Origin of the sequence: Streptomyces sp. NPDC015532 (assembly GCF_043078065.1) — a bacterium.
Taxonomy (GTDB): Bacteria; Actinomycetota; Actinomycetes; order Streptomycetales; family Streptomycetaceae; genus Streptomyces.
In genome coordinates this window covers 1-226,101 of record NZ_JBIBSY010000011.1, presented here as the reverse complement: position 1 = coordinate 226,101, position 226,101 = coordinate 1, and the positions used below count along the sequence as shown (strand labels likewise).

The window sequence follows — 226,101 nt, the reverse complement described above, 5'->3', positions numbered from 1 at the left end:
GGGCGTCGATCACGATGTCGGCGCCGAGTTCCGAGGCGAGTTCGAGTTTGTCGTCGGTGACGTCGATCGCCGCCACGGTCGCCCCGGCGATCTTCGCGTACTGCAGGGCCAGGTGGCCGAGTCCGCCCACCCCGGAGATGGCGACGAGCTGGCTGGGCCGGACGTCGGCGACCTTCAGGGCCTTGTACGTGGTCACGCCGGCGCAGGTGAGGGGGGCCGCGTCGAGCGGGGAGACGCCCTCGGGCACCGGCTGGGCGAAGTCGGCCCAGGCGAGCATCTTCTCGGCGTAGCCGCCGTCGCATCCGTAGCCGGTGTTGATCTGCTGCTCGCACAGCGTCTCCCAGCCGGAGAGGCAGTGCTCGCAGCGTCCGCAGGCCTTGCCGAGCCAGGGCACGGCGACCCGCTGGCCCAGGGTGAGATGGGTGACGCCCTCGCCCAGCGCCTCGACGAGGCCGACGCCCTCGTGTCCGGGGACGAACGGCGGGCTCGGTCTGACCGGCCAGTCGCCGTGGGCCGCGTGGATGTCGGTGTGGCAGAGCCCGGAGGCCTCCAGCCGGACGCGGACCTGGCCGGGGCCCGGCTCGGGGTCCGGGCGGTCCTCGATGACCAGCGGCTCACCAAACGCTCGTACGACGGCTGCTTTCATCAGGTGTCTCTCCTTGCGCGATCGGGCCGCAGCCAGCCCCGGGTCCGGGGGGCGGCCCGCGGCGATCAGGTGTGCGGAACGACGGCGACGGGGGCGGTGGCGTGGTGGAGCACGGCGTGCGTGACGGGGCCGATGTGGGCACCGAGCGCGGCACGGCGGATCCTGCGGCCCACGACCACGAGCGAGGCCTCCCGGGAGGCGTCGACGAGGTGGTTGGCCGGCTTGCCCGACAGGGAGTCCTCGACGATCTCGACGGCCGGGTACTTCTCGCGCCAGGCACGCAGGGCCGCCGTCATGGCGACGGCGTCCTCGGCGGCCAGCCGGGTGTTCATCTTCAGGTCGGGGGGCAGCCCGTACGCGATGTAGGGCGGCTCGTTCCAGGAGTGAACGACCCGCAGCGCCGTGGAGCGCAGGAGGGCCGCCTCGAAGGCGAAGCCGATCAGCGAGTCGTCGGGGGCGCCGGTGTCCAGTCCCAGCACGACGGGACGGAAGGGCGCCGCGGCGGACGGGATGCCCGTCGGGTCCGGCAGGTGCTCGTCCGCGGCCTGCTCACCGGCCCGTACGAACACCACGGGCCGCCCGGAGTGGGCCGCTACGGCCAGTCCGACCGAGCCGACCATGAAACCGCCCGCCCCGCTGAGTCCTCGCGTGCCGAGGACCAGGAGTTCGGCGTCGTCCGCGGCCTTCAGCAGCACCTCGGCGGGCCGGCCCGTGAGCTGCTCCGTGGTGACGTCGACCCCCGGGTGGCGGGCCCGTACCCCTGCGGCGGCTTCGCGCGGGATCCGCTCGCTCCAGTGCTGGTGGGTCTCGGCCCCGAGCAGCGGCGCCTCTGCCAGCGGGTCAGGAGCCGGTTCCCATACGTTGAGCAGCCTGACCGGCAGGGCGCGCAGCCGCGCCTCTCGGGCGGCCCATTCGGCGGCGGCGAGACTCTCGGGAGAGCCGTCGAGGCCTACGGTGACAGTGCGTGGCATGGTGTCCACCTCCTGAATCGGGGGCCCGTCGGGGTCCGATTCCAGGGTCGGTCGAAAGGGTCGGGTGGGACAGGGGCCGCTGGTCCCCGGTGGGGGCCGTTCGGCCCAAGCCGGGGCACCGCGCCGCACGGGAGGGCGGAGCCCTCTCGGGGTCCCGCCTCCCGCCCGGGGCCGGAGCGGCCCGCGACCGGATCGACCGCCGTGCTCAGCGTGAGCCGTCGGCCGGGTACGGGGCGGGCACCCTTGCGGCCACCCGCATCGGCCCCACCATCACCGTGCCCGCAACCGCGCGGATCCGCAGCACGAATCCGCCGATCAGGGCGAGCCCCGCGCCGAGCGGTCCGGCCGGACAGGTCCTAGTCCGTGCCGGTCCCGGCCCCGTGCAGCATCCGGGCCACCAGCAGGGCGCCTCCGGCCGCCGCCCCTACCGCTCCCGCGGCCAGGAATCCGTGGGTGGAACGCCAGGACAGTACGGACCACCGCGACTGCGCGGAGAGCACCGATCCCGTGCTCAGCCACGAGCCGGTCGAGATCAGCGACAGGGCGGAACCGATCGAGCCGACCGACAGGGCGCTGCCGATCGAGCCGACCGACAAGGCCGAACCGACGGACCCCACGGACAGCACCGATCCCACGGAGCCGATCGACAGCACGGAATCCTGTGACCACAACGACAGCACCGAACCAGAGGACGTACGAGGGACCGACCGTGCGGACAGCTTTGTCATGGGGCCATCTTGCCCCGGGCCGCTCCGCCTCGGGCGGTTGTCGACGGGTGACGGGGGCCCACTGCTTTGCGCGGCCTCCTCGCTTCAGAGCGTGGAGCGCTCGCCCGCCGCCCCGAGCGTGTCCGCCAGTTGCCCCAGCAGCGAGCGCAGCAGTTCGTCGTCCCCGTCGTTCAGCACCGGCCAGCGCGCGCGGACCTCGCGGTCCAGGCGCCGCCAGTACGTCCGGCCGCGCGGGGTGAGGTGGGCGAGGATGCGACGCCGGTCGTACGGGTCGACGCGGCGGTAGAGGAGGTTCTGGTCCACGAGATGGTCGACGAGTCTGGTCAGCGTGGCCGGCGGGAGGAAGACGGCCTCGGCGATCGCGGTCATGGGGTGGCCCGCGCCGTCGGAGAGCAGCGCGAGAACCCGCCAGGCGTCGAGGGAGCAGCCGTCCTCGTCCAGGACGGACCGGAGCCGCTGTGCTGCCAGGCGTTCCGCCCGCGTCAGCAGCTGCATCAGATCCTGGGGCTGACGCGGCGATGGGGTCGGCATCCTGCTCCTCGCTCCCGGGGGGTGTACATGGTACGAGACGGATTGGAGTTCACCGGGCCGACCCGGAATCATGACGCCATGTTCCGGCCCGATGCGCCTGTGCCCGACTGGTTCACGGCAGACGACTCCGTGTTCGGTGTGGCCCTCGTCCTTCCCCTCCAGGGATCGGCGGGCATCTTCGGGCCCACCTGCGAACTGTGCGCGCAACTGGCGGCGGAGGAGGTCAACCGCACGGGCGGGGTGCTCGGCAAGGAGCTGCGGCTGCTGCCCGTGGACGGGGGTGGCACACCACGCGAAGTCGCGGACCACGTCGAGGCGTTGGTGGACCTGGGGGCCGTGCAGGGCGTCACGGGCTGGCACATCTCCTCGGTGCGCCAGGCCCTCGCCCCGAGAATCGCGCATCGGGTTCCCTACGTCTACACCGCCCTGTACGAAGGCGGCGAGCACACCGCCGGGGTGTTCCTCACGAGCGAGACACCGCGTGACCAACTGCGTCCGGCCATGGGCCTGCTGGCGCACGAGCGCGGGCTGCGCCGCTGGTTCGTCGTGGGCAACGACTACGTGTGGCCGCGCCGTACGGCCCGGGCCGCCCACGTGTACGCGCGTGAATGCGGCGGCAGTATCCAGGGAGAGGTGTATCTGCCGCTGGGCACCCATGACTTCGGTGCGGTGCTGCGGCGGATCGAGCGCACGCAGGCGGACGGCGTCATCATGCTGCTGGTCGGCAGTGACGCGGTGCGCTTCAACCGGGCGTTCGCCGCGGCCGGCCTCGACACCCGGTGCCTCCGGCTGAGCACCCTGATGGACGAGAACATGCTGATGGCCAGCGGTCCTTCGGCCACGGTGGATCTGTACAGCACGGCCGGGTTCTTCTCTTCCCTCGCCGGCCGGGACACCCTCGACTTCCACGGACTGTACGCAGGGCGGTTCGGGATCGAGGCGCCGGCCCTCGGCAGTTTCGGCGAATCCTGTTACGAGGGTGTGCTGTTGCTCGCCGCGCTCATCGGCCGGGCCAGGTCCCTCGATGTGTCCGCGATCGGGGCGGCGGCCGAGACCGTGTCCTACGAGGGGCCCCGGGGGCTGCTCCATCTGCGCGGCGGTCATGTGCGCCAGCGCATCTACCTGGCACGGGCCGAGGGGCTGGACTTCGACGTGGTCGCCGAGCTCGACCTTCACGAACCCGGCTCTTGACACCGGCTCGCCGGTGCCAAGATACTTCCCGCGGGAAGTAATCAGAATGCCTCGGGCGTGTCATGAATTCGGATGCCGAATTCCGCCCCGGGCATTTTTTGTTGCCCTCCCGAGCGCCCCCGAACGCTTCATGAGAGCGGGAAGATACGGCCGGGAAAGTACCGCGAAACACCTTGGAAACAGGCTGACTTGAGGCTGTGGACCGCACTTCAGGAGGTTGTCTCCTCCACAGCCCGAGGGGGTTCTATTGTCCAGCGGTTCCCGAATTCTCCGACGCCGGATCGCAGCCGGTGCCGCCGCGCTCGCGACCGTCGTCGCGCTCTCCGCGTGCGGCGCCAAGACCGACGCGGGCGGTACGTCCGACAAGGCCGCGAAGGCGGACGTGAGCGGCGACACCGTCAAGGTGGGCCTGCTCAACTCGCTGTCGGGCACGATGGCGATCAGCGAGGTGACCGTACGCGACTCCCTGAAACTGGCCATCGGCGAGATCAACGCCTCGGGCGGAGTGCTCGGCAAGAAGATCGAGCCGATCAGCGAGGACGGCGCCTCCGACTGGCCGACGTTCGCCGAGAAGGCGAGCAAGCTGATCAGGGAGGACCGGGTCGCGGCCACCTTCGGCTGCTGGACCTCCGCGAGCCGCAAGGCCGTCAAGCCCGTCTTCGAGAAGAACAAGTCGCTGCTCTTCTACCCCGTGCAGTACGAGGGACTTGAGCAGTCGCCCTACATCTTCTACACCGGCGCCACCACCAACCAGCAGATCGTCCCCGGCCTGGACTATCTCAAGTCCCAGGGCAAGAAGCGGATCTACCTGGTCGGCAGCGACTACGTCTTCCCGCGCACCGCCAACAAGGAGATCAGGGCGTACGCGAAGGCCAACGGCATGACGGTGCTCGGCGAGGACTACGCGCCGCTCGGCTCCACCGAGTTCAGCACGATCGCCAACAAGGTGAAGGCGTCGAAGGCGGACGCGGTCTTCAACACCCTCAACGGCGACTCGAACGTGGCCTTCTTCAAGGAGTACAAGTCCGCCGGACTCACCGCCAAGAGCATGCCGGTGGTCTCGGTGTCGATCGCCGAGGAGGAGGTCAAGTCGATCGGGGCGCAGTACCTGGCGGGCCAGTTGACGGCCTGGAACTACTACCAGACCACCCCGGGGGCCGCGAACACCGCGTTCGTGAAGGCCTACAAGGCCAAGTACGGCAAGGACAAGCCGACCAGTGACCCGATGGAGGCCGCGTACACCTCGGTCTACCTGTGGAAGGCGATGGTCGAGAAGGCGAAGTCGTTCGACCCCGAGAAGGTCAAGGCCGCTTCCGACGGCATCACCTTCGACGCGCCGGAGGGCAAGGTCACCGTGGACGGCGCGACCCAGCACATCTACAAGACCGCCCGCATCGGCAAAATCGGCTCCGACGGGCTGATCAAGCAGGTCTGGGACTCCGGCAAGCCGATCAAGCCGGACCCCTACCTGAAGGGTTACGACTGGGCCTCCGGGCTCTCCTGACCACCCGTCGCGCGGGGCCTGGTGCGCACAGGCCCCGCGTCCCGACTCCCCGGAGCCGCCCCATGACCGTGATTCTCGGGCAGTTGTTCACCGGCGTCAGTATCGGTGCCGTCCTGCTCCTCATCGCGCTCGGCCTCTCGCTCACCTTCGGCCAGATGAATGTCATCAACATGGCCCACGGCGAGTTCATCATGGCCGGCGCCTACACCACGTACGTACTGCAGAAGTCCATTTCCGGCGCGGGAATTTCGCTGATCGTCGCTCTGCCCGTCGCGTTTCTCGTGTCGGGGGCCCTCGGAGCCCTGCTGGAATGGCTGCTGATCCGCCGCCTTTACCTCCGTCCCCTCGACACCCTTCTGGTCACCTGGGGTGTCTCGCTGATGCTTCAGCAACTCGCCCGTGACATTTTCGGTGCGCCGAATGTGCAGACCCGCGCACCCGACGTCCTCACCGGGCACATCACGGTCATCGGCGGCGACGACCCGCTCACCTTCGCCAACAGCCGGCTGTTCATCCTCGGCCTGGCGGTCACGGCGGTCGTGGCCCTGTCCCTCACGCTGCGGCTGACCCCGCTCGGGCGGCGCATCCGCGCGGTGGTGCAGAACCGGGACCTCGCGGAGGTGTCCGGCATCTCCACCGGTCGCGTGGACCGCACCGCCTTCTTCATCGGCTCCGGGCTCGCCGGGGTCGCCGGGGTCGCGCTGACCCTGGTCGGCCCGATCGGGCCGACGATGGGCACCAACGTCATCATCGACGCCTTCCTGGTGATCGTGGTCGGCGGCATCGGGCAGCTCAAGGGCAGCGTGATCGTCGCCTTCGTGCTGGGCTCGCTGCAGTCGGTCCTGGAGTACTCGACCACCGTCAGTGTCGCGAAGGTCCTGGTCCTCGTGGCCATCGTCGCGTTCCTCCAGTGGCGGCCGCAGGGCCTGTACACGCTGCGCACGAGGAGTCTGGTATGACCACCACCACTCCCCTGGCCCCGAAAACGAGTCAACTGCCGCACGGACGGGGCCGGTTCGCCGCGGTGCGTCCCGCCGCCGGGTTCGCGGCGGCCGCCCTCGTGCTCTTCGCCGTCGCCCCCTTCGCGCTGTCCGACTTCCGGCTCGGACTGCTCGCCAAGTACCTGTGCACGGCCATGGTCGCGGTCGGCATCTGCCTGGCCTGGGGGCGCGGCGGCCTGCTCACACTCGGCCAAGGGGTGTTCTTCGGGCTGGGCGGCTACGCCATGGCCATGCACCTGAAGATCGCGGACGCCGGACCCGGCAACCTGCCCGACTTCATGCAGCTGTACGGGACCGCCACCGAACTCCCCTGGTGGTGGGCGCCGTTCGCGAATCCGGTGTTCGCGATCGCCGCGACCGTCCTGCTGCCGATGACCGTCGCCGCGATCCTCGGTTCCTTCATCTTCCGGCGCCGGGTCAAGGGCGCCTACTTCGCGATTCTCAGCCAGGCGCTCGCCGCGGCCTTCGCGATCTGGCTGGTCGGCCAGCAGGCCACGACGGGCGGCACCAACGGACTGACCGACATCCAGGGCTTCTTCGGCTACGACCTGAACGACCCCGTCAACCAGCGGATGGTGTACTTCGTCATCGCCGCGGTGCTGCTCCTGCTGATCGCGCTCGCCCGTCAGCTGATGCACAGCCGCTACGGCGAACTCCTCGTCGCCGTAAGGGATTCCGAGGAACGGGTGCGATTCCTCGGCTACAACCCCGCGAACGTCAAGCTCGTGGCGTACGTCGTCGCGGCGGGCATGGCCGGCCTGGCGGGCGCGCTGTTCGTGCCCGCCGTCGGCATCATCTCCCCCGCGCTGGTCGGCATCGTGCCGTCCATCGAGCTCGTCATCGGCGCCGCGGTCGGCGGCCGGGCGAGCCTGACGGGCGCGGTGCTCGGCGCGATCGGCGTCGCCTGGGCCAGGACGGCCCTGTCCGAGGAGTTCCCCGCGGCCTGGACGTACTTCCAGGGGCTGTTGTTCATCGTCGCCCTGGCGTTCCTGCCGGGCGGTCTCGCCTCGCTGGCCGCGATCGTGAAGCGGCGCCGGACGGCCCGAGGACTCTCTGGAGAAACGGCATGACGGAGTTTGCGGACAGTGAGCCCGCCGGGCTCGAAATTCGGGGACTGCGGGTGACCTTCGACGGTTTCGCCGCCGTCGACGGGGTGGACCTCGATGTGCGGCCGGGGGATCTCCGCTTCCTGATCGGGCCGAACGGCGCGGGCAAGACGACGCTGGTCGACGCGGTCACCGGACTGGTGCGGGCGACAGGATCGGTGCGCTTCGGCGGTGCCGACCTCCTCGGCCGCAGCGTGCACCGGATCGCCCGCTCGGGGATCGGCCGCACCTTCCAGACGGCCGCCGTCTTCGAGGAGTTGACGGTCCTTCAGAACCTGGACATCGCGGCGGGCGCCGGACGGGGCGCGCTGACGATGCTGCGCCGCCGCAAGGGCGTGCCCGAGTCCGTGGCGCGCGCCCTGGAGACGGTGGGCCTGGCCGGCCGCGCCGACCACCCGGCCGGGACGCTCGCGCACGGCCAGAAGCAGTGGCTGGAGATCGGCATGCTGCTCGTGCAGGACGTCCGGCTGCTGCTGCTCGACGAGCCGGTCGCGGGCATGAGCCAGGACGAACGCCAGGCCACCGGACGGCTGCTGGAGCGCATCAGCGAGGAGCGGACCGTCGTCGTCATCGAGCACGACATGGACTTCATGCGGTCCTTCGCGCGCAGCGTCAGCGTGCTGCACGCGGGCCGGGTACTGAGCGAGGGAACGGTGGCCGAGGTACAGGCGGACCCGAAGGTGCAGGAGGTCTATCTCGGGCACACACCCGCAGAGGACACCGCGGCGGCCGTGCCCGGACCGACGGCCGTACAGGAGGCGTGATGCTGGAGATCGACACCGTCCATGTCGGGTACCACCGCAGTCTCGTGCTGCACGGCGTCTCGGTCGAGGTGCCGAGGAACGGGGTGGCGGCGGTGCTCGGGCACAACGGAGCGGGCAAGAGCACCCTCCTGCGGGCGGCCGTCGGGCTGCTCGGCCCGCAGAGCGGCTCCGTCCGCCTGGACGGCGAGGACATCACCCGCCGCAAGCCCCACGAACGGGTGGCCCGCGGTATGGCGTACGTCCCGCAGGGCCAGCAGGTCTTCCCGCACCTCACGACCGCCGAGAATCTCCGGCTGGTCGCGGACGGGCGCCGCCGCGGCAAGGAGGCGACCGCCGAGGCGCTGGACCTGTTTCCGGCGCTGCGCGCCCTGTCGGGCCGCCGCGCGGGTCTGCTCTCGGGCGGCCAGCGCCAGCAACTGGCCATCGCGCGGGCCCTGGTGGCGGAACCTCGGGTCCTGCTCCTCGACGAGCCGACCGAGGGCATCCAGCCCTCCGTGGTCGCCGAGATCGAGGAGACGATTCTCGCGCTGGCCGCCCGGGGCGGTCTGTCGGTGCTCCTGGTCGAGCAGCACGTCGGCTTCGCGATGCGGGCCGCACAGCGCTACTACGTCCTGGAGGCGGGCCGGGTCACCTCGTCCGGCGAGGGCGGCCGGGACGCCGAGCGGACGGTGCGGGAGGCCCTCAGCGTGTGACCCCGGGTGGAGTCCGCCCGGCACCCTGATGACCGGCCGGGCCGGGGCGCGCGGCCCCGGCCGTCAGTTCCCCGCGAGGCATGCCCGGGCCCGTTCGAGGTGGGCGCGTTCCGGCGCGCTCGCGGTCAGCGTGATGGCCGCGTCGTACGCCCGCAGCGCCTCGGCGTCGCGACCGAGCCGGCGCAGCAGCTCGGCCCGTACGGCGTGGTAGGCGTGGTAGCCCGCCAGGTCGAGCTCCTCCACGAGTACCAGTGCGGGCTCGGGCCCCTCGGTCTCGGCCACGGCGACGGCGCGGTTGAGGGCGACGACCGGGGTGGGGGCGAGTCGCGTGAGCTGGTCGTAGAGCTGGAGGATCTGTCCCCAGTCGGTGGCGGCGGCGGTCGGGGCGTCGCTGTGGACGGCGTTGATCGCGGCCTGGATCTGGTAGGGCCCCGGCCGGTCGCGGCGCAGACAGCGGCGTACGAGAGCCTGGCCCTCGGTGATCAGGTCCCGGTCCCAGCGGGCGCGGTCCTGTTCGGCCAGGAGGACCAGGTCACCCGCGGCCGTCGCGCGGGCCGGGCGGCGGGCCTCGACGAGCAGCATCAGCGCGAGCAGGCCGAGCGCCTCGGGCTCGTCGGGCATGAGCTCGACGAGGAGACGTCCGAGGCGCAGGGCCTCGGCACAGAGGTCCTCGCGGCCCCCGTACCCCTCGTTGAACACGAGGTAGACGACGGCCAGGACACCCCTGACGCGGTCCGGCAGATCCGCGTCGCGCGGCACGCGGTAGGGGATGCCCGCGTCGCGGATCTTGGCCTTGGCGCGGACGATCCGCTGGGCCATGGTGGGTTCGGGGACGAGGAAGGCCCGCGCGATCTGCGCGGTGCTCAGGCCGCCGAGGAGCCGTAGCGTCAGGGCGACCTGGGCCTGGGGCGCGAGCGCGGGGTGGCAGCAGGTGAAGATCAGACGGAGCCGTTCGTCGCGCACGGGGCCCTCCTCCACGGGGTCGTCCGGGGCGTGCAGCCGGGCCGCCTCCGCGTGCCGGGCCGCGCGGGTGGACTCGCGGCGCAGCCGGTCGACGGCGCGGTTGCGGGCGGTCGTGATGATCCAGCCGGCCGGGCTCGGCGGGATCCCGGTTCCCGGCCACTTCGCCACGGCCGTGGTGAACGCGTCCTGGACCGCTTCCTCGGCGAGGTCGATGTCGCCCAGGAAGCGGATCAGGACGGCGACGGCCCGGCCGTACTCGGCGCGGAAGACGGCCTCGATGTCACCGGCTCCGACAGTCATCGGTCCTCGGACTCGTGGGTGAACGGCCGCACCTCGATCGGAAGCGTCGTCGCCAGGGTGGCCTTGCGCCCCCACGTCAGCGCCGCGTCGAGATCGGGCGCCTTGATCAGACAGATCCCGCCCAGATACTCCTTGCTCTCCGTGTACGGTCCGTCGGTGACCAGGACGTCACCGTCCCTGGCCCGCAGCACGGTGGCCGTCTCCGGCCCGTGCAGTCCGCCGGCGAACACCCAGGCGCCGGCCTCGCGCAGCTCGGTGTTGAACACGTCCAGATTGTGCATGATCTCTTCCAGGACCTCGGGCGCGGGCGGCTCGCCCTGCGGCTGCATCACGCTCAGCAGGTAGTACTTCATGATGTTCCTCCTCGGTGGTCCCACTCGGCGTCTTTGTGACTACACGAACGAAGGGGCGCCGGATCGACACACGCCACGACGACAGCGGGAGATTCCTTCGATGACCGTCCCACCGCACCCGCTCGTCGCCGCGGCCCGGGAACTGGCGGCCGGGGTCCTGGCGCCCCGGGCCGAGGAGGTGGACCGGCACGGCATGCCCGCGAGCAGCGTCGAGGCCGTCAAGCGCTCGGGGCTGCTCGGGGTCGCCGCGCCGGTCGAGGCGGGCGGGTCGGCGGCGCCCGCCGCGGTGGTCCGCGAGACCGCGGAGATCCTGGCCGGGGCGTGCTGCTCGACCTGGTTCGTGCAGACCCAGCACCACACGCCGGTGGCGACCCTGGCGAAGAGCGGCCTTCCGGTACGCGAACGGCTGCTGGGTCCGCTCGCGCGCGGGGAACTGCTGTCCGGTGTCGCGTACGCCCAGTTGCGCGCCCACCCGCGCGTCCCGGTACGGGTCACGCGCGAGCGCGGCGGGTGGCTCTTCGACGGGACGGTGCCCTGGTACACCGGCTGGGGGCTGAACGACGTCATGCTGCTGGCCGGGGTGACGCGGGACGACGAGGCGCTGTTCGCGTTCACCGAGGCGCGCGAGCAGCCGGGGCTGCGCCCGTCCCCGCCGATGCGGCTCGCCGCGCTCACCGCGTCCCGGACCGTCTCGCTGGAGCTGGACGGGCTGTGGCTGCCCGACGAGGCGGTGGCTCTGCGCACCCCCTACGAGTCCTGGGCGGTCACGGACCGCCCCAAGAACACCAATGCCTCGCCGGCCGTGTTCGGGGTCACGGCGACGGCGATCGGCCTGCTGGAGGCCGATCCCTCGGCGGGGGAGACGGCGGACATCCTGCGGGCGCGTCTCGACGAGGTCAGACGACGGGCGTACGAACTCGCCGACCACCCGGTGCCGACCGAGCGGATCGAGGAGCGGCTGGAGTGCAAGACCCGGGCGTACGACGTGATGCGGGCGGCCACCACGGCGGCGGTCGTGGCCGGCGGCGGGCGGGCGATGGACCTGAGCAGCCCGGCCCAGCGGCTCGCGCGCGAGGGGATGTTCCTGCTGGTGCAGGGGCAGACGGCCCAGGTGCGCACGGCGCACCTGGGGTCGCTGGGTTCCCTCGGCGGGCCCGGTGCGCTCAGCCGGTGAAGGGCACCTGGGCGACCGGAGCCGGCGGGGCCGCGAACGGGTGCCGCCACTGGCCCCGCGCGGCGAGGCGGGGCAGGACGCCCTCGCCGAACCAGTAGGCCTCCTCCAGGTGCGGGTAGCCGGAGAGCACGAACTCGTCGATGCCGAGGGCGTGGTACTCCCCGATCCGGTCGGCGACCTCCTCGTGGCTGCCGACCAGCGCGGTGCCCGCTCCGCCGCGCACCAGGCCGATGCCGGCCCACAGATTGGGGTGGATCTCCAGTCCGTCCCGGCCGCCGCCGTGCAGCGCGAGCATCCGCCGCTGCCCCTGCGACTCGCTGCGGGCGAGCCCCTCCTGCACGGACCGTACGGTCGCCGGGTCGAAGCCGTCGAGGAGCCGGTGCGCCTCGGCCCAGGCCTGCTCGGAGCTGTCGCGGGTGATGACATGGAGCCGGATGCCGAACCGGAGGGTCCGCCCCTCCTTCGCCGCCAGCCCGCGGATCCAGGCGATCTTCTCGGCGACCTGGGCGGGTGGTTCGCCCCAGGTGAGGTAGACGTCCGCGTGGCGGGCGGCGACCTCGCCGGCGATCGGCGAGGAGCCACCGAAGTAGACCTCGGGGACCGGGTCGGGGACCCGGGCGAGCCGGGCGTCCTCGACCCGCAGGTGCTCACCGGACAGGTCGACGGTCTTGCCCTCCCACAGGTCCCGGACGATCTGCAGGAATTCGCCGGTACGGCGGTAGCGGGCGTCCTTGTCGAGGAAGTCGCCGTAGGCGCGCTGCTCGTGGCTCTCGCCGCCGGTCACCACGTTGAGGAGCAGCCGTCCGCCGGTCCGGCGCTGGAAGGTGGAGGCCATCTGCGCGGCGAGGGTGGGCGACACGAAGCCGGGCCGGAAGGCGACGAGGAACTTCAGGCGCTCCGTGTGCTGGCTGACCATCGCGGTCGTCAGCCACGCGTCCTCGCACCAGGCGCCCGTCGGGGTGAGGGTTCCGGCGAAACCCAGGTCCTCCGCGGCACGGGCGATCTGGCTCAGATAGGCGACCGTGGGCGGCCGGTCCCGTCCGGACACGGTGGCGGGTGTGCCGTGACCACCGCCGACGACATCACGGCTGTCGCCGTTGGTGGGCAGGAACCAGTGGAAGGTGAGGGACACGGCGGCGTTCTCCGATCGTGGGGACCTGCTGGACGAGGGGGCCGTCGGACGTCGGCGTCAGCCCGTGGCGGCGAGCAGGGGTGTCCGGCCCAGCACGGCGGAGAACTGGTCCACCACCTGGGCCAGGGCCTCGGCGCTGCCCGGCGCCACGGTGACGCTCCCGTCCTGGCCCGTGATGATGTCCTTGTCGAGGGTGAACCAGCCCTGGACGATATGGGCCGCCCCCATGGAGTTGAGGACCGGCCGCAGTGCGTAGTCCAGGGCGAGCACATGAGCGGTACTGCCTCCCGTGACCAGCGGCAGCACGGTCTTCCCGGTCAGGGCGTACTGCGGGAGCAGATCGAGCAGCGCCTTCAGGACGCCGGAGTAGGCGGCCTTGTAGACAGGGGTGCCGATGACCACTCCGTCGGCACGGGCGAACAGTTCGGCCGCCTCCACTATGGCGGGGTGCTGGAAGTCCGCGCCGAGCAACGCCTCGGCGGGGATCGTACGGACGTCGAGGGGGATCACCTCGTGCCCCTGCCGGGCGAGCCGGGCGTCGAGGTGGCGCAGGAGCTTGGCGGTGCGGGAGGAGACCGAGGGGCTGCCGGAGACGGACAGAACGGTGGCCATGAGTCCTCTTTCGTGAACGGGTTCCGGTGAACGGGTTCCGGGTCGGTACCGCGAGCGGACTCGCGGGTGAGTTCCGTGACCCGGGTGCCGGGTCACGGGCCGCCGGGGTGACCGGAAGGCGTGACCGGGACGTGGTGGGCGGGATACCGGGGTGGGCGGACGGACGTGACCGGCGTTCCTGGAGGACGGGTTGCCGGGCGGGCGGAGAGCGAACGGAGACGGATCAGGCTCGCACTCCACGCGCGCGGCACGCTGGAGAGGCACCTGAGTCCCGGCGGACTCCCGCTCTCCGTACGGCGGTTGAACCTCAGCGCACCGTACGGGCCGCGGCGCGGCACGCTGGGCCGGCGGCTGTCCGGAACGCGTCGGGGTTCGGCAACTCGGCCGGACGCGGCCCGAGTCGGGGTGCCGGAGGATCGCGGAGAGGCGAGGGAACACGCTGATCACGGTGAGGAGAGGTCACCGTGGGCGGAGGGCCCGCGCAGGAGATCCGGGGTCGGGACCGTCAGGCCGCGCGGCGACAGAAGGAACTGCAGACACGCGCGAGGTCGACGTGGCGTCGCCGCGTGAGGTCCAGTCGCATCTTCATGACGGCGATCGTCGCAGCTCCGCGCACGGGCAGTCAAGGAACGGCGGTTCGATCTCGCATCCCGGACCGGGACATGTCCCGGGGAAACCCGGGCAATCGCATTCCACGGGACTCGTCGCCGCGGGTCCGACGTCGCAGCTGGAGGTGTCTGCCGCCATGGGCACAAAGGTGCTGGAACGTTTTCCCGCCGGGGCTCCGCGTGGATCCTGGACCGCGGAGGAGTACGCGGCCCGGCGCCGCACCGAGGGGTTGCAGGCGACGGTCGTGATGGACCTGAACTCGGACGCCTTCCTCGTGGTCGTCCCGGCCGGCGACGAGGACTGAGCCGGCCCGCGAGCCCCGGTCGCGGCGCGGAACGCCCGTACAGCGGCGTCGGCGTCGGCGAGCGGCGTCGGCGGATCACAGCGGACGGTCCGCCCGCACGCATCTCACGAGCGGACCGTCGTGCGTCCTGCCGGGGCCCCGCCCTGTCGGACCGGGCCCGCTCCGACAGGACTCTCACACCTCGACGCGCTCGTCCCCTCGGGCCCCGGACGCGGACGACGGCTCGGGACCTGCTCCGGGTTCGCGGCTGAGCGTCCCCGGCCACCACGCCCGGCGGCCGATGTCGCGGACCAGGGCCGGCACCAGCAGGGAGCGGACGACCAGGGTGTCGAGCAGGACGCCGAAGGCGACGATGAAGGCGATCTGCACCAGGAACGCCAGCGGGATCACCCCGAGTGCGGCGAAGGTCGCGGCCAGCACCACGCCCGCCGAGGTGATCACCCCGCCGGTGGCGACGAGTCCGCGCCGCACGCCCTCGCGTACCCCGTGACGCAGCGACTCCTCCCGGACCCGGGACATCAGGAAGATGTTGTAGTCGACGCCGAGGGCCACCAGGAACACGAAGCCGTACAGCGGCACGGACGCGTCGGTGCCCGTGAAGCCGAACCCGTGCCGGAACACGAGCGACGAGATGCCCAGCGTGGCGAGGAAGTTGAGCGCCACCGTGGCCACCAGGAGCACCGGCATGAGCAGCGAGCGGAGCAGGCCGGCCAGGATGACCAGGATGATGGTGAGGACCACCGGCACGATGAGCGTGCGGTCGCGTTCGGCGGTCTGCCGGGTGTCGTACTGCTGGGCCGCGTAGCCCCCGACGAGCGCGTCGGCGCCCGGTACGGCGTGCACCGCCGTGCGCAGCCGGGCGACGGTCGCCTTGGCCGCGTCGCTGTCCGCGGCGGACCCGAGCGTGACGTCGACACGGACCCGGCCGTCGACGATCCGGGGCGCTCCCCCGCCGGGCCGCCCGGACGCCGTCACCGCGGCGGCCGACGCGACACCGTCCGTGGCGCGCGCCGCGGACGTGACCCGCGCGACGCGGTCGGCGTTCGCGATGATCACGGCGGGGTTGCCGGAGCCGCCGGGGAAGTGCCGTCCGAGGGTCTCCTGCGCGGCGACCGACGGTGCGTCGTTGACGAAGATCTCGGCGAGCGGGATGCCTTTCGCGGTCAGGGTGGGCGCGAAGGCCGCGCAGGCGATCAGGCCGGCCAGGGCCATCGCCCAGACCTTGCGCGGCGCGCGGTCGACCAGCGCCGCGACCCGGTTCCAGATGCCGCTGCCGGTGCTCGCCCCGCCCGCCGGGCGGGGCCTGGCCGGCCAGTAGGCGGCGCGGCCGAGGAGCGCCAGGACGGCGGGCAGGAAGGTGAGCGAGCTCAGAGCGGCGCAGGCCACGCCGATGGCCCCCACGGGACCGAGCGAGCGGTTGTTCGTCAGATCGCTGAGCAGCAGCGCCAGCAGTCCGAGGGCGACGGTTCCCGCGCTCGCGACGATCGCGCCCCAGGACTGCCGCAGTGCCGCCCGGACCGCCGTGAACCGGTCGGCGCTCAGGGCGAGTTCCTCACGGAAACGCGCACTCAGCAAGAGGGCGTAGTCGGTGGCGGCACCGATCACGAGAATCGAGAGGATGCCCTGTACCTGGCCGTCGACGCGGACGACACCGTGGTCGGCGAGGACGTAGACGACGGCGCAGGCCAGCCCCAGCGCGAACACCGATCCGAGGATGATGAGGAAGGGGAGCAGCACACTGCGGTAGACGAGCAGCAGGATCACGAGGACGGTCGCCAGCGCCACTCCGAGGAGCAGTCCGTCGATACCGGCGAAAGCGTCGCCGAGGTCGGCCTGGCTGGCGGCGGGTCCGGCGATCCACGTGGTCGTCCCGGGGACGGCTCCGGCGGCGGTACGAACGCGATCGACGGCGTCGGGAAGCCCCTTGCCCAGATCGGGCCTGAGCTGGACGACGCCCTCCAGTGCCTTGCCGTCCCGTGACGGCAGGGCGGGTGACGGCCGGCCGACCACGCCGGGGGTGCCGGCGAGGGAGGCGAGCGCGCGGGTCGCGGCGGACTGCCGGGCCCCGGCCGCGGAGGCGTCACCGTCCACGGTCCACACGACGATCGCGGGCAGCGTCCCGGCTTGCTGGAAGGCACGCTGCTGGGCCACCACCTTCGTGGACTCGGCGCTGCGCGGCAGGAAGGCGGCCTGGTCGTTGGTGGAGACCTCGCCGAGCCGGCCGGCGTAGGGGCCGAGGGTGCCTCCGATGCCGAGCCAGGCGACAAGCAGGACGACGGGGATCAGCCACAGGGCTCGTCGCGGGGTGAGGGACATCGTTCTCCAGGCTTCGCGGACAGGTGGCTCGATGAGTGGCAAGTATCTCGATGAATGACAATCTCAATCATTGAGATATCTCGCGGCCAGATCGTAGACCATGCCCGCACTTCCGGCCCCGGCGGCCGTCCGGATGCACCGGGCGGGCGGTCAGCGTCCGGGAGACCGCACGACCGAGAGCTGTTCGTTCATCGTGGCCAGGAAGCGCAGGACGACGGACAGTTCGTCCTCGCTGAATCCGGACCGCACGCTCGCCGTGACCTCGGCGAGCGGCCGGAAGTGGGCGCGCGCGGCCGACCTGGCGTCGGGGACGTAGTGGAGGTGGACCACCCTGCGGTCGGGGCTCTCCCGGACGCGCCGGACGTGGCCCGCGCGTTCGAGCCGGTCCAGACACGCGGTGACCGCGCCCGAGGTGAGTCCGAGGTGCTCGCGCAGCCGGCCCGGGGTGAGCGGCTCGGACGCGTCGAGGATCGCCGCGAGCGCCTGAACGTCCGTGGCGTGCAGACCGTGTTCCCCGGCGAAGGCGTGGACCAGCCGGTTGATCTCGCCGTTCAGGCGGCGCAGCTCGACCGCGAAGGAGTGAAGATCCGTCGCCACGGCCCGCTCCCGCTCCCGGCCCGCATCGGGCTCCGGATCATCCGTCCGGTCGTCACGGTCGTCTCGTCTGGCCACGTGATCAGCCTATAGAAGTCCCGCCCCTCCCCCGTTCGGACGTCCGGCACCCGGAGGCAGCCCCGTCCGGCGCATCCGCGGGCGGTGCCGGGGTGGAAGGGATCAGGGAAGGAGGCGGTCCCCGAGGGGGCCCGGGCGGCGACCGACGGAGGACCCATGAGCGACGACGAGACCGGCACCGGCCCGAGGTGTCTGGTGACCGGTGCCACCGGCTACATCGGCGGACGGCTGGTCCCCGAACTGCTGGCCGAGGGGTACCGGGTGCGCTGTCTGGCCCGCTCGCCCGCCAAGCTGCGCGACTATCCCTGGGCGGGCGAGGCGGAGGTGGTGCGCGGCGATGTGACGGACGCCGGCTCGGTCGCCGAGGCGCTGCGCGGATGCGAGGTCGCCTACTACCTCGTGCACGCCCTCGGCACAGGCCACGACTTCGAGGAGACGGACCGCAGGGCGGCCCGGATCTTCGGCGAGCAGGCCCGTGCGGCGGGTGTGCGGCGCATCGTCTACCTCGGCGGCCTCACCCCCGTGGGCGTACCGGCCGGGGAACTGTCACCGCACCTGAGGTCGCGGGCCGAGGTGGGACGCATCCTGCTGGAGTCGGGCGTACCGACCACCGTGCTGCGCGCCGCGGTGATCATCGGCTCCGGTTCGGCCTCCTTCGAAATGCTGCGTTACCTCACCGAGCGGCTGCCGGTGATGGTGACGCCGAGCTGGGTGCACACCCGGATCCAGCCCATGGGCGTGCGCGATGTGCTGCGCACCCTGGTCGGCAGCGCCGGGATGCCCCCGGAGGTGAACCGCGCCTTCGACATCGGCGGCCCCGACGTCCTCACGTACCTGGAGATGATGCGCCGGTACGCGGCCGTCGCCGGGCTGCCGCGCAGGCTCATCTTCCCGGTGCCGGTCCTCACGCCCCGGCTGTCCAGTCACTGGGTCGGCCTGGTCACCCCGGTGCCCGCGTCGATCGCGCGCCCGCTCACCGAGTCGCTGCGCCATGAGGTCGTGTGCCGCGAGCACGACATCGTCCGGTACGTTCCCGATCCCCCGGGACGGCCGATCGGCTTCGACGCGGCGGTGACCCTGGCCCTCCAGCGGGTGCGCGACGCCCAGGTGACCACCCGCTGGTCCTCGGCGTCGTATCCCGGCACGGCCAGCGACCCGTTGCCCACCGACCCCGACTGGGCGGGCGGCAGCCTCTACACGGACAAGCGCGAACTGACGGTGGACGCGTCGCCCGGGAATCTGTGGCGGGTGATCGAGGGCATCGGCGGCGACAACGGCTGGTACTCCTTCCCGCTGGCCTGGGCCGTGCGCGGCTGGATGGACCGGCTGGTGGGCGGAGTGGGGCTGCGACGCGGACGCCGGGACGCCAACCGGCTGCGGGTGGGCGACTCCCTCGACTTCTGGCGGGTGGAGGAGATCGAGCCGGGGCATCTGCTGCGGCTGCGGGCCGAGATGAGGCTGCCGGGGCTCGCGTGGCTGGAGATGTCGGCCGACGTGACCGCCGAGGGGCGCACGCGCTACCGGCAGCGCGCCCTGTTCCATCCGCACGGGCTGCTCGGGCACCTGTACTGGTGGAGCGTCTCGCCGTTCCACACCGTGGTGTTCGGCGGCATGGCCCGCAACATCGCGCTGGCCGCCGAGAGCGCCCCCGCCGACGCGACGGCCCCCGCGCCCGCCCGCTGACCTCGCCCGCCGGCCCCGCCCGACCCCCTACCCGCGACGGGCCGGTCCGGGCTCGCCCCGGCGGCAGGGGGCCGCGCGCACAGCCGCGCGCGCCGGACCGCATCACGTCCGCGCGAGCCGACCGAACCCGCTCCGTGTCCGTACCCACGCGAGCCGACCGAACCGCCTCCGTGCCCGTGCCCGCCTCCGTGCCCGTGTCCGTGCCCGTGTCCGTGCCCGTGTCCGTGCCCGTGTCCGTATCCGTGTCCGTATCCGTGTCCGCGCGAGCTGCCCCCAGCGCATCCGCAGGTCCTGCCCGAGCCGAAGCAGACCGACGCCGAACCCCTCTCAGCACCGCCCCGGAGCCACCCCATGACCGTCTCGATCGTCCTGTTCACCTCCGACCTGCGCCTGCACGACCACCCTCCGCTGCGGGCCGCCCTCGACGGCGCGGACGCGGTGGTGCCCCTCTTCGTCCGCGACGAGGCCGTCGCCGACGCCGGGTTCACCGCCCCCAACCGGATGGCGTTCCTCGCCGACTGTCTGACGGATCTGGACGCCGGGCTCCGCGACCGGGGCGGTCGTCTGGTGGTGCGCTCCGGCGACGTGGCGGCCGAGGTCGCCGAGGCGGCCGCCGAGACCGACGCCGACGAGGTGCACATCGCGGCGGGAGTCAGCGCCTACGCGCACCGCAGGGAGGAACGCCTGCGCGCCGCGCTGGAGACGCGAGGGTGCCGCCTGTACGTCCACGAGGCCGTGATCACCGCACTCGCTCCCGGCGCGGTGACCCCGGTGGCCTCCGACCACTTCGCCGTCTTCACGCCGTACCACCGCCAGTGGGCGCGGCAGCCGCTGCGGGACCCGGTCGCGGCCCCCCGGGTCGTCCGGGTGCCGGACGGCGTCGGTTCGGAGGCCATCCCCTCGCGCTCGGACGTGTCCGCGGTGTCCCAGGGGCTGGCCCGGGGCGGCGAGACGGAGGCGAGGAAACGGCTGACGGCCTGGCTGCGCAACGGGATCGGGGCGTACGAGGACCGCCATGACGACCTGCCGGGCGACGCCACCTCCAGGCTCTCCCCGCATCTGCACTTCGGCACGCTGTCGGCGGTCGAACTGGTCCACCGGGCGCGCGGCGCGGGCGGCCCGGGCGCCGAGGCGTTCGTACGGCAGCTGGCCTGGCGGGACTTCCATCACCAGGTGCTGGCGGCCCGGCCGGACGCGTCCGCCGCCGACTACCGCCCCCGGCACGACCGTTGGCGCTCGGGGGCCGAGGCACAGGACGACATCGAGGCCTGGCGGGAGGGGCGGACCGGCTATCCGGTGGTGGACGCCGCGATGCGGCAACTGCGCCACGAGGGCTGGATGCACAATCGGGGGCGCCTGCTCACCGCGAGCTTCCTGGCCAAGACGTTGTACGTGGACTGGCGGGTCGGGGCCCGGCACTTCCTGGACCTGCTGGTCGACGGTGATGTCGCCAACAACCAGCTCAACTGGCAGTGGATGGCGGGAACGGGCACGGACAGCCGGCCCAACCGGGTCCTGAACCCACTGACGCAGGCGAGGCGTTACGACCCGGACGGGGCATATGTCCGGCGCTGGGTGCCCGAGTTGGCCGGAATCGCGGGGCGGGCGGTGCACGAGCCGTGGAAGCTCCCGGGCCTGGACCGGGCGGCCGTCGACTACCCGGACCCGGTCGTCGACCTGTCCGAAGGGCTGGCCCGGTTCAAGAAGGCCCGGGGCCTGGACTGACGACGGCACCGTGGCCGCGTGCAAGAACGATCCGAATCGAATATAAACTGCCGAGGATTTTACCTGTTGTAGAGATTCCTCAGCGGTGCGCCGCCGTACATGTGGTCGTCCGAACCACTCGTACCGGATCCGTGCGCACCGGATCCACAGCGCGGCCACCCCGGAGCCAGCGGCTCCGGAACCGCCGTACCCGCCCCCAGGAGGCTGCTCAATGCGCATTACACGGAACGTGGGAACCCTCTTCGTGACCGGCGCGTTGACGCTGACCCTGGCCGCGCTCGCCTATCCGGCCATGCTGGGGATCCAGACCACGTCCGCCGCCCCGGTCCGCGTCATCGCCAATCCGTCCTCGGGGCCGCTGACCGAGGCCGACCGCGACTTCGTTGTCAAGGTGCGCGCGGCGGGTCTGTGGGAGTACCCGGTCGGGCAGCTGGCCCTTCAGAAGGGGACCACACCGGAGGTCCGCACGGCGGGGCAGCACCTGATCTCGGGGCACGCCGGGCTCGACGCCACGAGCCGCAAGGTCGCCAAGGAACTCGGCATCACGCTGCCCAACAAGCCCTCCCCGCAGCAGCAGGGCTTCGTCGCGACGCTGAGCGCGGACTCCGGCGCGAAGTTCAACACCGACTTCGCCAACATCCTGCGCATCACCCACGGACAGATCTTCTCGACCGTGGCGAAGATCCGCGCCACGACCGAGAACACGCTCGTACGGCAGCTCGCCGACCAGGCCAACGACACCGTGCTGGACCACATCACCGTGATGGAGAAGACCGGACTGGTCAACTTCGACCAGGTGATCATCCAGGAGACCACCATCCCGAAGGTGCCCGCGGTCAATCTGACGCCTCCCGCGCCGCAGCCCGGCGAGCCGGAGGTCGTCCTGACGCCGCCGGCGGGCGGGGCGGCGCTGCCCTCGGGCGGGGCGTCACTGCCCGCGGGAGGAGCCTCGCTGCCCTCGCCGACGCCGACCGTGGGCTGAACCGCGCGGGTCGGGTGAACGACGGCGGCCCGTGCGGGAGTTCGCGTCGGCTCCCGCACGTGACCGCACGTGCGGGAGCTGAGGACGGCCGCACGTGCGGGAGCCCGGGGCGGCCGTGTGCGCGGGTGCCGAGGACGGTGTCCGCGGCACGCGCGGGGCGGAGGGCCCCGGGCCGCGGTCGCGGACCCTGCTCCCCGGTGGTGGGGTGCGCGGGCTGTGGCTGGGCCTTCGGGCTCAACCCTCGGCCAGGCTCACCAGCGCGGTGAGGGCCTCCCTCAGTCCCGAAGGCCGGAGCATCCCCTGTTCCTGGCGTCCGGCCCAGCCGGGACCGCCGAGCAGGACGGCGGGATGACTGCGCGCGCCCTTGACTCCCCAGGCGGTGGCCGCGATGTGCCGGGCCAGCGGGCGGTCGGCGGTGGAACGGGTCTGCGACCACAGGACGACGGCGACCGGTCCCAGCCGGCGCACCGCCGCGGTCAGCGCCTCCGGAGGCACGGCGGCTCCGAACATCCGCGCGGGCAGGCCCTGTTCGACGAGCCCCGCGTGCAACGCCTCCAGCGGCAGGCAGTGTTGTTCGCCCGGGACACAGGCCAGCACGATCGGTCCGCCGCCGGCCGCCGGCGACCGGGGCCCCACCGGTCCCGAAGCGCGGTGCAGCACCCGGGAGATCTGCCACGACAGCAGGTGCTCCACCTCCACGTAGCGGTCCCCGGCGGACTCCCATTTGCGGCCCACCGCGTGCAGCGTCGGCACCATCACCTCCTCCCAGCCGACGACCACGCCGTGCCGCTCGACGAGCGAGGTCAACTGGTCGTCCACGGACGGCGCGTCGAGGCGTACGGCGGCGCGCGCGAGCCCCTTGCACTCCTGCCGGGGGTCTCCGAAGGCCTCCGCTCCGGCCGAAGCCGCCGGGTGTTCTCCACCGTCGGCCGCGCTCCCGCCCTCGGGCGCCAAGGGGTCGGGCCGGCCCTTCGCCGCCCTGGCCGCCTCGGCGGGCGGCACTCCGGCCGAGGTCAGCCGGCACATCTCCTCGAGCATCGCCACGTCCTGGGGCGTCCAGCGGCGGTGCCGCCCTCCGGAACGGACCGCGGGGCCCATTCCGTACCTGCGGTCCCAGGATCGCAGCGTGGTGGGTGACACTCCCAGGCGGCGGGCCAGCGCACCGGTGGTGACACCGGCCTCGGCGGATCCCGTGCCCGGCTCCCGCCCCTGATCCGACCGGCCATCACCCATACGGCGACTATACGACGCAGAAACGATGCGAGTTGTCGCCTCTGTCCCCTGGTTCACACAATCGGTTTCACGGGCCCCACACAAGGTGTTCCCGGAGCAAGGAGCCGTGGCCATGAACGCAGATCCGACCGCCGAGCAGCCGACCGCCGAGCCCGCGGACGCGATCACGGACGCGGACCTGGCCCGGGGCATCGTCGACGGGGACGAGGCCTCCCTGGCCACCGCGTACCGCCGCTGGGCTCCCCTCGTCCACGCCCTGGCCCGGCGTTCGCTGGGCGACGCGCGCGAGGCGGAGGACGTCACCCAGCAGGTGTTCCTCGCCGTATGGCGGGGAGCCCGCGGTTACCGGCCCGAACGCGGCCCGGTGGCCGCGTGGCTCGTCGGCATCACCCGGCGCAAGATCGCCGACGCCCTGTCCGCGCGGACCAGGCGCACCGAGCTGGTCGGTGCGGCAGGCGCTCTTCTGGTCCTCGCCGACGACACCCGGGCCCGGCCCGAGGCCACGCTCGACCGTGTCGTCGTCCGGCGCGAGCTGGCCAAGCTCCCGACCCCGCAGCGCCGGGTCCTGCACCTCGCGTTCTACGAGGACCTCACGCAGACCCAGATCGCCCGGCGCACCGGCTGGCCGCTGGGCACCGTCAAGAGCCACTCCCGACGCGGGATGCACCAGCTCCGCGACTGTCTGCGCCCACTGGCCGAGGTCTGAGCACGGACGGTCCGCCCTCACTTTCCGGCCCGCGGGCCAATCCGCCGTCCCACCGGCTTCGGATCACATCCGAACCGTCGTCAGCGTCTCGGAGGACCACACTGTGAAGGAAGCCGTGGAGATCGGGCTGAACCCGTCCGCGGGGCCGGACCTGCCGGATCTCATGGCCCGGGTCGCCCGCGGCGACCAGGACGCGTTCGCCTCGCTCTACGACGTGGTGGCGGGCCCGGTCCTCGGCATCGTGAGCAAGGTCCTGCGCGACCGGGCGCAGTCGGAGGAGGTCGCGCAGGAGGTGCTCGTCGAGGTGTGGCGGACCGCCGCCCGCTACCGCCCCGAGCGGGGGTCGGTGATGAACTGGGTCCTGACCCTCACCCATCAGCGGGCCGTGGACCGGGTGCGCTCGGTCGAGGCCTCGGCCGCGCGGGAGCAGAAGGCCGCGCTCCTCGACCGGACGCCCGCGTTCGACGAGGTGACCGAACAGGTCGAGGCGCGCCTGGAACGTGAGCAGGTACGGCGCTGTCTGCGCACGCTGACGGAGCTCCAGCGCGAGTCGGTGACCCTGGCCTACTACCGCGGGCTGACCTACCGGGAGGTGGCGGAGCTGCTCGCGGCTCCCCTCGGCACGGTCAAGACCCGGCTGCGCGACGGTCTGATCCGGCTGCGTGACTGCCTGGGGGTGACGGCGTGACCACGGCTGACCTGCACACCCTGACTGGCGCGTACGCGCTGCACGCGCTCGCCGACGACGAACGCGACCGCTTCGAGCGGCACGCCGCCGACTGCGCCGAGTGCGCGCGGGAGGTCCGTGAGCTGAGTGCCACCGCGGCGCGGCTGGGCCTGGCCGTCACGGCTTCGCCGGGCCCGGCCCTCAAGGACCAGGTGATGCGGCGGATCACCACGGTCCGCCAGGAGTCGCCACGCGCCCTTCCCCGCCCGGCTCCCCGAACCCTCGGCATGCGCGGGCGCCGGGCCGGACGATGGGCGCTGGCCGCGGCGCTGGCCGCGGCGGCCTCGCTGGGCGGTACGGCGGTGTGGCAGCACGAGCGCGCCCAGGACGCCCAGGCGCAGGCGCGGCAGGCCGAACGGCGTGCTGACCAGGTGGCCGCCGTCCTCGCCGCCCCCGACGCCACGTCACGGACGGCGAAGCTGGCGGACGGGGCGAGCGGCACGGTCGTCGTGTCCAGAAGCCGGGACCAGGCGGTGTTCGTCGCCTCGAAGATGGCGAAGCCGCCGGGCGGCAAGGTCTACCAGCTGTGGTTCGACGACGCGGGCACCATGCGGTCCGCCGGGCTGATGGACCCGGGCCGCACGACCGAGGCCGTCCTCCTGGAGGGTTCCGTCGACGGTGCGTCCGGCATGGGGATCACCGTGGAGCCCGCCGGTGGTTCCCCGAGACCGACGTCCGCGCCCGTGGCCCTGCTGGGCCTCCCCGTCTGAGTGTTCGTCCCCTCCGTTGGGGGGAGGGGACGAACACTCGGCTCCGTCGGAGCCGGTCAGCGGCGCGGTCTCGGTGGGAGCGGGAAGAAGCCGCTTGTGCGTGCCGCGTACTCGGCGAAACCCGGGCGATCGGCCATGTGGCGCTCCAACATCGGCTTGCCGCTGCCGTTGATCAGGAGGTAGCTCATCACCAGCGGCGACACCAGCGCCACGGCGGCCGCCTGCGGGCTGTCGCACGCGAGCAGGAACAGGCCCCACCAGACGCAGAAGTCGCCGAAGTAGTTGGGGTGACGGGTCCACCTCCACAGGCCGCGGTCCATGACGCGGCCGCGGTGGGCCGGATCGGCCTTGAAGCGGGCCAGCTGGGCGTCGCCGACCGCCTCGAAGAACAGCCCGAGCGCCCACAGGGCGGTGCCTGCCCAGGCGAATCCCGTCAGAGGCCCGGGAATGTACTGCGCGGCCTGGACGGGCAGCGACACCAGCCACACCAGTGCCCCTTGCAGGAGGTACACCATGCGCAGGGCGTAGAGGTCGCGGCTGCCCGGCGCCTTGGCCAGCAGGGCTTCGTAGCGCGGGTCCTCGCCGTGTCCCCGGCCGCGCCGCGCGATGTGCGCCGCCAGCCGCAGTCCCCACACCGAGGTGAGGACGGTGACGAGCACGCGGCGGGCCTCGTCGCCCTCACCGGCGGACGCCAGGAAGGTGACGAGGGCCACCGCGGTGAAGGCCATCCCCCAGGCGACGTCCACGATCCGGTGCACGCCCCCGCGTACGGCGACGGCGAAGGTGGCGAGCATGACGGCGAACGCCGCTCCGGCCGCGAGCGCCAGGTTCTGGGCGAACGCTCCCCAGGGGAAACCGCTCATGGCGTGGGGTCCTCCTTCGTGAACAGGTACTGCTGGACGTCCAGATAGCCGGAGCGGAACCCGGCTTCGGAGTAGGCGAGATAGAAGGTCCACATCCGGCGGAAGGTCTCGTCGAAGCCGAGGGCCGCGACCTCGCCGGCCCGCTCGGTGAACCGCTCGCGCCACAGCCGCAGGGTCTCCGCGTAGTGCTCCCCGAAGGCGTCCCTGCGCGTGGTGCGCAGGCCGGTGTGGGCGCGGGTCACCTCTTCGACCACCTCGACGGAGGGCAGCAGCCCGCCGGGGAAGACGTACTTCTGGATCCAGGTGAAGGTGTCGCGGGAGGCGAGCATGCGGTCGTGGGGCATGGTGATCGCCTGAAGGGCGGCGCGGCCGCCGGGGGCGAGCCGGGCGTCGAGGGTGGTGAAGTAGGCCGGCCAGAACTCCTCCCCCACGGCTTCGATCATCTCGACGCTGACCACGGCGTCGTAGGTCCCGGTGGCCTCGCGGTAGTCGCACAGCTCGATGCGCACGCGGTCGTCGAGTCCCGCCTCGCGCACCCGTTCGCGGGCCAGGGCCTGCTGTTCCCGGGAGAGGGTGAGCGAGGTGACCCGGGCGCCGCGGGCGGCGGCGCGGATCGCCAGCTCGCCCCAGCCGGTGCCGATTTCGAGGAGCCGTGTGCCCGGTCCCACGTCGGCCAGGTCCAGCAGCCGGTCGATCTTGCGGTGCTGGGCGGCGGGCAGCAGCGCCCAGGAGGCGGGGAAGCCGCGGAAGAGCGCCGACGAATAGCTGAGGGTGTCGTCGAGGAAGAGCGCGAACAGGTCGTTGGACAGGTCGTAGTGGCGGCTGATGTTGTGGCGGGCTCCCGCGGGGGTGTTGCGGTGGACGTCCGGCCGGCGCGTCGCCCAGAGCGCCCGCAGTCTCTGGAGCGGGGCCGGGACCAGCCCGGCCGCGTTGCCGGCGAGCACGGTGAGCGCGGCGACCAGGTCCGGCGCGTCCCACTCCCGGGCCATGTAGGACTCGCCGAAGCCGACGAGGCCGTGGGCGCCGATGCGGCGGTGGAAGGCGGCCGGGTCGTGGATGTCGATGACCGGTCCGCCGAGGCCGGCGCGGGTTCCGTCGGCGAACCGCGCCCGCAGCGGCAGTCGTTCGAGCGCCCGGCGCACCACCGCTCGGGTGACGGCCGTGCGGGCCCGTGACGACGGCGGCCGGGCCACGACGTCCGGCCAGCGGAGCGGGTCGGTGTCCCGTCGGGGTGTCCCGACGGGGCAGGACTCGGCTGTCGTCATGTCACGCTCTCCTGATCTCGTCGTGGGGTGCGGGGCTGAACGGGCAGTCCCCGCAGGTAGAGGCGGATGCCGTGGAGCCGGATGGCGGCGGACACGGCGAGGGTGGACCACGGGTGGCGCAGCGCCTGACGCAGCAGCGCGCCGGCCGTCGCCGCCCGTCGCGTCCCGCGTACGGTGGCGGTGAAGGGCCGTGTGCCCGCGCGTTCCAGACGTACCGTCAGATCGAGCCGGCTGCCGGGCTCGGGCAGCCGCATGCGGTAGGCGCCGTCGACGGGGAAGAACGGCGACACGTAGAACTCCTTGCGGGTCCGCGCGATGCCGCCGACGTCGGGGCGCAGCAGATACGCGTGCCGTTCGCCGTAGGTGTTGTGCACCTCGGCGACGACACAGCGCGCGCTGCCGTCGGGGTCGTGGCACCAGTACAGGGTCAGCGGGTTGAAGACATGGCCGAGGACCCGGGCGTGGGCGAGCATCCGCACCGGTCCGCCGTGCAGGTCGACGCCGTGCGAGGCGAGGAAGCGGTCCAGGCCCGCCCGGATGCTCGGCTGGTCGCCGTCGAAGTGGTCACGCGGATCGAAGCGGGCCAACGGACGCAAGAGGTAGGGAAGTTCGGGCGGATGGTCGGGGTCGGTCAGCCACATGTACGTCCGGTGGTGGAGCGCGTACCGGGTGGGACGGGTCCGTACGTGCGCGACCGTGCAGGGATAGAGGGCGGGGACGCCGGTCACCAGGCCACCCCCAGTCCCTTTGCCGCCTCGACGCCGGAGCGACAGCCGTCCTCGTGGAAGCCCCAGCCGTGGTAGGCGCCGGCGTACGCGGTCACCGGGCTGTTCAGGGCGGGCAGTCGGCGCTGGGCGGCGACGGACTCGGGGGTGTAGACGGGGTGTTCGTACTCCATGCGGGCCAGGACCCGTGCCGGGTCGACCCGGTCCTCCCCGCCGAGGGTGACGACGTAGGTCTCGGGCGCGTCCAGCCGCTGGAGCCGGTTCATGTCATAGCTGACCCGGACCCGGTCGGCGTCGGTGTCGCAGTCGGGCATCAGGTAGTTCCAGGAGGCGCGTGCCCGGCGGGCGCTCGGCAGCAGCGCGGTGTCGGTGTGGAGGAGGGTGGTGTTGCGCGAGTAGCGGAACGTGCCGAGCACCTCGCGTTCCAGGTGGGTGGGGTCGGCGAGCAGCCGCAGGGCCTGGCCGGGGTGCACGGCGATGACGACGGAGTCGTACGAGGCGGTGGTGCCGTCCTCGGTGGTGATGTCCACCCCGTCGGCGTGGCGGCGTACGGCCCTCACCGGGGTGGAGGTGTGCGCCGCGTCGAGTTCCTTGGCCAGTCGCTCGACGTAGGAGCGGGAGCCTCCGGTGACCGTGCGCCAGAGGGGCGAGCCACCCACGGAGAGCATGCCGTGGTGATCCATGAAGCGGAACAGGTAGGCGGCCGGGTAGCGGCGGGCCGTGGCCGCGTCGCAGGACCAGACGGCGGAGACGAGCGGGGTCATGAAGTGCCGCGTGAAATAGGGCGAGTAGCGCTGCCGGGCGATGAACTCGCCGAGCGTGAGGGTGTCTTCGCCGCCTTCGGCCAGCAGCCGGCGGGCGGCGCGGTGGAACGCCGGGACTTCGGTGAGCATCCGCAGGTAGGGGCCGTGCAGCGCGCTGCGGGGCCGGGCGAACAGACCGGCGGGGCCGCGGGCGCCCGCGTACTGGAGTCCGCAGCCCTCGCATCGCACCGACATGCTCATCTCGGAGTCCTGGGTGGCGACGCCGAGTTCTGCGAACAGCCGCAGCAGGTGGGGGTAGGTGCGGTGGTTGTGCACGATGAAGCCCGAGTCGACGCGGTGCAGGCGTCCGTCGGACGAGGTCAGGTCGTGGGTGTGGGCGTGTCCGCCGAGCCGGTCGTCGGCTTCGTAGAGCGCCACGGGCCGCTCGCGACTCAGCACGTACGCGGCGGTGAGCCCGGCCACTCCCCCGCCGATCACGGCCGTACGCCGCGACGCACCCGGCCGTTCCCGCCGACTGCGCCCGGCGCCGCCGTCCGGAGTGTCTGCCGGCCCGTGCCTCGTTCTCATCGGATTCCTCCCGCCCGGCTCCTGATCGGGGGATCGGAGCTCTCGGAGGTATTCCGAAGCAGAGGGCCGAACGGATGGGCCGGAGCCCGATCTTCCTCCGCGCCGGGCGGAGGAAGGACGCCACCACCCGGCGACCGAACACCGAAGGCGACCCTTCCGTCACACCGGGCCACCGGATCATCAAGTGGAGCCGGTCTCACCGTGGCGTCCGGTGACCGGGAGTGACGTCAGTTGACGTGCCGTTCGTGTCCCTCCCAGTACGGCTCGCGCAGCTTGTACTTCTGGAGCTTGCCGGTGGCCGTCCGTGCCAGGATGTCCCGGAATTCGACCGACGTCGGCGCCTTGTACCCGGCGAGGCGCTCCTTGCAGTACTGGATCAGCTCACTCTCCGTGGCCTCCGTGTCCGGAGCGAGGACCACCAGGGCCTTGACGGTCTCGCCCCACTTCTCGTGCGGCACACCGATGACCGCGACCTCGGCCACCGCCGGATGGCTGAAGAGCGCGTCCTCCACCTCGATCGAGGACACGTTCTCACCGCCCGTGATGATCACGTCCTTCTTGCGGTCACTGATCGTCAGATAGCCGTCCTCGCCGATGGATCCGCCGTCACCGGTGTGGAACCAGCCGTCGGCCAGCGCCCGTTCGGACTCCGCGGGCTGCTCCCAGTAGCCCTCCAGCACCACGTTGGACCGCGCGAGGATCTCGCCGTCGGCGGCGGTGCGCAGGGTCACGCCCAGCGCGGGGACGCCGGCGCGTACCAGTTTCTCGGCGCGGGCCTGCGGGTCGAGGCCGTCCCATTCGGCGCGGGTGCGGTTGACGGTGAGCAGGGGGGAGGTCTCGGTGAGGCCGTAGATCTGGATGAACTCCCAGCCCAGCAGGGACTCGACCCGGGCGACGGTCCTGGTGGGCGGCGGCGCCCCGGCGACGATGATACGGACCCGGTCGCGGCCGGGGATCTCGCCGTCGAACGACTCGGCGGCGGCCAGCACCGCGTTGACGACGGCCGGGGCCGCGCACATGACCGTCACGCCGTGCTCGGCGACCCGGCGCAGGATCTCCGCCCCGTCGACCTTGCGCAGCGCGATCTGCCGGACGCCGAGGCCCGCCATCGCGAAGGGCATCCCCCATCCGTTCGCGTGGAACATGGGCAGGGTGTGCAGGTACACATCACGGTCGGTGACCCCGGCGTGCAAGGCGAAGGTCGTGGCGTTGACCCAGATGTTGCGGTGCGTGATCTGTACACCCTTGGGCCGGGCCGTCGTGCCGCTGGTGTAGTTGATCGTCGCGGTGGCGTTCTCGTCCGCCTCCCAGGGGCTGGGTTCGGTGTCGAAGCGGTACAGCTCGGCGTCCGCGGCGGCACCGAGCGTGAAGCGGTGCTTGCAGCCGACCCCTGCGAAGCGGTCGGCCAGCTCGGGGTCGACGAGCAGGACGCTCGCGCCCGAGTGCTCGACGATGTAGCTCACCTCGTCGGCCGTCAGCCGGAAGTTGACCGGTACGAGGACCCGGCCGTGGCCGCTGACACCGAAGAAGGAGGTGAGCAGCCGGGCGCTGTTGGGCGAGACGACGGCCACGCGCGCGCCGTGCGGGACGCCCAGCGCGTCGAGCCCGGCGGCCTGGGCTCTGGCCAGCTCACCGACGCGCCGGTAGGTCAGCCCCTCCCAGGGCTCGGCCGGCTGGTCGGGTTCGTCGACGACACCGAGGCGGTCGCCGTACACGGTGACGGCGCGGTCCAGAAAATCACGTGCTCCGAAGGGGACGAGCATCACGGCCTCCCGACGATCGGACGATGTCCCTTTCTATCCTGGCCCCGCCCCCGCACATCCGGACAACACACGAAGGGGCCGCAGGGCGCACCGGGCGCGCTGTCCGGACCCATGTACGCGTCCTCGCGTCCTTGGCCGCCGCCCGCCCGGCACGTCACGATCGTCCGATGGACAGCCGACCGACGTTCGACTTGCCCCGGCCTCTGCGCATCGGCGGGCTGGGGCTGCATCTGCGCGAGTGGTCCGACGACGACGTCACGGATCTCGTCGCGCTCTACGACGATCCCGAGATCGACCGGTGGACGCCGGTCGTCTCGCCCTTCGACACCGAGGCGGCGCTCGCCTACCTCGCGGCGGCCGAGCAGAAGGCCGCCGAGAGGCGGGGGGTGCAGCTCGCCATCACCACGGACGGTGCGCGGCCCCGGGGCGAGATCCTGCTGTTCCCCGGCACGGCCGACGACCGTGACGTCGAGCTGGCCTACGGCGTGGGGGCCGCCTACCGGGGCCGGGGGCTCGCGACCCGCGCGGTCCGGCTCGTCGTGGACTTCGCCCACCGTCGCGTCGGCGGCCGGCGCGTCGTGCTGTGCATCGAGGACGGGAACACGGCGAGCGAGGCGGTCGCCAAGGCGACGGGTTTCGTCCTCACCGACGACGAGCCCGTGGTCCGTACGGCGAAGGGCCGGGACGTCGTCCTGCGGACCTGGAACCATCTCGAAGGCGACCGCGCACGCCTCGGATGAGGGGCCGTGCCGAAGGACGCGACCCCCTCGGGAGCGCGGACCGTCCCGGCGGACGGACCGTCCCGGCAGAGCGGCGTGAGGGGCGGACCCGGTCGCGGGCCCGCCCCTCGTCCGACGCGGGTGCTCAGCTCACGTTGAGCGCGGTGTCGTCGAGGACGAACGACGTCTGGAGCGTGGAGCCCTCGACGCCGGTGAACCTGATCGTGACCGTCTGTCCGGCGTAGGCGGAGCCCAGGCTGAACGAGCGCTGGGTGTACCCGGACGCCGCGTTCAGGTTCGAGTACGTGGCCAGGGTCGACTGCACAGGGGGCGGACGGGGCTCCGCCTCCCGGCCTTCGGCTGGTGCGTCACGGGTCCCTGCCCGCCGGCGGACTGTCAACGCCCGGCGGGGGCAGATACATAACGACGGGGGACCGACCAGGAGGGGCGGAGATGGAGATCTCGGGCGTCATCAGTGCCATCGTCATCGGCATCGTCATCGGCGTACTGGGCCGGCTCGCCGTGCCGGGACGCCAGCGCATCGGCATCCTGTGGACGATCGCGGTCGGCATCGTGGCCGCGTTCATCGGGTCGGGGATCGCCGCCGCGTTCGGCGTCGCCGACACCAAGGGCGTCGACTGGATCGAGTGGCTCATCCAGATAGGCCTCGCCGCGATCGGCGTCACGGCCCTGGACCGGACCAGGGGGCGTCGCTGAGCGGCCGGTGCCGGGCCGGAACCGGCTGACGGGCGGCGCTCGCCGAATTGCGTTGCCGTGCGGGGGTGTACGCGGCTACGTTCTGCGCGTTTCGCGATTCCGCGCCGCCACTTCACGGAGACACCTTGACGCCACGCATCACACCGTTGACCGATCCCGGCTCCTCCCCCTCGCACCGGCGTCTGGCCTGGCTGGCCTCGGACGCCGAAGGGGTCCCGGTGGGCTCGGCGTTCCTGTTTCTGTCCGGAGGCAAGGGGCGGGCCCATCGCGCCGAGCTGGAGATCGCGGTGCACCCGGCCGAGCGGCGCACCGGAGTGGGCGGCGCCCTTCTCGACGCCGCCCTGACCGCCGCGCGGGGTGACGAACGCCGGTCGCTGGTCGCCCGCGTCACGGCCGGCTCCCCCGGCGAACCGTTTCTCACCGCCCACGGGTTCCGCCCGGTGCTGGCTCTGACGTTCGCCCGCCTCCCGCTGCCGGAACTCGACCTCGAAGCCGTGACCGCGATCGCCGGACGCCCGCACCCCGGCTACGCGTTGACGAGCTGGGACGGCGTCGTGCCTCCCGAGCTGGCGCACACCTTCGCCGACTCCCGCCGGGCCATGGACGACATGCCGATGGAGGACAGCGATCACGGCATCGACGTCTGGGACGTCAAGCGGGTCGTGGCCGTGGCCGAGGCCGTCCTCGAACGGGGCGACGCGCTGCACACGGTGGCCGTGGTGGACCGCTCGGACGGCTCCGTCGCCGGATTCTCGGAACTCGTCGTACCGGGCGACGGGCGCGGCGACGCCCAGCACTACGGGACCGGGGTCCTGCCCGCGCATCGCGGCCACGGCCTCGGGCTGTGGATGAAGGCGGAGTCGATCCGCGGAGCCCGTCTGCGGTACCCGGAACTCGCCGGACTGCTGACCGACACGGCCGACAGCAACGCGCACATGATCGGCATCAACGACGCACTCGGCTATCGCCCGACCCACCGGGAACTGGAGTACCGGCTGGACCTCTGAGGACCGGGGCGCTCCACACCGGTCGCCTCGCCCCCGCGCCGGCCCCGGAGGGGCGTCGACCGGCGTCACCGGCCGGGACGCGGCGGCCGACGACGGGTTCCTGTGTCAGGCGGCCGCCTTCAGCGCACGGCGAGCGTCGTACGCGGACGGGTGGGGCGGGGGCCAGGACCCGGCCGTGGTCGCCGTCGACGGGAAGCCGCCTCCCGCGCGGCACGGGCAGCGGGGCGCCGGTGCCGCCCACGCCACAGAAGGGGCCGAAGCGCGGCGCGCCCCCTTTCCGGGCCGGTGGCCCCGGAGGTCAGCCGCTCCTTGATTCGCGTGGCCGCGCTGTGCCGTTCGAGTTCGGGGACGGTCCCCACGGGCCCGAAGGGCGCCGGCCCCGGTGACCGTCCGGTCCCCGTGGTCCGGCCCGGCCGCCCGGGGCGACGGCGGCCGGCCTCATCCTTCGTACAGGTACGGCGTGGTCGTGGTGAGCGGCTGGAAGCCCAGCCTGCTGAGCACGGGACGGCTCTGGCTGGAGGCGTCGACCTGGACGTAGCGGTAGCCGCGCTCGGCGGCGACACGGGCCCGGTGGGCGACGAGGGCGCGGTAGATGCCCCGGCCCCGCCAGGCCTGGACGGTTCCGCCGCCCCACAGTCCGGCGAACCGGGCCCCGGGCGGGAGTTCCATGCGGGCCGCGCTGACAGGGACGTCTCCGACCAGCGCCACGACGGCGACGACCGTGTTCGCGTCGCCGGTGAGCTGGGCGAGCAGCTGGTGGCGCAGCAGGGTGCTGTCGCCTCCGAAGGCCTGCTCATGGACGTCGGCGACGAGGGCCACGCCCGCGCGGTCGGTGACCGGCAGCAGCCGTACGCCCTCGGGCGGTTCCCGGTCGAGGGCCAGATCGCTCAGCTCGGCGACCATCAGCGTCTCCTCGGGCTGGGCGGTGAAGCCCGCCGCCCGCAGTCGCTGCCCCAGGTCCTCCGGCCGGTCGTGCCCGTACAGCTTCCACTCGAAGCCGCCCCCGAGCCGGGAGAAGAAGCGCACCTGTTCGGCGATGGCCGCGTCGGCGCTCGTCGCGTCGAGGTCGGACCAGACCACCCCGTTCCAGCCCTTGTCGGCGCCGACCTGGCGCACCACCTTGCCGACGCGCTCGACGCGGGCACCCGGCGCGTCGGGCCGCGCGCCCTCCCGCATGTCCCGGTCGAACAGCGCCAGTACCGCTACGTGATCCATGGGGTCACTTCAACATCCCGGGACGAACGGGGCAACGGGATAAGGCGGTGTCCTCCCTGTTCGTCACCCACCAGGCGTCGTCGGCTCCCTCCGCCGGTAGGAGCCTCTCCTCGAAGAGGGCGTCCGGGCGGGCCCTTTCCCAGGGACCGCCCGGACGCCGGTTCCGTGCCGCTCCGGTCAGCCGGTGACGGTCAGCTCCCGCTGGGGGACGGAGCTCGGGGGCGTCGCCTGGACGCGGCGCAGGCCGGTCAGGCTGACGAACACCAGGGAGAAGACGCCCGCGAGGGCGAAGGCGGTGAAGCCCGCGGTGGTCGAGCCGGTGGCGAGGAGATGGCCGCCGAGCCAGGGGCCGAAGACGGCGCCGAAGCGTCCCATTCCGGAGGTCCAGCCGACCGCGGTGGCGCGGTTGTCGTCCTCGGAGCGGTGCGCCACCGTGGCGTAGATCATCGCCTGGGCGCTGAAGAGGAACATGCCGGTCAGGAAGACGACGGTGTAGGTGAGGGGCAGCGCCATCTTGAAGCTGAGGGAGTAGATCCCGACGGCGGTGGCGCCGAACCAGATCGCGGAGATGCGCGAGCCGCCGAACTTGTCGGTGAGGCGTCCGCCGATCAGCATGCCGACGATGCCGCCGAGGTTGATGACGATCACGAAGCCGATGGAGGAGCCGAGGTTGTAGCCGTTGGCCTTCATCAGGGAGGGCAGCCACTGCGAGACACCGTAGACGAGGAGGAGACCGCCGAAGGACGCGATCCAGAAGAGCAGGGTCTGCATCCACCGGCCACCGCGGAACAGGGCGGTGACGGCGCTGAAGCGGTCGGCCACGGCCTGGCGCTCCTCGGCGCGGGCGGCCAGGTCGACCCCGTAACGGTCGGCGAGCGCGCGGGCCTCGTCGGTACGGCCCTTGGCCTGGAGGAAGGACATCGACTCGGGCAGGAACGCGGCCGCCAGCGGAACCCCGATGAACAGCGGTATCACGCAGATCCAGAAGGAGACCCGCCAGTCGCCCGTCCCGAGTGCGACGAATCCGGCGACGATGCCGCCGGCCTGGTGGGCGGTCATCAGGGAACCCACGATCAGGGCGCGGCGGCCCTTCGGCGCGTATTCGGTGACCATGGTGATCGCGCTCGGCAGCAGGCCGCCGAGGCCGAGGCCGGCCAGGAAGCGGCCGAGGCTGAAGACGCCCAGGCTCCCGGCGACGGCGCAGACCGCGGAGGCCAGCGAGAACACGGCGGTCGACGCGATGATCGTCTTCTTGCGGCCGACCCAGTCGCTGACGGTGCCCGAGCACAGCGCGCCGATCAGCATGCCGAAGGTGGCATAGGAGCCGACGTCGCCGGCCTTGCCGGGGTCGATGCCGAGCGCCTTCGTCTCCAGCATGTGCGGCAGCACGGAGCCGTAGATGAACATGTCGAGGCCGTCGAAGAGGACGACCAGCCAGCAGAGGCCGACGACGATCGCGGCCAGTCTGCTGCTGCCGCCGCGAGCGGGCAGGGCGAGGGAGGAGGACATCGTTGTTTCCTCTCGTCCAGGAGGTGGGGGCCCTGGAAGGGGATCGGGGGTGCGGGTCGACGCGGCTCGTGCGGCTGACCCGATTGTGCGACAGACGCTAAGGAGTGAACTCCTAGAGTGTCAACGCTTTTGTCAACAATCTGCGAAACAATCAGGCCATCCCCCACGACCCTCGCACGGGCGGCTGAGAGGCAGGTGAGAACGCGCACGGGCGGCACACGGTCGGTGCCGCCCGCACGTATGCACTGGCTGGAACGGTTCGCTCAGCCGTTCGGCGCCCGACGGGACGCCACCGGGGTGGTCAGCCGATGGGCGGCGTGCCGTGGGTGTGGAAGGACTCGATGGTCTTCAGACCCCACGCCTGGCCCTTCTTCCGCTCGTCCTCGGTCCATGTGATCAGCGGCCAGTCGGGCGCCAGGACGAGGCGGGTGAGCGGGTTGCACAACTCGACGCGGTTGCCGCCGGGTTCGTAGACGTACAGGAAGAACGTCTGCTGGATGGCGTGCTTGTGCGGGCCCGTCTCGATGAACACACCGCTGTCGATGGCGAGATCGGCGGCGCGCAGGATGTCCTCACGGGTGTCCGTGGCGAACGCGATGTGGTGCAGACGTCCGCTCGAACCCGTCCAGTCCTCGGTGTAGACGACGTCGTACGACTTGTTGCTGAAGGTCAGCCACTGGGCGGCGATCCGGCCGCTGTCGAGCTGGATCTGCTCGGTCGGCCGGGCCCCGAGCGCGTCGCGGACGAAGTCCCCGTTCGCGGCGACGTCGGAGGCGAGGTAGTTCACGTGGTCCAGGCGTCGTACGCCGACCCCGTGGCCGGGTTTGGCCTGCGGCTGGTTCTTCAGACCGGGCTTGAGATGGTCGGGCGCCTGATACCACTCGCTCTCCCAGTACAGGGCGAGTTCGTGGCCGTCGGGGTCGGTGGTGACGTAGATGGGTCCGAGACCCGGCTCGTCGCTCACCCAGCGGCCCTCGCGGCCGGCGCTCTCGATCTCCTTGACCCGGCGATGCAGGGCCTCCTCGCTGGAGGCGCGCAGGGCGGTGCGGCGGATGCCCGAGGTCGAATGGGCGGTGAGGATCAGGCTGTGGTGCTCGTAGTCGTCCCAGGTCCGCAGATAGACGGAGTCCCCGGAGCGGCCGTTCTCGGTCAGGCCGAGGTAGTCCGTGAAGAACCGGACGCTGGCGTCCAGGTCGGGGGTGAGCAGTTCGACGTGCCCGAGGTGGGCGATGTCGCCGAGCGGCGGGGCCATGAGGCCTCCTTAAGGGTGATGTGCGGCTCCGGCCGGCCGGGGGAAGACCGTGCCGTCGAAGATCTTGCGTGCGGTGCGGACGACGGCGGTGCGCCGGGCCACGGGCGGGGCGCCCCCGGGGCCGTACTCGACACCGGCCTCGATGTCGAGGAATCCGGTGGGATGTTCGATACGCAGCCGGTCGCCCCGTTCGGGCAGACGCGCCACGGCGTGTCCGACGCCGCCCTCCACGCGCAGCCCGGCGGCGACACTCGCGGCGCCGAGGACGCCGATGGAGGTATGGCAGCGCACCGGGATGAAGGTGCGGGTCGTGACGGCTCCTCCCGCGCGGGGCGGAGCGAGCAGGGTCAGCTTGGGCACGGTGGCGTTCACGACGTCCCCGAGCCCCATCAGCTTGCCCGCCTCCAGCCGGATCGCGCGGAGCCGGTCGGCCAGGGCCGCGTCCTCCTCCAGGTCCTCGGGGGACTCGTATCCGGTGACGCCCAGCGAGGTCGCGGCGATCAGCACGGTCGGCATGCCGTTGTCGACGCAGGTCACGGGCGTGTCGGCGACGATGTCCCGGGCATGGCCGGTGGGCAGCAACGGAGCGCTCCCCCGCCTGAATTCGATCACCACGGGGGCCGCGGTCCCGGGCACCCCGGAGATCTCGGTGTCGCCCTCGTAGACCACCCGTCCGTCTTCGGTGGGGAAGGTCGCGAGCGCGAGGTCCCCGGAGTTGACCATGCGGATGCGTACCGACGTACGGCCGTCCCCGGGCTCGACCAGTCCGCGTTCGACGGCGAACGGGCCGACCCCGGCGAGGATGTTGCCGCAGTTCTGACGGTCCGACACCTCCGCTTTGTCGACGGCCGCTTGGAGGAACAGGTAGTCGACGTCGGCGGCGGGGTCCGCGGAGACCGAGACGACGGCCACCTTGCTGGTCAGCGGGTGGGCGCCGCCCAGGCCGTCGATCTGGCGCGGGTCGGGGCTGCCCATCACCCGCAGCAGCAGGTCGTCGCGTGCCGCGGTGCCCCCGGGCAGATCCCCGGCGAGGAAGTAGGCGCCCTTGGAGGTGCCGCCGCGCAGGAGCATGCAGCGCACCGCGTCGGACCCGCTCATGGCGTGGCTCCGCCCTGGACGCGGGGCCCCCTCATCGCGTGGCTCCGTCCCGCGCGTAGTCGTCGTAGGACGTGTAGGTGACGCCCAGGCGGGCCAGGGTCTCGCGCAACCCGTAGCGGTCCAGGCCGAGTTCGCCGTCGAGGAAGGCGGCGCGGGCCAGCGCCTCCTTGCGCTCGCGGGCGGCGGAGGCCCCGGCGACCTCGCGGGCCTCCTCGCGCGGTACGCACACCACGCCGTCGTCGTCGGCGAGGATCACGTCGCCTGGCCGGACGATCTGGCCGCCGATGGCCACCGGCACGTTCACGGAGCCGCCGGTCGCCTTCACGGTGCCCTGCGGGCTGACGGCTGCGGACCAGGCGGCGAAGCCCATCTCCCGCAGTTCGGCGGTGTCCCGGATACCGGCGTTGATGACCAGACCGCGCACACCGCGCCGGTGGAGCGCCGTGGCGAACAGCTCGCCGAACATGCCGTCGGTGGAGGGCGAGGTGGTGGTGACGACGAGGACGTCGCCCTCGCCGCACTGCTCCACAGCGGCGTGGATCATGAGGTTGTCGCCGGGCCAGGACAGGACGGTGACCGCGGTGCCCGCGACCCGGACGCCCTGCTGGACGGGGCGCAGACGCGTGCCGAGCAGGCCGGTGCGGCCCATCGCCTCGTGCACGGTCGCGGTGCCGTATCCGGCGATCGCCTCGACGTCCTTCGCGTCCGCCTTCGGCGGGCCGGTGACGATCACGCCGCTCATGCCAGCTCCTTCGCGATCTGCGGGTACGGACGCATGAACGCCTCGGCCATGGTCTTGTGGGCCAGGCCCAGGTTGGGGCCGGCGTTGCGCTTGAGCTGGACACCCCGGCGCACGGCGAGGTCGGTGTAGTAGTCCCACAGGTGCTGCTGGGCGCCGAGGCACTCCATCGCCTTGCGCTTGGTCTCCCACACCTCGGTGATGTCGAGGAGGACCTCGGGCCGGAAGCCGCTCATCTCGGGCTGGTGGGGCTCGAAGTAGAAGACGGGCGGGGCGCCGATGATCTCGCCCTCGCCGGGGTAGCCGATGGCCTGGGCGAGGACGCGGGCCTCCAGCGCCATGCGGTTGGCGGCGGGGTGGTCGCCGTTGTAAGGGTCCTCGGTCGGGTGGGTGAGCACGACGTCCGGCTGGGTCTCGCGGTAGAGGGTCACCAGATGGTCGGTGAGTTCGGCGGTGGCGGTCAGCGGGTAGTCGCCGGCGTCGAAGAAGCGGACCGCGGCGCCGAGCGCGGCGGCGGCCTTCTCGGCCTCCTCGCGGCGTATCGCCTTGATCTCGTCGAGCTTCTTGCCCTCCCGCCAGGCCTTGGCGGACTCACCGCGCTCGCCGAAGGTCAGACACGCGATGGTGACCTTCTCCCCGCGGGACGCGGCCAGGGCGATGGCGCCCCCGGCCCGCCACACGAAGTCCCCGGCGTGCGCGGTGACGACGAGCGTCGTTCGTGACGGGCGCCCCCCGGGCCCGGGCGGGGCCGGGGGCTCGGGGGCGGCGGGCGCGTTGCCGTGCGTCATTGCAGCAATCTCCTTGGTGGACAGGTGGGCGCCCGCCTCGGCTGTCCGTCGCACCGCGCGTCGCCGCGCGGTGCGTCAGTCGCGCAGCGCTTCGATCACGCTGCCGAGGTGAGCGCGGACGGCCGCTTCGGCCGCCTGCGGGTCCCTGGCCGTGATCGTCTCGATCATGGCCAGGTGTTCACTCAGGGACTGCTGCGAACGACCGGGGCGCAGCGCCAACTGGAACCGGTGGCGCACCAGTTGGGCGTTGAGCCGCTCCAGGAGTCCCACAGCCGTCTGCTGGCCGGAGAACTCCCTGATCCGGGCGTGTACTTCGTGGTTGAGCTCGGAGTAGGTGATGGGTTCGCCGTCGCCGACCGCCTTGACCATGGCGGCGCCCAGGCCGGCCAGCTCGGCGAGCTGGTCGTCGGTGGCCAGGACGGCGGCCTTGGCGGCGCAGAGACCTTCGAGGGCCATGCGGCACTCGGTGATGGCGACGGCTTCCTCCACGGTCACCACCCGGACGCGTGATCCGCGGTTGCGGATCCGTTCGACCAGTCCCTCCGACTCCAGCTCGATCAACGCCGCCCGCGCGCTGGCCCGGGTGACATCGAACTGCTCGGCGAGTTCGTTCTCCACCAGCCGCTGGGCCGGTGCCATCTCTCCGCGCAGAATCGCCTGCCGCAGCTGCACCAACGCGTGCTGCTTGGCCTGCTCGCCGGTGCCTGGACGGGCTTCCTTCTGCATTGCGCCCTCCCTGAGTGAGTGCCTGTCGAACGTAAATCTAGACCAACAAGATTGTCAACAATTTTGTTCGGCATGTTGCCGACCGTGCCGCGGCGGAACTCAGGGGTCCACCGCCGCTCCAGAAGCCGCGGGCCCCTCCGCCACGTCCCGGCGGACCCGACGCCCGCCGGGCGTCGGCGCCGACAGCGGAGCGGGGGGGGGGGGGGGGGGGGGGGGGGGGGGGGGGGGGGGGGGGGGGGGGGGGCCCCCCCCGCCACCGGCCCTGAAGGAGCGGGCCGTCCCCTTATCCATGACGTTGCGTATTCTGTTTTCTGTATGTATTGTCATCTCATCGCCCGGTGCACAGCATCCGCGAATTTCCCCAAGTCCCCTGTGTCCAGGTAGGGATGACATGAATTTCCATCTGTCCGACGTATCCGACTCCGAGTTGCTGGCGGGCGTCACTGCGGCAGCCAAGCGGGCCCCTGTCGGTGGAGCCGATCTCCTCATCCTCACTGAGCTCCAGCTGCGGCTCTACCGCGAGCTCCACGCTGCTGCGGACCATCTGCTCCGGGCGCCGGAGGGCCGCGAGACCTCCCCAGCGAAGTCCGGGCGGGTCCATGACGCCATCGACGGCATCCTCGGCGCGGATGAGGAGATGGCCGTCTTCCGCCAGATGTACGACCATCTGGCGAACGCGGCGCTGAGCGACCAGCGGGTGGCCGACGAGCTGCTGGCGCTGTCCAGTACTCAGCACGGCCCGGGCGGGGCGTTCCTCAAGCGCGTACTGCGATTCGCGGCGGCCGACGCGTACGCCAGCACGGTCCAAAGGCTCCTCGCCGACTTCGTCAGGTCCACGGAGCCGGAGACCGTACGGGCGGCCATGGCACAGCTCGCGGGCCTGGAGTGGGCCCTCGACCCGGACGACAAGCACCACCGGCCGGTCATGGACACCACGGACGGCGTCGTAAACGACGCCGATGCCGAAGTCCGCCGGTTCCGGGCACTGGGGCTTCGCCCCGAGACGGGCACGGTCCCGGGCGGGGCCCTCACCGGCTCGGACACTGCCGCTTGGGGCACCCCCGACGAGCACCGCATCCGCATCTGGCGCCGTCGGTACGTGGATGCCCACACCCAGAGCCTGGACTGGGCTCTGATGAAGGCGAAGGTGTACCGCCGGGACGCTGAACGACTGGCGCCCTACGGCCACCCGGACGGCCCGGAAGCGGCCGTCGCCTTGCAGCTGCGGCAGGAAGCGGACCGAGCGCGCTCCGCCCGCCTCTTCCAGATCGGCGACTCCCTCGCCCAGATGGCACTACGCCGCGTGGTGCGGCGGGCGGACAAGGCCACGACCCCGTTCGATCCTGCCCACCTCCCCGCCTCGCGCGGGATGCTGTTCCTCGACACCCCCCTGGACCTTCCCAACGGCCGACGCATCGTCGGCTACGTATGGGGCCCCTGGTCGCCCCGGACGGAAGAGGGCTGGTTCCTTCTCCGGCCCGACCAGTACCTGGAGCCGGTGGAGCCCCCGCACGATGACGTCCCCTGGACATGGGTCACTCCGCTGACGTGTGACGAGTCGCTGCTCAAGCTGCCGTTCTCGCCGTACGACACCCTGATGGCGCGCCCCGGCGAGGCCCTGGAACCGGAGGCCCGGCTGCGCGACCCGGACAACCCCGAGCGGTACCGCAGCGGCTCGGCACGCCAAGGCTGCCAGGAGCTGATGACGCGCCACGTGCGCGCCCTGTGGGAGCTGCTGACCCAGCACAAGCGGACCACGGTGCGGGTCCTCTCCCACCAGGTCCACCAGCTCAAGCCCAGCAAGCGCGAGGCCGAACGGCGGCGGGGCATCCACGACTCCGGCCAGGTCGAGAACTGGTGGGTCGACCCGGACGCGGGCGAGCGCTACCAGGAGCAGCGGCCCAGCCAGCCCCGCGAGAGCGGATCAGGCCACACGCTGACGGTCCGCTACTGGAGGGGCGAGCACGAGCGCCAGCAGTGCCCGAATCCCCACCGGCACGCCGCCCTGGAGACGGCCAAGGAAGGTAGCTGCCCGCACTACGAGATCACCATCCCCGAGCACCCCGTGGGTCCCGCCGACGCGCCGTGGTCCGACCGGCTGCGCCGCGCCCGGGTCCGCCCCTCGGCGAAGTCCCAGCGCACCGCAGACGCGTAGTCGTCCATCCTCTGGCCGGGCAGGCCCTGCCTGCCCGGCCAGAGCACCCCGTGGCCCATTCACAAAGCCGAACTCCCGATCATCTTCCACCGAGGAGAGCCATGTCCGAAGACCTCCGCCCCCGTACGCACCAGCACCGCCGCTGCCAGCCGCTGCACACCGTCTACGGCCTGGTCGCGCTGCTCGCCGGCTGCGGCATCCTGCTGGAGCAGCCCGTCATGTGGCTGTTCGTCGTGCCCCTCACTGTCCTTGTCGTCGAAACGCGCCGGCTCGCCCGGAACCGGGCCTGCGCCGCCCTGCGCAGGCGGGACGAGCGCAAAGCCGCCCCGGCTCACGCCCGCTGGGCATGGGGTGCTGCCGCAGCCGGTCTGGACGCCGCCCTGGTGACCGGAGCCTTCGCCGTCTGCACCGTGTTGCTGCTCGGCCATGGTGACGCACTCGTCCTGCGCGGACGAGCAGCGGACTACCTGGCCCTTGGCGCAGGGGCGGCGTTCGCCGGCGCGCATGCCCTCACGCACCGCATGTCCGCCCGAGCCCCGAAGGCGCCGCAGCCCGAGGCGTGACAACTCCCCCTGTCCCACCGTGCCAGGCGATCACCCGGCACGCCCTTCCCCTCAAGTCTTGTGAGAGACCGTCATGTTGCACTTCGACCCCGCGACCACGAGCGGCTCGGCCGTCGCGTCCCTGTTCCGCGTGTGGTGCTCCCTGCGTGAGACCGGTCCCGGGCACCGGCCGGAGGCTGCGGAGCTGGCCGGCGCCGTGGAGGAGATGTTCGCCGGCCTCGGCCTGGACCCGGACGGCCCCCCTGCACAGGTGGAGCCGCCCGGCACGGGAGAGGTGTTCACGGTCTTCGGTCTGCGGTACGACCGAGCCGACGCGCTGCTCGTCGCCGGTGTCATTCCGGGCGAGCACGCCGCTTCCGCTGTCGAACTGGACGGCGACGAGACCGACTTCACCCGGTGGATCGACACCTTCCGCGCCGAGTCCGGGGACGCGGCCGCCACGGCCGCGCGAGCACAGGTCGAAGGCGGGGACTACTGAGACACCCATACCGAGAGTGTTGTGTCTTCATGTTCCAATGTGTAATGTGATTGCACGTCGGGTCCGGCGTCCACCGGCGCCCCAGACTTGGACCACTCCCCTCCCTTCCTCCAGCTCAGGAGACGACTGTGCCTACCCCTGTCGTGACCCGCACCCCCGACCGCCGCGTACCCACCGAACGCGGACTTCGGACCCGCCAGAACCTGATGGAGGCGACGCTCGAACTCCTCGCCACCCGGTCCTACCGCGACATCAAGGTCCTGGACATCGCCCGGGCGGTGGGCACGTCGCCCGCGACGTTCTACCAGTACTTCCCCGACGTCGAAGGCGTCGTCCTCGAAGCGTCCCGGTTCCTGGTCGCGGAGACGAACGCGGCGCTCGACGCCTTCGAGGACGGTTCCTGGTCCTCGGACGGACTGCCCGGCGCCACCCGGCTCGTCGACGCCGTACTCGACGGCTGGAGCGATCACCTCCCGGTCATGCGCGTGCTGACCGCCGTCGCCGCCGAGCGGGACCCCCGCTTCGTCAAGGCGTACTTCGCGGCCACCCGGCCCGTCGTCCGTGCCCTGACGGCGGCCACCACCCAGACGACCACGCCCGACGACGAGGGCAAGGAACTGGTCCACGCCCTCGTGTCCGGCCTGACCGCCGCCGCCGGACACGAGAACGCCGGAAGCGTCCAGGGGCTGACCAAGCGCCAGCGGCGCCGGGGACTCGCCCGCCTCGTCCACGCCGCCGTGACCACCGCCGACGCCTAGAACCCACGCTCCGCCACCAGCCGCAATCCCAGGGAGAACACCTTGATCCAACCAGCCTCTCTCGCCATCGGCTTCGGCCTCGGCGTCCTCAGCGTCCTGATCCGCGCCCTTGCTCTGCGCATCCGGCCGCGCCGCACCCCCCTCCCCCTCTCGGTCGCCTCGCCGAGCCCCGAACTCGTCACCGCCATGTCTGCGGCCGTCGCCGAGCGGTACCCGAACCTCGGAGGGTTCGACTACGCCACCGTCAGCGTCTTCGAGCGCAACGCACCGGAGAACACGGTGCACCTCACCCCCGCGCGCGGCCCCCACCGGGGCGCCATACGCCTGGACCCCAGCGATTCCAACAGCCCCGGTGGCAGGGCCGCCCGGCTGCTGGCCGAGATGAACCTGCCTCACGTCGGCGTCCTGGTCATCCCGCTCGGCCCGCGCTGACCCGGCTCTCGCCGCCCCGGACTCGCTCCGGGGCGGCGACCGACCGGCCCCCATGACCGTCATCCGATCCCCGACCCGTCAGCGAGGAACCGTGACCATCCCGTCCCGCCAGATGTTCAAGTACGGAAACTGGGTGTTCGACATCGACCGGGCCATGCGCCTCCTGGAGGAGCACCCCCGGCCCACCGAGCAGACCTCCGTAACCGACTGGTCGGCCGCCTACCACCTGAGCCTGCTCAGGCCGGACTACGACGGCCCCTCCTGGTGCCCGATCTTCGGCCCGGACCAGTCCCACTTCAGCGCCGAACACGCCATGCGCACCGACCTCGAACAGCCGGTGATCATCGCCACCCTGGAGTTCGACAGCGGCCCGGCTCGCCTGCTGATCGACGGAGTGCACCGCATGTACCGGGCGATGACCGAAGGCCGCCCGACCCTCCCCGCGCACGTCCTGACCCTCGCCGAGACCGCGACGATCCGCGAGCACTGACACCGCCCACCCCACTCAGGAGCCCCCATGACCTCCATCGGCACCGCCCGTCACTTCCAGCCCCACGGCACGCCCGGCCACGTATGCCGCGACCACAACCGGGCCGTTCTGGCCCCCGCCGTCGCCGTCGAAGCCCTCCGCAAGGGCCTCGGACCCGACCTGACCGACGCCCAGCTCGACGAATGCGCGGAGATCGCCGAGCGCAACCCGCTGTCCGACACCTCCCGCGCCGCCGTCCGTGCCGCTCTGGAGCCCGCCCTGTCCGTGCGCAACTCCCCGGCGACCGTGCACCATCGGCTACTCAACCTGACGCCCGGACACCCGCTGCGCGTCCGCGTCGGCGACACCGAATACTTCCTGGTCCCCATCCCCATCACGCTGTAGCCCGCAGCCCGCACAAACTGCGGGTGGCCCGAATCAGACACCCCTCACCAACGCGTCCGGCCCCGGCCGGACGCGTTTTGGCATGATCCCCCTCGACCGAGATCCGGTACCTGACACAGGGGGAACCATGTCCGTGCGCCTGCGCCACACCCTTCCGACCGTGCTCGTGGCCGGGGCACTGCTGATCTCCGGCTGCGCCGGCTCCGACAGCGATCCCAAGGCCGACGGCAAGCCGACGAACAGCGCCCCAGCGGCCCGGCCTTCGTCCTCCACGGTGCTGCCGCACGGCATCGTGAAGCCGGGAACCGCGCTGCCGGTCGGCGACGGAGCATGGACGGTGACGCTGCAGGGCTTCGAGCGGCTGCCGGCCGGAACCGTGCCCGGCGTGCCGACCGGCTCGAGCGCGTACACGGCGCGGGTGACCGTGGCCAACCAGCGGGCGCAGGTCGCGACCGCGCCGCGGACCGCCGTCACCGCCCGGTATGGAGCTCTCGGGCGCACGGCTGCCGAAGCCGCCGGCAGCAGCACGTCCACCTCCAAGGACGAACCGCAGCAGGTCCGCCCCAACGGGTCCGTCGACAGGGACCTGAAGCTGGTGCTTCCCGATCAGGCCCAGGGCCTGCCGGTCACCGTGACCGTGGAAGCGACCGAGGAGGGCCTGGCCGAGCCGGAGCTGCTCTTCTTCGAAGGCGCCCTTCCGGGCACCGCCGCCTCGCCGGACACCCCGGCGCCGCAGGGCGCGCCAGCCGGGCCGTCGGTCACGCCGCTTGGGCAGTGGAGCGGCCAGGTGCGCGTGGGCAAGGTGACGGTGAGCGGCGAGGGCGCCTCGCATACCGGGAGCCTGGAGCTGAGCGTGGTCAACCGCTCCGGCGACCCGATGCCCGGCCTGGGCACCACCGTGCGGATCCTGACCGGCCAGGACCTGCACCTGGCCGCCACCGTCCGCCCGGTGTACGGGTACCGCGACGCCGCGATCGCCCCGTACCGCACCGCTACGCAGACCGTCTCCTTCCGCGTTCCGGAGGCGGCCGTCGGCGGCCCGGTGACGGTCGAGGCAGTCGACGCGGGCGGCTCCAAGGTCACCTTCGAGGGCACACTCGGCTGAAGGAGCCCATAAAAGTTCGGGCGGAGTGTCACACCGGCGGTCCCCGCCACACCTGTAGCAGGTGAACGGTGCCTTCTCCGACCCGAACAGGACTCCCTTACATGGCCCCTCGCCTCCTGACCGCCGGCCTCGTGCTCGCCGCGCTCGCCGCCTCTGCCTGCGGACCCCTCACCGCCCCCAGCTCCACCGCCGATGCCGCCCCCGCTCGCGGTCCGGCCGCGGCCGGAGGCGCGCCCGTGCTGGCCCAGCTGAACAAGCTGACGGTCCGGGCGCAGATCTCCCTCGACGGCTACAGCCGCGACGCCTTCGGACCGGCGTGGAGCGATGCGGGCACGGTCGAGATGTCGGGGAATTCCTGTCCGACGCGCCAGGACGTCCTGGCGCGCGACCTGGACGACGTCGTTCGGGCCGAGGACGGCTGCACCGTCCTCTCCGGCGTTCTCCACGATCGGTACACGGGCCGGACGATCGCCTTCAAGCGCGGACCTGGCACGTCCATGGCGGTGCAGATCGACCACGTGGTCCCCTTGGCCCTCGGGTGGCGCTCGGGGGCCCGGGAGCTGACCGCCGCGCAGAGGCTGAACTACGCGAACGACCCGGCGAATTTGGTTGCTGCTGACGGTCCGACGAACGCCGCGAAGGGTGCCAAGGACGCCTCGGTGTGGATGCCCCCGCGGGCCGAGGCGCACTGCTGGTACGCGACCGCTCAGGTCCGTGTGAAGACCAAGTACCGCCTGTCGGTCACGCCGGCGGAGAAGGCGGCCCTGCGCACCGCCCTGGAATCTTGCCCGGCCGAGGCGGCCCGGCGATGAGGGCGGCCGCACAGCCGCTGCCTTTCGGAGCGGACCGGGACCGGTGGACCCATGCTGTCCGGGAAGCCGCCCGGCTTCATCACGCCGTTCGCGCCGAGCTGGCCGGCCGGCTCGCGGCCCCGGCCACCGAGCGGTCCGCCTTGCAGGCACTGCTGCTGATACGGGAGCGGACCCGGGGTGGGTGGCTGCGCTGGGACATCTTCGGGCCGCACCCTGCGGGCGTGCTGCGCGAGGCGGGCGTCTTCGATCCCGGGCAGCACCCGGTGGGTTGCTGGGTGTGCCGGACGGTCTGGGGGCGTCGCCCTCCCCTGTACATCTGGACGCTGGGAGGGCTGGAGCTTCCTCGTCCCCTTCCGGTCGGCCGGACCGCGCTGTTCGCCGTGACCGCCTTCGCCGCCCTGGGCCCAGCGACGTCCGTACTGCCGGCGGCCTCCGGTCTGCTCGTGGCCGGCGTGGCCGGCCTGGTCGCGGCTGCCGGACTGCCGGCGGCCGTCCGGCACCTCACCCGGCGCCGCGTGCGCGTGGTGGACACGGACGAGGCGTACGCCGCGGTCTTCTTCCGGCTGCTGGCCGCCGAGCAGCGCCTGCGCATGCTCGCCGAGCGCAGCGAGCGCTACGAGCTGACGCGCGCGGCGGCGGTGCTGCCGCGGCTGGTGTGGGACGCGGCCGGGCTGGTCCCGCTGGCGGCGGACGACGTGGAAGCCCGCGAACTCCTCCTCGGTTACGAACAGTCGCTCGCGCTCCTGGTCGACCAGGCCGTCGAGGTCGAGCGGCAGGAGGAAGCGGTGGAGTCGGCGATCCGTGACGACCGCGCGCCCGCGTCGCCGGCCAGGCCGGCGCTGCCGGAAGAGCTGCTGCCCCGGGCACTGCTGGACGAGGTGCGGCTGGAGCTGGAGGAGCTGGGGCACGGACTGCGCCACGCCCGGGAGGTCCTGGGCGGCGCCGACGAAGGAACGCAGCATGCGACGAATGGAGAGCGCGATGAGTGAGCACGAGCTGGACCGGCCTGTCCTGTGGCGGGAGGCCCATCCGGACGCCTACGCCGAACTGAAGCGCACCTGGGGGGTGATCGGGCACAGCAGTGTCCTCATGGTGCTCAGCCTGAGCTTGATCGGCACGTCGCTGACGCTGGGCTACCTGCATCTGCCGGGATGGCTGGCGACCGTCGCGCGCCTGGGCACCAGCGCAGCGGCAGTCGGCTGCGGCGCGGTCGGCCTGTGGCGGCTGGTCCGTGCCCTGTTCCGGTCGGCGCGGGCGGTCATCCGTACGCGCCGGCGCGGCGCCGGCAGCAAGGCGCAGGGGGCGGCTGCCGAGGACACCCAGCCCGAGGCCGCGCCGGCGGCGGCGTCCTGAACGGGAGAGGCGAGCCGTGTTCCGGTCCGAGAGCTTCACCGTCGGGTTCGCCGTCGGTGCCGTGGCCTGGTGCGTTCCGTTCGTGCGGGAGCTGGGCCGGCGCGGGGTCACCAGGGGGCTCGTTCCCGGGCGTCGCAGACGGCCTCCCACTCGGCGAAGGTGAGGCACTGCTCGGCGGTGCGCGCGTGGCGGGCCCGGTCCGCCGCCGCGAGCGAGGCGAGGATCCTGTCGCGGATGACGAAGCCGGGCGGATCGGGTTCCGGCTCGGCGGGTGGGTAGAGGCTGTGCAGGCGGGTGCGCACCGTCTCCATGGCCTCCAGGAAGGCCGTGTTGGGCGGGACTGCGTCGGCCGGTTCCTCGCGCTGTCCACATGTGGGGGCTGGCTGGTCCTGGTCGGCGAACTCGCTCCAGCGGGCCATGATCACGCTGGCTGGGGAGGCCGGCCGCCGGGGCACGCGCCAGACCGACAGGTCGGCGGCGATGTCGGCGGCGGACAGGCCGGTGGCTATCCAGGGCCGCAGAGCGAAGGCGAGGCGGCGCAGGCCCTCGCCCTGGGTCCAGGGCACCCGGGGGCGTATCCGGGCGGCGACCGAGACGGCGTGAGCGGCCTGCTGGGTGCTGGCCCGGTAGGGCTCCGGAACCTCGTGCCTGCGACGGGAGCGCGGCCGCGCGCTGCGGGGTGCGCTGGTGTTGTTCTTCTTCCCTCCCATCTCAGCTTTAGGACGTGGGTGGTTGGTCTTACAGGAAGGGGTGTCACGGCGGTGGGAGGGGCGGGTGCGGCGGCGGGCGTCGGCGATGGCCAGCTGGCGTCCCTGTTCGGTGAATCCGATGTGCCGTGCGTGGTAGCCGTGGCCGCTCACACGGTGGCCGAGGGCGTCGTCCCAGGCGCGCGGGACGACGGCGGCGTAGATGGTGGCGGTGCCGGCCCACTCGCCGCTTCCGGCGGGGCGGGTGTTGGCTCGGGTTCCGTGGAGCGCCCAGACGAGGAGGCCGAGCTCGCGCAGGACGGCGATGTGCCGCTCCAGGGTGCGGCGGCTGATGCCGAGGCGCTTGAACATGGTGTCGCGGCAGTAGGCGACGTGCCCGTCGGCGTTCAGGCGCGCGGCGAGGTCGCGCGTGACGCGCAGCGTGGTGTCGCCGGCCTTGGGGTGCAGGCGCTGGTTGATGGCCCAGGTGGCGGCGCGCAGGAAGTCGCCGCGCCGGGTACGCCGGGACGCGGTCGTGCCGATCTCCTGGTCCGCATGCTCGCAGACCGGGTTGAATCGGTTGTTCGGGGATATTCGGTGTTGTCCGCGCGTTGGGCGCGGTGGGGCGGCGGTGGCGTGGACCGGCGCGCGGGCATGCTGCATCATGGGCAGGGCACGCCCTCCTTTCGGGCATGCGTGAGCCCCTCTTCGGTGGGGCCGGGTTCTTCGGGAACCAAGTGATCCGCCCTGGCAGGGGCGGTGTTGCCCGGTCTGCGGACCGGGTTCTTCACCAGGCGGGCTGGACACTCGCCGGGTGGTGGCAGAGATGCGGCGGGGCCGGGGTGCTGGACACACCGGGGGCCTGCTGCCGCGGGGCAGCCCACGGGGGACTGCCCGCTGTCAGATCATGCGCTCATCGGACTCCAGGGTTGCGGGCGGTCAAAGAGGTCAGTGGCCCATGCCGGCGCCGCCGTCGACGGGCACCACGGCGCCGGTGATGTAGGCGGCCTGCTCGGAGGCGAGGAAGGCCACGGTCGCGGCGATCTCTTCGGGGCGGGCGAGGCGGCCGAGGGGGATCTGGGTCTTGAGGGTCTCGAGCTGTTCGTCGCTCAGCGCCTGGCTCATGGACGTCTCGGTGAGGCCGGGGGCCACCACGTTGAAGGTGATGCCGCGGGAGCCGAGTTCGCGGGCCATGGAGCGGGCGAAGCCGACGAGTCCGGCCTTGGAGGCGGCGTAGTTGGCCTGGCCGCTCTCACCGCGCAGGGCGACGGCGGAGGAGATGAACACCACGCGGCCCTTCTTCGCGCGGAGCATGCCGCGCGAGGCGCGCTTGGTGACGCGGAAGGCGCCGGTGAGGTTGGTGTCGACGACGGAGGCGAAGTCGTCCTCGCTCATGCGCATCAGGAGCTGGTCCTTGGTGATGCCGGCGTTCGCGACGAGGACCTCGACAGGACCGTGCTGCTCCTCGACCTCCTTGAACGCGGCGTCGACCTGGTCCATGTCGGTGATGTCGCAGCGGACAGCGAGCAGTCCCTCGGGGGGCTGGCCCGAGCGGTAGGTGATGGCGACGCGGTCGCCGGCTTCGGCGAGGTGACGGGCGATGGCAAGGCCTATGCCGCGGCTGCCGCCGGTGATCAGGACTGAACGGGACACGAGGTGGTGCCTTTCTGTGGTGCTTTGTGGGGGTCTGTAAGTGGTCAACTGGCCCGGCGGGCGCCGGAACGCGTCAGCTGTCCGCTCATTGCTGCGGCCGTGTCCATCACGGCGGCCACGTACCGGGCGCGAGTGGCGGCCCGTCGCATGGGCCCGTCCTTGGCCAGCAGCGCCACGGAACCGGCGACCGTTGAGCCGTACCAGATGGGCGCGGCGATCATGGTGCGGCCGGGCAGCGGGGAAGGGCCGATGGCGTGACCTTCCTCACGGACGGGCGCGGTGTCGATCTTGTTGTCGCCGATGGAGCCGAGGCAGGCGAGGATCGCCAGGCCGGCGGCGTCGGACTCCAGAGGCGCTGATTCAAGAGATCGCAAAGTGATCTGAGGCGACGTGAGGACCTCGTCGGCGTGTGGTCCGTATGCCCGTTCCGCGCAGATCCTCATCGGAGTGCCGATCAGGTGTGGTCGGTAAACAAATACGACCTGGCCTGTTCTCGACTGTAGTGTGACGATCTCGGCCCTCACCGCAGGGGAGGGCGGGCCGGCCTGGAGGGGCTGGGCGGGTGTCGAAGAGGGGGGACCGTGCAGCGCGTCAGTCAGGGCGTAGCGAGCACGCGGCCCGCGCTGTTCGACGGCGCCCTCCCGCATCAAGGCTTGCAGATACCGGTGAGCGGTCGGCGCGGGAAGGTCCGCGGACTCGGCTACCGACGCCAGGGGATGTTCACCCGGCCCGAGACGGATCAGCGCTCTGAGCACCGCCATGGTGCGTGCCACGGCTCCGCCCGTGCGGTCCGGCGGGGTGGCAACGGGATGCAGCAACGCGAACTCCCCCTCGCGGTTGTGGAGGACCTTCGCGTCTCCCACAACGCGGATTCGATCCAGTGGTCGATTCTTCCCGGCCAAGATCCCGCTCACCAGGCTCTGAATTTTCCGGTCCGCGAATTTCAGGAGAGAGCGCTTCCGGTATATCGCGCGGCCTGCACGGGGATGGCAACACGGGGAAGGGTACAAAGTTGAATCAGAAGGAGGCGTTGCAGCAGCTGCTGCAATGGAAGCGCGGAGAGATAGACCCGGTCGAGCTCGGCTGGCCCAAGCGCACCGGACGGGGCCGGCGCTCACGCGGACTGTCCCAAGCCCAGGTCGCCCAGGCGCTGTTCGTCACGGAGAAGACCTACGCCGAGTTCGAGCGCGGGAACACACCTCAGCCGACCGCCGAGTTCCTCGACAACGTCGCCAAGGTGCTGAACATGAACGAGCGCGAGCGGACCGCGCTCTACGTCTATGCGATCGGCTACGAGCCCCCGTTCCCCATGGACCCCATGGCGGGGACGAACGTCGATCCGGCGTGGCAGGTAGCCGTCAACGGCGTCTCGGGGCAGCCCTGTTACATCAATGACGTCGCCTGGAACGTGCTGGCCGCCAACGACGACTTCAAACTCATGTTCCCGCAGCCCGAGGGGAAGTCCCCGGCGCTGCCCGAACGCAACCTGATCCGGTGGATGCTCCTGCGGGAGGACGCGCGCGAGCACCACCTGGTCGACTGGGACACGCGCTGGGCGCCGCAGGTGGCGGCCCAGTTGCGCACGGCGGTCGCCGCGCACCCTGACAACGAAGACCTCCAGCTGCTGGACAAGGAGGTCAACGACGACCCGGTGGCGGGGCCGATCTACCGCGACCACAGCCTGGCGTACATACATCCCGACGGCGACGCGCGGCCGATGCGGCACGCCGGCTTCGTGACCCCGCGCGGCACCGAGGACCACCGGACCCGGTGCTGCGAGCGGCACGCGCCGTCCCAGCTGGGCACCGTCACCATGTGCGCCGCCCAGCCGTTCGGCAGCCCGGGCGCCCGGTTCTTCCTCCTGCCGTTCGTGCCCCACCACTGACACCGCGCCCGCGGTCGCCCCGGCGGAGAGATTTCGTCCGGGCGGCCGCGGCACGCACAATGCATGCCCATGGCTACCACTGACCTGAAGCAGATAGCGCCCGGCGTCTTCGCCTGGCAGCCCGGCCACGACGCGACCTGGGGCCTGGCCAACTGCGGCTTCGTCGTCTCCGGGGGCCAGGCCCTCGTCATCGACACGCCCTACACGCCCGCCCTGACCGACGTCTTCCTCACCGCGGTCCGTACGGCGGCGGGCCCCGGTGTCCCGCTGGACCGGGTCGCTGTCACCCACGCCAACGGTGACCACACCTGGGGTCTTCAGCAGCTTCCCGGCGCCGAGGTCTTCGCCACGCACGCCGCCCTTGAGCACCAGTGCCTGGAGCCGAAGCCGCAGCAGCTGCAGGCTCTCACCCACGACACCGACCCCGGTCAGCCCCTCGGCTGGTATTTCCGGGAGCACTTCGGCAAGTTCGACTTCGCGGGTATACAGGTTCTCCCGCCGACCGCGACGTTCACCGGACGCCACGACATCGAAGTCGGCGACATCCCCGCGGAGCTGCACGAGGTCGGCCCGGCCCACACCGTCGGCGACCTCATCGTCCATCTGCCTGAGCAGCGCGTGGTCTTCGCCGGCGACATCGTCTTCGCGGGAGACCATCCCTCTCACTGGGCCGGCCCCCTGGATCGTGTCTCCGCCGCCTGCCTGCGGATCCTGGACCTCGACCCCGAATGGATCGTCCCCGGCCACGGACCGCTGATGACCCCCGACGACCTGCGGACCTACGTCGCCTACCTCGACGACCTCTCGGACCAGGCGTACGTGATGCACGGCCAGGGCCGGACCGCCATCGAGGCGGCCCGCATCCTGATCAAGGAAGACCGCTACCCCGGCCTCGGCCTTCCCGAGCGGCTCGCGATCACCCTCAGTACGGAATACCGCCACCTCGAGCAGGACACCGCCGCGCCGGACCTGCTGGAGCTGATGGACCACGCGGCACGCATCGCCTGGGACCGCTCCTCGGTCGGCCCGCTCGCGCCCTGACCTCTGCTCCAGCGGCGCACCTCGCCCATTCCGGCTGGTGAAACAGCGCAGCCCACTTCGTTCCGATCATTGAAATACGAACCGCTTGCGCAGCACAGGGGCTTGACCCCCGCTCCCCAGGGGGGTCAACTACCGACGTCGGCGCGCCGTGCACGCACGGGGGAGCGCCCACCCAGGCACTGAGGGCCCTCCCACGCCCGTTGACGTGCGCGGTCGAGCAGCACTCTGTTGCTGGACTCGATTCCGGATGCCGCCGCCGGCCCCCCGGCGGCGGCATCCGCTCGAAGCCGCTCCGCACCAGGGAGAGTTCATGAGCCCCGCCCCCATCGTCTTGCAGATCCCCGTCGCCGTTCCCGAGTTTCTCGCCCCCCGCATCAAGGACCTCCGCCACACCCTCCGCGCCGGCCGGCGCGAGGAGGCCCTGACGGCCGCTCGGACCATCAGCGAGGAACTCGCCGAGAGCCACGGCCCCTTGCACAACTACACCCTCCACGCCCTCGAACTCGTCGCCTTCTGCGCCCAGCTTGCCGAGCAGCCCGCCATGGCCACCGAGGTCTCGGTGCACACCGCCGCGGCCTGGCAGCAGGTTTTGGATGCCACCCACGGCCAGATCCGCCGGCAGGCCCGCAACGCCGCCGCGTCCTGGCTCACCGTCACCAACGCGCCCGACGCTGTCAGGACCGGGACGGGCCTCCTGGCGCTGCTGCAGTCCGTCTACGGCAAGGACCACCCCTCCACACCCTTCGTGGAACGTCGACTTAACGCCATCACCGGGGCCGACCAGGAGGCCGCCCGGAACGCCCTGCGCGCATCGGGACCGGCCCTGCTGATCAAGCCCTGAAGTCCTGGCCACAGCCTTTTCAAAATGCCCGCGCCAGAGGCATATACCGGAAGTGCGGCTACCGGAAAAAACCGGGCCTGGCGGCACCTGATCTTTCTGGCCAGAATCAGGCTCGGACTGATCACGTTGTGGGAGACGCGACGTCCGTGACCGCGAGGGGGAAATCGCGTTGCGACATCTACGAACTGGGCTCGTGCCACATGGGTCCGCATCACTGCTACGACCGGCCGACCTCCGGTCGGGAGCCGGGTGGATGACCGAGTCGACCATCCAGGCTTCGGTGCGAAGCGGCCCTCTTCACCCGCTGGCACCTCGTCACCGGTGGCTCACCGACGGCACGATGCCCCCGCCGCGGCTGGGAGCCAGGCATTGGCCCTGTGCCGTGGCCGTAGGCTCGCCGGGTCCTGGCCTGGCGTGCACCTCCAGAGCCGGCGAAGCGCGGTAGAGGACTCACCTCGCCGCGTTTTGTCCGCCCTGAGCGCGCGCCAGCGCCTGCACCCGACTCCTGAAGGGGATCTGTCGATGGCTTCGACCACCCACCACCGCACCCATGTCCTGCGACTCGCAGGTGCTGTCCTCATGTGCACCGTCGCAGCCGGCGCTCTGGCCGGCTGTGGCTCCGACACACCCAAGAAGACGGCTTCCTCGCCCTCCGCCACCGCTTCCTCGACGCCGTCCAACGATCCGGACCAGGCAGCGAAGGACAAGGTCCTCGCCGCGTACACGAACATGCGCGAGGTCCAGATCAAGATGGCCGCGGACGGAGATCTGCACACCGAGGAACTGGCCAAGTACGCCAGGGGCGATGCCGCCACCGACCTCAAGAAGTCGGTCCTGCGCAACGAGTCGATGGGCATCAAGTTCACCGGCCGTCCTGAGATGAAGCCTCAGGTCACCGCCGTCGACACCAAGGGCAAGACCGCAACGGTCACCGACTGCTTCGACGCGACCAGCTGGAAGCCCGTCTACAAGGACTCCGGCAAGGAGCTCAAGCTCGCGGAGCAGCGTCTGAAGTACCCCGTCACGTCCCAAGCCACGCTGGAGGGCGACACATGGCTCGTCACGAAGATCACAGCCGACCGCACGAAGGGCTGCTGATCCGTTCTGCCCGCGTGCTGGGCCTCGTTGCGGTCCTGACCGCCCTGATACCGGCCGGCCTCGCGTACGCGGGGGGCGCCGGCCACTGCTCCGACGTGGACGTGTGCGTCGACGTCGGAACGCCCGGCAAGCCCGGCACCGGCGGAGGGGGCGGCACCGGCGGAGGAGGCGGCGGGGGCGAAGGAGGCGGGGGCGGAAACGGGATGTGCAAGCTCACCGACGACACCGAGATCCCCTGCATGCCCGGGTACAACCCGGCCGACCGCTGCTTCTACGAGCTCGCGGATCCCCAGCCCCCGTCCGGCCCGGGTCACACCGACATGAACGGCGCGGACACCTCGGGTCCCGGCGCCTTCTACGTGAGGGACTGCATAGTCAACGACGTCGGCGGCATCGTCTGGCTGACCACGCCGCCCGCCACTGTTCTCCCCGACCCCGAGGTGCTGGCGCGTCAGGCCCGGGACAAGATGACGCTGCTGGGCGCGAACATCGGCAGCTCGCCGGGTCCGGACGCCCCTGGTCTCGTCGGCATGCCCGTCTGGCTGTGGAACAACAAGAGCGACACCACCTGGGGTCCCAACAGTGCGACGGCCGCGGTTCCGGGGTTGTCGGTGACGGCCACGGCCCGTGTCACCAAGATCACCTACTCCATGGGAGACGGCGGCTCGGTCACCTGCACGACCGCGGGCACGAAGTACTCCAAGACCTTCGGGGACAAGTCCTCGCCGGACTGCGGCTACCGCTACACCAAGGTCTCCGCCGGCCAGTCGGGCGGGAAGTTCACCATCACCGCGACCAGCTCCTGGGAAGTCACCTGGCAGGCGTCGAACGGTGCAAGCGGGACGCTGCCCGACGAGATCCGTACGTCCAACACCACAGCGCGCGTCGGCGAGCTGCAGGTTGTCAACTAGCGCAAGGAAGACCATCACAATGCCGCGAACCAAGCAGCCGACGGCACCGTCCGAGCCGGGCTCCGCGCCTGTGCTGCTGCCGATTACCAACGACGCCCCGCGCCGCCGACGACGGCCGGTGGTCTTCGGCGCCGGCCTGGCGCTGGCCGCCGTGGGCGCGCTGGTGTCGGTGTGGATGGTCAACGAAGCCGGCGACAAGGTCTCTGTCGTTGCCACCCGGCACCCCATTGCGGCGGGCGAGAACATCAAGGCGTCGGATCTGGTGGCCACCGAGATATCCCACGACACCCAGCTGCGCTCGCTGCCCGCTTCCCGCGCATCCGACATCATCGGCAAGCCGGCCGCAGCCGACCTGCCGAGCGGTGCGCTGGTCACTGAGGACTCCGTGAGCGCCGAATCCAGTGTGACCAAGGGCAAGTCCGTGGTGGGCATCCTCGCCAAGCCCGGCCAGTTGCCCATCCAGACGCTGCGCACCGGCGATGCGGTCACCATCGTCCACACCCCTCAGGACGGCAGCGCCTCAGCCTCCTCTACCAAGGCAGGTTCCACCCCGGACAGTCTTCCTGCCGTCGTGTCCCGCGTCGGCGCGCCCGACGCCAACGGCGCCGTGGTCGTCGACGTTGCCGCGGCCGAGGTGAACAGCACGTCGCTTGCTGCCTGGGCTGCCGGCGGCAACGTTGCCATCGTGCTGAAGGCGACAAGCTGATGGCGGTCATCGCACTGGTGTCGGGAAAGTCCAGCGGCGTCACCTGCTCGGCACTCGCGCTCGCCCTCTCCTCGCCGAAGCCTTCCTTGCTGGTCGAGGCCGACCCCGCCGGCGGCACGATCCGCGCCGGCTACCTGGGCGGAGAAGGCAACGCAGCCACCGGACTGCACCGGCTGGCGGCCGCAGACCGCCAGGGCACCCTCGCGCGGGAGTTCTCCCAGCACTTCGTCAGCCTGGACCGCGACAACACCGGCCAGCGGATGCTCCTGCCGGGACTGACGGACCCCACGCAGGCGGCATCACTCAGCCGCACCTGGGAACCCATCTCCCGGCTGCTCGGCGTGATGGACCAGACCGGCCACGACGTGATCATCGACGCGGGCCGCATCCTCACCGAGTCCGAGACCCGGCTGTCCACCACCCGCTACCCAACGCCGCTGCTGCACCGCGCCGACGCCGTCCTCATGGTCGTCCGCACCACCCAGGCCTCGATCGCGGCTGCCGCGCCCGCCGTGCGGGTCCTGAGGGAGGAACTCGCGCACCACGGCACGGGTTCCGACGCACTCGGGCTGCTGCTGATCGAGGAGGGTTCCTTCAACTCGAGCCAGGTGCAGCAGCACTTGATGGCACCGGTGGTCGGCATGCTCGCGTGGGACCCCGACAGCGCCGACGTCTTCACGCACGGGGCCTACAAGAAAATGCCGCGCACCCTTCTGCGGTCCGCGCGCACAGCCCACCAAACGATCAATGAGCTGGTGACCAGGCGGCGCGTGCAGCTGCAGCCGGCCGGAATGCAGGCGGTCACCGGGAGGGCATCATGACCGACACCAGGCCGGAGACCACGGCCCACGACTACACCGCCCTCTTCGCCCAGGCGCTCCAGGAGAGCCCCACGCAGGACGCGCCGGTTCTCCGGCCCGTGCCCGCGCAGGTGTCTCCGGCCGGCCTCCCTCAGGGCCTCGTACGGGTTCCCGACACCGCGGTGCCGGCCGCGCTCCCGGTCGGCCACGAAGTTCTCGCCGAGCTGCGTTCACAGGCCAGCATGAAGATCGGCGAGGCCGCCGGTGCCGACGCGTCCATGACCGAGCAGGACCGCCGGCAGCGCGGACAGTCGATCATCAGACAGGTCGTCTCGGAATGGGCGACGAAGTACGCGGCCAGCGGATCGGATCTGACGCCCCAGCAGGAGCGTGCAGTACGCGAGGCGGTCTTCGACGAGTTGTTCCGCGCCGGCCGTCTCCAGCCTCTCCTGGACGACCCGCACGTCGAGAACATCATCATCTACGGCGACAAGGTGCGGGTCGACTACGCCGACCGTCCGACACGCACCTGGGACCCGATCGCGAAGACCGACCGCGACCTGATCAACCTCATCAACCACCTGGCGCGCATGCAGGGTCAGGGCGAGCGGGCGCTGACGCCGGCCACGCCGAACCTGAACCTCCGTCTGGCCGACGGATCGCGTCTGGCGGCGTCTGCGTACGTCACGCCGCGGCCGAGCATCGTCATCCGCCGCCACCGCACCCGCGGCCAGGGCCTGAACGACATGGTGCGCTGGGGCACGATCGACGCCTCGCTCGCGCACTTCCTGACCGCCGCGGTCAAGGGCCGCAAGAACATCATCGTGGTCGGCTCCCAGGGCGTGGGAAAAACGTCCCTGCTGCGCGCCATGGCCCGAGAAATCCCGAGCACCGAGCGCGTGGGCACGCTGGAGTCGGAGTACGAGCTCCATCTCCACGAGGACCCCGAGGGTCCAGAGGTCGTCGCCTACGAAGGGCGCGAGTCCAACGGTGAGCGCGGGGCCGACGGCAAGCTCCAGGGCGAGCTGTCCCTGTCCGACCTCTTCCCGCAGCTCCTGCGTATGTCGCTGCGGCGCGTGATTGTCGGCGAGGTCCGCTCCAAAGAGGTCGTGCCGATGCTGCACGCGATGAACGAGGGCGAGGGCGGGTCGATGGCCACCCTGCACGCCCGCAGCCCCCAGCTGTCGATCGAGCGCCTGGCCACCTTGTGTCTGGAGGCCGGCATCGGAATGACCGAAGCGCTGGCCTACCGGCTCATCGCCCAAGCCGTCGACTTCGTCGTCTACGTACGGCTGGTCGACGAGACCGAGCTCGTCGACCAGCGCGGCAAGCCGGGACGTAAGCACCGATTCGTCAGCCACGTCATGGAGATCACCGGCATCGGCGAGGGCGGTCGCCCCTCCCACCAGATGGTCTTCGCTCCCCGCGAGCAGGACGGGCGCCGGGAGCCGAGGGCCGTGCCCCACGGGAACATCTCCCAAAGCAACCTGGAAGACCTCGTCCGGGCCGGGCTGGACCGCACCGTCATGCAGCGACCGTGGGGCAGCTGGGGCGCGCCGCTGGAATCGGTGATGCCGCTGTGACGCTCACCCTCAACTCCCTGCTCGCCGCGCTCGGCGGTCTCGCCGCCGTCGGCGGACTCGCCCTGGCGGTCGCCGGCGGCGTCGGCTGGGCACCGTCGACGACGGTGCGCCGCCGCAGCCGCCTTGAGCGCAAGATCCGGGCCGTTTTCGTCAAGGACGCCCGTACGCCGACCTCCTGGTGGGCCCGGGGCCAGACACGCCTGGCCGGCTCTGCCGTGGCGGGCCTCGGCGTGTGGCTGTTCACCGGCTGGCTGATGGGCGGCCTGGTCACCGTCGCCGTCGTCATCGGCCTGCCCTGGCTGCTGAACACCTCCGGCTCCGGCAAGTCGCAGATCGACAAGCTGGAGGCGATCGAGGAATGGGTGCGGCGCATGTCCGACATCCACACCGTCGGCGTCAGTCTGGAGGCCACTATCCAGCGCAGCCTGGAGACCGTCCCGGGCGCCATCCGGGAGGAGGTCCGCCTCCTCGTCTCACGCCAGCAGGCCGGATGGGTGCCCCAGGACGCCTACCGGGCCTTCGCCGACGAGCTGAACGACGCGATGGTCGACGAGGTCGCCGCTCTGCTGATCCTGCACGTCGAGGACCGAGGCAGCGGACTGAGCAAGGCTCTTCGTGAACTTGCCGAAGCCCTCCAGCATGAAGTGCTCTCACGGCGTGAGGTCGAGGCCGACCGGCAAAAGCCCCGCACCAACGACCGCTGGGTGACCATCTTCTGCCTGGCGATCTTCGGAGTCACCGCGTTCTCCGGCGCCTACGTCGAGCCCTACGACACCCTTGCCGGGCATCTCGTCCTGGCCTTCGTCGCCGTCGCCTTCGTCCTGGTCAAGATCTGGATGCGACGCATGGCGATCCTCGAACCCGCGCCCCGGTTCCTGTCGCCGGCCGACCGCTCCGGCGGCCAGATCGCCAAGGAGACGCCGTGATCTTCTCCCCCTATGCCATCGTCGGCGGCGCCGTCACCGGCCTCGGCCTGGTCATCGCCGCCCGCGGCATCCTGCCCGGTCGGCCCGACCTCGGCGACGTTCTGTCCCGCATGGATGCCACCCGGCTCGAGAACCTCGACCGCAACCGAGACAGCCAGCCCAACTCCCTCATGGAGAAGGCCGGTGCCTTCCTGCTGCGCACCGTCGGCGAAGGCACCCTGCGCCTGCCCCGCCAGCAGCTGGAGCTCGTCGGCCGGTCCCCCGCCGCGCACCTCGGGCGCAAGATCGGCCTCGCGCTGTACGGACTGCTGCTGCCTGTGCTGGCGGTGGGCCTGGCCAACCTGGCCGGCTACCCCTTCCCCGTGGCGATCCCGGCGATGGCGGGCCTCGGCCTCGCGATCGTCTTCTGGCTCCTGCCGGACCTGCAGCTCAAGCAGCAGGCCGTGGAAGCCAAGGACGACTTCCGGTACGCCGTCAAGGCATACCTGCGGCTCGTCCAGCTCGAACGCGCCGCTGACGCCGCCCCCACCCAGGCCCTGAAACGGGCCGCAGACGTCGGCGAAGGCTGGGTCTTCGCGAAGATCCGGGACACCATCACCCGCGCTGAACTCGAAGGCATCAGCCCGTGGGAGGGCCTCAAGCGGCTCTCACTCGAACTCGACGTCCCTGAACTCGGAGCGCCGGCCGACATCATCGCGATCGCCGGTGAGGAAGGCGCGGCCGTCGGCGACACCCTCGGCGCGCAGGCCAAGTCGCTCTCCGGCGCCCTGGTCACCACGGCGAAGGCCCAGGCCAACATGGCCTCCGAAAAAATGGTGATGCCTGTCGCGATGCTCGTCCTGATCATGACCGTATACATCGGCTATCCCGCGATCGCGCGGATCATGGCCAGCTAACTCCCTAAAGAGACAAGGAAATCCACGATGGGCAACGACCCCAACCTCACCTTCCTGAAGACCTTCTTCAGCGCCCGGATCGAGCGGCTGCGCAACGTCCGCGACGACCGAGGCTCAATCTCGATCGAGACGATGATGATCGTCGCGGGCCTCGTCGTCGTCGCCGCGATCGCCGCCGGCGTCATCCTCACCAAGGTCAACGAGAAGTCGAAAGAGATCAAGTGATCCGACTTCGCCGGGCTCTCCGCCGTTGGTCCCGCGCGCTCGCCGAGCGCGACGCGCGGGACCGCGGAGCCGTGTCCCTGGAGATGCTCATCGTCTTCCCAGCCGTACTGCTGATCATCCTGACGGTCGTGCACGTCGGCCTGTGGTGGCACGCGCGCAACGTGGCGATGTCCGCCGCACAGCTGGGGGTTGAGTCCGCCCGCGTACGAGGAGCGTCTGCAGGGACCGGCACTGCCGAGGCCCGGGAGTTCCTCTCCAGGGCCGGCGGCACCATCTCCGGCACGTCGGTAAGCGGGAGCAAGGGAGCGACGGTGACCATCCGTGTCACCGGCTACGTCGACACGATGATCCCCGGCCTGAAGCTGAAGATCGACCAGCATGCCGACGCGGCCGCCGAGCGCATCACGGAGGCCCGGTGAGTATCGCCGAAAGACTCCGCGACGACCGCGGCGCCCTGTCGCTGGAAGCGGTCATCCTGTTTCCCGTCCTCATTCTGGTGCTGCTGCTGGTCATCGCGTTCGGCCGGATCGGGTCCGCCGGCAACGCCGTCGACACCGCGGCTCGCAACGCAGCGCGCGCAGCCTCGCTGGAACGCACCGGCGGTGCCGCCAGTTCCGCCGGATCGCAAATGGCGCGCAGCGTGCTGGACCAGCAAGGACTGCAGTGCACGTCCACCTCCATATCCGTCTCTACCGGCGGGTTCTCCGCGCAGATCGGTGAGCCGGCCTCGACCACCGCCACGGTGACCTGCGTGGTGCGGCTCTCGGATATCGGATTGCCCGGACTGCCCGGGTCCAAGATTCTGACCAGCAGCTTTACCTCGTCAATCGACTCCTACCGCCAGCGCGGCTGACAGGACCACCGCATGCCACCCGCCCGCTTCGCCCTCACCCACCGGATCCGTCGCGCCCTGCGCAATGACCGGGGCGCGATGAGCGTGTTCGCCCTCGTGACCATCGTGGCGCTCTTCGCCGTGGCCGCGCTCGTCTACGACGGCGCCGGCAAACTGCGAGCGCTCACCCACGCCGAGGGCGTTGCCGCCGAGGCAGCGCGAGCCGGTGGCCAGGCCGTCGATGCGAGCAAGGCGATCTCCGGCGACGGCATCACCGTCGACCGCAACGCGGCCGTCGCCGCGGCACGGACCTACCTCAGCCACGCAGGGGTCAGCGGCACGGTGAGCGTGAGCGAGGACGGCGGATCCCTGGAGGTGACCGTGACCGAGTCGTACAGCGCCGTGTTCCTCGCTGGTGCCAGCGGGTCCGTCACCGGCCACGGCAGCGCCAATCTCGTCTACAAGGGGTGACGATCATGAGAAACCGCAGTACCGCCGCCACCCTGGTCCGTGCGCTCGTCGCCTTGGTGGCCTTGGTCGCGCTCCTGGTGGGCGTGCCCGCCGTTCTACTCGGCATCGGAGTCCTGCCCGACCACGTCCCCGGCTTCGACGAGATCACCGCCGCGCTCACCAGTCCCGACTCCGGCCAGTTGTTCCTGGGCGCCATCACCCTCATCGGCTGGTACGGCTGGCTCAGCTTCGTGGCCTCGGTCGTCCTGGAGACGGGCGCCGCGCTGCGCCACGTCCGGGCGCCCCGGATCCGCCTGCTGGGCGGATCCCAGCAGCTCGCTGGCGCGCTCGTCGGCGGCATCCTCGTCCTGCTGCCGGCGGGCACCGCGATGGCAACTCCCGCCAGCGCCGCCCCCGCCACCGTGGCCACGGCCAGCGTCACCGCCGACGCCCACTCCACAACGGCCACCTCAACCAAGGCTGCGTCCTCTTCTTCCGCGGCCTGGGACGGCCCCGTCCACCACGTCCAGGACGGCGACACGCTCTGGGACATCGCGGAGAAGCGCCTGGGTGCCGGAATCGAGTGGCACCGGATCGTCGACGCCAACGAAGGCGTACGCCAAGCAGACGGCTCCCTCGTCACCGCCGACACCACCGTCCTGCAGCCCGGCTGGACCCTGCGCCTTCCCGCCGACGCCGCACCCGCCGCCGATCACGGCGGAGCCCGTCCGCAGACCGCCGGCTCCAAGGCCGCGGCCGAGACCCACACCGTCCGCGCCGGCGAAACGCTGACCGGCATCGCCGAGGACGAGCTCGGCGACGCCGACGACTATCCCCGGATCGTCGAAGCGAACAAGGGCGTGAAGCAGGCCGATGGGCGCACCCTCGGCGACCCCGACGAGATCTACCCCGGCTGGAAACTGCAGATCCCCGCCGCGGCCGGCAGCGACCAAAGCGACTCAAAGCCGCACGAGGCCCAGCCGCCGCGCGAGCAGCCCACCGACCAGGGCAAGGACCAGGGCAAGGCCGAAGACCAACCTGGCTCTGACCAGACGCAGCCGCCCGCCCAGGACAAGCCGGGCCCGGGCGCCGAGAACGGGGAGAAGGGCGGAACTGCCCAGACCCCCGGCCAGGGCACTGACAAGGACGCCCAGGACGGTGAGCAGCCGACCGCCCGGCCGGAGACCCCCACCCAGCAGCCCTCCGCGCACACCCCCGCGCCCGATCGCGAACAGCACGGCACGCCCACCCAGGCACCCCAAGCCCACGACACCGCGGACGGCTCCGACAGCGGGGACCAGAGCGTGCAGACGATCGCCGCGGCGGGAAGCATCCTGGCCGCGGCCGTCCTCGCGGTCATCGCGACCCGTCGCGCGCGCCAGCAGCGCCGACGGCGCCCCAAGCGGCGCATCCCCATGCCCTCCGGTGCCACCGCGGACTTCGAAAAGCAGCTGCGCGTCGCGTCCGACATCACCGGCACCGCGCTCGCCGACCGCGCCCTGCGCACCCTGGCTGCCAACTGCAGCCAAGCCGGCCGGCCCCTGCCGGAAGTCGAAGCGATGCGCATCACCGCGCGCGGAGTCGAGCTCCACCTGGCCGCCGCCACCCCGCCGCTGGAACCGTTCTCCGAGCACGAGGACAACCCGACCGTGTGGTCGTGCCCCACCCGGGGCGCGAACCTCCTCGACGAAGACGAGGCCGCCGACATCACCGCGCCCTACCCGGCCCTGGTGAGCCTCGGCGAGACCGAGGACGGCGACGCGGTCCTGGTCAACCTGGAGAGCATCGGCCTGCTGCGCCTGGCCGGCAGTCCGGCCGACGTCCGCGCGGTCATGCTCGCCCTCGCCGTTGAACTCGCCTCCTCCAAGCTGGCGCCCGACACGCAGATCGTCCTCGCCGGCGCCGGCAGCGACCTGCACCACCTCTACCCCGACCAGATCGAGCACCACGCAGACCTCGGCCCGGCCGCCACCGAACTCCAGGCGCACGACGCCTTCCAGCGCCAGGCCCTCACCGACGGCGGCCACGACCACCTGCGGGCCGCCCGGCTCGGCGAGGACGGCGGCGACACGTGGATCCCCCGCATCCTCATCGCCACCGCCCCGCCCACGGGCCCGGCCGTCGCCGAGCTCGAGGACCTCCTCGCCTCCCGGCCCCGCACCTCGGTCGCGGTCGTCACCGCCGCGGGCGGCGAACTCGACCTGCCCGGCGCCTGGACGCTGCCCGCCCAGCCCGGCACCACCGTCGAACTGCCCGACCTGGACCTGGCGGTCAAGCTCCAGCACCTGGACGACGACTCCTACGACCGGCTCGTCCAGCTGATCGCCACCTCCAGCCGCACCGACGACGTCCCCCCGCCGGCGTGGACGGGGCACACCGGGTCGGCCGACACCAACGGGCCCCGCCCCACCGTTCCGGTCAGCGAGGACTCCGCGCTCGCTCCGGAGACCAGCGCCGCCCCTGCAATGACCACCACGGTCGCCACGCAGGGCAGCGGCCTGGCGACCGCTCTGCCGGCCTTCACCGCCTTCTCCCCCGCCCTGATCGACGACGACGCCCAGAGCGGAAACGGCGACAGCTGGGAGGAAGAGGAGGACGGCAGCGCCCTGTCCCCCGCAGTCGCGGGCTCCCCCGCCCCCGACGACCAGCCCGACGAGCACACCGACAGCAACGCCGCCGGTGAGCCCACCGACTGGGAGGACGGCGAGCCTGCTGAGGACGGCGACCCCGAGGAAGCGTCCGCGCTGGGTGCCGAGGTGTGGGACAGCGCCGAGCCGGAGCAGGACTTCGAAAAGGTCCTCGACGAAGTACTCGGCGAGCAGGAGGACGACTCCCCGGCGTCGCCCGACGAGAACGAGGACGAGTCCGGCCTGACCGCGGCCGCGCTCGGCGAGACCACGACAGCCGCGACAGCGACCGAAGCACGGATCATCCCCCGCCCCAGCGCCGCGACCTCCACCGTCCTGGCCGCGCTGGCCACCCCGCCGGCCGAGCCCGCAGGCCCCCAGGTCCAGGTCCTCGGCCCGGTGAAACTGGCCGGCGCGCAGGGCCGGGTGGGCAGCAACCGGCACAACCACCTTCTGGAGATCGCCGCCTGGCTCGTGCTGCACCCGGGCCTGGGCCGCCAGGACCTCGACAACGCGATCTGGCCCGGGCTGCGAAAGACCTCCAGCACCCGCAACACCGCGATCTCGCGGCTGCGTTCCTGGCTCGGCCCCAACCCCCACCTTCCCGCCGACGACCCCCGGGGCGCCTACCTTCCCGCGGTCACCGAAGGCGTCTACCGGCTCGGCCCCGCCGTCACCTCGGACTGGGACCGCTTCAAGGAGCTGTACCAGCAGGGCATGCACCACGACGGGCAGGACGCCGACGTCGCCCTCGCCCACGCCCTGGCCCTCGTACGCGGCCGCCCCTTCGCGGATGTCGACCCCTCCAAGTACTGCTGGGCGGAGGCCGACATCCAGGAGATGATCAGCGCGATCGTCGACGTCGCCCACGAACTCGCTGAACGCCGCCGCCAGATCCGCGACTACCGGGCGGCAGCCCAGGCCGTCACCAAGGGCATGCTCGTCGACTCCCAGAGCGAGCTGCTCTACCGGGACCTCTTCACGATCTGCCACGAGATGGGCGACCGGGAGGGCCTGGAGCGCGCCGCCGCCCAGTTGGCCCGAATCAACGCCGAGGAAGGCGTCGACTCCTCGCCCGAGACCGTGGGCCTGCTGCGCACGCTCCTCAAGGGCGAGAGGATCCAGCCCACTTTGGGGTCCGCGGCCTCATGACGCGTCTCAGATTCACCGACCTCCGGTGTCACACCGCACCGCTCGATCGCACCTGTAGAGAGCGAGGGGCCCTTTCGGCCGTCCGTCCGACGAAGGAGACCGCGCACATGAGCCGCCGCCGGCAGAACGCCGCCGTCCCGCCCGCCGGGCCCACCACCGCGGCGGGCCACACCAGGGAAGGAGGACGGCGATGACCACCATCCAGTGGGCGCTGCCCGCCGGCCTCGCCGTGGCCGGAATCGGCGCCGCGGCCACCGTCGCCATGGTGTTCGGCAACCGACGCAGAGCCGCCGAGCAGAACGCCACCGCCGAGGAGCGCACCCAGCTCGCCCTCCAGCGCCGCAACGCCTGGCAGCGCCGCCTCGCCGTGATCGCGCTCGGCGTCGGCTGCCTGATGATGTTCGTCCTCGCCGGCATCGCCGCCTGGCTTTCCTTCGGGGCGCAGCGCGAGTACGCCCACGCCCACAACGGCGGCGACTGGGACGCCGCGACAGGGTTCGCGCTGCTCCTGGACGCCGGCGCCCTCAGCCTCAGCCTGATCCGCTTCTTCGAGGCTCTGACCCTGCGCTCCAGCGCGATCACGCGGATCCTGCTGCTCGGGTTCGTCTCCGCGTCAGCGGCGATGAACCTCCTCCACGCCCCCGAGGCGGGCGCCGGCTCCGCCTTCCTCGCGATGGTCCCCCCGCTGGTGTACGCGGTGCTGCTCGAGATGCTGCTCTTCAAGATCGAGCAAGTGATCATGGGTCGGCAGAAGCGCCGCAAGGCCGACCGCGACCGCAACTACAGCCTGCTGCTGTGGCTGCCCTGGCCGATCGGCGCGCCGGTGAAGATGTGGAAGGCGTGGCGGTCCGAGCTCCTGGCGACCGTCGACAACGTCCGCGTGATCGGCTCCCAGCGCCCCCGCCCGTCGGCGGCTGCGCCCGCCACGGCCGAGGTGACCGTGGAGCGGGCCGAGACTGCCGCGCCCCCGGCCGTCACCACGGTGCCCATGAACGCCCTGACCGCCGGTCCCGTGCAGCCTGCCGCCCAGAAGGCCGAGGAGCCTGCGCCCACAGTGGCCGCGCCGGCACCGCCGGCGGCCGCGGCCATCGAACCCGGCGCCGTACCGCACGAACCCGCACCGGCGGCACCGGCGACCGCGGCCCCGGCGCCCGCCGCAGTGCCTGAGCCGCGCCCGGCCCCCGAGCCGGCGGCAGCTCCTACAGCGGCAGCAACCGAACCGGAGCCGGAGCCCGAGCCGGTGGCGGAGCCTGCAGCTGCGGCCATGACCGAACCGGAGCCGGAGCCCGAGGGCATGGGTTCTGCGCCGGAATCCGGCGACCTCGCCGCGAAGCGTGCGCCCGAAGGCCAGCCGGGCGAGGCTGAGCCGGGGTCGCGGGAGGGCGCGGCAGACCCTGTCGAGGCTTCCAAGGTGGGCGAGCCCGCGAAGCAGGCTGACGAGGACGAGCTGCTGCCTGGTGACGAGACTGCCGACCTGGACCAGGACGAGCCGGACCCGGAGCACGACACCCCGCCGGACGAGGACGCAGAGGAGGATGCACGAGAGCGGGTGAGTATCGAGATCGACCTGTCGGTGCTGCCGCCGAACCTGTCCCAGCGGCAGCGGGCCGAGCGCATCTATGTCGCTCACCAGGCCGCGGGTGTGGCTTTGACACAAGCCGACTTGGGCAAGTGGGCCGGCTACAAGAACCCGAACTCGGGCGGCAACGAGTACCGCCGACTGGAGAGGACGCACGGACCCATCCTGGTCCGCGAGGGTGCCACCCACGTCGACCTGAATTGGTCCAGCCACCAGCAGCAGGCTGACTCCAGTCACGCAGTGGCGGCCTGACCCCTGCGGTTACGACCTCCCCGGCCGGTGGTCCTGGCCGGGGAGATTGCTGTGTCGGACCGTGCGGGTAACCTCAGGGCGACACCAGACCGGGGACAGAGGGGGCGGCCGGTGAGCAGCCACTGGCATCGGGCCATCGCCGAGTTGAGCGCCCAGGGTGACGCCGCCCGAGCAGCCGCCCAGCGCGTGGACGACGCTCCGAGCACAGAGCGGACGACCGCCGTCGCGATCTCCTATGCGGCCGAGACCGACTATCTCCGCAGCGCGGGCATGCTGCTGCGTGCCCACCTGAGCGACCGGCGGCCGCCCCGGCGGCTACCGGTCGCCCGCATCTGGCCGTACTTCCGCGATGCGTGGAAGGCCCGGACGGTGGACCGGCTCGGCGGAGTGTGGCGGGCCATTCCCCGGGACGGCGCTCTGGAGAAGATGCGCAGCGCCCCGACCGATCCTCTCCTCACCGCGGTCGTCGAGCAGGCCGAGGCCCTGCAGGCCAGCCTCCATGGCGAGCGGCAGGTGGACCGGCTGTACGAGTCGTTCATTCCCGAGCGGACGGGCCGTTCAGTCGCCGATCTGGTCGGCGGTGGTGGCCGGTCGGCGCCCACGCTTCCCGGCTTCCCCGACCCGGGACACCCGCTCAACCGTGCCTTCCCCCGAGGCAGCGGAATGCGCATCCAGCCCGGCCGTGAGGCTGAGTTCACGCGGCTGTCGAGCGACCGGTTCGCGGTGCTCACCAGAGCCGTTGCCTTCGGGGACGCAGTCCTTGCCCTCCTTGTCGAGCACCGGGCCGGAGGCGTCGCACCGCAGCCGGGGCGGCTGCGCGGGGCCGGGCGTTGGGTGGGCCGTGAGCAGCAGTTGGTGCCCCACCGGGTGAAGTGGCCGGCCAAGCTCAGCGTCTTTCAGGCTGCGACGCTGGCCGGGCTCGGCTGGCTGGTGCTCGCATGCACCGGGCTTCCGCTCACCTTCGGGCAACGAGCCGACCTCGGGACTTACTTCACCCTGTTGTTCGTGGCGGCCAGCCTCATCGCCTGCACCGGGACCGGATTGATCGTCCGGCACGGGCCGAAGCTGATTGCCGCACCCGGCCCCCGGGCTGTGGTGCCCGGACTTGTCGCCGGCTTGATGGCATTCGTGGTGTGGCAGGGGCAAGGGCCCGTGGCCGAGTACTACTTCGCCGGGCCGTACGACCGGTATGACCGGCAGTACGCGAACAGCTGCCTCGCGGCTTCCCCCTACCGGCACGACGCGGTCCAGGCCACGACGGAGGCCGGCGTGCTCGTCGTCACCCCCATCAGCGGAGAGACGACGCTGCGCCTGGGGCCGGCCCAGGACGGCGGAACCCACCCGCTCCGGCCGCTGGACCAGGCGACCCGGAAGGTCCTCGACCGGTACGGGTGCTGAGGCCGGACATTGTCTGTGTCCCCGGGGCGAGAACTCGGGGCCGGAATCACCCGAAGGTCGATGCGGCCCCTGCGATCCCGGGACCGTAGCGGCGACGTGCCCTGTCGAGGGCAGCCTCAAGGCGGAGAAGTTTCTCGTCGCGATCGTCGAGCGTGAGCTGGTGGACGGCGTACTCGGCGGGGCGAAGGCGTTCCGCCCGTAGGGCGAGCGCGCGGACCCGGGCGCGTTGGAGCCCGAGGCCGGCGAGGAGGTCGCGGGCGGCGGCGGCCAGGGCGGGGGTGTGGGCAGTCGGCTCGGTGAGGCTGCTGGTGCGGGTGGTCTGGGTGCGGTCGGCGTAGGTGACGGTGAGCGTGAGGGCCTGGGTGATCTCGCCGGCCGTGCGCAGCCGGGCGCCGAGCTCCTGGACCAGGCCGAGGACCGTGCGGTGGTGCCGGTCAGGATCGAGCTCGTCGCCGTCGAACCGGTGTCCGGCGCTCATCGTCTTGGGGGCGGCGCCCGGGACGACGGGGCGCTCGTCGCGGCCGTGGGCGAAGTCGTGGGCTTGCCGGGCCGGTCCTGTGCCGAGGATTCGCTGCAGCGTGGTGAGCGGGGTGTCGGCGATGTCGCCGACGGTGGTGATGCCGTAGCGGGCGAGGGTGCGGGCCGTCTTGGGGCCGATGCCGGGCAGGGCGGCGGTCGGCTTCGGGCGGAGGAACGCAGCGATCTCGTACGGGTCGTCGACGACCACCGTGGCGGCGCCGGGCGGGGTGGCGTCCGCGGCCATCGCCGCGATACCGCGCGTGGGACCGGCGCCGGCCGAGCTCTGGACGCCATGGAGCGCGAGCAGGCGTAGGCGGAGCACGGCGATGAGGCCTTCGACATCGCGGTCCCAGAAGGTGAGGGCGCCGGTGAGGTCGACGTAGGCGGACCAGTCGGCGGGCAGCGGCTCGATGCGGGGGCTGATGCCGTTCATCACGGTGAGCAGGTGTCCGTACAGCTCGTCGTTGCGCTCCACGGGATGGAAGTGGATCCGCAGAATCGCGCGCGGCCGCGGGTTCCTGGCAGGGGTCATCCGGCGCTCCCTTGGCTCTTGTGCCCGAAGCGGGTGAGGTCGGCTGATCGGCTTCCGGCGGGCTGAAGATCGCTCCAGGGGTGCATGAGGGCGCCCGTAGTGCCGATGGGGATCGTCCGCGACGGGCTGGCCTGGGCGGGGGTGGGCGCGGGGGCCTGGCCCAGGAGGTCAAGGACGGCTTGCGGCCCGTGGGTGGCGCGGGCGGCGGCGAGCTCGTCGAGGTCCCAGGCCATCTCGCCCACCACGGTGCGCCGGGGTCCGCGGGCTTCGACGGTGCCGCGGACGAGGAGCAGGCCGTGGTGGAAGATCGTGTGCGCGCACCGTTCGTGGGAGTCCTCGAAGAAGGCGAGGTCGACGAGTCCGGAGCCGTCTTCGAGGGTGACGAAGATGATGCGCTTCCCGGACGCGATCGGCGGAGTCTGGGTGGAGGCTCGGACGCCGGCGACAAGGACGCGCTGTCCGGGATGCATGGCGCGCAGGTGCTTGGCGTCGGTGGCGCCGATCTCGCGCAGCAGCCGGTGGTGGTCCTCCATCAGGTGCCGGGAGACGTCGATCTTCAGGACGCCGAGCTCCGCGTCCAGCCGCTCGCGGGCGGTCATCTCCCGCAGCCCGGACGGGCCGGCGGCGTCGAGGGGGGTGTCCAGCTGGAGCTGGCCGACGCCTGGCCGGCTGCGGGTCTGGCGGTGGAGTTCGGTCGCCTGCAGCAGCAGGTCCCGCCGCGACGCCTCCCCCTTGAGCGGGTCGAGGGCGCCGATGCGGATGAGTCGCTCGACCGTCGGGAGCTTGGGGTGAGCACGGGCGTAGAGGTCCTGCAGGGAGGTGAAGGGCTGGCCCTCGGCGATTCTCGTGACCTCGTCGTCCGAGATGCCGTGCACCGAGGCGAAAGAGATCCGCACGCCCCAGCCGGATGCGGTCTGCTCGACCGTGTACTGCGGCTGTGAACGGTTGATGTCGACGGGCAGGACGGGAACGTCATGGCGGCGGGCGTCAGCGACGATCACCCGGGCCGGCCACATGCCCGGGTCGTGCTCCAGCAGCCCCGCGTAGAGCGCGGCGGGGTGATGGGCCTTGAGCCACGCGGACTGCAGCGCCGGTACGGCGAACGCCACCGCGTGGGCCCGGCAAAATCCGTATGCCCCGAACGACGAGACGATCTCCCAGACGTTGTCCAGCACGGTCGGGCTGTAGCCGCGGGCCCCGCCGAGCTGCCGGAACCAAGCCTCGACCCTCGCCAGGCGCTGCTCGTCGCTGAGGGCGCGGCGGGCTACTTCGGCCAGCGCGCGGTCGCAGCCGGTCATGACCGCCAGGATGTCGATTATTTGTTCGTGCCAGATCGTCACGCCGTACGTGTCGCGCAGGACCGGTTCCAGGTCGGGGTGCGGGTAGACGGGTGCGGCGCCGTGGCGGGCGGCGATGAAGAGGGCGGGCATGCCGCCCTGGACGGGGCCCGGGCGGAACAGGGAGATGTCCGCGATCACGTCCTGCGGGCCGCGGGGCTGGAGCCGGCCGACGAGATCTTGCTGGCCGGGCGACTCGAGCTGGAACATCCCGACCGTGTCGGAGTTCTGGATGAGCGCGAAAGCGAACCGGTCGTCGAGCGGGACGTGGTCGGCGTTGTCGAGGTCGATCGCCCGGCCGGTCGTGCGGCGGATTTCCTTCACCGCGTGGGCCATGGCGGACTGCATCCGGACCCCCAGGACATCGAGCTTAAGCAGGCCCATGTCCTCGACGTCCTCTTTGTCTGCCTGGAGCATCGGGTACTCGCCGCCCGGCGTGGGCTGCACCGGCAGCCGGTCCAGGAGGCTGATGTTGGAGAGGATCACCCCGCACGGGTGCATGGCGATTCCGCGCGGCAGGGCGTCCAGTCCTTCGGCGAGCTCCCACAGCGGCCCGAACTGCTCCGCCTCAGCAGCGAGTTGCCGCAGCTCGGGGAGCTCCGTGAGGGCCGAGCGGATGTCGCAGGCGCGGATGTGCGGGAAGGACTTCGCGATCCGGTCCACGGTGGCCGGCGCCAGCCCGAGCGCGAGGCCGGCATCCCGGAGGGCGTGCCGGGCTCGGTAGGTCTCGGGCATGCCCGTGACCGCGACCCTCTGCCGTCCGAAGCGGTCGATGATCCGGTCGTAGACCTCCAGGCGCCGCGCGGACTCGACGTCGACGTCGATGTCCGGCAGCGACGTCCGCCGCTCACTGAGGAAGCGTTCGAAGAGCAGCCGGTGCTCCAGCGGGTTCGCGGTGGCGACGAAGAGCGAATGGTTGACCATGGAGCCGGCGCCGGAGCCGCGGGCAGCGACCCGGATGCCCATGTCCCGCACATCGGCGACGACTTGGGCCACGGCAAGGAAGTACGGCTCGAAGTGCAGGCGGCCGATGATGCCGAGCTCGTAGTCGAGCTGGTCCATCGCGCGCTGGTCACGGTCGAGGCCGCGGGCGACCATGCCGCTCTCGCACCGCTGCCGCAGCAGCCGCATGGCCCCGTCAGGCCCCGGCTCGGCGCCGACCACGGAGGGCTCGGGGAAGTGCGGCACCCCGAGCCCCAGATCCCGGGCCGGGTCGACGTCGCACGCGTCCGCGACCAGGGCGGTGTCGGCGATCAGCCGCTCGGCGCGCCGCCGGTCCGCCCCGGCGGCGGCCGCCACCCGCCCGGCGATCTCGGTCATCGCGGGCCCGTCCTTGAGCCAGCGCTCACCGCAGTCCAGGCGCCGCCGGTCGATGGGCCTCAGCTGCCGGGCCGCGTCCAGCACGTCCGCGATCCGGTGCTGGTCCTGGTCGGCGTAGCGGACGGCGTTGGTCAGAACGGCCGGAATGGCAAGGCGGTCGGCGAGCGTCAGGGTGTGCGCGGCGAGGCGGACAGAGCCCGGGCCGGTGCCGGACAGGCCCCAGCACACGATCTCCAGCCGCAGTCCGTCGCCGGTGATCTGCCGCCAGGGGGCGAGGAGTCGTTCGGCGACGTCCGGGCGGCCGGCGGCGAGGGCGCGCAGGGGCTCCGATGCGGGACCGAGCAGCACCGTCAGGCCATCGCCCACGTGCTGGGCGAGCATCTCCCACGACGCTGTCGGCGGCTTGCCCGCGGGGAAGGCTTCAGCGTGCGCGCAGGACACCATCCGGCACAGCCGCCCCCATCCGCTCGCATCCCGGGCCAGGAACGTGGCCCGGAAGGAAGCCTCCGCAACATGGGCGCCGCCGCGTACTGGGGCCCGGTGGCGTACCTCGGCCGGTGGGACATGGGCGGCGACGCCGAGGTCGACGCCGAATACAGGCTTCACTCCGGCGGCCGCGGCGGCCTTCGCGAAGCGCACGGTGCCGGTGACCATGTCGCGGTCGGTCAACGCCACCGTCCCGATCTCGCGTTCGGCGGCTCGGGCGATGATGTCGCGCGGGTGTGAGGCGCCGTAGCGGGCCGAAAACCCACTGCTGACGTGTAGGTGTGGGACGCCTCCTCGCATGACACCCTCCGCCCAGATACCCCCAAACCAGTACCAACCGATCCAGCCACTCTTGACTGTATCGAACATTAATTCGAACATGCGAGTTCCGGACATCATTGTTCGGCCATCCAGGGTCGCGAGGGATGTGTACAGAGGGGGCAGGACCGCATGTCTGAGTACGTGACGCCCGAGATCTGAGTAGCCGATCGGCTGTGCGGCGCCGGCCGCCCACCTTGGATGGGGGCATGAACGCCTCCGCACCCGTTTCCGCTCGCCTTGTGCAGTCTCCGGCCCCGAGGGAGCGCACACGACTGTGGGCCGCCCTGGCCGCACTCCTGTTCGTGCCGGCAGCTGTGGTGACCGGGATCCTGACGCTGGCCTCGGAGCAGGCCTCCCGGTGCGTGACCTACGGCGAGCAGTGCACCCCCGGCCTGCCCAGCTGGGTGTTCGAGGGGAGTGCGGGCGTCGGAACGGTGGCGCTGCTTGTCGCACTGGCCGCGCCGGCCGTACGGATGCGGCAGGCGGCGCTCACCGTCCAGGTGCTCGCCGAGGGCACCGCGCTGCTGGTCATCCTCAGCCACGCCTGAGCCAGCAGCAGGCGCATCCGGCCGTATCGGCACCGAGACCCGGCCGCCGGCCGAAGGGCGGGCGTGGGGCGGATCGCGTAGGAGTGGAGGGTGCACCTCTCGCCGCCCGTCGAGCCCATGCTGGCCCGCTCCGTGACCGCGCTGCCCCGCGCCGGATCAAGGCCGCCGCTGTTCGAACAGAAGGCGGACGGTTACCGAGCCCTCGTCTTCGCCCGCCCGACGCCCTACATCCAGTCCCGGCGTGGCGCGGACCTCGGGCTAGCGTTCCCGGAGATCGTCCGGGCCGCGGCCGCCCTGGGTGTCGAGGCGGTCCTGGACGCGGAGCTGGTGGTGTGGAGCGAGCACGGGCTCGATTTCTCCGCCCTTCAGCGGCGAGCCCGCCGCCGGGGAGCCACCGCGGAGCACGCCGCCCGCCAGGAACCCGCCCACTTGATCGTCTTCGACCTCCTGGAAGTCGCCGGAACCGTCCTCCTTAACGAACCCCTTCACCGGCGCAGGGCTGCGCTCGAGGACCTCTTCACCTCGCGCCGGCTGGCCGCCCCCTGGGCCCTGTGCCCGCAGACCTCAGACCGGGAGACCGCGTTGTCCTGGCTGGACCCGGCCTGGGGCACAGTGGGCGTCGAGGGCGTCATGATCAAGGACCCGGGCTCCCGGTACCGGCCCGGAGAGCGCGGGTGGCAGAAGCTACGGACGCGCACGACGGCGGAGGGGATCATCGGAGCGGTCACCGGAACCGTCCACGCTCCGAAGAGCCTCCTGTTCGGCCGTCTCGACCCCACCGGCCGGCTCCAGCTGATCGCCCGCTCCACACCGCTGTCCCGGCCCGCGTCAGCCGAACTGGGCGTCGCACTGCGCCCCGCCGGGCAGGAGCACCCCTGGCACGGCCGTCGCTTCTCCGCCGGGTGGGGCGCCTCCGAGCCGCTCATCTTCCAGACCGTCGTACCCGACCTCGTCGCCGAGATCGATGTCGATACCGCTGTGGACCTGGGAACGTACCGGCACCCCGTGCGCTTCCTGCGAATTCGTGACGACATGACCTCGGGGGAGGTCTAGGTTCCGGGTGCTTCGCCAGCCTGCGCGGCCTGATGGCGCGGGCACGTCACCGGGACATGCCCGCGCATAGGCGGTGCCTCACTCCACGAGGCCCCGTTCGGGGCCCTGGCGCGCTGCGGGTCAGAACAGGACGGGCCGGGGCTGGTGGAAGTAGCCCGTCTGCTGGGCTGCGGCGATGGCTGCGGCGGCCGGGCTGTCTTCGCCGGCCGGGATGTGCGGATAGACGCAGTCGACAAGGTCGTACGACTGCGCGTCGCCGCATCCGGAGCCGACCACCGCGCAGACCGGCGAACTGTCTCCGCCGGCCTCGGTCCACACGCCGGGCCAGTCGGGATGCTGCTCGGTCACATGCGCGGCGCAGTGCCGGCACTGGACCTTCTGTTCCTTGCCGGTCGGCCGCCTGGCGGGCCGTGCCTGGGTCGCGTCGACGACGTGCGGCACCCTCTGCGGCGAGTCCATTCCGGTAAGGAGCGAGCGTTCGCAGGACGGCCCGAACTCGTTCTCCACGCTGACCCACACGTCCGGCCAGTGCGGGTGCCGGTTGGTGACCGGCATACCGCAGCCGGCGCAGCTGTGCGCGTCCAGACCTTGTGCCTGGAACAGGGTGAAGATCTCTGCCGGCAGAGGGTCGCAGAGGCCGCCGGGTCCATCAGCGAGCGGTGGGAGGGCGAACAGCGGCAGGTCCTTCTCCGCGAGCCGTACGTCCTCCCAGGTCTCCAGCCCGGCCACGGGCACACTCTGTGTCCAGCCGACGCGGGGCACGCTGGTGGTCGACGGCCGCTGTACGACCTCAAGGTCGGGGCGGCGCAGCCCTGGGGGCACGTACTCGGACAGGGCCAGGCGCAGCTGCTCAACGGCCTGGTCCCGGTCCTCGGCGCTAAGCCAGGACGTCTTCACCAGCTCCCGTAGGTAGCCCCGCGGGTACAGCGTCACCTCGTACCGCCAGCCGTCCTCGCCCCGGCGCAAGCCCCGCTCGTACTCACCGGAGTCGTCGAACGCGAAGCACGACAGCAGACCGCCGGCTTCCTCCGCCGCTGCGAGCGCCTCGGCGACCGTCGCGAAGGAGTCGGTGAAGTCACCCCACGGCGTGCTCATCGGCTCGTAGTCGTCCATGGAGGTCAGACATGGCATCTGCGCCGCCAGCGCGTTGAAGACGGCGGTGTTCCGCGATGCTGCGGCCGTGCGCTGCTTCGCCTGCTTGGCCGCCCGCTTCTGCTGCGCCCTTTTCCCCATCATGCCTGCCTGTGTCGAAGAGGTGGATCTCTCGCCGGTTCAACTGCATGGCGGGCTGTTCGTCACGTAACGCGGGAAAAGAGTGCCTGTGTGGCCGTGTCGAGGTGGTGGATGGGTGCGGTCTTGCACGCGGCCGCACCCATCGGTATGGGTGTTTCAGTTGGTACGCGGCGGGGTCATCCGGGCGTGCAGCAGGGTGCTGCGGGTGAGTTCGCTGCCCTGCCTGTGGTCCTCGTTGAGGAGTGCGGTCAGGCCCTTGGGCGCCTTCCAGTGCTCGCGGAGGTTGAGGGTGGCGCCGAGGTCGTCCAGGAGCGCGTCGATGACCATCGCGGCTTCGCTGGGACGGTCGCCCCCTCCGTTGCCCCACCACAGGTGCTCGGAGGGTGTGCATGGGGCGGGGTGAACGTGGTCGTCGCTCGTCAGGACCCACACCGTGTGGTGCAGCACGACCGAGGTGAGTTCCGCGCCGCCGGCCGGAAGGGACAGCGGGGCGTAGAAGCGCCACACCGGCCTCCCTCCGTCGTCGGGGGTACGCAGGACGGGCATGTCGGTGAGCGGGTCGATGAAGAACGCGTCCGCCTTCTTGCCCTGGGCGAGGACGACGTGGGCGGCGGTCGGATCGCACATGGTGAGCCGGCGGGTCCACCGGTCGCTGATAGTGCCGGTGCTCACCGGCACCTCGGCGAGCGCGCCGAACGGCAGCAGGGCCGGCTCGCGGCCGACGGCGACTTCGAGGGCCGCGACGGCTTCCGGGTGATTGCTCAGGGCGAGCTTGCTCCAGCCGGCCTTGAGGATCTGGCGCTCGCCCCCGACGGGCAGGGGGTGGTGGCTGCGGTCGGGTACGGCGGCGATGGCAACGGGATTGCGGGTTTCGCCGTATCCCTCCTTGCCGAAGATCTCGTTGTCGTGCGTGGTGTGGTCGATGCGCTCGTTACGGATGTCGTTGGCCATGTCCGTCGCGGCCAGGTGTGAGGTGACGTCGAAGGCGTCATTGCGCGCTGCGCGGCGCAAGATCTTCTCGTTGGCGTTGGGCGGCACCTCCACGACGGCCGCCGGAGCGCCGGGCTGCCACTCACGGATCAGCTGGGGCAGGCGCAGCAGGTGAGGCCACCAGGGCAGATCCTGCCCGGCGAGTGCGGCGACGTCGCCCCAGTCGGCTTCGTACTCGATGCCCGGGTGCGCGGTGTCGGAGGCGACCAGGGACGGCCCGCGGAAACTCATGTCCCCGTACAGGGCGCAGACGGTCACCACACTGTCCGGGTTGCCGGAGGCGGCAAGGGCGGAGGCGACGTCGGTGGCGACCCTTCGATCGTCGCAGTGCACGACGCGGATCGTGCCCACGGCGGTGTGCCAGTCGAGCGCCGGCCCGCGCACGGTGTCCTGGAATCCGGCCCACCGGCCGGCCGGCAGGTCCTGCTCCCGCGGGCGCAGCAGGACGGCGCCGCGGTGGGCGAACTCGGGGGTGTCCGCCGCCCATCGGTAGACCTGGGTGCCGTCCCAGACCTCCTCGGGCTCCTTCTTCTCGCCGAACCCCGCGAACGGGTTGTACGGCGGCTCGGTCGGCTGTGGGAAGTCGTCGTACTTGCGTGCCAGGCGCCACAGCCCGAAGGAGTTGATGCCCAGAATCTGCTGGACCTCCGCCCTGGACAGATAGCTGTCACTCACGCCCATACCGCTGCTCCTCACCGTCCCCAGAGCCGAGTTGGCCCAGGCCAGATCATGGAGCGGACCGGGCAAGCAGCACGCCAGAGCCGCTCTTCCTGCCCTGTTTCCCACCCGCATTGGCCGAGAAGGTGCTGTTGCCGCCGCAGATCAGGGCGTGACGGACTGCAAAGCCCGTACAGGTCACGGCACTCGGGAGGGTGAGCAACCGAGAACGCCCCGGGCCGGCGCAGCGCAGCCCGTACGCTTTCCCCGTGACGACCGCCCCCGCCCCGCAAGCTGTCCAAGACCTTCTGCGGCGGGCCCTGCTCGCCTTCGACGCCCGCGCCCTGCACACCGGCGGTGAGGCCGGCGCCCATACCGCTGTGTTCCTCGGCGAACTGGCCGCGGACATCCTGCCTGCCATGGACGCCGCCGAAACCGAAACGGCTCGCGAGGAGCTCGCGGAGGCGTACCGGTGCCTCTCGCTGGCGGGCGAGAACCCGCTCCGCCAGAGCTGCACGGAACGCGAGTCGATGGTGAACATCGCCGTCCACGCCCTGGCCCGAGCCATGTTGCGCTGCGACACCGGCAGGACCCCGTCGGAGGAGGAGGTGCACGAGCTGCTGAGTGGTCTGTGGACCGCCTCGCTGCTGGCGTGGGCGCAGATCTTCCCCGCCCACCTGGACGGCGGGTCACCGCCGTGCGCCTGCGGAGCTCTGGGCACGCGCCCGGTCATGGCCCCGGCGACGGGGGCCTGAGCGGTGCGGCGGGCCTTCCCTGAGATCTCCGGCCGCGGGCTCGCCGCCCTCGGGACCGAGCTGCCGGCCCTGGCCGCGATCCGGGTGGCCCTGACCGGCGGCCGCAGCGGGAAGTTCCACGTCCCCCACCCCGACCTGCGCAGCTTCAGTTCCGACGCTTGCCGGTTCGCCAAGCCGGCCGCCGAGGCCTCCACTCATCCGCTCGTCGAGGTCTTCGCGCAGATCTGCAAGAAGTGCGACATCGTCCTGCCGAAGGCGCCCGATGCCCTGTGGCGGGCGGCCGCTTTCGCCGCCCAGCGCCAAGACCAGCTGGACCGCTGCCGGACCGACCGGGAGCCACAGACCTGGCTCGGGTACGCGCGGCACGCCGCCCGGTGGGCACCGGGTGACGACGAGCAGTTCCGGCGCTGGCTGGACACCGCCCGCACCGACTCCACTTTGGCCGCCGATGCCGCCGTGCTCGCCGACGCCTGGCAGCAGCTGGCAGCCCAGTTCCGCGGCTTCCTGGAGGAGTACGCCACCCAGTGCCCTGAGGTCGAGGCATACAACGGCGCCCGGGACGCGGTGCGACGCTGCGCCGACACCGACCAGCGCCGGGAGCTGGACCAGATCGGCGCGGCGGTCGGCAACCTCTCGCGCCGGCGGGCCCGGATGTACGAGCCAGAACCGCGCCTGGACGTGTGGACCCTGGTATGCGGGGTGTGGCTTGCGGCCCGCTCGCGAGGCCGTGGCGCCGAGCAGTCCGCCGACCTGGCCCGCGCCGCCGTCGCGGACGAGCTGAAGGGCGCCCGAGTGCGGGACGTCACCCAGCTGCCCGTGCCGCCGCGCACCCCCAGCGACCGGCACGCAGACCCGGCAGCGTGGGCGGACGCCGAGCTGACCCTGTGGTGGCCGCAGGCCGTGACAGCCGCGTGCACCCGCCTTGAGGAAGAGTTCGAGGCGGAATCCGCCGCCATGTCCGCGCGACTGCTGCTGGTACGCGACTGGCCGCTCACCGGCACCCGCGACACCCCGGTCGCCTACCTGGCCGCCTCCCCCGTACTGGGCCCGGTCGTCCCCCACGGGCACCGCGAGGTCGACGACTACGTGTCCTGGAGCGGCGGCGACACCGCCGGACCGTCCTACGCGGCGGTCGTTGCTGCCCCGGCGCACCTGGTGGCGAAGCTGGAACGAGAACAGGCAGCCCAGCCCTCCCACTACGAGCCGCGGTTCACCGCCGGCGGCCCGGTCACCGGCGGCGCGGCAGACCAGGCGGCAGCCGAGGCACTGCTGCGGCAGGCGTTCCCCTTCCTGCCCGGCGACGGCGACCGCGAGCCGTCCACCCCGACGGACGAGGTCCTCGAGCAGCGCCGCGCCCGGCGTGCGGCCGACCGGCCGTGGCGCGACGGAGCGGGCGAGGAACGCACCTACCGCATCGCGAGCGCCCTGCGCGACGGGTACGGCTGCTGGATTCCCGACAGCCCCCAGGCTGCCCTAGCCGAGCTGGAGGAGATGGCGCCCTGGCTGCGCTGGAGCGCACTGCGCCTGGACGTGCTGTGCGGCCGTGACGCTGAACAGCACTCGTGGGCCACCCTGTTCGGGACGCTCGAAGCCGTCGACAGCGCCTGCATCGCACTCAACCCCGGCGGCCGACACCTGCCGCTGCACGTCCCCGTGCACCGGATCGTTGCCCTGACCGGCGCCCCGCACTGGGAGCGCAGCCAGCAAACCCCCGCACTGTGGCAGCCCTACCAGCTGCTTCCCACGCCACCCACAGGTCCGGGCTCCGAGCCCGGCCGCCTTCGCGTCGTACCGGGATCCGCCGGCGCGCGCTGACCGATTTCCGAAAATGACCGCCGCACCCCGCACCGGGACCGGCCGGCTGCGGAACACCGCCCGCAAAGTGAGATCCGGGTCACAGCCGTAGCGTCCAATCGTGGACGACGGCGCACCCCCTTCCATGACCATGATCGGACCCTCACCGCGACCAGGAGGGGGTACCGCTGTGCCGGTCCTGCGCCAGCTCACGACATGCACCGCACCGTCGACCGTCGTCATCGAACGCCGCACCCGGGCACGGGACCGGCCGATGGACTACCGGCTGGAGGTCTGCCACCGTCACCGTTGGCTGGCCAACAGCTGGACCGGGCGGCGCGGCCCCGAGGGCGCCGGCGGCCGGTGTGGCACCGTCACCGACTACCGGCCCTTCGCCGCGATCGTGCAGTCCCATGCCGACCTGTGGCTCCGAGCGTTAACTACGAACGCCCCCGAGGACCACGGTGGCGACCTCGCGGCCGCGCTCCGCGCGGGATTCGAGTGGCTGACCACCTACCGGGAGCCGACCGGTGTGGCCACAGCACTGGAACACGCGGCCCGGATCGCCGAGGCGACCGCGGCCGGCACCTTGCAGCCGGCCGAGGGCCAGGCGCAGGTCCTGGCCGCGCTCAGCCTGGCGGAGACTCTCGACGCCAGCGGACGGGGAGCATGAGCCGGCGCTTCGGGTTCTGCAGCCCGGCGGCCTCACCGGGCGCGGTGTAGGGACTCACGGAGGCGGGCTGGAGGGAGTCGTCGCAGCGAGCCGTAAGGTCGAAGCAGACCGGCCCGTCACGGTGAGGCCGGGCTGTGTACGTAGGAGTCTCTCTTGTCCGCCCTCAGCGTTGCCCTGACCGCCGTCGTCGGAGCCCTGGCCGGTGCTGCGGCCCGCCCTGCGGTCTTCGCCCGCTCGGTCCCGGCGCCCGCGTCCGCCCGCAGTGCCTGCCCGCACTGCGGCAGCGCCGTCCTGGGACGCCGGCTGCCCGTACTGCCCGTCTCCGGACGCTGTCCGGCGTGCGCACAGGCGATCGGACCGCGTGCCCTCGTGCCGGAGGCGGTGGCCGCCGCCGCGTTCGCCGTGGTCGCAGCGGGCGCAGCGAGCGGCTGGTTCGCCGCTGCCCAGTACTGGGTCGCCGCGTGCGGTGTCGCCCTCGCGCTGATCGACCTCGCCGTGCAACGGCTTCCCGACGTGCTCACCCTCCCCGCCTGCGGCGGGACGCTCATCCTGCTCACCGCGGCCGCGCTGGCCGGCGAGACTGGGAGCCTTGGCCGCGCGGCGGCCGCCGCCGGCGTGCTCACCGCCGTCTTCCTCCTCATGGCGTTCTCCGGCGCCATGGGACTCGGCGACGTCAAGCTCGCACCGGCCATCGGGGCGCTCCTGGGCTGGAGCAGCTGGACGGCACTGTTCTGGGGAGCAGCCGCGGGATTCGTCGTCGGCGCGGTGTTGGAGGTAGCACGGCTGACGGCCCGCCGCGCCCGCCGCACGCACGTCTCCTTCGGCCCCTACATGGTCATCGGGGCCCTCGCCGTCTCCGTCACCACAGCCTGACCGTCGCCGCCGGGCCCTCGGAAATACCGCTTCCTGTAATAGCTCTTCCTGCATATCGATTCCCGGAACGGCCTCTACCTGACACCACCGTTCCGGAATGCGGTTTCACGGAATAAACCGAGCCTGGTCAACTCCCCTGCTCAGCAAGAAGATCGAATCCGGAACGAAGACGAACCTGTCGGGTTCCGGACTCCCTTCTCGCTCGCCTTCATCGCGCCGCCTGAGCACCGCAGTGAAGAAGCCTTGCACAGGCGGCCGAGCGAATTCTGGCCGACGACACCAGGAAGAGCCGCACATGAACACCCTCACCCGCCGAGCCGCGACCGTGGCATCCACCGGCGCACTGCTCCTCGGCGGCGCCGTCGCCACCGCCTCGACCGCCAGCGCCGCGACGGTCGGCAGCGGCGCCTGCACCCACCAGATCAAGATCAACACCGACGTGTACACAACGGTGAAGTTCCGCACCGGCCCGGGCACCGGATACACCGCCACCGGCCAGCTCTCCAAGGGCACCGACGTGTACTGGCAGTGCAACAAGGGCCGCAACGACAAGCCGGGCGCCTGGGGCTACGTCACCGTCAAGTCCGGGGCTCACAAGGGCCAGAAGGGCTGGGTCGCCGCCCAGTACATCAACGTGCCCATGCAACTGGACTGACCCTCACCGGCCGACGGAGACGAATCGAGCTCTCCCGGCCCACCAGCGCCTGAGCCGACACCTCGTGAAGGCTCAGGACGACGCAACGGCGGCCCGGCCCCCTGTGATCCCGGGCCGCCGTCGGCGTACCCGCACGCGGAGCCCAGCTCCCACCTCGCAGGGCCTCCATCGCCTGCTTCGCAGCCCCGGGCCGGGCTGACCACCGTCGGCCGGCCGGTCGAGCCCCAGGACGGGCACTATGAACCCCACCCCTTCGTCACTCGACGCACCGCCATCCCGCCTGGGTCAGGCCCTGGCCAACGCTCGTGGACAAGGCCGGGCCGCACTCGCCGCCTACCTCCCCGCCGGCTACCCCACGCTCGGGCAGAGCCTCGACGCCCTGCATCTCTTGTCGACGACCGTCGACGTGATCGAGATCGGCCTGCCGTACACCGACCCCCTCATGGACGGCCCGGTCATCCAGCACGCCGCCGCACAGGCCCTCCGGGCTGGCTTCCGCACCGAGCACCTGTTCACCACCGTGCGCGAGCTCGCTGCTGCCTCCAACACCGCGCTGGTCGTTATGAGCTACTGGCAGCCCATCCACCACTTCGGGCCCTCCCGTTTCGCCCAGCGACTCGCTGCCGCTGGCGGGACCGGCGTGATCATCCCCGACCTGCCCGTCGAAGAGGCCACCGACTGGTTGAGCGCCGCCCACGAACACCACTTGGACGCCGTGTTCGTCGTCGCCCCGAACGCCACCGATCAACGCCTGGCCCGCGTGTGCGCCGCCGCCAGCGGCATGGTCTACGCCCCTGCGACGGCCGGCGTCACCGGAGGCCAAGGCCCACTTCACCCCGGCCTGCGCACCTTCGTCGGCCGCCTGCGCACCCTCACCAACCTCCCCGTCGGCGTCGGCATCGGCGTCTCCACCCCGGAGCAGGCGGCCTGCGTCGGCTCCTACGCCGACGCGGTCATTGTCGGATCCGCATTCATCCGCGCCATCGAGGCCACCCCTGGGCCGGCTGGCGCCCACCAGGCCGCCGTCCTCGCCCAGCGCCTCGCCGACGGGCTGCGCCGAGCCGCGCCTACCGCGGCCTGAGCGGACTTCAGCCGGGTTGGGACCTGCCTGTTAAGAGCGCTTTCCGGGCATCCCTCCACGTACCGGCATGGTTCATCAAGCGTTTCGAAGTGCTCTGGCGGGAAAGTTGTAGCTACCAGGAAGTAGGCCTTTAAGGTTCCGCCCAGCACATCAACTTGTTGACCCGCTCGTGGACGAGCACACACAGGAGCGGACCGCATGCTCGCAATGCGCCCGGCTACGCCGGAAGACCAACCCCGCCTCGCCCTGATGATCCAGGCCCGCTCCGACTGGATGAAGGACAAGCAGCTCCCGAGCTGGCGCAGCTGGGGAAAACACGTCCACGAGCTGGCCGGCAACTGCACCAGGCACCCGAGCGAGATGTGGGTCCTCACCGAAGACGACCGGATCCTGGGCTGCACTACGGTCCTCCGAACCGCGGCACCCTGGACCTGGACCGCCGACGAAGCGGCCGAGACTGCCTACTATCTGAACGGCACCGTCACCGACCCCGCTGTACGGCACCGCAAACTCGGCACACTCATTGCCGATTGGGCCGTCGACCACGCAGCCCGTGCAGGCATCAGCCACGTCCGCCGCGACTGCAGCTCTGCAGCCCTCGCCGCGTACTACCAGCAGCAGAACTTTCGACTCATCCGTAGTGTGGCGACCCTCGGCGGCCACACTACGTACGCTCTAGAGCGGAAGGCCGAGCGAGTACCCTCTCTCGCCGGATGGCTCATCACCAGCGAATCTTCAGCCGTGATTTCCAGGAGTCTGCGAAATGCCCTATCAGGGGCTGCGCGATCAAATGCTGCCGAGGCCCGGCGGCTCTTCACGAATTCGCTTCGCCGGCCAGCCGAGGCGCCAGCCATTATCTAGACTGCGCGAGTCCTGAAATTTCGCCGCGCATGGGCTCCCGTTAGTCAGTCCTGCCGTGCAGCATGAACGGCCTTTCTCCCTCAGGACCGTCGGCGCCGGGGCCTGGGGGGCGGCCCGACCAACAAGACGACCCCTATCGCTATCGAACACACCAAAGCGGCGGGTCGCCCGACCGGAACGAGCCCGCCGCTGTCGCCACAGTTCTGCGTCGACCTTCTCAGTGTCCGATTTGTAGCGTGATCGACTGGAAGTTGGGGTCTACAAGCCGAGCAGGAAGTCGAACTCACCGTCCTTCGCCCCCAGCAGCCAGGCCTTGGCCTCGCCGGGGGTGTAGACGTGCGGGAGGCGATCCGGGTTCTTCGAATCGCCCACCAGGACGAACCCGTCCTGCGTGCCGACCCTGACGCAGTCGCCCCCGCCACCGCTGTGCGAGGACACCACCCACTCCACGGCCGACAGGTCGAACTCGGAGGGGGCGGGCTTGCTCTTGCTCACTACTTCTCCTTGATCATTTCCTCGATGAGGACGCGCGTGTCAGCAGGGCTCAGAGCCCGCTTCCATAGATCGGTGAATACCTCGTCGTAGTAGGCCACGTCATCGGGTTGGTCGAAGTAGACCGACCTCTTCGCGAGCTCGCACCAGACAACGTCCCTGGACGCCTCGTCGAACCCCATTAGAACGAACGGCCCAGCAAGGCCTGGGTGGCTCCCGATACTGTCCGGCAGCACGCGGATTTCAATCTTCTCCTCCTGCGACACACGCAGGAGGCGCTCGAGCTGCCCGTGCCGGACCTCTTCGTCGCCCACCTTGCGACGCAACGCCCCCTGTTCGAGCAATGCCTGGAACTCGCGAAGCGGACTCCCGCCGAAGACCTGCTGTTGCCGATCCATACGGACGTCGACGAGACCGCGGACATCCGCTGCACTGAGTTCGGGGCGCATGCTCGCGATGGCATGTCGTGCGTAGAGATCAGTTTGGACAAGACCCGGCGTCAGGTGCGGTTGATAGTTCCGGATCCGCGACGCGCGCCGCTCCAGTTGGAGGTACCCCTCGAACTTCATCGGTCCGAGTAGCGCTGCGTGGCGTCGCCAAAGCGCCGGCCGACGTCGGCGACCGGCTGGAGTCGTGTCCACGCTCAGCAAGCCGAGCACATACCGTCGCGTCTCGGGTTCGGCCCCGTACAGGTCGAGCAGGCCCTCTACGAGGTCGCTCGGCAGTGTCTTCTGCCTGCCGTTCTCGATCTTGCTCAACGTGGAGACGTTGGTCCTGATGCTGCGTTCTCGCATGAGGAGTTCGACGGTCGCGCCCTGCGTCAGGTCGCGGCGCTCTCTCAACTCCTCCAGCCGACTGCCCACTTCGCTGTGCGTGAGTGACCAGGGGGCCTCGTTCGCATCCGCCATGGTGGCCAGTGTGGCGGTCGGTCCGGCTTGCGACAACCAATTCTATGAAGAAAATTTCTAGGTTGTGTTGCGCAGGACACAGATGGAGGAGCATCCTGACCGAGGTCACGATCTGTGTTGTTGGTGTCGCGCCGTGTGGGATGTGTCCGCTCCACCGTGAGAGCCGCGCTCCGTAGCTGTTCGAGGAGGGCCGTGTTGATGCCCCACCCCAGCTTGTTCCACGTCATGCTCGTGGAGCGCCGGTGGGACCAGTGGAGCGCGTTCTGTCTTCAGTTCGAGCGCGCAGCCCGTGATCTGGCGGGGGAGCTGGGCAAACCGAGGCTGGCCAGTGTCACGGTGTCGCGGAAGAGTTTCCACCGGTGGGCGAAGGGCGACTGGTATGGACGGCCCTGGCCCGACACCGCTCTGATCCTCGAACATCTCTTCAAGGTCCCGGCAGCCGATCTGTTCAGCCCAGCACCGGCTCTCATCCCATCAAGCGCTTCCGTGCCCGAGGGCGAGGCTCTGCGCGCCTCCGTGTTCGTCGCAGAGCAGTGGCCCACGAGCCGGTTCTTCATGGCGCCCGGTGAAACGGTCGGCGGGTGGGAACTGGCCGGTCGGCAGACACTGGACGGCACGACAGCGGCTGTCGCCTTCCGCGCCGCCACTGGTGAAGGTTGCCTCGCCCACCTCGACGCTGGCGACGCGGGAGCCTTGTACGAATTCCTCCGACCAGCCCGTCGCGGCTTCCTCATCGGCGTTGACGACCGGGAGTCGCCGCAGCTCTTCGTCGTCGACGCCGCGATCGCCCGCCGTGACAGAGCGGCATCGGCCGGGCAAGGCGCGTTAGCCCTGCCGAAAGGTCACTTACTGGATGACCTCACGTACGGCTTGGTGTGGTCCCTTGTGCAGTTGGACGACGGACTCCTGGCCGACGACTTCGCTCTTGAGCAGGAGCAGAAGGTACTGGAGACGTACCTCGATCTCCCGCGATCGGCTCCCAGTCGCAGGACCGTTCCTGACCTCACGAAGGCAGGTGCCCAATGGCTCGGATCCACCTACTGTGCCCGCCACATCATGCGGCGGCTGGAGGGCCTGACGGAACCCCCGGCGTTCTGGACCCGTGAGCAGACGGGCGAGCAAGCCGCCGCGTGGCTGTGGCTCAGGCACAAGACTGACTACCTCCAGACCATCTCGGCGCGCTATGCCGGCTCCGCCCCGCTCTCCCGCGCCTTCTGCATTCCCGAGACCGAGGTGAGCCGCAGCGGCAGGTACGAGCGGATCCTTCTGCTGCTGGCCATCGCGCTAATGGAACTGCACGGGGTTCGTGTGGATGTGCTGTCCAAGCCTGAGTACTCCCACGTCGACGGCTTCGCCTTGGTCCCGGGGCAGCGAGCCGTGGTGGCCAACTGGGCGCGGACAGACGAGGAGATCTGGGCTGTCGACACCGTCACACGGCGGCCAGCCCTGCGGGAGTACAGCGAGGCCCTCGGCGAAGCGCGGGAGCACAGCGTGATGCAGGGCCCCGACCCGGAAGTCCGGCTCCGCTCCATGGCCGGATACCTGGACATCGACTGGGTGTGGCTGGTCGAGCGGTCCCGTGAGATGCGCGAATGCGGCACGGCGAGCATCGTCCGCCCGCGCAGCCGGCACCTGACCGCGGAATCCCTCGACGAGGTGTTCGCCTTCCTCGCCTCTCTTGCCCCGGACCGCTGAGAAGTCCGACGCTGCTTCCGCACTCCTTGATCCGCTTCTTCGAAAGGTAGCCCTCATGGACCCCAGCCCTCGGGCCCAGCTCCCCTCCGCTCTGGTTCTCTCCCTTGGCGGCACTATCGCGATGGCGGCCCCGGGAGCAGGACACGGCGGCGTAGCGCCCCGGTTGACCGCCGAGGACCTCGTCGCCGCGGTTCCGGAGCTCGCCGAGGAGGCCGAGCTGGAGCTGCGGGACTTCCGAAAGATCCCCGGAGCGTGGCTGGAGATCGACGACATCGCCGCTGTCGCCGAGCTGCTCAACAAGCAGGCCGCGGAAGGGACGACCGGATTTGTGATCACCCAAGGGACCGACACCCTGGAGGAGGTTGCCTACCTTCTCGACCTGCTGTACGAGGGGGCGGCGCCCGTCGTGGTTACCGGCGCCATGCGCCACGCGCAGATGGCCGGGGCCGACGGTCCGGCCAACGTCCTCGCCGCGGTGCGCACCGCCGTCAGCCCCCAAGCGCGCGAGATGGGTGTCCTCGTCGCCTTCGCCGACGAACTGCACGCCGCCCGCCACGTCCAGAAGATTCACAGCACCAGCCCGTCGGCCTTCTCCTCGCCCGGGGCTGGCCCGGTCGGATTCCTGATCGAAGGCCGGCCGCGGTTCCAGTTCGCCCTGCCGCGACAGCCGCGCGTCGAGCTGCCCCTGATCCGCCCCGCCTCCGTCGAGGTGATCGAAGCCACGCTCGGAAGTGAGGGCGCCTTCCTCGACGCAGCGAGCTCCCTGGACGGCCTGGTCGTCGCGGCCTTCGGCGCTGGCCACGTACCCCGGACGTGGGCTCCGCGGCTGGGCAACTTGGCCTCCCGTTTCCCGGTCGTCCTCACCTCAAGGACGGGGGCGGGGAGCGTCCTTACCGGCACTTACGACTTCGGCCCGGGCTCCGAGACCGACCTCCTGGGCCGTGGCCTGATCAACGGCGGCCGGCTTGAGCCGCGTAAGGCCCGGCTGCTTCTGCTGGCGCTGCTGCGCTCCGGCGCCGATCAGACCACGATCCAGGCCGCTTTCGCGGCGCACCGCTGACCCACCGAGACCCACGATCGGATCATCATGCGCGCCACCGAGATCACCGTCGGCCGGACGTTCGCCGTCGTCTTCGAGCACGGTGAGGACTTCTACGAGTCCCTGGACCGCTTCTGTCGCGAGGCCGGCGTCCGGGCGGGCCACCTCACCTTCATCGGCGGCTTCAGTCATGCCCGGCTGGTGGGGACCTGCGAGCCCTTGGAGCACCCAGAGCGCCCGCTGTGGAAAGAGGTCGAAGTCGAGACCCTGGAGGTCCTCGGGAGCGGGACGCTCGCCTGGGACCCCGACCAGGAGCGAGTCGCCCCACACATCCACATCTCGGCAGGGCTCAAGGCGGACTCCGCCGACGGACGCACCAGCCATCTGCAAGGCGGGACAGTGCAGTTCCTTGCCGAGGTCGTCATCGAAGAGTGGACTGCTCCGGAGGTAACCCGCCCACGTGACCCCGGCCTGTACGACGTGCCCCTGCTCACGTTCGGCCGGACGGACTGACGCCCTGGCCGACGCGGCCAGTACGCCAGGACCTGGCCAGCGGAGCACATGCATTCATCCGGAGCCCACCTGAAGGGGACGGCAGGTGCACACCACCACACGATTCGCCCTCCTGGTGCAAGAACGGCACTGGGACTCGTACGAGGTCTTCTGCATCCGCTTCGCCAAAGCGGCGGCGCGAGCGGCCGAGAAGGAGAACAACCCGCGGCTCGCACGCACCGACATTGCCCGCAGTACCTACGCCCGCTGGATGGGGCGCAAGGGTGCGATCTCAAGCACCCCCCGCCGTGATGCCGCCCTCGTCCTTCAGCACATGTTCAACATGTCGCCCGAGCGGCTCTTCGAACCCATCGACGCCAGCTCCTGGAGCTCAGGGCACCGCAGCACCGCCCCTGTCGCGCCCGCGGATCCCCCCGGATTCGACGACCCTCTGACCATCGTGAGCCAGACTCACAGGCTGACCAGCTCCAACGCCGACGACCCCGTCCTCGGCATGGTGAGGGGAACGATCGCCAGCATCGTGGCCCGGTACGAAACGCTCGGGCCCCAGCATCTGGCAGGGGAAGCCAGGATCATCCGCGAGACGCTGCACGGCATCCTCGCCGGCCACCAACCGCCCCGTACGAGGACGGAACTCTTCCGGCTTGCATCACAGGCCTCGGGACTTCTCGGATACATGGCCGTCAACGCCGGCGCCCGCTACGAGGTGGTCGACGCCTACTGCTCGGAAGCGGAGACCTTGGCCCGGGAGGTCGGCGAGGTGGCCATGGAGATGTGGGCGAACGGCACCCGCTCGCTCGGCCTCTACTACCAGAAGCGTTATGCGGACGCTGACGACGCCGCTTCCGCGGGTATCGCCCTCGCCCCGGGCCACCCCCAGGCCATCAGACTGCTGGTCAACGGCCGTGCCCGGGCGCTCGCGCGCATCGGCGATCGCGCAGGAGCTGAAGCAGCCATCGGGCACGCCCTCGAACTCTCAGACCGCCAGACGTCACTCCCCGACGGCCTCACCTCGTGCATCAGCTTCGAGCCCTACTCCATGGCGCGCTCCCTCGCCAACGCCATCACCACACGGCTGTCCCTCGGGGACACCGCGGAGGTCCTGGCCCACGCCGACCAGATCGAAGAGCTGATCGAGCATTCACAGTCAGAGTGGAGCCGTGCCCTGGTCGGACTGGATGTGGCATCCGCGCTGCTGAAGCAGGGCTCGCCCGAGATCGAGCACGCCATGGCGCGGGGCCGCCGCGCCCTGAGATCAGGCACCGGTCGGCCAATCAAATCCGTCTGGGAGAGGGCGGTCGAGCTCTACCAGAACGCCGAGCGGTGGCACGACGAAGCTGAGGTAGGGGACTATGCCGAGGAACTGCGGACTTGGCAGTCACAACCGCAGGTCGGTCTGATCGCCGTCGGCTGGGCGTCGCAGATCGCACCCTGACCCTCCGAGGAGCTACGTGTCGCCCGAGCTGGACACCGATCCCAGCGCCTTTCCCAGCGCGCCGCCTGCCAGCCTCGACGATCCCGAAGTGATCGTCGAGCACGACTGGCGGGCGTTCCAGCGGGTCGAGCGCATGGCCGATCACTGGGACCGGCCCGGGTGGTCGGATCGGCAGCGCAAGTACTACTGGATGCACACGTTCCCGGACCCCGGCCAGTTGCTGCAGCGGACGGAACACTGCCAACGGGCTCTGCAGCACCTGGGCATGGATCCTGTCCCCGCCGACGGTCTGCACGTGACCCTGCTGCGCGTGGGCGCAGTCGACCAGGTATCGACCGCGCAGGTGGAGCACCTACTCGACTTGACGCAGGAGCTGCCCGTCAGCGCTTTCCACGGCCTCGCTCACCCTCTGGCCGGCTCACGGGGCGCCGTCCGTTTCAGCCTCACGCCCTGGAAACCGCTGGTCCGCCTCCACGCCGCCCTTCACGCTGTGGGAAAGCAGGCCGGCGTCCCCGGCGGCGCTCCGACGACGGCGTTCCGCCCGCATCTGGGTATCGCCTACAGCAACCAGGAGCGACCCGCGCCCGCGGTCATCGACGCCGTCGAACCTCTGCGGTCTCTCCCGCCGGTGCCGCTGCACTTCACGACCGTGGATCTCGTGGAACTGCGGCGCCAGGGCAGAACCTACCGCTGGAGGACCATCCGCTCGGTTCCCCTGCCCTCCTCCGCAACCTCGCGGACTGCGCTCGCCTAGAAGGTGATCGCACGGTGGACGGCAACGGCCCGGCAGCGCTGTCCCGTCACAGGCCGGTGCCGGCCGCCAGCCTCTCCTTCTGCTTCGGGTGCATCTGCGCGCGGACTCGGGCGTACGCGTCGTCGAGCAGCCGCAGCTCGACGGCCGTGAGGACGGGTCCGGAAAGAGACCCGAAGCTCTCTTCGAGCTGAGCCTCACTGGTGAAGCCGACGACCGTGGCACAGTGGCCGGCGCGCTGAACGCCAGACAGCAACGCGAGGCGGGTCAGCGTTCCCGGAGTGTCACCGAATCTGGCGTACAGCGACTCAAGCCCGCAGGGTGCCTTCTCGGCGCCGGCCGGAGCGAGAGCGGTCCGGAGACCCAGGGCCTTCGGCGCCGCGAGGATCACGCCGACCCCGTGGCGTGCCGTGAAGGCGAAGAGGTCTTCGCCTTCCAGCGTGATGGTCGGCGTCAGGGCGTTGCATCGAGTCCAGATGACGTTCGGTCTGATGAGCCGGAAGAGGTGGAGGAATCGCTCGGCGCAGGCGGCGCGTTCGGCGGGAGTCGCTTCGGCGGGCGTGTATGGCCCCCGCATTCCGATGGCCTTGATGGCGCCGACTTCCCGCAGGGTGTGCATCTGATCGATTGCGGTGCCCAGGTAGCGGTCTTGAGGGCCGAAGTCCCACGAGTCCAGGGTGTAGAGGTCCAGCTCCTCGGCGTAGAGGTTCTCCAGTGTCTGCTGCAGCTGGTGGTGGATGTGCCGGTCGGCGTAGGCGTGCGGCGCGGAGCCTCGGATCTTCCCGACCTTGCTGCTGATCAGGAAAGTCTGATCCGGATACTCCCTCAGCAGGCGCCCCAGCATTCGTTCGGCCCGCCCGGCTCCGTAGGAGTCCGCTGCGTCGAAGAGGTTGGCGCCGAGTTCCACGGCGCGGCGCAGGCCGTCGAGGAAGGGACCATCGTCCTCGCCGCGGGTGGGGCTCCCCGCCAGTCCGACGGCGCCGAGGTTGACGCCCAGGGGGTGAGCTAAGAGGCCCTGTCCCAGATGACGACTCATGGTGTCCAAGTCGGTCATCAGCGAGATCCTTCCCGCGTCAGCACAGCGATGACGATCTTTCCGTTCGCGGTTTCCTCGACCGACCAGGTGTTGGCGAGGTTCTGGATGATGAACAATCCGCGTCCGCATGTGGCCGCGGTGTCCGGCTCCACGGACGAGTTGCGCGGGTGTGAGGGGAGGACGCCGGTGTCATGACCCAGGTCGACGACGCCCAGCGCCGTGCCAAGTTCGTAGACCTCGATCCTTATGAGGACCGCGCCGCGGCTGTGCTTGACGGCGTTGGCAATGAGTTCACTTGCGACCAGCTTGGCGTCATCGAGCTGTCCCTCGTCGACATCGTCCAGGAAGCTGGTGAGCGCAACGCGTGCGGTGCGTTGCGGGGCCGGAAGTCCTGCAAGCTCGACATCGCAGTGGTCTAGCAGATTTCCGAGGCTCTGGTCATGGACCAGCTCGGCGGTAGTCGGAGGCAACCTCGTCTCCTCGTGATCGAGACGCCCTGCGGCGCGGCCGGAATCGACCCACCTCCACCGTGACGGAACACGGCAGGCATCGGTACGCCAAACCGCGGCCACTTCTGTGTCACTTCGCCCGCCGCCCGCCGCTGCGCCGCACCCATGACGATGGATAAAGCAGACCAAAACACCCTCGGTTTGTGCTCGTGCCGCGGGTGAAGTGGCCCACAAGTGGCCGCGGTTTGGCGTACCGCTGTCCCGCCGGTTCCGTCACCGTGGAGTGACGCCAGCGACCGCGGTCCCGGAGCCACCGGATTGCGGGCCGCTGTCTGGGCGGTCAGCTCCTTCCCGGGTCGTCCAGATCGGTTCCGCGCACGCCTGACAGTCGTGGGACCTGTCCCTGTTCTGGTGCCGCGCCGGCCTCCCCCGCTACGGCACGGCACCAGAACTCCCCCTCACGATTCACCCGAGCGGTCTTCTCGTCTGGAGAGCAGTTCACATGAACTTACGGAGTCACCACCTGTGGCATGTCGGTGGCGACGTCCGCGCAGCCAGCTCGACCGAGCGACGGCCTGCGTCTCGGCTGTTTCGCCTCGGACGGCCCCTACGTAGCGGCGGCGACATCGTTGGACCCTTGATTGCTCAGGTGCTGGGAGACCCGTCCCAACCTCTTCCCCGTTGCCAGGGCGAGGTCAACCAGATGGTGGCCGTATTCCGTGAGCATCTGCCGGTGCTGGCGCTGGCAGCGGGCGGGCCGCGTCGGCTCGCGCTCCTCGCCAGCGCCGCCCCAACCGACTACATGGGCTCGCGGGTGCACCTGATCCTGCTGGCCGAGACCGCACAACACCTCATTGCTGCCGCCAAGGCAGAGGCGAAGTCCGCAGTCGACCACCCCACGAGCGGGGCGCGCGCCGCCGCACGGCAGTACACCCCCGTGAACGCCGTACGCCAGCGCACGCCCTCGGGCTCCGAGCCCTATGCGGAAGGCATCCGGTGCCACCCCGTCACCGCAGCCTCCGGAAGACCGGAGCGAGGCGCAGGGCCGTAGTGCTGCTGCCTCCCGGCTGCCGTGGTGCGTGCTCTCCCACGGCAGCCGGTCCCTCTGCCGGATAGCCAATCGCTCCTCCCCCAATGCCGATTCTTCCGAGGACTCACCATGTGCCAGCACAAGCCCACCTGCCCCCCCGCCGAGGCCGCGGACCGCGAGGCCGCCGTCGTGGTCGCGGCCCACCCGGAACAGGGCTGGAGCCGGTTGTGCAACGGTGTCCTCCTCTTCGAAGACACCGGCGAGATCCTTCCCAACGGCAAGATCGTCGCTCCGCACCGGTTGACGAGCGCCGCAGCATGAACAGGACCCAGCACGAACAAGGGGGTCTTCCGGTGCCGTACATCACCGCGTGGAGCGGGGAAAATCACCGGACTCCTGCCGTGGTGCGTCACCCGAGCGGGCGAGGTATCGGCTTCGCGGGCGAGATGCCGTATGACCGCGACGCGGACGGGGTGCTGTGGGTCAGGCAGTCCATCGCCCCCGGATCGGGCCGAGCGCTGTTCCCGAAGGTCCACGTGCTTCGCCAACGGCGCGCGGTGAACCGGATGCTGTGCCAAGTTTGCGGCGCCGACACCCTGGAGCAGGATCCGGAGCGGCAACTCTTCGTTCTCAAGCACGTCGGTCAGCCGGTGGCTGAGGGGGAGCTGACCACCGCTGCCCCAGTCTGCCCACCGTGTGCGCTCATCGCGGTCAAGCACTGCCCGCACCTGCGCGAACACGTGGCCGCCTGGGTCGAACGGCCGCTGGCCTGGGGTGTCGCCGGCATCCTCTACGACCCGCGGACACTGCTCACGGTTCCTGGCAAGGACGTCGTCAACGTCTCCTACGAAGACCCCGCACTCCCCTGGCTGCTGGCGAGCCGTCAAGTGCTGTCGCTCCAGGGCTGCACCGCCGTCGATCTGAACGACCTTCGAGTGAAGGCTGTGGCTCGATGAACTCAGTGCTGCCGGCCGCGGCCGCTCGAAGCCGGCCCCGCCCTCCGCGCCTTCAGGTTTGTCGTTCGCGCGGTTCGTGGCGCTGAGCGAGCCCCTCCCGTACCCGCCCCCGTTCCCCACCTTGCCTCGCAAGGCCTCGGGAGCACCCGCACCTATCGAGACGGATATTCCATGGCTGGGCGTATCGAGGACTACGCACTCATCGGAGACATGCAGACGGCCGCCCTGATCTGCCGGGACGGCAGCATCGACTGGCTCTGCTTGCCGCGCTTCGACTCCTCCTCTGTTTTCACCCACATCCTGGGAACCGGGGATCACGGCTACTGGCAGATCGGCCCCGCCCGCCCCGACGGTGACCCGGCCCCGAATGCGGACCGGCGCGGCTACCGCGGCGACGCACTCATCCTCGAATCCGAGTGGGACACCCCGACCGGCACCATCCGTGTCACTGACCTCATGCCTCCCCGTGACGGCCACAGCCCGCAGCTCATCCGGATCGTTGAAGGGATCAGCGGCACGGTTGAAGTCGCATCCGCCTGGTGCCCGCGCTTCGGATACGGAAAGCACCGGCCCTGGATCTACGAACATCAGGGCCGCACCGTTGCCATCGACGGGCCGGACGCCCTCTGGCTGGACGCCACGGTGGACACTGTCCAAAAGGAAGACGCCCAGGTCAGCCAGTTCACCGTCAGCGCCGGCGATACGGTGAATTTCGCCCTCAGCTGGCACTCCTCCCATCACCTTGCGACACCGGAAATCCCGGACACCTGGGCTGCGTTGGAGGCCACCGAAGAGTTCTGGCGGGAGTGGGTCGCGCGGTGCACCTACGACGGCCCGTACCGTGATGCGGTCGTCCGCTCTTTGATCACGCTGAAGGCCATGACGTACGCGCCGACCGGCGCGATCGTCGCCGCCGTGACCACCTCTCTCCCCGAGACGATCGGTGGCGTACGCAACTGGGACTACCGCTACACCTGGCTCCGCGACGCTTCGATCACCCTGTCCGCCCTGCTGCGTACCGGCTACCGCGAGGAGGCCGAGGCATGGCGGCAGTGGCTCCGGCGGGCCGTGGCCGGCAACCCTGACGACATTCAGATCATGTACTCGATCCTGGGCGAGCGGAATTTGCCCGAGCGGGAGTTGCCCTGGCTGCCCGGGTACGAGGGCTCCACGCCGGTTCGAGTAGGCAACGACGCTGCCGACCAACTCCAGCTCGATGTTCCCGGCGAGGTCATCGACACGCTGTATCTGGCCCATATGCACGGCATCGCCCGGTGCGAGCGCACCGCGACCCTGCACCTCGGGCTCGTCGACTACCTCAAGCGGCGCTGGCAGGAGCCGGACGACGGCATCTGGGAAGTGCGCGGCGGACGACGCCACTTCGTGCACTCCAAGATCATGGCCTGGGTCGCGGTCGACCGCACGGTTCGCCTGGTGGAGGCTGGCGTCCTCGACGCCGATCTGGCCGAGCTGGCCGAGCTCCGCGACGCCATCCACGCCGAGGTGTGCCAGATGGGCTACGACTCCGAGCGGAACACGTTCACCCAGTCCTATGGATCCACCGAATTGGACGCGGCCCTGCTGCTGCTCCCGCGCACCGGGTTCCTCCCGCCGGACGACCCGCGGGTCATCGGCACCGTCGCCGCGGTGCGCCGCGAGCTCTCGACGGACGATGGCCTGGTCCACCGCTATCCGACCGACGGCAACCAAGTGGGAGTCGACGGCCTTCCCGGTGACGAGGGGAGCTTCCTGCTCTGCTCCTTCTGGATGGTCGACGCCCTCGCGCTCACCGGGCAGCTAGGGGAAGCCCGGGCCTTGTTCGAGCAGCTGCTCGCACTGTGCAATGACGTCGGCCTGCTCGCCGAGGAGTACGACGTGGCGTCCGGCCGCCAGCTGGGGAATTTCCCCCAGGCCTTCTCGATGATCGGCCTGATCGAGAGTGCCGTCCTGATGAGCGAGCTGGAGCGGACGGCTAGGCCGGTGATCGCCGCATGAACACGGTGCCCGCGATCGCGGACCTCTTCCCGGACACAGTCACCGCCGATGCCCCGGTCGCTGTCGAGATCGGCCGCGACTGTGACACCGCGGCGATGCCCGAGCTGGCGGCACGCCGGATTCTCTCCCTGCTGGGTCACATCAACCCGCACCCGGTGGGCGCCGCGATGGCCCGCGGGAACGAGTGGGTACTGATCCTGCCGCCCCATTCCGGCCGCGGATTGTGCTGGCCCTGGCCGGTAGACCACCGCGACAGCGGAGTTCTGGCCGTGCCCCCGCTGAGCTCCGGCCCGGCCGAGGATCTCCACTGGGCCCGACTCGGCAACAGCGAGGGCCGCGTCTACTCCGCGCCCCTGCCGCTGTATGCGTCCCTACCGCTGCTCACAGCACTTCGGCCGCAACCCGAAGCGCGCCGCCTCGGCCTTGCCCCCGCCCGTTCACAGTCGACCCCCACTTCGCGCGAGGACCTCACATGCTCGATTCGCTGGTGACCGCGACCGCACTGCTCGGTGGCGGATTCGCCACCACATCGGTGGGACTCATAGTGCAGGCCCGCAGAAAGCGGGCCCTGGCCGCCCGGGTCGCGCCCCTGGAAGCCCAGCGGGATTCCGCGCTCGCATACGCCGGCGCGATGGAGGCGGAATCGAAGCATTTCGCTGAGGTGCGGATGCCCGCGTTGGTGGACGCCCTCGCCCGCGGACACCGTGGCGTGCCGGTGCCCGGACTCAGCCAGGAGCGTCTGGCCGGCACTCCCATCGACCAGGGCCATCAGACCGTGATGGGGCTGCTCCAGGAGGCCCTCACTGTCACCCGCGATCAGATCGGGCTCTCCGCGCGGTCCTCAGTGCGGGACATCATCGACGAGGCGCAGACACACCTGCACCGCTGCCAGATGAACGTCGTCGAAGAGATGGACCGCTACCCCCAGGGCACGACGTATCACCAGAGCCTGATGGGCTTCGACCACCTGGTCACCCAGGCCCTGCACACGCTCCAGCGCACGCGCATCCTGGCCGGCTCGTGGCCCGGTCTGCAGCGTGCGGACTGCACTTTCGGCGAGGTCGTCGAATCCGCGCGGGGCCGGATCAACGCCTATCTGCGGGTGAGTTACACCTACGAGCCCGGCAGCGGCGAGACCTGGCTCGAAGGCCGTGTCGTCGAGCCGGTCACGGTGGCGCTCACGGAGCTGCTGTCCAACGCCACCGCGTACTCCGACGGCAAGGTCTTCGTCGAGGTGCAGGCGTTCCAGACGGGGTTCTGCATCGTCGTCGACGACGGCGGCCTGAACATGAACGCCTATCAGCGTGAGGAGGCCGCCCGGAAGTTGTCGCGGCACACCGTGCTGGACGTGACGGCTCTGGAGGACACGCGCCAGCTCGGGTTCGCCGTCATCGGCCGCCTCGCCGGCGAGTACGGGTTCGCCACCGATGTCACCAGTACATCCCCGTACGGCGGCGTGCGGGCCGTCCTTCGCATCCCGCGGGAACTCTTCGGACACGGTCCGACCGCAGAGGAGACCCAGGCGGAGCGCCGAGCAGCGGCCTCTCGGGCCACAGGCCACGCCTCGGCCTCACCGACCGAGGCTCCCCCGGAAGGGGGCCAGGCCGACCGGCGGGGTGAGCCGTCGGACGGCAGTGTCCTGCCGCAGCGGCGCAGGCGCTCGCCCCGTCCCACGGCCCCCGTAATCACCGGCGCGCCAGCGCCTGCCGAGGACCCTGAGGCGTTCACGCAGGGCTTTGCCCACCTGGCGGAGACCATCCGCGACCACGAGTCCAGCCCCACCGAAGGAGAGCAGTTCCGTGCCTGACCAGCAGCCCACCGCCGACACCCACGACATGTCCTGGGTCCTCAACCGACTCGCGGAGGAGAAGGGCGTTCTGCACGCCGTCCTCTTCAGCTCCGACGGCATGGTGCTGGCCCACTCGGACGGCGTCCACCGCGATGTGGCCGACCGAGCCGGGGCCAGTTCCTCGAGCATCTTCTCTCTCGGCCGCTCCATCGCCGAGCTCGCCGAAGCGAACGAGGACGAGGACACCCCCCGCAAGGTCATCATCGACCTGCCGAACCGCTGCATCCTCGTCTTCGGAGCCGGGCACAACACCGCACTGGCTGTATCCGTCACCGCGGAGATGACCGCGCCCGAAGTGGCCGTCGCCTCCGGGGCGACGATCAAGGCCATCAAGGGCCTGGCTCCCGCGCTGTCCGCCCGGGAGCGGACAGCGTACGGAACGTCGTGACCCCCCGCGGCCGGCGGCGCGCCGGGATGGTGCGGCCCTACACCCCGACCGGGGGAAGGGCCGCGCCCACCCGCCGCACCCTGGACCTGGCCACTCTCCTGATCGCCGACCCGGACAAGCCGCTGCACGGCCTGGACGCCCACTCCCGCCGGCTGATGCAGCACTGCCTGCCCGGAGTGCTGTCGCTGGCCGAGGTCAGCGCCGACCTGCAACTCCCGGCCGCTGTGACGAAAGTGCTGGTCTCCTCCCTCGTCGACAGCAGCCACCTCGTCAGCCGTGACCCCGTACCCGCCGCTCAGCAGCACGACAGACAGCTGCTGGAGAGGATCCGCAATGCGCTCATCGACCTCTGAGGGCAACTACCTGGCGCCCGGTGTCAGCCACTCGGTGAAGATCGTCGTGCTGGGCCCCTTCGCCGTCGGCAAGACCACGTTCGTCGGTGCGGTCTCCGAGATCAGGCCCACGTCAACCGAGGAACGGATGACGAAAGCCGGCGAGATCGTCGACACGCTGCGCGGGTTGTCGGACAAGAACACCACCACGGTCGCGCTCGACTTCGGCCGCCTGACCCTGACCGACGACATCGTGCTCTACATGTTCGGCGGCCCCGGTCAGCCGCGGTTCGACTACATGATCGACGAGCTGATGCAGGGCGCCCTCGGGGGCGTCGTCCTGGTCGACACGGCGCGTATCACCGAGTCCTGGGACGCCATGGGGCGCATGGAAGAAGCCGATCTGCCCTACGTGGTCGCGGTCAACACCTTCGCGGCCTCCCCCCACTACAGCGAAGCCGAACTGCGCAAGGCCCTGGACCTCCACCCGTCCACGCCCCTCGTCGAGTGCGACGTACGGGAAAAGAGCTCGGCGAAGTCGCCGCTGATAGCACTCGTCTCCCACCTGCTGTCCCGTCCCAGCCTGGAGCCCGCCTCATGACCATGCCGCCCCCGCTCTCCGCGAGCGGCTGCCCCATGCTGCACGGGGCCGCCTTCGCCGCCCAGCCCCAAGCCACCTACGACCAACTGCGCAGCCAGGGACCCGTCGGCTGGGCCGAGATCGCCCCCACCGTCCACGCCCTGGTCGTCACACAGCACCGCGCCGCCGTCACCCTCCTGAACGACACGCGCACGTACTCCAAGGACTCCCGCCGCTGGGCAGCCCTGGCCAACGGCGAAGTTCCGGGCGACAGCCCCGTGCTGGGCATGATGGCCTGGCGTCCCTCGGTCCTCTACACCGACGACCAGGAGCACGCCCGCCTGCGCTGGGCGATGGACGACTGCATCGCCCGCATCAGCACCCACTGGCTCAGGGAGATCACTCAACGCAGCGCCCTGACGCTGATCGCCGGGATCATCGGGGACGGCCAGGCCGACATCATGAGCGACTTCGCCGACATCCTCCCCATGCTGGTGTTCGCCGAACTTCTGGGATGCCCGCCCGAGAAGTCCACGCGCATGGTGCGCGCGTGCCAGGACCTCATCAGCGCCGGCCCCGAAGCGGCCCAGGGCGCAGCCGACTTCGCAGGGCTCCTGTACGAGCTCATCCAGATTCGCCGCGCCCAGCCCGGCCAGGACCTCACCTCCTGGATGATCAACCACGCCGCCGCGCTGACGGACGAGGAAGCACTCAACCAGTTGTTCTGCGCCGTCGGCGCCGGCATCATCCCCGCCGCCGCGTGCACCGCCTGGACTCTTCACCTGCTCCTGCGCGATGACGACTACGCCGGCAACCTCGCCGCCGGAACTCTCACCGTGCGCCGCGCCCTTGAGAAGGCGCTGTGGCAGCGCCCGCCGATGGCGAATTTCTCCGTCCACTTCGCCCGCCACGACACCTACCTCCACGGGGCGTACGTGCCGGCGGGGTCTCCGGTTCTCATCTCCCACGCGGCAGCGAACACCGACCCGGCGCTCCCCGACGACCTCGGGTACGACAACCGCAGCCACCTCGCCTGGTCGGCGGGGCCGCACCGCTGCCCCGCTATCTCCCAGGCGACCACGATTGTCCAGACCGGTGTCGAGACCGTTCTGGACCAGCTGTGGGACATGGAGCTGATCTCCACCGATCCGGAGCCCCTCCTGCGGCACGGCCCTTTCCACCAGTGCCCGCAGACGATGCCCGTCAGGTTCCGGCCCAAGTCGCAAGACCGTCTTCCCACCGCCGCTCTCGCAGGAGGTTCCTCGTGACCAGCACCCCCGCCCGGACCGCGACCGTGACACTCGACAGCAGCGGCGGCCGCCGCCTGTTCGCCCAGGCCGACGAGCTCCGGGCGGCTGGCCCGGCCGTCCGGGTCCGCATGCCGGAAGATGTCCCCGCCTGGTCGGTCACCCGCGGAGACGTCGCCAAGCGGCTCCTCACCCATCCCGACGTATCCAAGGACGCCCGCAAGTCCTGGCCCTCCCACACTCCGGGTTCCATACCGTGGCTGTACGCCTGGGTCGACGTCGTCTCGATGTTCACCTCCGACGGCGACGACCACAAACGCCTGCGCCAACTGGTCAGCCGCGCCTTCACCCCCGGGCGGGTCGAAGCGATGCGCCCGGTCCTCCAGGCCATCGTCACCGACCTCCTCGACACCCTGGCCCTCCAGGACCAGACCGCGCCCGTCGATCTGCGCACCCACTTCTCCTACCGGGTGCCCACGCGCCTGATCTGCGACCTCTTCGGCGTTCCCGCCGATCAGCGCCCCGAGATGCTCCGCGTCATCGACTCCGTCCTCGCCACCGACGTCACCGCGGAGCAGGCGGAAGCGACCAAGCATGACCTCTACCAAGCCATGCAGACACTCATCGACGTCAAACGGGCCACCCCCGGCGAGGACATGACCAGCCTGCTGCTGGCCGCCCACGAGGAAGACGGCGACCGGCTCAGCCACATCGAGCTGATCTCGACCCTGATCCTGATGATCGGAGCGGGCAGCGAAACCGCCGTCGCCCTCATCAACGCCGCCGTACGCGAGCTCCTCAACCACCCGGACCAGCTGGCGACCGTTCTGTCCGACCCCCGGCGCTGGCGCGACGTCATCGAGGAAGCCCTCCGGCTTCACCCGCCGATCATGCACCTGCCCCTGCGCTACGCCACCAGGGACATTGACCTCGGCGAGGGCGTCACCATCAAGGAAGGCGACGCCATCCTGATCGGCTTCGGCGCCCACGGCCGCGACCCGGGTGTCCACGGCGATCCCGAGGCTTTCCGCATCGACCGGGACGACAAGGACCACATGGCCTTCGGTCACGGCATCCACTACTGCCTGGGTGCCCCGCTGGCCAGGCTCGAAGCCGAAGTAGCGCTCCCGGCGCTGTTCGAGCGGTTCCCCCGGCTCGCCTTGGCCTGCAGGGCCGAGGACCTCGAGCCGCAGCGCTCCTTCATCGGCACCGACGTCACCGCGCTGCCCGTCGTGCTGCACGCCGCGGCGTAGAAGCGGCGCTACGGCGTCGGCGGAGACGGTGCTCACCGTCCCCGCCGGCGCACCGCAACCACCCCACACGTTCGTCACACCATCGCCGACCCAGGACTCGACATGACCACCGCCCTGCCCGCCACGACCCTCACTGCTGATCAGCGCCGCGTCGCCGCGCGACTCGTCTACGGCGTGTCCAACAAGGCGATCGCCAGCCAGGTCTGCCTGTCCGTGGATGGCGTGGCCAGCCACCTCAGTGCGGCCCGCAAGAAGATGGGCTGCCCGGGATCTTCGCGTGCCGTCCTCGTCCACACCCTTCTCGCCGCCCGAGAGGTTCCCCCACCGGCCGGCAGCGGGACGGTTCCGGCGTTCACCAACCGCGAAGTGACCGTCATACGGGCCATGGCCGAGCACACCCTCAACGCCGACATCGGGAACGCCATTGGTGTGCCGGCCGACGACGTGCGCGCCGAGATCGACGCCACCGTGGACAAGGGGGACGCCCGCAACGCAGCCCACCTGGTCGGGCTGGCACACACGTGGGGCATTCTCGGCACCTCGGACTCTCATTCCGCGACCGACGCAACGGCCACGGCGGAGCCCGCCCGATGAGCACCCAGGGCAGCTTCAATAGCGGCGACCGGCGGCAATCTCCGACGGGTCGTGGGCCCACCGCGCCCGTGTACGAGGTGCTGCCGATCAACACCGACGCCGCTCGCGCTGAAGCCGCGGCCCTGGCCACGGACCGCGCCGGCCTGCTCGCTGGACAGGGCATAACCGTCACCACCGATCGCGCCAATGCCCTTCTCCGGGAAGGCGGCGCCCTTGGGTTCTACGAGGGCGGCATCCTCGTCGGCGCTCTCGTCCTGCACAGAGATCCGGATATGCGGCGCTGGGGTGCCAACGGCCGCGATCCGGGACTTCTGGTGTCCCTTGATCCGGTGACGGTCGGGTCGAGCCAGGTCGGACGGATGCTGACCCTGTGGCTTGCCGATTACGCGGCCAACAGCCGTCTGATGTGGGTCTGGTGCGACGTTCCGTGCAAGCCCGGAGCCGTCGATAAGACAGCCCAGTGGTTACTGCAGTACCTGTGCGACCTCGGGTGGGAGACCCGATCGCGAACCAGTCTGAGTCCGACAGGTGAACGCGTCATCCGTCTGCGGCTGCGTGCGCAGGCCAGACCCGCACTGACAGAGGTGATCTCCGATCCGGCCGCAGTCGGGCCCTCGGCGGTGAGAGCGCCATGACGACGCTTCACCTCGGCCGCCCAAACCCGCTCCGAGATCCTCCACGCGCTGCCGCTGCTGCGTTCCTTCGCCCCGATCCCACAAGGACACCTTGATGCGCCTCACGTCCTCCCCGTACGAACCTCCGTCCCTCACCTTGCCGCCGTGGGTACCGCCGCCCGGCGGCCTGCGTACCTGGGGGTGCGGCGAGCACTTCGACGCCGTACGGCTCCCGGCAACCCTCGCACCTCCGCTGGTCGCCGTACTGCAGGCCGCCGGTGGGCACGGACCGGTGCTCGCCGACCCCTACAGCGGCAGCTGGCACATCCTTCTCGACCCGGACACCGTCCGCCCCGGACCGTGGGCCCGTCACGGGATACGCCTTCTGCGGCCCGGAACCCGCCTCACGATCCCCGCCGCCCATGTCACCGCCGGCACCGACCTGCACTGGCACACCCCGCCCGGTGCCGGCTACACCCACGCCGAGTTACTCAACGACGCCCTCACGGCTCCGTCCGGTCTCACCAGCACCCCGCGCCGCGCCGCCCGGCGCCCCAGGACCAGCCGGTGACCAACAACGCCTCCGTAAGCGCACCCGGCACCCTCCTCGGGCCCGCGACAAGCCCTCGTTCCCCAGGAAGCTCCGTGCACCCCACCACACCTCCGTACCTGATCCGACACCTGGACGGACGTAGCGAGTACGAAGTGCTCAGCTCCCAGGTCATGGCCTGGCGTCGAGAGCGAGACCTGCCCCGCGAGAGCGTCCGGCCGATACTCGAGTCCCTGCGCGATGAGCGCGAGATGGCCGTCCTGGTCGACACCGACGACAACGCCTTTGTCGGCTGCCTCCAACTCGATCGGAGCGCTCTCGCCGCGCCGCCGTGGACGGACTCCGAGAACACTCAGCCGACACTGGCGTTGTCCTGCGCCGCTGCCGCCCCAGGCGTCGGCTACAGGATCGGCTGGCTCCTGACCATTTGGGCCCGCCATTACGCCGCCCTGTGTGACTACACCCGGGTGGCGTGCACCGTCCCCCTTCGTCACCACCGCGATTCCGCCGGCGAGCGCCTCCTCGGTCATCTGGTGGACGAGTGCGGGTGGACCCGTCGCCGGTCGGCGGGCCCACCCGACGGACTGGACGTCCTGCTGACAGCAGATGCGTGTCGCGCGGACAGTCTCGACGCCTTCATCATCACGGAGATCCCCGTACTGCCCGCAGTGTCCGCAGAAAGGGAGCCCGCCTCATGAGCAAGATGACCTTGCCGGGCAGGCCGAAAGACGGTCGGGCACTGCGGCACGCCGCGGCCGTCCACCCCAGAGGGGGCGGTGATGCGACCACCCGGTTCTCCATGTGCGGTGACCTCTGGCTACGTATGTCGCTGGAGCTGACACGTCTTCTGCTCACTGTCCGCGTGCCGCCCCCGGGCTTCCGCGACATAGGACCCTTCGCCACCTTCAACACCCCCTCACACCCCATGGCTCCGCTTGCGCGGGCTCAGTGCGGCCACAGGCAGGCCGGCGCCACAAAGCGCGGCCGCCGGTCGGCAGGACCCCCCAGGCCGGTGACACTGTGAGCGAGCCGTACGAATCGAGCCCGAGCCACGCCGCGTTCGCTGCCGAACTGCTGAGCCGCGCAGAAGTCACCAGAGAGCAGTGGCGCATGCCTGGGCCGGAACGCGTCCGCATGGCAGCAGATGCCCTCACAGCCATCCAGAAGATGCAGCAGGACAACGCCGTCGCGCTGCACCGGATCGTGGAGAGTCTCAGGCAGTGGCCGGGGCACCGGACGGTGGGCCAGGACGCCTGCCAAGCGGCCGTGAGCATCGCGGTGCACAGCGACCACGACCCGGCTTTCCAGCAGAGGCTTCTGCGACTGCTCCGTGCGGCCGTAACAGCGGGTGAAGCCACTCGTGCTCAGCTAGCTCACCTGCACGACCGCTGCCTCGTCAACGCCAGGCAGCCCCAGCTGTACGGCACCCAGCACTGGTACCGCACTGATGGACAGCTCCAGCCGCACCCGATCGCCGACCTCGCGCAGCTCGACACCCGAAGGGCCCGCGCTGACCTGCCCCCCTACGCCGAGCAGGCCCGGCACCTCCGCGAGCGCCACGGGCCGCTCGGCTCCTTATCGGCCTCCGCTACAGCGGAACCCATCCCCTTGCCCGAGAGGTGCGCGGCATGAACGAATCGATCACCGTCCTGAACTGGAACCTGGAGAAGGGCATCAACCTCGAGGCGGGCGCCCGTTGGGTCCAGGAGCAGCGCCCCGACATCTTCTTCCAGCAGGAAGTCCAGCCGGACCAGCTCGCCCGGGTGTCGGAACTCCTGGACATGGACGGCCATATCGCTGTCCCGCGCCCCGGCAGCTCCAACGACAACGCGATCTTCGTCCGCCGCGATGGACCGCTGGTGTGCACGGAGGAGTACCCGCAGGCCTGGGCACCCTGGCACGCTCCCGCGAACATCGCCGTCCGCCTCCGCGACGCTGACGGCGGCACCCTAAGCCCCCGGCAGATCAGCGCCGTCAGCATGCACACCTGCTACTGGTCGCCCGAGCACCGCCTGACCGAGTCCCGCTGGTGCACCACGCTCGCCAAACCCGGCTGGCTGGCCATGATCTTCGGCGACTGGAACAGCTACCGCGTCGGCACGGATATCCGCTGGGACGACTACACCGACCACGCCTTCGTCGCCAACCGCACCCACGAGTACGACGGCCGCCGGCACACAGACGTGCGACCCGACCGTGAACTGCTGGCGGCCGGCTACGTCGAGATGGCACGCCACGCCGCCGAGCACCTCGACCAGCCCGAGGCCCTGGCCCCCAGCTCCGGCTACCGCGACCACCCCGGCCGACCGAAAGGCCCCAGGTACTGCATCGACCGCGGATACCTCAGCGCGGAACTCGCCCCAGCCCTGACCAGCTTCACCGTCTGCGACAGCCCTGAATTGCGCCGGCTGTCCGACCACCTGCCCCTGCGGGCCGAGTTCGACTTCGCGCAGATGCGCACCATCCTGCACCGGCCCGCCGCGATGTATCAGCCGCACGACAACCGGCACGCCGCGTCCGCCCACGGCCACCACCCGGCCGCTGCCGGCGGTACGGCATGACCATCACCGTTCGGCTGGGAACGTACAACCTGCTCAACGGCGGCGGTGAACGCTGGCGCGCCCAGGCGGAGTTCCTACGGGCGCAGAACCTGGACGTCCTGTGCCTGCAGGAGGCGAAAAGGTGGGACGAGGGCGGCTACGCCCGGATGCTCGGCTTCGCCGACCTTCTCGGAATGCAGGCCCAATTCGCCCCCTCCAACAGTCACAGCTGTCACCTGGTCACCCTCTACCGGTGGCCACGCGTGCGGTGTACGGCGTTCCACCCGGATGTCGCAGAAGGCACCTTCCACCACGTCGTTTCGCGTGCCCACCTCACCGTGGACGGCCATGAACTGACCGTACTCAACACCCACTTGGCTCCCTTCAACGGCAGCAGCCGCGCCCGCGAAGCCGACTGGCTGACCGAGTACGGCGCCGCCGGCCGGCGCGTCGTCCTGGCCGGAGACCTGAACGTCCAAGGCCTCGTCGACGAGGAGTTGGATGACTGGGGGGTCATTCCGGCCGAACTGCACTCCCGCCACCGGTCGCAACTGCCCGACGGCAGTTACGGCGGCAGTGACCGCCTGGCGATGGCCAAGCTCGTGCACGCCGGTTTCACCGATCCTGTCGCGGCGTTCGGCATCCCGGTGCCACGCACGGCCGGCTACTGGAGCGACGCCGAGCGGTGGGACCACCGCTCGGATCACATCCTCCTCGCTCCGGCCCTCACCCCCGCCCTCTCCGGGTGCGAGGTCCCCGATACCGAGGAAGCCCGGGGCCTGAGCGACCACCTGCCGTTCATCGTCACGCTCGAACTGCCACAGGCGGATGCGGCATGATCAACTTCAGGTGCCCTGGCCCTTGTGCCGCCCTCACTGCCGGTGTGGCAGACCAGACGTGGCGGCCCATGCGGGCGCGCTCCGGCCGGGTCAGCCGGGCGTGGACCTCTCCTGGTGTCATCGTGCTGAGTCCGGCCCCGGCCGGGGCGTCACGGCCCATCCCGTTCATCACCCTCCGCGAGGGCGAGCATGACCTGTCCCGGCACTCCCTCGTCCTCCGCCCGCACGGTGCCGGCCTACGACTCGCCTACAGCGGCCTGCTGTACGCCCGCACGCCTCAAGTCTTAGACGCTGCCGGCTGGCCTGCCGGCCGGAGCGAGAGGGCGTCGTCGAACTCGGCCACCACGCCACCACCGAGCTCGGACAGCCCACCATCGAGACCACGAACAGGGAATCCCGTCTGTGACTAATGAAGTGCGCATCGTCTGCTGGAACATCGAGCACAACGGCCGCGGCCGGAGCGGAGGCGACGACCACCGCGACCTGGCCCGAGACATTCTCGCCTCCATCGAACCGCACATCGTGCTGCGCCAGGAGCTGACCGGCGCGTGGGACCGAGGGAAGGCCGACCTGTACGCCGAGGCCAACCGGCTCGGCGGCCTCGTCCCGTTCATGCCCGCGCCGCGGGAGGGGCGCAGCAAGAACCCGGTCGGCGTGATGGTCGACCCCACCCTTTTCTTCGTCGACGGCTACTTCGAGCACGACCTGCCGTGGAAGCCGATCTGCAACCCCCGCGTCCGCCTCAAGGGCTGCGCCAAGTCGCTCGACCTCGCCTCGGCGCACCTGTGCCACTACGACCCGGACCTGCGCGCGACCGAGGCGAGGCGGCTCACCACCCTCGCCGACAACGGCCGCAGCGCCTTGGTGGGGATGGACGCCAACAGCTACCCGCACCAGACAGCGCTGGAGTCCGTGGCGCTCCCGGACTGGGGCGGGATCGAGGACCGCGTCCACTTCCAGCACCGCACCATCGAGCGCGACGGCCGGCGTGTCTCGGACACCCGGCCGGACGAGATCCTCTCCGGTGGCAAACCCGTCTTCACCGACCTCGCTCTGCACGCGGGCACCATCCTCGGCCAGCCCGGCGCACTCGCGGCGACGGCGAGCCTGAAGCGCACCGATCAGGGGCCCGCCCAGCGCATCGACCGCATGTACTGCACCCCCGACCTCGCGCCGGCCCTCCTCGCCTTCGACGTCCTGGCCACCGACGAGGTGCGGGAGGTGTCCGACCACGCCCTGTTGGTCGCGCGCTTCGACCTCGACGTCCTCCGCCAGGTCCTCACACCCGCCCGCTGACACTTCTACCTCTGGGGAAAACTCCATGCTCATCAACGCGGCGATCTGCAACTTCGAGAACAACGGCGGCGGCGACCGCGCACTGTGGCAGCGGATGCACAAGCGGCTGGCCTCACTCGACCTGCATCTGCTCCTGCGGCAGGAGGTGTGGAACGCGCAGGACAACGGCAACGAACTCGCAGACGCGGCCGAATCCGTGCTCGGCATGGCCGGCCTGATCGGCCCGGAGTGCTGCACCGCCCTCTACCACGACCCGGACCTCTTCACCCCCGTCGGCGAGTTCCCGAAAACCGGCCCCATGTGGGTGCTCCCGCCGACCGTGCGCAGCCTGCAGCTCGCCGGAACAACCCCAGGCGCGGCCCCGCTGATCGTCGGCTCGTACCACCTCAACTACGGCTCCACCACCACGCGCCTGTCGGAGGCCGAACGGCTGACCCAGTGGAACGACAGGTGGGTCACGGCCGACGGGCGACGCGTCCACCACCCGGCGCTGCTCGGCGGCGACAACAACAGCTACCCGGTCCCCGGCACCCCGGGGGACCCGGCCCTGCCCGTCCTGGAGGAGATCCCCGACGAGCCCCACCGGGCACACCGCTCCTACATCGGGCCGGACGGCGTGCGCCGGATGGACGACCGACCGGACGACACCCTGCGCACCGCCGGCCTCCAGGACGTCGCCCGCCACCTCGCCACCACCGCGGGCAACACCACCGCGGTCGCGCCGACGGTCGACGCCTACGACACACACGGGCCGGACGCGCGCATCGACAGGATCTACGCCAGCAAGGAGCTCCTGCCCGCCGTGTGCGAGGTCGAGGTCATCGACATGAGGGACCTGTCCGACCACCACACGGTCGTGGTGCGCCTGGACCGGGACACGCTCACCGACATCCTCAACAACCCGCTCACCCGGGCGGCGTGACCGATGTCCACAACCCAAGCCTCGCACTCACCGATGCACCCCATCTGGCGTGTTGGGGGGCTAGGCAGCTGTTCCGTCGGCTCGGATCGGGGCCGGGAGGGTACGCAGGCGTTCGGTCAGCTCGGTAGCCGAGCTGACCGCCGAGGCATCGAGCAGTCGTCCCAGTCGCGTCAGGCGGTCGCGGGCGGTCGCCCGGAGCCGGGGCGGCGGGATCAGGTCGAGTACGCCCAGAGCGCGGGTGGCTGCCTGGTCCGGAGCGTCGCGGGCCTCCGCAAGCGCAAGGACGAGGGTGGCGGCCACCCACCCTGGTGTCTCGGCAGGCGCGGCGTCGATGGATTCAAGAGCGACGGCGGCGGCCCGGTCGAAGCGTTCGAGGGTGAGGTGAGCCTCGGCGACGTGAAGGCGGTGCTCGGCGCGGTCGTATCCGAAACGCCCGGGCAGTTCGACGCCCGTGCGCATGATCTCGTCGCTCTCGTAGACGACGTCGTCTGCCTCCGCGGTCCGGCCTGTGGCAGCAAGCGCAGGCAGCAGAGCCCACCCCAGCAGCTGGGCGCGCCGCAGGCCTTCGGGCGCATGCTGGAGTCCGTACTCGGCGTGTCCTCGAGCGTGCTCCCAGTCCTCACGTGCGGTAGCGACCATGGCCAGCGCCCCGCTGGCCCAGGCGGTGAGCGCCAGCTCGTGGGTGGACTCGCCGAGCGCGCCGGCCAGAGTGAGATGGGTGCGGGATCCGGCGCGGTCGCCCAGGTGATAGGCCAGGTTGCCGAGAAGCGCCGACAGCCAACCGACCTGCCTACGAAGGCCCTCCGCGATCTCGCGGTCCGCTCCCGCCACCGCGGTGGAGAGCAAGTTGCGTGTCTCGCGGACCTCTTCCATCAGGACGGCCGGCGGATGCTTGCTGTAGTTGAGGGCGTAGTGCTCCACGGCCGCCTCGGCCAGGGCAACGAGGGCGAGCGAGCCGTCCGGCGCCTCCAAGACGGCCCACTGCACGGATTCGCGGATAGCAGGCAGCCCACTGGCGGTCGTCATGGATCCCCTTCGACTGGTGTTCGTCTCCTCGCGCTGGAACTGACCGTAGTGGAGCGGGGGCGGGGACGCGCACGTGCTGCACCACAGGCAGCGTGTCTCCAGGGCGAGCTGGTCGGGACGTGCCCCGTACGCGCGCGAGATCATCAGGCGGTACTCGTCTCCGGGCTCCTCCTGCCCATGCTCGTACCGGCACAGCGTGGCCGGCGTCAGCCCTGGCGGCAGCAGCCCATCGGACCTGTATACGGCGGCAACCTCGCGGATCGCCTGGGGCCGCGACCATCCCAGCGCGAGGCGCCACGCCTCCAGGGCTGTCAGTTCTGGCAACGCCGTCCGGAGGATGGTCACGATCCGTTCCTGGGTGTGCCCGTCTCGTTGACATTGAGCACGAATCCGGGATGCCTCCCGCTGGATCTCCGCACGCCGACCTCGGGTAACTCCGCCCACTGCCCGGCCCTCCGCCGCTCGGCCAAATCCCTGAGCCGTCCAGGCCGACGAGGCCCTCGGACGGACATTGCGCAGACACGTCAATGTTCCTACAGAACACCAGCAATGACGGCTAGTCAGTCGCGAATGCATCGTGATGAGCGGCGTCTACCGCGCTCTGAACCGCACCCTGGTCCGCCCGTCTGCTCTGGTCTTGGAACGAGGTGCGAGCGTCCAAGCCGCCAGGGATCGCCGCCGGCGGTCGACTCGATGCGCATCCCTGTGGCGGCCATGGCCGCCTCGTCATCGACTCTCGAAGGAAGATCATGGATTTGAGTTCCGTTCAGCTGCCGCCCGGGGCCTTCACTATCGGCAAGAAGTTCGGATTCGAGGCCGGCCACCGCCTTCTCGGGCTGGCGCCCGAGCACAAGTGCGCCCGCCAGCACGGCCACAGCTACGAGGTCGAGGTCATCCTGACCGCTCCCACCCTGGAGGAGCCCGGCTTCGTGACGGACTTCGGCGCGCTCGCCCCGTTCAAGGAGTTCCTGGCCGCCGAGCTGGACCACCGCAACCTGCACGAGATCCTCCCCTTCGAGCCGACCTCGGAGCGCCTGGCTCAGTTCCTGGCCGGCTGGGTCATCCAGAACCTCCAGCCCAAGATCCCCGGCCGCCTGGTCGCCGTCCTGGTACGCGAGACGGCGAGCAGCTGGGCTCGCTTCGACGTGGAGGAGCGGTGACCACCTTCGAGCCGATCGACATCGACCCGGCGGCAAGCGACGCCGCACTCCGGCTGATCGTCGCGGAGTGCTTCGGCGTCAAGGTGCCGACCTTCCAGGGAGAGGGCCCGAGCTGCGGGCACCCCGCCCTGTTCATCCGCCTGTCCCGATGCAACCTCAGCTGCACCAAGTGCGACACGAAGTACACGTGGGACTGGGACCACTTCGACCCCCGCAAGGAGTCGACGAAGCAGACGGCGGCGGACCTCGTGGCCTGGGCCACGTCCTCGCCGGTGGAGCTTGTCGTGATCACCGGTGGTGAGCCGCTGCTCCAGCAGGCCCGCTTGGTGCCGCTCGTCCAGGGACTGCTGGCCGCCAAAAAGCGGGTGGAGTTCGAGACGAACGGCACCATCGTGCCCGTGCCCGAACTGGTGGTCGACGGAGTCCGCTTCAACGTGTCGCCCAAGATCGCCAGTTTCGGCATGGACGAGGCCAAGAGCGTGGTGCCCGCCGTGCTCGAGGCGTTCGCAGCGTCCGGGCGAGCGACGTTCAAGTTCGTCGCCTCCTCGGTGGCCGACCTCGACCGCATCGCCGAGCTCGCCGATTCGCACCGGCTGACGCCGGTGTGGGTGATGCCCGAGGGCACCACCGCAGACGAGATCACCGCCACGACCCGGGTCCTCGCTGACGCGGTCGCGGCCCGGCACTGGTACTTCACCACCCGGCTGCACGTGTTGGCCTTCGCGGACGCGCGAGGCCGCTGATCTCCCGCCCCTGCTCCTTCGTTCCCCTGCCCCCGGAAGCGAGAGAAGCCCATGACGACGTCCATCACCGGTCCTGAGGCGGCCCTGAGTGCCGCCGTACCCGCACCCGATCGGTCCGCGCCGGGCATCGACGCCGATCGCGTCGCCGGCCTGATCGCCCAGCTCCTGGTCGAGCTGGGCGAGGATCCCACCCGGGACGGGCTGATCGGCACCCCGGGCCGCGTCGCGGCCTGGTGGAAGGCGTTCCTGTCCCCCGATGGCGCCGCAGTGGACACCTGTTTCACCGAGTCCCAGCTGAGCGGTCAGCTGGTCATCGTGGGCGGCATGAACGTCTGGTCGCTGTGTGAGCACCACATGCTGCCCATGGGTCTGGAGGTCACCGCCGGATATGTACCGGACGGTGAGGTACTTGGCTTGTCCAAGTTCGGGCGGATCGCGCAGCGCTTCGCTGGTCGGCTCCAGGTCCAGGAACGCTTTACCCGCCAGGTCTTCGAATACCTCACCGGCGTGATCGGGCGCGAGGACGTCGCCGTCCGCGTACGCGGTACGCACCTGTGCATGAGCATGCGGGGCGTGCGGATGGACGCGGCCCTCACCACCACGCTGCAGGTGGGCGGGCGGTTCGAAAGCGATCCGGTGCTCTCCCAGCAGTTCCTCACCCTCGCCGCCGCCCAGTGACGCGCTCCCAGGTACCGGCAGGCGAGTCGACCGAGAAGGAGGTAGAGCAGATGGCACCGTCGTCAACTTCACCGTTACGTGCTGACCGCCCCGGCCCGCTGTTCCTGACGTGGGACGACCTCACCACCGCGACGGCAACCCTCGCGCATCAGGTGGCGGCCGCGGGGATGCCGCAGGTGGTGGTAGGCATCGTCCGCGGCGGCATGATCCCAGCCGCATGGCTCGCCCACCGGCTCGCGATCCGCGACGTGCGGACCGTCGAGGTCACCCGCACGACCAGCGACGGCATCAACGCCGCCAAGAGCACGGTCCCCAGCGTCCGCAACCCCGCGTCGCTCGGCGACCTCACGGGCCTGGACGTGCTGCTCGTCGACGACATCGCCGGCAGTGGCGTGACCCTCGCCCACACGGGGCGGATGATCCATGACCTCGGCCCCGCCCAGGTGCGCACCGCGGTCTTCGCCGTGAACCGGGCCAACTGGACGCAGAGCTCCGACCCCCACCGCGACATCGACTACATCGCCTCACTGACGGACACCTGGGTCGTCTTCCCCTGGGAGGAGCAGCATGAGCGCTGAACTGGAGTCCCCGGCCGGGCGCGCCGCGGATCGGAGGGAGCCGGGCACAACGGCCCCCACCCTTCCCGGTCCCCGTGCCGCTGCCGGCCGTGTCCGGCCGCTGTGGGTGAGCATCGAGGGTCTCAACGGGGTGGGCAAGAGCGAGGCGATCCGTGCGGTCGCGGCCGAGCTGGGCCCGCGGTGCCTGCGGCTGAGCGAACTGACGGACCAGGACGGCGACACGCTGCCGGGCCAGGTGATCACCGCTCTGCGCTCGACGGAGGACGTCTTCCTCCGGACGGGGCATCCCGTCGTCGAGACCCTGGCCTTCCTCGCTCTGAAGGTCCGCGAGTACGAGCGCCTGAGCGAGGGGGACTTGACCGGCGTCGAGGTGATCCTCGAAGACCGTGGGATCGACAGCACGGCCATCTACCAGGCGTTGATCCTGGCCGCCCAGCACCCGGGCGTCCAGCCACAGGCACTGGCGGAGCGCATCCTGGCGACCATGGCGCCATGGCGCCCCGCCCCCGACGCGACGGTCCTGCTGACGTGCGACCGGGAGGTCGCCACCAGCCGGTTCGCCACCCGGACCGGCCGCGTTCTCGACGGCCGGGACCTCGAGGTGATCGAACAGGCCGATGTCCTCTACCGCGAGTTCGCCCGCGCCCACCCCGACCGGTTCACCGTGCTGGACGTGAACGGATGCAGCCCGGACGAGAGCGCGAAGGCACTCCGGGCGGACGTGGAGGACCTGATCCAGCGGTGGGAGGCCATCCATGCGTCGTGACATCACGCTCCTGTGGGGACTGCGCTCCCGCTGCGCCGTGGCCTGTCTGTACTGCTACTTCGGCACCGTGGAGGAGCACAAGGCCAGCCCGCCGGACCAGCTCGGCATCCTGTCGCACATCTCCCGCAACGACCTGAGCCGGGAGGAGATCACCACGTTCGCGCGGACCTTGGAAGGCTCCCCGGTCGAGCGGGTCGTCATCGCCGGCGGCGAGCCGCTGGACTGGCCCGCCGCCCTGGACCTGATCGAGATCATCAAGAACGCAGGATGCGAGGTGGTCATCGCCACGAACGGCATCCCTCTCAGCCGACCGGGGATCGCCGATCGTCTCGTCGAGCTTCGAGTGGACGGGGTGTCGGTGTCCCTGGACAGCGTGGACCCGGCCTCCAACGACCGCCTGCGGCCCTCCCGCTCCGGGAAGTTCGGCCACGCCGACGTGGTGGCCGGCATCCAGGCACTGCTACGGGCCCGCGGCACCGGCCCGGCGCCGCGGGTCGGGATCTACAGCGTGGTGATGCGGCCGGCGCCGCAGGAGATCACCCAGGTAGCGCGGCTGGGCGCCGACCTCGGCGTGGACTACTTCGTGCCGCAGCCGATCTCCCTGGCACCCGATCACAAGTTGTTCGCCGAGCTCGCGCACACCCCCGAGGACACGGTGCCCGTGGCCCAGGAACTGGCCCAACTGCAGGCCGACCCGGCGGGCCTGGAGGTTCCCTCGCCCGGCTCCATGCTGCGCTTCGTCTCCGCGATCTCCACCCAGGCCAGCGGGCGCGTGCAGGAGTGCTTCGGCGGGGCGCAGCTGTTCTTCGTCCAGCCGGACGGCTCGCTGTGGGACTGCCCGTCCGACCGGCGGATCGCCGCGACCCCCGCCGAGCAGCGGCGCACGATCGCCGGGGCGGACGCCCGGACCCTGTTCGACGGGCGGCCCCCGTGCACGGACTGCTCTCACTTCAGCCGGGACTGCGTGAACATGTGGCCCCTGGTCCTGGACATGCCGCGCCTGCTCAACAAGGAGTCCAGCCGATGACCCTGCCCCCGCCCCCCGACAAGTCGCCGCTCCTCCGAGAGATGACCGCCAGCCTGTCGGCCATGCCCGACCCGGCGGCCTCGGTCCATCTGCGGCTGTTCGAGGACGAAGCCGCGCACGCTCTCGGCACCGCGCACGCGGTCGCCGTGTCCTCGGGCACCGCAGCCCTGCACACCGCGCTGTCCGCCTGCGGGATCAGACCGGGAGACGAAGTCCTCGTCCCGGCGCTCACCGTGATCATGACCGTGGCACCCCTTCGTACGCTCGGGGCCACGCCGGTGTTCGTCGACAGCGACCCGGCCACCCTGGACCTGGACTACGAGGACGCAGCCCGGAAGCTCACCGCGCGGACCCGGGCGATCATTCCGGTCCACTTGTGGGGCCGGATGGGGGACCCCGGCGCCCTGGCAGCGTTCGCGTCCGAGCACGGACTCGCCGTCGTCGAGGACGCGGCCCAGGCCGTCGGCACCGTCCGTAACAAACGGCTGGCCGGCACAGTCGGCACGGCCGGCTGCTTCAGCATGAAGGACGGCAAGATCCTGTGGAGCGGCGAAGGCGGGTTCCTCACCACAGCCAGCGGCCAGGTGGCCGAGCACGCGCGCGCCTTCCGCAGCCACTGGCAGCCCGCCCCACCGGGAGAGGCCCCGCTCAGCCGCTTGGCAACCAACTCCCGCCTCGCCGCGCCCCTGGCCGCCCTCGCCCTGGCCAACCTCCGCCGCCTGCCTGATCTGATCGAACGGCGCCGCGCCCAGACCCGATACCTCCTGAACGCCCTGGAGCGGGTCCCCGGGCTGACCGCCCTCACCCCTGCCGCAGGTGAGGAGTGGAACGGCTTCTCCCCGCTGCTGCACATCGGCCTTCCCAGCCCCCGGGCATTCGCCGAACATCTCGCGCAGCAGGGCGTGCCGAACTCCACCGGCGGTTTCCGCCTCGTGCCCTGCGACACCCGGCCCCCGTTCCCCCGGCCGGAGCAGCCGTGCCGCGGCACGGCGGAGATCCTCGACCGCACGCTCGCCGTCGTCCTGGCCGAGGGCGACACCCAGGCCACCCTCGACCGCTACGCCGATGTCATCGCCCAGGCGGCCGCCGCGTGGGCACCGTGACCGCCGACCGGGAAGCCGGTACCGCCGGACCCGTCCGCGACAGCCGCTCCGGCGCCCTGTCCTCGTCTCCGAAAGGATTCCCGCCCGTGACGATCACCCCGGTACGCCGCGCGTGCACGCGCGGCCCGCTGATCTCCGCCGAAGGCCTCAACGGCGTTGGCAAGACCTACCTGACCAACCGCGCCGTCGAAGCCCTGGACGAGAAGCCTTTGATACTGGATGAGTTCTCCCAGCGGGCGAACGGACGCCCCGGACTGGGCGAAGCCCTGCTCCAGGCGCTGCGCGCGGCCAGCGCCGGCGACCCGTTCCTGCGCGGGGGCACACCCATGGCCGAGGCTCTCCTCCTGATGGCCATCAAGCGCCATGACCTCGACACCCTGCTCCCCGACCTGGCCGGTGGGCGCACGGTCGTCGAAGGCCGCAGCGTCGACACCACGGCGGTGTGCCAGGCACTGCTGCTGCACCCCGATCACCCGGACCAAGCCCTGGAGACGGCCCTGGCCCTGCTCGACCTTGCCTCCTTCTACCGGCCGCTGCCCGATCTCACGATCCTGGTCACCGACGACGCCGACCAGGCCCTCGTGCGCGCGCAGCGTCGCGACCGGCGGGTCTTCACCCCCGAGCAGGCCACATTCATGCGCCGGGCGTGCGCGCTGTTCGAACGGGTCGCCGCCACCGATCCGGCCCGCTACCGCGTCATCGACCGGCGCGTCATCGACGAGTACGAGGCCGCCGCGCAGATCCGTGACTGGATCGGCGGCGCCGGGCCCGGCCTGGACTGCCTGCGTGAGCCGTGGGCGGGCGAGGGGGCGCCGTGCATGTGCTGCGGACAGCGCGCGGAAGTGGTGCCGGCATGAACAAGAGGACCCTTGCATCGAGCAGCCCGCACCCTGCCCTCGGCGCGAGCTGCTCGCCGGCCATCCCCGACGGCATCCTGGCCGTGATCTTCGACTTCGACGGAACCCTCGCCGACACGACGGCCAACCAGGAGCAGTCGCTGCGGGCGGCACTCCAGCCGTACGGGCTCGACCTGGACACGGACTGGTACCGCCGACGCTTCGGCCTGTCCATCCACGACCTGCTCGCCGCGCTGCCGGGCGCACGGCAGCTGCCCCACGACGAGATCATCGGCCGTAGCCGCGCCCACCTCCTGGCCCACATGAACACCATCGCCCCCATCGCGTGCAGCGTCGCGCTCCTGCACGCGGCGCGCGAAGCCGGGCTGCCCTGCGCCGTGGCGTCGGCGGCCAGCCGCATCCTCGTCCATCCCGGGATCGAGGCCCTGGGCCTGGGCCCCCAGTTCGAAGCCGTCGTCACCCGGGAGGACGCCGCACGCGGCAAGCCCGCCCCCGAACTGTTCCTGGAGGCCGCCCGCCGCATCGGCGTCCCGCCAGAGCGCTGCCTCGCCGTGGAGGACGCCCCGGACGGCATCGCCTCCGCACTCGCCGCCGGCATGCACGTGCTCAGGGTGGTCGACGGCCACCTGGCCCCCACCGGCGATAGCGGCGAAGACACCGCGGGCCTGCCGTCAGGAGCCGGAGTCCCGATGCCGCCCGGCTGCGCGCTCGGGCTGGCCGCTGCCCGCCGGGCGGCCACCCAAAGCGGCCCCGCATCGGTCCCCGCGCCGTCCACCGCCGATTCCGACCGGTGACGGCTCCCGGCCGTCGCAGCAGAGGAGCATGATGCCCGTCCTCCACTCGACCAAGAACCTGAAGGTCGCCACCCCCGTCACGCAATCCAGTGCGGGCGTCGGGATCTTCGAGTACACCGACGCCTACACGGTGTTCCACTACGGCCGGATGCCGGACCTGATCCCCGGCAAGGGCGAGGCCATCGCCCGCATGGCCGCCTTCAACTTCGCCCTGCTGGAGGCGGCCGGCGTGCGGACCCACTTCCGCCGGTTCATCGCCCCCCGCCACATCGAGTTCGATCTCGCCCGCCTTCCCACCCCGGACGCCGTGCCCCTGGCCCCCGACGTCCGTAACACCCTGCTCCCCGTGCAGGTCCTTGTCCGCACCGAACTCCCGCAGGGCAGCTCCGTCCATCGCCGTCTCGCAGCCGGCACCCTCACCCCGGCCCAGGCCGGACTCGGCTCCCTCCCCGCGGTCGGGGAGGAACTGAAGGACCCGCTCGTCGAGTTCGCGACCATGCTGGACGACGTCAACCAGTACATCGACACGGCGGAAGCCCAACGCCTCACGGGCCTGGACGACGACCGGTTCCAAGCCCTGCTCGACACCACCGTCACGGTCAACCGCGTGCTGACCGAACACGCGCGCGCGGTGGGCCTGCGGCACTGCGACGGCAAACTCGAATTCGTGGTGGCGGCCGACGGCGGCCTCGTGCTCGCCGACAGCCCCGGCACGCCCGACGAGAGCCGCCTGCTCTTCGACGGCGTGCACTGCGGCAAGCAGGTCCTACGGAACTGGTACGTCGACAACGGGCTCGAAGTCCCCGTCAACCAGCTGATATCCGAAGGCGTGCCCCGGCACCGGTGGCCCACTCCCACCCCACTGCCGGGCGCGTTCCTGCCGGTGATGTCCGACCTCTACCGGTCCCTGAGCGAGACCTGGACCGGCGAGCGCCTCTGGAACGCGCCGGATCTGCCCGCGGCCACGGCGGCCGTGGTCCGGCTCATCGGGCACTGACGAGAACCCACCCGGGCAGGCGCTGGCACGTGCTCTCCTCGATGAGCAGGGCGCGCGCCAGCGCTGCCACCCAACCGAGATGAACGGCGAACTTATGGGCAGTTTGACCGACGACCCCGACTTCCGGGCAACGACGTTCGTGGTCGTCGACTTCGAGACGACGACGCCGACGGGCTACCCGGCGCAGCCCATCGAAGTCGCCGCTCTCGCCCTTCGCTGCCCGGACGGTGCGTGGACGGAGGCGGGCCGGAGTACCTCCCTCATCCGGCCGCCCGCGTTCGCCCCGGTGACACCGGCCGACACGGCCCAGACCGGCCTGACAGCGGCCGAACTGGCAGGCGCCCCGGACGTTGCTCACGTCATGGGTGCCCTGGACCGGCGCTTCACCCCTGGCGGCCGGTACCTGCTGGTGGCGCAGCACGCCGCGACCGAGGCGAACGTCATCCACAACGCCCGCGAGCACTGCCCGGCCCTGTCCCGTGTCGACTTCCTCGACACCATCCCTCTCGCCAAGTACCTCATCCCGGGCCTGGCGAACTACAAACTCGACACCCTGCTGGCGCACTTCGCAATCGCGCAGCCGGCCGCCCGCCACCGGGCCTACGCCGACGTCGACGTCACCGCGCAGGTGTTCCTCCGCCTCCTCGGTGCCGCGGACGACGGCGCGCAGCTCGCCGACCTCGCCGCCCTGGTGAAGGTGGCGGGGCGCACCGCCAAGAGCAACATCCCTGTCCAGGGCGGGCTGTTCGACATCTAGCCCCACCGCCCGACGACGAGCCATGCAGTGCCACTCGCAGATTGGACGGTACGCATCATGACGATCACCGAAGAGATCCGCGGCGACGAGGTCCAGGTCCCGTTCTGGTTCGATCCGCTGTGCCCCTGGGCCTGGATCACCTCCCGCTGGCTCCTGGAAGTCGAGCAGGTTCGGCCGGTGCGCGCCGACTGGCGGATCATGTCGCTCGCCTACCTCAACCTCGACCAGCGGGGCGGCAAGGGCATCAGCGAGGACTACCGGGAGCTGATGAACACGGCCTGGGGGTCGGTGCGGGTCTGCGCCGCCGCCGCCGAACACGCCGGCCGCCCCGTGCTGGGGCCGCTGTACACGGCCATCGGCACCCGGCTGCACAACCAGCGGCGCCGCGAGGACCCCACCGTCATTACCGAAGCCCTGGCGGAGGCCGGGCTGCCGGCCTCGCTGGCCGCGGCGGCCTCCAGCACGGAGTTCGACCAGCGCATCAAGGACTCGCACCACGAGGCGTTCGACGAGGTCGGCCTCGACGTCGGGACCCCCGTCCTGCGGATCGCCGGCACGACCCTGTTCGGCCCCGTCATCACTCCGGCCCCCCGCGGCGAAGCCGCCGGACAGCTCTGGGACGGCCTGGCGTTGGTCGCGGCGACGGACGGCTTCTTCGAGCTCAAGCGGAGCCGCAACGTCAAGCCGTCCTTCGACTGAGCCCACCGCGACCCGACCGGCTCCAAGGACACGCAGAACACCCGGCCCCGCACCGCCGGTTCGGTTCGGTTCGGTTCGGTTCGAGCGGATCCAGATCACCTCCACGCCCGCCACGTGCGGCACCCGACCACGAGAGCGAGGAACCCGTTGGAGTACGACGCCCTCACCGGCTGGGACGACGACATCACCGCCGAGACCTACGCCGCCTTCACCCGGGCCTACCCCATGTACAGCGCCTCCAGCCGCGATCTGGCCGCGCGTGCCGACCTCACCCGCAGTCGTGTGATCGTCGACCTATGCGGCGGCACCGGTACGACGGCCGAGGCGATCCTCGCCCTGGCGCCGCCCGACTCCACCGTCTTCTCCCTCGACAGCTCCGCCGCCATGCAGAGCATCGGCCGCCGACTCCTGAGCGACCCCCGGCTGACTTGGGTCAACGGCTCTGCCGAAGGTTTGGCCGACCATGTCCCGGCGCGCAGCGTGGATGCCGTCGTGTGCAACTCGGCGGTGTGGAAGACGGACGTCGCCGCTGTGGTCACTGCGGTGCGCCGTGTACTGCGGCCCGGAGGCCGGTTCGTCTTCAACATCGGCGGCGCCTTCGCCGGGGTCACCCACCCCGACGCGCTGTCCCCGCCGACCGGGCCTTCTCTCAGCGCCCTGATCGAGCAGATCGCTAACCGGGACTACGGCATCGTCCCGCCGACGGCCGCCGTCCCTCCGAAGCTCCCGCTCCCCATGATCACCGGGCTGCTGGCCGATGCCGGGCTGCACGTTGTCGCCGCGGAGGTCACCGGCCAGCACACCACGACCGCTGAGAGGGCGGCCTGGCTGTCCATTCCGGTCTTCGCCCACCCCGAGGGCGCCCTCTCCTACGAGCAGAAGATGGCGATCCTCGCCGAGGCCACCGCCCAGTCCAAGCCAGACGACGTCACGGTGACGAGCTGGCTCGTGATCGTCGCCGAGCTTCCGGCAGAGGCATGACGCCGAACGCGCTTGCCCCGGCGTCTTCTATGACGGCATGTTCCCTGCCCGTCAGTCGGCCGCCACGAGAGCTTCCGGTGGCGGAGGAGTTACCTGATTCCGGTCGATGTGGTGACCGCCCGCGCGATCCGGGGCCCGACGAGGCGCTCCGCGAGATCCAGCGGGTACCAGGCGGCGCCGGTCACCTCGGACTCCTGGATACGCCCGACCTCGGCGTCTGCCGTCGTGAAGACATAGCCGAAATCCAGGTGGTAGTGGTCCGGCTCGCCCTTTGCGGGCCTGGCCGGCACCCGGCCGAACTCGACATAGGCAGGGTGCGCAGAGACGAGGGCGACCTGTCCAGGGTCGATGCCAGTCTCCTCGGACAGCTCCCGCAGCGCCGCGCCGACCAGCGTCGTATCGGTCGGCTCCAGATGACCGCCTGGCTGCAAAGTGATCCCGTACGCGAGGTGTTCGATCAGAAGGACCTCGGCGTGGTCCCGGACCAGCAGCGCGCCGGCGGTGACGTGCATCGGGAAGGTCCGCCGCGAGGCGACCCCCCGGCCTTCGGCCAGGAGCCGCAGAGGCTCGGCCAGTTGTCCGGCCTCTTGCGGGTAGCGCTCAAGGTAGGCGGTGAGCACTCCCGCGATGTCGGAATCAGTGATCGCCACAGGTCATCGCCCTCCGCTCGGCCCGAGGAGGGTTCCGCCGGGATGGGCCGCTCGAGGGCGGCCACCAAGCACGTGCACAGTCAGCTCCACAAGAGTCGTGGCGTACCGGAAACCCCGCACTCTACAAGTCCGACGGGCCCCATACGCACCAACGCGCTCGCTGGCGTACGGCGCTTGGGAACCTCGGCGATTCGGCCAAACGCCCTTTGTGGCAGTGCCGTTGCGGGAGCTGGGTCGGTGCTGTTCCCACGGTTCCTCGAACGCTCTATCCCGGGACTTCAGGACCGACCGAAAAACGTGTGTTCGATATCCGGGCTGTGTCGTTGAGCCTCGCGAACCAGCCGTGACGACCGACAGGGGGATCGACTTGACCTCGGGCAGCACAGCCGCACAGCCGAGCACAAACAAAGCGGAGGGGACCCCACCCGACAGCGGGGACGCGGCGCAGGAGGAGGAGTTCCAGTACCGGGACGAGTCCCGGATCCAGGCCGGCGCGCAGATGACGACGACCACGATGGCGCGGCGCCTGCCCGTGCTGGTGCGCCGGTCGCTGCGGATGGCGTGGCAGGTTGACCGGGGCGCGACGGCCGGACTGCTCGCGTGCCAGATCGGCACCGGCGTGCTGGCCGCACTGGGCCTGTTCGCCGTGACCGGGACCCTCACCGCGCTGATCGCCTCCGGCGACATCACCGAGCGGCTGCGGGAGGCGGCTCCGCAGCTGGCCGTCATCGCGGTGGCTGCCGGGCTGCGCGCCCTGCTGGGAGTCACGGTGACCTGGCTGACCGGGCGGCTGCGGCCGGTGCTCGCCCGGGCCGCGGAAGTCAGCATGGTCGAGGCGGCTCTCGGCGCCGAGGCCGCGGCGAACAACAAGCCGGGGTACAACGACCAGTACGACATCGCCGACCGCGGCGCCCAGGTCACTCCCGACCTCGTGGAGGAAGCCCAGGACGTGCTGGCCGCCACGGCGACCCTCGCCGCCGGCGCGACCGTCCTCACCGTGATCCACCCGATTCTCCTGCCTCTGCTGCTCCTGGCGTGCCTGCCGCAGGCCGCCGCGTACGTGCGCGCGGCCCGCGTGGTGTACCTCGCGAGCCTGGAGACGTCGGGGCGCCGACGGATGCTGCACAAGCTGCGCTGGCACATGTCCTACATGGAGTCCAGCGAGGAGATGCGAGCCTGCCTGGCCGGCCCGTTCCTCCTCGGCCGCTACCGGCGCCTGGCCGCCTCCGTCAACGTCTCCGAGCGCGAGGCCGCGAACACCGGGGCCTGGATGGGCCTGGCCGGCGCGGCGGCCGGCGGAGTCGCCTCGGCGGCGGTCTGGGCGACCCTGCTGTGGCTCCTGGTCTCCGGCCGGATGGACCTGGCGGCGGGCGGCGGCGCGGTCTTCGCCCTGCAGACGGCGACCGGCTCCGTACGCGGCATCATCAACGGCGGGGCCCGGCTGGTGCGCACCGGCTGGTACGTGCAGGACTGGCAGAACTTCATCGACAACGCGCACGGGCAGGCGATGGTGGCCTCGCGTGGCTCCGAGATGCTGTCGGCGCCGCCGGAACGGTTCGAGGTCCGCGACGTCACCTACCGGTACGACGGTGCGGAGAAGGACAGCCTGGCCGGGGTATCGCTGAAGGTGCGGCGCGGGGAGATCGTGGCGCTGGTCGGGGAGAACGGGTCAGGGAAGACGACTCTGTCCCGGCTGATCTGCGGACTGCTGCTGCCGACCTCCGGGGAAGTGGCCTGGGACCACACGACCACCGCGCGGCTGGAGCCGTGGGAGGCGTGGAAGCACGTGGCGGTCGCGCCGCAGCGGTTCACCTACCTGCCGCTGACGCTGCGCGACAACGTCACCCTGGGGCAGGGCGACACCAGCGACGCCGCGCTCATGGCGGCCTGCGAGGCGTCAGGAGCCGCGGACATGCTGCCCGCCCTCCGTTCCGGCCTCGACACCCTCCTGACCAGCGAGTGGTTTGGCGGCCACCAGCTGTCCGGCGGGCAGTGGCAACGCGTCATTCTGACCAGGGCCTTTCACCGGAAGGCCGAGCTGCTGGTGATGGATGAGCCAACGGCCGCGCTCGACGCCCGGGCGGAGCACCACGTCTTCACCGGCCTGCGGGACCTGGCCAAGGACCGCGCCATCCTTCTGATCACGCACCGGCTCGCCAACGTCGCCGTGGCCGACCGGATCGTCGTCCTCGACCAGGGCCGCCTCGTCCAGGAAGGCACGTACGCGCAGCTCACCCGCGAGCCCGGGCTCTTTCGGACCCTGTGGGAACTGGAGCAGCGCACCGGCGGCGCGCCCGATCCGACCTGATCCCCTGCCCGCAGTACTGAGCCGACTCCGGCCGGCAACGGCCAGGGTCGGCCGCCGCCGGCCTGGTCTGCCCATCCGGCACTCCGCCGATCAACGCGACCGACACCCCCGGGAGGAACCGTGTTCCCCGATCTCACCGAATCTGATGGCGGTGCGTTCTGCCGCTCCGCCGTCCCGCGCCCGGTCGCGAGGTGTGCCGGATGAGCTCGACGAAGCCGCTGCCCGCGGCCCTGAAGCGTTGGGCGGAACAGCGGATCGGCCCCGTCGTGTCCGTCCGCGACGCCTCGCACAGCTGGGACCGCTCCCGGGTGTGGGATCTGGAGGGCGAACGCGGGGTGCACCACTACCTGAAGGTCTCGCCCTCGGTGAAGTTCTTCACCCGGGAGAGCCGGGCCTACCGTCACATCGTCCCCGCACTCGGACACACCCGGGCGCCCCACCTCGTCGACAGCCGCGCCCAGGACCTGGCCCTGCTGCTCACCGCGGTTCCCGGCGCCCCGGCGAAGGAACTCGGTTTGGGCGCCGCCGGGTGGCGGACCGTGCACCAACAGGCCGGGGCGCTCTGCGCCCGGCTCCACGAGGCCGGGCCACTCGACCGCGGCGACCAGGTGGAGGCCGAAGCCTCTTTGTCCGCCGCCGCTGACGGAGCGGAGAAGTACCTGGCTCGCGCCGGGGACCGGCTCAACCAGGACGAGCAGCAGCTGATCCGGGACCACGCCGCACGCCTTCGCCACGTCGGCCCGGTACCCGTCGGCTACATCCACGGCGACAACCAGCTCCGGAACTGGCTGTGGTCCACGAGCGGGCTCGCCCTCATCGACTTCGAACGGTCCCGGCCGGCCGCGCGCGTACAGGACCTCGTCATCCTCGCCACCACCCAGTGGGCCGACCATCCGGACCGCGAGAAGGCGTTCCTCCTGTCCTACGGGCGGGAGCTGTCCGACACCGAGCGGCACGCGCTCCGCTGCCTGACCGCGCTGGACGCGGTCAACTGCCTTGCCTGGGGCCCGGACAACGGCGACGCCGAGGTCACCGCCCGCGGTCGGCGGACCCTGGACAGGCTCATGAAGGAGGACCGGTCGTGAGCGCCGTACACCGGAGCATCGGGAACGTCATGGTCCTGCTTCAGCGTCCTGGCGACGGCCGGATCCTGACCGTCCGGCACCAGGCGACGTCGTGGCACTCCCCCGGGATGCTCACGGTCGTCGGAGGACGCCTTGAGGACGGCGAGTTCCTCGACGAGGGAGCGGTGCGCGAGCTCGCCGAGGAAGTCGGCATCCACATCAGCCCGGACCGCCTGCGGTTCTGCCAACTGCTCCACTTCCACGCGGCGGACGGTGAGCGGGTGATCGGCGCCGCCTTCACGGTGCGGGAGTGGGAGGGCACCCCGTACAACCGCGAGCCGGGCACGCACACCGAGCTGGTGTGGGTCGACCCGACCGCACCGCCCCCCGACTGCCACCCCTTCACCCACGCGGTCCTCACCCACTTCTCCACCGGCCGGCTCTACGCCAACGTGATCGCCCCGGAACTGCTGGGCGGTGAGGCCGGGTGACGACCTCCACCCAGACGGCCAAGGCCGCGACGGTCACCTCCCCGGATCTGCGCCACTTGGTCGCCAGCGAGTGCGCGAGCCTGTCCGGATCCGCGGTTAGCACCGTCGCCCTCCCCACCCTGGCCGTGCTGGAACTCCACGCCTCCACAACCCAGATCGCCGCGCTCGCCTTCCTCGGCCAACTCCCGAATGCCGTCGTGGCGCTCGCGGCCGGCGCGCTCTCGGACCGCTACGCCAAGCGCCCCCAGATGATCGCCGCGGACCTCACCGCCGCCGCGGGCCTCGCGACCATCCCGGCCGCCGCCTTCGCCGGAGTGCTCGGCATCGGCCAGCTGTACGCGGTCGCCGTCATCCTGGGCATCACCAAGATCGTGCACGACGCGGCCGCCATCAGCTACCTGCCCGTCCTCGTCGAACCTCATCTGCTGCAGCGCGCGAACTCCCGGCTCGGCGCGGCCTCGTCGGTGGCCGACAGCGCGGGCAGCAACGCGGGCGCCGCGCTGGTCGGCGCCGCCGGCGCCGTCCGCTCGCTCCTCGCCGACGTTCTCTCCTACCTTGTCTCCGCGCTGCTGGTGTGGCGCATCCGCACCCCCGAGCCGGTCGCCGCGCCATCCAGCGGCCGCCGCAGCCTCGCGCGGGACATCGGGGAAGGCCTGCGCTACGTGGCCGGGCAGCCCACGATCCGCACGGTGATCGCGGCCCTGTCCACGCTCAGCTTCGGCCTGGCGGTCATGAACACGTACTGGGCGTACTACCTCCTCGCCGGCCTGCACGTGTCCCCGACGGCGTTCGGTCTGATCATGGGGGTCGGCGGCGCGGGCAGCCTGGCCGGGGCGCTCCTCGCCCCGCGCATCGCCTCCCGGATCGGCATCGGACCGACGATCATCCTCGGGTTCGCGGTCAGCCCGCTGGCCCAGATCCCTCTCCTGCTCGCCGGACCCGGACTCCGTTGGCAGATCGCGCTCGCCGGGACGCTGGCCGTTCAGCTGTTCTGGGCCACAGCCTCCGGGACGAGCCAGAGGTCTCTCCGGCAGATCCTGTGCGAGCCCCGCTTCCAGGGCCGCATGCAGGCCGCGAGCACCACGGTGACCGCGGGAGCCCGGCCCCTGGCCGCCGCGGCCGCTGGCGCCCTGGTCCTCTTCCTCGGCGTCCGCGGCACCCTCACCGTCGGGGCGGTCCTCCAGGTCGTCCCCGTGATCCTCCTGCTCGTCTCCCCTGTCCGCGCCCTGCGGGACATGCCCGTCCCGCCCGGGCGTACCGCCGTGCCGCCCGCCCGTGAAGGAGCCTCATGACGACGACCGCGACCGCCGCCTACTGGGAACCGCTCTGGGCAGGCGGTCGTCGCTACCGGCAACTCGACGGCCCCGAGAACCGGCTGATGTATGAACACCTCGGCCCCGGCCGCGGACGGCCGGCCCTCGACATCGGCTGCGGCGACGGCGCCCTGGCCCGCCATCTTCACCACGAGCTCGGATACCGCACCACTGGCATCGACATCTCCCCCAGCGCCGTCGCACTCGCCGCCGCCCACGACGAAGGCCCCGCCCTCGGTCCGGCGTGGCGGTGCGTCGACATCACCACCAGCGACCTCACAGCACTGCCGGAGCCCGCATACGCGGTCATCACCTGCCGCCTGGTCTACCGGTGGATGGAGGACAAGACGGCCTTCCTCAACCGCGTCCGCCACCTCCTTGTCCCCGGCGGGACGTTCTGGGTGGTCGCCGAGATCGCCGGACGCCGCGAGGACACCGACCCTCTCCGAGGTCTCGGGATCAGCCCGGCCGAGGTCGAAACCCTCACCTCCGGCTGGTCCGCCGTCCAGGCCGCCGACCTTGACGTGCTCCGCTGCTACGCCCTGCACCCCTGACCCCACTCTTGCCGATGGAGGACTCGGTGACCACCGAGACGGACACCCACGAAATCTGGAACACCTACGGCACCCACCAGCTCACCAGAGGACTTCAGCTGCCCGAACTGGACCGGTGGGACTGGGGAATCCCGGAGACCGGCCCCGACATCAACGCCCTCGGTGAGGTGGCGGGACTCCGTCTCCTCGACCTCGGCAGCGGCCTCGGCCGGCACGCCGCGAACCTGGCCGCCCTGGGTGCCAAGGTCACCGCCGTCGACGCCTCACCCGCCCAGCACCAGCGCGCCCTCACCCGCTACCCGGACCACCCCGGTCTGCACCTGGTGTGCGCCGACGCAGTGGACCACCTGCGCACTGCCGACCCGTACGACCTGATCTACTCCGTCGGCTCCGTGCCGTATCTGGACCCAGGCCGGCTGCTGCCCGCCCTGGCCAACGGCCTCAAACCGGGCGGACGCCTGGTCTTCTCCGCGCTGCACACCAACTCGGACGGCGCCGGGCCCTCGAACGAGGTGACCCCGCGCCCCGAGATCCTGCGGCTGCCCGGCACGACCCAGGACCACCCCGTGAACATGTGGGTCCTCAGCGTGCAGCTCTGGGAAGACCTCCTGGTCCAGCACGGCCTCACCCTGGACTCGGTCACAGCGATCGACTCTGCGACAACGGACAACGCGGTCTCCTACCGGCTGTACACGGCCCGCCGTCCGGAACGCGTGCCGAGCCGTCCCCGCACCAACGCACCTCCCCCGCCGAACACCGCGCTCGGCGTCGGTGTGATCGTGCACGGCCCGGACGGCATCCTGCTCGGCCGACACCGGCGCCGTACCTGGGAGCTCGCCGGCGGGACCGTCGAACCGGGCGAGACGTTCGCCGAGGCAGCCGTCCGCGAGCTCCGCGAGGAAGCCGGCCTCGTGGCCGAGCCCGACGACGTACAGGTGCTGGGCACGCTCCTGGACCGGGTGGGCGACGTCGTACGGCTGACGGTGCCCGTCCTGGTTACCCGCTGGTCCGGCATTCCCCAGCAACGAGAGGAGGCCATCGGGTCCTGGCGGTTCTGGCCCCTTGCCGCGCTGCCCCATCCGCTGTTCGTTCCCAGCGCCCAGTGCCTGACCGCCTGGGACGCCGCCCTCCCCCTCGATCACCCGCCCGCCCACTTCCAGCCGTACGCCTTCCCCGGCCGGTAGCCCAGCACCGACCACCTCCCGCGACCGCGCTCGACAGAAAGGGCCTTGCCCGTGCCACCGTCCTCTTTCGCGCCCCGGCGTTCCCTGCTGGGCGTCTTCGGCCATCCGGACGACGAGTCCCTCCTGGCCGGCGGCGTCCTCGCGCAGCATGCCGCCGCCGGTGCCGCGACCGCCGTGGTCACCGCGACCTGGGCGCCCGACAGTCACCGGGCAGGTGAACTCGCCGCCGCCCTGGACATCCTGGGGGCGGGCAGACCGCGAATGCTGGGATTCGCCGATGCCCGCATCCCCGACTCCGCGCCCGGCCGGCCCCGGCTCTGCGACGCCCCGCTGGAGCAGGTGGCGGGGCTGATCGTCGAACACATCCGCGCCGTACGGCCACAGGTCGTCGTCACCCACGACGCCTACGGCCAGTTGACCGGCCACCCGGACCACCTCCGCACCCACCAGGCGGCGCTGCTGGCGTTCCACGCCGCGGGCCTGGAACACCTCTACCCGCAGGCCGGGGCTCCGTGGCAGCCCGATGCGCTGTACGCCGCGACGCACCCGGATTCGGGGGTGGGCGAACTGGGTGCGCTGTTGACGCGGGTCGGCAAGAAGGTGCTCAGCGTGCCGGACGAGCACGTCACCGAGACGGTCGACGTGAGCGACTGCACGGACCGGAAGCTGGCCGCGATCCTGGCGCACCGCAGCGAAGCGGCGCGGGAGCGGCCCCTTCCCGGGATCCTGTCCCGCCTTCCCGCAGCAGAGCGGGAGTCGATCATCGCGACGGAGCACTTCACCCTCCTTGGCAGGAGGCCGGCGCCGGACGGAACGGACCTCCGGCTATCGCGGTGAGCTGCTGCCGAGGGCCTTGGTCATGGCCCGGTTGACTCGGGCGTCGCGTCCGGCGACGTAGGAGGGGCAGGGCAGGTAACCGGCCCGATGGTAGAGAGCGAGGGCGGCGGTGTTGCGCCGTCCGGTCTCCAGCATGATCCGCGTCGCGCCGCGGCTGGCAGCATGCCGTTCGAGACGTTGGAGGAGGTACCGGCCGATTCCGTAGCCGCGAGCTTCACCGGAGACGTACATGCGTTTGATCTCTGCAGTGTGCTCATCGAGGAGGCGTACGCCTCCGCACCCGACCGCCTCGTCGCCGACGTGGGCGATGAGGAACAGGCCGGCGGGCGGGTCGAAGTCCGCCTCGGGGGTGGCGTCCGGGTCGTCGGCGAAGCCGTACAACGTGTGCTGTTCTGCGCGGAGGGCCTGGGTCAGGCGCCGGGCGTCCGGGTGGTCGTAGGGCGCGGCGGTCACGGTGGGCGTCAGGCGTATCGCGGCCGAGGCGTCGGAGGCGGTGGGCACGAAGGTCATGAAGCCGATAGTGCCCTGTCGACGGCAGTGAGCGCACGGGCGCCGTCCGGCGCGCGCATACGGGCGCCTGCTGAACGGCGGATCCGGCGCAGGAGGTTGCGGCAGCGGATGGACTGCACATCGGGTACCCGGTCGGCGAGTTGCAGGAGGGTGGCTGCGGTGGCGTCGGGGTCGCGGGCGAGGAGGTGGGCGTGCGCGAGGTGGATGCCGTGCAGGAGGGCGGAGCGGGGGAATCCGCTGGTGGGGCCGTGGTCGGTGAGGGGGGACAGGAGCGTGGTCGCCTCGGCGAGCAGGCGCCTGGTGTGGGCGGGGTTGGTGGCGGCGAGTTCGACGAGGGCGTGGCCGGCCTCGGCGGAGACCTGTTCGGGGGTGAAGTAGTACAAGGAGGGCGGGTCGTCGTCGCGGCGGTGTTCCAGGAGGGTCCGGCAGCGGTCCGTGGCGTCCCGGAAGGCGCTGATGTCGCCGGCCGCGGCGTGGGCGGTGGCCATGCGGCCCCAGGCACGGGCGCGGACGACGGCGCTGCTGCGGGCGGTGTGGTCGACGGCGGCTTCTGCGTAGCGCAGGGCAGCGGCGGGCTTGCCGGTCGCGGCGTGCTGGTAGGCCAGCATGCCTAAGACGTTGGCAACCGTGGTGGTGTCGCCGGCGGCTCTGGCGAGGCGGATCGCGAGGAGCTGGTAGCGCTGAGCGGCCGCGTTGAGGTCGGCGTCGAAGGCCATCCACCCGCTGAGCTGGGCCATGCCGCTGGCGGTGGCCAGGAGGCGGGTGCCGACGTCGGTGGTGTAGCTGCTGCTGCGGACCAGGTCGAGGACGCCGGCGAGTTCGATGCGCACGTACCGCTGGGACAGGGCTCCGCCTCCGGCCGTGTCGTCCAGCCGCCGCAGGCGGCCGAGGTGGCCTTCGAGGACGTCGACAAACGCGGGCAGGACCTGCTCCAGGGTGCCCGGTGCAGCGGTGCGCAGCGGGCTCTGCCGGATGGCGTCCCAGACGGCGCTCAGGAGCTGGCTGTCGCCTGCCGGGTGGAGGATGGCCTGCTCTTGCGGGTCGGTAGCGGTCCACGCGGTGGCGGTGGCCAGGACGTCGGCGACCGAGCGGCGGCCGACGAGGTCGTCGGTGGCGGTCTTCTCGGCCGTCGCGCCGCCCGCAGCGGGCTCTCCCCAGAGGTCCGCGGCGTTGAAAGGTTCGCCGGTGGCCTCGGTGAGGACGGTGGCCGCGAGCCGGCGCACGGTCGCGGAGCGGGGCCTGGTGCCGTTGAGCCAGGCCCGGCCGGCAGTCAGGTGCAAGGTGGGCTGGCCAGCGGCTTCCAGGCGGGGGTTGAGGGCCCGGACGAGATCACGGGGTGTCCACCGGGCTGCCCTGAGGGCGGCGGCCAGGGCCTGGTTCAAGGGGGGCGCGGACGCCGACCCGGCGTCCGCCGACGTCGCGTCGCGGAGGGTCATCACGCCCGGACGCTACGTCAGATCTCCTGCGTGGGGCGCGAATTCTCGGCTTTTCTCGCTCTCGCCGCGAAATTCTCAACGTTCTCTCCGGTCCCCCCTGCCGCAGCCTCTTCGGGCGCGGTGTGCTGGTGAGCCCGCCGCCGGCCGACCGCGCCGACGGCTTGGCCGGCCACCATCTGGGCCGTCGCCGCCACCTGTCACGACGCGTACGGCCGCCTACCGGCGGCCGGTGCGCGGGAGTTGGAGGACGCCATGCCGCACCGTTTCGAGCCGGGTCCGCAGCGCGAGCGGATCGCGGTGGCGCTCGCGGACTACGTTCGCGCGGGAGGGGCGCTGTCGGTGGCGGACGGCTCCGGCGTGATCGGGGAGCTGGAGCAGCGGATCGAGAAGGTCCTGGGCCTGCCGGATCCGCTGTCGTTCTCCTCGGGCACCGCCGGGCTGCACGCGGCCTACCTCGCGCTGGACATGCCGCCCGGCTCGGAGGTGATCGGGCCGGTCACCACGTTCCACGCCTCGCTGAGCCCGGCGCTGCACGCCGGGCTCAACGCGGTACTCGTCGACGTCGAGGCGGACACCGGGAACCTGTGCCCGGCGGCGCTGGAGGCGGCGATCACCCCGCTGACCCGGTGCGTGACGGTGACGCACTACCTGGGGCATCCCGCCGCGATGGAGGAGATCACCCGGATCTGCCGCGAACGGGATCTGCACCTGATCGAGGACATCAGCCACGCCTACCTGTCGACGCTGCACGGGCAGCGGGTGGGGACGTTCGGCGACATCTGCGTCGGCAGCATGCAGGACAGGAAGTCCTGGCCCGCCGGTGAGGGCGGCCTGTTCAGCGCCGCGCGCCCGCAGTGGCGCGAGCGGGCGCTGCTGGCCGGCCACTACCGCGGCCGCGCCCTGCTGCTGAAGGACCCGGAGCTGGCGGCGTTCGGGGAGACCGGGCTGGGGCTGAAGATGCGGATGCACCCGCTGGCCGCGGTGGTGGGCCTGGCCAACGCCGCGGACCTGGTGGAACGCCTGGCGGCCCGCCGCGCGCTGCTGGAGCGGCTGAGCCGGGGCCTTGAGGGCCTGGCGGGGGTGCGGCCGCCGGTGGTGCGGCCCGGCGCCGGCATGGGCGGCTGGTTCTCCTACCGGCCGCAGATCCAGCCCGGCGAGCTGAAGCCGGGGGTGGACGTCGACGCCTACCTGCGGCGGCTGAAGGACGCCGGGGTTCCGGCGCACTACCCGTCGGTCGGCTCGCTGTCCGGCATGCCGCTGTTCACGCGTCCGGTCCCGCTGCACGCGGCATCCGGCACCTGGCGGCCGCGGCGGTGCGGGCCCTTCCGCGGCGAGAGCGCCTACAACGCGGGCCGGATCAGCGTGAGCGTCACCGACCAGGACACCGAGGAGACGATCGACACCTACGCCGCCGCCTTCGCCGAGGCGTCGCAGGCCCTGGCCCGGCCGGTGGCGTCATGACCGCCCGGGCCGCCGTCCCCACCGTCCCCGCCGAGCCCGGCCGGGCGGGCCTGGTGCTGCCGGCGCGACGGCGGCTGTTCGGCTGGTCGAGGGAGATGGCCGGGCAGCGCCGGAAGCTGGAGCGCTGCTGGACGGCGGCGCTCCAGGCCGGCGACGCGATCAGCCCGCCGCCGGGCGTCGCGGCGGCGCAGCATCTGGCGGACGGCGGCGGGTTCCGCCTTCCTGCCGCCCGGGAGGACCAACTCCCGGCAGCGGCACGCGTGTTCTTCGACGACCGGGTGGTACGCGGGGGCTGGGTGTATCTGCGGGGCTTCGGCTACTACGCGGCCGACGCGCAGATGTACCTGCCCGGCCGCGCTCCCGCGCCCGGCCCGAGGTTCGCCGCCGTCCAGCAACGGTGGCCCCGGTACGCGGAGTTCGCCCGCCCGCTGGCGGAGCCCGCGGCGGAGGAACCGGCCGGGTGGTACGCGTGGCTTGCGTGGCTGGCGTTCCTGGAATCGGCGGTACAGGACGTGTGCACCGCGCGGTGGAGCGCCGCAGTCCTCGGCCACGACAAGGCGGCCGGGGTGCTGGACGAGGTCCTTCAGGGGCTCGGCGTGCTGCTGGCCGAGGCGGCCTGGAACCGGTGGCAGCCGCAGGGTTACCCGGCCGGTCCGTGCGATCGGGCCACCTGGGCGGAGCGGGCCGCCGTGTTGAGCTCCGATGCCCGGATCCCGGAGGTCCTGCGCGGGCTGGCGCGGGCGCTTCAGGGGCCGGAGGTCGCGGCGGACGCGGTGCGCGCCGTGCGCGAAGGCGACGTGCTGTGGCAGATCGCCGCGGTCGCCCACACCCGCTGGCCGGCGCTGGCCGCGGCGCACCCGGATGCGCCGGTGCTGCTGGTCAGCGAGGCGTTCGGCGCGATGGCCGCGGGCCCGGTGCTCGCCGGGATGCTGCCGGCCGGCCAGCGCGGCCGGGTCCGCCTCGCGCTCGCCCGCGGTTCGGTCCACGAGGAGGAGATGGCCCGGGTCTCGGGCACCGCGTGGCGCACCGGGCGCCTGGAGGCCGGCGGGCAGGTGGTGGTGCACCTGGACGACAGCGTGTTCACCGGCCGCACCCACGCCGGACTGCGCCGGGCCCTGACCGGCGTCCCGGCCGCGGTGTACCTGGTGCCGCTGACGCTGGACGTGGGCACGCCCTTCAACCACCCCGAGGAGATCACCGCGCTCGGCCGCGGGGTCGGCGAGCACCTGGCCGGCCTGGAAACTGCCGTGCGCGCCGTGGGCGGGGCGCTGCCGCCCGCGCCGAGCCTGTGGGCGCGCCGCAAGGCCCCCACCCTGCCCCTCGGCGCCGGCGGCGGTCCGGCGGACCGGCGGGAGGAGGCGTTCGCGCGGGTGGCGGGCGGCTCGGACCGACTGCTGGCGCTGCTGTGGGACCGCTACGCCCCGGAGGTCCGCCATGCCTGACCGGCCGAACCCGCGCACCTCGGCCGAAGTGCCGGTAGAGGACCTGGTGTTCACCGCGGCGGCCGGCCGCCGGACCCGCATGGTGTCCTGGCTGGCCTACCAGCAGATGGCCGCCGACGTGGCCGGGCAGATCCGCCGCGCCCACCCCGGTGCGGTGACGCTGGTGGGCATCTTGCAGGGCGGGTGGATCACCGCCCAGTCCCTGGCCGATCTCCTGCCCGGCTCGACGGTGCTGGCCGCCGCCGCCCGCCGCCGCGGCGCGCGCACCGACGGTCTGGAGCTGCTCGCCGCGGCCGACGGGCTCCTTGCCCCCGGTACTCCCCTGCCGGGGCAGCCGCTGATCGTGGTGGACGAGGTCGTCGACTCCGGTCGAACCGCCCGATTCTTCCTCGACCACCTCGCCCCGTACGAACCGCAGTTGGCGTGCCTGGCGGCCTCGGACACCGCGGACCCAGCGCCGCACTTCACTGCCTGGTCCATGTCCGACCTGCCCTCGCTGGTCCTGCCCTGGCGGGTCCTGCGCGACGCCGACCAGACCGCCGGGTGCCTGCTGGCCGCCGGCCCCCTGACCACCGCCCAGCTCGACGAGAGGCTGCGTGACCTCGGCCATGACATCGACCCCGACCTCCTTGAGTCCCACCTCGACCATCTCGCCGCTCGTGACCGGCTCCACCACGACGGGACCCTCTGGCGCCTTCCCGGCGGGCCGGACGCTCCCTGATCCCGCGACCGTCAGCGGCATCGAGCGGGTGGCCGCGTTCTACGACGCGGACCCCGAGCGGGAGTGGCAGCGCACCCGCTCCGGCCCCTACCACCGGCTGGAGACGGAGGTCATCCACCAGCAGGTCCTGGCCGGGCTGCGCCCGGGAAGCCGCATCCTCGACATCGGCTCGGGCCCGGGCGTCCACGCCCTTCAACTGGCCCGCCGCGGGCACATGGTCGCCCTGTCCGACCTGTCCGCGAACAGCCTGGACAGCGCCCGCGCCCGCTTCCGCCAGGCCGGTCTGGAAGGGCACCTGCTGGGCACGCAGCACGGCCCGGCGCAGCACCTGACGCCGCCGCCGGGCCAGTTCGACGCGGTGCTGATGTTCGGCCCCCTCTACCACCTGCTCGACGACGCGGACGCCGTCGAGGCGGTGCGCCGCGCCGCGACCGCGCTGGCGCCGGGTGGCCGGCTCCACGCGATCTTCCTGACCCGCACCTCGGTCCTGCGGGACCTGCTCAAGCGCGGCCGGTTCACGGAGATGACCGCCCTGACCGGCGGCGGATACCTCGACCACGGCCGCTACGAGCCGCTGCCTTCGGTGTCGGCCGACGACTACATGCCGCCCACCCGCACCCACCGCCTCACCGAGGCCGAGGACCTGCTGGCCGCGGCCGGACTGGAGGTCACCGACCGGTACTCGCTGGAGGGCGTCGCAGCGTGGATGCGCCCCTACGTCGACCAGTCCGCCGCCGACCAGGCGGCGTTCACCGCGCTGAGCCGCGCGGTGCGGGAGACCACCCAGGTGCGCGAACTCCTCGAAGCGGGCGATCACTTCCTGCTGTCCGCCGCACCGGCCGGACTCCCGCGCCCGCGCCCCCGGTCCCGCACCGGGGCGGGACGGGCGGACCTCGTCGGGCGCCACCGCGGCGTGCTGGCCGGCGCCGACGGCCGCATCACCTTCGCCCCGGCCCTCATCCGCCACCGCGGCCGCCGCCTGCTGGCCGTGACCACCGGGCCGGCAGACGCCCGTACCTACATCCCCCGGCAGTTGCCCGGCCGCGCCCCCGAGCCGTGGTATACCGGCGGTCGCAACCGCATCGTCCTCACCGCCCTGCCCGAGCCCGGCGGCGAACCGGTGTCCCTGGACGGTGCCCGGCCGCTGCCGGTCCCGGACGGCTGCGAGGACGTCACCGGCGTGAGCCTGGTCGTCCACCAGGAGGTGCTGCACGCCTACTTCAGCGCGCGGCCCGACGGCGGGGCCTGGTCGATCTACCGCACCGTCAGCCGCGACGGCGGAACCACCTGGGCCGCCCCCCGCCTCGCCCTCGCCCCCGCCGCCGAGGACGGGGCGACCGACGGCGAGCACGTGCTGCTGCCGGCCGTGCTGCACCGCGGCGGCGCCTGGTGGATGTGGTATGCCGGACGCGACGGCCACCACCGGCGCATCCACCTGGCCACCTCCACCGACGGCCTCACCTGGCAGTGCCACGGCGTCGTCGTCACCACCGGCCCGGCTGGCGCCCCGGACGCGTACGCCGCCGACTGCCCCGCCGTCGCCCCCGCCCCGAACGGCGGCCTGCTGATGGTCTACGGCGCCGGCACCTCCCGCTCGTTGGCGGCCGCGCACTCCCGCGACGGCCTGACCTGGCGGCCGCTGGGCGCCGTCCTGCACCGCGGCGGCCCTGGCAGCCCGGACTCCCGCTACGCCTTCTACCCCGCGCTGCTGCCCGAGGGAGGCGGCCGGATCCGGCTGCTGTACGCGGGCGAGGACGAGCAGGCGCGCTGGACGGTGCTGGACGCCGGGCTGCTGGACGCCGGGCTGCTGGCCGAGCGTCCCGCTCCGCTGCCGCTGACCGACGAAATCGCGGCCGCCGTCGACCGCGTCCGCGACGAGGTCCCCGCCCCGTATTGGGAGATCCCGGAGGACTGCCACGCCCCCGCGCCCGCCTACGCCTCCACCGACGGGACACTTAACCAGCTGCGGCCGAGCAGCACGCCGGTGTTCGCCGCCCGTACGACTGCGGGCACGGTGGTGGTCAAGCCCGGTCGTGGCCGGGCCTTCGCCGAGCGGGAGCACGCCGGTCTGCAGGCTCTGGCGCGGCATCTGCCCGTGCCTGCCACCGCGCTGCACTACCGGGGCGAGGACGCGACGCTGGTCTCCCAGGCCGTGGACGGTGTCCCCCTGCGGGACCTGGCCGCCACCGACCCGGGACGGTTCCTGTCGGTCCTGGGCGAGGTGGCCGCCCGGCTGGTCCACGGCGCCACCGCGACGCTGACCCCCCGCCGGGAGGACGACGTCGACCACTCGCTCCAAACGCCCGCGGTGCTGTCCGGCTGGGTGGAGGACCTCGCCCGCCGGCTGCGGCCCTGGGCCGACCACACCCTTCACCTCAACGGCAGACCCACGCAGCTCAGTTGCCGCTCGCTCATCCACCTCGCGCGCCGCTCCCTCACCCCGGCCGCCCCGGGCGGCTGGCTGGTCCACGCCACCGGCGACCTCCACCTGGGCAACGTCCTCGTCCACCCGACCGAGCGGCGCTGGTGGGTGATCGACGCTGAGTTCGCCGGCATGCACGACCTCGACCAGACGCTGGCCAAGCTGGCCGGCTCCTGCCTGAAGCACACCGGCCTGCTCGCCGACGCCGCGGTCCGCGAACACCGCGGCGTCCTGGAGGTCACCTGCCCGCTGGCCGAGCCGTTGGGGGGACAGCTCCTCGGCACGACCTGGCTGCTGGACCGGTTCGACGGCCTGCCCCTGGACCGGGCCCGGATCCTCGGCCTGCTCGTGCCGGACCTGTTCTTCCGCCTCACCCGCGACGAGAACGCCCCCGCCGCCGCCGAGGGCCTGGCTGCCCTCGCGCTGGCCGCTCGGATGACCGGCCACGGAGCAGCCCAGTGACCCCCACCCCCCACCAGCCGCTCGTGCCGCCGATGCCCGCGGTCACCGCCGTCCTGTTCGACATCGACAACACCCTGATCCCCACCCGCGTGATCTGGCAGCGCGCCCTGGACGCCGTCGCCGCCCGCCTCGCCGGCGCCCACCCCGGTGTGAGCGCGGCCGTCATCGCCTCCACCTACGTGAGCACGTCCGACCGGCTGTGGGGCGACTACGACCGCGCCCTGGCTCCGCTCGGCTCGCACACCGCCGCCCGCCGCCACGTCTGGGAAACCGCCCTGCGCGAAGCGGGGATCGTACTGGACGAGCGGCAACTGGCTGCCCACGTGGACGACTTCGCCCACCGGCAGATGCGCGCGATCCGCACCGTTCCCGCCATCGTCGACGCCTTCCGGCGTCTCGCGGCGGTCTACCAGCTCGGCGTCGTCACCAACGGCGACGCCGACCAGCAGCACGCCAAGCTCGAACAGGCCGGCCTAGAGCGGTACTTCGAGACCGTGGTGTGCGCGCTGGGCAACGGCCACCGCAAGCCGCATTCCGCGCCGTTCCACCGGGCCTGCGAGGACCTGGCCGTCCGGCCCGAGGAGTGCCTGTACGTCGGCGACGAGTGGACCGCCGACATCGTCGGCGCCCGCGCCGCCGGACTGCACCCGGTCTGGATCACCCCCACCGGGCAACCCCCGCCCGGATCGCCGCCGACCACCCGCTTCACCAGCCTCGCCTCCTGCCTGAGAGCGCTGTGCGACCACGCCGCGCGCCGGCCGATCCGCGAAACGGAGCCCACGTGACCACCACGGCTACCACTCTCCCGCCCCCGCCCCGGGCGAACACGGCCCACCCCGCCTCGCCCGTCTCCGGGAGCGCCGTCGCCTGCGATCTGCTGGGCCTGGTCCGCATTCCCGCCGCCGAGCTGCACCTCGCGGCCAACGCCGGCCTGGACCCCGCCCTGCTGGACACCTTCCTCCCGGCCGCCCGCGGGCCCCGGCCCGCGGCGGGCGCGCGCACCATCCGGCTCAGCCGGGGCCCGGCCTACTACCAGCCCCGTACGGCGCTGCCGTCCTGGGCGGCGCTGGGCGAAGCCCTCGGCCGCCTGGACCACCGGGCGCCGGGGCAGGCCCCGGCACTGCGGCACGCGCTGCTCGACAACCTCCACAACCTCGCCGCCGCCGGCGCCTACACCCTGTGGCACGGCCTCACCGACCGCCCCAGCCTCACCGACGATCCGCGCCCGGCCGCGCTGGAACGCCTGCTGGAGACCGCCACCTCCACCGCTGCCGCGCTTCACGGCCACCGCGCCGCCGGCCCGTTCGCCCCGCATCCCGGCGACCTCGCACTGCTGCAGGCCCACGAGGCGGGCTGGCGGACGTTCCGGGAGCTCGACAGCCCGGTCAAGATCGGCAACGAGCTGCGCTTCCTCGCCGAGCACGTACTGGCACCCCGGCCCGATATCACCGCCGTCCTCGCCCCGCTGTACGGGTCGCTGTCCCTCGCGCTGGCCGCCCGGACCGTCCTTCCCGCCCTGCTCGGCCGGCCGGTCGACGTGCACCTGGTCCGCCTTGGGTTCCACGACCAGGGCAACGTCGCCTACCTCGGCGCCGGCGGCACCGTCCGCCACCGCGCCACAGCCCCCCGCGCCTACCGCGACTGCCTGACCGCCGCGGCCCGGGATGCGACCGTGCTGGTCATCGACGACAACGTGGGCTACGGCGACACGCTGCGCGCCAGCCGCCAGCTGGTCGAGCAGCTCGGCGGTCGGGCCGTCACCCGCAGCGTCGAATCCGCTTGGACCCTCTACCACCGCTCCGGCCGGCACGACATCGCTGACGCCGCCGACCTGCCGAGCCTGCGCCCCAACCTGCACCACAGCATCCAGACCCGCCTGACCGGACACCTGCTGCGCGGCGACACGGGCGCCTACCTGAGCGACGGAGCCCACCGTACGGCGGGCACGCTGCACCGGCAGATGGCCGCCAGCTTCGACCTCGCGGTGAGCACCGGCACCTGGACCACCGCCCAACTGGCCGCCATGCGGGCCGAACTCGCCCACGCCGCCTCCTGGAACGAACCGCCCGTGCCCCGCCCGGCCGCGCTCGCCGCCGCCTGAACCCGGAGGCGCCCACATGCCCACCACCCCCACCCCGGGGACCGCTGCGGCCACCCTGCCCACTGCCGCTCACGCCGGGCCGCCTGGCCCGTGGCGGGTGAACGTCGACGTCCGCCACGGCACGGTCACCTCCCTCCCCGGCCTGCCGCCGGGACGGCTGCTCGCCGACCTCCTCGACGATGACGTGCCCACTGCCGTCATCGACCTCGACCGCTCCACCGGCACCAGCACCAGCACCGCGCTGCTGGAGACGGCCGTGCGCCACCACCCCGGCCGGCTGTGGGCCGGCGGCCGCCTGGCCCCGCGCGACCCGGCCGTCCGCCGCCTCCTGGACGCGGGCGCCGCCGGTGTCCTGCTCGGCTCTACCGGCCTGCTCCCCGACGGACGCCTCGACCCGCACGCCTGGCCGGACTTCACCACCCTCGCGGACGCCGGACAACTGATGCTGTCCCTCGACGCCGTGGACGGGCGGATCGTCACCGACGGCTTCACCCGCACCACCAACGTGGCGCTCACCGACGCCCTGGACGCCCTCCTCGACGCCACCGGCGGCACCCAGCCCGTCCTGATCACCGACGCCCGCGCGGCAACCCACCGCACCCCGCCCCCCTGGCAGGTCCTCGACCGCCTCGCGGGCCGCCACCCGCATGCCTCCCTGTGGTACGCCGGCGGCCTGTCCGGGTGGGCCGACCTGACGCGCCTGTGGCATGCCGGCTGGGGTGCCGTCGTCGGCCGCGCCTACCTCACCGCTCCCCGCGGTCTGCCCGACGCCGAAGGCCGCCTTCACCGTACCCCGCCTACGGAGAACCGGACATGACCCAGCCCGCCCCCGCGCCCGCCCCGACGCCCGACGGTGATCCGTGGTGGATCAGCAACTACCGCGGCACCGGCTACCTGGAGCGCTACGGCAGCCACGACGGCGCCACCACCCGACGTGACGTCGCCTTCCTCGCCGCCCGCCTCGCCCTGCAGACCGATCACACGATCCTCGACCTGTGCTGCGCTTTCGCCCGGCACACGGCCGAGCTGACCCGCCGCGGCTACACCCACACCACCGGCGTCGACCTGTCCCAGGACCTCCTCGACCACGCCGCCGCCACCGCCGCGGCGGACGGCGAGCGGATCAACCTGTTGCACGCGGACGTCCGCGGCCTTCCCCTGGACGACGGCTGCGCCGACAGCGTGCTGCTCCTGTTCAACTCCTTCGGCTTCCTCGACACCACCGACGAGGACCTCGGCGTTCTCCGTGAAGCCTTCCGTGTCCTGCGCCCCGGCGGCCGCATGGCCATGGACCACTTCACCCCGCACCCCGACACCACCGGCATGGGAACCCGCACCGTCCGCGGCGATCACGCCGAAACCACCCAGCAGGTCACCTGGGACCCCGCCACGCGCAGACTAAACCGGCACACCACCACCGCCTACGACGACGGCACCACCGACACCAGCCACAGCTCGGTCCGCCTCTACACCCCCGCCGAGCTGACCGAGCTGCTGCACTCGGCCGGCTTCGTCGTCGACGAGCAGTTCGGCGGCTACGACGCCCGCCCCCTCACCGCCGACAGCAGCCGCCACCTGGTGACCGCGCACCGCCCCTGACCCGCCGTACGCCCGGGACGGCCGTGCGACCCCGGAAACAAAGCCGGGCCCGACCGCGTTCAGCGGCCGGGCCCGGCGTCGTTTCCGGGAGAGAGCGTGCTCAGACCAGGCGGACCGGGAGCCCGTACCGCTTGGCGAGCTCGGCCTTGATCTCCCCGACCGGGACGGTGCGCTCCATGCGCGGCGAGTACAGCAGCGAGCTGACGATCGCCGCTGACGCGCCCGCTTCGGTGAACGCCGCCGCCGCGTGCTCGGCTGAACCGGCACCGCCGGAGGCGATCACCGGCAGGTTGACCGCCTCGGCGATCCGGCGGGTGATCTCCAGGTCGTAGCCCTCGTGCGTGCCGTCCTGGTCGATGGAGTTGACGCAGATCTCCCCCGCGCCGAGCTCCTCGCCACGGCGCGCCCACACGATGGCGTCCATGCCGGTGGCCTGCCGGGCCCCGTCGATGAACACCTCGTACCCGCTGGGAATCTCGGCCGTGACCGGGACGCGCTTGACCTGCATGGACTGCACGATGCACTGGCGGCCGAACTCGGCCGACCCCTCGGTGATGATCGAGGGATTGCGCACCGCCATCGAGTCCAGACTGATCTTCTCCGCGCCGGCGGCAAGCACCGCGTGCATGTCCTCCAGCGACCGGATCCCGCCGCCCACCGTCAGCGGCACGAACACCGTCTCGGCGACCTTGCGGATCGTGGCCAGGTCCGCCTGGCGGCGCTGCGCGCTGGCGAGGATGTCGTAGAAGATGATCTCGTCAATGCCGTCCGCGTACACCGACGCAGCGACCTCGGCGGCGTCGCCGACGTCGATGTTGTCCTCGAAGCGACGGGCCTTGGTGACCCGACCGTCGATGATGTCGAAGCAGGCGATCAGCCGGGTGGTCAGCCCGGTCGCGACGTTCAGGCCGGGCACAGCTCCTCCTGCGGGGTCTTGGCGAACCGCTCGAGGAGATCCAGCCCCAGCGGGCCGGACTTCTCGGTGTGGAACTGCGTGGCCATGATGTTGCCGCGTGCGACGGCAGAGGTGAACGGCAGGCCGTACTCCGTTGTGGCCGCGATGTCCCCCGCATCCGAGGGGTCGGCGTAGTAGCTGTTCACGAAGTAGAAGTGACCCGCTTCCGGCAGGCCGGCCAGGAAGGGATGCGTCGAGGTGCGGTGTACCTGGTTCCAGCCCATCTGCGGCACCCGCACGTCGGCGCCGTTGAAGGCCCGTACGGTCCCGGGCAGCCAGCCCAGGCATGTCGCGTCCTGTTCCTCGCTGGTCTCGAAGAGGACCTGCAGGCCCACGCAGATGCCCAGGAACGGGGTGCTGCCTTCGATAACCCGGGCGTGAAGCGCCTCGGGCCATCCGGCTTCGGACAGGTAGGTCATCGTCGTCCCGGCTGATCCGACACCAGGAAGGATGATCCGGTCGATGCCGTCGAGTTGCGCGGGCGAGGTGAGCAGACGGTTCGGCACACCGAGGAAGTTCAGCGCGTGGACCACGCTCTGGCTGTTTCCGGTGCGGTAGTCGATCACGCCGACCACGGGTCGGTCGTCCTGCATGAACGCCTCAATCTAAGGGCCGCCGAAGGCGCCCCGGTTGAAGTAGCTGGCCGCCGTCACATAGACGGCAAAGGTCACTGTGAGTCTATCGGCGGCCACTAGCCGATGCGGCTTGTTCCGCCCCGGCTCTGCGAGTCAGGGCAAAGAACTGCCTTCTTCCCCAAGCCACCCCGGATCTCCTGCGCTTCAGCCAACGGAGCTGCTCTGGATGTCCGGCACCTGCGGCAGCCAGCGCACGGAGCTGTCACGAAAGGACTGGTTGACGGGGACGAGATCGTCACCGGTGGTGTCGTCCAGGGCCGGAACGACGATGCCAATCTCCGGGATGTCGCTGTCGATCGCCGCGAGACGGCTTCCGCAGTTGGGGCAGAAGCCGCGCTGGGCCTCGCCCTCGAACGTCTCGAACCAGGTCGGCTCGATCCCGTTGGTCCAGCTGACATCCTCGGGGGCGAAGCCGGCCCACCACATCATCGGGCCGCCGCCGAGCTTCTGGCAGTGCGGACAACTGCATGTGTGGGGATAGACCGCCAGTCCTCTGACGATGAAGCGGATCTTTCCGCACAGACAGCCGCCGGAGCGCTCCTGGGCTGCTGCGACGAGGTCGGGGGTGGCGTTCATCTGTTCATCTCCACGACAGATTGGGGAAGTTGAGCCCGCCAGTGTGCCACCCTCCTCTTGAACCTGTGGTTGCTGCCGAGAGCTTGCGGCGAGGTCCGCGCGCAAGCGCTCGCCCACTTCCCGGCCGCCCTATACCTGGGTCACCAGCTGCCCACCCCTAAATTCCGCAGGGGGCCAGCACGGCAGCACCGCCAAAGCGCCGGGATGGGAGTCCGCCGACGAATGGTCAGGTTCCCCAGAATGGGCTATCGACAGCCTGCTTCGGTCATCTCTGGGCACGCAGGGGTTCAGACGAGAACGCCGCTGCGTTCGGCGAGACAGCGCAGTTCCGTTGATGTCGGGCCAGAGGCCAACAGGCTGGAGATCAAGGACTTCGTCGCCGGACGGGCGTAGGTCTCCTGCGGAGCGCAGCGCTCAGCGGCGAGCAGTGTGCGGACGCAGTTGCTGCGGCGGCCGAGACGGTCGTAGGTGACGGCGATGTCGCCGAGTGCGCGAGAGCGGCGTTCGACGCTGGGCAGCGCCTTCAGTGAAATCGCGCGAGCGGCGTCGAGCGCGGCCTGGGGATCGCCTGCGTGGTTCTCGGCGCTGATTTTGTGGAGTTGCACGGTGAGGGGGCTGAAGCCGCCCCCGTGGTCGCGCAGCATGGTGGCTCCGCCGAGTTCTTCGGCGAGGGCGGCGGCTTCGTCGGTCAGCTCTCGCATTCCGTCCCGATCGCCTCGGCGCGCGAGGGTGTACGACGCGCTCTGGACCAGGAGCCCGCGCACCGCGGTGCCGGCTCGTCCGATGCCGCGCAGATCCGGGTTATCAGCGGCTGAGACCGCGATCGACAGTGCCTGGTCATGCCATCCCGCCCTTCTGGCGAGCACGGCCACCTGCCGGGCGGATTCAGCGACCGCGAGGACGTCTCCTGCTGCCTCGGCGAGTTGCCGCGCGCGGTCCACGGCCATCCAGCCGAGCTCTTGCTCGTCCATCTTCACGAGCATGCGGGTGGCCAGCAGATAGCTCTTGGCTAGGAGGGCGGACTGCTCTGTGTCGTGGCTACCGGTGGAAGGCGCGTGGCCGGCGCGGATGAGGCGGGGCAAGCGCACAGCGAGGGACGCGTAACGGCAGGCATCGAAGTCGGCGAGCGCGTGGGTGAAGTCGGTGGAGAGCGCCTCGGACGACGGCACGGGCGTGGCCGCGCCCAGTCCGAGCATCGCGTCCCCGAGCCGGGCGACGAGCAACTCGCCGAGCAGGGCCTCATCGGCCTGCGCGGATCCGCTCCCCAGAAAGGGGGCAGTGGCTGTTGCCGCCAGGCCCGCGAGCAACTTCCGTCGGTGCACTGGATCTTCACCGTCCTCCCGCCCGGGTGTACCTACCTTAGGGGCGGAGAGCCGAGAGAAGGGCCTCTCACAGCCCCCAATACCTAGACCTCATCCGGGTTCCCCGCTGCGCGCAAGGTCGTCCAGCTACCGTTCATCCCGCTCGGCTCCGGCCTGCCGGCCCTGCGCGGTCGAAGTCAGCGGTCGGGGTTACGACGCCGGAGGAACTCCCGGGCTCCGCGAAGGCGGGTGGCCAGGCCTTTCTGGGTGACGCGACTGTCGAGGCGGACACAAAGTCCGCCGGGGAGGCCGCTGTCAGCCCGACGCCCGGTCGGCAGCAGCGATGCGTCAAGGCCATCCCGCTGCGCAATAAGGGTGCCCAGTTCGTGGCGGGTGACGGCATCCGGGCCGGCGAGGTGAAAGACGCCGGCCGCATCGGACAGGGTGAGCTCCCACAGTGCGGCGGCCAGGTCGCCGACGTGGACTGGGCATCGGACATCGTCCGTGAACAGGGCCCCGTCCCGCGTGCCGGCGGCCAGAGCGTGCACCATGCGTTCGTGCTCGGACCGGCCATCGCCGATGATCAGCGAGGTCCGTGCGACGACGGCCCCCGCGCTCAGGAGCCGCACGGCCGTTTCAGCCGCCGCCTTCGCGGCCCCGTACGGTGTTACCGGGTCGGGCAGACACGTCTCGTCGTACAGGTCCTCGCGGCGGCCGGAGAACACGGCGTCACTCGACACGTGGACCAACTTGATGCCCCGTTGCGACGCAACTTGGGCCAGGCGCATCCCTCCCTCGGCCGTGACCGCCCACTCGGCTCCGCCGCTGCTCGCGTTGATGACCGCCCTTGGACTGACGGCATCCAGGACCTCCTGGAGATTCGCCGAGTTGCGCAGGTCGAGGCGGTGCCACGCGCCGGCGCCCTTGCCGGGGTGCGAGTGGAAGGTGGCGGCCGTCTCCAAGCCCGCTGAACGTCCCTGGCGGGCCAGGTCAACGCCCAGGAACCCGCTGCCGCCCACAATCAGTACCGTCACGCCTACCCACGCTAGGACTGCAAGGCGCGTCCTGGGGCGCAACCGTCTGAAGTGGGTGGTCAGCGTCCAGCCTTTGTCAGCCCAGGGCTGTGTCGAAGGTCTTGCGGTTGGCCGATGTGTAGGCGTGCTCTTGCTCGGACCACCGGATGCGCCCGGCGATCGTGGAGTCGTCGGCAACGTGCGGAAACGGGCCGGCGAGATGGCTGTGCCACCACCTGGCGTTGCGGGCCTGGCGGTCGAGCGCGGCATCAACGAGGCGGGAGCGGGAGGTGGCATCGAGCCCGTACGCGTCGGCCAGGACGCGTACCTGTGCGGCCTGGACGGTGGCGGGCCGAGCGGTGGGCTTGGACGAGATGCACCAGGTCCACGCCATGTAGCCGAGGTCTTCGAGGGGATCGCCGGGGGCGGCGGTGTCGAAGTCGATGAAGGCGGTCGGGATGTCGTCGGTGAAGACCGTGTTGTTCGGCCCCGGGTCGTGGTGGCAGACCACGGCATGCCGTCCGGTCAGGCGACTGCTGCGGGTGGCGTCGTGGAAGGAGCGGAGCAGGGTGCCGGCCGCGGCCACCTGGGGGTCGGTCCAGCGCTGGAATCGGGCGGGCACCCAGCCGGGGAGGTAACTGAGGATTTCGCGGCCGGCTGTGTCGAACCCGAGGTGGCGCGGAGCGCCGGTGAAGCCCTCTCGCTGGAGGTCCCAAAGCAGCTCGGCGACGAACGATGACGACGCGGTGGCTGGCCGCCGGACGGTGCGCCCGACCCTGACCACGCCGAGGGTGATACGTCCGCCGGACAATGTCACTTCGTTCTCCATGGCTTCATCCTGGCCTCGTTCGTGCACCGGACGCTTAGCCAACCCTGCACGCGCAGGCCATCGGTCAAGTTCAGCGGCAAACGGTCAAGGTCCGGTGTCCGGACACGCGCACCGCATCGGTGACGCAGCCGGATGACGCTGCACCGTTCTCTCCCACGGTGGTGTTGACCTGTGCATCTACCATCCGGGGGGCCGGTCGGCGGACGCTGATGACGCTCTGGCGCGCCATGTCTCTCCTTCCTTCCCCTCTTTCGTTCAGAGAGATGGGGCGGGAGAGCGTCATTGCGTCATGGGGTTGCTGGTCGGAGGGAAGCGTTGCAGGTCGTGGCAGGTCCGGGCGGGGTGCCGGGTGCGTCATGGGCAGCGTCAGCACGGCGTCATCTCTTCGCGGGCGAGGCAGTCCCCCGGCGACTCGTCGGCCGTCGACACGGGAGCTGTCCGGCTCGCAGCCGCCCCGACGGACAGACCGGCGACCCAGGAGGCGCTTTCGGTCCGCGGGCCGGTCTCCCGCGGGTGTCCGGGGCATGCTGAAGGCCCGCGCGTGGCGGGCGCCGCGGCGGGTTCGGTGACAGGTATAGGGGCTGTTTCGCGGCTGGGCGGGAGTCTGGGGTCAGGCCGGCGGTCCGGAGTCCGGTTGAAGGGTGATGAGAAAGCCGCGGGTGGCGCTGGTCCGGGGCAACTTGCGGATGTCGATACCGCGTTGGCGCAGGGCCGGTGCGAGGGAAGTGAGGCGGGCGGAGAGCAGGGCGGTGGTCTTGGGCCAGGTGTCGGGGATGGGGCCGGGTGGTCGCAGGACCTCGTCGATCTGGCCGGTGGTGGCCTGCCACTTGGTGCTGCCGGAGGTGGCGGACCAGCGGGTGAGGGCGGTGGCGACCGGGTCGGCGTCGATGACGTCGTCGGTGACCGCGTCCTGGGAACCGGTGTAGGTGGACAGAGTGTCCCAACCGGTCACCGCATCCAGCGCCCACAGCAGTTCGGCCCAGTCGGCCATCCGCGGCTTCTGGTCGAGCTGGTCGGCCGCGTCGGGCAGGCGCGCCCACACCGCGGCCGCCAGGTCGAGCAGGCCGCCGAGGATGCGGCCGTGGGCGGCGCGGTAGCGACACCACAGGTCGCGCTCGCTGCGCCGGGCCTTGGGGTCGATGGCCTCCAGGGTGAAAGGCAGCAGCCGTTCGGCGAGGTCGGGTTGGAGAGCGCCGACGTCGATGCCGGTCAGCACGACGGGACGCTGGTAGGCCCAGGAGGCGACGTCGTCGTCGGTGTACATCTCGCGTTTGGCGACGGAGGCCCCGGTGACGGTGCGGCACAGGAAGTCCGACAGCCACTGGGGAATGCCATGGATGTTGTCCAGGCCCATGGTCCAGCCGGCCGACGCGGCGACCGCGCCGTCGTCCTCGGAACGCGGGACGTTGCGGACCTCGGCGCGGATCCCGTCGAGTACCCGCAGCAGCTGCCGGGCGGAGGTGGTCTTCGCTGTGCCGCGTTCACCGTTGAAGTACGCGACGGGGCGGGGCATGTCGGGTCTGAGCCCGGCCAGCAGCCAGGCGACGGCCATCCGCCAGGACGGCTCGGCCAGCGCGGACAGCTCGCGCAGCAGCCCCAGTCCGCCCTGCCAGCCGCCCGGGTCGCGCTCGGGCATCGGGAGTTCGCCCGTCAGCCGGGTGCGCCGCCACAGCGGGCCCTCGCCGATGGACGGGGTGGTCACTGACCAGGTGTCCGGCTCGATCAGCACGCTGAGTCCGTCGGAGCGGCCCAGGTCGAGCCAGGTCGCCTGGTCGTCGGCCAGGTCGGGGGCGATCCGCAGGCAGACCGGCTGTTCCTCGGCGTCCAGGGCGAGGGCGTCCATGGAGGCGATCGCGTCGGTCAGACACCCCTGGGACGGGGACCGGCCGGTGCGCAGGACATAGGCACGGTTGAGGAGTTGACGCAGCGAGCCGGTGCCGCCGAAGCCGCCGGCAGCCCGCAGCGGGCGGGCGATCGGCGGCCCGTCGAGGGGGACGGCGTACGCGGTCTGGTCGTGGCGCACCAGCTGGTACTCGTCCATGCCCAGGTGCAGCAGGATGTCGGCCTGCGACAACTTCGGCCCCCGCTCGGCGGGCCGCTCCTGCCCGTCCGCGCCGGCCTGTTCGGCGGGTTGGGGCTCTCGGGCCGGGGAGGGCAGCGCGGCGCGGGAGGTGAGGGGGTGGTTCATGACCGTGCTCCCGGGCTCGGGACGGTGCGCGGCGAGCGCATGCCCGCCTGAAGTGCGCGGCGGAGGGTGGACTGCGCTTTGGCCTCGCCGGGGTCGACCCCGGCCTGTGCGGCGGCGTCGGTGAGCGCCTGGTGGACCTGGTCGTGCTCCAGCAGCCCGGCCCCGACCAGCTGACCGAGCCGAAACCCGGCGCGGTTGAGAGTGTCGTTGCGGCCGGCGCGGGCCGACGCCACGGCCTCGAGCTCGCCGCGCAGCGCCGCGGCGGCGTAAGCGGAGGCGTCCCCCGGGCCGTGCTCGCGGGCGGGGCGGGGAAGCCGGACCCGGTGGGGCGGGCCGGCGGCTGGGTCGCGGTGGCGCAGTCCGACGCGGCCCAGCTCCAGCGCGACCCAGCGCGGCAGCCGCGCCGGCCGGTCCTGGTGGCCGACCATCCGGTAGCGGCCAGCCGCGGTGACGGTGCCGGGCGCGACCGCGGTGGACCAGCCGGCCCGCACGTCGACCTGCCAGCCGAGCCGGCCCGCGCCCTGCACGTACCGGCTCGTGTCCCCCGTGCAGTACCACAGGTGGATCCCGCCGGACGGGGTCTGCACGGTCAGCGTCGCCGGGGCCTCCAGCAAGCTGCCCGCCCGCCGCACCCGGCACAGCAGCTCCAGCACGTCCACCCCGGTCCGCACCCGGCCCAGCTCCGGGTCCCGGTGCTGCGCCAGGTCGACGCCCGGCAGCAACAGCGCCTGATCCGGCGGCGGACGGTCATGGTCGTCGAGGTCGAGCACCACCAGGCCGGACGGCCCCGTGGCCACGCCGACGCCGAAGTCCCGGCCGCGCCACCAACGGTGGATCAGCTCCCGCTCCCGCGTCGCCGCACGCACCCCGTGGCAGTACCGCCCGGCCTCACGGCACGCACACCCGTCCGCATCGGGGAAGCCGCACGCCGGGCGCGCCCCGGTCGACGGCGGCCGGCACCGACGGCAGTTGCCCGCCGGCCGCTTCGACCCCGGCAGCAGCGGATGCACCCACCACCCCCGCTCAGCGCACCGCAGGGCCAACTCCACTCCCCCGATCACGCCGCGCTCACCGCCTCCCGGCACTCGCCCGCCGCCGGCCGCGGCACGCGGATCTCGTCGTCGAGCGGACGCGCCGCCAGCTCGACCATCCGCTGCCGCCAACCGACGACCTCCTCGGAAGCCGACGGCCGATCCGCGGCCCTGACCTGCCCGAGCCGCTGGGCGAGAAGGAGCTCCGCGCAGCGATGCCGGGCCTGCTCGGACGCCGCCCGGGCCTGCAGCTCACCGCTGCGCCGCGCCCGCTCGATGGCGAAGACCCGCTCGGCCTCCCCATTGGCCTCCGCCGAGCCGAGCAGAGCGTCCATCGCGCGGGCCCGCTCCGCCCGCAGCAGCTCCTCGGCTAGGTTCCGCGCCTCCCAGGCCACCGCGGCCTCCGGCATCCCCTCGCGCCGCAACCGATCGGTCGCGTGGTCGACTTCGCCCTCCAGCCGGACTCGGTGCGCGGCCAGCCGGCCCGCCAGAACGCCCGGATCCTTCACCGGCTCGTTCGCGGCGGCCGCGACCTGCGCCGCCTGCGCCACAGCCGCCCGGACCGTGCGGCTGTGCGAGCACATCGGGCACAGGCCAGCGGCCTCCGGGACCCCGCACTCCTCACACGCCCGTGCCGCCAACTCCGCCTTCGCTACTTCGAGTTCCTCGCGCTGCTGAGCCCAGACCACCTCGCGGCGCGCCCGCTCCCCGACGGCACGCTCGCGCCGTACGGCGTCCCGCGCGGCCCGCAGGGCGACCTCCCGGCTCAACCGCCGTTCGACCTCCGCCCGGGCCTCGGCCGGCGCCAGGCGGGGCAGCTCGGCGGCCATGGCCTGGACGACCTGGTGCCGCAGCGCGCGCCGGTCCCCGATCAGGAGCTCACAGCTCGGGCACACCAGACCGGTGTCCATCCGAACCTGGTCGTCACACGCCGTCGCGTAGCACTCCGCCCGCTGCGGCAGACCCCGCGACAACAGCCAGCCGACCGGCTCGCGCACCCGCTCACCGTGCTGAGCAGCAAGCCGCCGCTCCAGCCGCTCGGCCAGCACCACCGGCGCCTGCTCCGAACCCACGATCCCCGCCAGCCGCCGCAACTCGGCCTTGAGGGCCACCCGCACCCGGGAGCGCCCCCCGGCATGCCCGATACGGGCCCACTCCAGCCGCACCGGGTCCAGCACCTGCTCCAGTCCTCGCGGCATCGACCACCGCAACGGCACTGACTTCGCGACTACCAGCTCAGGACGCGTCCGCCCTTCCCGCGCTCGCTCTGGCTGCTGTTCCCCGCGAAGCGGGCTACCCCGGCCGCCCGGCTCGTAGGCCGCGCCGGTCTGGGGCGCCTCGGGCTCGATCTCGTGCCCGTCCGCGCGCTCCGGCAACGGCGGGAACCCCAATGCGGCTTCGCCGGAAAAGCAAGACGAAGCTGCACCAGAACCACCATGAGTAACCACCAGCGCGTGGTCGGCGTGGAGTAGCGCACCAATAGCCTCTGCCTCCGACGCCTTGGCCCCTTCCTGGTCCTCGCGTTCCCCCAGGTCAAAAGTGCTTTCCGGTCCGGTCCAGAGTTCCTTGGCCCCCTCCTGATCCCTGAGTGCACCATCGCCCCCGTCATCCAGGCCGCCGTCCACGACGTCGAAGAACCTCTGCTGAACCCACCCCTCCCCCGGCTCCTCTGGCCTCGCCTCGTCCAATCCCGAAGCACAGTGCGCGCAGAATCGCTCTTCCTCTGGAGCGACCTCGTCCGCTCGCTGGTCCTCGGCCGGATCGGGCACGATCCGCAGCTCGGCTGCGGTACCCCGGCCGTGCGCGGCCGCCACCGCCGGCACCACCATCCGAATCCGGGCACCGGGCACCCCCCTGCCCCGCACCTCCAACGCCTCCTGCTGGACCAGCCCGTCCACCAACCGGGCCGCCTCTGCCACCGAGCACCCCAACAGTCGCGCAACCGTCGCATCCGCCCGGTCGTAGTCAGCCGCTACCGCCCCGCCGACGAGCCGCACCCGACCATCCGGCCGGGCCGCCAGCACCAACCGCAGCAAGGCCAGCCGCTCCGCCGCAGCCCCCCGGCCTTGCCGAGCACCAAGTAGACCCGCGGGCGTCTCTCTCTTGCCCACCGGCGCCCACCCTGGCGCGAACAACGCCTCGCACAACGCCAACAGGACCGACAACTCACGCTTCTCCAGCACCAGAGGGTCCGGGCGACAACGAGCCTGAGCAGCTGTCAGCGGCAGCAACTCCCAGCGCAGTCCATCAACCCGCCGAGTCCCGTCGACGGTCTTGGTCACCACCTTGGTTGCCACCACACCAGAGCCACGAAGGCCAGGAAGCACGCGGTGATCGACCCAAGACTCAGACACGCCCAGCCACCGGGCCAACTGGCCTGCTCGAAGCTCAAGTTGGGACCCGCCTGCTGGCGACTTCGCCAGCAGGACAACAGCCGCCAGGGCTTCAACCAGCGGACGCCGACGAAGCGATCGGTCCGTTACGAGAGCCTCAAGCGCGTCAGAGAGACGCTCCCGCATCCGCGGGAGCAACAACAACGGCGCAGACAACGCTGAGGCATCGGCAGACCTAGGCGCACTGGGTGAGGGCGACCACTTGTCTGATGCGTTCCGATGCCCGGGAAGAGAGCGTCGCCTCTTTGTCAAAGTTTGGGCGTAGTTCGAAGAAGACTCCTGAGAGTCCGTTTTTGGCAATACGAAACTAGCCCCACGGCTGGCAGCTATGATCTGCTCCTGTCGAGGGATATGAGGGAAACCGTCATCGCCGTCCGGCCGGCTTGGGGAAGCACAGGGGCCAGACGCGACATATTCAGATAGAGCGGGCATCACCTCCCTTCGACGGGGCTAGGGGGGCGTAGAACACCAGGTTCTGCGCCCCCCTAGCCCCGTATGAGCGCACGATCAGCGCTGGCCAGCAGCCTTGACATCGAGGACGGCGGCGTAGGGACGTGACGAGATATGACGCCGGCCCTCGCACACCAAATGGCGTGGCAAAGAGCCAGGCGCTGGGTAGTGGGACAGCCAGCCGGGCAGCGGCTCAGCCGCGCGAGGGCGAGATGCGCGCACAGCGATAGTGCGAGGGAGCAGGCCGTGAGGGCGCTTCCGCAAGACAGGGCACGCAGGGCCCCTTGCGAGCGCCGTCAGCCTGGGGCAAGACGGCATGGGCTACCAGTTTCACAAGCGTGACGAGGGAGACACGTGTAGCCGAGGCTCCGGTGGGTGGAGACGACTCGGCTGGGGGCTGGTAACCTCAAGGATGGCGAGAGAGGCTACCTAGCCTTATCAGTCCGGCACCCACCCTGTTTGCGGCAGGTACGTGGGTGCCGTTCTTTTTATGCGGCTGCCTTGGCGGCTCCTTCTTCGAACTCGTTCGCAAGGCGCTGCTGAAGCTCTTCGTGCCAGGTCCCGATGGGCAGGACGTGGTACGGCAGCTTGCTCGCGAGAGCCTCCTCGCTGAGCTGCAGCAGTTGGTAGTCCTGGTGCGCCAGGGCGACTGACTCGGGGAAGGCGACGAGCCGTGTTCGCGGGTGAATCTTGTCTTCCGAGCCGGGCTCGGAAGCCGCGACCAGCAGTTCCATCACTATCCGAACGGCATCCCAGTCGCGCTGGAACGCTGTCGTAGTGCGTTCGCCCTGTTGAGAATCCCGGTTCGTCGACCGCGTAGCGCCGAGGGCCGCAGCCACCTGAGCAAGGACAACGTCGTGCGGGCGCAGCTGATTTGCGTCAGGTAGAAGGCCGATCCGAGCCAGGTTCTTGAGAGTTCCCGCGCCGACTCCGGACCATTCGGACACGGTGCGCTGCGACATCGTCCCGTTTCTGCGCACGGGTGAACGACGTGGCGGCACTTGGATCTCCCTCCGCTGGCAACTGGCAGGTGAGCACGAGACTATCGCGCTGTGCTGCGAATCATACGACCCTCGCGCATCTCTGATGCAAACCCATAGTTTTCAGCGTGTCGCCAGGCTGACGCGCTGGCGGTATCCATCCACGCCAGGACCTCTCGATTGGCGAATATGCGCAGGTAGATCGGCATATTGCGACGGGGGGCATGGTTCGCCGAGGGGGCTGGCCTGCTGGCAGGGGAGGGTCCCGCATTCCCAAAAGTGCACGAGGGTCGCGCAGTTTGGGGGCTGACGCGCCTTCGGCCGATGGCGGGTTCCCCGAGCGTGCGGGACTGCGGACGGCAATCCTCGGGCGCGAAGGTATCTACATCGGGAATCCTCGTGTCCCTGTGTTCCGCGCCGTGTCCCGACACGTGTCCCTGCTTGTGCTTATGTGAATTGCTGCTGAAAGAAGAGGGGCGAGCCGCGACGGCGGCTCGCCCCTCATGGACGACTGGGCCCAGGCCGGCCTTGAGCTTGTATCAGTCCGTTGCCGGGGCCTCAGCCCTCAACTGCTCAAGGAACGACTGGACGATCACGTTGACCATATGGCCATGCAGACCAGTGGTGTTTGCGAGAAGAAGCTCGTCCATCATGTCGTTCAGCCAGTCGTCGTTCTCCCGGCTGATGCTGTAGTGGTTGGGGGACGCTGCACCGCTCTCCTCCCCCAGGTGACTGTCTCGGAACTCGTCAGCGGCCTTGATGAGATCGGTGACCGAGACGTGGCGTGCCAGAGTGATGGAGGCGTCCAGGTACTGGCTCGGCTTGAGGTTTCTGAGCCCGAGCATTCGTTTGTCGCTGACCATCTGGCGATTCACCGCGATTGCGACGTCGGCATGGAGCCGGATGTTGCGCTTCGCAGGCTTCGTACCGGTTCGTGTCGCCTGTGCCTGGCGGTAACTCCTCGCGAGCTCGATGTACGCGACCGGCAGCCCCTGCACCTTCTCGGCGAGCTGCGGCGGAAGAGCATCGAGCATTCGCCTCTCGGAGAATCCGCTGGTGGCCGGGAAAGCAGGCCCAGCGGCTCTCCGAAGGGTGACTGCGCCCCCAGACGGCTCGCGTCCTCCTGGCGTCTCTTGTCCGTAGACGGGCAGATCGGCGGCAGCGAGGTCTTCAGACCGGAGACGTCGCGGCGGATTTTCAACTGGCGTCTGCACAGGGATGGGTGTGGTTGCCGCAGGTGAGTCCAGGGCGTCGAGCCGTGCGCTTTCCGCAGCCTGCAGCCTGTTGATCGAGGGCGCGGCCGCGGGTTCGCGTTCGGCGGGCGTGCGTGTCCCCGCGGACTCCTCGTGAGCGACTCCAACGTGTTCGGGTGCGGCCGCTGGTGCGAGCTCGGTCGGCGTGCTGTCGGCGGTCGGCTGGTCCTGCACAGGCCCGGCTGGCTCACTGTCCACCGGAGGCTCGGGCACATGTACGTCCGTTGGACTGTGAGAAGCGCCGGCATCCGAGGGCTCGGTCTGTTCGGGTGCGGCCGCTGGTGCGAGCTCGGTCGGCGTGCTGTCGGCGGTCGGCTGGTCCTGCAGGGGCCCGGCCGGCTCACTGTCCACCGGAGGTACCGAACCGGACGTCGTCTGGGGATCGCTGTTGATCTTGGAAAGGGCGCCAGACGCTGACAGCTGGTTCAGCTTTCCGAAAGCAGCGCTGGCCTTCGGTGCCTTTCGCCGTCGAGCGGGAGTCTGACTCCCTCCTTTGGCTTCAGCCATTACTGGGCCTCCACCTCGTCCTTGAGCCAGGCAGCTTCTCGCTCGGCGATCACGGAAGCCGGAACTCCGAGCGCCTCGGCGAGTACTGACCCGAAGTGGCCGAAGTCGTCTGGAATCGAGCCCCAGGTGTCAGCGATGCCTTCGAGGAGAGGAATGGTGCCCTCCAGGAGATCCACGCTGGGAAGGCCGTCCGGGTGGTCGGCGCTCTCGCCGTTGATCAGCCCCTGGATGTAGTCGCGAGCGTTGGTGAAGCTGCTGCGCTTGGGGAACGACTTAGCGAGCATGACGAAGAGGTCGATGCGCTCGCCCATCTCCTTGAGGAGGTCGAACGTAGTCGTCAGCTGGACCACATCGCCGACGTGCTGCTGGGTCGGAACGATCCCTCGCTTAGTCAGCATCCAGGCGGTCTTCAGGACCCCCTTGTCGGTGGGGCCAACGTCGATCACCAGGTGCTTGAAGCCTCGCGCCATGAGATCCGTGACCTGCTTGGCCATGGCGGGGCCCGTGTACCCGACGACGGTTACGAGGGGCGGCCAGTCGTCTCCGGCTGCGGCCTGCCACTTGAGGCAGGTTTTGTTGGTGTCGTCGGCGTCTACGAGGAGAACGGGTTCGCCGGTGAGTGCCAGGATCAAGGCAACGTAGACGGACATCGTCGTCTTCATTACGCCGCCCTTGGCGTTGCCCATGGTGATCTTCACGCCGTCAGGCGTGTTGAGGGCAGCAAGGACGGCTGTCCTCAAGGGTTCCGGGAGGCTGTAGATCAGTTCCCGAACTTCGGTGCTGACGTGAGAAGGCACTGTCAGGGCAGGCGGCGTGATGTTCCCCGAAAGGAACGTCGCGGGAACCGCAGCGGCTTCGCGGGCAGGAGAGGGCACCAAGCCCTGGGCCTGCTCCGTAGCGAGTTGCTCAGGCATGAGAGTGGAGTACCTGCTTACTTCTTGGCGAGTTGCTACTTGTCGGCCGAACAGTCCAGTCAGTCGACGCTTCGGCGACCCTCAGATTGCGGTGAGTGCCGTAGTGGTGGGGCTTCCTGATGGGGTGACGTGAAGCCCTACGTGCTTCTCGTGCCCCGATCGCTGGTGCCCGACGGCTGGTCGCTGCGACGCCGAACTTGCTGGGTTGCTGCCCGGGTGCCATCCAGTCCACTGGACGGCGGGCTCACGCTAGCAGAGATGAGATGACTCACTGGGGTTGGCACGCAGAAAGAAGCATGCAAGAGGGGGTGGTGTGACGGCTTGGAACGCAGTCCGTCGGGCGAGTCTAGGGTCGCCCGGGTGTGACTCTGGAGTGTCTGCAGACCGGATTCAGGACTGCGCTCGCTGGTCGAGATTCGGGGGAGCGGTCGACTGATAGAGCCGGTCGTGTCCCTGTGTCCCGCGCTGTGTCCCTTCCTGTGTCCTAGGTAGTGAATATGTGAAAGTGCAGGTCAAGGCGTGTTTTTAAGATCCCTTTACTGAGCGCAGGAGCTGATCTCGTGAGGCTTCGGCAGGCGATCTGCGCCTCAGCCTTCCTCTCGAATGCGTTAATTTAAGACATCAGGCGTATGTCAACTATTCGTGTCAATAGGTAAATTCAGCCCATGTGCGCGCTGCGTCGCGACCGGCCAAAGACTCGGAGGGAGGGAGGATCCGTCCTCCGAGGGCGGACCGTTCCGACGTGGAGCAGGTGAACCACGTCGGCGCTCATGGCCTCAACGAAGGACACGAACGGGTGAATCGGCTATCCCTCGCGCGGTGGCTCGCTTGGCCCGGGGGCCGGAGGTCGGGGCGCGGTCAGTCTGCCGACTTGCACTTGTCGGTAGGGCGTTGCGCGGGGTCGAGCGCGACTGCCGACATGTCGACCTCGCATCGGCGAGTTGACGAGCGATGACGCGGGTGGGGTACGCCCGACGCTCAACGAAGCAGCTTCCCTGGGTGGCTGGCGCGACCTTGACTGGCGGGCCGAGCAGGAGGAGTCGCGCACCCGGTCGACGACCATGGCAATAGCGAGGAGTCGCTCGGCCGGGCCGTCCAGCTGCCGGTCGCCAAGCGTGACCGTCTCGCGGGTGTCCCTGTGTCCCGCCCTGTGTCCCGCCCTGTGTCCTAAGTAGTGAACATGTGAAAGCTCATGTCAAGGCCGCTGGAACGCTGAAGTGCACGGACCAGCGCGTCTTGTGGGTCAGCCTGCCGAAACCGGCGCGAGGGTGCCGTGTTGCCTGTCAGGCTGAGCCCTCGCATAACCGGGGACGTACGGACGGAACGCACCATGGCACGCAGCCCGCTCACCGCCGCTCAGCAGCGGCGGGTGCAGTGGAAGACCATCGACGGGGCGCTCGCCCCCTTCTCCACCGATTCGCTCACGGTGCTCCTCCAGGCCGCGCTGGCGTCTCCGGGCTGTTCCCGCGTTCACGATCACCTCCTGCTGCTGTGGACCCGCACTCTGCGAACTCCAGCGCGTACCGGTGCTGCTGCGGCCGCTGCGGCCGCGGCGGACTTGCCGGGGCTGGTCGAGGCCGCCGGGCGCGCGGCGCCCGGGCGCGGTGTGGTGACCGACCGGGTTCCCAGCGACGTACGGGGCAGGGTCCGGTTCGCTACGTCGGCGGGGGAGCGGCTGCTGGTCCATCCTGGGCAGCTCGCGCACCCCCTCCTGGTCCTGCGCAGCTTGCAGCTGACCGCGCTGGCTGTTGATGAACCGGCGCGCGCAGCGGTCGGGTTCGGACTGAGCGACGTTCTCGAGCTCGCGCTGCGCCTGAGCGACCACACCCTCACCGCGGTGTCCCCGGCGTGGCCGGCTGGCGCGCCGGACGAGGACCCGCAGGTCGTGTGCGCGCTCACCGAGGACGAGGTCGGCGCCGCCCGTCTGCTGGCCGGCGCGGACCTGGACGCGGTCACCGCCGCGTGCGGGCAGCCGGCGGACGCCGCGCGGGCGCTGGACTGGCTGACCGAACCGATCGAGGGCCTTCCGCTGCGCTACCACCCGCAGGCGCCGCTGCTCGGGCCGGTCCTCGCGGTCACCGCGCACGGCCGGCGGGTAGCGGTGCCGGCCTGCGCCGCGACCGATGCCCTCGCCCCGTCCGCCGGCCGCCTGCTTGGCGCTCTTCCCGCCTCGGTGGTAGAGGCCGCCGAGGAGCGGTTGCAGGACCTCGTCGTCTCCCGCACCGCGCAGCTGCTGGGCATGGACGAAGTCCCGGCCCGTCCCGGCCGGGTGTGCGTGCTGTCCGCACCCGCCGACCGCTACGACATCGCGATCGTCAGCGCGCTGGCCGAGGGCGCCCTGTCGGCCCGGATCGAGGAAGCGCGTTCCGTCCTGGGCGAGTTGGCGACGGGGCGGGGCCGCCTGGTCGTCTACGGCGGACCGCGGTTCCTGGGCCCGGAGCTCATCGAGGACACCGTCTACCTGCACACCGAGGAACTCGCCGAGATCCTCGCCGACGCAGAGGGCGACCTGGCCGTACTGGCCCTGTTCATCCTGGAACTCACCGAACACCCCGGCGTGCACGGCGTCTTCTACCGCGACGTACTGGACGCGTGGACAGCGTGGCGGCGCGAGGCGACGCTGCTGCCGCCGGGCCCGTACCGCGACGAGGTCGCCGCCGTCTCGCCGGCCGTGCACGACGTGTCCTGGGACCGGGCCGCGGCCTGGGCGGCCACCGACGAGGTGCTGGCCGCCGCTGAACTGCCCGAAGCCCTCCACTGGCGCTTCGCCCGCCTGGACAAGCCCGACCCGGACGCTGTGGGCGAGCAAGCCGACCTCGTCTACCCCACCTCGACCGGCCAGATGATCGCGCACGTCTCCACGCTCCCACCGCTCGTGGTCCTCGCCACCGTCCGCCCCGGCCCGGACACGTTCCTCGACCCAGGCACGATGACCGGACTCGCGGACGCCCTGCGCACCACCCTGGTCACCTGTCCCACGGTCGCCGACCACGCCACGCTCCCCGACGGCGCCCCCATCGTCATCGAGCTGACCGCAACCGCCGAGCCCCACCAGCCCCCGGCGACCGCCGGCGTGGACACTGAACCCGACGGCGACCCGGAAGCGGGGGAGCGGTTGCTGCTGCACGTCGGCGCAGATCCGGACCGCGCCCGCATCGGCCTGGACATCGACCCTCCGCTGCTGGCCGCGTTCACCGGCGACGGCCGCCAGGGACACCACATCGTCGGCCAGGTGCTGCACCACCTGCTCGACCAGATCCGCCAGGCCCGCGGCGCCGGCCCCGGCGCCGACCGGGAGACCTACCTGGCGGAATGGGACACAGCCCACCCGGTCCTGCGCCTGAGCGGCGCCACCAACTCCTGGCCCGCCACCGCCACCGCCCCCGCCTACACCCTGCCGCGCTCGCCCCACCTGCACGCCCGCGCCCTGCGCACCGCGGCCGCGGCCGTCCGCCGAGCCCGGATCCCGGCCGGCACATGGAGCGGCCCGCAGGCTTACGCCCGGGGCGGTCCCGCCGAGCAACTGCTCCACGCGCTGGAGGAGATGCTCGCCGAGGAGATCCGCGCGCACCGGCCCGACCTGGTCGACGAGTTGGCCCGCCACCTGAACGCCGCCTGGTCCAGCCGCACGCGCGGCGACGCCGAGGCCGCCGCGAACCTGACGGCGCCGTGGGCGGAGAACTGGATCGAGGAGGCAGGCCGGCGCCAGAGCGACGGCGCCAACGCGACCTCCGCACTGCAACTCCTGCTCCAGCAGGCGACCGTCACCCCGCCCGCCGGCGAAAAGCCCGTCGACACGATCGCGGTCGCCGAGCTCGTCGCCCTGGCCGAGCTCGTACGACACTGCGGCACCACCGCGGTCGCCGCCGCCCGCCGCCTGCACGACCTCCACCTGCAGATCCACCCCACCGGCGTCTTCACCCTCACCGACACCCCCGACCCCGACTCGGCCGACAGCCAGCGCACGGACGCCGAACTCGCCGCCCACCTCGGCTACGACGCCCACGCCTACCAAAGCGCCCGCCAGCAGCACCGCATCACCCGGGCCGCGACCGCCGATCCCGAACCGCTCGACGCCGCCACCGTCCTGGCCGGCCCAGGCATCCGCACGGCGACCGAGTACACCCAGGCGGACCTGCCACCCCGCAGCCACCTCGCCCAGGCCGACCGGCTGCTGCGCCAGCACTGGAACTGCGGCCTGGCCGCCCTGGGCGCCGTGCTGGCCACCGCCGCCGACTGGCCCACCGGCCCGCAAGGCACCACCGCCGTCACGGCCGAAGACCTCCTACGCGAAGCCGCCGCCTGGTCGAACCTGCCCGACGAGGAGCTGATCGCCGCCACCGAGCGGCTGACCCTGCACCCGGGCAACGCGGCCTCCGTCGGAGCGCATCCCTACACCGAGGTCGAGCGGCGCACCCGCCCCATGACCCACCCCCTGATCACCGCCGGGGACCGGCTGCTCGTCCTTCCCTGGCTCGTCCACGCCGCCCAGGAGCTCTACGCCGGCTACATCGACGAAGGACGACTGCCCCGTCCCGATGTCCCCGATCCTGTCGGGAAGGCCCTGCTCCGCCACCGTCAGCAGCTCGACGAGCTCCTGGAGAGCGACCTCAAGGAGATCGCCCAGCGGGCAGGTCTGCCCCACCGCTTCCGCCTGCTGGAGAAGACCGCCGCCTCTCTCGGCATCCCCGGCCTGACCGGCGAAGTCGACCTGCTCATCGCCGACCCGGACCGCGGGAGGCTGTGGGTGATCGAGGCGAAGAACCCGGTACCCGCCGTGGCACCGCACGCCGTCCTCCAGCACATCCAGCGCTTCACGACCCGCTACCGCGACAAGCTCCTGGCCAAGACGGCCACCATCGCCGCCTTCCCCGCACAAGCCGCGGGGGCCTGCCGGGCCGCTTCCGAACAGCCTTGGCAGGTGCTGCCGTTGATGGTGACCCGCGCTGTGGAGCCCGCCGCGTTCGTCACCGACCCCCGCGTCCCCTACACCACCGCCGACAACCTCGCCCACGTCCTCACCGCGCCGGGCGACCCCGCCCCGGGCTGGATCCCACGCCGGGACTGAACCGGCCCTGCCGGGGCATGCCCCGGCCCCAGGGGCACGTACGGGTCCGCGCGGCGAAGAGGCCGCCGAGGCCGGTGCGGCGTGACGGCATGCGACGGCACACGAGTTGTGTGCCGCCAGTGGCGGGGGAGCGGCCGGCGGCGGGGCGGCGCAGGTACGCGACCGACCCGAAGCGGGCTGGGCGGCAGGAGAAGCTCGTCAGTGCCTCAGGCCGGGACCTTCAATCGGTGATCCGAGAGGCAGAGAGCCCGGTCCGCGCTGCTCAGCGCGGACCGGGCTCTCATGGTGCGGGGAGGTAGGTCAGGGCGGGGTGTCGTCGTAGGCGAGGTGAGCCAGGAGGAGAACCTCGGGGCGGCCGAGGAGGTCGTCGGGGTCTGCGTGGGTCCGGTACAGGGAGAGTGCCGCCTCGGCGAGGATGAGCAGCTCTGTGCGGCAGAAGACTTCGTCGATGTCCGGGGCGCCGGGAAGGCCGTTGTCGAGGGCGTCCATGCTGGTCGCGAGGCGCTCCAGCAGCAGCGCCACTTCGGGCGTCACGCCCTGCTGGGGAAGCGGGTGGGCCTGTTTGAGGGTGAGGCAGGCGCGGGCCAGTGTCACCAGGTCGGAGTCCGTGAGATCGCCGCGGGCGACCGGCACGAGTGAGGATCCGGAGAGGCCGAGCAGCCGCCACAGCCCGTCCGGCGCCCGGCCGTTGGTGGTCGGCTCGGCCTGACCCGGGTTTTCCTCGGCGGGGGTGGCGACGAAGCGCAGCCAGAACCGGCCGTCGCCGGAGTGCATGTCCAGAGTGTCGGGATGGGTACTGCTGACGCGGCCCGGGGGCTGGGCACGCAGGAGTCGGCGGGCGGCCAGGAGGACGTCCAGGCCGAGCAGTTCCCGGTGGTCGGGGTCGGCGGGCTGGGTCCAGCCGGTGTCGGTGCGGACGTGGACGGTGTAGTCGGCGTCGGGGTCGATCAGCTGGCGGGCGGTGGCGTAGGCGCGGTCGGGGGTCATGCTGCGGTCTCCTCGGCGCCGGGGCGGTGCTCGTGTTCGCCGCTGTTGTTCACCTTGACGAGCAGCAGGCCAGCCTCGTCGCGCTGGTCCTCGATGTGGATGTAGGGGACGTCGGTGGCGGGGCCCCACTGGGCGCACTGGCGGATGAGCATGCTGACGCCGAAGACCTGGATCTCGTAGACGTCGCTGGGTGTGTTGTCCTCGGGGGAGGCGTTGACCACGGTGATCGACGCGTCGCGGACACGGTGGAGTTGGGGGTCGGCCATGGCAGTTTCCGGGGGTGTCGGCGTGGGGGAGTAGGTGGCGGGGTCGAGTGCGAGGAGGGCATCGGCGATGGCCGAGGACAGGTGGGAGGGGACGAGGTTGGAGGTCTGCAGCAGCGCGAGCTGGTCGTGCGGGGTGGGCGCGTTCTCGATCGCGTCGAGGACCTCCTGGTCTTCGACGTCGTCGCACGCCCACTGCCGGGCTTCGGCGAGGAGGGCTTCGTAGAGGGAGCCGGCTGCGTCTTGGGGATTCATGGGGATCCTTGGGTCGGGGTGCCAGGCCCTGCGGGGCCCGGCACCGGAAGGGGGTGGTGTGGTCAGGGCTGGAGCTTCTCGGCGATCAGTTCGTTGATGACCTGGTCGAGTGGGGGGAGGGCGGCGTGCTGCCTCTCCATGTCCTGGAGGCGGGCGCGTTCGCGCTCCACGTATGTGGGGTCGGTGGGGGAGCCGTCGGGTTCGCAGCGCATCAAGTGCTTGCCGATCCAGTAGGCGGAGAACGTCGGCTCGGTGTGGCCGTTGAAGGCGACGCGGCCGTCGATGTGGCTGGTGACAGTCCAGACATGAACCTGGCGTGCGCCGAGGATGTGGTGGCGCCACAGCTCGCTGCGGTCGGCGTAGGTGGCGCCGATCTCGGGGAGGGGCTTCGGGCGGCGGGCAGGCTTGGAGTTGTTCACGGAAGCGGCCTTCGCGGTGGGTGGCTCAGGGCTGGTCGGGGAGGAAGTGGACGAGGCGGAGGGGGGTCAGCGGCCCGCGTTCGTTGAAGGCGTCGACGCAGTCGGAACAGGTGGCCAGGCGGGGGTCGGCCGCAATGGGCTGGGGGGTCTCGGAGTCGCACAGGGGCCAGGCCCTGGTGATCAGGGCAAGCGCTTCGGTGAGGGGGCCCGGCTTCCAGGTGGAGGGGTCGGTCGAGGCCGCGATGCACGCCTCCGTGGTGGGGACGGGCGGGGCGTTGCGGACGGCGTCGGCGAGCCGGAGGAGGAGGGTGAGCACCTTGTCGCGGTTGCCGTAGAGGGCGATGCCGTCGCTGCTGTCGTAGACGGCGGCGACGATCTCGCCGGGTTCGACGAGCGCGTCGTCGGAGGCGAAGCCGGGGTAGAGCAGGACCGGTGTGGCGTCGGCGGAGACCCATTCGAATTCGGTGTTGTCGAGCATGAGGGAGCCCTTCGGTTGCGGGTGCTGAGGGAGAGAACCGGGCGGCCGTGGGGGCAAGGCGGCCCGGTGGCGGGGAGGTTCAGGAGGCGTCGGGCTCGAAGTGCTCGACGGTGTCGTCGACCCACGCGTCGTCGTCGCGGGCGAATTCCTCGTACGCGCGCTGCACGGCGCGACGATGTGCGTCGACGTCGAACTCGCACGCCCAGTTCGCGCCCTGGGCGAACGCGGGCCGGGTGAGGGCGTCGATGGCGGCCTGGTCCCCGTCGGCGACCTGGTGGGAAGCGGTGATGCTGAGGGTGGCGCGGTCCTTGGACCAGCAGCCGATCAGCAGAGTGGACACGGCGGGTTCGCTCTCTGCGGCCCCAGGGGCCCGGCGGTTGCTCGCCGGGCCCCGGCGGGCGGCGGGGTTCAGGGGGCCAGGACGACGCGGATGTGCTCGCCATAGCTCGGCTCCGACCACTTGGTGAGGGAGTCGAGCGCGGCGGCGATGTCCTCGAAGCGGGCGCGGTCGCGGAAGCCGTCGGTGCTCGCTTCGGTCATGCCGCCGTACATCTCGGTTACCTCGGCGCCGCGCCAGCCGGGCCCGCCCCAGTAGTCGAAGACCACGGCGTCGGGCATCGGGGCATCGGGGGCGTAGTGCTTGAGGAGCGCGCGGCGCAGCCTGGTCCACCGGCGCTCGGTGTACATGCACGGGTGGACGTCGCCGACTGGCTTGCCCTTGCGGCCCCAGCCGCAGCCCTGGCAGTAGCGCCGGCCCCGGTCGTTGTATTCGGGGCAGGCCGGGTTCCCGCAGCGCCACAGGTAGCCGGCCTGGCGGGCGAGTTCGTGGATGAGCTGCGTCTGGATCTCGTCGGCCTCGGCGACGAGCCGGGCTATGACGGTGTGGACGACTTCGGCTTCGGACATGGGAGTTCTCCGGAAGGGGGCATGGGAGGTGCAGTGCAGCTCCAAGCGGTGTGCGTTGGAGGGGAAGCAGCGCCCTCAACACGGACAAGATTACATATCGAAACGCGAATAAGCAACAGCGGTCGTAAGTTCGTGCAGCTCTCCCACCCTCGGGGGAAGCAGGCCACCGCCCACGCCGGACCGCCGCTCCTCACGCCTCACGCGGGCGATGGGCCGGGGCCCCGGAATGATCATCCCGCGCGGGAGAGCGCGGACTAGCCGGTGGAGCGGATCCTCAGCCGACGCCGTCCGCTGCGCACCGCGCACCGGACGGGGACATCAGCCGCCGCCGGTGGTCAGGAGAGGGGGACGACCCCGAGGTGGACGGTCCGGCCGCACGGGAGACATCCCTGCCCGTCCAGTCCGCTGTCGGTGCGCCGGGTCCGGATCCGCTCCAGCCCTGCGCCGGCGGCAGCGGCGACCCCCTCCATGTCGTCACTGCTCGTGGCTGTCGCCAGCAGCCGGACCGTGAAACCCTGGCCGTCGTCCTCCACCCACAACTGCGCCCCCGGCAACCGCTCCTGGTCCAGTGCGGCCGTCCACGGGACCAGTGTCCGCAGCAGTTCGGCCGCTGCCTCCGCCGACGTCAGCCGTCCCCCTGGTACGGCGCCGCGCACCGGTGTGTCCACGGCGGCCACCAGGACCAGCTCCTCCTCCAGGTCCACCGTCAGCACACCGTCACGGTGGGCCGAGAGGCCGGCCGCCTCGCCGCACGCTGCTGCCAGCCGCGCCATGCTTGCCGAGGCGGCCGGCCCGCTCGCGCACACTTCCGCCTGCACGTCCGCCTCGCTCATGCACAGCCGGACCGGCTCCAGCGGCCCGCAGGCATCCAGCAGGCGGGCAACCGCTTCCACACAGCGGGCCATGGAGAGTGACATGGCCGCCATTCTCGCCCCGGTGAGGCCGAGGAGTCATGTGTCCGACCAAAGGGTGGCTCCATCTTTGTGGCGGTCACCGGGATTCGGACAACTACGAGGCGCTCTCAGTAGGGGCAGTGCCGTACACGTGCCAGTCCCACAGGTCCCGGGCGCTGTTCAGGCTGGGGCACCAGGTGACCTTGCGGCCGTCGCGGCAGATCTCGCCGGCCCCCGGCGCACACCGGCACACCACGCGGAACTGCCCGGCGCGCGAGGACACGACCGCCTGCACGATCCGGCCCCGGTGCGTGCCGTGGGCGACCACCAGCCGGACGGCCGCGGTCAGCTGCTCCGGCGTGACCACCTCCAGCCGGTCGACCGCGTCCATCGTGCGCCAGACCCTGCCGTCGGGCAGCGTGTACGACTTCACCGCCACCCACTGGCCCAGCCGGAACACGGCGCCGACCACTGCGGCACGCTCCTGCTCGGGGTAGGACTGCATCACCAGGTCGCCCCGCCGCACGTGGGGAGCATCAGCCAGACGCTGCAGCGCGCTCAGCGCGGCCTGCGCGCTCACCCGGTTTTCGAGCCGCGCGGACTCCACGGTCCACACACCAGGACCGGGCCCGGGCTCCATCAGCTCCCATTCGCCCGGCCAGCCTTCCACGGCCACGATCTCACCGGACTGCAACACCTCGTCTCCGGACGCGGTGTCCGGGGCCTGGGCGGCCCCGGTCTTCGCCGACAACGCCATCTCTTCTCTGCTTCCTTCCATCAGCGATCACACGAATCGGCCACCAGGCCGTGGGTTAGCGGGGTGCGGGACCGGCGGCCACCCTCGGGCGGCCGCCGCGCGGCTGGACAGGCGGGTGCCGAGGGCCGGGTCAGTCCTGGCCCTTCGCTGCCTCGGCGGTGAGCTCCTTGTGTACGCGCAGCGCTGCGGTCGCGTACTCCACGGGCGACGGACTGCCGCCCTGCACGCCCGTGATCGCCGCCAGGAAACGGGCGTAGACGAGCTGGTCGGCGTCGTCGACGACGTCCTCGATCAGGGTGAAGGCGCTCGTCGCGAAGCGCCTCAGTGCCAGCGGACGCGCCTTGCGGCCGGCCGCGCCCGGCCTGTTGTCGCGCTCGACCACGCAGTCGGCGTGTGTCGCGCCCACGGCGACCACACGCAGCATCCGCTCGCGATCGACCATGTCGGGGGCCATGTCCTGCCACAGCTGCCCGGCCCGGACGGGGCCGACGGCGGACAAGACGGGCGCGGTGATGCTCATGGTGAACTCCTGGCTGGTGGCGAAGGGGTGATGCCGGGCAGCGGGCATGCGCCCGGCGACGACGAGAAGAGGTTCAGGCCGAGGTGCCCGGGGCGGGCGTCTTCAGAATGCGGAGGTTCTCCGCGTGGATCTCGGCGCACAACCGGCTGATGAGCACCCACAGCGGCATGGACAGACCGTCGAGCTGGTCATGAAGCAGCCGGGCGGCTTCGTGCATGCCGTGCTGTGCGCGGGCGATGTCGATCGTGTCCACGCCGCGCGCCGCCCGCTCCAGCGACCGGCCGGCGCCGAGGATGTGGTCGTGGGCATCGCGGCTGACCGTCTCCAGCCGCAGCGGGTGCCCCGGGGTGAACAGGGACGGCGGGGCCGGGGCCGGGTCGAAGGCGGCCGGGCGGCCCGCGGTGTAGCGGCTCGCCCACAGCTCCACCATGTAGACCACGACGGCCTGCCAAGCGGCCTCGTCGTGCTCGCCGGTGCGCTCCTGGAAGGTCGTGACGGCCCGGCGGGCGAGGATCTCAGCGCGCTCCAGCGCGGCGTTGCGACCGAGGCGGAAGTCCTCCAGCGCCTTGGCGGCCTCGATCACGTTCACGTGGGCCGAGCGGGCGTGATCGTTGAGACCTCGTCGCATCAGGATGTCGCCGGCCTCCACGGTGATCCGCGACCCGGGCGCGGCAGGCTCCCCGGGCTCAGGGGGCAGAACGTGCCGAGAGGGAAAGGCCATGGCTGTCGTACTCCTCAGGTGTCATGCCCGACAGGAACGGGGCTCCCAGCTCGGACGGGGGTGGGCTCGGTGTGTGACGGCCCTGTGTGGGGGCGCGCCCGCCATCCGGCGGCGGCCCTCTCAACAAGCCATCAACTTACATCTTGAAACAATAACAAGCAACAACCATAATGCACATTGAAATGTGAACAGAACTTGCCATCGCCGACCGGTGGGAGTACGTTAGATTCGCGTTAGATTCTGTTTTTGAGGGTGGAGGTGGAAGTGGACCCGGCAACCGACCCGGTAACGGCGGTGCTCGCACGGATCCCGGTCGACGGCCCGGTGCCGCCGCTGCCGGACCCGGCCGCACGCGTCAGGCTCCGCGAGGAGTTCGGCTGGACCGTGACGCAGATGGGCAAGGCGACCAGCGTGCGCCGCGAGACGGTGTGGACCTGGGAATCGGATCCACCCCGCACGCCGCGTGGGGAGAAGGGGCAGCTCTACGCCCGGCTCCTCGCCTACTTCGCCGACGAGCTCGCTCGCGCCGCAGCAACGAGCGGCGCCACCGCTCCGGTGCCCGTGCCCGATGCCGCGCCTCCGCCGCAGCCGGCCGCCGCGGAGGAGGCGCAGCCTCCCCTGTTCGACTACGACATCGAGGACCCGCCCGAACTCGCCTGGCCGGACACCGACCAGAGCCCCGCCCTCGACAACGCGGCGGCGCAGGCCGAGTACCCCGAGTACGACGCGCCCGGCTCCGGGACTTACCTGCCCGAGGACGTCACCCGCCCCTGTGTCCGCTGCGGCAAGCCGACGTCATGCCTCGTCGCAGGCCAGCCCCGCCACATCTACCTCCAGGCCATGGCCGCCATGGGCGTGCCCCGCTGCGGCACGCAGCCCACCGCCCCGGCCGCGCCCGTCCCGCCGACCGCAACCGAGCCGTCCGCGTCCGAGCCCGCAGCCGTGCCTTCGGCCGTCGCACCGGCTCCCGCCCCCTCGGCGGACGCCGCACCACCGGACGCCGCACCTCCGGTCGCGCTCCCGGCTGCTGCTCCCGCGTCTCCCGTTCGTCCGCCGGCCGTGCCGCGCCGCCACGGCGCCGCCACCAGTTCGGCCTCCCGCCGCAAGACGGCGAAGAAGCCGGCCGTGAAGGCGGTGGCCCCCGAGCACGCCGACGGTCCGCTGGCCGTCCTCGACATCACCGACGGCGCCCTGACCGCACACCTTGTCGACGGCCGCACCATGCCGTGCCCAGCCAAGACGCTCCAGGCTCTGGCCGCCTGGGCGCTGGACAAGAAGAAAATCCGCCTGGGAGCAGCCAAGCTCCACGACAACGGGTTCCACCAGGACCCGCTGATCATCCTCACCGAAGGGGCCGTGGCCCACTTCGGCCTGCCCACCAACCTCGCGGACCAGGAGGACCTGCGCCTGCCGGCCGACGACAAGATCGTCAAGAACATCACGAAGGCAGGCTGGGAACTCACCAAGTCCGGCTTCGGCCCCTGGGCCAGAATCTTCAAGCGCCTCGACGGAAAGCGCCACTGCGTCCAGCTCGCCCTCGTGCCCTGGGGCGCGCTGGAGACCCGCGCCTGGGGCAAGGCCGGTGACCTGCCCGCCGGTGAACTCGCCAGGATGCTCGGCACGTACGCCCGCCTGGTCATCATTCCCCGCGGCACCCTCGCGGTCACCGGCGAACAGCTCATGACCTCGCTGCGCCCGCCCACCAAGGCAGAGTGGAGCGAGAAGGAGAACAAGTACGTCTCGGCGAAGGTGCCCCACACCCTTCACACCGTCGTCGACCCCGCCCCGTGCGAGGCCCCCGACGAACACCCCGTCGTCGTCGCTGACTACCCCGAGGAAGGCTCCCGGCCCGCCAGCGAGGCCCTCGACGAGGAAGCCTGCATCTGGGTCCGCCCCGCCGAACTCATCACCGACGACGAACGGGCCCGCACCCACGTCGCCGCCCTCGACGTGCAGGTGGCCTTCCTCGCCGCCTGCCGGCGCCTCCACGTCGGCACCGGCCCGGCCATCCACTACCCCCGCAACCCGTCCTTCGACCCCGAGCTGCCCGGCTCCTGGTTCCTGGACCTCTCCCACATCGAGACCGACCCGCGCCTGCCCAGCCCCTTCACCTCCAGCGGCGAGCGCCCCGAGGGACCCGGCTGGTACGCCACGCCCACCGTCGCCTACGCCGTCGAACTCGGCGCCGACGTCCGCCCGATGGAGGCATGGGTCCGTGAGACCCACAGCCCCTACCTCCAGCCCTGGTACGACACCCTCCGCGACGCCTATCTGACCGTGATGGCCGACCTCGGTGTCACCGCGGACCTCGACGACGAAGCCTTCCTCGCGGCGATGGCCCTCTACAAGGACGGCGACCCGCTCCTGGTGACGCTGGCGAACGCCATCAAGGCCACCGCCAAGTCCGGGATCGGCAAGCTGCGCCAGCGCCCCAACCTCGGCCTCGACCACGTCTTCGGCGACCCGTGGCCGGCCCTGAGGCGGCTGACGTGGCGGCCCGACATCCGCGCCATGATCCTTTCGAAGGCGCGGACCAACATGCACCGCAAGATGCAGAGCCTCACCATCGCGGGGCGGTACCCGCTCGCCGTCAACAACGACTGCGTCGTCTACGCGATCGACGGCCTGTCGCCGCTGCCGGTCCTGCTCGGCCCCGACGGCGAGGCGATCCGCGGCGGCTTCCGCCTCGGCGTCAACCCGGGCTCCGTCAAGCACCAGGGGAGCCAGACCATCGGCTGGGCGCTGGACCTGCTCGCCGACGGAGTGAACATTGCCAACGAAATCAAGGACGCCTCGCTCGTCCGCGTGGCCTGAACCGTAGGGAAGCTGACTGACCGTGGGACTGATCGAAGACCGCCTGGAAGAGGCCGCCGAGACCGCCTACTCCCAGCCGATCCCCAAGACGCTCGGCGCGCGGATCCGCTTTCTGCTCAAGCAGGAGAAGGGCGTCAGCCGCGCCGAGGCCGCCCGCGCGGTCGCCGAGAAGATCGGCAAATCCCAGCGCACCGTCGAGCGCTACCGTGACGACGAGATCAAGGCCGCGAAGCCCGAGACCGCCGCCCTCATCGAAGCCACGGTCAAGCAGCTCTGGCAGCCGATCGTCAAGGCGAAGAAGCTCCAGGCCGCCGTCACCACCGGCGGCATCAAAGTGGATGTAAGAGGGAAATTCGGGTTCAAGTCCCCCAAGGGCACCACCAACGACCCCCGCTACCGCCGCCTCACCCGCCGCCTGGACGCCGCCACCGCCGCAGCCCTCTTCGAAGCCAAAGAGGCCGGCGCCTCGGAGGAAGACCTTGCCCAGATCGTCGCCGACGGGCTGCGTGACGACTACTTCACCGACGGCGGCTCGCGGGCCACCTCTCTTCAGTCGGTCGCACTGACCGGCATCGACCACATCAAATTCAGTATCTGACCCGCCGCCCGCACCCGGCTGAGAGGACCGGCCACCCCGTGACCGCGACCACCACCGCCCCACCGCCCAGGATCAGGCTGCGCCCGCACCAGTCCAAGGCCGTCCACGCCGCGCACACCGCGCTGCGCCTGACCGCCCGGACCTCCGTCGTGATGGCCTGCGGCACCGGCAAGACGTACGTCGCCGCGCGCACCGCCGCCCGTGTCGCCCCCCAGGGCACCCGGCTGGTGCTGCTGCCCACCCTGGAGCTCCTCGCCCAGACCATCGACGACTGGCGCACCGCCGGCATGAGCGGCCCGGTTCTCGCCCTGTGCTCCAAGCGCCCCAACACCGCGGGCGAGCCCGTCGCGTTCACCACCGACCCGGCCGCCCTGGCCGCCACCGTCCACCAGAATCCCGGCCTGACGGTTTTCGCCACCTACCACTCCCTGCACCGCGTCCAGTACGCCCACACCCACTTCGCTCTCCCCACCTGGTCGCTGGTGGCGGTTGACGAAGCCCACCGCACCAGTGGTGACCTGGGAAAACGCTGGGCCGCCGTCCATGACGACGAACTGATCCCCGCGCACAAGCGGCTCTACCTCACCGCCACCCCGAGGATCTGGTCGGCCGGCGAGCCCGGTGACGACGAGGACGACTCGCTCGTCGCGTCCATGGATAACCCGGCTCTCTACGGCGACACCTGCTTTCGCCTCCCGCTCGCCGAGGCCATCGACGAAGACCTCCTGGCCGACTACCGGGTCGTCGTCATGGAGGTGAACGAGGCCACCATCCGCACCCGGCTCGGGATCTCCGACAAGGCCACCGAAGCCGAACTGCGCCAGGCCGCCCTCCAGATCGCCGTCCTGCGCGCCATGGCCGAGCTCGACCTGCGCCGCGTCGTCTCCTTCCACCACCGCGTGGCCGACGCCCACGCCTTCGCCGACACCCTCCGCGAGACCGCCGCCCTCCTCTACGCGCTCGACGAGACCGGAACCGGCTGCCCCGACCCCGGTGAACTGTGGGCGGCCGGCCTCGACGGCAACCAGGACCCTGCCTACCGCCGCGAGCTCCTGGACCGCTTCGACGGCCGCCCGGGCGCATTCCTCGCGCCGGCCCTCCGCACGGTGATCGCGAACGCTCGCCTTCTCGGCGAGGGCGTCAACATCCCCAGCATCGACACCGTGGTCTTCGCCGATCCCAAGGAGTCGATCGTCGACACCGTCCAGGCGGTCGGCCGCGCCCTTCGACAAAAGCCCGGCCAGGGCAAGAAGGCCACCTTGATCGTCCCCGTCTACGTCGCCCCCGGCGAAGACGCCGACGACCTCATGGGCTCCAACCTGTACCGCCCGCTCTGGCGCGTCCTCCAGGCCCTGCGTGCACACGACGACCGCATCGCCGACCGTCTCGCCGTCCCCCAACAACCCTCCTACCCGCAGCCGGAGGACGAGCAGGACGACGCGAGCGTGCCCGTCGACGTCGTCTTCGACCGGCCCTTCCCCGCCGACACCATCGCCCAGGCGTTCCGGCTTCGCGTCCTCCACCCCCGCGAAGCGTCCTTCCGGCGCGGCCTGGAAGCCGCCACCGCCTACCGGCAGGCCCACGGGCACCTCGACGTCCCCCGGCTCTACGACGACGCAGGCGGCTTCGCGCTGGGCCGCTGGATCAACCGGGCACGCAAGGCGTACGCGGCCGGCACCCTCAAGCCCTCCCAGATCAAGTCCCTGGAACACCTCGGCATGATCTGGAACCTCCAGACCCAGGCCGCCGAACGCGGACTCCTCCACGCCCGCAGCTGGGCCGCCCGCCGCGGCCATCTCGCCGTTCCCAGCGACGAGATGATCGGCGACTACGCCTTCGGCCGCTGGCTCACCAACCGCCGAGCCGCCGCCCGCACCCGCGCGGACAACGGACTCGAACCCGACCCCACCGACACCGCGCTCGCGGAGATCGACCCGTACTGGAACCCGCCGTGGCCGATCACCTGGCAGCGCCTCTACTACACCGCCCGCACCTACGCCGAAGCCAGCATCACCCTCGATGACCTCCCCGCCGACTTCATCACCGACGACGACGAGCCCCTCGGTGAATGGGTCGCGGCGCAGAGCACCGAATACAGCACACTCCATCCCGAGCAGCTCCGGCTCGTGAGCGAACTGGGCATCACCCTGATCGAACCCGACGAGGAGCCGCCGCAGCCCACCGGCCGAGCCGCCCGCCAGCAGCGGCAGCTGAACCAGGGCCTGGCGGCCGTCGCCGCCTTCCGGGACCGCGAAGGCCACGTCCTCATCCATCAGCGCGACACCGTCACCGTCGACGGCGAGGAGTTCAAGGTCGGCCAGTGGCTCAAGAACCTCCGCCGACGTTGGGACAGCCTGCCGCCCGAACACGTTCAGGCCGTCACGGCCGCGGGCCTCACCCGCCACCCACAGACACCTGAGGCCGCGGTCAGCGGCTGAACGCCGCCGCGCCCCGTCGAAGGCCGGGCTTCGCCGGCGGAAGAGGAGCCCGCAGCACGAGAAGGACGCACTCACACCCTGCGACCTGTGCGGGGCCGCCTACCCGATTACCCGAACGAGTGAATGCCTGGTGATCGGTGCACAGGCTCTCCCATCCCCTCCACGCTGATCACGGGTGCGTGAAGGCCGCACTACAGCGGAGTTTGGGGATGCTTTCGGCGTAGCGTCGCCGGGTGGTGGCGTCATCGACGAAGGGAAGGGCCAGGTTCATGGCCGAGTTCTGGATCGGGCATCGCAAGTACCGGACCAAGGGGGACGCGCAGGAGGCGGTACAGAAGGTGCTGTACCGGTACTCGGTGGGCAGCATCGTGGATCAGCCAGAGGACCACCTTCTCCTGCTGGACCTTCTGAACATGCACCGGGAGGCTGAGGACAAGATCGGCCCTGGTGTCGAAGCCTTCGCGATCGCCCCGCCGCCGCGCGGTCCGTACCCCTGCTTCGAGGTGGTCCGGGTGGACGGCAGCCGCATCGACTTCTCGTACAAGGACTGTCTGAAGCCGAAGACCTACCGCCAGCAGGTCCTGAACGTGATGCGCGACGAGGTGAAGTCGGCCATCAATACGTACTTCGAGTCCCGCAAGCAGGCCGGCTCCCTCGTCTCGGACCTGTCCGGAACAACGCTGGAGAGTTCCGACACGGCCGTGAGCTACTTCGGCGGGCCCTCATTCAACGACATCGCCGGGGAGTTCGCCGACCGCGTCGGCGGGTGGGAGGCGATCGAACTGACGCCCTCCACCGAGCCTGGACTCGGGCGGTTCAAGGACCGCGACCTGGCCGAGCAGTGGTTCAGCTACCACCAGGACCGTGCAGTTCTCGGGCTGTTGTCGACGAAGGAGAACCAGCGCCGTCCCCGCAGGTAACTCGGGTGCCCGAACGCAGCCGCACGTCCGCTCCGACGTGCGGCTGCGGCCGGGAAGTCGGTCGGGTGAGGGAGGGGCGGTCTACGGGGACCTGGACGAGCGCGCCGGCGGCGGGTTGGTCGAGCGCCAGCTGAGTCTGTGATGCGGGGGCCTGCCGGGTCCGGCGTGCTGGGCGAACTCCAACGGCTGCTCCTGCGGCGCGACCGCCTACCGGCCACCAGCTTCGCCGCAGCGTTCCGCTGCTGGTGCCGGGCACAGCGTTGTCAGACCTCGGTGCAAGGATGGCCAACGAAGCGTCGCGTCCGCGCAGCGGCCGCGACAACCCGAACGTCACGGAGTACCGCATGAACCGCAGTGAGCTGATCGCAGCCCTCGCCGAGCGCGCCGAGGTGACCCGCAAGGACGCCGACGCCGTTCTGGCCGCCCTCGCAGAGACCGTCGGCGACGTCGTCGCCAAGGGCGATGAGAAGGTCACCATCCCCGGCTTCCTGACTTTCGAGCGCACCCACCGCGCTGCCCGTACGGCCCGCAATCCCCAGACGGGCGAGCCGCTCGAGATCGCAGCCGGATACAGCGTGAAGGTTTCGGCAGGCTCCAAGCTCAAGGAAGCCGCAAAGGGCAAGTAGCCCCCATCCGCGCCGTGAGCACTCCAGGACCGCGCCCTGACGCACGGACGCACTGCGTCCTGCGATCACTGGGCGGAGCCCGGATAGTTGCGGCGCCGACGGGGTAGAACGGACGCCGGGTGCCCTCCGTCAACGGAGGGCTCCGACTCCAGACCAGCCGGGATTCCTCGGCAAGATCGAAGGACACGCAGTATGGCCAGCGGCACCGTGAAGTGGTTCAACTCGGAGAAGGGCTTCGGTTTCATCGCCCAGGAAGGCGGCGGCCCGGACGTCTTCGCCCATTACTCCAACATCGCCGGCAGCGGCTACCGCGAGCTGGCGGAGGGCGACGCGGTCACGTTCGACGTGACCCAGGGGCAGAAGGGCCCCCAGGCCGAGAACATCGTCCGGAGCTGACGGCCGTACGGCACCGCCCCGCCCGCGAAGATCACTGTGTAGAGTGGCCTTACCGACGCGGGGTGGAGCAGCTCGGTAGCTCGCTGGGCTCATAACCCAGAGGTCGCAGGTTCAAATCCTGTCCCCGCTACTGACCGAAGGGCCCGGCATGCAGCCGGGCCCTTCGTCGTATCCGAACATCACGTGGAACACGAGCGGCTGTCCCTGGCCCTGACCGGAACAGACCGGTATGGGCATTGCCCGCTGCCTCTCGGGCCGTGTCCTTCCGCGCGGCGCGATGATCTACGGTCTCCTACGGCACCGAAACGATCAGTTCAGCAACGGGGAAGTACGCACATGCGCAAGACAGCAACGCTCACCACCACCCTGCTCGCGGCGGCCGTGCTGCTGACCGGGTGCGGCAGCGAGAAGAAGGACACCGGCCCGGCCAAGGCGGGCGAGGCCTCGCCGAGCGTCTCGGCGAGCGGCGGCGCGAAGGGCTCGTCATCGGGGAAGAAGGGCGTTGCCCATCAGGTGGTCTTCGAGGTCGGGGGCACGGGCACGGGCAAGGTCATGTGGATCGGGAACACCAACCACTTCGAGCAGGTGACGTTGCCCTGGACGAAGACGGAGTCCATCCAACTGGAGGGGGCCGAGCTGAAGGTCGGCGTCACGGTGTCGGTGGTACCCGCCTCGGTCGAGGGCCCGGACAGAATGCTCAAGCCCGCCCCGTGCACGATCAAGGTCGACGGCAAGCAGGTCGCTGACAACCAGGGCGGCAAGTCGGCCGAGCCCTGCAAGTACGAGCTCAAGGACTGACAGCCGGCACCCTCACACACGCCTCGCCGCCCTCCGGCAAGTCGTGTGCGTATGCTCCGCCGCACCGCCGGGCGCGCCCCGCGACCGGCGGTGCGCTGGGCCGGCCGGCCCAGCGCAGGAGCATGCAGGGCTGGAGGAATGATGCGCGGCACGACGGTCGCCGGCCGGTACAGGCTCAAGGAGGCCATCGGCAGCGGAGGCATGGGCACGGTCTGGCGAGCCGAGGACCTCCACCACCTCCACGACGTCGCCCTCAAGATCATCCCGGTGGGGGAGGGGGACCCAGTACGTGAGGCGGCCTTTCGCCGGGAGGCACACGTGGCCGCGCGCCTGTCCCACCCGCACGTCGTCGCCGTCCACGACCACGGCGCCGCCGACCTCGACGGCCGCCGCATCTTCTTTCTGGCCATGGCCCTTGTCGACGGCCACCCGCTCAACACACTGACCGGCAGTCCACTCTCCCTGACTGATGCCCTGACCTGGGCGATCCAGATCAGCCAGGCCCTGGAGGCCGCCCATCAGTCCGGCATCGTCCACCGCGACCTCAAGCCGTCCAACATCCTCATCGACCGGTCGGACACCGCGTACCTGTGCGACTTCGGCATCGCGCGCCTGGCCGAAGCCACCCATCACACCCTGACCGTGACCGGCGTCGCCATCGGAACCCCCGCCTACATGTCGCCCGAGCAGGCCCGCGGAGACACCACCCTGGGCGCGCCCAGTGACCTCTACTCGCTCGGCTGCCTCCTCCACGAACTTCTCGCCGGCAGCGTCCCCTTCACCGGCACGGCATGGCAGGTCCTCAACCAGCACCTGAACGACGCGCCGGCCCCGCTGTCCGCCCTGCGCCCCGGCGTCCCCCGCGAGCTCGAGCAGCTGGTCCTGGAGCTCCTCGACAAGAACCCCGACCGCCGGCCGACCGCGGCCGACACCCGCGCACGCCTCACCCAGCTGCACACCGCACTGGCCGCCTTCGCCGACGCACCCACCGCAGTCCCGAACCCGCAGCCGCCCACGGTGGTCGCCACCACCATCGACCGGGCCGCCGAAGGCCGCGAACCCGGCACCCGGCTCCCCGCCGTGGTCGCGGGCGCCGTCACCGCCGCCGCCATCGCCGGCGAACTCTCGCTCACCACCACACTGCCGACCGCCTGGACGGCTGCCCTCGGCACTCTCGCTGGGCTGCTCCTCGCCGTCCTCTACCTTCTCGACCCGCCCCAGTCGCCGCACCCCGAGCAGCTGAGGATTACCACGGCCTGCCTGCTGACCACCCTGCTCCTGACCGGCGGCATGGCGCTCGCCGTCCTGGTCAACGCCCCCGGCCTGTGGGCGAGCGCCCTGGCCATCGCAGTCCTCGGTGGCCCCGCCCTGCTCGCCTTCGCCAGCGGCGTGCGCCGCCTGGTCGAGCACAGCCTTCACCGGAGTGCCTGGCACGCCGATCTCGCCACGACCGCCGGCATCCTCCACACCGCCGTCGTCCTGCTCACCGGCCACCACGCCGGCCTCTCGGGACTTGCCCTCACCGCTGTCGGCGTCGTGCTGTGGCCGGCCACGGCGCTGCTCACGGCGCTGCTCACGGCGCTGCTCACCCCGGGCCGCTCCGCCTCCAGCCTTGCTCGGCCGACTCCCACCGGCCAGGTCACGCACCGACACCGCCCCGGACCGCTCCCCGCCCAGCCCCGGATGCCTTAGCGCTCCGACGAACCGGCCAGACTGTGCCGCCATCGGCGTGCACCTCCCAGCGCCGCCCTACCGCCCGAATACGGCGCCACGACCGTCGATACGTACGGGTCCGCAGGTCATTGGGGCGAACGGCACTCGTGCCTCGGGCAACCGATGCCGCCACGCACGCGTCGGACACGACATGAACCGCGAATGGCTCTTCACGCTCATACCGCTGGTGATCGGCGTGAGCTTTCTCTGTGCCGGCGTGTACGGACTCCGCCGCGCCAGCGCGCTTCGCCGCACGGGCATCACCGCCGTAGGGCGAGTCGTCCGCCACGACACCAGGCGAGACGACGACGGAGCCAAGTACCATCACCCGGTCGTAGCCTGGACGACCCGGGACGGCAGCGAGTGCACGTACTCCTCCACGTTCGGCCGGGGCAAGGTCCTCAACGGCTACGGCGTCGGCAACTCGGTCTTCGTCCTCTACGACGAGAACGATCCCCGCCGCTTCGAGATCCGCGGCTGGGACTCGACTTCGTTCTACATGGTGTTCACCGTGGTAGGCACGGTGCTCACAACAGGCACATTGACGGTTCTCCTCGTCCTGCTGAGCACTCTTTGACCGCCGTGAGATGTTGCGCACCCAGTGGTTCAGGCGGGCGGGCCCACCGTCGTGCCGGACCTTTCCCCTGTCTGATGACCCCGCCGAACGCGCCGCCCACCGGCGGCCCTCAACAGGTCCCCGGCGCCCCGGACCGTCACCGTGCTGCTCGGCCGCGAACTGAATGAAGCCGCCGGGCCACCCAGCGGAAGACGGACACCGCAACCCACCAGCGGCAAGGCGACGATCAGAGTCGATGTCAGTGGCCACCCCTATGCTGCGCCGAACAGCGAGGCATGACCCCGCTCACCCTGGAGAGCGGGGAGTTGGACGTGGCAGGCAGCGGCCGACCGCGGAAGGATCCGCGACAGCCGGAAGAGATCATGCGCGCGGCCGGCCTGGAGCCGCTGGAGCCCTACCCCGGCAGCTCCGCCCCGTGGCGGTGCCGCCATACGGCGTGCGGGCGGGAGGTCACCCCCCGCCTGAGCAACATCACCAAGGGACAGCGCGGCTGCGTTTACTGCTCCGGACACGCCCGGATTGAACCCGAGGCCGCAGCCGCGGTGATGCGGGCGGCCGGGCTGGAGCCGCTCGAGCCGTACCCCGGCGGCAGCGACCGGAAGTGGCGGTGCCGTCACCTCGCATGCGGACGCGAGGTCACACCCACCTATGTCCGGATCAACTCCGGTGCCGGGCCCTGCCGGTGGTGCGCACCGAACGCGCCGGTCGACTCGGACGTCGCGGCGGCCGACATGCGGGCCGCGGGCCTGGACCCCCTCGGCCCGTACCCGGGAGTGGACACGCCCTGGCCGGTCATCTGTCGGGCGTGCGGAGCGCCAGGGGCCCCCACGCTGGGCTCCATCCGTCAGGGGCAGGGCGGCTGCTACCCCTGTGGCCGGCGCAAGGCCAACGAGTCGATGCGCCACGACGCCGAGACCGCGGCCGCGGTGATGCGGGCGGCGGGCCTGGAGCCGCTGGAGCCGTACCCCGGCACGGAGTTCGCGTGGAAGAGCCGCTGCATCACGTGCGGGTCCATCGTCTCCCCGCGCCTGGGTTCCCTGACCGGCCGGAGCCGGCGTCCTGGCTGCAAGCGGTGCGCCGACCGGGCCAACGGTGCAGCACAGCGCCACGACGAGGACCTGGCCGTCGCCGAGATGCGCGAGCACGGATTCGAACCCCAGGAGCCGTACCGCGGGGTCAAGTACCCCTGGCGGTGCCTGTGCCAGGGCTGCGGCACCATCACCTCACCGACGTTCGGATCCATCCTCGCCGGCCAGAGCGGATGCCGGCGCTGCGCCGACCTCCGCTCCGCCGCCGCACGACGTGAAGACCCCGAGCGCGCCGCCGCCTCCATGCGCGAGGCCGGTCTCGAGCCCCTGGAGCCCTACACCACGTCCATGACGCCCTGGCGCTGCCGCTGCACCACCTGCGGCCGCACCTCGACCCCCACCCTGTCCAAGATCCGCAGCGGCCGCGGATGCAAGTACTGCGCCCGCTTCGGCTTCGACCGTGCCGCGCCCGCCCGCGTCTACGTCGTCACCCACGCACAGCACGGCGCCGTCAAGATCGGCGTCGCCGGCGCTCGTCAGCGAAACGACCGCATCGGCCAGCACCGCCGCCTCGGTTGGACCCTGTACTACGAGCACCACGTGCCCACCGGCGACGACGCCCTGTCCGTCGAACAGACGATCCTGCGGCGCCTGCGCGCCGCCGGGCACGGCGTCTTCCTCACCGCCGCCCAGTTGCCCAACGGCTGGACCGAGACGTTCGACGCCGCCCGCGTCACCGCCGCCGAGCTTCGGGACGCGATCCGAGAACACCAGACCGCACCAACCCCTCCTCAGCCGTTGACCCTGTTCTAGCCGCACACCTGGGCCGGGGGAGCGAGCTGACCTCGGCGGCGGCGATGGGGGAGTGGTGAGGGGGTGGGCTACGCCGCGCCCTGGACGGCAAGAACTGCCACGGCGGCGTGCTCGGCGACTCCAGCGCCTTGGTGAACGTCAAGGCGGCGACGGCCGCCTCGTCGGTCAGCCGGCCGGGTGCCCCCACGCCGGCCGCGGCCATGGCGCGGGCAGCACGCCGGCCGGTCGCAGCGTGGCCGTCTCTCGCCGGCGAAGCTCCCGTCAGGCGGGCCACGGGGGCAAGCTGATTCCCGTCGTGCTGGTCGTTCAGGCACCGGGCGCCCGTGTGGCGGGAGAAGGTCTGGCCGGACAGCCGTAGCGCCCGTCATGATCACGGCATGGGTGCAAGCGCGTGGGACACCGAGACCAAGCGGCCGATCTATGTCGATCTGGGCGTGGAGGGGCTGCCGATCGGCCTGGCGGGTGGCCGGTACCTGTGCAGAGCCTGCGCGGATCCACTGATCCTCAGGGGTGCCCGGCCCGAAGCGAAGGTCACGCCGCACTTCTCTCACCAGGAAGGAGGTCCGTGCCGACTGGCAGAACGGGAAGCGCAGATCGACGCGGACGACCAGGTCGTCATCCAGCTGAGCCACCAGATTCGCGCCCTGCCCGGAATCACCGGCTGCACCCTCGCCTCCCCCGGAGACGACCCTCACGACCCGATCGGACTCCCGCCGGTCGTCATCGCACAGTTCGGCGACTCCGCCGCGGTCATCGAACGCCCCGGCACGCTGCCCAGCCCTCAGGCCGTCCGCCGACGCATCCTCGCGGTACGCGAGCACCACGCCGGAGCCGCACACGTCTGGTTCCTGCGCCGCGACCCTGGCCAATTCGGCCAACTCCCCAGCCACAAGGTCCGCCTGAGCGGACGGGACGTCGAACACCAGCGTGTCGCCCCCACCGAGCAGCAGCTGGCCATCCTCGACGCCGGCGGCCATGTGTACTGGCTCGACGGGAAGCTCGTGCTGGTGCCCTACGGCTACCACGCCTTCCGGCACCCCGCCCGCCCCGAACAGGACTGGACGGCCTGGCCGAAATGGCCGCGCCACAAGGACCCACGGGACGACTGGCGGATCAGCAAGCCCCGTCCAGCCCCCAACGCGGACTGCTGGGGCCTGGTCCCGATCGCCCTGTCCTCACTGACCCGCACCCGGGCGGTCTTCCACCCCGCCGACGCGCACAAGGTCATGGACGAGCTGTATGCCGCCCAGGAGGGCCGGCACCGCTGGCGCGACCGACGAGCCCGCGAGGTGTACGCCGAGCGGCACGCCCCGCCCACTCCTCAGCCCGCCGCGCCGATCCCGACGGCCGAAGCCCCCGCCACCGAGGCTGAGACAGAGCAGCACGCCGCCCCACAACTTCCGCAGCCGGCCGACCAGCACGATGCTGAGGCACCCCCGCACGGGAACGTGATCCCGTCCGTCGCCTCGTCCGCGAACCTTGCGCCGGCCTTCCCGCCTCCGCCTGTGGCCCCGCCCACGATCCCTCCGCCCCCGCAGCTGCCCCCCGCGCCCCGAGCGCCCCGGCAACGCCGATGGGCAGACACCCTCCGCATGCTGCGCCGACGGCGTGAGCGTTGACGAACACCGGAAAAGCAGTGGGCCCGGTTCGAAGTCGTACCGATACTGGCGACGGAGGAAGTGAGGCGCCCATGCTGCAAGTTGAACCGTGTGTGCTCGACGTGCTCACGGAAGCGGCGACGAACGCCGCTTCCTGCGAGGACATCGCCGCCGGCCTCGCGGCCGCAGACACCGGCACGAACGCGGCCGCCGAGCAGCAGCGCGATGCGCTCCTCGCCGCGCTGCGGCTCCGACCCGCCGGGACCGGCAGGGCGCAGACGTTCACCGGGATCGTCCTTGGCCAGCCGCTCGAGGCGTGGCCTGCGAGCCTGTCCGACGTCGCCGCCGACCAGAAAGAGGTCTGGAGCGCGTACGCCGAGGCCGTGACCAGTTCTTTTGTACGGGGTCGCCTCCATCACCTTCTGCTGGTCGCAGGCCACGGTCGCAAGGTCGACCGCATCCGGGGCGCGGCCGCCGGGTACCTGGACGCGGTGCCGCTCCTGCTCGCCGCTCGCAAGCGCTTCCCCGGCCTGGTGGGTGCGACCGAGTGTCTGCGCTGGGCCGGAGACCTCGCCCGGACCTATAACCAGACCGACCTGTGCAAGCGCGTCACCGACGACACGGTCGCCCTGGCCGAGCGCGTCCTTGCCGCTCCCGAGGACGAGACGGCGATCATGGCCGATCTCCTGGAGGGGCTGCGTGTCCAGCGCTACGACATCACCGACTTCGCAGAACGCGCCGCCCGTCGGTACGCCGGCGATGTGCACGCCCGCGTCGGCTTTCTCAAGCTGCTACGGGAAGAGGCGTCCGAGTGCCGCCGAGTCGGCATCGACACCGAGATCGTCAGCGCCCTCCTCGACGCCGCCGATGCCGACACGGGGTTCCGTCGCCACAACCTGCTGACCCAGGCCGCGACCATAGCGCGGGATCGAGGTCTGCCCGAGCTGAGGGTGCGTGCTGAAATGGCCCTGCAACAGACCGATCCGGACTCCCTGGGATGGACTCGAATCCGTCGCCCGCTCATCCCCCCGCCGGGACTTTTCGCCGGGGCCCGGGCGCACGTCGACGCCGCCTCCAGCCTGCGAGACGCACTATGGCGAACCGCGCAAGACGCCCATCCGGCGATGCGCGAGCACACCGACGACGTGGATCTCCTGGATGGTCTGCTCCGGATCCCGCGCACGCGCATCAACACTGCCGGACCCGTCCAGGTCGCTCCGCCCGTCGCCGCCGCCGACGACCACCTCGTCGGACTGCAGGTCCTCGCGATGGACTTCCTCGGGCACCTCGCCGCCCATCAACTCGACCACATTCACGAGCGCTTCGACCCGGACGAGGCCGAGCTGATCGGCGCCCTCGCCCATGACGCCGTCTTGCCAAAGGCGCGCGCCCAGACGCTGGCTTACGCCTTCCGGTACTTCTGGCTGGGGGAGTTCGACGCAGCGGTATGCATCGCCCTGCCTCAGGTAGAGCAGATCCTCAGGCAGCTCCTGCGCTGGCAAGTCTCGATCTTGTCCGTGGCCAAGGGCCCGTCCCCTGGGACCGTCGACCAGCTGGGAGGACTCATCCGCAGCATGCCGGCCGCCGGGTATCCCGCGGACTGGAGCCGCGCCCTGGAGCTGCTCCTGGTCGACCCCGACCGCGGGATGAACCTGCGCAACGAGGTCTGCCACGGCCTGATCGACACCCCGCCCAAGCACCGCGTCGCGCTCATCCTCCAGGCGGCGCTGTACTTGCTCAGCTACGCCCACGGACATCGAACCCTCGCCCCTCCCGCTCCCTGAGCGTCCAGCAAGGCTGACGAACGAGCTTGGAAACTCGTTTGCTCTGACTGTCACACCGCGCGTCGTCCGCACACCTGTAGCAGGTGACAGCGGATCTCACAGCGGGAGTTGCACGTGACTGACACCCTCACCCCGTACGCGCCCCGACAGCAGTGGGGCCTTCGCACGACCGACGCGGTCCTTGACCCGGTCGCCCTGCGCCAGATGGCCACGGGTGAGTCCGAGGAGACCGCCCGAGTCGAGCTCGCGGACGCCCAGTACCTCATCTCGACGCCCACGCCCGGACAGGCCCGAGGCGAGGCACGTGTCTTCCAGGCGCTCATCACCGCCTACGGCCGCCACCGCCCCGTACTCACTGGCGGCCCGTTCGGCATTCGCAGTCTCACCCCCCGCACCGACGAACTGGTGGTGAGGATCGCGCCCTCCCAGGTGGATCGGTGGATCGACGCCCTCGCCTACCGGCAGGGCGGGACCGGCGTCGCAGGACTGCGCTGGGCCGGCCGGCGCGACGGGATCATCCTGACCTTGCCCGGAACGAAGATGCTCCTCGCCGACATCAGCGAGAGCGACTGGCGTGCTGCGCTCGGACGCCGGACCGCCGACCAGAGCAGCCTCATGCCGCACTGGATCCCCCAGCTCCCCGGCGAGGCCGAGCACACCGCCACCGAGGACGCCGAACTCGCCGGCGCCTGCGACCCCCTCTGCGCCACCTTGCGCCGGATCCGGCTTGTCGACGCCCTCACCCGGCGGAGCGGTCACGTCCACCTGTTCACCACCCGCCACCACGGCGACCTCCACCTGATCGAGGCGTGCGAGGCCACCCCCACCGTCCTGCCGTTGTGGACCTCTCGGTCCGTGCCCCTGGCGCTGTGGCCCGCCGGCTCGATACCCGCCCCGGGCCCGAGGGACCCGCGCACTGCTGTGCTCGACCTCCTCACCGAGATCGAACCAGCCCGCGCCCCCTCCAGCGCAGCCGACCACCGCGCCGCCCGCGCTCTGTGCCACCTCACCGGCCTGAGCACCGCCCCCGTCCTTGTCCAGGCCGCCGAGCACGTTCTCGACGTCGCCAACCACGTCCTCGCCGACCCCGCCCACGCCAGCGTGTACGCCTCCGGTGGCTGGGCGGGCAGCTGCCGCACGTATCCCCAGGGCACCGTCCACGGCACAGACCCCTGCCTCCCGCCCGGCGCCGAGCAAGTCACCGACCTCCCCGAGGACGCACTCCAGCGCCTCGGCAGGCACTTCTCCAGCCGATCCTCCGACACCTCGCGCACCGACCTCGTCATCGCCGGCCAGGAAGAACTCGTCCACCTGCTCGACTGGGCGCTCGCCGCCGCGACCCGCCCCACCGGCCGTCGGGACTGGAACCCCAGCGGGGCCGACGGCACGCTTCAGCACAGGCAGCAGCTGCCCGACCGCGACGGCACCCTGACCCTGACCGCCAGCACCACCGGCGTCTACCGCGTCAGCCTGGAAGCACTCGGCCTGAGCGACCTCGCCGACGAGGACGACACCGTGGAATGGGAACGCGAGGCCGCCCCCTCGCAGAGCGCCGCCGTCCTGCTGGCCGAACATGCTGCGATCGAGGCGGCGGTCTGCCTGCCCTTCCAGCGCGAGCACCGCAAGCAGCGCCTCCTGCTGCCCAGTACGGTGTCGGCCGCAGTCGAGCCCACGATCCGGTCCGTCATCGCCGGAGCCGATCACGTCCTGGGGTTCTTCACCCTCGCCAGCGTCCTCGGCCGCCTCCACGACCGCGTCGGCCCCACCCGGGGAGCAACCGACGGCCACTGGCGAACCGATCCTCACTCCGACACCCCGCCCGACCACCCGGCCACCCTCACCGCTCTAATCAGCGACTGGTTCGAGCTCCCCTCACCCCACCACGGCGAAGCCGCCAACACTGCCGCGGTCGACAGCCCCGCCTACCTCCGCCACCTCGCCGCCCACCGCGCAGCGCTCGACCCGTTCGTCACCCGCTACCTCGCCGCAGCCGACAGCCTCGCCGGCGCGCGCACTGTCGAAGAGCGCCACGTAGCCGGCTTCGCAGCCCTGCGCACCACCGACCTTTCCGCCCTGGCCTGCACGGAGGTCCGCCCCGTCCGCGAAGGACTCCTCCGCCTGATCAAGACGATGCCCCAGGACCCCGCCCAGCTGATCGCCTGGTACGAACGCCACCTCGACCAGGTCTGATCCCCGTCGCCCCTTGGAAGAAGGAGAGCCCCACGATGAGTGAGCAACTGCCGGACCCGGCCATGTTCATAGGCCCCATGGGGCGCGGGAAGACGCCGCTGCCGGCTGACGCCGATGCTGGCCGGCTCGCGGCCGTGCTGAGGCGCGCCCTGCACACCGTCGAATGCCGCGAACTCGGGCCAGCCGCCGCCGAGCAGACGTTCGGACCGTTCGCGGACACCACGGAAGGCCGGATGACCGTGTTCATGGACGAGGACAAGCTTCGGGCCGACAATCGCGGCCACGAAGAGCTCCACCAACTGGCGCGAGCGGTGAGTGATCGAGGGCCGGCCGTGGACGTCGTCTTGGCGCCGCTCAAGCCGTCCGTGCTGCTCCTGGACGAGATGACCCACGTCGTCGGCAAGAGCGCCGGGTCGGCCTCGGGCACCGGCAGGGCCGGGACAAGCCGGCTGTACGAGATGCGGCGGCCGCTGTGGCCGGTCTTGCCGTACTCGGGTGCTGCCCGTGTGGCGGCGGGCGGGCGGTCAGGGCAACGGGCCGGGGGCGCGGCGGATCCGGAAGGCCGAGACGGCGAACGTGTGCCGGCGGCGCCGCTGAAGGGCGGAGTGCCGCCTTGCAGCCGATCAGCAGCGAAGAGAGCCTGACCTGCAGGCACGGCCCAGGGAAATCCTCTCGGACCGTAGTTTCGAATCTGGGTACGCTTTCGCAGCCGGCCCGTGTGCCGGCCTTGGAGCGGGCATGGCCCGCGACGCATCAGGGGGAGCAGATGACCACCACGAAGACATCAGGCACGGCAGCACCCGCGCCCGCCCACACTTCGGGCATGCCCGTCGCCTTGTTCAGCGACGAGGCATCCGCCGTGATGACGCCCGTGCCCGGCTCGGCCCAGCGCCTGCCGCGGCCGTTGGACACCCTGAAATGGCAGGCGCCCCCGGCCCTGGAAGGCGTCGACGACGACTCGCAGTGACCACACCGCGAGGGCCCGGTGCCGTGGATCTCCACGACACCGGGCCACGAAGGCCGGGTCACTCGACCCGGGTGCTCCAGCCGAAGAAGAGCCAGCTCGGCTCGGGTCCGGCGGCATCGAGCAGCAGCGCTCCGGCGCCGCCCAGCCGGACACACGGGGCGTCATCCTCGATCAGGCGGTCGGCCAGCCACTCGGCGTCGTCTTCGTTCAGGGGCTCCCCGTCACAGGGTGACGACGGGACGTGGGAGGCGTTGAAGTAGCCCGCCGCGACGGCGTGCAGCGCGGCGCGTTCGCGCACGACGGTGACGCGGTCCACCTTCGTCAGGTCCGCGCGGGGCGAGAACAGGTCGACCGGGAGTTCTCGGTCTGCGGCGGCGTAGAGGGCGAAGGCGTTCTCGGGCGTGGCGCCGCTCGCGATGAAGCGGAACAGCATGGGGAACAGGTGCATGGCACTCCTTGGGTGGGGCCCGGCCGCCGGGAGGGCTGCCCGTCGGCCGGGACGGGTGATGATCAGGCGGGCCGACCGGGAATGACCTGTTCGCCGTTGCGCATGGCATGCATGATGCGGGCCAGAGCGACGGAGACAGTTCCTTCCGGCCCCGCAGCGTCGTCCCGCCCACCGGCGACACGTACGTCTGCCTCTCCACCCCGCTGACGCTTCACGTGGAAGGTGCGCTGGTTGAGATCGACGGCGTGCACAAGCCGGACTTCCCGCCGGTTGGGCAGCAGATGGTTCACCCGCATGCCCGTCTGCCGGAGCCGCTCCACCGCCGGAGGCAGCGGGACGCGCGTGTCGCGCATCCAGCCCTCAAACATGAACCCGACCGCGCAGACGGGCGCCCGAGCCGCGTCGGCGGGTAGAAGAAGGTCCGGGACGGGCGGCAACGAGCTGCTCAACCCACTCAAGGCATCGGCGGGGTTGACGCCGCCGGGGTTCCAGATGGCCTCGGGATACAGAGCCGTCTCCACCCGATCACCGGGCAGCAGACGCAGCGTGAAGATGCGGGAGGGACGGTTCCACCCCTCCCGTTCACCGCACTGGGCCTCGATCGCCACGATGGCGGCGGCGATGGTGTTGGCGTGTGGATCGTCCGCCGAAACGAGGGGAGCGGAGAACGTGAAGTCGCGGGGCTTCCTGGACATGGCAAACGCGCCTTTCCGTGCAGCCGTAGCCGAGTACGGCCGCGCTGATGCGGTGGGGGAGGAAGGGAGAGAGGCCGGAGAGCCCGGCTCGATACGACCAAAGTACATCTTGAAATATAAAGACGCAACACGCGTTTGGCCTTGACCGCCTCCTCGGACGGTGGCGGACGAGGCTGCCTGGCGTGTGTATGGCACCGAGCTGACGCACCCGCAGGTGACAATGGGGGCGGTCTCGACGGCGTCCGGTTACTGGGGGAGTGCTCTTTGTCCATCGACCGCCTGCAGCCCATCAGCCCCGCAGCGATGGCCGCTCGTACGTCCGGACCCGGCATCCCCGCCTCACGCACCGCACCCCGTGCCGACGGCACCTCCTCGATGAGTACCGACGCCTTCCGCGCAGCGCTGAAGCGTGGCACTGCGCGCGATGCCGCGCCAACCGTTGCCGCGGCGGCGGCCGCCGAAGCGGCGCGCCGGCTCACTCAGGGCCGCCTGGAGGTATCCGACCTGCGGGTGCTGCTCCTGGAGGCTCCCGGCTCGGAGGTCTGGGCGGCGGTTCGCCGTGCAGCGCTCACCACGGTCACCGCCAGCCCGGAACTGGCGCCGAGCATCATCTCCATGCACGCCCAGCTGCTCCGGCTGCCGGCGGCGACCGTACGCGAGGGCCAGGACGCCGGGAGCCAGGACGGCTTTCACGCGCAGGCCACGCTCACGGTCGACGACCAGCAGATCAGCGGCAGCATTCAGCGCTCCCGCACCCGCAAGGGCGCCCGGCAGCAGGCCATGACCACGCTCATCGCGGCGCTCGCCGGCCTTCCCGACCCGCTCGCCGACCGTGCCGTGAAGGCATGGGGCGCACCCGCCAGCCCCGCCGTCCCGCCGCCAGCCCCGGCGCCTCGCGCCGGCTCGGCACCCGCTGCGGGGCGCAGCCCCATCTCGGTCCTTCACGAGTTCGCCCAGGCCGGGCACACCACGACACCCGACTTCCGGGTCACGGGGGCCGCTTCCGCCTTCACCGCCACGGTCACCGCCGTCCACCGCGGGCAGAAACTCGCCGCGACGGGAGAGGGAACGAGCAAACAGAGCGCCCGCGCGGCCGCGGCCAGCAGCCTCCTGGAAATGCTTCAGCAAGCACTGGCCGCCGACGTCCCCCCAGCTCCCGCGCCCGAGCCTCCCACCCTGTCCAACGCCCCGGCGCTGCTTCCGCCGCTCGGCCTCGCCCGTACACAGGAGCCACCCCCCGCCCTTCCCGCCAGCGCAGCCGAGTTGTTCCGCGCGCACCACGTCCTCGAGCAGGCCCTGGCCGACGGCGTGGCGCTCACCCTGCTGCCCGCCCGCCACCCCGCCCACAGCACATGGATGATCTTCCGGCCCGACGGCGCACCGCTCCCCGACCTCGAACTACTGCCGGCGCCCCTTCAGCCGGTCACCCGCGACCTCGTCCTGGCCGGGACCGGTGGCATCATGCCGCGCCGCGCCACCGTGACCGGCATGGCCGTCCCGCTCCGCCTCGCCCTCCCCCTGATCCTCGATCCCCGCGAGGGAGAGCACGCCTCGGTCACCGGATGGCGCAACCCTCTGCGCCTGGCCCTCACGTGCGTGGCGCAGCAGCGTGTCCACCCGGCCCTGACCGACCAAGGCCAGGGCTGCTGGCGCATCGGCCCGATCACCGAAGCCCTGCACACCGCCGTCACCGACGTCGCCGCGCTGATGGCCCCCGAAGGACACTGCCTCCTCGCCGGTACCAACCCCATCCGCGTCCCGTCCCCCGAACACGCGGTGTGGCCCCTGCTCGACGCCGTCGCCGACACCATGCTCCGCACCCCCGGCACCCCCACCCTCCTGGGATCCGGCCCCCACACCGGGCCCGCCGGCCAGGACGCCGATGCGACACCCGAGTTGTGGAGGTGGGCGGACGCGATCGAGGACACCGTCGATCCCCACCCCACCCCGCGCCTGGTGCTGCGCATCAAGGAACCCGACACCGCGGGCACCGTCCCGTCCGCACCTGCCGTCCTGCACTTCGCCGCCCCCGACACCGCGGGCACCGTCCCGTCCGCACCTGCCGTCCTGCACTTCGCCGCCCCCGACCAGCAGGACACCGTTGCAGCGATCACTGTCTGGGACGGGGCTCGGCACGCCCGGGCCGAGCTCACCCCCGCCGCCCTGCCCGCTGTACGCCGCGCGCTGCGCCGGGCCGCCCGCCACTACCCGCCCCTGGCGCATCTCGCCGCCCAGGAACGCCCCCACCGCATCTCCCTGACCGCCCAAGACGTGGCCCGCCTCCACGACCACGCCACCGCCCCGCTCGCCGAGTCCGGCATCACCGTGCAGTGGCCCCCCACCCTCCTCGGCGCCCTCACCGCCACCGCCGTCATCGGCACCCACGACCCCGGCGACGAGGACGAGTTCCCGACGGGTGGCGGATACCTCGCACTGGAACGCCTGGTGGACTGCCGCTGGCACATCAACCTCGACGGTGACCCGCTGACCGAGCAGGAGATGACCGCGCTGGCCGACGCCGCGTGGCCGCTGATCCAACTGCGAGGCCGCTGGCTCCTGGTCGACGCCGACACCGCTCGCCGCGCCCGCGCCCGAGACCTCGCGCCCCTGCCATCCCTCGACGCGCTGACCGCGGCCCTCTCCGGCACCCTCACCCTCAATGGCGAAGCCCTCGAAGCCCGGCCCGCCGGCGCCCTGGCCACCCTGGTTGGCACGCTGCGCGGCGCCCCCGACGAGACCCGGGCCGTGCCCCCGCCGACCGCCCTGAAAGCGACGCTGCGCCACTACCAGCAGCGCGCCCTGACCTGGCTCGCGAACATGGTCGACCTGGGCTTCGGCACGCTGCTCGCCGACGACATGGGCCTCGGCAAGACCCTGACGACCATCGCCCTGCACCTGAACCGCATCGAGACCACCCGCGCCGCCGGCCCGACGCTGGTGGTCTGCCCGGCTTCCCTGATCGCGAACTGGGAGCGCGAGATCACCCGCTTCGCGCCCTCCACTACGGTCGTGCGCTACCACGGTGCCAGCCGGACCCTCGACCGTGACGCCCTCGACCCCAACACAGTCGTCATCACCACCTACGGCACCGTCCGCCGTGACACCACCTCCCTCGCCGCCGCCGAGTGGGGATTGGTCGTCGCGGACGAGGCCCAGCACATCAAGAACCCCACCTCGGCCACCGCCAAGGCACTGCGCACCGTGCCCGCCCGCGGCCGGATCGCGGTCACCGGCACCCCGGTGGAGAACAACATCACCGAGCTGTGGGCCATCCTCGACTGGACCAACCCCTCCCTCTTCGGCACCCGCAAAGCCTTCCGCACCCGCTACGGCGCCGTGGAGAAGGACTCCGCCTCACCTGCCGCCGCGCAACTCGCCCGGCTCGTCGGCCCGTTCATGCTGCGACGGCGCAAGACGGACCCCGGCATCGCCCCCGAACTGCCCGGCAAAGTGCACCACCACCGCATCGTCGCCCTCACCGAAGAACAGATCGGCCTGTACGAGGCATCCGTACGCGACACCATGGACAAGATCGCCACCAGCACCGGAATCCAGCGCCGCGGCCTCGTCCTCAAGCTGCTCCAGGCCCTGCGCCAGATCTGCAACACCCCCAGCCTGTATCTCAAGGAGCCGCTGGAGGACGCCGACCCGGCGGGCCTCGCCTGCCGCTCGGGCAAGCTGGCGGCCCTGGACGACCTCATGCCCACCCTGGCCGAGCGCGGCGAAGCGTCTCTGATCTTCACGGGATACGTGCAGATGGGCCGGATCCTCGAGCACCACCTCCGGGCCCGCGGCCGCTCGGTGCGTTTTCTCCACGGCGGAACGCCCCCGGCCCGCCGCCAGGACCTCGTCGACGCCTTCCAGAACGACCCCGACCCGGCCCCGGTCTTCGTGCTGTCGGTCAAGGCGGCCGGCACCGGACTCACCCTCACCCGGGCCGAGCACGTCGTCCACTACGACCGGCCCTGGAACCCCGCCGTCGAGGACCAGGCGACCGACCGCGCCCACCGCATCGGCCAGCACCGCACCGTCCAGGTCCACCACCTGATCACCGAGGGCACCGTGGAAGACCACATCAACGAACTCCTCGCCCGCAAACGCGCCCTGACCGAGGCGGTCCTCACCTCCGGCGAGAGCGCCCTCGCCGACCTCGACGACACCGAACTCAACGCGCTCGTAGCCCTGGCCGCCCGATGACCGGCTCCGGCAACACCCGCAACATGGCCCCCCTCGTCGCCGCCTGGAAGCAGGCATTCCACCTGGCGACCAACGGCTCCGGCTCCTACGGCAAGGGCCTCAACCTCCACCGCAACGGCGGCGTCGCTCAGATCCACGCGCAACCCGGGCGCCTGGCCGCCGCCGTCACCGCGAAGAAGGCCACCCACCAAGCCGTCCTGTTCCTGCCCGAACTGACCGACACCCAGTGGGACACCCTCGCCGGCCGCCTCGCCGGCAACGCCCAAGCCGTCGCCGACCTCCTGGCCAACCGGGTCCCTGCGGCCATCGCCGACCCCGGCCATGCCGGCGGCATCGCCATCGTTCCGGCAGCCGAAGAGATCACCTTCTCCTGCTCCTGCCCCACCGGCCACGCCGGCCGCGTGTGCGACCACAGCGCCGCCCTCGGCCACGCCGTCACCGACCGCCTCGCCGTCACGGCCTCCATCCTGCTCGGCGCCCGCGGCATGTCCGCCCGCAGCCTCGCCGTCCTCGTCCGTGACCTCATCGCCGAAACCGACCCCGGCACCCTCCCGGCAGACGACGACGGAACCGTCCGCGCCGACCAGCTCTACTCCCTGGCAGCCCACCGGCCACCGCACTCCCCGCCCGACCTCGACCTCGATCCCATCGTCCCGGTCACCACCGACCTCGACGACCCGCCCCTCCCCGGGCCCCGCGCCCAAGACCTGGCCTGGATGACCCAGGACGCCGCCGATCGCGCCCGAGCTCTCCTGACAGCCATCCCGGACCCACCCCACGACGACCTCGCTGACACAGTTCGAATCCTCGCCAGCCCTCACGGCATCGACCGGCTACCCGCCGCCGCCGACGCCACCAGCCTCAGCGAAACCACGCTGCGCGCCTTGATGATCGGCTACCGCCACGGCGGCCCGGCCGGCGCCCATGCCACCCTCGCCGCAGCCACGGTCCCGCCGAGCACCCTGGAACAGGCCGCAGCGGCCCTCCGCGCCTCCCGCGCCTTCGCCTTCGGCATCATCGACATCGCCGACGGAGCGATCACCGACTCGACCGCAGGCGTCCAGATCCGGCCCGGTCTCGACGGTCGGTGGCACCCCTTCACGCTCAGGCGAGCCGATGAGTGGCGTCCCGCCCCTGGAGCCTGCGACGATCCCGCCGAAGCATTCCGTGCGGCGCGGCGCGCCCGCGCCGCACGACCGCTCAGCCGGTAGACCGACCCACAGCCGACCAGGTCACCCCACTCCGAAAGGAAAGATCCGCCGCATGCTTTTGGACCTGCAGACCGGCGTACGCGCCTACCAGTTCGTCGTGGACCGGCTCGACGACCGGCGCCGCGAGCGGTACCCCGAGGGGCGCCAGGCGTACGAGGACGACTGGACAGCCGCCCACGATCTGGAGAAGTCCTACGCCGAGGCCGTGCACGCCCAGGACCCCGACACAGCCGAGCACCTTCTCCAGGAGCTCATGACCATGGCCGCTCCATGGCGAAGCCATCCGCACCACCCAGACAACGACACCGAGGGCGGGCACCAGCCCGACGACGCCGTGCCGGGCAGCCGGCCATGAGGCGGCAGTGGGTCCTTCCGTGCGGCGTGATCGCCGTCATGGTGGTGCTCACGCCCACCGTGCGCGACACCCGCAGCACGCCATGGACCATGGGATGGGTCGCCATCCTCCTCGGCGCCCTCGCCGTGCAGATGCTGCTCGTGCTGGTGGACCATCTCGCCCCCGATGCAGAGCGCCCCGAGCACGACGACGTCCCGGAAGCCTGAACTCCTGCCCGGCCGCTCGTGGCCAGGCTGTCGGTGCCGGGCATTACAGTCCGCATGTGCGTGACATGACAGCTGTGAGTGCGGAGGCCGCCTGGCTGCTCCTGGTCGGTCTGGCGGTGGTCGGTGCGATGGTGACCCTCGCTGACGGCCGCCTACGTTGGTATCCGAGGGGTCTGCTGCAGTGGTGCATGGTCATCGCCCTGGCGCAGGGGCCGTATGGAATTCTCCTGGCCAGCGGGTTGATCCCCCAGGCCGAGACCCCGGCCTTCCGCATCGTGATGCTGCCGACGTGGATCACTGGCGTCGGATTCGCGGTCTGGAAGGGCAGACAAGCCGTGCTCGGCCGATGGGCGGATCAAGAGCTCGTCCGAATCCTGGGCAACCTCAACGTGCTGACCCGGATCACCGCGCTGCACCGCCGAGCCGAGGGCGCGGATGCCAGGCAGCTCCCTTTGCAGGAGGCCCGGACCGCCTTGGGCCGTCGCCGCGGCCGTGTGGCTTTGCTGTCCTTCGAAAAGGTGCTTGAACAGATGGAGGCGGAGCACCGATCCACCGAGGAGTGGTCCGAGCTCCGCTCCCGGATCCGCGCGCTGGTCACGAACTTCGTCGGCAGACCACAGACTGACGCGGCGCCCCCTGGCGCGTGACCGATCTTGCGCGATACGTCGATCGCAGGAACTCCGGTCCATGACCAAACGCGTGTTGATGGCCGGGCGACGCTCGCCCACGGCCATGCCCGATCAGCTCGTCCAGGTCTTGATCTGAGCGGCGACCTCACGCACCGGGAGCCCGTCCCGGGCGGCGCGGGCCAAGGGAACCACGGTGTCCAGCCCAGGGCTGACCGGGAGGCCGCATGCCGACAGGTAGGCCGCCGTCACCGTGGCCGCGAACAAGAGGTTGCGCACCTCAAGGCTGGGGTTCCTCGCCAGTTCACACAGCAGCGCGGCGGCTTTGTGATGGGGCTCAGGATAGACCTCTCGGTCCAGGACCTCCGCGCGATGACGTGCTTCGGCTGCTACGGGCACGCCGTAGTCGACGACCTGGGGGTCCCCCGGGATCTGCTGCGCCACTGCCAAGATCCAGGCGAGATCGACACGGAGATTCACGCGGCGTCCCTCGGCGCGCGCTCGGCCAGCCCCTCCGTAAGTCCGGGATACCGGTCCTCACCGACCTCCTCCTCGAACGCGTCCGCGTACTGGGCCAGGAACGTCGCGGAGCCAGCCATGAAGGCGGCACGCGCCTGATTCACATCGGCCTCGATCAAGTCAGCCACGTACCCCTGCAAGGTCAGACCGCGCCGCTTCGCCCGGTCCTCGGCTGCCGCCTTGACGGCGTCGTCCAGTCGGATATTCGTCTGCTGCTTTGACATACCCACCACCATAGCTAGCAACCGATACCGTCGGCTAGCAGCCGAGCCCCGCAGGTTCTCGCTACCCACCCGCGAGGGAAGATCGTCTATCGGGCGACCTGGTCGACCACCGGACGCTGGGAAAACCGCCCCCCGGCATGGTCGCCCTGGAATGATGAATCACCACATCGCACCAGATCGCCAAGGGGACGAATGGGCCTGCACATTTCGCGGATCGAGATACGCAACTTCCGCAACTTCCGGCACCTCGTCATCGACGACTTCCCCGCCCACGCCGTGATCGTCGGCGAGAACGGCGTCGGCAAGTCGAACCTGCTGGAAGCGATCCGCCTGGTCCTCGACCCGTCCATCTCCGACGCACGGCGCATGCTGCGCGAGGAAGACATCTGGGAAGGCCACCCCACCGGCCTGGCTGGCGGAGCCGAGGTGACCATCGTGGTCGAGCTACGAGGCTTCGACGACGACGCCGACGCCAAGAGCATTCTGTCCAGCGCCGCGGTGGACTTCGACCCCTACGTAGCCCGGCTGACCTACCGCTTCGCCCCGCGGACGGAGGTGGCAACGGCCGATGGTTCCCGGGTGCAGCCGACCGGCCGGCCGCTGACCGCGAAGGACTACGACGTCATCGTCTTCGCCGGCGACCGCGAGACCAACGACGTGCGCGCCATCCGCCGCGAAGTTGCCCTGCGCGTCCTGCCGGCCCTGCGAGACGCCGAGGCAGACCTGCACAACTGGCGGCGCAGCCCGATGAGGGATCTCCTCGAACGACTCCCCCTTGACCCGGTGAACCTGGAAGCCACCGCCTCGGCCATGGCCACGGCAGTCGACCAGCTCACCAAGGACGCCAACGTCGCCAAGCTGGAGGGGCATCTGACGGACCGGCTGGGAGCAATGTTCGGGCCGCGTCTGGCGGTCCAGCCCACCCTGGGGTTCGCCTCCTCCAAGCCGGACGAACTGATCCGCGCCGTACGCCTGTTCTTCGACACGGCACGCCGCAGGAGCATCTCCGACACCAGCCTGGGCAGCGCCAACGTCATCTACCTCGGCCTGCTGCTCGAAGCCCTCAGCCAGCAGCGAGACGACGAGGAATTCATCGCCACCCTCGTCGCCGTAGAGGAGCCCGAAGCCCACCTCCACGTCACCCTCCAGCGGCACCTCTTCGGGTACCTGCTGCGCAGCGGACCGTCGCTCGTCCTCACCACCCACAGTCCGCACATCGCCGCCGTCGCCCCGGTCCGCTCCTTCATCGTGCTGCGCGCAACGGAGAACGGCACTACCGGTGCCACAACGTCCGCCCTCCCCGTCAGCAGCGAGCAGGCCGCGGACCTGGAGCGCTACCTCGACGTCAGCCGCGCCGAGGTCCTCTTCGCCTCCGCCGTCGTACTGGTCGAAGGACTGGCCGAGCTGTACATCCTCCCCGCCCTGGCCGAAGCCGCCGGCTTCGACCTCGACGCCTACGGCACCGTGGTGGCCAGCGTCCACGGCACCGACTTCAAGCCCTACCGGGCGCTCCTCGGTCCGAAGGGCCTCGACACCCCCCACGTAGTCATCACCGACGGAGACGCCGCGCGCGACAAGCGCGGCCGACGGGAAGCCGGCCTCAAAAGAGGCGCGAACCTCCACCCCGAGGACGCCCGCGGCAAGGCGCTCCGGGACGAGATTGCCCGCCTGCCGGAGACCGGCGCGGCCGGCTACCAAACGACCCGCGATCCCCTCGCCTCAGAACTCCAGGACCACGGCGTCTACGTCGGCGCCCAGACCCTGGAGACCGACCTGTGCTCCATGTTCGGCGATGAGATCATCCAGGCATTCAAGGAGCTGAACGGCAACGCCACCGCGATCGACGACGTGAGCCGCGGGGTCGCCAACGAGCTGAACACGACGATCGACCCCGAGCTGCGGAAGAAGATGCTCAAGCGCATCGGCGACCTCGGCAAGGGCCGCTTCGCCCAGCGCCTCGCCGCGCACATCGCCCAGGTCGACCTGGACGCCCGGATCCGGTCCGAAGCCAACATCACCGACGACCTTGTCCCCCTGGACGAGCACGCCCTGCGCCGCCTGGGCACGGCTTCCTACCTCTTCCTGGCCATGGAACGCATCAGCCGCGCGGCCCGCGGGACCTCGCTGCTCACCGGCCACACGGCGCCACAGGTCAACGGGCAGGGCAGCGATGCAGGTCAGTGACACCCTGCTCGCAGAACTCGACAGTCTGCACCCCAGGCAGCGGGCCGCCGTTCTCCACGACGGCAACGTCGTACTGCGGGCCGGGCCCGGAAGCGGGAAGACGCGCACCCTCGTCGCCCGGATCGCCTACGTGCTCCAGACGCAGATCTCGGCCTTCCGCGGCGTGGCCTGCATCACCTACACCAACGCGGCGGCCGAGGAGATCCGCCGCCGCGTCCTGCGCAGCGGCGTACGCGCCGAAGGGCGGATCACCTGCTCCACCGTGCACGCCTTCTGCCTGAACGAGATCCTCCGCGCCTTCGCATACCTGACCGGACAGTCGGCACCTCAAGCAGGCCAGGTCCTCAACAAGGCGGCCACCGAAGCGCTCCTGCAACGCTGCTTCGACCAGGCCGGCATCGGCGAGATCCTCGCCCAGCACCGCATGCCCCAGAGCACCCGGATCCGCCGGGCCCTGGCCTGCAACGAGGACCTGGACAGCTTCGACCCGCGGGAAGTCCAGGCAGCACGCCTCTACGAGGAACAGCTCATCCTCCGAGGCGAGATCGACTTCGAGGCCATGGTCACCCGGGCCGTGCACCTCGTCAGGGAACACGCACATGTCCGCGACCTGCTGCGCTCCCGCTTCCCCCACCTCGTCATCGACGAGTACCAGGACCTCGGCGGAGTCCTCCACGAACTCGTCCTCGCCCTGCGCGACCTGGCCGGCATCACCGTCTTCGCCGTCGGGGACACCGACCAGTCCGTCTACGGATTTACCGGAGCCGACGCCAAGTACCTGACCGAACTGGCAGGCCGAGCGGACTTCCGCGATCTCGAACTCGAGGTCAACTACCGCAGCGGCCAGGACATCATCACCGCCGCCGAAGCCGCCCTCGGCCTTTCCCGAGGCCGCCTCGCCCGCGAAGGCGCACCCCCAGGCGACGTCAACCTCGAACAGGTCGAGGGAGGGCTCGCGGACCATGCCCGAGTGACCTGCGACCTGGTCGAGCATGCGCAGAACAAGGGCATCAGCCCCGAGCGGATCGCCATCCTCTACCCCGCTCGCGGTCGCCTGCTCGACGAAGTCCGCAGCGAGCTCACCCGACGCGAGCTGGACTTCCGGCACGAAGGTGACGACAAGCTCCCCGCCGGCAGCCTTTCCCGCTTCGTCCAGCGGTGCGCCAGCCGCGCCGTCACCAACTACCAGATCCACACCGCATCCGGCGCCGATCGCGCCGACATGCTGCGCCGTACCCAGGCACCATCACTTGCCTCCCTGGCCCGCGCCTTCACCACGCTGCGTAGCGAGGCCCAGCTCGCCCCGTCCCCCTCGCGGCTCTTCGTTCCCAGGGCTCTGCAACTGTGCCTCGACCCCGAGGAGCTCTACCCAGCCGAAGCCCCTGCCCTCGCCTGGCTGGAGCAGCTGCGCGCAGGCTTGGCTCTCGACGAGATAGCCGCAGGACACCCCGACCAGGACAACACGAGCAGCCTCGACCGCCTGGCCGACCTGTGCAGGTCCAAGGACTTTCTGCTGCAGGACCTCGCGCGCGGCGAGGAAGTCATCGGGAAGGTACTGCTCGCCACCTACCACGCAGCCAAGGGCCGAGAGTTCGACACCGTGATCCTGCCGGGCCTCCTCCAGGGCCTCATTCCGCGTGACGTCCCGAGCGGGAGGCAGTGGCGGAAACCCACGGAGACGGAGCTCGCGGAGCAGAGGCGCACCTTCTACGTCGCCCTCACCCGTGCCGAGTCGACCGTGACCATGATCGTCGGTCCCGGGTACGAGACCAGGAACGGATACTGGATGTCCTTTGGGCCCTCAGCCTTCGTGATCGAGATGGCGCAGCGGCTCTTCCCCGACGAACAGACCTGACCAGGCGGCCGTCCCCAGCCCAGTCCGACGCTCCGGCCTCCGACTACGGTGATCACCATGACACTGGGGGAGATGCTGCAACGCCACGCCGGGCAGGCGGTGGTGGCGACGGCGATCATCAGCGAGGCCGTCATGACACAGCTGCGCGGACCGGCGGCCGGCATCGCCGTCGGTGTGGCGGCGGCGGCCGGCGGAGTGTGGTTGGTGCAGGGCCGCGCCCGGCAGAAGTCGGCGATCGCCATGGGGCCGTCGGCCCAGGCGTTGACCTGGCAGGTCCACGCAGGCCGCAAGCCCGACCCGTCCGACAGCGACACGTACCGCCACATCGCCACCAGGATGCGGCAGACCACCGAGCACGTACGCCGCACCACCGCTGAGCGCGGACTGAAGAAGATCACCCTGGCCACCTCCAGCGAGACCGACAGCTGGGCCGACGCCCGCTCCACCGGCCACGGCCGCCGAGGCCACGTGTGGCTCGGCATGCGGTGGCTCCACCCCCGGCACACCAACCACCTCCCCGCGGTCCTGGAGCACGAACTCGCCCACCTACAGCGCCGCGACACCGGCAAGCGCATCGCCGCCGAGTCCGCCGCCGTCGCGGTGGTCGGCCTGGCCGCGGGCCTGCTGTCCCTGCCCGCCCTCGCCCTGACCGCAGCCGCCGCCTGGGCGCTGAACACCATGTTCTTCTGGTGGGGCGAACTGGCCTGCGACCTTGCGGCCGCCCGTGTCTGCGGCCGGACCGCCGTGGCCGACATGTGGCGCGAGGACCTCGAACGTGAACGCGCCCGCGCCGTATTGCCCCGGATCTGGGTGACGGTGAGGGGCCTGCGCACGCACCCGCCACTGCGCCTGCGGATCCTGTGCGCCGAACATGTCCCGTTGCCTGACGCACACGGGCAGGCCGTGCACCCACTGCACACGCCGGCCGCCAGCTGATCCGACTTCCCCGTCCACAGCGTCCCGGCCAGACCGGCCACGAGCCGGTGCACCGCCCCGACGCGTGATGGGATTCCCCGATATGTGCGATAAGCGGGGGGTCAGCGCAGTATTTTGGCGGGCAGTCCCCCTGGACGCCGCGTCCCCCCGTGCGCTGCGTCCGGGGGTGTACTCCGCCGGGTCCGGCGTGATCAGCGGCCCCGCACCTCCGCCGCGGTAACTCGCTCTCGCGCCCGTCTGCCGCGACCGGCTCTCTCTCCGCTTACCGGGAGGTCACCGGCTCGCAGAGCCGGGGTTCGGGATCCGGTAGACCGGCGTGGTGGGCGCGAGGGGGAGGTCGGGGCGGACCCGCGCTCGGGGGAAGAACCGGCGCTCACGAGTGAACGTGAGGCCCTCGACGGCGCCGTCCTTGTAGACCGGCCCGACGAGCCGCCCCTCGGTGTCGCGGATCCCGATCCGCACTCCGGGCTTCCAGTGCGCCCGCCGCCACGTGCCGACGACGAGCGGCCCCCGCGAGCCGGCTGGCGCCGTGCGTTGCTCGGGCGGCCCCTCGGGCGGAGGGGTGAAGTCCAGGACACGGACCGCGTGGAAGGCGCCGGCCTGCCCGGCCATGCTCGCGGCGATCCTGCCCAGGGCGCTGCGCGACGTGGGGCGCGGCCCGGGTTCGGGGAGAACGGGCGGCGGCGTCCACCGGGCGAATGCCAACTGCGCGGCGTACCCGTACAGCACGCGGCCGCCGCCGTGGTCGCCGTACGCGGTCGGCTGCAGCACCTGGCACCGCTTCCCCGTCGCGTCAAGTGAGGAGATGAGCAGGAACCCTGACGTCGTGTCGAGTCGGCCATCGGGCTGGGAGGCGAGCAGGCCGCCGAGGATGACCGGCTCCGGTCCCACGCACACGCCGGCCTCGACGAGCGCGGCGAGCTCGTCGTCATCGGCCTGGGCCGCGCGCAGGGGGACAGCGTCGTGCGTGATGAGCGACCAGGGGGCCGGCAGCCGCAGCGCTTCCCGGGTCGGTTCGTCCAAGGGGGCGGTGGTGACCACGTCCAGGGCGAGCGGGGCGGGAACCATGTGCGCGGCGGACAGGTAGGCCGCGGTGCCGGTCAGGGCGCGCAGCCACCGCACGGCTCGGTCCTGCTGCACGACGTAGGTGCTGGCGCGGAAGTCCTGCTCGTCCAGCAGACCGGACCGCAGCGCGCCGACGTCCGCGGGCACCAGGCCGGCCACGTCCGAGGGCAGGGGGCGATGGATCCGGGCGAAGCGCCGCTCAAGCTCCCACTGCTCCCGTTGGGTCGCCAGTGCGGCCGCGGCGACGTCGATGACGACGTCGTCCGGCCCACACAGCGCGAGGACCGCCTTCGACTCGTGAGGAGCCAGCTCCCAGCCGATGTCGTGCTCGTCCGCGAGTCGCTGTGCTGCTCCGCACTCCGCGACCACCCGCTTCCACAGCACCGCCAACTGCTCGTCCCAGGATCCCGATCTGCCCGGTCCAGCGCCGGGACCGAGAAGGAACTCCTTCCAGGCACCCGAGGTCAGGGTGGTGAAGGTCAGGCCGCTGTCACGCGTAGCCGGGGCGGCCGGCTGCGCGAAGGCCGCGTCGAGGAGGTTCCGCACGCTCATGCCCTGGTCAACGACGGCACTCGGTTCGAAGGCACTCCTGTCCGCGCCCTGCGTTGGCCGCCTGTGGTTGGTCACTCCTCGCGTTGCTGCTGGGCCTCTTCGAGGGCACGCAGCGCGGCCTGCCGAGTCTGCTCGATACGGGCAGGATCCCGGGGCGTCTGGTCCTCTTCGGCCCCCGAGCGGCCGTCAGCCGCCGACATCATGACGTCGAGGGCCTTGCGCCGCGCGGCCTCACTCAGCGGCGGCCGCCGGTCGCGCAGCGCCCCGATCGTCATCAGCGTCAGCACGTCGTCGCTCGTGGTGGGCCGCATGCGGCCTTCGAGGAGTTCGTCCAGCCGCCAGCTGTGCGCGATCTCTTCCCACGTCACGTCCGGCGTTGCTTCGTCGCTCATGCGTTTTCCTATCCCAAAAGGAATCAACAACAGCAGTCACCGCTTCCGGCCCGCTGAATTCCCGACCGGCGTGCTCACACGCTGCGCATGACCGCCACGACCTTGCCGAGGATGGACGCGGCGTCGCCGCAGATGGGCTCGAAGGCGTCGTTCTCCGGCATGAGCCACACCGTCGAGCCCTCCCGCTTGAGTCGCTTGACCGTCGCCTCGCCGTCGATCATGGCGGCGACGATCTCGCCGTTCTCGGCGTCCGGCTGCACCCTGACGGCAACGGTGTCGCCGTCCATGATGTGCGCCTTGATCATCGACTCGCCGCTGACCGTGAGCGCGAACACCTGTCCGCTGCCGACGAGTTGCCTCGGCAGCGCGAGCACATCTTCGACGTGCTCGTCGGCGGTGATGGGAACGCCGGCGGCGATGCGGCCGACGAGGGGGGTGTGGACCACCGAGGAGTCGGACACCGCGTCTTCGGGGCCCGCTTCTACGGCGACGTCGCCTTCGGGGCCGGCGGTCGTGGTGGGGACGTAGGCGCGAGGACGCTTCGGGTCCTGTCGCAGGACGCCCTTCTTCACCAGCGCGCCGATCTGATGCGCGACGGACGAGGTGCTGGAGAGCCCGGCGGCCTGGCCCAGCTCCCGCATCGACGGCGGGTATCCGCGGTCCCTGATGCTGGACCGGATTGCGTCGACGATCCGGCGCTGCCGGTCGGTCAGCCCGTCCTCCCGGGTCACGATGCCCGGCGGGCGCCCGACGTACCGAGACGTTGTGGCCTCCATGATGTCCCCCTTCGTGCTCTTACAGGTACGAACCGTAACCCGAGATTCCGGGAAATGGCACAGGTATTCGACTTGTTTTCCCTGGCCAGACGGCCGCAGGGGGCCAGCCCACAGCCCGGAGCGGAGAGCACTGCTGCGTACGGTTACGCCCATGACATTGCCGCTGGAAGACGACTCGAGGCCGCCCTACCTCCAGGCGGCCGAGGTGCTGCGCGCCGGGATCCAGACGGGGGAGTACGCGCCCGGGAGCCGACTGCCGTCGGCGCGGGTCCTTCAGGCGCGCTTCGGAGTCTCCAGCTCGACGGTGCAAAACGCGCTGCGGGTCTTGAAGCAGGAAGGCATCGTCTACTCCGTGCTCGGTCGGGGCAGCTACGTCAGCAGCACACACCCCGGCCTCCCGCTGGCGGCCCGGACGGAGTCCTCCCCCCTCCCCAACGACGTAATCGACGAGGAACACGACCCCAGGCCCCCATACGTCCGTACGGCAGACCTACTCAGGGTGGAGATTCAGTCCGGCAGCTTCGAACCGGGCGGGCGGCTTCCCTCCGCGCGGGAACTCCAAGACCGCTTCGGGATCGCCAACTCGACCGCACAGAACGCGGTGCGCGTGCTCAAACGCGAGGGTCTGGTCTACGCGGTCAAGGGCAAGGGCGTGTTCATCCGCCGCTCCGCACGGCAGCACGAGCCGCACCTTGGTGAGGCGGAGCATTCAGCACCAGCTGGCTTTCGCGGGCGGCCGCGAACCGATGAAGAACTCGCCGCAGACCTGGCCGCCGCCGAGCGGCGTCTCGCGCGCGCCGCCAACGCTTACACCGCGGCTGGTGCCCAGCTCGACGCCCTCACCCGCGAGGCCGTGCGCCGCGGCATACCCGTGCCGACCGCAGTGCGACCGCATTCGGAACCCCTCCCACCCCGCGTCGGGGTCTGACCCGAGAGCAGCCGATTCTCGGTTCCTGCCCCGACGGGGCCCCTGACGGAGAACGATGGGGATCGTGATGCACGGGGACGTAGGAACCACGCCACCGCTCGACCGCACCGACTGCTTCATGGCCCTGGAGGCTGCCGTCCAGTGGTGGGGAGCTGAGGTGCCGGAGGACCCAGGAGCGGGTGAGCTGGCACAGCTGCTGGACGAGATCGTAGAACGCCTGAGCGGGGATCGGAGTACCGAGCAGGCGCGATCAGCCGCCGAGCTCCTGGCCCAGGCGGCTGAGGCACTGAGGGCGGTGGCCCGGCTCGGCGGCCTCCTGCCGGCTATCTCGTTGTGGCACCTCAGGACCGCACTTCGACAAGAAGCCGGCGCCCGCGGCCAACTCGCCCAGCACAACGATCCCCAGCCAGCCGCGTCCCCCCTGTAACCCGCGCCCCGCCCCGGCGTGGCGCCCCCACCGAGCCGGGCCCGACAACTACAGTCGCGTCGCGCGGCATCGGTCTGCTGCTCCTCACGCGAACCTCGGCCCACTGGTTCAAGGCGGAGGCGAAGAAGCACGGCTTCGATCAGTTGCACCCCACCGACCGCAACACCGCACACCAGTGCCTGTTCCTCACGCTCCGCGGGCCGACGGAGCTGAGCGAAAGGTGCCTGAAGCCATGTCGGCCACCCAGACCAGCAGCCGAGCCCGGGCCTACGCCCTCTACACCGGCGCCCCCCGCCAAGCCGCCTGCGACGCCGTCACCGCCCTGCAGCCCGGCGCGCCCCTCATCCCGGCACCGGCCCAGCAGGCGCAACTCCTCCTCGAATCCGAGGTGTTCTACTGGGTCCTCAACTCTCAGAGGCACTTCTTCGAGTACCCCTTCGGCATCCGCTACGTGCAGCCGACCCCGCACAGCATCAGGCTCCACCTGGAGAGCAACGACAGCCTCGACAGCCTGCTGGGCGGGCTGCTGCCCTCCCGCGCACCGATGCGCACCGGACGAGACGAAATCTACGGACTCAACGGCGTCCGGATCTGCGCACGCACCGATCGCGGCATCGAGCTCCGCCGACTCGGGCAGCCGACCAGCATCCAGCTCACCGGCCCCTCACGCCGCGCCTTCCAGAAGGCCGAGGCAGCCCTCGCCCAGCAGTTCCAGAGCAACGGCGCAGAAGCCTGCTGGCTGGCCGGCGACACCTGGACCCCCTACGAGAAGCAGTGGGACGACGAACGCCAGCCGATCGCCTACGAGTCCACATGGCGCGACGCCGCTTGGCTGCCCAGCGGTCTGCTGCGCCGCCTCGGACTCTTTCACACGGTCGCCGTCCCCCAGGTCGTCACCGGGCACGAGGCGAGGCTGGGGGAGTGGTGGATCCTGCAGCTCGAACACGACTCCGACACCGGCCTGCGCCGCGCCGAGCTGGTCCAGGCCCTGACCGACCCGCACCACGGTCTGCCGCTGGAGCTGTGCGGCCACCGCGACCTGACGCCCGGAGAAGGCCTCGGGCTGGTCCTCCTGAAGTCCCCGGATCGCACCGCCGCCCTCCAACTGCGTTACGACCGGATCGACTACCCGATCAAAGAGAATCGCGCGCAGATGTTCGCGGCGATCCGGCAGCGCACCAGCGCTCTGACGGGCGAAGCCTCATTGCCGCCCATGCCCGGTTGCTCGGGTACCGGTTGAGCCGAGCCCCGCGCCGGCGATGTCGTCAAGGCCGCCGTCACTCAAAGGGATTGCCGCAACCGGGCGAGGTCCCACGACCTGCGTGCTTGCCGTACGGTTTCCGGACTGCGTCTGCCGGGGGGGAACGGCAGGCCGGACCGGGGAGGGGACGGCGTCCAGATGGTCGGGGATGAACAGGAGACCTGGGGCGAACACGCGATCTGCCGAACCGCAGATCCGGACGAGCTCTTCGTCGACGGGGCGGCCCAGAACCGGGCCAAGGCTCTGTGCACCGGCTGCCCGGTGCGCACCGAGTGCCTCGCGCATGCCCTCGACAATCGCATCGAGCACGGCGTCTGGGGCGGCATGACCGAGCGTGAACGGCGCTCCCTCCTGCGACGCCGGCCGCTGGTCACCTCCTGGCGCCGCCTACTCGAAGCGGCCCGATCAGAACATGAGCGCATCGTCCGGTCCGACGACGAGCAGCCCTGGAACGCCACGGGGTGATCACCCCCGCTCGCACAATGCCTTCGGAGCCCGCGTCGCCGGAATGCGGTCGACGGACGGAAAGTGCAAGGCCGGCGCTGTCGGTGGGGCGTGACACGATCCACGGATGGAGATCAGCAACGCGCCACGCCACCGCGTGAACCAGCAGCGCCTCGACCAGGCCCTCGGTGACAAAGCGGACCGTGTCCAGGAGCGTTTCGAGGACGTCTACCAACGCGGTTACCCGATGCGCGTGATGCTCGAGGAACTCGGCCACGAACTGCTCGACCACGTCGCAGCGCGCACCATCCAGAACCCCGACCTCGACGACGAGCGCACCCGCCTCGCCCTGGTCACCGCTGCTGAATGCCGCCTGGGCGTCCTGGACCTGGGCTGTACCCCCAGAGGCGACTGGGAGATCCCCTTGCCTCTCACCGGGACGCGCCTGACCAGCGAAGAGCTGGACTACGACGAGATGCACGACGCGACCGACACGGTCACCGCCCGTACATGGGTCGACGCCTTCGACATCTGCGTCGCCAGCGGCCTGGTGCGGGACTGGGAACGGGTGATCGGTCTGCTCCTGCGCAACGACTACGCACCCGCCCTGCGCAACAACCTGCCCCACGCCGGCCGGGACTCTGTCTCCGAACCGGACGACCTCGCACACATGGACGCCCTGTGCGGCTACCTGACCCCGGCCCGCGGTCACCTGCCCCGAGACTGGCCACAGGTGACGTTGACCAAGCCATCGACGGACGAGCGACTGGACGCGGCCCTCGCCCTGGACGCCGCCCACGCCGTGAGTCCCGACCAGCGCCTGCTGCGCGTCCTGCTCCGCGACGATCAGAGCGCCTTCGAGCGGGCCTTGGACGAACGACTGGCCCAGCACCGTGCCGGCGTCGGTGAGAATCCCGCGCCCGGGAGTCTGCTTCCCCTGGGCACGATCGCCTTGGCCGCACTCGCCGTGCAGGCGCATGGCTGGGACCTGCAGACCAGGTCCGCCTACCTTCCGACCTCGCTGCTGAAGCCGCCTACCCCTGTCGGTTCCTGACCCGGCCCGCCGAGCAGAACGGTCGTCGCCGGACCTCCGGGCTTACAGCAGGTCCAAGTCCGCGTCGACGTACCCGAATTGGCGGGCCATGTGCACCAGCGCCTCCCGCAGCAGGCTCTGGCGCTCCGTCTGGCCCATCGCCGGCGCGGCCGTGATGGTGACGGCCATCCGCGGTCTGGTGCCGCCATCGTTGGTGCCGAGCGACTCCAGGTCGACGAGGGAGTCCAGGGCGGGCAGGACGCCGTTGTCGGCGGGCTGTTCGCACGTCATCCGCAGTTCGGTGGTGGGCGGGGCGGACCAGGACAGCCCGGCCGGGTCACCGACGACGTCGGGCAGCAGCTCGGCGGCCGTCTCCCACGTGCTCAGCAGCACGGCCTGGACCTCGTCGAAGCCCAGGCGCGTGTCCCAGCCGGGGCCAATGGCTGCCGCCCATGCCTGCGGGTTCTCGATCAGAACGTCGGAGCAGGCGACCACGGTGGACTCCATCGTGGTGGGCAGGGCGAGCATGACGGACGCCTTCAGGGCCGGGCCGCCGTCCGGTCCGGCGATCGTGCACGAGTAGCCGACAGATCGGGCGGAGTTGCCGAAGGGCCCCCGTTCCCAGCGAGCGGCGGGAAGTTCCGCGCCCCGGCGCAGGGACAGCATCGTCACCGCCCCGGCCACCGCGCTGTGCGGAAGCTGCTGCTCGAGCAGAGTGCGCCGGGGTTTGCTGATCTCCAGCGCGCTCGCCTCGGCCCAGGGCAGGTTCACCACGGCGCGCAGCCGTAGCGCCGGTGTCTGCCCGGCAGTCCAGTTTTCGGCCGACCGCCCCTGGTTGACGCTGAAGCGGGGGAGCGGCTGCCACCGCCACACGCCTCGCCCGGAACACGCCAGGCGGCCCGCGCCCCACGATCCGCCGTCGACGTCCACACCCCGTGAGTCGGCCGCGATCACCCACGGGGTGTCCGTGTCCTCGGGCGGGCGGGGAAGGCCGATCGCTGCGAGCGGATCATGACCTGGCGCGTGCCGGCCGGCTTCGACGATCGCCTGCCAGATGGGCGCGGCGACCACGACCGGCGGGCGCCCGGCAACCAGACACAGCACCCAGCCGGGCTCGCCGTCGCGCGCGTGGTGCAGATCCTGGAGAGCGGTCGACCCGTGGGCCCATGCTTCCCCGGCCGGTTCCCCCAGCTCGGCCCTGGCCAACTGACGGTATGCCTCTTGCATCTCCCGCTCGCGATCCGGGAGCCCCTGACCGACCCGCAGCCCTCCCTCTGACCCGCTTTCGGAAACGGCCTGGCGCACGAGGTCGGCGAGGGCCTCGGCGGTCGGCATTCCGGAAGCCCGGACACCCGCGGAGAGCAACGCCTGAATCTCGGCGCGCGGCAGCCAGTGCGTCTGGTCGCCGTCTCGCACCGGCACGGCGACGGTGTCCGTCCGCTGAGTGCCCGGTTTCCCGGTCGGCGCCGCCACGACGAAGAGCGTGGCCGCGGGCTGCGCGGGAACGTCGATGAACAGCACGCGCTCCTCACCGTCGCCGGACCAGCCGATGCGTACCCCGCGGGGCGCGGGGGTGACCCGGGCGCGGATCACCTTGCGGACCTGGTCGACGTTCACCGCATCCTGGGCGAGCCCCCTGATATGGTCGAGGACTTCCTCGTCACTTTCCATGCGGGTGGCCATGCCGATCACGATGACCCCGCCTCCCCCGTTGGCGAAAGCGGCGACATCCTTGGCGAGTTCCTCGGGCGCGCGGGGGTCGGCATCGAGCTGGTACGCGGCAGCCTTCGCATCGAGCCACTGTGTCTCGCGCAGTCCGAGCAGCGAGCCGGGCTGGTGGGCCTCCAGCGCGGCCAGTGCGCTCTTCAGATCGGTCGGCATCCCGGCAGTATCCTCCGGCCCTCCGGCCCTCCGGCCCTCCGCCGCCTGGTTCCACAAGTTCACCGTCTCCCGGGAACGCCTGATCAGGTCATCTGAGGAGGGGACGGCCGGACCAGCACGGGCACCAGGGGCCTACGTACGGAATCCATTGATCCGACTGACGGAATGTGGGGCTGGGGCCCCGCTGCACGGTGCGGTCGCTACGGCCCGACCTGATCGATGAGACCAGCGGCATCGATCTGGTCGGCGATCGCGCGGATCTCCGTGATGGGGTCCGTGACTCGCTGCGATTGCTGCCGGGCTTCGGCCCTGTCCGCGATCTGCCGGAGGATCGCGGTGACCGTGGGTAGGGGGAGGACGAGGGTGCCGTCCGGGAGCCTGGTCGCCTCCACGTCGATGTTGTCGCTCACAGGGCTTCCCCCCAGTCGAAGGCGGTGGTTGGCAACGTCGGCGAATTCTGGCAGTTCCCTCCCCGCGACTGGGCCTCGGGGTCGTCCGGACGGGGTGAACGCCCGACGTGCGCAGCCACCGTTGCGGTGGTTGCATCACCGAGTTCCGTCCCTACGCCTTCGGGCGGTCGTCCGGGCCGGTCACGTCGGCGAGGTGGAGAACGCCCGTGCTGCCGAAAACGGTACGGAACATCACCTCGCTGCTGGGTTGGCCGGTTCCGGAGACCGCGTCACTGAACCAGCGGCTGGAGCGCAGCGCCTGGACGATGCACTCGGCCACCGCGTCCCCGACGGGCGCGACCGAGGTATCGGGCGACACCATCTCGGGCAGGTCCTCCAGGTCCATGCCGTAACGCTCCAGGTGCTGGATGAGCAGGTGGGCCAAGGCGCGAGAGGGGTCGCTGGTGTGGCGCTGCCCGTCGTCGGGGTCCATCAGCCCGGGGAAGACCACGGCCCGGGTGAAGAAGTCGCACAGGGCCCCGAACGCCTCCGGGTCCGGGTCGTGGCTGCGGTCATCGCGAGCCTTGAGGGCCCACTGCAGGATGACGTCCACGTGCGCGCGCCGGGCCCGCTCCGCCGCGTCTGGCGTGCGGACGTCACCGGACCCGAGGGCGGCGGCCCCGGCGGTGCCGTTGGCCTCCACGGGAAACGGCGCCGTGACGGGCAGGTCGTCGCTCAGCTCGGCCTGCCACCGGTCGTATGTCGCGGCTTCCTCCTCGGCGCGCTGGTAGGCCGCGTCGTACTTGTCGTCGCCGAGGACTGCGGCAGACTCCGACCATCTCGCGAGGATCGCGGCGTGCTCCCACCGATCCTCGGATGCAGGAAGCTGGTCGCGGCGTCCGTCCATGAGGGCCGGCAGCAGCGCAGTGATCGCCTCCGGTGCCGCGAGCACCGGCACCGGCAACGCGACGAGCTTGTTGCCGTCTCGCTCCTGATACGCCCAGCCTGCGGACGAGTTCCACACCAGCTCCAGCCCGTCCGGCCACTCCTCGGCCGTCAGCTCCGCAGCCCCGCCGATCCACGCCCACCGGGCCTCCGCCGTACCCCGCACCTCTCCCCGGCGCACCGCGAATTCGGCATCCGCGTAGCCGGCGCGCGCGAGAGCACCCTCCATGACGCGCGGGTACCTCTTCCAGCCCCTGAACTGGTCCACGGTGCGACCTCTCCTGCTGCTCCGAAACGGCCCTGCCTCTGTCCCGGTCAGACTGCCAGCCGCCACCGACAATGCCCCCGCCGGTAACCGAACACGAACCGAAAGCCCGAGCGTTCGTACGGCTCCACCGCAGGGGCCAGCCCCGGAGCCGCTCACTCCCGTCACCCGCCCGTGCGTCTCCGTACGAAGCCGGCCCGCTCCGAGCCGCCGGCTGCCAAGGTGACATTCATGGAATCCGTCGACACCGCCCTGGACCGCCTCTGGCCCGCCGAGCTGCGCACCGACCATCTCTTCCTGCGGCCGGTCACCCACGAAGACGGACTCCTCGTGCACGAGCTGCTGACCGACGACCGGGTCCGCGCGCACCTCGGCGGTCCGGTCACGCAGGAACGTGTCGCCGCCCGGCAGGCCGCCTACCCGACGACGGCCGGCGCGTGGACCGTCGTCCGCGTCGCCGACCAGCAACCGATCGGCCTGGTGACCATCGGCGCCGACCACCGGTGCGAGGGCCGCGCCGAAATCTCCTACCAGCTGCTCCCCTCCGCCTGGGGCGAAGGGCTGGGCAAGGAAGCCGTCGCCGCGGCCGTCAGCTGGTGGACGGACGCCGTCCCGGGCGGTGGCCCGCTGGTTGCGGTCACCCAGAAGGCCAACCTGGCCTCGTGCCGCATGCTGGAGTCGATCGGCATGATCGTCGTCGACGAGATCGACGAGCACGGTGCGCGCCAGTGCCTCTACACCCCCGCGGGCGACCAGGACGACAGCGATCTGCGCTGGGTCCGTCTGCTCGCCGAGCACCGGGACGCCGTCGAACGCCGACGAGGTGCCCAGGCACGCGCGACGGCGGCCGGCCAGGGCCTCCCCGACGACCTCGCGGTGCTCACCCCCGAGGAGTTGGCCCGGCTGTGCCCCGCCCGTCACGGCGCCTACGGACGAGTCTGCGCCCGCATGGCCGATCACACGCCGGACCTGCACCTGGGCAGGGCGCAGGACGGCGCGTGGATCGCCTGGCTGACAACGGCTGGAGCTTCCTGACCGCTCGCCCCGGCGCGGCCAAGGGAGCGCGTCGGGGCTCAGAACTCACTGGCGTGCATGGGGACGAGTTCGGCGACCTCGAACTGGGTGGTCTCCGGGTGCAGTTCGAGGAAGCGGGCGATGACCTGGGGGTGAGCCTGGCCGACGAACAGGTCCAGCGCCACAGGGTCGAGGGGACCGTCGTCCAGCTGCAGGTACGTCATGGCCAGATGGGCGCCGTGATGCAGAGCGTCTTTCTCGGTGGGGTAGGTCCAGGTGCTCAGCTCGCGTCGCGGCTCGCTGCGGTGCAGCAGAACCCACGGGCCGCCGGCCGCCCCCTCAGGCGCGTCGGCCAGGGCCCGGCAGGTGCGGCACCACGTCGCGTTCGCGGCGAGCCGTTCCGTCGAACCGGCCCCCCACACCGGTTCCGGCACGACGATGCGCGCGGCCGCCGGCCGTACGGGCAGGGTCTGCGGCTCCCGGGTGAGCAGTTCCGGGACCTGGTAGGCGGTGCGGGCGCGGCCTTTCCGGCCTGCCGGGAGCTGCCACAGCGCCCGCGGCCACGGCTCATCGAAAGTTACCGAGGGGCTGCTGCTGAACGGTCGGCCGAGGCCGGCCAAGTCCCTGTGGGACGGCTTCGGCTCCTCCCCGGGAGGCAGCGGCAGCAGCCACCCGGCCGCGTCCTTCACCCAGCCCTGCCGGCAGCCGCCACACCAGTGCACGGCGGCAGCCTGCTCGGCGGGGCTGTCGTACCAGTCCGGCTCCTCCCGGCCCAGCCCCAGCCGCGTCATGGCGGTCGGCTTCTCGCACGGGCAGGACGCGAACCTGTACAGCTGCACATCGGGCTGCTCGTCGCGCGAAGCGTGCAGCCACGCCCGGTGGACACCCAGCGCCTCCGCCAGCGCCTCCCGCTCACGATCTCCGGGCCGGGACCGGCCCGCCGCCCAGTGCCCGATCTGGTGAGCGCCGACGCCGACGTCGCCGCCCAGGCCGACGGCGGTCTTCGCGGCCGCCTCTTGCAGCAGCCGCAGGCGCCGCGCGAAGGGAGCCAGCTCCAGCAGCGCCCACACCGGATGGTCACCACGGGGTTCGACGTACTCCAGATCGTCTTCCCACACCTCATGGAGCTCGTTGTAGGACGTGGCGTGCTCGGCCAACGTCTCGATCACCCACCCGCGCACCGCAGCGTCGTGTGCCCACTGCTCATCGGTAGCCTCACGCGCCGCCGCGTCCGCGTTCTCCTCCAGCACCAGCTCCTCGTGCATCGGGAACACCAACTCCTCGACGGCCAGCAGTGCCCGGGAGGCGACGACACGACGAGCAGGCTCCGGCACCGCGCCGTTCAGCACACCCGACAGCACGTCGACGGCCCGCACCACCAGCCGGTCCTGCTGCTTCCCCCACCTGCTCACCCTGACCCCCTCCCGCGGCCGCCGCGGCCCCGCACGTGCCACATCATCCCGACTACGACACGGACTCGGGCGACAACGACCGAAGTTCACCCACACCAGAGCAGACCCGCCTCACCCCTCGGCCGGCCACCAGCGCCCAGCGTCAGGCCCAGCACAGCCGCTGGCTACGCGGCCACATACGCGGTGCCCGCCGACCGCCTCGGCGCCGTCGCCGAACAGGCCGAACTCGCCCCCGCGCCCGCCCGACCCTGCGCCGTAGCAGCCGGACAACCAGCACGCATGCCGCACCCCAACACACTCGACTACGCTGCGCGTTGTCGTCAGGGCGAAGGAAGGGCGGGCTGTGGCCAAGCGGACGAGCGGCCCCGAGAAGAACCGCAAGGAGCCGATGTCCGGCGTCGCGCGCCGGCTGTGGGCGTTCTCCGGCAACGAGTGCGCCTGGGGCGACCCGCACTGCCCAACGCGGCTGGTCACGGATGAGGGCGCCTGGGTCGGCAAGATCGCCCACATCATCGGCGCTGAGCCCGGCAGCGCCCGGCACGAGGCATGGGACGGCCGGGACGTCGAACAGCTGAGGGACTTCGACAACCTGATGCTGCTGTGCGGGGTGCACCACGACCTGATCGACAGCAGCGTCACCCGGGACAACTACACCGTCGAGTACCTGCGCGCGGTCAAACAGAAGCATGAGGGCACGTACCGGTACACGGTCGACGACATCGAGGCCGAGTTCCGGGACACGGTCAACGGCTTCCTGGTGCGGCCCGCCACCACCATGCGCCGCTTCTTCGCCTGGGAGGACGCCGACCAGGATCCGTCGGACGAACAGGACGTCCTCGAACTGGTCAACCGCTTCGCGGGGCGTGTCGGCGGCCTCACGCGGATGGCCCGACAGGTCCTCGCCCTCGTGGTCCACGAGGAGACCACGGACTTCGAACTGGTGTTGCGGCGCTTCTCGGCGGACCGTACGACGCTGCTCAGCGTCGTACGCGAGCTCCAGAAGGCGGAGATGGTCTACCTCCACGACGAGGAATACGACGAGGACCGCGGGCAACTGTCCCTGCTCGGTGGCGCTCTGGAGGGTGTCTCCGAGATGTGGGACGAGCTTCGGGGCTTCTGCCTCGACGAGAAGGTCGACCTGAAGGAGATCCTGGTGGATCTCGACTTCTCCCGCCTGGACTGAGCCGTCGGCGACTGTACGAACCGCCCCGGGAGTGACGGCCCCGGCCGTACTGCGTCCCGTCACGGGGACCGGGGCCTGTCCCGCACACTCCATTCCGGCACGGGCCACAGCGAGACTAATGGGTGAGCCGAGAGCTCCAATACGGCTCTCTGCGGGCTCGACTCACCGGCCGGGACGAGGTGCCGCGCAACGGCGCGGCACCGGGACTCCCCTGGCGCGTTCATGCAGCCGGCCGCCGTACAGGACAGCTACCACGAGCGGCGCCACCGACTGCACCGTTCTCCCCATCCTGGACTCGGGCCGTGTCCGCCTCAGCGGGCCCAGCAGCGACACCGTAGAAGCCACCGAAAGCCTCGACCCCGCTCTTCCCCTCCAGTTGAGCAAGCAGCGCTGCCGCTGCCACGCCGCGAGCAAGCTCACTCGCCGTCCGGACCACACGGTTCTGCGCGCGTCCCGACCGAGGACGACCATCGCTGAACTGCAGCACGTCACCGTTCTCGCCCAAGCTGCCGCCAGCGCGCTCGGCTTCACCACGGAGCCAGTTCTTGGCCTGCTCGCGAGAATGGCCCCATTGCCTGAGCTTGTACGCGATATCACTGCCGCACAGCGGAACGGCGAAATCCAGAAAGAGCCGCAGCTCCTCAATAGCATCCAGCGGTTCGGGCTGACGCATGAAAATACCCCCTAAAACGACAACGCAAGAATTTGAGAACCCCGAAATCGGCTAGAGAAGCGGTTGCGTTCCGGGCGAAAGCGAGCAAGAAGCATCAGTCGGGAAGACGCCGTCACGATCGGGCCACACGGCCTGCCAGTACGGCACAGCGGTATCCCGGCCATACACCGCCCGTAGCATCGCGAAGGGCTCCAAGGACTCCACGGGGCGCATGAGCAGCCGGAATCCGTTCGCGAGAAGCCCGTCCAGGACCTCACCGGCGACCGGACCAGACGATGCGGCGAACCGCTCGACGACGGAATGGAGCACGCCCTGCATCGCCCTGACGTCCAGGCCGGCCATCACGAACTCCTGTCCCAGAGACTCGTGCAGACCGACGGTGTAGCAATAGGCGGCAGAACCCTCATCAGCAAGAACCGCCTGGACGGCGAACCCGTGCTCCGCGATAATCTCACGCAGTCGAGCAACGTACTCCGTCATGAAATCGGGCAGACACACACGGCAATCCGCGTCCCCGCAGGAATCGTAAGGTCGGCCCTCCCGCAAAACACTGGCCGCGACAGCGGGTGTGAAATCCAGATCGCGAACAACCAACTGGGACAGGTCGTCCTCCTGATGGAACGACTCCAGAGCCGGAAGATCGATCAAACCCCACCGGCCCTGCGACAGGTCACCGCCCAGGCACGACCACCCGTAAGCCTCACCGCTCGCGTCATCGACCTCCACGACGTACCACTCGCCCCAGGCGGAGAAGTACCGGAGGCCGACCACCCTGTGCCCATGCGGCTCCAAGACCGTTGCCCACAGACCCGGGATCTCGGCCAGCACCGCCGGAGCCGGATAGAAGTCGTGGCCGCGCTCCCCGCGCCACACCTCAGGCGGCCGCGTCCCGACCGGAGCACCCCCCTGCACGGAACGCTCGGGCGCGGGCTGGGCACGGAAGACGACCTGCTCCACATCCGGGTGGTAGATCGAGGCTTCGTCGCCGTCCCAGCGCACCGTGTACGTCTCCAGGTCGCCGGGCAAGGCGCACAGTTCGGGGACGGTCTCCATCGCCCGGAGGAAGAGGGCGATGAACACCTCCTCGGGGGTCCCGGAATCGGCAGAAACGGTGGTTCGCTCCCAGGGGTGCCCGAGGAAGCGCATGCGGATGTCCGCCATGATCAGTTCTCCAGTGAATCGTGGGTGGGGGAGGCCGGGGAGTGGCTGGCCGTTGTGCGCGTCGTCGATCCGGGCGATCGCGGAGCGGCGGCGCCGCGCCGCCGCATGCGTCACCGGCCAACCGGCCCCGACGGGGTGAAAGGGGGGAGGAGCCCGGATCAGGAGTCGGACGACTGCTGCGCCCGGTACTCGCCCACCACGGCGAGCACCGCGATGCCGAGAAGGCCGGCCCCCTCGCCCGCCATCCAGTCGCCGAGCGTCGCTCCCGGGCTGTTGCTCAGCCGTTGGATGAGGTCGTGCACGCCGACATGCGGAACGCCCTCGGCATCGCAGCCAGCCTCGAAATGTCCGAACTTCGGGACGTGTGCGTGGTAGTGCCCGTCTGTGCTCCAGTGAGGGTCCTGCCACAGCTCGAACACGGCGTTCGGGGCGTCCTCCTCCAGTCGCGCGGCGACCTCTTCGCAGAGGCCCAGAGCGGCGTCCCGGGAGCGGTAGACCTGCCCTAGCGTGAGGACCTCGGCAGGGCCACGCTCGTACTCGCCGCGGAGGCCGTGCTCCCGCATGAGGTCGAGAAGCGGAACGAGTTCGCCAGCGGGTGCCGAATGGATGCGGAGCTGCAGATCAGCAGACACGTTTCTTCCTAGGTTCGAGCGCCACGACGGGCGCGCACATAGAAGGGGGAGGGGGGAGGGGCAGGGCCGCGCGTTTCGGGAGCGGCAGAGGTGAAGCAGAGGGCCTTCGGCTATTCGGCCAGCGCCCTCGCACCTGCGGAGACCGGCGCGAGGCGGCTCTCCGGCTGTCCGGCGCGACGGGGAGGACCGGTTGACGGTGGCTGTCAGAGCCGCGATGTCTCACGCTGCCAGTCGCGCGTCTCAGCGCGGCGAACCAGACGCCGGAACCAGGGCCCTTTTTCGCCCTCGTCGCTGTACCGACCCGGCAGGATCTTGCTTCCCACGGAGCCGGTCCGAGCGTTCTTGACCTTGCGACGCCTCGCGGGACGCTTCTTTGCCCCGGTTCCCGGGACGGGGGTACTCATGTCGAGATCAACTCCGTATTCGCCCCGATGTCTCACGCGTGGTCGTTCTCGGCGCAGTCGGGGCAGTCGTCGGGACAGCGGTTCAGGGGTTCGGGCACGGCCCGAGAGGGTTAGAAGGTCAGCGACTGAGGCTGTTCAGCTCACGCTTCACTCCTCACTGACCACCACCCGCACGCCGGACATGCGGCACTCCTGGACGCGCACGATGTGGCCGTCGAGCCGGCCACTGATCAGGTCGACAACCGCTCCGCACCCGGCGGACGGACAGCGGACGGCCATCACCCGGCCCTCGTCGTCGAGGAGGGGCATCTCGTGGGCGACAGCCATCGCGGTCTGCTCGCCCTTCAGGCGTACGGAGAAGGTCACCGCTCGCCCGGCCCGTATGTCATCGAGACACGACTGGCACAGGGGCTGCTTGCGGGCTCTGGCTGTGGCCGCTGGTGAAGGGGTCGCACGGTGGCCGTCAGGAGAGACGCCGGGCGGCAAGCCCGTCTCGGGGTCGATCAAGAGGCTCGGGGCGGTGTGGCGTTCCAGCTCGTGAAACATGGTCGGGCGGCCGCAACAGGGGCATTTCATCAAATAGAACAACGCGAGCTCTCAGGATCGTCGGAGTGGGTGGGCGCGGACTGCCCCTGCGGGAAGGGCTGTCCTGCGGTGACTTGGGGCTGTCACGGGGAGATGCAGCCGGTGACCCCGGTCGGGTCGACTTCCTCGACGAGGCCGCGGGCGGCGGCCTGTTGGTCGGGTGGCTTGTCGGCGGGTTCTGCGGGTCCCCCGCCCTCGCGAGAACAACAATACACATGGAAACACTAAGACGCAACATCCGAGATTCTCGACTCCCATGCAAGGCACGGCCAGCCTCAACCTGAACGAGAGCGGGGGGCCGTCCGCCTCGGGACCCGGGCCCCCGGGCATGTGCCGGAGGGCCTCAGGGACCGTCCGGTCGCCGCCGTCCCTATGCCGCGACGCGCGAGTGCCCGTTACCCATGCGGCGCGCCGGGCCTCTGCGCCCCCACATCCGCCTGCCCAGACACCGGAGCGCCAGAGCAGAAAGGGGCGCGCGGAGCCGGCAGATGTGCGCCCTGCCCGAGGCCCGGCCAGGCCCGTACCGTCGCAAGGACGGCCGAAGACCCCGGATGACGCCCGGAACAGCGGTCGAGGAGGACGGTGGCTTAGTGATGGAGCGCAGGAGGGTACTGAGCGCCGGGCTTTGCGCGGCGGCGCTATGGGCGGGCGACACGACACCGGCACTTGCCAGCGGACTCGGCCAGCGCCTGGCGGACGGGGAACTTCCGGCCGCGCAGGGCTTGTTCGCCGCTGGCAGGTACGACCGGCTGCACCAGGTGCTCCCTGGGATGGTGGCCCGCGCGAGCGAGAGCGAACGAACGGGCCCGGTCGGCGCCAGCCGGGCGGCAGGGGTATGGGTGCTCGCCTCTCAGCTGGCGGTCAAGGAAGGGGACGTAGACACGGCGGCCGCCTTCGCAGTCCGGGCCGGAACGGCGGCCCGCCGCTCGGGCCACCCGGTCCTCCTCGCGGCCGCCGCGCGCGCGGCGGCGACGCCGCTGCGCCGTACGGGCCGCCCGGATAGCGCCCTGCAGCTGCTCCAGGAAGCACACGATGAGCTGAACGCCGGCCCCCGACCGTCCGCGGTCGTCCTGGACGCATCCGGAATGGTGGCCCTGACCGCCGCGTACACCGCCGCCCAGGCCCGCATGCCCTCCGCTGCCGAGCAGTTCGCGTCCCTGGCCGAACAGACCACGGCCCGCCTCCTCCACGACCGGGGGCGAGTGCCGGCGGACGGGGAGCTGTCGCCGACGCAGTGCATGCTGTACCGGGTCGGGATCCACCAGAAGCTCGGCGACATCGACCGCGCCCTGGCGTACGCCGCGGGCCTGGAGCCAGCCGTGCTGCCCACGCCGGAGCGCCGAGCCCGCGCGGCGACCGACACCGCCCGCGCCCTGCTGGCCGCTGACGACGTGCCATCCGCATTCGTCCAGCTACAACTCGTGGAGCGTGCCGCACCGCTGGAGGCCCGCCGCCCCTCGGTGCGCGCGCTGACTGCCGAGGTCGCCGCGCGCCGGCCGGACCTACCGGGACTCACCGCCTTCGCCCGCCGCACCGCCCTGCGCGTCGCCCTCTGACCGCTCCGCCGACCGAATCCCCACCGCCCCTTCCTCGTACAGCTTGATCAGGGTCGAGCACACCGTGCACTCTGTTGCCGGGAACTCCTCCAGTTCCGAATGGACGCGGCAGTTGCCAGCCGCATCGACCGGCCACCCGTGGCGGTGTTCCAACCAGTCGTTGTAGTCCATGCCAGTCAGCCCGAGGAACTCGTACTGCTCAGTCGGCTGCGCCTCCCACTGTTCGCGCAGCGAGTCCATGAACTCCTGACGATTCACTGTGCTGCTGTCCTGGAACACCTGTTCTCCTCTCATTCGCTTGCGGACACCACGTCCGCATGGACTCCGAGCCGGAAGCCGAGCCCGGCGTGCTGGGCGTCGTCAGCCCAGGTAGTAGGTGTGTGTCGGGCGAAAGGTCGGGTAGAGCAGCTCGAACCCGCCCGGCCCCCGAGGATCGTCGAAGGCGAGCAACGCCGGGTCTTCCAAGGTGCAGCAGCCACACTTCGGATCCATCCACGTGATCGCGAGGTGGGGAAACTCGACCGACATCTCGCGGATGGCCTCATCCCACGCTCTCTTGTCCTCGTCGCGCCAGTCGTGCTGAGCCCCGTCTATGTAGACCCGGTCCAGGCGCTCGGCCCATTCGTCGAATGTCATTCCTGCGGCCTCTCGGTCTTTGTGGTGCCTTGAGTGGCCCGGTCCAGCCCCGGCTAGAAGGGGTGCGGGAGCCGATGTCGGGCCCGGTGGGTCCGGCAGTTTTGCCCTGGTTATGAGGGCGGTGGTGCTCCTGGGGTGTGAGGGCCAGCCGGGTCAGTTCAGTACGCGGAACTTGCGCCAGTCGGCCCACTCGATCCAGGTCGGCCATTGCGGAACGAGTCCGTCAAGGAGGCGTGTGGCGCCGTTGCGCTGCTCAAAGTCGAGGAGTCGCACACGTCGGGTGGCGGTGTAGAGCACGGTCTGAGAGTCGGCCATGACCGAATCGTCGACCTCGACCAACATTCCGATGTGCTCCGCCGACAGGGCGGCAAGGGTTGTGCCCATCTCAGGTGCTGCTCCTTGGTGTTGGGTCCGGCCCGGGACCCCTGTGGAGGGCCGGGGCCGGGCCGGGGGTGGGCGCCGTCCTGCCCTGGTCTAGGTGTTCTCGCGGGCTCTACGGCGCGTAGGCCGGATGAGGGCCGCGTACTGATCCGGTGGCCCCAGGGGGTTCCCGGGCGGCCCCGGGTGGGGGTGTTGCGGGCCGCCGGTGGTGGGTGGGGGGTCTAGTAGCCGTTCAGCTTCTTGCTCAGGTGGGCCCGCCATCCGCTGCTGCCCCGGGTGCACGCTCCGGCATCCCGGTCTCCCTGAGCCGGACGATGCGGGTGTAGCTGACGGTGGAGCGGTAGTTCTCCATGCCGTCCTTGATCTTGAACTTTCGGCCGTCCGAAGTGTGGATCAGCTCCCGGCCGATCTTGGCCACGGTGACCATCGTGTAGCCCCAGTGGACCTGGCACGTCTCGTACTGGGCGACCTGGTCACCGACCTTGATGCCCTGGAGCCGCGGATCCGGGGCCCGCACTGCCTCGCTGAAGTCCATGTAGGTTTCTCGCTCTTGATCTCGCCCTGGGCCGCCTCGGTGTGGGGGGCCCTGTGGCGGGCCCGTGGGGGTCTGGGGGTCGGGCCGGGCGGCCCCTGTGGGGGGTTGGGGTCGCCCGGCCCTGTCTTGGGGGTTAGGCGGTCTTGTAGCCGTTCAGCTTCTCGACCAGCTCGGCGCGGTAGAGGGCGAGTGCCTGGGCCTTGTCGTCGAGCTTGGTGATCTGGGCCTGGATGGCTTCGGCGCGCTGGGCGTTGAGGAACTTGGTGTAGGTGGCCTCGCGGGCCGGGGTGTTCTTGTCGGCCTGGTAGGTGGTGACCAGGGCGGTGACGAGGTCGCGGACCTTGTCGAAGGTGTCCGGGCTGGCGTTCTCGGCCGGGGAGTTGGTCTCGAAGGCCGAACCGAGCATCTGCTTGCGGAACTTCAGCAGCGGCGCGGCCCCGTTGTCCGTCTCGGCGGTCAGGTCGGCCGGGTTGACCAGGTGGCTGCCGACCACGTACGGCAGCTCCATGTCACCGAGCTTCGGGGCGTCGGTCCGCTCGTGGCGGTTGGTCCCGCTGCCCTTGCCGAACTGGACGTTCAGCAGACCCTCGACCTTGGGGAACAGCTCCCAGTTCGGGTGGACCACGACCGTGCCGATCGGGAAGGTCCCGTCCTGGAGGACGCGGGACAGGTCGTAGACCGACTCGCCGTTCTCGCCCGTCTCGACCGCGTACGAGTAGGTGTGACCGGCCGGGGTGGTGAACGTCTGGGTACCGGACATGAAGATCCCTCCAAGGGAGTCAGTAGGTGGTTTCTCGGCCGGTTCTTCGTTCCCCCGACCTCGTGATAACTACTGTACACATCGAATCGTGAATACGCAACACAGAAACGGGACCACCCCCACACGCTCAACCAAACCAACCCCCAACTAGGAACCTCACACCCCGCCACCCCCACCCCGCGACCGATCACACCCACACCCCCGCACCCGCCCCCGACTCGTCCCGACCCCACCGGAGCCACCGGCGACCACCCGACCCCACCCCCGCACGACCCCGGATCTAACACCCTCACGGGCCCACAACGCGAATCTAACGCCACCCCGGAAACCCGCCCCCGCCCAACCCGCGAATCTAACATCCGCCCCGTACGCGCCGATTGGAGCGGCCCCGGATCTAACACCCCGGGCCACCGGATCTAACACCCCCTCAAACAGCGAACCCCCGAATCTAACGCCACCCCACACGCGCTCCGGAAAGCCGCACAGAATCCCGTGAACGCCACACACCCGGAACCCCTTCCCCAACCGCCAAGAGCCCTGTAGGCTGCTGCTACAGCCCCCAAAGAGGCACCCCGGCCCCGCCGGAGCAGCCCCCGGGCACGGAAAGCGGATACCCCGTCAATTCCCGCCGCGCAACTTGAATTCCAGGGACTCGAACCCCTAGAATGATCTGGCAGCACAGGAAATCAGGACCACCCGCAGAGAAACACCACCGGGACAACCTGAAAACCCGTCGAGAAACCACAGAAAAGGCCCGCCAGGACCACCGAGGGAACCCCCTCCACCTAGCCAGCCATTCGTTAACCCCAACCACAGGAAAGAGAAACCGAATTCGCGGCCGGACCACCCGCCGGCCTCCGGCCCGCCCCGCGGGCCGGCTCCTCGGCCGGCCCCCGGCCGGCCGGTCAGCGCTCTGCGCTGACGGTCTTTCAGAGGGCGCTCTGCGCCCTCTGTACCCGCTCCGCGGG

The 226,101-nt window shown here is 71.1% G+C and carries 219 protein-coding genes, 1 tRNA gene and 2 pseudogenes (1 of these 222 only partly in view); 140 read left to right on the top strand and 82 right to left on the bottom strand.

The window, feature by feature from the left end; translation table 11 throughout:
* From ACF07B_RS29280 to ACF07B_RS29265, 4 genes are all read right to left on the bottom strand, one after another.
* A protein-coding gene (locus ACF07B_RS29280; RefSeq protein WP_392181161.1) for a zinc-dependent alcohol dehydrogenase crosses the window boundary here: on the bottom strand, nt 1-646 show its 5' portion. The gene continues 377 nt to the left of window position 1, outside the view; 646 of the gene's 1,023 nt are visible here — the first part of the coding sequence; the start codon lies at nt 644-646; its stop codon lies off the left edge, out of view.
* 65 nt (nt 647-711) lie between these two features.
* Nucleotides 712-1,617 carry a universal stress protein gene (locus tag ACF07B_RS29275; protein ID WP_392181160.1) on the bottom strand — a complete coding sequence of 302 codons (906 nt, stop codon included), beginning with the start codon at nt 1,615-1,617 and terminating at the stop codon, nt 712-714.
* Between the two features lie 356 nt (nt 1,618-1,973).
* A complete protein-coding gene (locus ACF07B_RS29270; RefSeq protein WP_392181159.1) occupies nt 1,974-2,345 on the bottom strand; it encodes a hypothetical protein in 372 nt (123 codons plus the stop codon).
* An 84-nt stretch (nt 2,346-2,429) separates the two neighbouring features.
* Entirely contained in the window at nt 2,430-2,876 is a 447-nt protein-coding gene (locus tag ACF07B_RS29265; protein WP_369482281.1) for a MarR family winged helix-turn-helix transcriptional regulator, read from the bottom strand.
* Between the two features lie 78 nt (nt 2,877-2,954).
* On the opposite strand from ACF07B_RS29265, the gene ACF07B_RS29260 reads away from it, so the two are divergent.
* The 6 genes from ACF07B_RS29260 (at nt 2,955) to urtE (ending at nt 9,134) form a co-directional block, all read left to right on the top strand.
* Nucleotides 2,955-4,067, top strand: coding sequence for a substrate-binding domain-containing protein (locus ACF07B_RS29260; RefSeq protein ID WP_392181158.1), 1,113 nt, complete (start codon nt 2,955-2,957; stop codon nt 4,065-4,067).
* Between the two features lie 247 nt (nt 4,068-4,314).
* Entirely contained in the window at nt 4,315-5,571 is a 1,257-nt protein-coding gene (gene urtA / locus ACF07B_RS29255; RefSeq protein WP_384236492.1) for an urea ABC transporter substrate-binding protein, read from the top strand.
* Between the two features lie 62 nt (nt 5,572-5,633).
* Entirely contained in the window at nt 5,634-6,530 is an 897-nt protein-coding gene (gene urtB / locus ACF07B_RS29250; protein WP_369482277.1) for an urea ABC transporter permease subunit UrtB, read from the top strand.
* Nucleotides 6,527-7,642: an urea ABC transporter permease subunit UrtC gene (gene urtC, locus ACF07B_RS29245; RefSeq protein WP_392181157.1), complete on the top strand. Its 1,116-nt coding sequence runs from the start codon at nt 6,527-6,529 to the stop codon at nt 7,640-7,642. Before urtB ends, urtC begins: the two co-directional genes overlap by 4 nt.
* The gene (gene urtD, locus ACF07B_RS29240; RefSeq protein WP_392181156.1) at nt 7,639-8,442 is read left to right on the top strand and encodes an urea ABC transporter ATP-binding protein UrtD; all 804 of its coding nucleotides are present in this window, start codon (nt 7,639-7,641) and stop codon (nt 8,440-8,442) included. Before urtC ends, urtD begins: the two co-directional genes overlap by 4 nt.
* Complete coding sequence (urtE, locus tag ACF07B_RS29235; protein WP_369482274.1) at nt 8,442-9,134, top strand: urea ABC transporter ATP-binding subunit UrtE; 693 nt, start codon at nt 8,442-8,444, stop codon at nt 9,132-9,134. Before urtD ends, urtE begins: the two co-directional genes overlap by 1 nt.
* A 63-nt stretch (nt 9,135-9,197) precedes the next feature.
* Here urtE and ACF07B_RS29230 read toward each other — a convergent pair whose 3' ends face one another.
* Together ACF07B_RS29230 and ACF07B_RS29225 are read right to left on the bottom strand one after the other, a co-directional pair.
* Complete coding sequence (locus ACF07B_RS29230) at nt 9,198-10,397, bottom strand: RNA polymerase sigma factor (RefSeq protein WP_392181155.1); 1,200 nt, start codon at nt 10,395-10,397, stop codon at nt 9,198-9,200.
* Nucleotides 10,394-10,750 (bottom strand): YciI family protein, encoded by a 357-nt coding sequence (locus ACF07B_RS29225; protein ID WP_369482272.1) that lies wholly within the window; start codon nt 10,748-10,750, stop codon nt 10,394-10,396. Before ACF07B_RS29225 ends, ACF07B_RS29230 begins: the two co-directional genes overlap by 4 nt.
* Nucleotides 10,751-10,850: 100 nt before the next feature.
* Here ACF07B_RS29225 and ACF07B_RS29220 point away from each other — a divergent pair, with 100 nt between their 5' ends.
* A complete protein-coding gene (locus ACF07B_RS29220; RefSeq protein WP_392181154.1) occupies nt 10,851-11,924 on the top strand; it encodes an acyl-CoA dehydrogenase family protein in 1,074 nt (357 codons plus the stop codon).
* On the opposite strand, the gene ACF07B_RS29215 is transcribed toward ACF07B_RS29220, so the two are convergent.
* Together ACF07B_RS29215 and ssuE are read right to left on the bottom strand one after the other, a co-directional pair.
* Entirely contained in the window at nt 11,914-13,056 is a 1,143-nt protein-coding gene (locus ACF07B_RS29215; protein ID WP_392181153.1) for an LLM class flavin-dependent oxidoreductase, read from the bottom strand. The two genes, ACF07B_RS29220 and ACF07B_RS29215, sit on opposite strands and share 11 nt — an antisense overlap.
* Nucleotides 13,057-13,113: 57 nt before the next feature.
* Complete coding sequence (gene ssuE, locus ACF07B_RS29210; RefSeq protein ID WP_369482269.1) at nt 13,114-13,668, bottom strand: NADPH-dependent FMN reductase; 555 nt, start codon at nt 13,666-13,668, stop codon at nt 13,114-13,116.
* 745 nt (nt 13,669-14,413) lie between these two features.
* Here ssuE and ACF07B_RS29205 point away from each other — a divergent pair.
* Nucleotides 14,414-14,581 (top strand): hypothetical protein, encoded by a 168-nt coding sequence (locus tag ACF07B_RS29205; protein WP_326789658.1) that lies wholly within the window; start codon nt 14,414-14,416, stop codon nt 14,579-14,581.
* 174 nt (nt 14,582-14,755) lie between these two features.
* Here ACF07B_RS29205 and ACF07B_RS29200 read toward each other — a convergent pair whose 3' ends face one another.
* The gene (locus ACF07B_RS29200) at nt 14,756-16,897 is read right to left on the bottom strand and encodes an MMPL family transporter (RefSeq protein ID WP_392181152.1); all 2,142 of its coding nucleotides are present in this window, start codon (nt 16,895-16,897) and stop codon (nt 14,756-14,758) included.
* A 150-nt stretch (nt 16,898-17,047) separates the two neighbouring features.
* Nucleotides 17,048-17,569, bottom strand: a complete 522-nt coding sequence (locus ACF07B_RS29195; protein ID WP_392181151.1) for a MarR family winged helix-turn-helix transcriptional regulator — start codon at nt 17,567-17,569, stop codon at nt 17,048-17,050.
* A 156-nt stretch (nt 17,570-17,725) separates the two neighbouring features.
* Here ACF07B_RS29195 and ACF07B_RS29190 point away from each other — a divergent pair, with 156 nt between their 5' ends.
* The 3 genes from ACF07B_RS29190 to ACF07B_RS29180 all read left to right on the top strand — a co-directional run bounded on the left by ACF07B_RS29190 (nt 17,726) and on the right by ACF07B_RS29180 (nt 21,959).
* Nucleotides 17,726-19,252: an SDR family oxidoreductase gene (locus tag ACF07B_RS29190; protein WP_392181150.1), complete on the top strand. Its 1,527-nt coding sequence runs from the start codon at nt 17,726-17,728 to the stop codon at nt 19,250-19,252.
* 351 nt (nt 19,253-19,603) lie between these two features.
* The gene (locus ACF07B_RS29185; protein ID WP_392181149.1) at nt 19,604-20,977 is read left to right on the top strand and encodes a cryptochrome/photolyase family protein; all 1,374 of its coding nucleotides are present in this window, start codon (nt 19,604-19,606) and stop codon (nt 20,975-20,977) included.
* A gap of 211 nt (nt 20,978-21,188) precedes the next feature.
* Entirely contained in the window at nt 21,189-21,959 is a 771-nt protein-coding gene (locus ACF07B_RS29180; RefSeq protein ID WP_392181148.1) for a DUF4142 domain-containing protein, read from the top strand.
* A gap of 234 nt (nt 21,960-22,193) precedes the next feature.
* Here ACF07B_RS29180 and ACF07B_RS29175 read toward each other — a convergent pair whose 3' ends face one another.
* Entirely contained in the window at nt 22,194-23,192 is a 999-nt protein-coding gene (locus ACF07B_RS29175) for a MerR family transcriptional regulator (RefSeq protein ID WP_392181147.1), read from the bottom strand.
* Nucleotides 23,193-23,304: 112 nt separating this feature from the next.
* Here ACF07B_RS29175 and ACF07B_RS29170 point away from each other — a divergent pair, with 112 nt between their 5' ends.
* The 3 genes from ACF07B_RS29170 (at nt 23,305) to ACF07B_RS29160 (ending at nt 25,335) form a co-directional block, all read left to right on the top strand.
* Nucleotides 23,305-23,898: a sigma-70 family RNA polymerase sigma factor gene (locus ACF07B_RS29170; RefSeq protein ID WP_392181146.1), complete on the top strand. Its 594-nt coding sequence runs from the start codon at nt 23,305-23,307 to the stop codon at nt 23,896-23,898.
* Between the two features lie 103 nt (nt 23,899-24,001).
* Nucleotides 24,002-24,586 carry a sigma-70 family RNA polymerase sigma factor gene (locus ACF07B_RS29165; RefSeq protein WP_362394273.1) on the top strand — a complete coding sequence of 195 codons (585 nt, stop codon included), beginning with the start codon at nt 24,002-24,004 and terminating at the stop codon, nt 24,584-24,586.
* Nucleotides 24,583-25,335 (top strand): anti-sigma factor domain-containing protein, encoded by a 753-nt coding sequence (locus ACF07B_RS29160; protein ID WP_392181145.1) that lies wholly within the window; start codon nt 24,583-24,585, stop codon nt 25,333-25,335. Before ACF07B_RS29165 ends, ACF07B_RS29160 begins: the two co-directional genes overlap by 4 nt.
* A gap of 56 nt (nt 25,336-25,391) precedes the next feature.
* Here ACF07B_RS29160 and ACF07B_RS29155 read toward each other — a convergent pair whose 3' ends face one another.
* The 5 genes from ACF07B_RS29155 to ACF07B_RS29135 form a co-directional block, all read right to left on the bottom strand.
* Nucleotides 25,392-26,198 carry a DUF1295 domain-containing protein gene (locus ACF07B_RS29155; RefSeq protein WP_392181144.1) on the bottom strand — a complete coding sequence of 269 codons (807 nt, stop codon included), beginning with the start codon at nt 26,196-26,198 and terminating at the stop codon, nt 25,392-25,394.
* Nucleotides 26,195-27,463, bottom strand: coding sequence for a class I SAM-dependent methyltransferase (locus ACF07B_RS29150; RefSeq protein ID WP_369482259.1), 1,269 nt, complete (start codon nt 27,461-27,463; stop codon nt 26,195-26,197). Before ACF07B_RS29150 ends, ACF07B_RS29155 begins: the two co-directional genes overlap by 4 nt.
* On the bottom strand, nt 27,460-28,191 hold the full coding sequence (locus ACF07B_RS29145) for a DUF1365 domain-containing protein (RefSeq protein ID WP_392181143.1): 732 nt from the start codon (nt 28,189-28,191) through the stop codon (nt 27,460-27,462). Before ACF07B_RS29145 ends, ACF07B_RS29150 begins: the two co-directional genes overlap by 4 nt.
* Nucleotides 28,188-29,519, bottom strand: a complete 1,332-nt coding sequence (locus ACF07B_RS29140) for an NAD(P)/FAD-dependent oxidoreductase (protein WP_392181142.1) — start codon at nt 29,517-29,519, stop codon at nt 28,188-28,190. Before ACF07B_RS29140 ends, ACF07B_RS29145 begins: the two co-directional genes overlap by 4 nt.
* Before the next feature lie 227 nt (nt 29,520-29,746).
* Nucleotides 29,747-31,282, bottom strand: a complete 1,536-nt coding sequence (locus ACF07B_RS29135; protein WP_392181141.1) for an AMP-binding protein — start codon at nt 31,280-31,282, stop codon at nt 29,747-29,749.
* Nucleotides 31,283-31,449: 167 nt separating this feature from the next.
* On the opposite strand from ACF07B_RS29135, the gene ACF07B_RS29130 reads away from it, so the two are divergent.
* A complete protein-coding gene (locus ACF07B_RS29130) occupies nt 31,450-32,022 on the top strand; it encodes a GNAT family N-acetyltransferase (RefSeq protein ID WP_392181140.1) in 573 nt (190 codons plus the stop codon).
* Nucleotides 32,023-32,146: 124 nt separating this feature from the next.
* On the opposite strand, the pseudogene ACF07B_RS29125 reads toward ACF07B_RS29130, so the two are convergent.
* Nucleotides 32,147-32,326, bottom strand: a pseudogene (locus tag ACF07B_RS29125) (hydrolase); the annotation flags it as partial.
* A gap of 128 nt (nt 32,327-32,454) precedes the next feature.
* Between ACF07B_RS29125 and ACF07B_RS29120 the strand changes: the two are divergent.
* Together ACF07B_RS29120 and ACF07B_RS29115 are read left to right on the top strand one after the other, a co-directional pair.
* Complete coding sequence (locus ACF07B_RS29120; RefSeq protein WP_392181139.1) at nt 32,455-32,718, top strand: GlsB/YeaQ/YmgE family stress response membrane protein; 264 nt, start codon at nt 32,455-32,457, stop codon at nt 32,716-32,718.
* A gap of 125 nt (nt 32,719-32,843) precedes the next feature.
* A complete protein-coding gene (locus tag ACF07B_RS29115) occupies nt 32,844-33,725 on the top strand; it encodes a GNAT family N-acetyltransferase (protein ID WP_392181138.1) in 882 nt (293 codons plus the stop codon).
* Nucleotides 33,726-34,163: 438 nt separating this feature from the next.
* Here the strand turns inward: ACF07B_RS29115 and ACF07B_RS29110 are convergent, their stop codons facing one another.
* The 7 genes from ACF07B_RS29110 to ACF07B_RS29080 all read right to left on the bottom strand — a co-directional run bounded on the left by ACF07B_RS29110 (nt 34,164) and on the right by ACF07B_RS29080 (nt 41,052).
* On the bottom strand, nt 34,164-34,940 hold the full coding sequence (locus tag ACF07B_RS29110) for a GNAT family N-acetyltransferase (protein WP_369482251.1): 777 nt from the start codon (nt 34,938-34,940) through the stop codon (nt 34,164-34,166).
* A 177-nt stretch (nt 34,941-35,117) separates the two neighbouring features.
* Nucleotides 35,118-36,449 carry an MFS transporter gene (locus ACF07B_RS29105; protein ID WP_392181137.1) on the bottom strand — a complete coding sequence of 444 codons (1,332 nt, stop codon included), beginning with the start codon at nt 36,447-36,449 and terminating at the stop codon, nt 35,118-35,120.
* A 301-nt stretch (nt 36,450-36,750) separates the two neighbouring features.
* Nucleotides 36,751-37,701 (bottom strand): catechol 2,3-dioxygenase, encoded by a 951-nt coding sequence (locus tag ACF07B_RS29100; RefSeq protein ID WP_392181136.1) that lies wholly within the window; start codon nt 37,699-37,701, stop codon nt 36,751-36,753.
* Between the two features lie 9 nt (nt 37,702-37,710).
* Complete coding sequence (locus ACF07B_RS29095; protein WP_392181135.1) at nt 37,711-38,799, bottom strand: 4-oxalomesaconate tautomerase; 1,089 nt, start codon at nt 38,797-38,799, stop codon at nt 37,711-37,713.
* A 31-nt stretch (nt 38,800-38,830) separates the two neighbouring features.
* The gene (locus ACF07B_RS29090; protein WP_392181134.1) at nt 38,831-39,541 is read right to left on the bottom strand and encodes a 4-carboxy-4-hydroxy-2-oxoadipate aldolase/oxaloacetate decarboxylase; all 711 of its coding nucleotides are present in this window, start codon (nt 39,539-39,541) and stop codon (nt 38,831-38,833) included.
* Nucleotides 39,538-40,326 carry a PIG-L deacetylase family protein gene (locus tag ACF07B_RS29085; RefSeq protein ID WP_392181133.1) on the bottom strand — a complete coding sequence of 263 codons (789 nt, stop codon included), beginning with the start codon at nt 40,324-40,326 and terminating at the stop codon, nt 39,538-39,540. Before ACF07B_RS29085 ends, ACF07B_RS29090 begins: the two co-directional genes overlap by 4 nt.
* Nucleotides 40,327-40,401: 75 nt before the next feature.
* A complete protein-coding gene (locus ACF07B_RS29080; protein WP_384243456.1) occupies nt 40,402-41,052 on the bottom strand; it encodes a GntR family transcriptional regulator in 651 nt (216 codons plus the stop codon).
* Between the two features lie 391 nt (nt 41,053-41,443).
* Between ACF07B_RS29080 and ACF07B_RS29075 the strand changes: the two genes are divergently transcribed.
* The 11 genes from ACF07B_RS29075 (at nt 41,444) to ACF07B_RS29025 (ending at nt 49,582) form a co-directional block, all read left to right on the top strand.
* Nucleotides 41,444-43,207: a hypothetical protein gene (locus tag ACF07B_RS29075; protein WP_392181132.1), complete on the top strand. Its 1,764-nt coding sequence runs from the start codon at nt 41,444-41,446 to the stop codon at nt 43,205-43,207.
* Nucleotides 43,208-43,308: 101 nt separating this feature from the next.
* Nucleotides 43,309-43,770 (top strand): hypothetical protein, encoded by a 462-nt coding sequence (locus ACF07B_RS29070; protein ID WP_392181131.1) that lies wholly within the window; start codon nt 43,309-43,311, stop codon nt 43,768-43,770.
* Nucleotides 43,771-43,843: 73 nt separating this feature from the next.
* Complete coding sequence (locus tag ACF07B_RS29065) at nt 43,844-44,248, top strand: hypothetical protein (RefSeq protein ID WP_392181130.1); 405 nt, start codon at nt 43,844-43,846, stop codon at nt 44,246-44,248.
* Between the two features lie 128 nt (nt 44,249-44,376).
* Entirely contained in the window at nt 44,377-45,006 is a 630-nt protein-coding gene (locus ACF07B_RS29060; protein ID WP_392181129.1) for a TetR/AcrR family transcriptional regulator, read from the top strand.
* Nucleotides 45,007-45,048: 42 nt separating this feature from the next.
* The gene (locus ACF07B_RS29055; protein WP_392181128.1) at nt 45,049-45,438 is read left to right on the top strand and encodes a hypothetical protein; all 390 of its coding nucleotides are present in this window, start codon (nt 45,049-45,051) and stop codon (nt 45,436-45,438) included.
* Nucleotides 45,439-45,529: 91 nt separating this feature from the next.
* Nucleotides 45,530-45,928: a hypothetical protein gene (locus ACF07B_RS29050; RefSeq protein WP_392181127.1), complete on the top strand. Its 399-nt coding sequence runs from the start codon at nt 45,530-45,532 to the stop codon at nt 45,926-45,928.
* 27 nt (nt 45,929-45,955) lie between these two features.
* Nucleotides 45,956-46,312, top strand: a complete 357-nt coding sequence (locus ACF07B_RS29045; RefSeq protein WP_060880659.1) for a hypothetical protein — start codon at nt 45,956-45,958, stop codon at nt 46,310-46,312.
* Between the two features lie 127 nt (nt 46,313-46,439).
* Entirely contained in the window at nt 46,440-47,417 is a 978-nt protein-coding gene (locus ACF07B_RS29040; protein ID WP_392181126.1) for a hypothetical protein, read from the top strand.
* A gap of 101 nt (nt 47,418-47,518) precedes the next feature.
* Entirely contained in the window at nt 47,519-48,229 is a 711-nt protein-coding gene (locus ACF07B_RS29035) for an HNH endonuclease family protein (RefSeq protein WP_392181125.1), read from the top strand.
* Nucleotides 48,226-49,218 carry a hypothetical protein gene (locus tag ACF07B_RS29030; RefSeq protein ID WP_392181124.1) on the top strand — a complete coding sequence of 331 codons (993 nt, stop codon included), beginning with the start codon at nt 48,226-48,228 and terminating at the stop codon, nt 49,216-49,218. The genes ACF07B_RS29035 and ACF07B_RS29030 overlap by 4 nt, the downstream gene beginning before the upstream one ends.
* Nucleotides 49,211-49,582, top strand: a complete 372-nt coding sequence (locus tag ACF07B_RS29025) for a hypothetical protein (protein ID WP_249938701.1) — start codon at nt 49,211-49,213, stop codon at nt 49,580-49,582. The genes ACF07B_RS29030 and ACF07B_RS29025 overlap by 8 nt, the downstream gene beginning before the upstream one ends.
* A gap of 107 nt (nt 49,583-49,689) precedes the next feature.
* Here the strand turns inward: ACF07B_RS29025 and ACF07B_RS29020 are convergent, their stop codons facing one another.
* The 4 genes and pseudogenes from ACF07B_RS29020 to ACF07B_RS29005 form a co-directional block, all read right to left on the bottom strand.
* Nucleotides 49,690-50,934 (bottom strand): hypothetical protein, encoded by a 1,245-nt coding sequence (locus ACF07B_RS29020; RefSeq protein WP_392181123.1) that lies wholly within the window; start codon nt 50,932-50,934, stop codon nt 49,690-49,692.
* A 282-nt stretch (nt 50,935-51,216) separates the two neighbouring features.
* The gene (locus ACF07B_RS29015) at nt 51,217-51,921 is read right to left on the bottom strand and encodes a beta-ketoacyl-ACP reductase (protein ID WP_392181122.1); all 705 of its coding nucleotides are present in this window, start codon (nt 51,919-51,921) and stop codon (nt 51,217-51,219) included.
* A gap of 44 nt (nt 51,922-51,965) precedes the next feature.
* Nucleotides 51,966-52,295 (bottom strand): hypothetical protein, encoded by a 330-nt coding sequence (locus tag ACF07B_RS29010; RefSeq protein ID WP_392181222.1) that lies wholly within the window; start codon nt 52,293-52,295, stop codon nt 51,966-51,968.
* Nucleotides 52,296-52,601: 306 nt separating this feature from the next.
* Nucleotides 52,602-52,682: pseudogene (locus ACF07B_RS29005) on the bottom strand (hypothetical protein); the annotation flags it as partial.
* A gap of 251 nt (nt 52,683-52,933) precedes the next feature.
* Between ACF07B_RS29005 and ACF07B_RS29000 the strand changes: the two are divergent.
* From ACF07B_RS29000 to ACF07B_RS28920, 17 genes are all read left to right on the top strand, one after another.
* A complete protein-coding gene (locus tag ACF07B_RS29000) occupies nt 52,934-53,806 on the top strand; it encodes a helix-turn-helix domain-containing protein (RefSeq protein WP_392181121.1) in 873 nt (290 codons plus the stop codon).
* A gap of 69 nt (nt 53,807-53,875) precedes the next feature.
* Nucleotides 53,876-54,847 carry an MBL fold metallo-hydrolase gene (locus ACF07B_RS28995; RefSeq protein WP_392181120.1) on the top strand — a complete coding sequence of 324 codons (972 nt, stop codon included), beginning with the start codon at nt 53,876-53,878 and terminating at the stop codon, nt 54,845-54,847.
* A 310-nt stretch (nt 54,848-55,157) separates the two neighbouring features.
* Entirely contained in the window at nt 55,158-55,688 is a 531-nt protein-coding gene (locus tag ACF07B_RS28990) for a hypothetical protein (protein WP_024127093.1), read from the top strand.
* 522 nt (nt 55,689-56,210) lie between these two features.
* Nucleotides 56,211-56,786, top strand: a complete 576-nt coding sequence (locus tag ACF07B_RS28985) for a hypothetical protein (protein WP_024127094.1) — start codon at nt 56,211-56,213, stop codon at nt 56,784-56,786.
* A complete protein-coding gene (locus ACF07B_RS28980; protein ID WP_392181119.1) occupies nt 56,741-57,697 on the top strand; it encodes an ATP-binding protein in 957 nt (318 codons plus the stop codon). Before ACF07B_RS28985 ends, ACF07B_RS28980 begins: the two co-directional genes overlap by 46 nt.
* A 19-nt stretch (nt 57,698-57,716) precedes the next feature.
* On the top strand, nt 57,717-58,403 hold the full coding sequence (locus ACF07B_RS28975) for a flagella basal body P-ring formation protein FlgA (RefSeq protein WP_392181118.1): 687 nt from the start codon (nt 57,717-57,719) through the stop codon (nt 58,401-58,403).
* Nucleotides 58,403-59,224, top strand: a complete 822-nt coding sequence (locus tag ACF07B_RS28970) for a hypothetical protein (RefSeq protein WP_392181117.1) — start codon at nt 58,403-58,405, stop codon at nt 59,222-59,224. Before ACF07B_RS28975 ends, ACF07B_RS28970 begins: the two co-directional genes overlap by 1 nt.
* Nucleotides 59,221-60,786 carry a CpaF family protein gene (locus tag ACF07B_RS28965; protein WP_024127098.1) on the top strand — a complete coding sequence of 522 codons (1,566 nt, stop codon included), beginning with the start codon at nt 59,221-59,223 and terminating at the stop codon, nt 60,784-60,786. Before ACF07B_RS28970 ends, ACF07B_RS28965 begins: the two co-directional genes overlap by 4 nt.
* Nucleotides 60,783-61,712, top strand: a complete 930-nt coding sequence (locus ACF07B_RS28960) for a type II secretion system F family protein (RefSeq protein WP_392181116.1) — start codon at nt 60,783-60,785, stop codon at nt 61,710-61,712. The genes ACF07B_RS28965 and ACF07B_RS28960 overlap by 4 nt, the downstream gene beginning before the upstream one ends.
* Nucleotides 61,709-62,608, top strand: coding sequence for a type II secretion system F family protein (locus ACF07B_RS28955; protein ID WP_024127100.1), 900 nt, complete (start codon nt 61,709-61,711; stop codon nt 62,606-62,608). Before ACF07B_RS28960 ends, ACF07B_RS28955 begins: the two co-directional genes overlap by 4 nt.
* A gap of 27 nt (nt 62,609-62,635) precedes the next feature.
* Nucleotides 62,636-62,833, top strand: coding sequence for a hypothetical protein (locus tag ACF07B_RS28950; RefSeq protein ID WP_392181115.1), 198 nt, complete (start codon nt 62,636-62,638; stop codon nt 62,831-62,833).
* Entirely contained in the window at nt 62,830-63,252 is a 423-nt protein-coding gene (locus ACF07B_RS28945; protein WP_212728701.1) for a TadE family protein, read from the top strand. The genes ACF07B_RS28950 and ACF07B_RS28945 overlap by 4 nt, the downstream gene beginning before the upstream one ends.
* Nucleotides 63,249-63,686 carry a TadE/TadG family type IV pilus assembly protein gene (locus ACF07B_RS28940; protein WP_392181114.1) on the top strand — a complete coding sequence of 146 codons (438 nt, stop codon included), beginning with the start codon at nt 63,249-63,251 and terminating at the stop codon, nt 63,684-63,686. The genes ACF07B_RS28945 and ACF07B_RS28940 overlap by 4 nt, the downstream gene beginning before the upstream one ends.
* 12 nt (nt 63,687-63,698) lie before the next feature.
* Nucleotides 63,699-64,136, top strand: coding sequence for a hypothetical protein (locus ACF07B_RS28935; RefSeq protein ID WP_024127104.1), 438 nt, complete (start codon nt 63,699-63,701; stop codon nt 64,134-64,136).
* Between the two features lie 5 nt (nt 64,137-64,141).
* Nucleotides 64,142-67,894, top strand: coding sequence for a LysM peptidoglycan-binding domain-containing protein (locus ACF07B_RS28930; RefSeq protein ID WP_392181113.1), 3,753 nt, complete (start codon nt 64,142-64,144; stop codon nt 67,892-67,894).
* Nucleotides 67,895-68,084: 190 nt separating this feature from the next.
* The gene (locus tag ACF07B_RS28925) at nt 68,085-69,725 is read left to right on the top strand and encodes a DUF2637 domain-containing protein (RefSeq protein ID WP_392181112.1); all 1,641 of its coding nucleotides are present in this window, start codon (nt 68,085-68,087) and stop codon (nt 69,723-69,725) included.
* Nucleotides 69,726-69,836: 111 nt separating this feature from the next.
* Nucleotides 69,837-71,123 (top strand): hypothetical protein, encoded by a 1,287-nt coding sequence (locus ACF07B_RS28920; protein WP_392181111.1) that lies wholly within the window; start codon nt 69,837-69,839, stop codon nt 71,121-71,123.
* A 46-nt stretch (nt 71,124-71,169) separates the two neighbouring features.
* On the opposite strand, the gene ACF07B_RS28915 is transcribed toward ACF07B_RS28920, so the two are convergent.
* The gene (locus ACF07B_RS28915) at nt 71,170-72,174 is read right to left on the bottom strand and encodes a helix-hairpin-helix domain-containing protein (RefSeq protein ID WP_392181110.1); all 1,005 of its coding nucleotides are present in this window, start codon (nt 72,172-72,174) and stop codon (nt 71,170-71,172) included.
* Nucleotides 72,171-75,617, bottom strand: coding sequence for a DNA polymerase III subunit alpha (locus ACF07B_RS28910; RefSeq protein ID WP_392181109.1), 3,447 nt, complete (start codon nt 75,615-75,617; stop codon nt 72,171-72,173). Before ACF07B_RS28910 ends, ACF07B_RS28915 begins: the two co-directional genes overlap by 4 nt.
* A gap of 260 nt (nt 75,618-75,877) precedes the next feature.
* Here ACF07B_RS28910 and ACF07B_RS28905 point away from each other — a divergent pair, with 260 nt between their 5' ends.
* Nucleotides 75,878-76,186 (top strand): hypothetical protein, encoded by a 309-nt coding sequence (locus ACF07B_RS28905; RefSeq protein WP_212728705.1) that lies wholly within the window; start codon nt 75,878-75,880, stop codon nt 76,184-76,186.
* A 90-nt stretch (nt 76,187-76,276) separates the two neighbouring features.
* Nucleotides 76,277-77,239, top strand: a complete 963-nt coding sequence (locus tag ACF07B_RS28900) for an ATP-dependent DNA ligase (RefSeq protein WP_392181108.1) — start codon at nt 76,277-76,279, stop codon at nt 77,237-77,239.
* Nucleotides 77,240-77,359: 120 nt separating this feature from the next.
* Here ACF07B_RS28900 and ACF07B_RS28895 read toward each other — a convergent pair whose 3' ends face one another.
* Both ACF07B_RS28895 and ACF07B_RS28890 read right to left on the bottom strand, forming a co-directional pair.
* Nucleotides 77,360-78,475: a hypothetical protein gene (locus ACF07B_RS28895; RefSeq protein ID WP_392181107.1), complete on the bottom strand. Its 1,116-nt coding sequence runs from the start codon at nt 78,473-78,475 to the stop codon at nt 77,360-77,362.
* Nucleotides 78,476-78,628: 153 nt separating this feature from the next.
* A complete protein-coding gene (locus tag ACF07B_RS28890; protein ID WP_392181106.1) occupies nt 78,629-80,143 on the bottom strand; it encodes a hypothetical protein in 1,515 nt (504 codons plus the stop codon).
* Nucleotides 80,144-80,388: 245 nt separating this feature from the next.
* On the opposite strand from ACF07B_RS28890, the gene ACF07B_RS28885 reads away from it, so the two are divergent.
* The 7 genes from ACF07B_RS28885 (at nt 80,389) to ACF07B_RS28855 (ending at nt 86,811) form a co-directional block, all read left to right on the top strand.
* Nucleotides 80,389-80,874, top strand: a complete 486-nt coding sequence (locus ACF07B_RS28885; protein ID WP_392181105.1) for a hypothetical protein — start codon at nt 80,389-80,391, stop codon at nt 80,872-80,874.
* Between the two features lie 3 nt (nt 80,875-80,877).
* Nucleotides 80,878-82,689: a hypothetical protein gene (locus ACF07B_RS28880; protein ID WP_392181104.1), complete on the top strand. Its 1,812-nt coding sequence runs from the start codon at nt 80,878-80,880 to the stop codon at nt 82,687-82,689.
* A 169-nt stretch (nt 82,690-82,858) separates the two neighbouring features.
* A complete protein-coding gene (locus tag ACF07B_RS28875) occupies nt 82,859-83,341 on the top strand; it encodes a hypothetical protein (RefSeq protein ID WP_024127118.1) in 483 nt (160 codons plus the stop codon).
* Between the two features lie 153 nt (nt 83,342-83,494).
* Complete coding sequence (locus ACF07B_RS28870; RefSeq protein ID WP_024127119.1) at nt 83,495-84,214, top strand: A24 family peptidase; 720 nt, start codon at nt 83,495-83,497, stop codon at nt 84,212-84,214.
* 295 nt (nt 84,215-84,509) lie between these two features.
* On the top strand, nt 84,510-84,869 hold the full coding sequence (locus ACF07B_RS28865) for an SH3 domain-containing protein (RefSeq protein ID WP_024127120.1): 360 nt from the start codon (nt 84,510-84,512) through the stop codon (nt 84,867-84,869).
* A gap of 238 nt (nt 84,870-85,107) precedes the next feature.
* Nucleotides 85,108-85,950: a tryptophan synthase subunit alpha gene (trpA, locus tag ACF07B_RS28860; RefSeq protein WP_392181103.1), complete on the top strand. Its 843-nt coding sequence runs from the start codon at nt 85,108-85,110 to the stop codon at nt 85,948-85,950.
* 198 nt (nt 85,951-86,148) lie between these two features.
* A complete protein-coding gene (locus ACF07B_RS28855; protein ID WP_024127122.1) occupies nt 86,149-86,811 on the top strand; it encodes a GNAT family N-acetyltransferase in 663 nt (220 codons plus the stop codon).
* 258 nt (nt 86,812-87,069) lie between these two features.
* On the opposite strand, the gene ACF07B_RS28850 is transcribed toward ACF07B_RS28855, so the two are convergent.
* Nucleotides 87,070-87,306, bottom strand: a complete 237-nt coding sequence (locus ACF07B_RS28850; protein WP_006379209.1) for a DUF397 domain-containing protein — start codon at nt 87,304-87,306, stop codon at nt 87,070-87,072.
* A complete protein-coding gene (locus ACF07B_RS28845) occupies nt 87,306-88,211 on the bottom strand; it encodes a helix-turn-helix transcriptional regulator (RefSeq protein ID WP_006379119.1) in 906 nt (301 codons plus the stop codon). The genes ACF07B_RS28850 and ACF07B_RS28845 overlap by 1 nt, the downstream gene beginning before the upstream one ends.
* Before the next feature lie 225 nt (nt 88,212-88,436).
* Here ACF07B_RS28845 and ACF07B_RS28840 point away from each other — a divergent pair, with 225 nt between their 5' ends.
* The 5 genes from ACF07B_RS28840 to ACF07B_RS28820 all read left to right on the top strand — a co-directional run bounded on the left by ACF07B_RS28840 (nt 88,437) and on the right by ACF07B_RS28820 (nt 93,647).
* Complete coding sequence (locus ACF07B_RS28840) at nt 88,437-89,906, top strand: transcriptional regulator, XRE family protein (protein ID WP_392181102.1); 1,470 nt, start codon at nt 88,437-88,439, stop codon at nt 89,904-89,906.
* Nucleotides 89,907-89,961: 55 nt separating this feature from the next.
* Nucleotides 89,962-90,966: an asparaginase gene (locus tag ACF07B_RS28835; protein ID WP_044472856.1), complete on the top strand. Its 1,005-nt coding sequence runs from the start codon at nt 89,962-89,964 to the stop codon at nt 90,964-90,966.
* 27 nt (nt 90,967-90,993) lie between these two features.
* A complete protein-coding gene (locus ACF07B_RS28830) occupies nt 90,994-91,458 on the top strand; it encodes a PPC domain-containing DNA-binding protein (protein WP_006378560.1) in 465 nt (154 codons plus the stop codon).
* Nucleotides 91,459-91,543: 85 nt separating this feature from the next.
* On the top strand, nt 91,544-92,893 hold the full coding sequence (locus ACF07B_RS28825; protein ID WP_006378694.1) for a hypothetical protein: 1,350 nt from the start codon (nt 91,544-91,546) through the stop codon (nt 92,891-92,893).
* A 16-nt stretch (nt 92,894-92,909) separates the two neighbouring features.
* Entirely contained in the window at nt 92,910-93,647 is a 738-nt protein-coding gene (locus tag ACF07B_RS28820; RefSeq protein ID WP_392181101.1) for a 2'-5' RNA ligase family protein, read from the top strand.
* A 46-nt stretch (nt 93,648-93,693) separates the two neighbouring features.
* On the opposite strand, the gene ACF07B_RS28815 is transcribed toward ACF07B_RS28820, so the two are convergent.
* Together ACF07B_RS28815 and ACF07B_RS28810 are read right to left on the bottom strand one after the other, a co-directional pair.
* Nucleotides 93,694-94,698 carry an aldo/keto reductase gene (locus ACF07B_RS28815; RefSeq protein ID WP_392181100.1) on the bottom strand — a complete coding sequence of 335 codons (1,005 nt, stop codon included), beginning with the start codon at nt 94,696-94,698 and terminating at the stop codon, nt 93,694-93,696.
* Nucleotides 94,698-95,150 (bottom strand): ATP-binding protein, encoded by a 453-nt coding sequence (locus tag ACF07B_RS28810; protein WP_392181099.1) that lies wholly within the window; start codon nt 95,148-95,150, stop codon nt 94,698-94,700. Before ACF07B_RS28810 ends, ACF07B_RS28815 begins: the two co-directional genes overlap by 1 nt.
* Nucleotides 95,151-95,766: 616 nt before the next feature.
* On the opposite strand from ACF07B_RS28810, the gene ACF07B_RS28805 reads away from it, so the two are divergent.
* The 20 genes from ACF07B_RS28805 (at nt 95,767) to ACF07B_RS28710 (ending at nt 112,114) form a co-directional block, all read left to right on the top strand.
* Nucleotides 95,767-96,180, top strand: a complete 414-nt coding sequence (locus ACF07B_RS28805; RefSeq protein ID WP_392181098.1) for a hypothetical protein — start codon at nt 95,767-95,769, stop codon at nt 96,178-96,180.
* A 108-nt stretch (nt 96,181-96,288) separates the two neighbouring features.
* Entirely contained in the window at nt 96,289-96,480 is a 192-nt protein-coding gene (locus tag ACF07B_RS28800) for a DUF5999 family protein (RefSeq protein ID WP_392181097.1), read from the top strand.
* 32 nt (nt 96,481-96,512) lie between these two features.
* Nucleotides 96,513-97,115 (top strand): hypothetical protein, encoded by a 603-nt coding sequence (locus ACF07B_RS28795; protein ID WP_392181096.1) that lies wholly within the window; start codon nt 96,513-96,515, stop codon nt 97,113-97,115.
* 171 nt (nt 97,116-97,286) lie between these two features.
* On the top strand, nt 97,287-99,110 hold the full coding sequence (locus ACF07B_RS28790) for a glycoside hydrolase family 15 protein (protein WP_392181095.1): 1,824 nt from the start codon (nt 97,287-97,289) through the stop codon (nt 99,108-99,110).
* Nucleotides 99,107-99,601: a hypothetical protein gene (locus tag ACF07B_RS28785; protein ID WP_392181094.1), complete on the top strand. Its 495-nt coding sequence runs from the start codon at nt 99,107-99,109 to the stop codon at nt 99,599-99,601. Before ACF07B_RS28790 ends, ACF07B_RS28785 begins: the two co-directional genes overlap by 4 nt.
* Nucleotides 99,583-100,917, top strand: a complete 1,335-nt coding sequence (locus tag ACF07B_RS28780; RefSeq protein WP_392181093.1) for a histidine kinase — start codon at nt 99,583-99,585, stop codon at nt 100,915-100,917. Before ACF07B_RS28785 ends, ACF07B_RS28780 begins: the two co-directional genes overlap by 19 nt.
* Complete coding sequence (locus tag ACF07B_RS28775; protein ID WP_249938710.1) at nt 100,910-101,347, top strand: roadblock/LC7 domain-containing protein; 438 nt, start codon at nt 100,910-100,912, stop codon at nt 101,345-101,347. Before ACF07B_RS28780 ends, ACF07B_RS28775 begins: the two co-directional genes overlap by 8 nt.
* A gap of 26 nt (nt 101,348-101,373) precedes the next feature.
* Nucleotides 101,374-101,700 carry a DUF742 domain-containing protein gene (locus ACF07B_RS28770; protein WP_212728929.1) on the top strand — a complete coding sequence of 109 codons (327 nt, stop codon included), beginning with the start codon at nt 101,374-101,376 and terminating at the stop codon, nt 101,698-101,700.
* Nucleotides 101,681-102,280, top strand: coding sequence for an ATP/GTP-binding protein (locus ACF07B_RS28765; protein ID WP_060880087.1), 600 nt, complete (start codon nt 101,681-101,683; stop codon nt 102,278-102,280). Before ACF07B_RS28770 ends, ACF07B_RS28765 begins: the two co-directional genes overlap by 20 nt.
* Nucleotides 102,277-103,527: a cytochrome P450 gene (locus tag ACF07B_RS28760; protein WP_392181092.1), complete on the top strand. Its 1,251-nt coding sequence runs from the start codon at nt 102,277-102,279 to the stop codon at nt 103,525-103,527. The genes ACF07B_RS28765 and ACF07B_RS28760 overlap by 4 nt, the downstream gene beginning before the upstream one ends.
* Nucleotides 103,524-104,759 carry a cytochrome P450 gene (locus tag ACF07B_RS28755; protein WP_392181091.1) on the top strand — a complete coding sequence of 412 codons (1,236 nt, stop codon included), beginning with the start codon at nt 103,524-103,526 and terminating at the stop codon, nt 104,757-104,759. The genes ACF07B_RS28760 and ACF07B_RS28755 overlap by 4 nt, the downstream gene beginning before the upstream one ends.
* A gap of 102 nt (nt 104,760-104,861) precedes the next feature.
* Nucleotides 104,862-105,353, top strand: coding sequence for a LuxR C-terminal-related transcriptional regulator (locus ACF07B_RS28750; protein ID WP_392181090.1), 492 nt, complete (start codon nt 104,862-104,864; stop codon nt 105,351-105,353).
* Nucleotides 105,350-105,988 carry a hypothetical protein gene (locus ACF07B_RS28745; protein WP_392181089.1) on the top strand — a complete coding sequence of 213 codons (639 nt, stop codon included), beginning with the start codon at nt 105,350-105,352 and terminating at the stop codon, nt 105,986-105,988. The genes ACF07B_RS28750 and ACF07B_RS28745 overlap by 4 nt, the downstream gene beginning before the upstream one ends.
* Nucleotides 105,989-106,082: 94 nt before the next feature.
* Nucleotides 106,083-106,538, top strand: coding sequence for a hypothetical protein (locus ACF07B_RS28740; protein WP_392181088.1), 456 nt, complete (start codon nt 106,083-106,085; stop codon nt 106,536-106,538).
* A gap of 74 nt (nt 106,539-106,612) precedes the next feature.
* Nucleotides 106,613-107,215 (top strand): hypothetical protein, encoded by a 603-nt coding sequence (locus ACF07B_RS28735; RefSeq protein ID WP_392181087.1) that lies wholly within the window; start codon nt 106,613-106,615, stop codon nt 107,213-107,215.
* A gap of 436 nt (nt 107,216-107,651) precedes the next feature.
* Nucleotides 107,652-108,149: a DUF6624 domain-containing protein gene (locus ACF07B_RS28730; protein ID WP_392181086.1), complete on the top strand. Its 498-nt coding sequence runs from the start codon at nt 107,652-107,654 to the stop codon at nt 108,147-108,149.
* Nucleotides 108,146-109,078 (top strand): hypothetical protein, encoded by a 933-nt coding sequence (locus ACF07B_RS28725; protein WP_392181085.1) that lies wholly within the window; start codon nt 108,146-108,148, stop codon nt 109,076-109,078. Before ACF07B_RS28730 ends, ACF07B_RS28725 begins: the two co-directional genes overlap by 4 nt.
* Entirely contained in the window at nt 109,075-109,896 is an 822-nt protein-coding gene (locus ACF07B_RS28720) for an endonuclease/exonuclease/phosphatase family protein (RefSeq protein WP_392181084.1), read from the top strand. The genes ACF07B_RS28725 and ACF07B_RS28720 overlap by 4 nt, the downstream gene beginning before the upstream one ends.
* A 402-nt stretch (nt 109,897-110,298) precedes the next feature.
* Nucleotides 110,299-111,192: an endonuclease/exonuclease/phosphatase family protein gene (locus tag ACF07B_RS28715; protein WP_392181083.1), complete on the top strand. Its 894-nt coding sequence runs from the start codon at nt 110,299-110,301 to the stop codon at nt 111,190-111,192.
* 25 nt (nt 111,193-111,217) lie between these two features.
* Nucleotides 111,218-112,114, top strand: a complete 897-nt coding sequence (locus ACF07B_RS28710; protein WP_392181082.1) for an endonuclease/exonuclease/phosphatase family protein — start codon at nt 111,218-111,220, stop codon at nt 112,112-112,114.
* 60 nt (nt 112,115-112,174) lie between these two features.
* On the opposite strand, the gene ACF07B_RS28705 is transcribed toward ACF07B_RS28710, so the two are convergent.
* Entirely contained in the window at nt 112,175-113,485 is a 1,311-nt protein-coding gene (locus tag ACF07B_RS28705) for a Twin-arginine translocation pathway signal (protein WP_392181081.1), read from the bottom strand.
* 404 nt (nt 113,486-113,889) lie between these two features.
* Between ACF07B_RS28705 and ACF07B_RS28700 the strand changes: the two genes are divergently transcribed.
* The 13 genes from ACF07B_RS28700 to ACF07B_RS28640 all read left to right on the top strand — a co-directional run bounded on the left by ACF07B_RS28700 (nt 113,890) and on the right by ACF07B_RS28640 (nt 124,280).
* Nucleotides 113,890-114,300, top strand: coding sequence for a 6-pyruvoyl tetrahydropterin synthase family protein (locus ACF07B_RS28700; protein WP_392181080.1), 411 nt, complete (start codon nt 113,890-113,892; stop codon nt 114,298-114,300).
* Nucleotides 114,297-115,043 (top strand): 7-carboxy-7-deazaguanine synthase QueE, encoded by a 747-nt coding sequence (locus ACF07B_RS28695; protein WP_392181079.1) that lies wholly within the window; start codon nt 114,297-114,299, stop codon nt 115,041-115,043. The genes ACF07B_RS28700 and ACF07B_RS28695 overlap by 4 nt, the downstream gene beginning before the upstream one ends.
* A 51-nt stretch (nt 115,044-115,094) precedes the next feature.
* Nucleotides 115,095-115,721 carry a GTP cyclohydrolase I gene (folE, locus tag ACF07B_RS28690; RefSeq protein ID WP_392181078.1) on the top strand — a complete coding sequence of 209 codons (627 nt, stop codon included), beginning with the start codon at nt 115,095-115,097 and terminating at the stop codon, nt 115,719-115,721.
* 50 nt (nt 115,722-115,771) lie between these two features.
* The gene (locus ACF07B_RS28685; RefSeq protein ID WP_392181077.1) at nt 115,772-116,299 is read left to right on the top strand and encodes a phosphoribosyltransferase; all 528 of its coding nucleotides are present in this window, start codon (nt 115,772-115,774) and stop codon (nt 116,297-116,299) included.
* Entirely contained in the window at nt 116,289-117,065 is a 777-nt protein-coding gene (locus ACF07B_RS28680) for a dTMP kinase (RefSeq protein WP_392181076.1), read from the top strand. The genes ACF07B_RS28685 and ACF07B_RS28680 overlap by 11 nt, the downstream gene beginning before the upstream one ends.
* Nucleotides 117,055-118,092: a radical SAM protein gene (locus ACF07B_RS28675; protein ID WP_392181075.1), complete on the top strand. Its 1,038-nt coding sequence runs from the start codon at nt 117,055-117,057 to the stop codon at nt 118,090-118,092. Before ACF07B_RS28680 ends, ACF07B_RS28675 begins: the two co-directional genes overlap by 11 nt.
* Nucleotides 118,089-119,195 (top strand): DegT/DnrJ/EryC1/StrS family aminotransferase, encoded by a 1,107-nt coding sequence (locus ACF07B_RS28670; protein ID WP_392181074.1) that lies wholly within the window; start codon nt 118,089-118,091, stop codon nt 119,193-119,195. Before ACF07B_RS28675 ends, ACF07B_RS28670 begins: the two co-directional genes overlap by 4 nt.
* An 86-nt stretch (nt 119,196-119,281) precedes the next feature.
* The gene (locus tag ACF07B_RS28665; RefSeq protein ID WP_392181073.1) at nt 119,282-120,052 is read left to right on the top strand and encodes a thymidylate kinase; all 771 of its coding nucleotides are present in this window, start codon (nt 119,282-119,284) and stop codon (nt 120,050-120,052) included.
* Nucleotides 120,049-120,846, top strand: coding sequence for an HAD family hydrolase (locus ACF07B_RS28660; protein ID WP_392181072.1), 798 nt, complete (start codon nt 120,049-120,051; stop codon nt 120,844-120,846). The genes ACF07B_RS28665 and ACF07B_RS28660 overlap by 4 nt, the downstream gene beginning before the upstream one ends.
* Before the next feature lie 28 nt (nt 120,847-120,874).
* Complete coding sequence (locus tag ACF07B_RS28655; RefSeq protein WP_392181071.1) at nt 120,875-121,843, top strand: phosphoribosylaminoimidazolesuccinocarboxamide synthase; 969 nt, start codon at nt 120,875-120,877, stop codon at nt 121,841-121,843.
* A gap of 79 nt (nt 121,844-121,922) precedes the next feature.
* Nucleotides 121,923-122,600: a PolC-type DNA polymerase III gene (locus ACF07B_RS28650; RefSeq protein ID WP_392181070.1), complete on the top strand. Its 678-nt coding sequence runs from the start codon at nt 121,923-121,925 to the stop codon at nt 122,598-122,600.
* 57 nt (nt 122,601-122,657) lie between these two features.
* Nucleotides 122,658-123,299 (top strand): disulfide bond formation protein DsbA, encoded by a 642-nt coding sequence (locus ACF07B_RS28645; RefSeq protein WP_392181069.1) that lies wholly within the window; start codon nt 122,658-122,660, stop codon nt 123,297-123,299.
* Nucleotides 123,300-123,446: 147 nt separating this feature from the next.
* Complete coding sequence (locus tag ACF07B_RS28640) at nt 123,447-124,280, top strand: class I SAM-dependent methyltransferase (RefSeq protein WP_329449012.1); 834 nt, start codon at nt 123,447-123,449, stop codon at nt 124,278-124,280.
* 89 nt (nt 124,281-124,369) lie between these two features.
* Here the strand turns inward: ACF07B_RS28640 and ACF07B_RS28635 are convergent, their stop codons facing one another.
* Nucleotides 124,370-124,930, bottom strand: coding sequence for an NUDIX hydrolase (locus tag ACF07B_RS28635; RefSeq protein ID WP_190148933.1), 561 nt, complete (start codon nt 124,928-124,930; stop codon nt 124,370-124,372).
* Nucleotides 124,931-125,297: 367 nt separating this feature from the next.
* On the opposite strand from ACF07B_RS28635, the gene ACF07B_RS28630 reads away from it, so the two are divergent.
* The 7 genes from ACF07B_RS28630 (at nt 125,298) to ACF07B_RS28600 (ending at nt 132,681) form a co-directional block, all read left to right on the top strand.
* Nucleotides 125,298-127,238 (top strand): ATP-binding cassette domain-containing protein, encoded by a 1,941-nt coding sequence (locus ACF07B_RS28630; RefSeq protein WP_392181216.1) that lies wholly within the window; start codon nt 125,298-125,300, stop codon nt 127,236-127,238.
* A gap of 200 nt (nt 127,239-127,438) precedes the next feature.
* Entirely contained in the window at nt 127,439-128,323 is an 885-nt protein-coding gene (locus tag ACF07B_RS28625) for a phosphotransferase (protein ID WP_392181068.1), read from the top strand.
* Complete coding sequence (locus tag ACF07B_RS28620) at nt 128,320-128,793, top strand: NUDIX domain-containing protein (RefSeq protein WP_229877991.1); 474 nt, start codon at nt 128,320-128,322, stop codon at nt 128,791-128,793. Before ACF07B_RS28625 ends, ACF07B_RS28620 begins: the two co-directional genes overlap by 4 nt.
* Complete coding sequence (locus tag ACF07B_RS28615; protein ID WP_392181067.1) at nt 128,790-130,085, top strand: MFS transporter; 1,296 nt, start codon at nt 128,790-128,792, stop codon at nt 130,083-130,085. Before ACF07B_RS28620 ends, ACF07B_RS28615 begins: the two co-directional genes overlap by 4 nt.
* On the top strand, nt 130,082-130,660 hold the full coding sequence (locus tag ACF07B_RS28610; protein WP_392181066.1) for a class I SAM-dependent methyltransferase: 579 nt from the start codon (nt 130,082-130,084) through the stop codon (nt 130,658-130,660). Before ACF07B_RS28615 ends, ACF07B_RS28610 begins: the two co-directional genes overlap by 4 nt.
* 26 nt (nt 130,661-130,686) lie before the next feature.
* Complete coding sequence (locus ACF07B_RS28605) at nt 130,687-131,844, top strand: NUDIX domain-containing protein (protein ID WP_392181065.1); 1,158 nt, start codon at nt 130,687-130,689, stop codon at nt 131,842-131,844.
* 51 nt (nt 131,845-131,895) lie between these two features.
* Nucleotides 131,896-132,681 carry a PIG-L deacetylase family protein gene (locus tag ACF07B_RS28600; protein ID WP_392181064.1) on the top strand — a complete coding sequence of 262 codons (786 nt, stop codon included), beginning with the start codon at nt 131,896-131,898 and terminating at the stop codon, nt 132,679-132,681.
* On the opposite strand, the gene ACF07B_RS28595 is transcribed toward ACF07B_RS28600, so the two are convergent.
* Both ACF07B_RS28595 and ACF07B_RS28590 read right to left on the bottom strand, forming a co-directional pair.
* Entirely contained in the window at nt 132,670-133,191 is a 522-nt protein-coding gene (locus ACF07B_RS28595) for a GNAT family N-acetyltransferase (protein WP_392181063.1), read from the bottom strand. The two genes, ACF07B_RS28600 and ACF07B_RS28595, sit on opposite strands and share 12 nt — an antisense overlap.
* Nucleotides 133,188-134,627 carry a hypothetical protein gene (locus ACF07B_RS28590; protein WP_392181215.1) on the bottom strand — a complete coding sequence of 480 codons (1,440 nt, stop codon included), beginning with the start codon at nt 134,625-134,627 and terminating at the stop codon, nt 133,188-133,190. Before ACF07B_RS28590 ends, ACF07B_RS28595 begins: the two co-directional genes overlap by 4 nt.
* A gap of 252 nt (nt 134,628-134,879) precedes the next feature.
* On the opposite strand from ACF07B_RS28590, the gene ACF07B_RS28585 reads away from it, so the two are divergent.
* From ACF07B_RS28585 to ACF07B_RS28550, 8 genes are read left to right on the top strand one after another with little or no spacing between them, the layout of a single operon-like run.
* Nucleotides 134,880-136,088 (top strand): DegT/DnrJ/EryC1/StrS family aminotransferase, encoded by a 1,209-nt coding sequence (locus ACF07B_RS28585; protein WP_392181062.1) that lies wholly within the window; start codon nt 134,880-134,882, stop codon nt 136,086-136,088.
* Nucleotides 136,085-137,530: a hypothetical protein gene (locus ACF07B_RS28580; protein WP_392181061.1), complete on the top strand. Its 1,446-nt coding sequence runs from the start codon at nt 136,085-136,087 to the stop codon at nt 137,528-137,530. The genes ACF07B_RS28585 and ACF07B_RS28580 overlap by 4 nt, the downstream gene beginning before the upstream one ends.
* Nucleotides 137,523-138,251, top strand: coding sequence for a phosphoribosyltransferase family protein (locus ACF07B_RS28575; RefSeq protein ID WP_392181060.1), 729 nt, complete (start codon nt 137,523-137,525; stop codon nt 138,249-138,251). The genes ACF07B_RS28580 and ACF07B_RS28575 overlap by 8 nt, the downstream gene beginning before the upstream one ends.
* The gene (locus ACF07B_RS28570) at nt 138,190-141,135 is read left to right on the top strand and encodes a methyltransferase domain-containing protein (protein ID WP_392181059.1); all 2,946 of its coding nucleotides are present in this window, start codon (nt 138,190-138,192) and stop codon (nt 141,133-141,135) included. Before ACF07B_RS28575 ends, ACF07B_RS28570 begins: the two co-directional genes overlap by 62 nt.
* The gene (locus ACF07B_RS28565; RefSeq protein WP_392181058.1) at nt 141,132-141,920 is read left to right on the top strand and encodes an HAD family hydrolase; all 789 of its coding nucleotides are present in this window, start codon (nt 141,132-141,134) and stop codon (nt 141,918-141,920) included. Before ACF07B_RS28570 ends, ACF07B_RS28565 begins: the two co-directional genes overlap by 4 nt.
* Nucleotides 141,917-143,236: a hypothetical protein gene (locus tag ACF07B_RS28560; protein ID WP_392181057.1), complete on the top strand. Its 1,320-nt coding sequence runs from the start codon at nt 141,917-141,919 to the stop codon at nt 143,234-143,236. Before ACF07B_RS28565 ends, ACF07B_RS28560 begins: the two co-directional genes overlap by 4 nt.
* Nucleotides 143,237-143,252: 16 nt before the next feature.
* A complete protein-coding gene (locus tag ACF07B_RS28555) occupies nt 143,253-144,053 on the top strand; it encodes a HisA/HisF-related TIM barrel protein (protein ID WP_392181056.1) in 801 nt (266 codons plus the stop codon).
* Nucleotides 144,050-144,835, top strand: a complete 786-nt coding sequence (locus tag ACF07B_RS28550; RefSeq protein ID WP_392181055.1) for a class I SAM-dependent methyltransferase — start codon at nt 144,050-144,052, stop codon at nt 144,833-144,835. The genes ACF07B_RS28555 and ACF07B_RS28550 overlap by 4 nt, the downstream gene beginning before the upstream one ends.
* A gap of 100 nt (nt 144,836-144,935) precedes the next feature.
* Here ACF07B_RS28550 and hisF read toward each other — a convergent pair whose 3' ends face one another.
* From hisF to ACF07B_RS28490, 12 genes are all read right to left on the bottom strand, one after another.
* Nucleotides 144,936-145,751, bottom strand: coding sequence for an imidazole glycerol phosphate synthase subunit HisF (hisF, locus tag ACF07B_RS28545; RefSeq protein WP_392181054.1), 816 nt, complete (start codon nt 145,749-145,751; stop codon nt 144,936-144,938).
* The gene (gene hisH / locus ACF07B_RS28540; protein ID WP_392181053.1) at nt 145,739-146,383 is read right to left on the bottom strand and encodes an imidazole glycerol phosphate synthase subunit HisH; all 645 of its coding nucleotides are present in this window, start codon (nt 146,381-146,383) and stop codon (nt 145,739-145,741) included. Before hisH ends, hisF begins: the two co-directional genes overlap by 13 nt.
* 186 nt (nt 146,384-146,569) lie before the next feature.
* Entirely contained in the window at nt 146,570-147,001 is a 432-nt protein-coding gene (locus ACF07B_RS28535) for a GFA family protein (protein WP_392181052.1), read from the bottom strand.
* Between the two features lie 287 nt (nt 147,002-147,288).
* Nucleotides 147,289-148,323 carry an XRE family transcriptional regulator gene (locus tag ACF07B_RS28530; protein ID WP_392181051.1) on the bottom strand — a complete coding sequence of 345 codons (1,035 nt, stop codon included), beginning with the start codon at nt 148,321-148,323 and terminating at the stop codon, nt 147,289-147,291.
* A 176-nt stretch (nt 148,324-148,499) separates the two neighbouring features.
* The gene (locus tag ACF07B_RS28525) at nt 148,500-149,336 is read right to left on the bottom strand and encodes an SDR family oxidoreductase (RefSeq protein WP_392181050.1); all 837 of its coding nucleotides are present in this window, start codon (nt 149,334-149,336) and stop codon (nt 148,500-148,502) included.
* A gap of 76 nt (nt 149,337-149,412) precedes the next feature.
* Complete coding sequence (locus ACF07B_RS28520) at nt 149,413-150,144, bottom strand: phosphotransferase family protein (protein WP_392181049.1); 732 nt, start codon at nt 150,142-150,144, stop codon at nt 149,413-149,415.
* A 610-nt stretch (nt 150,145-150,754) separates the two neighbouring features.
* On the bottom strand, nt 150,755-152,332 hold the full coding sequence (locus tag ACF07B_RS28515; RefSeq protein ID WP_392181048.1) for a hypothetical protein: 1,578 nt from the start codon (nt 152,330-152,332) through the stop codon (nt 150,755-150,757).
* Complete coding sequence (locus ACF07B_RS28510; protein ID WP_392181214.1) at nt 152,329-153,381, bottom strand: bifunctional DNA primase/polymerase; 1,053 nt, start codon at nt 153,379-153,381, stop codon at nt 152,329-152,331. The genes ACF07B_RS28515 and ACF07B_RS28510 overlap by 4 nt, the downstream gene beginning before the upstream one ends.
* Before the next feature lie 8 nt (nt 153,382-153,389).
* Nucleotides 153,390-155,645, bottom strand: coding sequence for a hypothetical protein (locus ACF07B_RS28505; RefSeq protein ID WP_392181047.1), 2,256 nt, complete (start codon nt 155,643-155,645; stop codon nt 153,390-153,392).
* A gap of 1,049 nt (nt 155,646-156,694) precedes the next feature.
* Entirely contained in the window at nt 156,695-157,168 is a 474-nt protein-coding gene (locus ACF07B_RS28500) for a hypothetical protein (RefSeq protein ID WP_354883586.1), read from the bottom strand.
* Nucleotides 157,169-157,725: 557 nt separating this feature from the next.
* On the bottom strand, nt 157,726-158,220 hold the full coding sequence (locus tag ACF07B_RS28495) for a hypothetical protein (RefSeq protein ID WP_200723471.1): 495 nt from the start codon (nt 158,218-158,220) through the stop codon (nt 157,726-157,728).
* A gap of 725 nt (nt 158,221-158,945) precedes the next feature.
* On the bottom strand, nt 158,946-159,860 hold the full coding sequence (locus ACF07B_RS28490; protein WP_356661766.1) for an AAA family ATPase: 915 nt from the start codon (nt 159,858-159,860) through the stop codon (nt 158,946-158,948).
* A 1,330-nt stretch (nt 159,861-161,190) separates the two neighbouring features.
* On the opposite strand from ACF07B_RS28490, the gene ACF07B_RS28485 reads away from it, so the two are divergent.
* Complete coding sequence (locus ACF07B_RS28485) at nt 161,191-164,928, top strand: hypothetical protein (RefSeq protein ID WP_392181046.1); 3,738 nt, start codon at nt 161,191-161,193, stop codon at nt 164,926-164,928.
* Between the two features lie 300 nt (nt 164,929-165,228).
* Here ACF07B_RS28485 and ACF07B_RS28480 read toward each other — a convergent pair whose 3' ends face one another.
* From ACF07B_RS28480 to ACF07B_RS28435, 10 genes are all read right to left on the bottom strand, one after another.
* Nucleotides 165,229-165,915, bottom strand: coding sequence for a hypothetical protein (locus ACF07B_RS28480; protein WP_392181045.1), 687 nt, complete (start codon nt 165,913-165,915; stop codon nt 165,229-165,231).
* The gene (locus ACF07B_RS28475; protein ID WP_392181044.1) at nt 165,912-166,433 is read right to left on the bottom strand and encodes a hypothetical protein; all 522 of its coding nucleotides are present in this window, start codon (nt 166,431-166,433) and stop codon (nt 165,912-165,914) included. The genes ACF07B_RS28480 and ACF07B_RS28475 overlap by 4 nt, the downstream gene beginning before the upstream one ends.
* Nucleotides 166,434-166,495: 62 nt before the next feature.
* Entirely contained in the window at nt 166,496-166,852 is a 357-nt protein-coding gene (locus ACF07B_RS28470) for a hypothetical protein (RefSeq protein WP_392181043.1), read from the bottom strand.
* 25 nt (nt 166,853-166,877) lie between these two features.
* A complete protein-coding gene (locus tag ACF07B_RS28465) occupies nt 166,878-167,330 on the bottom strand; it encodes a hypothetical protein (protein WP_392181042.1) in 453 nt (150 codons plus the stop codon).
* A gap of 79 nt (nt 167,331-167,409) precedes the next feature.
* Nucleotides 167,410-167,670, bottom strand: a complete 261-nt coding sequence (locus ACF07B_RS28460; protein ID WP_358829806.1) for a hypothetical protein — start codon at nt 167,668-167,670, stop codon at nt 167,410-167,412.
* Between the two features lie 68 nt (nt 167,671-167,738).
* Entirely contained in the window at nt 167,739-168,236 is a 498-nt protein-coding gene (locus tag ACF07B_RS28455; protein ID WP_392181041.1) for a hypothetical protein, read from the bottom strand.
* A 335-nt stretch (nt 168,237-168,571) separates the two neighbouring features.
* Nucleotides 168,572-169,153 (bottom strand): hypothetical protein, encoded by a 582-nt coding sequence (locus tag ACF07B_RS28450; RefSeq protein WP_392181040.1) that lies wholly within the window; start codon nt 169,151-169,153, stop codon nt 168,572-168,574.
* Between the two features lie 91 nt (nt 169,154-169,244).
* Complete coding sequence (locus ACF07B_RS28445) at nt 169,245-169,886, bottom strand: hypothetical protein (RefSeq protein ID WP_392181039.1); 642 nt, start codon at nt 169,884-169,886, stop codon at nt 169,245-169,247.
* Between the two features lie 130 nt (nt 169,887-170,016).
* A complete protein-coding gene (locus ACF07B_RS28440) occupies nt 170,017-170,406 on the bottom strand; it encodes a DUF6354 family protein (RefSeq protein ID WP_392181038.1) in 390 nt (129 codons plus the stop codon).
* A 73-nt stretch (nt 170,407-170,479) separates the two neighbouring features.
* The gene (locus ACF07B_RS28435; RefSeq protein WP_392181037.1) at nt 170,480-171,127 is read right to left on the bottom strand and encodes a hypothetical protein; all 648 of its coding nucleotides are present in this window, start codon (nt 171,125-171,127) and stop codon (nt 170,480-170,482) included.
* 264 nt (nt 171,128-171,391) lie between these two features.
* Between ACF07B_RS28435 and tap the strand changes: the two genes are divergently transcribed.
* The 16 genes from tap (at nt 171,392) to ACF07B_RS28355 (ending at nt 190,387) form a co-directional block, all read left to right on the top strand.
* Complete coding sequence (gene tap, locus ACF07B_RS28430) at nt 171,392-173,941, top strand: telomere-associated protein Tap (protein ID WP_392181036.1); 2,550 nt, start codon at nt 171,392-171,394, stop codon at nt 173,939-173,941.
* Nucleotides 173,942-173,963: 22 nt separating this feature from the next.
* Complete coding sequence (tpg, locus tag ACF07B_RS28425) at nt 173,964-174,539, top strand: telomere-protecting terminal protein Tpg (RefSeq protein WP_212728853.1); 576 nt, start codon at nt 173,964-173,966, stop codon at nt 174,537-174,539.
* Between the two features lie 38 nt (nt 174,540-174,577).
* Nucleotides 174,578-176,977 (top strand): Helicase associated domain protein, encoded by a 2,400-nt coding sequence (locus ACF07B_RS28420; protein WP_392181035.1) that lies wholly within the window; start codon nt 174,578-174,580, stop codon nt 176,975-176,977.
* A gap of 269 nt (nt 176,978-177,246) precedes the next feature.
* Entirely contained in the window at nt 177,247-177,897 is a 651-nt protein-coding gene (locus ACF07B_RS28415; protein ID WP_392181034.1) for a DCL family protein, read from the top strand.
* A gap of 344 nt (nt 177,898-178,241) precedes the next feature.
* Nucleotides 178,242-178,523, top strand: a complete 282-nt coding sequence (locus tag ACF07B_RS28410; protein ID WP_060880711.1) for an HU family DNA-binding protein — start codon at nt 178,242-178,244, stop codon at nt 178,521-178,523.
* Nucleotides 178,524-178,715: 192 nt separating this feature from the next.
* Complete coding sequence (locus ACF07B_RS28405) at nt 178,716-178,919, top strand: cold-shock protein (protein ID WP_060880712.1); 204 nt, start codon at nt 178,716-178,718, stop codon at nt 178,917-178,919.
* 56 nt (nt 178,920-178,975) lie between these two features.
* A tRNA-Met gene (locus tag ACF07B_RS28400) sits at nt 178,976-179,049 on the top strand.
* A 206-nt stretch (nt 179,050-179,255) separates the two neighbouring features.
* Entirely contained in the window at nt 179,256-179,717 is a 462-nt protein-coding gene (locus tag ACF07B_RS28395) for a hypothetical protein (protein ID WP_376268078.1), read from the top strand.
* 141 nt (nt 179,718-179,858) lie between these two features.
* On the top strand, nt 179,859-181,409 hold the full coding sequence (locus ACF07B_RS28390; RefSeq protein ID WP_392181033.1) for a protein kinase: 1,551 nt from the start codon (nt 179,859-179,861) through the stop codon (nt 181,407-181,409).
* A 172-nt stretch (nt 181,410-181,581) separates the two neighbouring features.
* On the top strand, nt 181,582-182,007 hold the full coding sequence (locus ACF07B_RS28385; RefSeq protein WP_392181032.1) for a DUF3592 domain-containing protein: 426 nt from the start codon (nt 181,582-181,584) through the stop codon (nt 182,005-182,007).
* Between the two features lie 275 nt (nt 182,008-182,282).
* Nucleotides 182,283-183,848: a GIY-YIG nuclease family protein gene (locus tag ACF07B_RS28380; protein ID WP_392181031.1), complete on the top strand. Its 1,566-nt coding sequence runs from the start codon at nt 182,283-182,285 to the stop codon at nt 183,846-183,848.
* Nucleotides 183,849-184,225: 377 nt separating this feature from the next.
* Nucleotides 184,226-185,467, top strand: a complete 1,242-nt coding sequence (locus tag ACF07B_RS28375) for a hypothetical protein (RefSeq protein WP_392181030.1) — start codon at nt 184,226-184,228, stop codon at nt 185,465-185,467.
* Between the two features lie 71 nt (nt 185,468-185,538).
* On the top strand, nt 185,539-187,230 hold the full coding sequence (locus ACF07B_RS28370) for a DUF4209 domain-containing protein (RefSeq protein WP_392181029.1): 1,692 nt from the start codon (nt 185,539-185,541) through the stop codon (nt 187,228-187,230).
* Nucleotides 187,231-187,344: 114 nt separating this feature from the next.
* Nucleotides 187,345-189,420, top strand: coding sequence for a hypothetical protein (locus ACF07B_RS28365; protein WP_392181028.1), 2,076 nt, complete (start codon nt 187,345-187,347; stop codon nt 189,418-189,420).
* 35 nt (nt 189,421-189,455) lie between these two features.
* Nucleotides 189,456-190,064, top strand: coding sequence for a hypothetical protein (locus tag ACF07B_RS28360; protein WP_392181027.1), 609 nt, complete (start codon nt 189,456-189,458; stop codon nt 190,062-190,064).
* Between the two features lie 179 nt (nt 190,065-190,243).
* Complete coding sequence (locus ACF07B_RS28355) at nt 190,244-190,387, top strand: hypothetical protein (RefSeq protein WP_392181026.1); 144 nt, start codon at nt 190,244-190,246, stop codon at nt 190,385-190,387.
* A 58-nt stretch (nt 190,388-190,445) separates the two neighbouring features.
* Here the strand turns inward: ACF07B_RS28355 and ACF07B_RS28350 are convergent, their stop codons facing one another.
* Nucleotides 190,446-190,835 (bottom strand): hypothetical protein, encoded by a 390-nt coding sequence (locus ACF07B_RS28350; protein WP_392181025.1) that lies wholly within the window; start codon nt 190,833-190,835, stop codon nt 190,446-190,448.
* A 62-nt stretch (nt 190,836-190,897) separates the two neighbouring features.
* Nucleotides 190,898-191,530 (bottom strand): hypothetical protein, encoded by a 633-nt coding sequence (locus tag ACF07B_RS28345; RefSeq protein ID WP_392181024.1) that lies wholly within the window; start codon nt 191,528-191,530, stop codon nt 190,898-190,900.
* A gap of 264 nt (nt 191,531-191,794) precedes the next feature.
* Between ACF07B_RS28345 and ACF07B_RS28340 the strand changes: the two genes are divergently transcribed.
* The 5 genes from ACF07B_RS28340 to ACF07B_RS28320 are packed head-to-tail and all read left to right on the top strand — an operon-like array spanning nt 191,795 to nt 198,146.
* The gene (locus ACF07B_RS28340; protein ID WP_392181023.1) at nt 191,795-195,727 is read left to right on the top strand and encodes an SNF2-related protein; all 3,933 of its coding nucleotides are present in this window, start codon (nt 191,795-191,797) and stop codon (nt 195,725-195,727) included.
* On the top strand, nt 195,724-196,938 hold the full coding sequence (locus ACF07B_RS28335; protein WP_392181022.1) for a hypothetical protein: 1,215 nt from the start codon (nt 195,724-195,726) through the stop codon (nt 196,936-196,938). The genes ACF07B_RS28340 and ACF07B_RS28335 overlap by 4 nt, the downstream gene beginning before the upstream one ends.
* A 52-nt stretch (nt 196,939-196,990) precedes the next feature.
* Nucleotides 196,991-197,293, top strand: a complete 303-nt coding sequence (locus ACF07B_RS28330) for a hypothetical protein (protein ID WP_392181021.1) — start codon at nt 196,991-196,993, stop codon at nt 197,291-197,293.
* On the top strand, nt 197,290-197,499 hold the full coding sequence (locus ACF07B_RS28325; protein WP_392181020.1) for a hypothetical protein: 210 nt from the start codon (nt 197,290-197,292) through the stop codon (nt 197,497-197,499). Before ACF07B_RS28330 ends, ACF07B_RS28325 begins: the two co-directional genes overlap by 4 nt.
* Before the next feature lie 56 nt (nt 197,500-197,555).
* Nucleotides 197,556-198,146, top strand: a complete 591-nt coding sequence (locus ACF07B_RS28320) for a hypothetical protein (protein WP_392181019.1) — start codon at nt 197,556-197,558, stop codon at nt 198,144-198,146.
* A gap of 93 nt (nt 198,147-198,239) precedes the next feature.
* Here ACF07B_RS28320 and ACF07B_RS28315 read toward each other — a convergent pair whose 3' ends face one another.
* Nucleotides 198,240-198,605: a hypothetical protein gene (locus ACF07B_RS28315; RefSeq protein WP_392181018.1), complete on the bottom strand. Its 366-nt coding sequence runs from the start codon at nt 198,603-198,605 to the stop codon at nt 198,240-198,242.
* Entirely contained in the window at nt 198,602-198,868 is a 267-nt protein-coding gene (locus ACF07B_RS28310; RefSeq protein ID WP_392181017.1) for a hypothetical protein, read from the bottom strand. The genes ACF07B_RS28315 and ACF07B_RS28310 overlap by 4 nt, the downstream gene beginning before the upstream one ends.
* 192 nt (nt 198,869-199,060) lie before the next feature.
* Here ACF07B_RS28310 and ACF07B_RS28305 point away from each other — a divergent pair, with 192 nt between their 5' ends.
* Genes ACF07B_RS28305 through ACF07B_RS28295 form a run of 3 tightly spaced genes read left to right on the top strand, consistent with a single transcriptional unit; the run spans nt 199,061 to nt 203,843 of the window.
* Nucleotides 199,061-201,052: an ATP-dependent endonuclease gene (locus tag ACF07B_RS28305; protein ID WP_392181016.1), complete on the top strand. Its 1,992-nt coding sequence runs from the start codon at nt 199,061-199,063 to the stop codon at nt 201,050-201,052.
* Entirely contained in the window at nt 201,039-202,907 is a 1,869-nt protein-coding gene (locus ACF07B_RS28300; protein WP_392181015.1) for an ATP-dependent helicase, read from the top strand. The genes ACF07B_RS28305 and ACF07B_RS28300 overlap by 14 nt, the downstream gene beginning before the upstream one ends.
* A 57-nt stretch (nt 202,908-202,964) precedes the next feature.
* Nucleotides 202,965-203,843: a M48 family metalloprotease gene (locus ACF07B_RS28295; protein WP_392181014.1), complete on the top strand. Its 879-nt coding sequence runs from the start codon at nt 202,965-202,967 to the stop codon at nt 203,841-203,843.
* A 273-nt stretch (nt 203,844-204,116) separates the two neighbouring features.
* On the opposite strand, the gene ACF07B_RS28290 is transcribed toward ACF07B_RS28295, so the two are convergent.
* From ACF07B_RS28290 to lexA, 3 genes are all read right to left on the bottom strand, one after another.
* Nucleotides 204,117-205,460 carry a hypothetical protein gene (locus ACF07B_RS28290; RefSeq protein ID WP_392181013.1) on the bottom strand — a complete coding sequence of 448 codons (1,344 nt, stop codon included), beginning with the start codon at nt 205,458-205,460 and terminating at the stop codon, nt 204,117-204,119.
* A gap of 71 nt (nt 205,461-205,531) precedes the next feature.
* Nucleotides 205,532-205,852, bottom strand: coding sequence for a hypothetical protein (locus tag ACF07B_RS28285; RefSeq protein WP_392181012.1), 321 nt, complete (start codon nt 205,850-205,852; stop codon nt 205,532-205,534).
* 74 nt (nt 205,853-205,926) lie between these two features.
* Complete coding sequence (lexA, locus tag ACF07B_RS28280; protein ID WP_392181011.1) at nt 205,927-206,628, bottom strand: transcriptional repressor LexA; 702 nt, start codon at nt 206,626-206,628, stop codon at nt 205,927-205,929.
* 151 nt (nt 206,629-206,779) lie between these two features.
* Between lexA and ACF07B_RS28275 the strand changes: the two genes are divergently transcribed.
* The 5 genes from ACF07B_RS28275 to ACF07B_RS28255 all read left to right on the top strand — a co-directional run bounded on the left by ACF07B_RS28275 (nt 206,780) and on the right by ACF07B_RS28255 (nt 210,742).
* Nucleotides 206,780-207,556, top strand: coding sequence for a GntR family transcriptional regulator (locus tag ACF07B_RS28275; protein ID WP_392181010.1), 777 nt, complete (start codon nt 206,780-206,782; stop codon nt 207,554-207,556).
* A gap of 55 nt (nt 207,557-207,611) precedes the next feature.
* Nucleotides 207,612-207,983: a hypothetical protein gene (locus ACF07B_RS28270; protein WP_392181009.1), complete on the top strand. Its 372-nt coding sequence runs from the start codon at nt 207,612-207,614 to the stop codon at nt 207,981-207,983.
* Between the two features lie 232 nt (nt 207,984-208,215).
* Nucleotides 208,216-209,223 (top strand): hypothetical protein, encoded by a 1,008-nt coding sequence (locus ACF07B_RS28265; RefSeq protein ID WP_392181008.1) that lies wholly within the window; start codon nt 208,216-208,218, stop codon nt 209,221-209,223.
* Nucleotides 209,224-209,382: 159 nt separating this feature from the next.
* The gene (locus tag ACF07B_RS28260; RefSeq protein WP_392181007.1) at nt 209,383-209,709 is read left to right on the top strand and encodes a WhiB family transcriptional regulator; all 327 of its coding nucleotides are present in this window, start codon (nt 209,383-209,385) and stop codon (nt 209,707-209,709) included.
* 106 nt (nt 209,710-209,815) lie between these two features.
* Nucleotides 209,816-210,742 carry an immunity 49 family protein gene (locus ACF07B_RS28255; protein ID WP_392181006.1) on the top strand — a complete coding sequence of 309 codons (927 nt, stop codon included), beginning with the start codon at nt 209,816-209,818 and terminating at the stop codon, nt 210,740-210,742.
* A 42-nt stretch (nt 210,743-210,784) separates the two neighbouring features.
* Here the strand turns inward: ACF07B_RS28255 and ACF07B_RS28250 are convergent, their stop codons facing one another.
* The 3 genes from ACF07B_RS28250 to ACF07B_RS28240 form a co-directional block, all read right to left on the bottom strand.
* A complete protein-coding gene (locus ACF07B_RS28250; protein ID WP_392181005.1) occupies nt 210,785-212,602 on the bottom strand; it encodes an RNA-binding domain-containing protein in 1,818 nt (605 codons plus the stop codon).
* A 200-nt stretch (nt 212,603-212,802) separates the two neighbouring features.
* Nucleotides 212,803-213,012: a hypothetical protein gene (locus ACF07B_RS28245; protein WP_392181004.1), complete on the bottom strand. Its 210-nt coding sequence runs from the start codon at nt 213,010-213,012 to the stop codon at nt 212,803-212,805.
* Between the two features lie 151 nt (nt 213,013-213,163).
* On the bottom strand, nt 213,164-214,204 hold the full coding sequence (locus tag ACF07B_RS28240) for a hypothetical protein (protein WP_392181003.1): 1,041 nt from the start codon (nt 214,202-214,204) through the stop codon (nt 213,164-213,166).
* A 228-nt stretch (nt 214,205-214,432) separates the two neighbouring features.
* On the opposite strand from ACF07B_RS28240, the gene ACF07B_RS28235 reads away from it, so the two are divergent.
* Complete coding sequence (locus ACF07B_RS28235; protein ID WP_392181002.1) at nt 214,433-215,236, top strand: GNAT family N-acetyltransferase; 804 nt, start codon at nt 214,433-214,435, stop codon at nt 215,234-215,236.
* 38 nt (nt 215,237-215,274) lie between these two features.
* On the opposite strand, the gene ACF07B_RS28230 is transcribed toward ACF07B_RS28235, so the two are convergent.
* A complete protein-coding gene (locus ACF07B_RS28230) occupies nt 215,275-216,627 on the bottom strand; it encodes a helix-turn-helix domain-containing protein (protein WP_392181001.1) in 1,353 nt (450 codons plus the stop codon).
* Nucleotides 216,628-216,970: 343 nt separating this feature from the next.
* Here ACF07B_RS28230 and ACF07B_RS28225 point away from each other — a divergent pair, with 343 nt between their 5' ends.
* Nucleotides 216,971-217,810 carry a hypothetical protein gene (locus tag ACF07B_RS28225; RefSeq protein WP_212728886.1) on the top strand — a complete coding sequence of 280 codons (840 nt, stop codon included), beginning with the start codon at nt 216,971-216,973 and terminating at the stop codon, nt 217,808-217,810.
* Nucleotides 217,811-218,030: 220 nt separating this feature from the next.
* Here ACF07B_RS28225 and ACF07B_RS28220 read toward each other — a convergent pair whose 3' ends face one another.
* The 4 genes from ACF07B_RS28220 to ACF07B_RS28205 form a co-directional block, all read right to left on the bottom strand.
* Nucleotides 218,031-218,483 carry a hypothetical protein gene (locus tag ACF07B_RS28220; protein ID WP_212728887.1) on the bottom strand — a complete coding sequence of 151 codons (453 nt, stop codon included), beginning with the start codon at nt 218,481-218,483 and terminating at the stop codon, nt 218,031-218,033.
* Nucleotides 218,484-218,534: 51 nt separating this feature from the next.
* Nucleotides 218,535-219,758 (bottom strand): DUF4262 domain-containing protein, encoded by a 1,224-nt coding sequence (locus tag ACF07B_RS28215; protein WP_392181000.1) that lies wholly within the window; start codon nt 219,756-219,758, stop codon nt 218,535-218,537.
* A 44-nt stretch (nt 219,759-219,802) separates the two neighbouring features.
* Nucleotides 219,803-220,276 carry a hypothetical protein gene (locus ACF07B_RS28210; protein ID WP_329448963.1) on the bottom strand — a complete coding sequence of 158 codons (474 nt, stop codon included), beginning with the start codon at nt 220,274-220,276 and terminating at the stop codon, nt 219,803-219,805.
* A gap of 551 nt (nt 220,277-220,827) precedes the next feature.
* On the bottom strand, nt 220,828-221,046 hold the full coding sequence (locus ACF07B_RS28205; RefSeq protein WP_392180999.1) for a hypothetical protein: 219 nt from the start codon (nt 221,044-221,046) through the stop codon (nt 220,828-220,830).
* Nucleotides 221,047-221,858: 812 nt separating this feature from the next.
* On the opposite strand from ACF07B_RS28205, the gene ACF07B_RS28200 reads away from it, so the two are divergent.
* On the top strand, nt 221,859-222,821 hold the full coding sequence (locus ACF07B_RS28200) for a transcriptional regulator (RefSeq protein WP_392180998.1): 963 nt from the start codon (nt 221,859-221,861) through the stop codon (nt 222,819-222,821).
* Here ACF07B_RS28200 and ACF07B_RS28195 read toward each other — a convergent pair.
* From ACF07B_RS28195 to ACF07B_RS28175, 5 genes are all read right to left on the bottom strand, one after another.
* Nucleotides 222,768-223,100, bottom strand: coding sequence for a hypothetical protein (locus ACF07B_RS28195; protein ID WP_392180997.1), 333 nt, complete (start codon nt 223,098-223,100; stop codon nt 222,768-222,770). The two genes, ACF07B_RS28200 and ACF07B_RS28195, sit on opposite strands and share 54 nt — an antisense overlap.
* A gap of 81 nt (nt 223,101-223,181) precedes the next feature.
* A complete protein-coding gene (locus tag ACF07B_RS28190) occupies nt 223,182-223,457 on the bottom strand; it encodes a hypothetical protein (protein WP_392180996.1) in 276 nt (91 codons plus the stop codon).
* 153 nt (nt 223,458-223,610) lie between these two features.
* Nucleotides 223,611-223,841 (bottom strand): hypothetical protein, encoded by a 231-nt coding sequence (locus ACF07B_RS28185; protein ID WP_212728891.1) that lies wholly within the window; start codon nt 223,839-223,841, stop codon nt 223,611-223,613.
* A 241-nt stretch (nt 223,842-224,082) separates the two neighbouring features.
* The gene (locus ACF07B_RS28180; protein WP_392180995.1) at nt 224,083-224,373 is read right to left on the bottom strand and encodes a hypothetical protein; all 291 of its coding nucleotides are present in this window, start codon (nt 224,371-224,373) and stop codon (nt 224,083-224,085) included.
* 133 nt (nt 224,374-224,506) lie between these two features.
* Entirely contained in the window at nt 224,507-225,133 is a 627-nt protein-coding gene (locus ACF07B_RS28175) for a hypothetical protein (RefSeq protein WP_331751964.1), read from the bottom strand.
* Nucleotides 225,134-226,101 lie beyond the last annotated feature (968 nt).

Bases quoted from the DNA above. Each gene is read 5' to 3' on its own strand.
- ACF07B_RS28970 (WP_392181117.1), top strand. From the start codon at position 58,403: ATGGCGGTCATCGCACTGGTGTCGGGAAAGTCCAGCGGCGTCACCTGC.
- ACF07B_RS28310 (WP_392181017.1), bottom strand. From the start codon at position 198,868: ATGTCAAAGCAGCAGACGAATATCCGACTGGACGACGCCGTCAAGGCG.
- ACF07B_RS29065 (WP_392181130.1), top strand. From the start codon at position 43,844: ATGTTGCACTTCGACCCCGCGACCACGAGCGGCTCGGCCGTCGCGTCC.
- ACF07B_RS28455 (WP_392181041.1), bottom strand. From the start codon at position 168,236: ATGTCCGAAGCCGAAGTCGTCCACACCGTCATAGCCCGGCTCGTCGCC.
- ACF07B_RS28445 (WP_392181039.1), bottom strand. From the start codon at position 169,886: ATGGCGTTGTCGGCGAAGACCGGGGCCGCCCAGGCCCCGGACACCGCG.
- ACF07B_RS29275 (WP_392181160.1), bottom strand. From the start codon at position 1,617: ATGCCACGCACTGTCACCGTAGGCCTCGACGGCTCTCCCGAGAGTCTC.
- urtE (WP_369482274.1), top strand. From the start codon at position 8,442: ATGCTGGAGATCGACACCGTCCATGTCGGGTACCACCGCAGTCTCGTG.
- ACF07B_RS29090 (WP_392181134.1), bottom strand. From the start codon at position 39,541: ATGAGCGGCGTGATCGTCACCGGCCCGCCGAAGGCGGACGCGAAGGAC.
- urtC (WP_392181157.1), top strand. From the start codon at position 6,527: ATGACCACCACCACTCCCCTGGCCCCGAAAACGAGTCAACTGCCGCAC.
- ACF07B_RS28780 (WP_392181093.1), top strand. From the start codon at position 99,583: ATGCTCGATTCGCTGGTGACCGCGACCGCACTGCTCGGTGGCGGATTC.
- ACF07B_RS28200 (WP_392180998.1), top strand. From the start codon at position 221,859: ATGGAGCGCAGGAGGGTACTGAGCGCCGGGCTTTGCGCGGCGGCGCTA.
- ACF07B_RS28290 (WP_392181013.1), bottom strand. From the start codon at position 205,460: ATGAGCGTGCGGAACCTCCTCGACGCGGCCTTCGCGCAGCCGGCCGCC.
- ACF07B_RS28535 (WP_392181052.1), bottom strand. From the start codon at position 147,001: ATGAACGCCACCCCCGACCTCGTCGCAGCAGCCCAGGAGCGCTCCGGC.
- ACF07B_RS28925 (WP_392181112.1), top strand. From the start codon at position 68,085: ATGACCACCATCCAGTGGGCGCTGCCCGCCGGCCTCGCCGTGGCCGGA.
- ACF07B_RS28440 (WP_392181038.1), bottom strand. From the start codon at position 170,406: ATGAGCATCACCGCGCCCGTCTTGTCCGCCGTCGGCCCCGTCCGGGCC.
- ACF07B_RS28650 (WP_392181070.1), top strand. From the start codon at position 121,923: ATGAACGGCGAACTTATGGGCAGTTTGACCGACGACCCCGACTTCCGG.
- ACF07B_RS28625 (WP_392181068.1), top strand. From the start codon at position 127,439: ATGAGCTCGACGAAGCCGCTGCCCGCGGCCCTGAAGCGTTGGGCGGAA.
- ACF07B_RS28480 (WP_392181045.1), bottom strand. From the start codon at position 165,915: ATGACCCCCGACCGCGCCTACGCCACCGCCCGCCAGCTGATCGACCCC.
- ACF07B_RS29025 (WP_249938701.1), top strand. From the start codon at position 49,211: ATGAGTGAGCACGAGCTGGACCGGCCTGTCCTGTGGCGGGAGGCCCAT.
- ACF07B_RS29225 (WP_369482272.1), bottom strand. From the start codon at position 10,750: ATGAAGTACTACCTGCTGAGCGTGATGCAGCCGCAGGGCGAGCCGCCC.
- ACF07B_RS28330 (WP_392181021.1), top strand. From the start codon at position 196,991: ATGCTTTTGGACCTGCAGACCGGCGTACGCGCCTACCAGTTCGTCGTG.
- ACF07B_RS28590 (WP_392181215.1), bottom strand. From the start codon at position 134,627: ATGACCCTCCGCGACGCGACGTCGGCGGACGCCGGGTCGGCGTCCGCG.
- ACF07B_RS28555 (WP_392181056.1), top strand. From the start codon at position 143,253: ATGCCCACCACCCCCACCCCGGGGACCGCTGCGGCCACCCTGCCCACT.
- ACF07B_RS28305 (WP_392181016.1), top strand. From the start codon at position 199,061: ATGGGCCTGCACATTTCGCGGATCGAGATACGCAACTTCCGCAACTTC.
- ACF07B_RS28490 (WP_356661766.1), bottom strand. From the start codon at position 159,860: ATGCCTGAGCAACTCGCTACGGAGCAGGCCCAGGGCTTGGTGCCCTCT.
- ACF07B_RS28700 (WP_392181080.1), top strand. From the start codon at position 113,890: ATGGATTTGAGTTCCGTTCAGCTGCCGCCCGGGGCCTTCACTATCGGC.
- ACF07B_RS28265 (WP_392181008.1), top strand. From the start codon at position 208,216: ATGTCGGCCACCCAGACCAGCAGCCGAGCCCGGGCCTACGCCCTCTAC.
- ACF07B_RS28800 (WP_392181097.1), top strand. From the start codon at position 96,289: ATGTGCCAGCACAAGCCCACCTGCCCCCCCGCCGAGGCCGCGGACCGC.
- ACF07B_RS28930 (WP_392181113.1), top strand. From the start codon at position 64,142: ATGAGAAACCGCAGTACCGCCGCCACCCTGGTCCGTGCGCTCGTCGCC.
- ACF07B_RS28720 (WP_392181084.1), top strand. From the start codon at position 109,075: ATGACCATCACCGTTCGGCTGGGAACGTACAACCTGCTCAACGGCGGC.
- ACF07B_RS28180 (WP_392180995.1), bottom strand. From the start codon at position 224,373: ATGGACTTCAGCGAGGCAGTGCGGGCCCCGGATCCGCGGCTCCAGGGC.
- ACF07B_RS28725 (WP_392181085.1), top strand. From the start codon at position 108,146: ATGAACGAATCGATCACCGTCCTGAACTGGAACCTGGAGAAGGGCATC.
- ACF07B_RS28985 (WP_024127094.1), top strand. From the start codon at position 56,211: ATGGCTTCGACCACCCACCACCGCACCCATGTCCTGCGACTCGCAGGT.
- ssuE (WP_369482269.1), bottom strand. From the start codon at position 13,668: ATGGCCACCGTTCTGTCCGTCTCCGGCAGCCCCTCGGTCTCCTCCCGC.
- ACF07B_RS28585 (WP_392181062.1), top strand. From the start codon at position 134,880: ATGCCGCACCGTTTCGAGCCGGGTCCGCAGCGCGAGCGGATCGCGGTG.
- ACF07B_RS29020 (WP_392181123.1), bottom strand. From the start codon at position 50,934: ATGATGCAGCATGCCCGCGCGCCGGTCCACGCCACCGCCGCCCCACCG.
- ACF07B_RS28190 (WP_392180996.1), bottom strand. From the start codon at position 223,457: ATGACATTCGACGAATGGGCCGAGCGCCTGGACCGGGTCTACATAGAC.
- ACF07B_RS29105 (WP_392181137.1), bottom strand. From the start codon at position 36,449: ATGTCCTCCTCCCTCGCCCTGCCCGCTCGCGGCGGCAGCAGCAGACTG.
- ACF07B_RS29140 (WP_392181142.1), bottom strand. From the start codon at position 29,519: ATGAGAACGAGGCACGGGCCGGCAGACACTCCGGACGGCGGCGCCGGG.
- ACF07B_RS28580 (WP_392181061.1), top strand. From the start codon at position 136,085: ATGACCGCCCGGGCCGCCGTCCCCACCGTCCCCGCCGAGCCCGGCCGG.
- ACF07B_RS29175 (WP_392181147.1), bottom strand. From the start codon at position 23,192: ATGGGTGATGGCCGGTCGGATCAGGGGCGGGAGCCGGGCACGGGATCC.
- ACF07B_RS28760 (WP_392181092.1), top strand. From the start codon at position 102,277: ATGACCATGCCGCCCCCGCTCTCCGCGAGCGGCTGCCCCATGCTGCAC.
- ACF07B_RS29110 (WP_369482251.1), bottom strand. From the start codon at position 34,940: ATGGATCACGTAGCGGTACTGGCGCTGTTCGACCGGGACATGCGGGAG.
- ACF07B_RS29080 (WP_384243456.1), bottom strand. From the start codon at position 41,052: ATGCAGAAGGAAGCCCGTCCAGGCACCGGCGAGCAGGCCAAGCAGCAC.
- ACF07B_RS28435 (WP_392181037.1), bottom strand. From the start codon at position 171,127: ATGGCCTTTCCCTCTCGGCACGTTCTGCCCCCTGAGCCCGGGGAGCCT.
- ACF07B_RS28185 (WP_212728891.1), bottom strand. From the start codon at position 223,841: ATGGGCACAACCCTTGCCGCCCTGTCGGCGGAGCACATCGGAATGTTG.
- ACF07B_RS28710 (WP_392181082.1), top strand. From the start codon at position 111,218: ATGCTCATCAACGCGGCGATCTGCAACTTCGAGAACAACGGCGGCGGC.
- ACF07B_RS28175 (WP_331751964.1), bottom strand. From the start codon at position 225,133: ATGTCCGGTACCCAGACGTTCACCACCCCGGCCGGTCACACCTACTCG.
- ACF07B_RS28515 (WP_392181048.1), bottom strand. From the start codon at position 152,332: ATGAACCACCCCCTCACCTCCCGCGCCGCGCTGCCCTCCCCGGCCCGA.
- ACF07B_RS29185 (WP_392181149.1), top strand. From the start codon at position 19,604: ATGACCGTCTCGATCGTCCTGTTCACCTCCGACCTGCGCCTGCACGAC.
- ACF07B_RS28390 (WP_392181033.1), top strand. From the start codon at position 179,859: ATGCGCGGCACGACGGTCGCCGGCCGGTACAGGCTCAAGGAGGCCATC.
- ACF07B_RS28370 (WP_392181029.1), top strand. From the start codon at position 185,539: ATGCTGCAAGTTGAACCGTGTGTGCTCGACGTGCTCACGGAAGCGGCG.
- ACF07B_RS28730 (WP_392181086.1), top strand. From the start codon at position 107,652: ATGGCAGCAGATGCCCTCACAGCCATCCAGAAGATGCAGCAGGACAAC.
- ACF07B_RS28855 (WP_024127122.1), top strand. From the start codon at position 86,149: ATGCTCGCAATGCGCCCGGCTACGCCGGAAGACCAACCCCGCCTCGCC.
- ACF07B_RS28815 (WP_392181100.1), bottom strand. From the start codon at position 94,698: ATGACCGACTTGGACACCATGAGTCGTCATCTGGGACAGGGCCTCTTA.
- ACF07B_RS29220 (WP_392181154.1), top strand. From the start codon at position 10,851: ATGACCGTCCCACCGCACCCGCTCGTCGCCGCGGCCCGGGAACTGGCG.
- ACF07B_RS29270 (WP_392181159.1), bottom strand. From the start codon at position 2,345: ATGACAAAGCTGTCCGCACGGTCGGTCCCTCGTACGTCCTCTGGTTCG.
- ACF07B_RS28325 (WP_392181020.1), top strand. From the start codon at position 197,290: ATGAGGCGGCAGTGGGTCCTTCCGTGCGGCGTGATCGCCGTCATGGTG.
- ACF07B_RS28915 (WP_392181110.1), bottom strand. From the start codon at position 72,174: ATGACCCCTGCCAGGAACCCGCGGCCGCGCGCGATTCTGCGGATCCAC.
- ACF07B_RS28830 (WP_006378560.1), top strand. From the start codon at position 90,994: ATGCGCGCCACCGAGATCACCGTCGGCCGGACGTTCGCCGTCGTCTTC.
- ACF07B_RS28520 (WP_392181049.1), bottom strand. From the start codon at position 150,144: ATGGAGAACGAAGTGACATTGTCCGGCGGACGTATCACCCTCGGCGTG.
- ACF07B_RS29180 (WP_392181148.1), top strand. From the start codon at position 21,189: ATGCGCATTACACGGAACGTGGGAACCCTCTTCGTGACCGGCGCGTTG.
- ACF07B_RS28415 (WP_392181034.1), top strand. From the start codon at position 177,247: ATGGCCGAGTTCTGGATCGGGCATCGCAAGTACCGGACCAAGGGGGAC.
- ACF07B_RS29070 (WP_392181131.1), top strand. From the start codon at position 43,309: ATGTCCGAAGACCTCCGCCCCCGTACGCACCAGCACCGCCGCTGCCAG.
- ACF07B_RS29045 (WP_060880659.1), top strand. From the start codon at position 45,956: ATGACCTCCATCGGCACCGCCCGTCACTTCCAGCCCCACGGCACGCCC.
- ACF07B_RS28975 (WP_392181118.1), top strand. From the start codon at position 57,717: ATGCCGCGAACCAAGCAGCCGACGGCACCGTCCGAGCCGGGCTCCGCG.
- ACF07B_RS28385 (WP_392181032.1), top strand. From the start codon at position 181,582: ATGAACCGCGAATGGCTCTTCACGCTCATACCGCTGGTGATCGGCGTG.
- ACF07B_RS28740 (WP_392181088.1), top strand. From the start codon at position 106,083: ATGCGCCTCACGTCCTCCCCGTACGAACCTCCGTCCCTCACCTTGCCG.
- ACF07B_RS28840 (WP_392181102.1), top strand. From the start codon at position 88,437: ATGCTCGTGGAGCGCCGGTGGGACCAGTGGAGCGCGTTCTGTCTTCAG.
- ACF07B_RS28375 (WP_392181030.1), top strand. From the start codon at position 184,226: ATGGGTGCAAGCGCGTGGGACACCGAGACCAAGCGGCCGATCTATGTC.
- ACF07B_RS28995 (WP_392181120.1), top strand. From the start codon at position 53,876: ATGGCTACCACTGACCTGAAGCAGATAGCGCCCGGCGTCTTCGCCTGG.
- ACF07B_RS28770 (WP_212728929.1), top strand. From the start codon at position 101,374: ATGGTGCGGCCCTACACCCCGACCGGGGGAAGGGCCGCGCCCACCCGC.
- ACF07B_RS28260 (WP_392181007.1), top strand. From the start codon at position 209,383: ATGGTCGGGGATGAACAGGAGACCTGGGGCGAACACGCGATCTGCCGA.
- ACF07B_RS29265 (WP_369482281.1), bottom strand. From the start codon at position 2,876: ATGCCGACCCCATCGCCGCGTCAGCCCCAGGATCTGATGCAGCTGCTG.
- urtD (WP_392181156.1), top strand. From the start codon at position 7,639: ATGACGGAGTTTGCGGACAGTGAGCCCGCCGGGCTCGAAATTCGGGGA.
- ACF07B_RS28980 (WP_392181119.1), top strand. From the start codon at position 56,741: ATGGCTCGTCACGAAGATCACAGCCGACCGCACGAAGGGCTGCTGATC.
- ACF07B_RS29100 (WP_392181136.1), bottom strand. From the start codon at position 37,701: ATGGCCCCGCCGCTCGGCGACATCGCCCACCTCGGGCACGTCGAACTG.
- ACF07B_RS28935 (WP_024127104.1), top strand. From the start codon at position 63,699: ATGCCACCCGCCCGCTTCGCCCTCACCCACCGGATCCGTCGCGCCCTG.
- ACF07B_RS28645 (WP_392181069.1), top strand. From the start codon at position 122,658: ATGACGATCACCGAAGAGATCCGCGGCGACGAGGTCCAGGTCCCGTTC.
- ACF07B_RS29120 (WP_392181139.1), top strand. From the start codon at position 32,455: ATGGAGATCTCGGGCGTCATCAGTGCCATCGTCATCGGCATCGTCATC.
- ACF07B_RS28485 (WP_392181046.1), top strand. From the start codon at position 161,191: ATGGCACGCAGCCCGCTCACCGCCGCTCAGCAGCGGCGGGTGCAGTGG.
- ACF07B_RS28275 (WP_392181010.1), top strand. From the start codon at position 206,780: ATGACATTGCCGCTGGAAGACGACTCGAGGCCGCCCTACCTCCAGGCG.
- ACF07B_RS28675 (WP_392181075.1), top strand. From the start codon at position 117,055: ATGCGTCGTGACATCACGCTCCTGTGGGGACTGCGCTCCCGCTGCGCC.
- ACF07B_RS28610 (WP_392181066.1), top strand. From the start codon at position 130,082: ATGACGACGACCGCGACCGCCGCCTACTGGGAACCGCTCTGGGCAGGC.
- ACF07B_RS28360 (WP_392181027.1), top strand. From the start codon at position 189,456: ATGAGTGAGCAACTGCCGGACCCGGCCATGTTCATAGGCCCCATGGGG.
- ACF07B_RS29190 (WP_392181150.1), top strand. From the start codon at position 17,726: ATGAGCGACGACGAGACCGGCACCGGCCCGAGGTGTCTGGTGACCGGT.
- ACF07B_RS28685 (WP_392181077.1), top strand. From the start codon at position 115,772: ATGGCACCGTCGTCAACTTCACCGTTACGTGCTGACCGCCCCGGCCCG.
- ACF07B_RS28405 (WP_060880712.1), top strand. From the start codon at position 178,716: ATGGCCAGCGGCACCGTGAAGTGGTTCAACTCGGAGAAGGGCTTCGGT.
- hisH (WP_392181053.1), bottom strand. From the start codon at position 146,383: ATGCAGGACGACCGACCCGTGGTCGGCGTGATCGACTACCGCACCGGA.
- ACF07B_RS28790 (WP_392181095.1), top strand. From the start codon at position 97,287: ATGGCTGGGCGTATCGAGGACTACGCACTCATCGGAGACATGCAGACG.
- ACF07B_RS28655 (WP_392181071.1), top strand. From the start codon at position 120,875: ATGATGCCCGTCCTCCACTCGACCAAGAACCTGAAGGTCGCCACCCCC.
- ACF07B_RS28255 (WP_392181006.1), top strand. From the start codon at position 209,816: ATGGAGATCAGCAACGCGCCACGCCACCGCGTGAACCAGCAGCGCCTC.
- ACF07B_RS29130 (WP_392181140.1), top strand. From the start codon at position 31,450: ATGGACAGCCGACCGACGTTCGACTTGCCCCGGCCTCTGCGCATCGGC.
- ACF07B_RS29150 (WP_369482259.1), bottom strand. From the start codon at position 27,463: ATGACGACAGCCGAGTCCTGCCCCGTCGGGACACCCCGACGGGACACC.
- ACF07B_RS28355 (WP_392181026.1), top strand. From the start codon at position 190,244: ATGCCCGTCGCCTTGTTCAGCGACGAGGCATCCGCCGTGATGACGCCC.
- ACF07B_RS28845 (WP_006379119.1), bottom strand. From the start codon at position 88,211: ATGGCGGATGCGAACGAGGCCCCCTGGTCACTCACGCACAGCGAAGTG.
- ACF07B_RS28300 (WP_392181015.1), top strand. From the start codon at position 201,039: ATGCAGGTCAGTGACACCCTGCTCGCAGAACTCGACAGTCTGCACCCC.
- ACF07B_RS28950 (WP_392181115.1), top strand. From the start codon at position 62,636: ATGGGCAACGACCCCAACCTCACCTTCCTGAAGACCTTCTTCAGCGCC.
- ACF07B_RS28270 (WP_392181009.1), top strand. From the start codon at position 207,612: ATGGGGATCGTGATGCACGGGGACGTAGGAACCACGCCACCGCTCGAC.
- ACF07B_RS28785 (WP_392181094.1), top strand. From the start codon at position 99,107: ATGAACACGGTGCCCGCGATCGCGGACCTCTTCCCGGACACAGTCACC.
- ACF07B_RS28335 (WP_392181022.1), top strand. From the start codon at position 195,724: ATGACCGGCTCCGGCAACACCCGCAACATGGCCCCCCTCGTCGCCGCC.
- ACF07B_RS28295 (WP_392181014.1), top strand. From the start codon at position 202,965: ATGACACTGGGGGAGATGCTGCAACGCCACGCCGGGCAGGCGGTGGTG.
- ACF07B_RS29230 (WP_392181155.1), bottom strand. From the start codon at position 10,397: ATGACTGTCGGAGCCGGTGACATCGAGGCCGTCTTCCGCGCCGAGTAC.
- ACF07B_RS28765 (WP_060880087.1), top strand. From the start codon at position 101,681: ATGCGCTCATCGACCTCTGAGGGCAACTACCTGGCGCCCGGTGTCAGC.
- urtB (WP_369482277.1), top strand. From the start codon at position 5,634: ATGACCGTGATTCTCGGGCAGTTGTTCACCGGCGTCAGTATCGGTGCC.
- ACF07B_RS29035 (WP_392181125.1), top strand. From the start codon at position 47,519: ATGGCCCCTCGCCTCCTGACCGCCGGCCTCGTGCTCGCCGCGCTCGCC.
- ACF07B_RS28350 (WP_392181025.1), bottom strand. From the start codon at position 190,835: ATGCACCTGTTCCCCATGCTGTTCCGCTTCATCGCGAGCGGCGCCACG.
- ACF07B_RS28220 (WP_212728887.1), bottom strand. From the start codon at position 218,483: ATGCGTCAGCCCGAACCGCTGGATGCTATTGAGGAGCTGCGGCTCTTT.
- ACF07B_RS28285 (WP_392181012.1), bottom strand. From the start codon at position 205,852: ATGAGCGACGAAGCAACGCCGGACGTGACGTGGGAAGAGATCGCGCAC.
- ACF07B_RS28450 (WP_392181040.1), bottom strand. From the start codon at position 169,153: ATGTCACTCTCCATGGCCCGCTGTGTGGAAGCGGTTGCCCGCCTGCTG.
- ACF07B_RS28465 (WP_392181042.1), bottom strand. From the start codon at position 167,330: ATGCTCGACAACACCGAATTCGAATGGGTCTCCGCCGACGCCACACCG.
- ACF07B_RS28575 (WP_392181060.1), top strand. From the start codon at position 137,523: ATGCCTGACCGGCCGAACCCGCGCACCTCGGCCGAAGTGCCGGTAGAG.
- ACF07B_RS28910 (WP_392181109.1), bottom strand. From the start codon at position 75,617: ATGCGAGGAGGCGTCCCACACCTACACGTCAGCAGTGGGTTTTCGGCC.
- ACF07B_RS28990 (WP_024127093.1), top strand. From the start codon at position 55,158: ATGAGCCCCGCCCCCATCGTCTTGCAGATCCCCGTCGCCGTTCCCGAG.
- ACF07B_RS29260 (WP_392181158.1), top strand. From the start codon at position 2,955: ATGTTCCGGCCCGATGCGCCTGTGCCCGACTGGTTCACGGCAGACGAC.
- ACF07B_RS28895 (WP_392181107.1), bottom strand. From the start codon at position 78,475: ATGATGGGGAAAAGGGCGCAGCAGAAGCGGGCGGCCAAGCAGGCGAAG.
- ACF07B_RS29155 (WP_392181144.1), bottom strand. From the start codon at position 26,198: ATGAGCGGTTTCCCCTGGGGAGCGTTCGCCCAGAACCTGGCGCTCGCG.
- ACF07B_RS28380 (WP_392181031.1), top strand. From the start codon at position 182,283: ATGACCCCGCTCACCCTGGAGAGCGGGGAGTTGGACGTGGCAGGCAGC.
- ACF07B_RS29095 (WP_392181135.1), bottom strand. From the start codon at position 38,799: ATGAGCGGGTCCGACGCGGTGCGCTGCATGCTCCTGCGCGGCGGCACC.
- ACF07B_RS29040 (WP_392181126.1), top strand. From the start codon at position 46,440: ATGTCCGTGCGCCTGCGCCACACCCTTCCGACCGTGCTCGTGGCCGGG.
- ACF07B_RS28345 (WP_392181024.1), bottom strand. From the start codon at position 191,530: ATGTCCAGGAAGCCCCGCGACTTCACGTTCTCCGCTCCCCTCGTTTCG.
- ACF07B_RS28595 (WP_392181063.1), bottom strand. From the start codon at position 133,191: ATGACCTTCGTGCCCACCGCCTCCGACGCCTCGGCCGCGATACGCCTG.
- ACF07B_RS28410 (WP_060880711.1), top strand. From the start codon at position 178,242: ATGAACCGCAGTGAGCTGATCGCAGCCCTCGCCGAGCGCGCCGAGGTG.
- ACF07B_RS28235 (WP_392181002.1), top strand. From the start codon at position 214,433: ATGGAATCCGTCGACACCGCCCTGGACCGCCTCTGGCCCGCCGAGCTG.
- ACF07B_RS29205 (WP_326789658.1), top strand. From the start codon at position 14,414: ATGGGCACAAAGGTGCTGGAACGTTTTCCCGCCGGGGCTCCGCGTGGA.
- ACF07B_RS28475 (WP_392181044.1), bottom strand. From the start codon at position 166,433: ATGAATCCCCAAGACGCAGCCGGCTCCCTCTACGAAGCCCTCCTCGCC.
- ACF07B_RS28500 (WP_354883586.1), bottom strand. From the start codon at position 157,168: ATGTCGCAGCGCACCGTGTCCGAATGGTCCGGAGTCGGCGCGGGAACT.
- ACF07B_RS28750 (WP_392181090.1), top strand. From the start codon at position 104,862: ATGACCACCGCCCTGCCCGCCACGACCCTCACTGCTGATCAGCGCCGC.
- ACF07B_RS28890 (WP_392181106.1), bottom strand. From the start codon at position 80,143: ATGGGCGTGAGTGACAGCTATCTGTCCAGGGCGGAGGTCCAGCAGATT.
- ACF07B_RS29135 (WP_392181141.1), bottom strand. From the start codon at position 31,282: ATGCTCGTCCCCTTCGGAGCACGTGATTTTCTGGACCGCGCCGTCACC.
- ACF07B_RS28680 (WP_392181076.1), top strand. From the start codon at position 116,289: ATGAGCGCTGAACTGGAGTCCCCGGCCGGGCGCGCCGCGGATCGGAGG.
- ACF07B_RS29200 (WP_392181152.1), bottom strand. From the start codon at position 16,897: ATGTCCCTCACCCCGCGACGAGCCCTGTGGCTGATCCCCGTCGTCCTG.
- ACF07B_RS28395 (WP_376268078.1), top strand. From the start codon at position 179,256: ATGCGCAAGACAGCAACGCTCACCACCACCCTGCTCGCGGCGGCCGTG.
- ACF07B_RS28660 (WP_392181072.1), top strand. From the start codon at position 120,049: ATGAACAAGAGGACCCTTGCATCGAGCAGCCCGCACCCTGCCCTCGGC.
- ACF07B_RS28965 (WP_024127098.1), top strand. From the start codon at position 59,221: ATGACCGACACCAGGCCGGAGACCACGGCCCACGACTACACCGCCCTC.
- lexA (WP_392181011.1), bottom strand. From the start codon at position 206,628: ATGGAGGCCACAACGTCTCGGTACGTCGGGCGCCCGCCGGGCATCGTG.
- ACF07B_RS29170 (WP_392181146.1), top strand. From the start codon at position 23,305: ATGAACGCAGATCCGACCGCCGAGCAGCCGACCGCCGAGCCCGCGGAC.
- ACF07B_RS29085 (WP_392181133.1), bottom strand. From the start codon at position 40,326: ATGACGCACGGCAACGCGCCCGCCGCCCCCGAGCCCCCGGCCCCGCCC.
- ACF07B_RS28835 (WP_044472856.1), top strand. From the start codon at position 89,962: ATGGACCCCAGCCCTCGGGCCCAGCTCCCCTCCGCTCTGGTTCTCTCC.
- ACF07B_RS28745 (WP_392181089.1), top strand. From the start codon at position 105,350: ATGAGCACCCAGGGCAGCTTCAATAGCGGCGACCGGCGGCAATCTCCG.
- ACF07B_RS28250 (WP_392181005.1), bottom strand. From the start codon at position 212,602: ATGCCGACCGATCTGAAGAGCGCACTGGCCGCGCTGGAGGCCCACCAG.
- ACF07B_RS28550 (WP_392181055.1), top strand. From the start codon at position 144,050: ATGACCCAGCCCGCCCCCGCGCCCGCCCCGACGCCCGACGGTGATCCG.
- ACF07B_RS29075 (WP_392181132.1), top strand. From the start codon at position 41,444: ATGAATTTCCATCTGTCCGACGTATCCGACTCCGAGTTGCTGGCGGGC.
- ACF07B_RS29030 (WP_392181124.1), top strand. From the start codon at position 48,226: ATGAGGGCGGCCGCACAGCCGCTGCCTTTCGGAGCGGACCGGGACCGG.
- ACF07B_RS28495 (WP_200723471.1), bottom strand. From the start codon at position 158,220: ATGCTCGATGCTCTTCCGCCGCAGCTCGCCGAGAAGGTGCAGGGGCTG.
- folE (WP_392181078.1), top strand. From the start codon at position 115,095: ATGACGACGTCCATCACCGGTCCTGAGGCGGCCCTGAGTGCCGCCGTA.
- ACF07B_RS28670 (WP_392181074.1), top strand. From the start codon at position 118,089: ATGACCCTGCCCCCGCCCCCCGACAAGTCGCCGCTCCTCCGAGAGATG.
- ACF07B_RS28865 (WP_024127120.1), top strand. From the start codon at position 84,510: ATGAACACCCTCACCCGCCGAGCCGCGACCGTGGCATCCACCGGCGCA.
- trpA (WP_392181103.1), top strand. From the start codon at position 85,108: ATGAACCCCACCCCTTCGTCACTCGACGCACCGCCATCCCGCCTGGGT.